At 69.3% G+C, this 174,376-nt stretch carries 155 protein-coding genes and 5 pseudogenes; 85 read left to right on the forward strand and 75 right to left on the reverse strand.

Features of this window, described 5'->3' with window-relative positions:
- The first annotated feature begins 546 nt into the window (after positions 1 to 546).
- The 7 genes from add (at position 547) to ACGFR9_RS17850 (ending at position 8,113) form a co-directional block, all read left to right on the forward strand.
- On the forward strand, positions 547 to 1,617 hold the full coding sequence (gene add, locus ACGFR9_RS17820; protein ID WP_393209079.1) for an adenosine deaminase: 1,071 nt from the start codon (positions 547 to 549) through the stop codon (positions 1,615 to 1,617).
- A 10-nt stretch (positions 1,618 to 1,627) separates the two neighbouring features.
- Entirely contained in the window at positions 1,628 to 2,695 is a 1,068-nt protein-coding gene (locus ACGFR9_RS17825; RefSeq protein ID WP_393209082.1) for an ABC transporter substrate-binding protein, read from the forward strand.
- A complete protein-coding gene (locus tag ACGFR9_RS17830; RefSeq protein WP_393209085.1) occupies positions 2,692 to 3,309 on the forward strand; it encodes a helix-turn-helix domain-containing protein in 618 nt (205 codons plus the stop codon). The genes ACGFR9_RS17825 and ACGFR9_RS17830 overlap by 4 nt, the downstream gene beginning before the upstream one ends.
- 91 nt (positions 3,310 to 3,400) lie before the next feature.
- Complete coding sequence (locus ACGFR9_RS17835) at positions 3,401 to 4,168, forward strand: ABC transporter ATP-binding protein (protein ID WP_393209088.1); 768 nt, start codon at positions 3,401 to 3,403, stop codon at positions 4,166 to 4,168.
- A 1-nt stretch (position 4,169) separates the two neighbouring features.
- Positions 4,170 to 5,804, forward strand: coding sequence for an ABC transporter permease (locus tag ACGFR9_RS17840; RefSeq protein ID WP_393209091.1), 1,635 nt, complete (start codon positions 4,170 to 4,172; stop codon positions 5,802 to 5,804).
- Positions 5,805 to 5,885: 81 nt separating this feature from the next.
- Positions 5,886 to 7,136 (forward strand): extracellular solute-binding protein, encoded by a 1,251-nt coding sequence (locus tag ACGFR9_RS17845; protein ID WP_393209094.1) that lies wholly within the window; start codon positions 5,886 to 5,888, stop codon positions 7,134 to 7,136.
- Positions 7,133 to 8,113, forward strand: a complete 981-nt coding sequence (locus ACGFR9_RS17850; RefSeq protein ID WP_393209097.1) for a Gfo/Idh/MocA family oxidoreductase — start codon at positions 7,133 to 7,135, stop codon at positions 8,111 to 8,113. The genes ACGFR9_RS17845 and ACGFR9_RS17850 overlap by 4 nt, the downstream gene beginning before the upstream one ends.
- Before the next feature lie 294 nt (positions 8,114 to 8,407).
- On the opposite strand, the gene ACGFR9_RS17855 is transcribed toward ACGFR9_RS17850, so the two are convergent.
- The 4 genes from ACGFR9_RS17855 to ACGFR9_RS17870 all read right to left on the reverse strand — a co-directional run bounded on the left by ACGFR9_RS17855 (position 8,408) and on the right by ACGFR9_RS17870 (position 11,904).
- Positions 8,408 to 9,622 carry an amidohydrolase family protein gene (locus tag ACGFR9_RS17855; protein ID WP_393209100.1) on the reverse strand — a complete coding sequence of 405 codons (1,215 nt, stop codon included), beginning with the start codon at positions 9,620 to 9,622 and terminating at the stop codon, positions 8,408 to 8,410.
- 61 nt (positions 9,623 to 9,683) lie between these two features.
- A complete protein-coding gene (locus ACGFR9_RS17860) occupies positions 9,684 to 10,820 on the reverse strand; it encodes a thiolase family protein (protein ID WP_393209103.1) in 1,137 nt (378 codons plus the stop codon).
- On the reverse strand, positions 10,817 to 11,227 hold the full coding sequence (locus ACGFR9_RS17865) for a Zn-ribbon domain-containing OB-fold protein (protein WP_393209586.1): 411 nt from the start codon (positions 11,225 to 11,227) through the stop codon (positions 10,817 to 10,819). Before ACGFR9_RS17865 ends, ACGFR9_RS17860 begins: the two co-directional genes overlap by 4 nt.
- A gap of 8 nt (positions 11,228 to 11,235) precedes the next feature.
- Entirely contained in the window at positions 11,236 to 11,904 is a 669-nt protein-coding gene (locus ACGFR9_RS17870; protein ID WP_393209106.1) for a GntR family transcriptional regulator, read from the reverse strand.
- 112 nt (positions 11,905 to 12,016) lie between these two features.
- On the opposite strand from ACGFR9_RS17870, the gene ACGFR9_RS17875 reads away from it, so the two are divergent.
- A complete protein-coding gene (locus tag ACGFR9_RS17875; protein ID WP_393209109.1) occupies positions 12,017 to 14,659 on the forward strand; it encodes a CaiB/BaiF CoA transferase family protein in 2,643 nt (880 codons plus the stop codon).
- Positions 14,660 to 14,703: 44 nt separating this feature from the next.
- Here ACGFR9_RS17875 and ACGFR9_RS17880 read toward each other — a convergent pair whose 3' ends face one another.
- Positions 14,704 to 15,321, reverse strand: coding sequence for a LysE family translocator (locus ACGFR9_RS17880; RefSeq protein ID WP_393209112.1), 618 nt, complete (start codon positions 15,319 to 15,321; stop codon positions 14,704 to 14,706).
- A gap of 225 nt (positions 15,322 to 15,546) precedes the next feature.
- Between ACGFR9_RS17880 and ACGFR9_RS17885 the strand changes: the two genes are divergently transcribed.
- Positions 15,547 to 16,974, forward strand: coding sequence for a glutamine synthetase family protein (locus tag ACGFR9_RS17885; RefSeq protein ID WP_393209115.1), 1,428 nt, complete (start codon positions 15,547 to 15,549; stop codon positions 16,972 to 16,974).
- Positions 16,975 to 17,004: 30 nt separating this feature from the next.
- Here the strand turns inward: ACGFR9_RS17885 and ACGFR9_RS17890 are convergent, their stop codons facing one another.
- Positions 17,005 to 17,853: an SMP-30/gluconolactonase/LRE family protein gene (locus ACGFR9_RS17890; RefSeq protein WP_393209118.1), complete on the reverse strand. Its 849-nt coding sequence runs from the start codon at positions 17,851 to 17,853 to the stop codon at positions 17,005 to 17,007.
- Positions 17,850 to 18,776: a TIGR03619 family F420-dependent LLM class oxidoreductase gene (locus ACGFR9_RS17895; RefSeq protein ID WP_393209121.1), complete on the reverse strand. Its 927-nt coding sequence runs from the start codon at positions 18,774 to 18,776 to the stop codon at positions 17,850 to 17,852. The genes ACGFR9_RS17890 and ACGFR9_RS17895 overlap by 4 nt, the downstream gene beginning before the upstream one ends.
- A gap of 255 nt (positions 18,777 to 19,031) precedes the next feature.
- On the opposite strand from ACGFR9_RS17895, the gene ACGFR9_RS17900 reads away from it, so the two are divergent.
- Positions 19,032 to 20,225 (forward strand): LLM class flavin-dependent oxidoreductase, encoded by a 1,194-nt coding sequence (locus tag ACGFR9_RS17900; protein ID WP_393209124.1) that lies wholly within the window; start codon positions 19,032 to 19,034, stop codon positions 20,223 to 20,225.
- Between the two features lie 29 nt (positions 20,226 to 20,254).
- The gene (locus ACGFR9_RS17905; protein ID WP_393209126.1) at positions 20,255 to 21,172 is read left to right on the forward strand and encodes an SDR family NAD(P)-dependent oxidoreductase; all 918 of its coding nucleotides are present in this window, start codon (positions 20,255 to 20,257) and stop codon (positions 21,170 to 21,172) included.
- A 186-nt stretch (positions 21,173 to 21,358) separates the two neighbouring features.
- Here ACGFR9_RS17905 and ACGFR9_RS17910 read toward each other — a convergent pair whose 3' ends face one another.
- Positions 21,359 to 22,225: an alpha/beta hydrolase family esterase gene (locus ACGFR9_RS17910; RefSeq protein WP_393209129.1), complete on the reverse strand. Its 867-nt coding sequence runs from the start codon at positions 22,223 to 22,225 to the stop codon at positions 21,359 to 21,361.
- A 253-nt stretch (positions 22,226 to 22,478) separates the two neighbouring features.
- Here ACGFR9_RS17910 and ACGFR9_RS17915 point away from each other — a divergent pair, with 253 nt between their 5' ends.
- Complete coding sequence (locus ACGFR9_RS17915; protein ID WP_393209132.1) at positions 22,479 to 23,063, forward strand: TetR/AcrR family transcriptional regulator; 585 nt, start codon at positions 22,479 to 22,481, stop codon at positions 23,061 to 23,063.
- A 42-nt stretch (positions 23,064 to 23,105) separates the two neighbouring features.
- Here ACGFR9_RS17915 and ACGFR9_RS17920 read toward each other — a convergent pair whose 3' ends face one another.
- Positions 23,106 to 23,771 (reverse strand): TetR/AcrR family transcriptional regulator, encoded by a 666-nt coding sequence (locus ACGFR9_RS17920; protein WP_393209135.1) that lies wholly within the window; start codon positions 23,769 to 23,771, stop codon positions 23,106 to 23,108.
- A 101-nt stretch (positions 23,772 to 23,872) separates the two neighbouring features.
- On the opposite strand from ACGFR9_RS17920, the gene ACGFR9_RS17925 reads away from it, so the two are divergent.
- Positions 23,873 to 24,838, forward strand: a complete 966-nt coding sequence (locus ACGFR9_RS17925; protein WP_393209138.1) for an NAD(P)-dependent alcohol dehydrogenase — start codon at positions 23,873 to 23,875, stop codon at positions 24,836 to 24,838.
- Positions 24,839 to 24,991: 153 nt separating this feature from the next.
- Here ACGFR9_RS17925 and ACGFR9_RS17930 read toward each other — a convergent pair whose 3' ends face one another.
- From ACGFR9_RS17930 to ACGFR9_RS17940, 3 genes are all read right to left on the reverse strand, one after another.
- The gene (locus ACGFR9_RS17930; RefSeq protein WP_393209141.1) at positions 24,992 to 26,023 is read right to left on the reverse strand and encodes an alpha/beta hydrolase; all 1,032 of its coding nucleotides are present in this window, start codon (positions 26,021 to 26,023) and stop codon (positions 24,992 to 24,994) included.
- 92 nt (positions 26,024 to 26,115) lie between these two features.
- Positions 26,116 to 26,745, reverse strand: a complete 630-nt coding sequence (locus tag ACGFR9_RS17935) for a nitroreductase family protein (protein WP_393209144.1) — start codon at positions 26,743 to 26,745, stop codon at positions 26,116 to 26,118.
- On the reverse strand, positions 26,742 to 27,455 hold the full coding sequence (locus ACGFR9_RS17940) for a hypothetical protein (protein WP_393209147.1): 714 nt from the start codon (positions 27,453 to 27,455) through the stop codon (positions 26,742 to 26,744). Before ACGFR9_RS17940 ends, ACGFR9_RS17935 begins: the two co-directional genes overlap by 4 nt.
- Positions 27,456 to 27,822: 367 nt before the next feature.
- Here ACGFR9_RS17940 and ACGFR9_RS17945 point away from each other — a divergent pair, with 367 nt between their 5' ends.
- The 7 genes from ACGFR9_RS17945 to ACGFR9_RS17975 all read left to right on the forward strand — a co-directional run bounded on the left by ACGFR9_RS17945 (position 27,823) and on the right by ACGFR9_RS17975 (position 36,003).
- A complete protein-coding gene (locus ACGFR9_RS17945; protein WP_393209150.1) occupies positions 27,823 to 28,962 on the forward strand; it encodes an ABC transporter substrate-binding protein in 1,140 nt (379 codons plus the stop codon).
- Positions 28,963 to 29,002: 40 nt separating this feature from the next.
- The gene (locus ACGFR9_RS17950) at positions 29,003 to 31,831 is read left to right on the forward strand and encodes an ATP-binding cassette domain-containing protein (RefSeq protein WP_393209153.1); all 2,829 of its coding nucleotides are present in this window, start codon (positions 29,003 to 29,005) and stop codon (positions 31,829 to 31,831) included.
- Entirely contained in the window at positions 31,828 to 32,568 is a 741-nt protein-coding gene (locus ACGFR9_RS17955; protein WP_393209156.1) for an ABC transporter ATP-binding protein, read from the forward strand. Before ACGFR9_RS17950 ends, ACGFR9_RS17955 begins: the two co-directional genes overlap by 4 nt.
- A gap of 11 nt (positions 32,569 to 32,579) precedes the next feature.
- A complete protein-coding gene (locus ACGFR9_RS17960) occupies positions 32,580 to 33,113 on the forward strand; it encodes a flavin reductase family protein (protein ID WP_393209159.1) in 534 nt (177 codons plus the stop codon).
- A gap of 96 nt (positions 33,114 to 33,209) precedes the next feature.
- Positions 33,210 to 33,359 (forward strand): hypothetical protein, encoded by a 150-nt coding sequence (locus ACGFR9_RS17965; protein WP_393209162.1) that lies wholly within the window; start codon positions 33,210 to 33,212, stop codon positions 33,357 to 33,359.
- Entirely contained in the window at positions 33,356 to 35,086 is a 1,731-nt protein-coding gene (locus tag ACGFR9_RS17970; protein ID WP_393209165.1) for a class I adenylate-forming enzyme family protein, read from the forward strand. Before ACGFR9_RS17965 ends, ACGFR9_RS17970 begins: the two co-directional genes overlap by 4 nt.
- The gene (locus ACGFR9_RS17975; protein ID WP_393209168.1) at positions 35,083 to 36,003 is read left to right on the forward strand and encodes an enoyl-CoA hydratase-related protein; all 921 of its coding nucleotides are present in this window, start codon (positions 35,083 to 35,085) and stop codon (positions 36,001 to 36,003) included. Before ACGFR9_RS17970 ends, ACGFR9_RS17975 begins: the two co-directional genes overlap by 4 nt.
- Before the next feature lie 7 nt (positions 36,004 to 36,010).
- Here ACGFR9_RS17975 and ACGFR9_RS17980 read toward each other — a convergent pair whose 3' ends face one another.
- Both ACGFR9_RS17980 and ACGFR9_RS17985 read right to left on the reverse strand, forming a co-directional pair.
- A complete protein-coding gene (locus ACGFR9_RS17980; protein ID WP_393209171.1) occupies positions 36,011 to 36,700 on the reverse strand; it encodes a GntR family transcriptional regulator in 690 nt (229 codons plus the stop codon).
- Between the two features lie 105 nt (positions 36,701 to 36,805).
- Positions 36,806 to 39,136, reverse strand: a complete 2,331-nt coding sequence (locus ACGFR9_RS17985) for an ATP-binding protein (protein WP_393209173.1) — start codon at positions 39,134 to 39,136, stop codon at positions 36,806 to 36,808.
- A gap of 128 nt (positions 39,137 to 39,264) precedes the next feature.
- Between ACGFR9_RS17985 and ACGFR9_RS17990 the strand changes: the two genes are divergently transcribed.
- Positions 39,265 to 39,909 carry a hypothetical protein gene (locus tag ACGFR9_RS17990; protein WP_393209176.1) on the forward strand — a complete coding sequence of 215 codons (645 nt, stop codon included), beginning with the start codon at positions 39,265 to 39,267 and terminating at the stop codon, positions 39,907 to 39,909.
- Positions 39,910 to 39,935: 26 nt separating this feature from the next.
- Here the strand turns inward: ACGFR9_RS17990 and ACGFR9_RS17995 are convergent, their stop codons facing one another.
- From ACGFR9_RS17995 to ACGFR9_RS18010, 4 genes are read right to left on the reverse strand one after another with little or no spacing between them, the layout of a single operon-like run.
- Complete coding sequence (locus ACGFR9_RS17995) at positions 39,936 to 41,075, reverse strand: acyl-CoA dehydrogenase family protein (protein ID WP_393209179.1); 1,140 nt, start codon at positions 41,073 to 41,075, stop codon at positions 39,936 to 39,938.
- The gene (locus ACGFR9_RS18000) at positions 41,068 to 42,240 is read right to left on the reverse strand and encodes an acyl-CoA dehydrogenase family protein (RefSeq protein ID WP_393209182.1); all 1,173 of its coding nucleotides are present in this window, start codon (positions 42,238 to 42,240) and stop codon (positions 41,068 to 41,070) included. The genes ACGFR9_RS17995 and ACGFR9_RS18000 overlap by 8 nt, the downstream gene beginning before the upstream one ends.
- A complete protein-coding gene (locus tag ACGFR9_RS18005) occupies positions 42,237 to 43,199 on the reverse strand; it encodes an NmrA/HSCARG family protein (protein ID WP_393209185.1) in 963 nt (320 codons plus the stop codon). Before ACGFR9_RS18005 ends, ACGFR9_RS18000 begins: the two co-directional genes overlap by 4 nt.
- A gap of 26 nt (positions 43,200 to 43,225) precedes the next feature.
- A complete protein-coding gene (locus ACGFR9_RS18010; RefSeq protein WP_393209189.1) occupies positions 43,226 to 44,026 on the reverse strand; it encodes an SDR family NAD(P)-dependent oxidoreductase in 801 nt (266 codons plus the stop codon).
- A gap of 235 nt (positions 44,027 to 44,261) precedes the next feature.
- On the opposite strand from ACGFR9_RS18010, the gene ACGFR9_RS18015 reads away from it, so the two are divergent.
- Complete coding sequence (locus tag ACGFR9_RS18015; protein WP_393209192.1) at positions 44,262 to 45,431, forward strand: acyl-CoA dehydrogenase family protein; 1,170 nt, start codon at positions 44,262 to 44,264, stop codon at positions 45,429 to 45,431.
- Complete coding sequence (locus ACGFR9_RS18020) at positions 45,428 to 46,462, forward strand: phosphotransferase family protein (RefSeq protein WP_393209195.1); 1,035 nt, start codon at positions 45,428 to 45,430, stop codon at positions 46,460 to 46,462. Before ACGFR9_RS18015 ends, ACGFR9_RS18020 begins: the two co-directional genes overlap by 4 nt.
- Positions 46,463 to 46,632: 170 nt before the next feature.
- On the opposite strand, the gene ACGFR9_RS18025 is transcribed toward ACGFR9_RS18020, so the two are convergent.
- The gene (locus tag ACGFR9_RS18025; protein ID WP_393209198.1) at positions 46,633 to 47,961 is read right to left on the reverse strand and encodes an SGNH/GDSL hydrolase family protein; all 1,329 of its coding nucleotides are present in this window, start codon (positions 47,959 to 47,961) and stop codon (positions 46,633 to 46,635) included.
- Between the two features lie 270 nt (positions 47,962 to 48,231).
- Positions 48,232 to 48,687 (reverse strand): helix-turn-helix domain-containing protein, encoded by a 456-nt coding sequence (locus ACGFR9_RS18030; RefSeq protein WP_393209201.1) that lies wholly within the window; start codon positions 48,685 to 48,687, stop codon positions 48,232 to 48,234.
- A 121-nt stretch (positions 48,688 to 48,808) separates the two neighbouring features.
- Between ACGFR9_RS18030 and ACGFR9_RS18035 the strand changes: the two genes are divergently transcribed.
- From ACGFR9_RS18035 to ACGFR9_RS18050, 4 genes are all read left to right on the forward strand, one after another.
- Positions 48,809 to 49,990 carry a serine hydrolase domain-containing protein gene (locus tag ACGFR9_RS18035; protein ID WP_393209204.1) on the forward strand — a complete coding sequence of 394 codons (1,182 nt, stop codon included), beginning with the start codon at positions 48,809 to 48,811 and terminating at the stop codon, positions 49,988 to 49,990.
- A 239-nt stretch (positions 49,991 to 50,229) separates the two neighbouring features.
- On the forward strand, positions 50,230 to 51,234 hold the full coding sequence (locus ACGFR9_RS18040; protein WP_393209207.1) for a dipeptidase: 1,005 nt from the start codon (positions 50,230 to 50,232) through the stop codon (positions 51,232 to 51,234).
- A 187-nt stretch (positions 51,235 to 51,421) separates the two neighbouring features.
- Positions 51,422 to 52,852 (forward strand): amidohydrolase family protein, encoded by a 1,431-nt coding sequence (locus ACGFR9_RS18045; RefSeq protein ID WP_393209210.1) that lies wholly within the window; start codon positions 51,422 to 51,424, stop codon positions 52,850 to 52,852.
- 228 nt (positions 52,853 to 53,080) lie between these two features.
- Complete coding sequence (locus ACGFR9_RS18050; protein WP_393209213.1) at positions 53,081 to 54,475, forward strand: serine hydrolase domain-containing protein; 1,395 nt, start codon at positions 53,081 to 53,083, stop codon at positions 54,473 to 54,475.
- A gap of 137 nt (positions 54,476 to 54,612) precedes the next feature.
- On the opposite strand, the gene ACGFR9_RS18055 is transcribed toward ACGFR9_RS18050, so the two are convergent.
- Positions 54,613 to 55,818, reverse strand: a complete 1,206-nt coding sequence (locus ACGFR9_RS18055; RefSeq protein WP_393209215.1) for a PucR family transcriptional regulator — start codon at positions 55,816 to 55,818, stop codon at positions 54,613 to 54,615.
- 500 nt (positions 55,819 to 56,318) lie between these two features.
- A complete protein-coding gene (locus ACGFR9_RS18060) occupies positions 56,319 to 56,666 on the reverse strand; it encodes a RidA family protein (protein ID WP_393209218.1) in 348 nt (115 codons plus the stop codon).
- 534 nt (positions 56,667 to 57,200) lie between these two features.
- On the opposite strand from ACGFR9_RS18060, the gene ACGFR9_RS18065 reads away from it, so the two are divergent.
- Together ACGFR9_RS18065 and ACGFR9_RS18070 are read left to right on the forward strand one after the other, a co-directional pair.
- Positions 57,201 to 60,551: a serine hydrolase gene (locus ACGFR9_RS18065; protein WP_393209220.1), complete on the forward strand. Its 3,351-nt coding sequence runs from the start codon at positions 57,201 to 57,203 to the stop codon at positions 60,549 to 60,551.
- Between the two features lie 289 nt (positions 60,552 to 60,840).
- A complete protein-coding gene (locus ACGFR9_RS18070) occupies positions 60,841 to 63,171 on the forward strand; it encodes a SpoIIE family protein phosphatase (protein ID WP_393209223.1) in 2,331 nt (776 codons plus the stop codon).
- Positions 63,172 to 63,458: 287 nt separating this feature from the next.
- Here the strand turns inward: ACGFR9_RS18070 and ACGFR9_RS18075 are convergent, their stop codons facing one another.
- Positions 63,459 to 63,980, reverse strand: a complete 522-nt coding sequence (locus ACGFR9_RS18075) for a MerR family transcriptional regulator (RefSeq protein ID WP_393209226.1) — start codon at positions 63,978 to 63,980, stop codon at positions 63,459 to 63,461.
- Between the two features lie 122 nt (positions 63,981 to 64,102).
- Here ACGFR9_RS18075 and ACGFR9_RS18080 point away from each other — a divergent pair, with 122 nt between their 5' ends.
- Entirely contained in the window at positions 64,103 to 64,819 is a 717-nt protein-coding gene (locus tag ACGFR9_RS18080; RefSeq protein WP_393209229.1) for an SDR family oxidoreductase, read from the forward strand.
- A gap of 311 nt (positions 64,820 to 65,130) precedes the next feature.
- Here the strand turns inward: ACGFR9_RS18080 and ACGFR9_RS18085 are convergent, their stop codons facing one another.
- Entirely contained in the window at positions 65,131 to 65,481 is a 351-nt protein-coding gene (locus ACGFR9_RS18085) for an SsgA family sporulation/cell division regulator (RefSeq protein WP_393209231.1), read from the reverse strand.
- 1,131 nt (positions 65,482 to 66,612) lie between these two features.
- Positions 66,613 to 66,720 (reverse strand): annotated as a pseudogene (locus ACGFR9_RS18090) (metallophosphoesterase); the annotation flags it as partial.
- 156 nt (positions 66,721 to 66,876) lie between these two features.
- Between ACGFR9_RS18090 and ACGFR9_RS18095 the strand changes: the two are divergent.
- The 5 genes from ACGFR9_RS18095 (at position 66,877) to ACGFR9_RS18115 (ending at position 71,893) form a co-directional block, all read left to right on the forward strand.
- On the forward strand, positions 66,877 to 67,074 hold the full coding sequence (locus ACGFR9_RS18095) for a hypothetical protein (RefSeq protein ID WP_393209234.1): 198 nt from the start codon (positions 66,877 to 66,879) through the stop codon (positions 67,072 to 67,074).
- Positions 67,075 to 67,643: 569 nt separating this feature from the next.
- Positions 67,644 to 68,990: an MFS transporter gene (locus ACGFR9_RS18100; RefSeq protein ID WP_393209237.1), complete on the forward strand. Its 1,347-nt coding sequence runs from the start codon at positions 67,644 to 67,646 to the stop codon at positions 68,988 to 68,990.
- A 446-nt stretch (positions 68,991 to 69,436) separates the two neighbouring features.
- Positions 69,437 to 70,255 (forward strand): alpha/beta fold hydrolase, encoded by an 819-nt coding sequence (locus ACGFR9_RS18105; protein ID WP_393209240.1) that lies wholly within the window; start codon positions 69,437 to 69,439, stop codon positions 70,253 to 70,255.
- A gap of 7 nt (positions 70,256 to 70,262) precedes the next feature.
- Positions 70,263 to 71,132 carry a VOC family protein gene (locus ACGFR9_RS18110; protein ID WP_393209243.1) on the forward strand — a complete coding sequence of 290 codons (870 nt, stop codon included), beginning with the start codon at positions 70,263 to 70,265 and terminating at the stop codon, positions 71,130 to 71,132.
- Positions 71,129 to 71,893 carry a 3-hydroxybutyrate dehydrogenase gene (locus ACGFR9_RS18115; RefSeq protein WP_393209246.1) on the forward strand — a complete coding sequence of 255 codons (765 nt, stop codon included), beginning with the start codon at positions 71,129 to 71,131 and terminating at the stop codon, positions 71,891 to 71,893. The genes ACGFR9_RS18110 and ACGFR9_RS18115 overlap by 4 nt, the downstream gene beginning before the upstream one ends.
- A 179-nt stretch (positions 71,894 to 72,072) precedes the next feature.
- Here ACGFR9_RS18115 and ACGFR9_RS18120 read toward each other — a convergent pair whose 3' ends face one another.
- A complete protein-coding gene (locus ACGFR9_RS18120) occupies positions 72,073 to 72,825 on the reverse strand; it encodes an IclR family transcriptional regulator (protein ID WP_393209249.1) in 753 nt (250 codons plus the stop codon).
- 105 nt (positions 72,826 to 72,930) lie between these two features.
- Between ACGFR9_RS18120 and ACGFR9_RS18125 the strand changes: the two genes are divergently transcribed.
- The 4 genes from ACGFR9_RS18125 to ACGFR9_RS18140 all read left to right on the forward strand — a co-directional run bounded on the left by ACGFR9_RS18125 (position 72,931) and on the right by ACGFR9_RS18140 (position 77,044).
- Positions 72,931 to 73,773 (forward strand): 2-keto-4-pentenoate hydratase, encoded by an 843-nt coding sequence (locus tag ACGFR9_RS18125; RefSeq protein WP_393209252.1) that lies wholly within the window; start codon positions 72,931 to 72,933, stop codon positions 73,771 to 73,773.
- The gene (locus ACGFR9_RS18130; RefSeq protein WP_393209254.1) at positions 73,766 to 74,713 is read left to right on the forward strand and encodes an acetaldehyde dehydrogenase (acetylating); all 948 of its coding nucleotides are present in this window, start codon (positions 73,766 to 73,768) and stop codon (positions 74,711 to 74,713) included. The genes ACGFR9_RS18125 and ACGFR9_RS18130 overlap by 8 nt, the downstream gene beginning before the upstream one ends.
- Entirely contained in the window at positions 74,710 to 75,723 is a 1,014-nt protein-coding gene (gene dmpG, locus ACGFR9_RS18135) for a 4-hydroxy-2-oxovalerate aldolase (protein WP_393209257.1), read from the forward strand. Before ACGFR9_RS18130 ends, dmpG begins: the two co-directional genes overlap by 4 nt.
- A 460-nt stretch (positions 75,724 to 76,183) precedes the next feature.
- The gene (locus tag ACGFR9_RS18140; protein WP_393209260.1) at positions 76,184 to 77,044 is read left to right on the forward strand and encodes a VOC family protein; all 861 of its coding nucleotides are present in this window, start codon (positions 76,184 to 76,186) and stop codon (positions 77,042 to 77,044) included.
- 118 nt (positions 77,045 to 77,162) lie between these two features.
- Here the strand turns inward: ACGFR9_RS18140 and ACGFR9_RS18145 are convergent, their stop codons facing one another.
- The 6 genes from ACGFR9_RS18145 to ACGFR9_RS18170 all read right to left on the reverse strand — a co-directional run bounded on the left by ACGFR9_RS18145 (position 77,163) and on the right by ACGFR9_RS18170 (position 83,398).
- Positions 77,163 to 77,417 (reverse strand): NAD-dependent epimerase/dehydratase family protein, encoded by a 255-nt coding sequence (locus ACGFR9_RS18145; protein WP_393209263.1) that lies wholly within the window; start codon positions 77,415 to 77,417, stop codon positions 77,163 to 77,165.
- A gap of 146 nt (positions 77,418 to 77,563) precedes the next feature.
- A complete protein-coding gene (gene secY, locus ACGFR9_RS18150) occupies positions 77,564 to 78,877 on the reverse strand; it encodes a preprotein translocase subunit SecY (RefSeq protein WP_393209589.1) in 1,314 nt (437 codons plus the stop codon).
- 398 nt (positions 78,878 to 79,275) lie between these two features.
- Entirely contained in the window at positions 79,276 to 79,524 is a 249-nt protein-coding gene (locus ACGFR9_RS18155; RefSeq protein ID WP_393209266.1) for a hypothetical protein, read from the reverse strand.
- A gap of 247 nt (positions 79,525 to 79,771) precedes the next feature.
- Entirely contained in the window at positions 79,772 to 80,422 is a 651-nt protein-coding gene (locus ACGFR9_RS18160) for a chorismate mutase (RefSeq protein WP_393209269.1), read from the reverse strand.
- An 851-nt stretch (positions 80,423 to 81,273) separates the two neighbouring features.
- A complete protein-coding gene (locus ACGFR9_RS18165; RefSeq protein WP_393209592.1) occupies positions 81,274 to 82,812 on the reverse strand; it encodes an MDR family MFS transporter in 1,539 nt (512 codons plus the stop codon).
- A 103-nt stretch (positions 82,813 to 82,915) separates the two neighbouring features.
- Positions 82,916 to 83,398 (reverse strand): MarR family transcriptional regulator, encoded by a 483-nt coding sequence (locus ACGFR9_RS18170; protein ID WP_393209272.1) that lies wholly within the window; start codon positions 83,396 to 83,398, stop codon positions 82,916 to 82,918.
- Between the two features lie 1,100 nt (positions 83,399 to 84,498).
- On the opposite strand from ACGFR9_RS18170, the gene ACGFR9_RS18175 reads away from it, so the two are divergent.
- From ACGFR9_RS18175 to ACGFR9_RS18185, 3 genes are all read left to right on the forward strand, one after another.
- Positions 84,499 to 84,711, forward strand: coding sequence for a hypothetical protein (locus ACGFR9_RS18175; protein ID WP_393209275.1), 213 nt, complete (start codon positions 84,499 to 84,501; stop codon positions 84,709 to 84,711).
- A 90-nt stretch (positions 84,712 to 84,801) separates the two neighbouring features.
- Positions 84,802 to 85,986, forward strand: a complete 1,185-nt coding sequence (locus ACGFR9_RS18180; RefSeq protein ID WP_393209278.1) for a cytochrome P450 — start codon at positions 84,802 to 84,804, stop codon at positions 85,984 to 85,986.
- 820 nt (positions 85,987 to 86,806) lie between these two features.
- On the forward strand, positions 86,807 to 88,072 hold the full coding sequence (locus ACGFR9_RS18185) for a sialidase family protein (protein WP_393209281.1): 1,266 nt from the start codon (positions 86,807 to 86,809) through the stop codon (positions 88,070 to 88,072).
- A gap of 400 nt (positions 88,073 to 88,472) precedes the next feature.
- On the opposite strand, the gene ACGFR9_RS18190 is transcribed toward ACGFR9_RS18185, so the two are convergent.
- A complete protein-coding gene (locus ACGFR9_RS18190; protein ID WP_393209284.1) occupies positions 88,473 to 89,486 on the reverse strand; it encodes an ABC transporter substrate-binding protein in 1,014 nt (337 codons plus the stop codon).
- A gap of 252 nt (positions 89,487 to 89,738) precedes the next feature.
- On the opposite strand from ACGFR9_RS18190, the gene ACGFR9_RS18195 reads away from it, so the two are divergent.
- The gene (locus ACGFR9_RS18195) at positions 89,739 to 89,909 is read left to right on the forward strand and encodes a hypothetical protein (protein WP_393209287.1); all 171 of its coding nucleotides are present in this window, start codon (positions 89,739 to 89,741) and stop codon (positions 89,907 to 89,909) included.
- Between the two features lie 124 nt (positions 89,910 to 90,033).
- On the opposite strand, the gene ACGFR9_RS18200 is transcribed toward ACGFR9_RS18195, so the two are convergent.
- Entirely contained in the window at positions 90,034 to 90,549 is a 516-nt protein-coding gene (locus ACGFR9_RS18200) for a GNAT family N-acetyltransferase (protein ID WP_393209595.1), read from the reverse strand.
- 302 nt (positions 90,550 to 90,851) lie between these two features.
- Here ACGFR9_RS18200 and ACGFR9_RS18205 point away from each other — a divergent pair, with 302 nt between their 5' ends.
- On the forward strand, positions 90,852 to 91,433 hold the full coding sequence (locus ACGFR9_RS18205) for a hypothetical protein (protein ID WP_393209289.1): 582 nt from the start codon (positions 90,852 to 90,854) through the stop codon (positions 91,431 to 91,433).
- Positions 91,434 to 91,745: 312 nt separating this feature from the next.
- Here the strand turns inward: ACGFR9_RS18205 and ACGFR9_RS18210 are convergent, their stop codons facing one another.
- Entirely contained in the window at positions 91,746 to 92,312 is a 567-nt protein-coding gene (locus tag ACGFR9_RS18210; protein WP_393209291.1) for a TetR/AcrR family transcriptional regulator, read from the reverse strand.
- A 112-nt stretch (positions 92,313 to 92,424) separates the two neighbouring features.
- Between ACGFR9_RS18210 and ACGFR9_RS18215 the strand changes: the two genes are divergently transcribed.
- The gene (locus tag ACGFR9_RS18215) at positions 92,425 to 93,039 is read left to right on the forward strand and encodes an isochorismatase family cysteine hydrolase (RefSeq protein WP_393209294.1); all 615 of its coding nucleotides are present in this window, start codon (positions 92,425 to 92,427) and stop codon (positions 93,037 to 93,039) included.
- 614 nt (positions 93,040 to 93,653) lie between these two features.
- On the forward strand, positions 93,654 to 94,382 hold the full coding sequence (locus tag ACGFR9_RS18220; RefSeq protein WP_393209297.1) for a Sua5/YciO/YrdC/YwlC family protein: 729 nt from the start codon (positions 93,654 to 93,656) through the stop codon (positions 94,380 to 94,382).
- A 227-nt stretch (positions 94,383 to 94,609) separates the two neighbouring features.
- On the opposite strand, the pseudogene ACGFR9_RS18225 reads toward ACGFR9_RS18220, so the two are convergent.
- The 7 genes and pseudogenes from ACGFR9_RS18225 to hisD all read right to left on the reverse strand — a co-directional run.
- Positions 94,610 to 94,816 (reverse strand): annotated as a pseudogene (locus ACGFR9_RS18225) (XdhC family protein); the annotation flags it as partial.
- 116 nt (positions 94,817 to 94,932) lie between these two features.
- The gene (locus ACGFR9_RS18230; protein ID WP_393209300.1) at positions 94,933 to 96,660 is read right to left on the reverse strand and encodes a glycoside hydrolase family 13 protein; all 1,728 of its coding nucleotides are present in this window, start codon (positions 96,658 to 96,660) and stop codon (positions 94,933 to 94,935) included.
- The gene (locus ACGFR9_RS18235) at positions 96,657 to 97,514 is read right to left on the reverse strand and encodes a nitrilase-related carbon-nitrogen hydrolase (RefSeq protein ID WP_393209303.1); all 858 of its coding nucleotides are present in this window, start codon (positions 97,512 to 97,514) and stop codon (positions 96,657 to 96,659) included. The genes ACGFR9_RS18230 and ACGFR9_RS18235 overlap by 4 nt, the downstream gene beginning before the upstream one ends.
- Positions 97,511 to 98,320: a carbohydrate ABC transporter permease gene (locus ACGFR9_RS18240; protein ID WP_393209306.1), complete on the reverse strand. Its 810-nt coding sequence runs from the start codon at positions 98,318 to 98,320 to the stop codon at positions 97,511 to 97,513. The genes ACGFR9_RS18235 and ACGFR9_RS18240 overlap by 4 nt, the downstream gene beginning before the upstream one ends.
- A complete protein-coding gene (locus ACGFR9_RS18245) occupies positions 98,317 to 99,333 on the reverse strand; it encodes a carbohydrate ABC transporter permease (protein WP_393209309.1) in 1,017 nt (338 codons plus the stop codon). The genes ACGFR9_RS18240 and ACGFR9_RS18245 overlap by 4 nt, the downstream gene beginning before the upstream one ends.
- A complete protein-coding gene (locus ACGFR9_RS18250) occupies positions 99,330 to 100,691 on the reverse strand; it encodes an ABC transporter substrate-binding protein (protein WP_393209312.1) in 1,362 nt (453 codons plus the stop codon). The genes ACGFR9_RS18245 and ACGFR9_RS18250 overlap by 4 nt, the downstream gene beginning before the upstream one ends.
- Before the next feature lie 229 nt (positions 100,692 to 100,920).
- Complete coding sequence (gene hisD, locus ACGFR9_RS18255; protein ID WP_393209315.1) at positions 100,921 to 102,240, reverse strand: histidinol dehydrogenase; 1,320 nt, start codon at positions 102,238 to 102,240, stop codon at positions 100,921 to 100,923.
- An 89-nt stretch (positions 102,241 to 102,329) separates the two neighbouring features.
- Between hisD and ACGFR9_RS18260 the strand changes: the two genes are divergently transcribed.
- From ACGFR9_RS18260 to ACGFR9_RS18270, 3 genes are all read left to right on the forward strand, one after another.
- Positions 102,330 to 103,247: a LysR family transcriptional regulator gene (locus ACGFR9_RS18260; RefSeq protein ID WP_393209318.1), complete on the forward strand. Its 918-nt coding sequence runs from the start codon at positions 102,330 to 102,332 to the stop codon at positions 103,245 to 103,247.
- A gap of 527 nt (positions 103,248 to 103,774) precedes the next feature.
- Positions 103,775 to 104,500, forward strand: a complete 726-nt coding sequence (locus ACGFR9_RS18265) for an SDR family NAD(P)-dependent oxidoreductase (protein ID WP_393209321.1) — start codon at positions 103,775 to 103,777, stop codon at positions 104,498 to 104,500.
- A 93-nt stretch (positions 104,501 to 104,593) separates the two neighbouring features.
- A complete protein-coding gene (locus ACGFR9_RS18270; RefSeq protein ID WP_393209324.1) occupies positions 104,594 to 105,754 on the forward strand; it encodes an epoxide hydrolase family protein in 1,161 nt (386 codons plus the stop codon).
- A 49-nt stretch (positions 105,755 to 105,803) separates the two neighbouring features.
- Here ACGFR9_RS18270 and ACGFR9_RS18275 read toward each other — a convergent pair whose 3' ends face one another.
- Positions 105,804 to 106,337, reverse strand: coding sequence for an SDR family oxidoreductase (locus tag ACGFR9_RS18275; protein ID WP_393209327.1), 534 nt, complete (start codon positions 106,335 to 106,337; stop codon positions 105,804 to 105,806).
- Here ACGFR9_RS18275 and ACGFR9_RS18280 point away from each other — a divergent pair.
- The 7 genes from ACGFR9_RS18280 to ACGFR9_RS18310 all read left to right on the forward strand — a co-directional run bounded on the left by ACGFR9_RS18280 (position 106,326) and on the right by ACGFR9_RS18310 (position 112,931).
- Complete coding sequence (locus tag ACGFR9_RS18280) at positions 106,326 to 107,180, forward strand: SDR family NAD(P)-dependent oxidoreductase (RefSeq protein WP_393209329.1); 855 nt, start codon at positions 106,326 to 106,328, stop codon at positions 107,178 to 107,180. The genes ACGFR9_RS18275 and ACGFR9_RS18280 overlap by 12 nt on opposite strands.
- 86 nt (positions 107,181 to 107,266) lie before the next feature.
- Positions 107,267 to 108,145 (forward strand): helix-turn-helix domain-containing protein, encoded by an 879-nt coding sequence (locus ACGFR9_RS18285; RefSeq protein ID WP_393209332.1) that lies wholly within the window; start codon positions 107,267 to 107,269, stop codon positions 108,143 to 108,145.
- Positions 108,142 to 109,041, forward strand: coding sequence for an aldo/keto reductase (locus ACGFR9_RS18290; protein WP_393209335.1), 900 nt, complete (start codon positions 108,142 to 108,144; stop codon positions 109,039 to 109,041). Before ACGFR9_RS18285 ends, ACGFR9_RS18290 begins: the two co-directional genes overlap by 4 nt.
- Positions 109,042 to 109,453: 412 nt before the next feature.
- Complete coding sequence (locus ACGFR9_RS18295) at positions 109,454 to 110,227, forward strand: alpha/beta fold hydrolase (RefSeq protein ID WP_393209338.1); 774 nt, start codon at positions 109,454 to 109,456, stop codon at positions 110,225 to 110,227.
- Positions 110,228 to 110,288: 61 nt separating this feature from the next.
- Positions 110,289 to 110,594: an EthD family reductase gene (locus tag ACGFR9_RS18300; protein ID WP_393209341.1), complete on the forward strand. Its 306-nt coding sequence runs from the start codon at positions 110,289 to 110,291 to the stop codon at positions 110,592 to 110,594.
- A gap of 256 nt (positions 110,595 to 110,850) precedes the next feature.
- Entirely contained in the window at positions 110,851 to 111,426 is a 576-nt protein-coding gene (locus ACGFR9_RS18305) for a TetR/AcrR family transcriptional regulator (RefSeq protein ID WP_393209343.1), read from the forward strand.
- 38 nt (positions 111,427 to 111,464) lie between these two features.
- Positions 111,465 to 112,931, forward strand: a complete 1,467-nt coding sequence (locus ACGFR9_RS18310; RefSeq protein WP_393209346.1) for an MFS transporter — start codon at positions 111,465 to 111,467, stop codon at positions 112,929 to 112,931.
- Positions 112,932 to 113,828: 897 nt separating this feature from the next.
- Here ACGFR9_RS18310 and ACGFR9_RS18315 read toward each other — a convergent pair.
- Together ACGFR9_RS18315 and ACGFR9_RS18320 are read right to left on the reverse strand one after the other, a co-directional pair.
- A complete protein-coding gene (locus tag ACGFR9_RS18315; RefSeq protein WP_393209349.1) occupies positions 113,829 to 114,314 on the reverse strand; it encodes an ATP-binding protein in 486 nt (161 codons plus the stop codon).
- A 207-nt stretch (positions 114,315 to 114,521) separates the two neighbouring features.
- Entirely contained in the window at positions 114,522 to 115,445 is a 924-nt protein-coding gene (locus ACGFR9_RS18320; RefSeq protein ID WP_393209352.1) for a LysR family transcriptional regulator, read from the reverse strand.
- Between the two features lie 96 nt (positions 115,446 to 115,541).
- On the opposite strand from ACGFR9_RS18320, the gene ACGFR9_RS18325 reads away from it, so the two are divergent.
- Genes ACGFR9_RS18325 through fdhD form a run of 3 tightly spaced genes read left to right on the forward strand, consistent with a single transcriptional unit; the run spans position 115,542 to position 118,859 of the window.
- The gene (locus ACGFR9_RS18325; protein ID WP_393209355.1) at positions 115,542 to 115,736 is read left to right on the forward strand and encodes a hypothetical protein; all 195 of its coding nucleotides are present in this window, start codon (positions 115,542 to 115,544) and stop codon (positions 115,734 to 115,736) included.
- Entirely contained in the window at positions 115,729 to 118,032 is a 2,304-nt protein-coding gene (locus tag ACGFR9_RS18330; RefSeq protein ID WP_393209358.1) for an FdhF/YdeP family oxidoreductase, read from the forward strand. Before ACGFR9_RS18325 ends, ACGFR9_RS18330 begins: the two co-directional genes overlap by 8 nt.
- Positions 118,020 to 118,859, forward strand: a complete 840-nt coding sequence (gene fdhD, locus ACGFR9_RS18335; protein WP_393209361.1) for a formate dehydrogenase accessory sulfurtransferase FdhD — start codon at positions 118,020 to 118,022, stop codon at positions 118,857 to 118,859. The genes ACGFR9_RS18330 and fdhD overlap by 13 nt, the downstream gene beginning before the upstream one ends.
- A gap of 73 nt (positions 118,860 to 118,932) precedes the next feature.
- Here the strand turns inward: fdhD and ACGFR9_RS18340 are convergent, their stop codons facing one another.
- The 7 genes from ACGFR9_RS18340 to ACGFR9_RS18370 form a co-directional block, all read right to left on the reverse strand.
- Positions 118,933 to 120,102: an XdhC family protein gene (locus ACGFR9_RS18340; protein WP_393209364.1), complete on the reverse strand. Its 1,170-nt coding sequence runs from the start codon at positions 120,100 to 120,102 to the stop codon at positions 118,933 to 118,935.
- Positions 120,103 to 120,217: 115 nt separating this feature from the next.
- Positions 120,218 to 121,477, reverse strand: coding sequence for an MFS transporter (locus tag ACGFR9_RS18345; protein WP_393209367.1), 1,260 nt, complete (start codon positions 121,475 to 121,477; stop codon positions 120,218 to 120,220).
- A 197-nt stretch (positions 121,478 to 121,674) separates the two neighbouring features.
- Positions 121,675 to 122,166 (reverse strand): (2Fe-2S)-binding protein, encoded by a 492-nt coding sequence (locus ACGFR9_RS18350; protein ID WP_393209370.1) that lies wholly within the window; start codon positions 122,164 to 122,166, stop codon positions 121,675 to 121,677.
- Positions 122,163 to 123,032: an FAD binding domain-containing protein gene (locus tag ACGFR9_RS18355; protein ID WP_393209373.1), complete on the reverse strand. Its 870-nt coding sequence runs from the start codon at positions 123,030 to 123,032 to the stop codon at positions 122,163 to 122,165. The genes ACGFR9_RS18350 and ACGFR9_RS18355 overlap by 4 nt, the downstream gene beginning before the upstream one ends.
- Complete coding sequence (locus ACGFR9_RS18360) at positions 123,029 to 125,440, reverse strand: xanthine dehydrogenase family protein molybdopterin-binding subunit (protein WP_393209376.1); 2,412 nt, start codon at positions 125,438 to 125,440, stop codon at positions 123,029 to 123,031. Before ACGFR9_RS18360 ends, ACGFR9_RS18355 begins: the two co-directional genes overlap by 4 nt.
- A 5-nt stretch (positions 125,441 to 125,445) precedes the next feature.
- Positions 125,446 to 126,462, reverse strand: a complete 1,017-nt coding sequence (locus ACGFR9_RS18365; RefSeq protein ID WP_393209379.1) for an MBL fold metallo-hydrolase — start codon at positions 126,460 to 126,462, stop codon at positions 125,446 to 125,448.
- A 47-nt stretch (positions 126,463 to 126,509) separates the two neighbouring features.
- The gene (locus ACGFR9_RS18370; RefSeq protein WP_393209382.1) at positions 126,510 to 127,292 is read right to left on the reverse strand and encodes an enoyl-CoA hydratase/isomerase family protein; all 783 of its coding nucleotides are present in this window, start codon (positions 127,290 to 127,292) and stop codon (positions 126,510 to 126,512) included.
- A gap of 165 nt (positions 127,293 to 127,457) precedes the next feature.
- Between ACGFR9_RS18370 and ACGFR9_RS18375 the strand changes: the two genes are divergently transcribed.
- Positions 127,458 to 128,492, forward strand: coding sequence for a LacI family DNA-binding transcriptional regulator (locus ACGFR9_RS18375; RefSeq protein ID WP_393209385.1), 1,035 nt, complete (start codon positions 127,458 to 127,460; stop codon positions 128,490 to 128,492).
- A 12-nt stretch (positions 128,493 to 128,504) separates the two neighbouring features.
- Here ACGFR9_RS18375 and ACGFR9_RS18380 read toward each other — a convergent pair whose 3' ends face one another.
- From ACGFR9_RS18380 to ACGFR9_RS18390, 3 genes are read right to left on the reverse strand one after another with little or no spacing between them, the layout of a single operon-like run.
- Entirely contained in the window at positions 128,505 to 129,167 is a 663-nt protein-coding gene (locus tag ACGFR9_RS18380; protein WP_393209388.1) for a 3-oxoacid CoA-transferase subunit B, read from the reverse strand.
- Between the two features lie 8 nt (positions 129,168 to 129,175).
- Positions 129,176 to 129,847, reverse strand: coding sequence for a 3-oxoacid CoA-transferase subunit A (locus ACGFR9_RS18385; RefSeq protein WP_393209391.1), 672 nt, complete (start codon positions 129,845 to 129,847; stop codon positions 129,176 to 129,178).
- Positions 129,844 to 131,049, reverse strand: a complete 1,206-nt coding sequence (locus ACGFR9_RS18390) for a thiolase family protein (protein ID WP_393209394.1) — start codon at positions 131,047 to 131,049, stop codon at positions 129,844 to 129,846. The genes ACGFR9_RS18385 and ACGFR9_RS18390 overlap by 4 nt, the downstream gene beginning before the upstream one ends.
- A gap of 81 nt (positions 131,050 to 131,130) precedes the next feature.
- On the opposite strand from ACGFR9_RS18390, the gene ACGFR9_RS18395 reads away from it, so the two are divergent.
- Positions 131,131 to 132,015 (forward strand): LysR substrate-binding domain-containing protein, encoded by an 885-nt coding sequence (locus ACGFR9_RS18395; RefSeq protein WP_393209397.1) that lies wholly within the window; start codon positions 131,131 to 131,133, stop codon positions 132,013 to 132,015.
- 204 nt (positions 132,016 to 132,219) lie between these two features.
- On the opposite strand, the gene ACGFR9_RS18400 is transcribed toward ACGFR9_RS18395, so the two are convergent.
- Positions 132,220 to 132,711 (reverse strand): FBP domain-containing protein, encoded by a 492-nt coding sequence (locus ACGFR9_RS18400; protein WP_393209400.1) that lies wholly within the window; start codon positions 132,709 to 132,711, stop codon positions 132,220 to 132,222.
- 71 nt (positions 132,712 to 132,782) lie between these two features.
- Between ACGFR9_RS18400 and ACGFR9_RS18405 the strand changes: the two genes are divergently transcribed.
- Together ACGFR9_RS18405 and ACGFR9_RS18410 are read left to right on the forward strand one after the other, a co-directional pair.
- Positions 132,783 to 133,352, forward strand: a complete 570-nt coding sequence (locus ACGFR9_RS18405) for a TetR/AcrR family transcriptional regulator (protein ID WP_393209403.1) — start codon at positions 132,783 to 132,785, stop codon at positions 133,350 to 133,352.
- Between the two features lie 97 nt (positions 133,353 to 133,449).
- Positions 133,450 to 134,628, forward strand: coding sequence for a GDSL-type esterase/lipase family protein (locus ACGFR9_RS18410; protein WP_393209406.1), 1,179 nt, complete (start codon positions 133,450 to 133,452; stop codon positions 134,626 to 134,628).
- Between the two features lie 600 nt (positions 134,629 to 135,228).
- Here ACGFR9_RS18410 and ACGFR9_RS18415 read toward each other — a convergent pair.
- Entirely contained in the window at positions 135,229 to 136,164 is a 936-nt protein-coding gene (locus ACGFR9_RS18415) for a helix-turn-helix domain-containing protein (protein ID WP_393209409.1), read from the reverse strand.
- Positions 136,165 to 137,303: 1,139 nt separating this feature from the next.
- On the opposite strand from ACGFR9_RS18415, the gene ACGFR9_RS18420 reads away from it, so the two are divergent.
- The 3 genes from ACGFR9_RS18420 (at position 137,304) to ACGFR9_RS18430 (ending at position 141,517) form a co-directional block, all read left to right on the forward strand.
- Positions 137,304 to 138,689, forward strand: coding sequence for a cytochrome P450 (locus ACGFR9_RS18420; protein WP_393209412.1), 1,386 nt, complete (start codon positions 137,304 to 137,306; stop codon positions 138,687 to 138,689).
- 896 nt (positions 138,690 to 139,585) lie between these two features.
- Entirely contained in the window at positions 139,586 to 140,770 is a 1,185-nt protein-coding gene (locus ACGFR9_RS18425) for a hypothetical protein (RefSeq protein ID WP_393209415.1), read from the forward strand.
- A gap of 225 nt (positions 140,771 to 140,995) precedes the next feature.
- Positions 140,996 to 141,517 carry a DinB family protein gene (locus ACGFR9_RS18430; RefSeq protein WP_393209418.1) on the forward strand — a complete coding sequence of 174 codons (522 nt, stop codon included), beginning with the start codon at positions 140,996 to 140,998 and terminating at the stop codon, positions 141,515 to 141,517.
- A gap of 44 nt (positions 141,518 to 141,561) precedes the next feature.
- On the opposite strand, the gene ACGFR9_RS18435 is transcribed toward ACGFR9_RS18430, so the two are convergent.
- Entirely contained in the window at positions 141,562 to 142,299 is a 738-nt protein-coding gene (locus ACGFR9_RS18435) for an SDR family NAD(P)-dependent oxidoreductase (RefSeq protein WP_393209421.1), read from the reverse strand.
- A gap of 201 nt (positions 142,300 to 142,500) precedes the next feature.
- On the opposite strand from ACGFR9_RS18435, the gene ACGFR9_RS18440 reads away from it, so the two are divergent.
- Positions 142,501 to 143,085 (forward strand): XRE family transcriptional regulator, encoded by a 585-nt coding sequence (locus tag ACGFR9_RS18440; protein ID WP_311641154.1) that lies wholly within the window; start codon positions 142,501 to 142,503, stop codon positions 143,083 to 143,085.
- Positions 143,086 to 143,182: 97 nt separating this feature from the next.
- Here the strand turns inward: ACGFR9_RS18440 and ACGFR9_RS18445 are convergent, their stop codons facing one another.
- Genes ACGFR9_RS18445 through ACGFR9_RS18455 form a run of 3 tightly spaced genes read right to left on the reverse strand, consistent with a single transcriptional unit; the run spans position 143,183 to position 146,174 of the window.
- Entirely contained in the window at positions 143,183 to 144,043 is an 861-nt protein-coding gene (locus ACGFR9_RS18445) for an ABC transporter ATP-binding protein (protein ID WP_393209425.1), read from the reverse strand.
- The gene (locus tag ACGFR9_RS18450) at positions 144,040 to 145,116 is read right to left on the reverse strand and encodes a FecCD family ABC transporter permease (RefSeq protein ID WP_393209428.1); all 1,077 of its coding nucleotides are present in this window, start codon (positions 145,114 to 145,116) and stop codon (positions 144,040 to 144,042) included. The genes ACGFR9_RS18445 and ACGFR9_RS18450 overlap by 4 nt, the downstream gene beginning before the upstream one ends.
- A gap of 2 nt (positions 145,117 to 145,118) precedes the next feature.
- Positions 145,119 to 146,174 (reverse strand): ABC transporter substrate-binding protein, encoded by a 1,056-nt coding sequence (locus ACGFR9_RS18455; protein WP_393209431.1) that lies wholly within the window; start codon positions 146,172 to 146,174, stop codon positions 145,119 to 145,121.
- 505 nt (positions 146,175 to 146,679) lie between these two features.
- On the opposite strand from ACGFR9_RS18455, the gene ACGFR9_RS18460 reads away from it, so the two are divergent.
- The 3 genes from ACGFR9_RS18460 (at position 146,680) to ACGFR9_RS18470 (ending at position 148,722) form a co-directional block, all read left to right on the forward strand.
- Positions 146,680 to 147,405, forward strand: coding sequence for a molybdopterin-dependent oxidoreductase (locus ACGFR9_RS18460; protein WP_393209434.1), 726 nt, complete (start codon positions 146,680 to 146,682; stop codon positions 147,403 to 147,405).
- On the forward strand, positions 147,389 to 148,060 hold the full coding sequence (locus tag ACGFR9_RS18465) for a cytochrome b/b6 domain-containing protein (RefSeq protein ID WP_393209437.1): 672 nt from the start codon (positions 147,389 to 147,391) through the stop codon (positions 148,058 to 148,060). Before ACGFR9_RS18460 ends, ACGFR9_RS18465 begins: the two co-directional genes overlap by 17 nt.
- A 191-nt stretch (positions 148,061 to 148,251) precedes the next feature.
- Entirely contained in the window at positions 148,252 to 148,722 is a 471-nt protein-coding gene (locus ACGFR9_RS18470; protein ID WP_393209440.1) for an ATP-binding protein, read from the forward strand.
- Between the two features lie 716 nt (positions 148,723 to 149,438).
- On the opposite strand, the gene ACGFR9_RS18475 is transcribed toward ACGFR9_RS18470, so the two are convergent.
- On the reverse strand, positions 149,439 to 149,867 hold the full coding sequence (locus ACGFR9_RS18475) for an organic hydroperoxide resistance protein (RefSeq protein WP_393209443.1): 429 nt from the start codon (positions 149,865 to 149,867) through the stop codon (positions 149,439 to 149,441).
- Between the two features lie 340 nt (positions 149,868 to 150,207).
- Here ACGFR9_RS18475 and ACGFR9_RS18480 point away from each other — a divergent pair, with 340 nt between their 5' ends.
- From ACGFR9_RS18480 to ACGFR9_RS18490, 3 genes are all read left to right on the forward strand, one after another.
- A complete protein-coding gene (locus ACGFR9_RS18480; RefSeq protein WP_311641161.1) occupies positions 150,208 to 150,453 on the forward strand; it encodes a hypothetical protein in 246 nt (81 codons plus the stop codon).
- Entirely contained in the window at positions 150,453 to 150,830 is a 378-nt protein-coding gene (locus ACGFR9_RS18485; protein WP_393209447.1) for a fic family toxin-antitoxin system, toxin component, read from the forward strand. The genes ACGFR9_RS18480 and ACGFR9_RS18485 overlap by 1 nt, the downstream gene beginning before the upstream one ends.
- A gap of 150 nt (positions 150,831 to 150,980) precedes the next feature.
- Positions 150,981 to 151,655, forward strand: coding sequence for a DUF2238 domain-containing protein (locus tag ACGFR9_RS18490; protein ID WP_393209450.1), 675 nt, complete (start codon positions 150,981 to 150,983; stop codon positions 151,653 to 151,655).
- A gap of 43 nt (positions 151,656 to 151,698) precedes the next feature.
- Here ACGFR9_RS18490 and ACGFR9_RS18495 read toward each other — a convergent pair.
- Positions 151,699 to 151,809 (reverse strand): annotated as a pseudogene (locus ACGFR9_RS18495) (IS5/IS1182 family transposase); the annotation flags it as partial.
- A gap of 383 nt (positions 151,810 to 152,192) precedes the next feature.
- Between ACGFR9_RS18495 and ACGFR9_RS18500 the strand changes: the two are divergent.
- The 3 genes from ACGFR9_RS18500 to ACGFR9_RS18510 all read left to right on the forward strand — a co-directional run bounded on the left by ACGFR9_RS18500 (position 152,193) and on the right by ACGFR9_RS18510 (position 155,312).
- The gene (locus ACGFR9_RS18500; RefSeq protein WP_393209453.1) at positions 152,193 to 152,447 is read left to right on the forward strand and encodes a hypothetical protein; all 255 of its coding nucleotides are present in this window, start codon (positions 152,193 to 152,195) and stop codon (positions 152,445 to 152,447) included.
- Complete coding sequence (locus ACGFR9_RS18505; RefSeq protein WP_393209456.1) at positions 152,447 to 154,729, forward strand: heavy metal translocating P-type ATPase; 2,283 nt, start codon at positions 152,447 to 152,449, stop codon at positions 154,727 to 154,729. Before ACGFR9_RS18500 ends, ACGFR9_RS18505 begins: the two co-directional genes overlap by 1 nt.
- 70 nt (positions 154,730 to 154,799) lie before the next feature.
- A complete protein-coding gene (locus tag ACGFR9_RS18510; RefSeq protein ID WP_393209458.1) occupies positions 154,800 to 155,312 on the forward strand; it encodes a copper chaperone PCu(A)C in 513 nt (170 codons plus the stop codon).
- A gap of 406 nt (positions 155,313 to 155,718) precedes the next feature.
- On the opposite strand, the gene ACGFR9_RS18515 is transcribed toward ACGFR9_RS18510, so the two are convergent.
- Positions 155,719 to 156,516, reverse strand: a complete 798-nt coding sequence (locus ACGFR9_RS18515) for an SDR family oxidoreductase (protein ID WP_393209461.1) — start codon at positions 156,514 to 156,516, stop codon at positions 155,719 to 155,721.
- Positions 156,517 to 156,693: 177 nt separating this feature from the next.
- Here ACGFR9_RS18515 and ACGFR9_RS18520 point away from each other — a divergent pair, with 177 nt between their 5' ends.
- Complete coding sequence (locus ACGFR9_RS18520) at positions 156,694 to 157,269, forward strand: TetR/AcrR family transcriptional regulator (protein WP_393209464.1); 576 nt, start codon at positions 156,694 to 156,696, stop codon at positions 157,267 to 157,269.
- Positions 157,270 to 157,602: 333 nt separating this feature from the next.
- Here ACGFR9_RS18520 and ACGFR9_RS18525 read toward each other — a convergent pair whose 3' ends face one another.
- Positions 157,603 to 158,190, reverse strand: coding sequence for a TetR/AcrR family transcriptional regulator (locus ACGFR9_RS18525; protein WP_393209467.1), 588 nt, complete (start codon positions 158,188 to 158,190; stop codon positions 157,603 to 157,605).
- A gap of 124 nt (positions 158,191 to 158,314) precedes the next feature.
- On the opposite strand from ACGFR9_RS18525, the gene ACGFR9_RS18530 reads away from it, so the two are divergent.
- On the forward strand, positions 158,315 to 159,040 hold the full coding sequence (locus ACGFR9_RS18530) for an SDR family NAD(P)-dependent oxidoreductase (RefSeq protein ID WP_393209470.1): 726 nt from the start codon (positions 158,315 to 158,317) through the stop codon (positions 159,038 to 159,040).
- A 1,300-nt stretch (positions 159,041 to 160,340) separates the two neighbouring features.
- Entirely contained in the window at positions 160,341 to 161,420 is a 1,080-nt protein-coding gene (locus ACGFR9_RS18535; protein WP_393209473.1) for a hypothetical protein, read from the forward strand.
- Positions 161,421 to 161,778: 358 nt separating this feature from the next.
- Here the strand turns inward: ACGFR9_RS18535 and ACGFR9_RS18540 are convergent, their stop codons facing one another.
- Positions 161,779 to 162,153 carry a hypothetical protein gene (locus ACGFR9_RS18540; RefSeq protein WP_393209476.1) on the reverse strand — a complete coding sequence of 125 codons (375 nt, stop codon included), beginning with the start codon at positions 162,151 to 162,153 and terminating at the stop codon, positions 161,779 to 161,781.
- Positions 162,154 to 162,681: 528 nt separating this feature from the next.
- Here ACGFR9_RS18540 and ACGFR9_RS18545 point away from each other — a divergent pair.
- Complete coding sequence (locus ACGFR9_RS18545; protein ID WP_393209479.1) at positions 162,682 to 163,590, forward strand: LysR family transcriptional regulator; 909 nt, start codon at positions 162,682 to 162,684, stop codon at positions 163,588 to 163,590.
- A 298-nt stretch (positions 163,591 to 163,888) separates the two neighbouring features.
- Here ACGFR9_RS18545 and ACGFR9_RS18550 read toward each other — a convergent pair whose 3' ends face one another.
- Positions 163,889 to 164,014: a hypothetical protein gene (locus ACGFR9_RS18550; protein WP_393209482.1), complete on the reverse strand. Its 126-nt coding sequence runs from the start codon at positions 164,012 to 164,014 to the stop codon at positions 163,889 to 163,891.
- Positions 164,011 to 164,391: a VOC family protein gene (locus ACGFR9_RS18555; protein WP_393209485.1), complete on the reverse strand. Its 381-nt coding sequence runs from the start codon at positions 164,389 to 164,391 to the stop codon at positions 164,011 to 164,013. The genes ACGFR9_RS18550 and ACGFR9_RS18555 overlap by 4 nt, the downstream gene beginning before the upstream one ends.
- 75 nt (positions 164,392 to 164,466) lie before the next feature.
- Here ACGFR9_RS18555 and ACGFR9_RS18560 point away from each other — a divergent pair, with 75 nt between their 5' ends.
- The gene (locus ACGFR9_RS18560; RefSeq protein WP_393209598.1) at positions 164,467 to 164,616 is read left to right on the forward strand and encodes a hypothetical protein; all 150 of its coding nucleotides are present in this window, start codon (positions 164,467 to 164,469) and stop codon (positions 164,614 to 164,616) included.
- Between the two features lie 207 nt (positions 164,617 to 164,823).
- Here ACGFR9_RS18560 and ACGFR9_RS18565 read toward each other — a convergent pair.
- From ACGFR9_RS18565 to ACGFR9_RS18575, 3 genes and pseudogenes are all read right to left on the reverse strand, one after another.
- Positions 164,824 to 164,937 (reverse strand): annotated as a pseudogene (locus ACGFR9_RS18565) (transposase); the annotation flags it as partial.
- Positions 164,926 to 165,144 (reverse strand): annotated as a pseudogene (locus ACGFR9_RS18570) (IS5/IS1182 family transposase); the annotation flags it as partial. The pseudogenes ACGFR9_RS18570 and ACGFR9_RS18565, both read right to left, overlap by 12 nt.
- 146 nt (positions 165,145 to 165,290) lie before the next feature.
- Positions 165,291 to 166,229, reverse strand: coding sequence for an NAD-dependent epimerase/dehydratase family protein (locus ACGFR9_RS18575; RefSeq protein ID WP_393209488.1), 939 nt, complete (start codon positions 166,227 to 166,229; stop codon positions 165,291 to 165,293).
- Positions 166,230 to 166,540: 311 nt separating this feature from the next.
- Between ACGFR9_RS18575 and ACGFR9_RS18580 the strand changes: the two genes are divergently transcribed.
- Positions 166,541 to 167,482 carry an NADP-dependent oxidoreductase gene (locus ACGFR9_RS18580; protein ID WP_393209491.1) on the forward strand — a complete coding sequence of 314 codons (942 nt, stop codon included), beginning with the start codon at positions 166,541 to 166,543 and terminating at the stop codon, positions 167,480 to 167,482.
- 206 nt (positions 167,483 to 167,688) lie between these two features.
- The gene (locus ACGFR9_RS18585) at positions 167,689 to 168,123 is read left to right on the forward strand and encodes a hypothetical protein (protein WP_393209494.1); all 435 of its coding nucleotides are present in this window, start codon (positions 167,689 to 167,691) and stop codon (positions 168,121 to 168,123) included.
- A gap of 622 nt (positions 168,124 to 168,745) precedes the next feature.
- On the opposite strand, the gene ACGFR9_RS18590 is transcribed toward ACGFR9_RS18585, so the two are convergent.
- Entirely contained in the window at positions 168,746 to 169,735 is a 990-nt protein-coding gene (locus tag ACGFR9_RS18590; protein ID WP_393209497.1) for a helix-turn-helix transcriptional regulator, read from the reverse strand.
- Positions 169,736 to 169,828: 93 nt separating this feature from the next.
- Here ACGFR9_RS18590 and ACGFR9_RS18595 point away from each other — a divergent pair, with 93 nt between their 5' ends.
- Positions 169,829 to 170,227 (forward strand): VOC family protein, encoded by a 399-nt coding sequence (locus tag ACGFR9_RS18595; protein WP_393209500.1) that lies wholly within the window; start codon positions 169,829 to 169,831, stop codon positions 170,225 to 170,227.
- Positions 170,228 to 170,566: 339 nt separating this feature from the next.
- Here ACGFR9_RS18595 and ACGFR9_RS18600 read toward each other — a convergent pair whose 3' ends face one another.
- Positions 170,567 to 171,202 carry a LysE family translocator gene (locus tag ACGFR9_RS18600; protein ID WP_393209503.1) on the reverse strand — a complete coding sequence of 212 codons (636 nt, stop codon included), beginning with the start codon at positions 171,200 to 171,202 and terminating at the stop codon, positions 170,567 to 170,569.
- 97 nt (positions 171,203 to 171,299) lie between these two features.
- Positions 171,300 to 171,770 carry an aminoacyl-tRNA deacylase gene (locus ACGFR9_RS18605; protein ID WP_393209506.1) on the reverse strand — a complete coding sequence of 157 codons (471 nt, stop codon included), beginning with the start codon at positions 171,768 to 171,770 and terminating at the stop codon, positions 171,300 to 171,302.
- Between the two features lie 125 nt (positions 171,771 to 171,895).
- Between ACGFR9_RS18605 and ACGFR9_RS18610 the strand changes: the two genes are divergently transcribed.
- Positions 171,896 to 172,996: a DUF5937 family protein gene (locus ACGFR9_RS18610; RefSeq protein ID WP_393209509.1), complete on the forward strand. Its 1,101-nt coding sequence runs from the start codon at positions 171,896 to 171,898 to the stop codon at positions 172,994 to 172,996.
- Between the two features lie 258 nt (positions 172,997 to 173,254).
- On the opposite strand, the gene ACGFR9_RS18615 is transcribed toward ACGFR9_RS18610, so the two are convergent.
- A complete protein-coding gene (locus tag ACGFR9_RS18615) occupies positions 173,255 to 174,085 on the reverse strand; it encodes an alpha/beta fold hydrolase (RefSeq protein ID WP_393209512.1) in 831 nt (276 codons plus the stop codon).
- Positions 174,086 to 174,376 lie beyond the last annotated feature (291 nt).

Raw genomic sequence — 174,376 nt, forward strand, 5'->3', positions numbered from 1 at the left:
TGAACCAGGAGTGTCGATCACGTGGCACGTGATCCGCGTGCTGCCCGCGTCCGTGACTTCACGGCGCGCCACATGGACGTTCCCCGGCATGCCTGTGGGCCAGCGGTCCGGGAGCTGGCCGGGGTGCTCGGTGGCCCGGGACCGCTGACCGTCCGCACTGTCGGGCGCAGCTGCTGACGCCCCTACCTGGGGCGAGCGCTACATACATGTTAAATCGTTTCAGTGCCTCTTCGCAACGGGGTGGAGCTGCCCTTCCGCTCACCCGGCGGGGCAGGTCGCGCCGAGTCGTGGCCTCCCTCTGCGGAGTCGACGCGGGCCGAGGCCTGCCTCCGCTCCGGCGTCCGGGCGCATGTCGGCGGTGCACCGGACCCGCTGGCGGACTTCTGGCCGGCGGACCGGATGGCCCGCGGGCTCTCTCGCCGGAAACGGCGAGGTGTAGATCAAGTGGGACCTGACGGGCCCGAGGTGACCACGCTTTTTGAAACGTTCCATTGACAGGAGATTCAGTGCCCCTTAATTTCATCCCCACCCGATGAGGAGAACGACATGAGCGCAGAGCCCAGCCTCACAGAAGCACCCACTCGGCAGCGTCTGAGCGCGGAGTACCTACGCGCGCTGCCCAAGGCGGAGGTGCACTGTCACCTAGAAGGGTGCGTGCCTCCCGCGACCGCCCGCCGGCTGGCCGAGCGCCACGGCGTCACCCTCCCCGCCGGAGCACACGACGGCGACCGGTACCGCTTCCTCGACTTCCCCGAGGGGCTGGAGATCTACGTCGCGGTCTCGAACTCGATGCAGACGCCGGACGACTTCCGCGTGGTCACCCACGAGAGCCTCGTCTCCGCCGCCGCGGGCGGGTGCCGCTACCGGGAGATCGCCTTCAACCCGCAGAACCATCCCGAACTGACCTACACCGAGATGATGGACGGCATCCTGGCCGGCGCACGGGAGGCCCGCGCCGAGACGGGCATCGAGTCCCGGATCGTCGTCGCGATCAACCGCGAGCTGGGCGGCGAGGCGGCGCTCGACCTCGTCCGCCAGGTCCTCGCGCACCCCCTCGACGAGGTGGTGGCGATCGGCCTCGACTCCAACGAACTCGCGGGGCGCCCCTCGGAGTTCGTGGCCGCGTACGACCTCGCCCGCGAAGCGGGGCTCAAGCTGACGGCGCACGCGGGAGAGCACGGCGACTCCACGGAGATGGTGGAGTGCCTGGACCTTCTCCGCGTGGACCGCATCGACCACGGATACGCCGCGCTGCTCGACCCCGAGCTGCTGTCGCGCACCGTCGCCTCGAAGATCCCGTACTCGGCGTGCTGGTTCGTCGACTACCCGGAGGCCGAGGTGGAGGGCCGCCGCCGCGATGTCGCGGAGATGGCCGCCGCCGGGCTGAACATGTGCCTCAACTCCGACGACCCGGCGCTCATCGGCCCGGAGGTCGACGCGTGCTACATCGACGCGGGCGCGCATCTCGACTGGGACATCAAGGACGCCGAGAAGTACGCGCTGTCCGGCCTCGACGCCTGCTTCGCGGACGCCGCCACCGTCGACCGCCTGCGCGCCGAGTTCACCGCCGAGCTCGAACGTCTCCGTCCGCTCGCCTACGGCTCAGACGACAAGTAGGGACGACGACATGACCGGCAAGCTGAATCCTCCTGGCGGCACGCTCTCGCGCCGCGGGCTGCTCGGGCTCGGCCTCTCCACCGCGGCGGGCTTCGCGCTCGCCGGCTGCGGTGGATCGTCGGGCACCCGGTCGGGCGACGACCTCGGTGAACTCGAGTACGCCTTCTCCTGGTTGTACGACGTGACCCAGGCGGGTCCGTATCTGGCCGATACGAAGGGGTACTACAAGAACGTCGGCTTCTCGTCGGTCAAGTTCATCCCGGGCGGCCCCTCCGCGGTCTCCGTGCTGACGCAACTGGCGAGTGAGACCGCACAGTTCGGTGTCTCGTCGCCGACGGAGATCGTCGCGGCGAACGGGAACGGCGCGTCGTTCCGGGTCATCGGCGCTCTCTACCAGAAGACGCCGTCGTGCATCGTGTCGCTGAAGAAGGACCCCATCAGGACGCCGGAGGGCCTGAAGGGGAGGACGATCGCCGTCTCCGACGCGGACAGGCCCGCGGTGCACGCGTTCCTCGCGGTCAACGGGCTGAAGTCCTCGGACACGAAGATCGTGCCGTTCCAGTACGACCCCGCTCCCCTGATCGCCGGCCAGGTGGACGGGATCATGGACTACTCGACGAACTCCCCGATCAGCCTGAAGCAGGCCGGGTACGACACGGCCGTCATGATGTTCGGCGACTTCAAGTACCGGACCGTAACCCAGACCTACGTTGCCTCGACGGACCAGATCGCCAAGAACCGGAGGCTGCTCAAGGCGGCCCTGCGCGCCGACATCATGGGCTGGAGAGCGAACATCGCCGACCCGGAGACGGGCGCGGACCTGACCGTGAACAAGTACGGCAAGTCGTTGCAGTACGACTACGACAACCAACTGGCCTGCAACAAGGCGGAGATCGCCCTGGTGCGGACCGCGGACACCAGGAAGAACGGCATTTTCACCGTCACGGAGGCGCTGCAGAAGGAGACAGTCGAGACACTCGGGCTCACCGGCGTCCGTACGACCGTGGACGCGCTGTTCGACATGTCCCTGCTGGACGAGCTCTACCGGGAGCACCCCGAACTCAAGGCGCTGTCGTGACCGAGCCGAAGGAGACCACCGGCCGGGTCCACGGGGCGAGGGCCGCGGACGAGGCCGACGGCTTCGCGCGCGACGTCGGAGCAGCGGTACGTCACCGGCGTCAGGAGCTGGGGCTGACGAGCAAGGAGCTCGCCGCCCGCCTCGGAGTGTCGGCGTCGTTCATCACGCAGCTGGAGCAGGGCCAGTCGTCGATCAGCCTGCCCCGGCTGTACCGCCTCGCCGAGTTACTGAAGACCACACCGAACGGCCTGCTGCCCGTCAGTTCCACCTCGATCCTGGTCACCCGGGCCGGAAGCGGCCAGGAGATGCGGGCGGGCAACCGCGAGGACGCCCAGCGGCCGCGGCTGCTGACCCGGGGCGGCTCGGGACTGTCTCTCAAGGCACACCGCTATCTCATCGAGCAGACGGACCCGCCGCAGGACTGGTTCGAGCACGAGGGCGAGGACGTGGTGTACGTGATCCGCGGGTATCTGCGCGTCGAGTTCCTGCGAGGCCGCCCTGTCGACCTCGGTCCCGGCGACGCGCTCAACCATGACGGTGACATCCCCCATCGCTGGGGGCTCGGCGGCGACGAGCCCGCCGAAGTCCTCATCGTCAGCAACTTCCAACATTGAGAGAGAGGGAGCCCGAATGCCTGCGCAGGTAGACCGAGCAACAGCGACAACACCCGCTGGAATCGAGCTTCACGAAGTCACAAAGACCTTCATGACCAGGCGGAAGCGTGTCGACGCTCTCGGCGGTGTGAGCCTCACGGTGGACCGCAACCGGTTCGTCAGTCTGATCGGCCGCTCCGGGTGCGGGAAGTCGACGGTGCTGCGGCTCCTCGCCGACCTGGACCACCCGACCGCCGGCAGCGTGTCGGTGAACGGCCGGAGTCCGTCGGTCGCGCGCAAGAGCGGCCGCCTCGGAGTCGCGTTCCAGGACTCCGCGCTGCTGCCGTGGCGCACCGTGACGGACAACATCCGGCTGCCGCTCGAAGTGGCGGGCCGACGCCCCGACCGGTCGACCATCCAGGACGTCGTCGAACTGGTCGGGCTACGAGGCTTCGAGGAGGCGCGGCCCAGCCAGCTGTCCGGCGGCATGCGCCAGCGGGTGTCGATCGCGAGAGCCCTCGCCTTCGAGCCGGAGATCCTCCTGCTCGACGAGCCGTTCGGCGCCCTCGACGACATGACCCGGCAGCGGATGAACCTCGAACTGCAGCGGATCTGGACGCAGAGGCCGGCCACCACGCTGCTCGTCACGCACGGTATCTCCGAGGCGATCTTCCTCTCGGACCTGGTCGTCGTGATGACGCCGCGGCCCGGCCGCATCCTGCGCACGGTCGAGATCGACCTGCCGCGCCCCCGGGTGCCGGAGATGATGCGGAGCCCGGAGTTCCAGCGGTTCGTCGACGAGCTGAGCGAGCTGCTCTTCGAAGAAGAAACGGCAGCCCGGGTCGACGCGGCCGAGCCGCCCGCCGAGCGGAGTGCCTGAGATGACCTCGACACAAGCGATGGAAGGGGCCGTGACGGCCCCCACCGGTCCACCGTGGAAGCGGCGCTCCGCCACCGCGAACGGGCGCGTCGAACGACAGGTTCCCGGTGTGGTGTGGACCCTCGGCGGGTTCGCGATCGCCGTCGGCCTCTGGTGGCTGGTCGCCCTGTCCGACATCCTCCCCGAGAACTCGGTTCCTACACCACCGAGTGTGGCCGACGATCTGACCGGGAACTTCTCGTTCTACCTCTCCAACGCCGCCCCCACGCTCGTCACGGCGCTCGAGGGCTTCGCCATCGCCGCGCTCATCAGCCTCGTATTCGGTGCGATCGGTTCGCTGACCGGGCTTCTCGAGCGCTCCGTCTCACGCGTCGCGCTCGCGGTCTACTGTCTGCCACTGCCGGCGCTCCTCCCACTGATCGCGAGCCTCGGCGGACCAGGTGAGCCGACCCGGATCACGATGGCGGTCCTGTTCTCGTTCTTCCCGATGCTCATCGGGGTGATCGCGGGTCTTCGTGCCACGCCGCCGGACATCGCCGCGATCGTGCACTGCGCGGGCGGCGGCCGGCTGCAGGTACTGCGCAAGGTCGGACTCCGCTCGGCTCTCCCGAACATCGTGGCCGGTACGCGCATCGCCGGTCCGGGAGCCTTCCTCGGTGCTCTCGTGGGGGAGTTCAGCGGCGCCGACGACGGTCTCGGCGTGGTGCTCGTGGTCAGCCAGCAGAAGCTGCTGGTCGCGCAGACCTGGGGCATCGCCCTCGTCGCCACCGTGATCGGCGGCCTGCTCTACGCGGCGGTCACGGCGATCGGCCGCTGGCTGCACGTCGAGCCGGTCGAGTCCCAGACCGCGCTCACGGCGGGTCCCGGCGCCGGCTCCTTGGGGCGGATCGCCGAATTCCTCACGCCCGCCGTCGCGCTGATCGTGCTGTGGCTCGCGATCATCCAGTTCGGAGGCGTGACTCCCCTCGTCTTCAAGTCCCCGCTCGATGTGCTGGACTACCTGTTCAGCGATCCGGACGCCGCGGCGCACCGCAGCGGGCTGCTGACGGACTGGCTGATCACCATGCGCGACAGCGGCATGATCTTCGGCGTCGGCATGGCCACGGCGTTCGTCGCCGCCTGCGTCCTCGTGAGCTTCCCCGCCCTGCTGCGTCTGGGGCTTCCGCTGCTCCTGGTGTCGCAGTGCGTTCCGCAGATCGCCTTCATCCCGCTGCTGGTCGCCATCTGCGGCCGGGGCACCGCCTTCATCATCGTCACGGGACTGTTGGTGGTCTTCTTCCCTGCCATGATCGTCATCGTCACGGCGCTGGAGGAAAGGTCGCGGTCCACCCTGGACGTGGTCAGCGTCCACGGAGGCGGCCGCTGGGCGGCCCTCCGGTTCGTCCGGATCCCCGGCTCCGTCCCGGGCGTTCTGAACGCCGCGCGCATCAGCATCCCCCTGGCACTCTTCGGCGCGGTCGTCGCCGAGTGGCTCGTCACCGGCAACGGGATCTCGCAGGCCACGACAACCGCCGCGACGACCTTCGACTACACCGCGCTCTGGGCGGACGTGGTCGTGGTGAGCGTGACCGTGATCGTGCTCTACGAGATCGTCGCCGTCCTGCACGAACGTGCGCGCCGACGATTCTCCGTCTGACGCGGTCGCACCCGGGACTTCCTTTCCCCTCCCACCCTCGTCGGCCCACAGGCCGAGGTTTCACCAAGGAGACATCACCCCATGGTCCGTTTCATCGGTCCCGACAACGACGCGTACGTCGCGAGCGTCACGAAGCACATCGCCGAATACGAGGCGCTCACGGGCGAGTCCGTGGTCCTCGAGATCATCCCCGAGACGGAGTACGTGACGAACTCCCTGGACGCGCTGCGCAGCCGGCTCCGCGGTGAGTCCGCGCCGGACGTGTTCGTGTCGGGTCCCGTCTCGATGTGGAAGCTCGCCGGCGAGGGCATCGTCGAGCCCCTCGACACGTATCTCGACAAGTGCGGCGACGACTACCGTCCGGACGACTTCCTGCCGTCCCTGCTGGAGATCAACCGCTGGTCGGGACGCCGCGGCGACGCCCTCGGCACCGGCCCCCTGCTGGAGATCCCGGTCAACTGGGAGACGTACAACCTGGCGTACCTGCCGGACGTGCTGGAGAAGGCGGGCCTCAGCGAGCCGCCGTCGACGTGGGAGGAGTACTTCACCGCGGCCACACAGATCGCGGAGCGTGTGCCGGGCGTACGGGGCTTCGCACAGCGCGGCAGCGGCACCTGGCACACGATGTACACCGGGTACGCGACCCAGGTCTGGACGTACGGCGCGACCGACTTCGACAGCGCGGGCCGCAGCGCGCTCGCCAGCCCGGAGATGCTCGCGGCGACCCGGGATTTCCTGGCGGCGGCGCGCGAGGCGGGCCCGGACCGGTTCCCCGACGGCCACTGGCTCGATGTCGCCCGTGACTTCGCGGCGGGCCAGTACGGCATGATCGTCGACTCCGACCATTACGTCGCCTTCTTCGAGGGGCCCGGGTCGGCCGTGCGCGGGCGGGTCGCCTACACCCGGCCGCCGCTGGGTCCCGGTGGGGAGCGAGAGGCCAACATGTGGACCTGGTCGCTCGTGATGAACAGTGCCTCGCAGGACAAGGACGCGGCCTGGCGGTTCATCGAGTGGGCCAGTTCCCCCGCCTTTCTCGCCCGGGCGGCGCAGGAGGGGAACATGAACCCGACGCGGCAGAGCACGTGGGACGACGAGACGTACCGTGCCACGGCCGCCAAGTGGAACGGTTACGGCGACAACAGCCTCGAGATCCTGCGGACGACCGCCAGGGTGCTGCCGACCCCCATGCCGGAGTACCTCGACGTCGCGAGCATGTGGTCGGCGGCCATCGTGGAGGCGTACCGGCAACCGGACGCACTCGAGCGTGTCTTCGGCGAGACCGCGAGCCGCATCGATCAGTTCCTGAGCGGGGATCGGACGAGTACGTCATGAGGATCGGCGTGGTGGGCGCGGGTCGGCATGCGAACAGCGCCCTGTACCCCTCGATTCTGGAGGCCGGTCTCGACCTCGCCGCGGTCTGCGCCCGGACGCCGGAGCGTGCGGCGATCACCGCCGCACGCTGGGGCGCCGACGCCCACCACACATCGGTCGAGGACATGCTCGCGGCCGGTGGTCTCGACGGGGTGGTGGTCGTCGTCCCGCCGGCCGCCTACCGGCCGATCCTCGCCCGGTGCATCGAGGCCGGGATCCCGGTCTTCTGCGAGAAGCCGGGCGGGCAGTCCGCGTCCGAGCTCCGCCAGGTCGCCGCCCTCGCCGCCGAAGCACACACCGAAGTCGTCGTCGGATACATGAAGCGGTTCGCGCCGGCGTACCAGCGTGCTCGGGAGGTGATCGGCTCCGCGGACTTCGGCCCTCCCTCCCTGGCACATCTCACCTTCGCGATGGGCCACGTGGACGAGTACCTCGCCGATCTCCGTCACTACCTGATCGACAACCCGGTGCACATGATCGACCTGGCACGGTACCTCGTCGGCGAGATCGACGAGATCTCCGCGGTCCTGAACGTCGTGCCCACCGTCGGCTTGAGCGTGAGTGCCATCGCCCGGTCGGAGGGGGGTGCGACGTGCTCCTTCGACTTCTGTACGACGGCCTCCTTCGCCCATCGGGGTGAGTTCGTCGAGGTCTACGGCCGAGGAGACTCCGTGACGGTCGACAACGTCGATACCTGTACGTATCGACGCGCCGACGGTCCGGCGGAGGTCCGGCGTCCCAACTACACTCTGCCGACGCCGTCGAACTCCGGCTGGAACGTGATGGGTTTCGTGCCCGCCCTGCGCCACTTCGCGGACGTCGTGGCGGGCCTCGCCGAGAACCGGTCCGATCTGGAGAGCGCTGCGCGGACTCTGGAGACCACCGAACTCGTCTGGAGTCGGCTGGAGTCTTCGTGGGCTGCGCTGCGTGATGGGTGATCGTGTACTCACTCTCCGCGGAGAGCGATGGCGGACGCCATTCAGGCCGGCCGGCCGGGACGGCGGTGCTCTGTCGGTGATCCGGGTTCCCGGCTGAGGGATGTCGTCGGCAGAGGGTCTCCCGTCCCCGGGAGACCCCCGATGACCGAACGCGAGGCGGCAGGTGCCGGCCGGGGCGTCGGTGTCGTATGCGCCTCCGCACGTGGGTGCGAGCCTGCCGTCGAGAGCGACTCGGCACTGCGCCGGGCCACGTCGTCCGACGTCTCGTCAGCGGCCCGCGGTGATGGCCGCCCGTCAGGCGGGCCGGCGGTCCAGATCGAGCTGGAACAGCTTGATCGCGTTGCCGCGGACGATCTTGTACGTCGTCTCGGCGTCGATGCCGGCGAACTGCCCGGCGAGATGGTCCAGCGTGTGCGGGTAAGGGCCGTCGGCGTGCGGGAAGTCGACCTCGAACATCAGGTTGTCGACGCCGATACGGCGCGCCTGCTCGATGGCGTGCCGGTCGGCGAAGATGCAGCCGTACATGTTGCGCCGAATGTACGTGGAGGGCAGTTCCTGCATCTTGACATCGCCGTGCCCCCAGGTGTGGTGCGTGTAGGCGTGGTCCATCCGCTCCATCGCGTAGGGAAGCCAGCCGGCCTGCCCCTCGGAGTAGGCGAGCTTGAGGTCCGGGAAGCGGTCGAGCACGCCGGAGAAGATGAAGTCCGCCATCGAGGCGTAGGAGTTGGAGAACTGGAGTGTCGTGGCGACGACGTCCGGTGCACCGGGCGGCATCGGCATCATCTTCGACGACGAGCCGATATGCATGCAGATGACCGTGCCCGTCTCCTGGCAGGCCGCGAAGAAGGGATCCCAGTTGCCGTCGTGGATCGACGGGAAGCCGAGATGGCCGACGATCTCGCTGAACGTGACCGCCCGGGCGCCGCGGGCCGCGTTGCGGCGCACCTCGGCCGCGGCGAGTACCGGGTCCCACAGCGGCACGACCGGAAGCGGGATGTGACGGCCGCCCGAGTCACCGCACCACTCCTCGACGATGAAGTCGTTGTAGGCCTTGATGCAGGCGATCCCGAACTCCCGGTCCTTGGTGGTCTGTTCGCTGAAGGCCTGACCGCAGAAACGCGGAAAGGTGGGGAAGGCGAGGGACGCCTCGACATGCTGGGACGTCATTAGTTCGAGCCTGGCCCGGGGGTCGTAGCACGCGGGGTGCATTTCTTCGTACGTCGCCGGCTCGTTGCCCCGCATCTCGGCCGTGGTGTCGACGCCGTCGAGTATGAGGATGGGCCGTCGCAGCACATAGGCGGAGTCACCGAACAGCCAGACGTCGCCGGGAACCCCGTCCGGGTCCTCGACCAGGCCGTCGAACAGCTTCGCCTCTCTGCTGATCAGGCGACGCTGCACCCGGGGTGCCCGGTCCTGGTACTTGGCCGGCAGCCATCTCTGGAACAGCGTCGGGGGTTCGATGATGTGGTCGTCGACGCTGATGATCATCGGTAGCTCGGTGGTCGTCATCCTGCTTGGATCCCTCTCTTCTTGTGCACCCTTTCTCGCACGATATCTCAGATATCACATCTTAGCGAGAGTCTTCTCGGCCAAGGAGCACCACATCGCCGAGTGCGGCGACGAGCGCGATCCTCGGGTCCAGGAGCTGGTTGGCCGCGGACGTGCCGCGCAGCTGGCGCACGGCTTGGACGACTCGCTGGATGCGCTGCGACTCCCCGGTGTGCGAGTGCGACATCGTGCCGCCATCCGTCACCACGGGGTAGCGCCCGGTGACTTCGATGGCGCCGCCGGCGACGAAATCCGGTCCCTCACCGACGTCGCAGTAACGGAACGCCTCGAAGTATCTGATGATCTCCCAGCTGAAGTTGTCGTAGAGCTCGAAGACGTCGACGTCCTCACGGGCGAGCCCGGCGCGGGCGAAGGCGCGGTCGGCCGCGTCCCTGCCCAGCATGCCGACCCGTTCATAGGTCGGCGGATGCGTGTAGCTCGGCCCCCAGCTCTCGGAGCCGCCGCCGAGCACGGTGACGGCGCTCCCCGGGAGATCCCGGGCGCGCTCCGCCGTGGTGAGGACGAGGGCGCTGCCTCCTTCCGCGGTCGTGGCGCACTCGAGCAGGTGGTAAGGGTCCGCGACCATCCGCGATGCCAGGATGTCCGCTGCCGAGTACGGCCCGCGACCGTAGTAGACGGCCTCCGGATTGCGTGAGCCGTTGTTACGGATCACCGCCGCGACGTGTGCGACCTTCGCCGGGTCGACCGAGAACCGGTGCATGTACTCCTTGGCCGAGAGGGCGAATTCGGCGGGCGTCATCAGCCCCCAGCATTCGATGAACTCGTTCGAGGGGCGGGTCCAGGGCGCTGTGCTGGCGGAGTCCTGGTGGATTCCGGCCTCGCCTGCGGCCAGCAGGACGACATCGGTGACGCCGGCCTCGATCGCGGTGGCCGCCTCCAGTACGGATGCGGCGCCCGGCATGGCCCGGCCGGCCCAGAAGTACGGGATGCCCAGGGCGTAGCCGAACCTGCGCGAACCATTCTGATAGTCCAGCCCCGGCAGGATGTTGACGCCGGTGACCTCCGCGACGGTGAGGCCGGCGTCGCTCAGGGCGCCCCTGATCGCAGCCGCGGTCACGGTGTCGGACGTCTCGCCATCCAGCTTTCGAGCCTGGCGTGTGTTGAACGCGCCCACGATGACGGCCTGCCGGCTCCTCATGGACGCCGCCCGGTCGCCGCCGCCGGCTCGAAGAACGGCAGGACGATGTCCTCGGACTCCCGATGGAACCGGACCCGCACCGCGGTGCCGATCAGCTCCGCCTCCGGCCCGGCACCGACGATGTTCGTGAACATGTCGTATCCCTCTTCCATTCGGACCACGGCCACGGTGTACGGCGGGTCGAAGGCCGGAGTCGGCGGCCGCCAGACCACGGTGCAGGTGACGACGTGGCCCCGGCCCGAGGACTCGACCCACTTGTGGTCGGTGTCCAGACACCGGGGGCAGAAGGCGCTGGGAATGAAGAAGTGGTGTCCGCAGCTCGAACAGCGCTGCACGAGGAGCCTTCCGTCGAGACAGCCCTCCCAGAAGGGGCGGGACAGTGCAGTGGGTCGCGGCAAGGGCCGCACAGCGGGGCTCAACCGGCACTCACCGTGGCGTCGGGCCGCCGCATCGCGTCGAGCAGCTGGTCCATGATGCGCAGTGCGTGCTGGGCGAGGGACGTACTGGCGCCGACGGAGTCGCGGGCGCGCAGGGCCCCGGCGATCGCCAGGTGCTCGACCGCGTCCGGGACGAAGTCGCGGACCAGGCTGACGTCACGGCGGCGCAGTGCGACCGTGAGGACGAAGGCGTCCTCGATCGCCAGACGCATGTACTCGTTGCCCGAGGCCCGTGCCATCGCTTCGTGGAACTGCTGGTCGGCCCGTCGGAAGCCGGCCGGATCGCCGCCCCGGGCGTGGTGCAGGGACTCCGAGGCCCAGTACGCGACGGCGTCGAGCTGCTCGCCCGTGGCGTGATGAGCGGCATAGGTGGCAGCCTGCGATTCCAGAGCCGCGCGGTACTCGAACGCCTGCCGCACCGACCGTACCGAGGCGAGCGTCACGCGGAGCCCCCGCGACGTCGGCTCCACGAGTCCGATACGGCGCATCCGCAGCAGGGCTTCGCGGACCGGCGTCTTGCTCACGGCCAGTTCCTTGGCGAGCGCGGCCTCGCTGACCGGGCTGCCCGGGGGCAGCGATGCGTTGACGATCCGGTCGCGGATTTCCGCGAACACGAGGTCGGTGAGGTTGTCAGGCCTCTCGATCATGCGGGACCACCTTCCGCCTCGCCTTCGCGTGGGGCAGATCGAATCGATCACGAGATAGGACGCATTGACATGTGCTGTATGGGATATCGTATCTCGAAACAAGGAGGCTGTCATGAGCAACGCACTCCATGAGGGGATCGCCGGGCCCGGGGACGTGCCGGACGACGGATCCCAGGGGCCCTTCGCCTTCCTGGGGCGCCTGCGGGTACTGGAGATCGGCGGCGAGCTCGGGGAATACTGTGGCAAGGTGCTGGCCGGCCTGGGCGCGGATGTGGTGCGGGTCGAGCCGCCGGGCGGGGCGGAGACCAGGACGTACGGCCCGTTCCTCGATGACGAACCGCATCCCGATCGGAGCCTGTACTTCTGGCACCACAACCTGGGCAAGCGCTCGATCGTGCTCGACTTGGACTCCCAGGCCGATCAGGAGCGGTTCCGCCGCCTGGCCGCCCAGGCGGACGTGATCCTCGACAGTCTGCCGCGGGACCATCTCGCCGGACGTGGTCTGGGATACGAGGTGCTGCGGGAGTCCCGGCCGGGCCTGATCCATGCGCGGATCTCGCCCTTCGGGGATGTCGGCCCGTGGCGCGACTACGCCGGCAGCGACCTCGTTCATCTCGCCCTGGGCGGGGTGATGATGAACTGCGGATACGACCCCGACCCCACCAACGGATACGACACCCCGCCGATCGCGCCCCAGATGTGGCAGGCGTACTACATCGCCGGCGAGATGTCGGCGATGTCGATCCTGGCCGCATTGACCTACCGGCTCCACACCGGACGGGGGCAGGCGCTCTCGACGAGCGTGCACCAGGCCGTCAGCCAGAACACCGAGACCGACCTACCGGACTGGATCTACCTCAGGCAGGTCCATCGCCGCGTCACGTGCAGGCACTCGACCACCTCCGCCCGCAGCCCGTCGATCGCGCAGACCAAGGACGGCCGCTACGTCCTGCCGTACCGGACGTACGTCCGCTCCCAGGGCGACGAGTGGGACGCCACCGTGGAGCTCCTGCGCAAGTACGACTTCGAAGCCGACCTGGTCCACCCCAAGTACGCCACGGACCATCGGAACAGCGACGAGGCGCGGGACCGGTTGGCGCATCAGGTCAATCTCCTCATCGGGCAGACCCTGTTCGAGCGGGACGTGTGGCGAGACGCCCAGGCACTGAATCTTCCCTGGACACCGGTGCGGCGCCCCGAGGAGAACGCCACCGACGAGCACTGGCTGCAACGGGGCGCGTTCTTCGACGTGTATCACCCCGAACTCGACCGCACGTTCCTCTACACAGGCGGCAAGTGGGTCACGGAGGAGTTCGAATGGCCACGGGGACCACGTCCGCCACTGGTGGGTGAGCACACCGACGAGATCGAGACGGAGTGGAGCGGCAACCGGCCGGAACAGCGGCCGGCCTACACATCGCCCCGCAACGAACCGACCGTCCTCAGCCCGCACGGCAAGCCGTTCGCCCTGTCCGGCGTGCGCGTCATCGACATGAGCTGGATGCTCGCCAGCGCGGGCGCCGGCCGGTTCCTCGCCGCCGCGGGCGCCGACGTGGTGAAGATCGAGCACATCAGCCGGCCGGACCGTATGCGGTTCAGTCCGCTCGGAGCCTGCCCACCGGGAGGGCGCACCGAGCGGGAAGCCGCCGTGGCCGCGCTGCCCACACCCGCCTACTCCGGGGACGACGGCAGCCCGAACCGCAGTGGCTCGTTCATGGAGATCAACGCCGGCAAGAGGTCCCTCTCCCTCAACCTGAAGCATCCGGAGGCACGCAAGATCCTGGAGGACCTGATCCGGGACGCCGACATGGTCCTGGAGGGCTTCTCGCCCGGCACGATGTCCCGGATGGGCCTCGGCTACGACCGGCTCCGCGAGCTCAACCCCCGCGTCATCTACGTGCAGCAGAGCGGCCTGGGCGAACAGGGGACCTACGGCAAGGTCCGCACCTTCGGTCCGAGCGCCCAGGCGATCTCCGGGATCAGCGACATGTCGGGACTCCCGGCGCCGTTCCCGCCCGCGGGGATCGGCTACTCCTACCTGGACTGGTTCGGGGCGTACAACATGACGACCGCCATACTCGCGGCGCTCTACCGCCGAGACGCCACAGGACTGGGGTGCCACATCGACGCCTCCCAGGGCGAGACGGGGCTCTACCTCACCGGTACGGCGATCCTGGACAAGACCGCCAACGGCCGGGACTGGGCTCGCTACGGCAACGCCTCGCCCTACAAGAAGGCCGCTCCGCACGGGGCGTATCCCACGCGGGGCGACGACAGGTGGCTCGCCTTGGCGGCGTTCACCGATGCCGCGTGGCACGCCGTGACGCAGGTGCTCGGCCTCGAAGAGCTGCGTGACGACCCCCGGTTCACCGGGCTGGAGGACCGGATCGAGCACGCCGACGCGCTCGACCGGATCGTGGCCGAGGCGACCCGGACATGGGACGGCTTCGAGCTCATGCACGAGCTGCAAGCGAGAGACGTGCCCGCCGGCGTCTGCCAGACCGCGCAGGACCGCTATGAGTCGGACCCCCAACTCGGCGCACTCGGCTGGTTGGTGGAGCTCGAGCAGAGCGAACTGGGCCGCTGGCCGGTCAAGGCACATCCGACCTGGTTCTCCGAGACGCCCACCTACATCGGCGGGAGATACGACCGGTCCGGGCCGAGCTACGGTGAGGACACCGACCGGGTGCTCGAGGAGCTCGCCGGACTCGACGCCGACCGGATCGCCGGGCTTCGCGCCGACGGCGCGCTCTGAACCGGGACGCGGACGGACGTCGCGGGCGCGAGCCGGGTCAGGGCCTACGCCTCCGTGGCGAGGCCGACGCAGAAGAAGAGCAGCACGCCCCCCGCGCTCGCGTCGAACGCCCTGCGCACGGGACGGCGCTCGAGCCACGACCTCAACGATCCCACGAAGGCCACGACCAGAAGCAGCCAGGTAATCCCCAGACACGGCACTGTCCAGGCGTGTGCCAGCCAGGTGACCCATGACGCATCCCGGTCGACGAACTGGGGCAGCAGCGACAGGTAGAACACCAGGATCTTCGGATTGGTGGCGTCGCACAGAACGCCCCGTCGGTACGCGGTCCATGCGGACAGCCGTGACGCACCGCTCGTACCGACGGCCGGGTAGTGACCATGGAGCGCGCTGCGCAGGGAGGTGAACGCCAGCCAGGCCAGGTAGGCGACGCCGACGTACTTGATGGCGAGGAACAGCGGCTGGACGCGAACGATCACGCTCGCCACCCCGGCCGTGACGAGCAGGCCCTGCACGACCGCGGCCGAGGCCACACCGAACGCGGTGGCCGCGCCGTCCCTCCGTCCGCCGCTCAGCGTGGCCTGTACGACAAGGACAAAGTCGGCGCCTGGCGATAACACCAGCGCGACCGCGACAATCAGGAACGCCAATGAGTAATCCACGGAGTGAGCCTACAGAAGTGACCGGACGCTGAATCGACCACCCCTGTCACAGCATTTATCCGGTTTGGAGAGGCTATCTCACCGGGGCGTCGGCCCACCTTTACAGAATGCATATATGCAACGTTCCCTACAGACTTTCCATCGTGGGAAAGGGGGCGTAGGCTGGGCCAGGAGTCCTGGTCAGAGGATCAGTCGGTCCAATGGCCTGCCCTGGGAGGTTATGCGGTGCCATTCATCGAAGAGCACGGATTATGGACGGCGGAGCAGGAAGCCGCGGCGGATGAGGTGGAGCGCCGCGTGAAGGAGCTCGGGCTTCGTCAGGTGCGTATCGCCTGGGGTGACCAGCACGGCATTCTGCGTGGAAAGAACCTCGAGGTCGGGCACTTTCTGTCCGTATTGCGCAGAGGTAAGGACTTCCAGACCGCGACCTTGATTTTCGACACGACGAACAACCCGGTTGTGCCGCCCTTCGGGGCCGGCGCTCTCGGAGACCCGCGGATGACGGGGCTGCCCGACGGCGTGCTGGTGCCTGATCCGCGGACGTTCAAGGTGCTGCCGTGGCTCGATCGCACCGGTTGGGTCCTGTCCGACCTCTACTACCGGTCGGGGGAGCGTGTACCGTTCGACACGCGAGGCATACTGCAGGAGCAGGTAGGCAAACTGGCTCTGGACGGGTACGAGTTCGTCTCCGGCATCGAACTCGAGTTCTACCTGGCACGTCTCGACGACCCGAAGCTCACCTGGCAGGACGCGGGCCATCCGCCGCAGCCGCCGTCGGTCAGTCCGGTCGCCCACGGGTTCCAGTACCTGACCGAATCCAGAAGCGACGAGATTGACCCCATCCTGTCCGTCCTGCGGGACAACCTTGTCGGACTGGGGCTCCCCCTCGCCACCATCGAGGACGAATGGGGGCCCGGACAGGTGGAGTTCACCTTCGACCCGCAGACGGGCACGGCGACAGCCGACACCGTCCTCCTGGTCCGCTCCGTCATCAAGCAGCTCGCCCGGCGTCACGGCTACCACGCCACCTTCATGTCACGTCCTGCCTTCCCGAACGCCTTCTCGAGCGGATGGCATCTTCACCAGTCGCTACGGCGTGCCGATACGGACAACGTGTTCGCCGCGACCGATGGTGAACTCCTCTCCGGGACCGGCCGGGCCTACATGGGTGGCCTGCTCGCCCATGCCCTCGAATGCTCGGTCCTCACCACACCCACGATCAACGGTTACAAGCGCTACCGGCCCGACTCGTTCGCACCGGATCGCATCGCCTGGGCGGAGGAGAACCGCGGCGCGCTCATCCGTGTCGTGGGCGGCCGCGGAGACGCCAACACGCACCTGGAGAACCGTGTGGGCGAACCGGCTGCGAACCCGTACCTGTATCTCGCTTCCCAGATAGCAAGCGGCCGCGACGGCATGACCCGCTCTCTCGAACCGGGAGCCTCCGCGGACGAACCGTATGCCGCGGACGCGCCGGTTCTGCCCGTCTCGCTCGAGGCCGCGCTCGAACACTTCAAGAGCAGTGAACTCCTTCGGAAGGAGTTCGGCGAGCCCTTCGTCGACTACCTGATCACGCTGAAGCAACATGAGGTCCGTCGCTTCCACGCCGCGGTCACCGACTGGGAGCACCGGGAGTACTTCGAGATGTACTGAGGGAGTGAGACCTGTCCGACCTCGCCGTGGTCAGGGGGCGAGGCGGACCGTCTCGATCACTGAGGTGCAGGTCCGGGTGGCGATGGCTTCGGCGCCGCCGACACAGCTGAGGACGAAGAGGGTCCGGCCGTCGTCACCGCCGACGGCGCAGGCCAGGGGCATCCGGTCGTCGGTGTCCACGACATCGGTGACAGCACCGCCTTCGAAGACCCGCCGGACCTCGAACGTCCACGGCGAGGCGCACCAGATCCCTCCCGCCGGGTCGGCGGCGATGCCGTCAGCGCTGCCCGGGGCGAGGTCGGCCCACGTCCGCCGTGCGGAGAGCGAGCCGTCCGCCCCTCGGTCGTACGCGGTCAGCCGTTGGGCCGGGAACTCGGCGACGACATAGGTGCCCCCGCCGTCGAGGAGGGCCGGCCCGTTGGGGGCGTCGAGGTGCTCGGCGACCACACGGGCGCGGCCGTCCGCCTCGACGAGGATCACGACGCCGTCGGCGTCGACGGGGCGCGTCTCAGCGTTCGTGTGGGTGCCCATCGAGCCGACGTAGGCGCGCGCCTGGTCGTCGACGACCATGTCGTTGAGTCCGCCTACGGCCAGCTCGGAGAGGTCGGCGTGCACGACGACCTCGCCCGTGGGCTCCAGGCGCAGGATGGTCGGTGCGCTGAGATTGACGATCAGCAGTCGGCCGTCGGGCAGGAACCCCAGACCACTGGGACGCTCGCCCTGCGTGAACTCGACGACCACCTCCGCTCGGCCCGACTCGTCCACCGTCATCACCCGGTTGGCGAAGATGTCGGAGAACCAGAGTCGGCCGTCTCGCCAGCGCGGACTCTCGGCGAACCTCAGGCCGTCGAGCAGCGGCCGAGGGATGCCCGTGCTCACAGGCCCGCCATGGTGGTGAGCGCGTCGAGCGCGCGCAGGGTCTCGTCCGGGGTCGGCGGCGGGGCCGACAGGGTCGCCACTCCCACCGCTGCCCAGTCCTCCAGGGGGATGCGGGTGCCCGGATGGTTGTAGAGAAGGACCATCAGCCGTTCGGCGCCGGCCGCGGCGTACGCCTCACGGATGTCCTCGCCGGGATCGCGTACGCCGACCGTGATGGACACCTCCGCCGGGTTTCGTCCGATCCGCGCGCATTCGGTATCGAGTGCCGTCCGGAAGTCCGCCACCTGTGCCGGTGTCACGCCGGTGGCGAGCCATCCGTCGGCCCAGGCGGCGATGCGCCTCGCGGCGACCGGCGTGGGCTGCGCGCCTACGATCACCGGAGGATGCGGGCGTTGCCGGGGCCGTGGATCGCAGACCATGTCCGGGAACGCGACCAGGTCCCCGTCGTACTTCGCCGACTCGTTGGCCCACAACCCCTTCATCGCCGCGACGGCCTGGATGGTGTAACCCCAGGGCTTGGCCGCCGCCGCCGGGTTGTGGAGTTCGGTGACCTCGCGGAGCCATCCGGTACCGAGGCCGAACATGAAGCGGCCCCCGCTGAACGCGTCCAGGGTCGAGACCGCCTTGGCGAGGGTGAGCGGCGGGTGCTCCGGCACCAGGCAGACGCCGGTGGCCACGCGAAGACGGCTGGTGACGGCCGCCATCATGCTGAGGACGACGAACGGATCGGCCATCTGGTGGTAGACGTCGGGGATCTTCCCCCCGGTCATGGGGAAGGCGACGCCCGGATGCTTGGGCACCACGGTGTGCTCGGGGGCCCAGTACGACTCGAACCCTCGGGCCTCGAGCTCCTGTGCCAGGGTGACGGCGTCGATCGTACGGGTCGTGACAGCGAGCTGGGCGCCGATCTTCATCTGCAGCATCTGCCCTTCATGGGTGGGTGCGGGACGTGTAGCGCGACGCCCTCGGACCTGCCGCACGAGTCTCGGTCGCCACAGATCGCGTCGACCAGCGTGGCGTCTCGCAGAACAGAACACCGACCACGTCGCGACGGGTTCTGCGGGCCGGAACGAAGTCGTGGAGCCGGGTGCGGGCTGCTGTTTGACTCGGGGCGCCGAGCGTCCGCCGGGCTCACGACTCGTGGCACGGGGGCCCTAGACGATGCTGGAGGAGAGACCATGAAGGTCGGAGTTCACTTCAACTTTCAGAACTACCTCGACTGGGACCGTTTTCTTGCGAAGGCGCCCGGCCCGCCGAAGGTGACCGACCAGCAGATCTACGACGAGGAGCTGGCGCTGGCCGAGCTCGTGGAGCCGCTCGGCTTCGACTCGTACTGGGCGATCGACCACCACTTCACACCGTACGTCATGACCGGCGGGGCGCTGCAGCACCTGACCTTCATGGCCGGCCGGACCAGCAGCATCGACTTCGGCACGATGATCGTGGTGCTGCCCTGGTACGACCCGATCGTGGTCGCCGACCAGATCAGCGCGCTCGACAATCTGCTGCAGGGACGCCAGTTGACGCTCGGCATGGGGCGGGGTGCGGCGATCCGGGAGTTCGACGCGTTCCGCGTGCCCATGAGTGAGGCACGCAGCCGGTTCAACGAGACCCTGGAGATTCTCCGTAAGGCGATGTCCCAGGAGTGGTTCTCGCACGAGGGCGAGCACTTCACGATCCCCGAGACCACGATCCGTCCCTCGTTCCGCAACCCACAGCGGCTCATGGACCGTATGCGGATCGCCTGGACCAGCCCGGAGACGCTTCCCATCGCCGCCAACGCCGGACTGGGGATGCTGATGACGAACCAGAAGAGTTGGGCCGACTACTCGGACGACGTCGCGGCGTTCAACAGTATCCGGGCGGGCAACGGACTCGAGCCGACCCAGCCCACCGTCGTGGTGCGGATGACCTGTGCCGAGACGGAGGAGGAAGCCTGGCAGGCCATGAAGGTGCACTCGCTCGAGGCGGGCGAGAGCAGCAGGCTCCACTACCAGTTCGACGACCCGGAGCGGTTCCGCAACACCAAGGGATACGAGCAGTACGCCAAGCTCAGCAACGCGATCACCGATCAGGAGACGCTGGCGGAGAAGAGCGCGCGCCCGCAGGCCTGGGGCACACCGGACCAGGTGTTCGAGAAGCTCAAGGAGATCCAGGGCAGGACCAGCGCGGAGGAGTTCGTTCTCAACGTGCGGTTCGGGGCGATGCCGGCCGAGCAGGCCGAGCGTTCTCTCCGGCTCTTCGCGAAGGAGGTGCTCCCGCGGCTGCACGAACTGGAGGCGCCCCTGGCGGACGAGATGCGCGGCGCGGTCGATGGCGCCGGCCACGCGGCTTTCGACGCCTCCGAAGCGCCCACCCGACTGGGTCTGTAATCCGCTCCTGTCGAGAAGGGGACGAGACCATGAGCAGTGACTACTTCAAGACGCTCTACTCCCGCGCCGTCGAGGCGGGCGACAGCCTCGACGTCCTGTGGGATGAGCAGCGGATGCCCTTCGACTCGGTCGACAAGCGTCTGACAGAACTGTTCGACCTGCGTGGCCGGAAGGTGGTCATCACCGGAGGTGGCGGCGCGGGGCTCGGGCAGGCTTGTGCCAACCGGTTCGCCGGACTCGGTGCTGACGTCGCTCTGGTCGACATCAGGACCGAGGCCGCCGACGCCACCGGAAGTATGCCTCAGTACTCCGGCCCGGACCCGCACGGCGTGGCAGCCCGTGTGGCCGAGAAATGGGGGACTCAGGCCTTCGGGGTCTACGGGGACGCCACGGACTGGGATGACGTCCAACGGTGGATGGCGGAATGCCACGACCTGCTGGGCGGGATCGACGTTCTCGTGAACAGTGCCGTCGACGTCGCAGTGGTGGACTTCAGCTCGGCGACCAGAGAGGACCTCGACCGGTCCGTCCGGGGGACCATGGCGGGGCCGATGTACGCGAGCAGGGCCGCGCTGGACTACATGATCCCGCAAGGCCGCGGCCACATCATCAACATCGGCAGCGCGTCCGCGAACATGCCGAGTGCGCCGAAGAACCTTCTCTACGGCACGGGCAAGAGCTGGCTGGCATCGTTCACGAAGTTCCTCGCCGCCGAGGTGATTCATCACGGCATCCGTGTGGCCGGTGTGAATCCCGCGTCGATGGTGCGCACGAAGCAGAAGATTCCGGCCTTCAACGACATGTGGTTCTACTCCCTGCTCCGCAACCAGTTGGGCCGCTACCTCCTCCACGAGGAGACGGCCAACGTGGTCGCCTTCCTCGCCTCGGACGCGGCGAGCGCCATCGTCGGCGAGGTCATCGGCACCGATGGCGGCTCGTCGCTCTAGGCGTATCGATCACGAGCGTTGTCAACGCCGGGAGGTCTTCCCGGTGTGCGGCCGGCGCTCGTGAGCGGCGTGCCGGGCGACGTCTTCGGCTGACATGCTCCGACGCACCGCATCCCGCGCCCCCGGCCCCGACGAGGCGGTGACGAAGGTGGGCTGGACGCGGGTGCGGCCGGGCCGGGGGGATCGCTACCTCCGTATGCCGAAGAACTCATCGAGCAGTGCCGCGGTGTCGACGTCCTGGCTGGTCCTGCCGAGCAGGGCGGGTCCCTTGGCGGAACCGGGGATGGTGTGACCGCCCCCATGCACCGTATACAGCACGACGGGTGGCCGTCCTTGCTGCTGATAGCTGGTGCGCTCTACGGATGTCCCGTCGGTGGAGCCGGTCCGCTGCGGCAGCCGGCTGGTGACCGGTTCCTCGGTGATGCCGTTGTGTTCTGCGAAGTAGGCAGCGGTCTGCGGCGCGGAGAGGCTCCGCCCGCCGACCTTGAACAGCGTCCGCACCCACCAGCGCATCTCGCCGCCCGCGTAGGGGACGATGCGGTCCTTCGTCCCATGGATCAGGGCCACCGGCATGGGCGCGGGAGACGCATCCGCCGCCAGGAAGTTCTCCGGCGCCGGCAGGGTCGCCGCGATCACCGCGGCTCCGGCGATCAGATCAGGTGCCTCGTGCATCAGGCGCATCACCATCTGCCCGCCGTTGGAATAGCCGACGAGGAAGACGCGGCCCGTGTCGATCCGGTGACTTGCCGCCAGTTTCTCGGCCACCGTCCGGGTGAAGCCGATGTCGTCCATGTTGTCCGTGCGCGCAGGGAACGAACTGTTGCGGCGTGCGTCGTTCCAATTCCCCTTGTGACCGTCGAGGTAGACGACCACGGCTTCGCCCGTGCTCGCCAGGCTGTCGTAAGCGGTGCCGGTGAACCTCCGGTGCGTCTGCCCGGTCTGGGAGGAGCCGTGAAAGATCAGGACGAGCGCGCGCGAGGGCTTGCCGTCCGCCTCCCCGACCACGGTGTAGGTGCGCGGCCTGCCGCCCACCTCGATGCTCTCTGGGGTCATCGTCTTTTCCTCTCGTCGAAGTGAAGGGCCCCTGGGCGACAGGGGCGTGTTCTTCAGCGCTCCTCGCGGCACCCGGGTTCAACAGCGGCTCGGTCACCTCGGCATCGGGGAGGCCGTGCGGCAGGGTGCGGAACGACTGTCGCGACGAGGGTGTCGGACTCGCCGTGGCGATGAGGCATCGCGCCGAAGGAAACGGATGCTTCATCCGTTTCACGTTAACACAAGCGGATGAAGTATCCGATAGGCTTGTCCCGTGCCCCCTGCTTCTTTGCGCAAAGACGCCGCCCGCAACCGGCAGAAGATCATCGATGTGGCGCGCCGGCTGGTGGAGGAGGGAACGCCGATCCAGCTGAACGACGTGGCGCGGGCCGCCTCGGTGGGAGTGGCCACGGTCTACCGTCACTTCCCCACTCCCGAGGCGCTGCTCGAAACCGTGGCCACTCCCGGCATCGAGGCGCTGATCGCACACGCCGAACGGGCCCTGCGCGGCGACGACCCGTGGACAGCGCTGTCCGACTACCTGCACGCCGGCACCGCCGCCGTGGTGGCCGACGCATCACTCTCCCCGGTGTTCGCCGCGCCGGTCGACGCGCTGTCTCACATCACCGTGCTCAAGCAACGGCTGAACGAGGTTTTCGCCCAGCTCCTCCATGACGCGCACGCCGCAGGATCGGCCGACCCCAGCGTGACAGAGGCCGACCTGCTGCCGCTCATGTGCGGCGTGGTCCACGCAGCGACGGTCCACTCGCCCACCAGCGCGGAAGACCGCTCGGCCGCCGCCCGCCGCTACCTCGCCATCACCCTCGAAGGGCTCCGTACGGCACCTCGGAGTCCATGACGAGCCCTGCGGCGGGGGCCGTTCCGGATCGGCTTCGGAAGGTCACCGCCCCCGGGAACCGTCAAGGGCCAAGGGGAGACTGTGCAGTGTCAGCGAAGTCGGCGGAGGCAGCGGGTCGTCGGCCGTACCGGCGCGGAACGACTGGAGCAGATAGGCCACCAGGCGCCTGGACGCCGCAGCGTCCCCCGGTAGGGCGCTCACCAAACCGCAATGTGCCAACAGGAGTACGAGAAGATCGGAAGGACGGAAATCGGCCCGCAGCCCGCCCGAGGCCTGGGCCCTGCGTACCAGAGTCGCGAAGTCGCGCTCGGCCTGGTGCCGGGACTGCGCGTGGTCCGACCTGCTTTCGGGGAAGGCCGCGGCGAACGCGGCCGAGAACCCTCGTTCCTCCCGTTGCAGAGCACAGATCGTCTCGACCATCTGCTGGAAACCCTGCCACGGGTCAGTGGCGGCCAGAGCCTCGCTGAGCGCCTGCGCACAGGTCTCCATCTGCCGGGCGAACGCGTTCCGCACCAGAGCGTCCCGGGTGGGGAAATGCCGGTACAGCGTCGCCACACCGACCCCCGCCCGACGGGCCACGGTCGCCATCGGGGCGTCGATCCCGTGCTCCGCGAAGACCGCACGGGCGGCGGCGAGGACGCGCTCCCTGTTGCGCCGGGCGTCCGCCCGCACCGTGCCCCGGGCTGTGATCCGAGAGGATTCCGCCATCACTGTCTCTCGCTTCCGCTCCAAGCGGACGATTGCGTCCGCTTAAGAGTCTACGGTCGGTGCCGTACTCCCGTACGTCCCCCCGGCGGCAAAGGCAGACCATGAACGACCGCATGATGAAGGCAGTGCTGTACGACCGCTACGGCGGCCCGGAAGTGCTGTACCTCAGCCGCGTGCCACGCCCCGAGCCGGCCCCCGGCGAGGTGTTGGTGAAGGTGCACGCGTTCAGCGTCAACGGTGGAGAGCTGGCAGCCCGTGCCGGCCGTCTCCGCCTCCTGACCGGCCGGAAGTTCCCCAAGCGCGTCGGCTTGGACTTCGCCGGCGAGGTCGCCGCCTCGGGTGCCGGAGTCACACGGCCTGCGGAGGGCGACCTCGTATGGGGGGTGCTGGGGCGCACCTCCGGATTCGGCAGCGCCGCCGAGTACGTGACCGTGCCCGCCGAACGGGTCGGCCTGCTCCCCGACGGTCTTGAGCCGGTCGAGGCCGCAGCCCTTCCGGTGGCCGCGACGGCCATCACCGCGCTGCGGGACAGAGCCGGGCTGCGTCCCGGCGAACGCATCCTCGTCCGGGGCGCGGCGGGCGGTGTCGGCAGCGCCGCCGTCCAGCTCGGACGGGCGTACGGCGCCGAGGTCACGGCCCTCGCCCGCGCGGCCAACCTCGACTTCGTCCGCGGGCTCGGCGCGCACGAGGCCGTCGACCACCGGACCGTACGGACGGCCGAACTGGGCCGCTTCGACGTGGTCCTGGACACCGTGGGGAGCGACTTGCGTGCCTTCCGGCGTCTGCTGAACCCCGGTGGACGCATGGTCACCATCGCCGTCGACCTGGAACGGCCCGCCGCGTCGCTCGGCTACCTCGCGGCCAGCGTGGTCCACGGTCGTGGCCGGGTGCGCGCCTTCAGCGGTGACTTCAAGCAGGCGCAGTTCGACGATCTCGCCCGCCACGTGGCCGAGGGCAAGCTGAGCCCCGCGGTGGACACCGTCTTCCCCCTGGAGGAGACCGCCGCGGCGCACCGGGCGTTGGAGTCCGGCGGTGTCCGGGGCAAGTACGTGGTCAGGGTCGTATGAGCGACGACGCCGGCGAGGGCGCCGCGAAGACCTGGCGAGAGGGTGTCGCCACGTGTGCTCGGCCCTCGCCCTGTGGGCCCGCCGGCAGCATCCCGGCCTGCGCCCGCCAGCGGTCTCGGGGGTCGCCGGCGCCTCGTCCGCACCCGCCGGGTCTCAGTTCCGGAGCAGGTTCACGCGGAGGACTTCGTCGATGAGCCGCTCGGTCTCGGGCCCGTTCTCGGGCAGGGCGGCTCCATGAGCCTGGGGAAGGCGCCGCATCGTCACGGTGACGCCGTCGTCGACGAGTCGCCGGGCGTACGCGGCGCCCTCGTCGCGCAGGACGTCGTAGTCGCCGAGGACGACGAGAGCGGGGGGCAGCCCGCGGAGGTTGGAGGCGTGCATGGGCGAGGCGTAGGGGTCGTATGCGTCAGCCGGAGAGGCGAGGTACATGTCCCACATCTCCAGGGCGTTCTGGCGGGTCATGACGTAGCCCTCGGCGAAGAGGCGCATCGAGGCGGTGTTGCAACCGCTGTCGGTGGCCGGGATGTTGAGCACCTGGGCGGAGAGGGCGGGGCCACCGCGGTCGCGGCTCATCAGCGTCACCCCGGCGGTCAGGGCGCCGCCCGCGCTGCCGCCGCCCACCGCGAGTCCGGCCGGATCGACGCCCAACCGCCCCGCGTTGGAAGCGACCCAGGTCAGTGCCGTGTAGCAGTCCTCGACCGGGAGGGGGAACTTGTGGTCCGGTGCCATCCGGTAGTCGACGTCGACGACGACGATCCCGAGGTCACGGGCGCGCGCGGCGTGCACCGCGGCGCCGGCCCGCAGGACGCCGAGCCCACCGCCGAGCCAGAACCCTCCACCGTGGAAGTGCAGGTAAGCGGGAGACGTGCTGACGCCGACCGGCCGGTACACGATGGCGTTGATCGAACCGGCCGTGCACGCGGCGCAACCGGCCCATCCGCAGTTCCCGGTGACAGGAATGCGGACCTCGGTCACATCGACACCGTCGACAGCCGGCTCGGCGCCCATGCTGTCCGTCATCCGTGCCTGTTGCCTGGCCCGCTCGTGTACGACCTCGGCGAACCACGCGTCCCGTGCCACGGGATCGGTCGGCGGATGCCTCACCGAGGGAGCCTGGCTGTCGGCCAGGTGAGGCGTGATCTGCTCGATGATCTCGCGAAGTCGCGGTTCCGTTACCAGTTCCATGGATGGGCACCTTATGGCGCCCATCCATGGATGTCTATATCAGATACGGTATCTCAGGTCGGTGCGTCTCGGTGCGACGCACCCGGCGGGCGTCATGGTGTCCAGGCCGCTCCGAAGCGTCCTCGGTAGAGCGTGGGGACCACGGGGTTGCGGGTCAGCGGGCCGTAGCGGCCGATGGGGAGGCCCAGCGGGATGGTCGCGCCGATCTCGAACGTCGGCGGGATGGCGAAGTGCTCGCGGACCGCGGGCTCGTCCTCGAGGTGGTTCGTGGTCATGGCCGCTCCGATGCCGAGACCGCGGGCCGCGAGGAGCAGGTTCTGCGTCGCCGCGTAGATCGACGACCACGCGAAGCGGACGTCGGGGTTGTCGCGGCTGGGGAACGCGTTCTCGATGAGCGGCATGACCAGTACCGGGATCCGGTCGAAGGCGAAGATGAACTCCCGGTACCGGCGCTGCGCCGTGGCGGCCGCCGAGGTGTCGGCGGACGACGGTTCGGGATACCGGTGGCCGACTGCCTCGACGAGCATGTCCCGGAACCAGCGGCGGTCCTCCGGCGCGGTCACCACCAGGAACTTCCACAGCTGGCTGTTGCCCGCGCTCGGCGCACGCGTCGCGTAGTGGACCAGCTTCTCCAGGAGTTCGTCGGGCAGCGGGTCGGGGCGCAGCCGCCGGATCGATCGGCACGTTTCCAGGGCCTCGAAGAGGTCGATGCGGTCGGTCATGACGCGGCCCCCTCGGCATGGTCGCCGCCCCGGGCCCATAGGTGGTCATCCGGCAGGGCCAGGACCGCGAAGCGCGTCTCCCCGTCGGAGGAGCTCCTGTGCCCCTGGCCCTCGAAGTCCTCGACGAGGCAGACGTCGCCCGCCCTGAGCGTCCGCCGGCCGCCGAATCCGCCGACCTCGACCTCGAACCCGCCGGTGAGCACGATGAGCAGGCTCGTTCCGGGCTCGGTGTGCCAGTCGGAGCGCATGGACGGCGACAGGCACACGAAGCTCAGCGCCCCGACCGCCTGGGTCTGCCGAGGTGGTGCCGCGAAGAGGTCGTCGAAGGGCGACAGGTGGGCGACCTCGCCGTCGGAGAACATGCGGAGCAGGCGGGGCGGGGCGTACGCCGTCCGTCGGCCCTCATCCATGGACGGGGGCACCGTGCCCCTGGGGAGCCAGGCCGCTTCGACCTCGACTTCCAGGTAGGAGCAGGGAGTCGCCGCCCGGATGTGCACGGGGGCGTCGGGGCTCCCGGAGGCGTCCAGGAACAGGACATCACCTGGGCCGAGCCTGGCCCGCATGTCGGGTACGGTCACCTGGATCGTTCCCGAGACCACGAGGAACAGCCGGCGCGCACTGCCGCCGGCGACCGTCTCCAGCGGTCCGGCGGGGATGTGTGCCGAGCGCATGTGCCGCACGGCGGACATGCTGCCGGGATCGGGAGCCATCTTTTGATCTTGAGAAGTGGCTGTCGGTCCCGGTGTGACGAACGGCAGGGGCAAGGACTCGAGTCGGGGATTTCCCCGACCGTCGGGAGCTACACGAAGCGTCTTCATGATTCCTCCGCTCATGTCTATTGCGACGTACGATATCTCATGTATCGTGCCGCTCCACCCGGCGGGTGATGCCCCATCGCACGCAGAGCTGGAGCAGGCGGCGAGACCGCCGGCTCGATCGAGAGGTGACACAGTGAGAACATCCAAGATCGCGGGGGGAGTGGCTCTCGCAACCCTGCTCGCTGTGAGTACTGCTTGTGGGAGCAGCGGCTCCGACGACAATTCGAGTGCTTCCGCCTCGCAGTCCGGGACGGCGGCATTGCCACGAGGCACGGCGGCGGACGACGCCAAGGCCCCGGTGACGGTCGGCTTTCACAACCTTGAGGGCGGCGCCATTTCACTGGCCGACGTCCGGCACGGTTTCGACGCCGGCCTGGAGTACATCAACGAGCGTCTGGGCGGCATCAACGGCCACCCGCTCAAGTCCATCAACTGCAAGACCGACGGAACCCCCGAAGCCTCGGTGAACTGTGCCAACCAATTCGTCGAGCAGAAGGCGGTGCTGGCCGTGCAAGGCGCCGACTTCGGCGCGGACGCCATGCTTCCCGTACTGAAATCCGCCGGCCTCACGGAGTTCGGAAACTTCCCCCTGACCCCGGGCGTGAACGCTGCGACAGGTGACGCCTACTTCATGCAGGGATCGTCCGAGGAAGGCTACGCGGCCAACCTCATCCAGCTGCGGAATCTCAAGGCCTCGAAGGTCGCCGTCGTCATGGTGGACAACCCCGCGAGCCACGAGACCTACCGCAAGGTCATCGAGCCCGCCGCAGCCCGGGTCGAGCTCACGACGAAGGTCTTCTACGTCCCGGCTCAGTCCGACTGGACGGTTCAGTCGGCGACGGTCCTCGCCTGGGGACCGGACGCCATCAGCACCTATGTCGCGGCTGACAGTCTGGCGGCCGTGCCGGCGTTCCGGTCGGCGGGCTTCGCCGGCTACATCTCCGCCGGGGCGAACATCGAGATCGTCCCGCAGCTCGACGAGAGCGTGCGCGAGAAGGTCCTGTTCAGCGCCCCGTACTACCTTCCCGAGTTCACCGACCCCCCGGCTGAGGTGAAGAAGGACCTCGACGCCTTCAACGCGTACACCTCGAAGATGCCGGAGGACGGCAGCGTCACCCAGCGCCAGACCGGCTTCTACACCGCGCTCATGGCCGCCCAGCTGCTCCGGGACGTGGGCACCACGAACGATCCGCTGACGGCCGAGGCCGTGCACACCGGGGTGAGGACGTGGAAGGGCGAGCGCCAGCCCTTCCGCTCCACAGGGTGGGACTGCTCCGAGCCGACCTGGCCCGGTACGACCGCCTGTGGCTCCGGGAACGTCTACGCCACCCCGGGCGAGGGGGGCACGCTGGCGCCGCTGCCCGACCAGCCGGTCGACATCGCCGCGGTCCTGCCGTAGCAGGACGGGCCACTTCGAGCGAGAAGGCGAGAGCTGCGTAGTGAGCGAAATCCTCCTCTTCGTCGTGCTCGGCCTGGGTGTCGGAGCGGTGTATGCCGCTCTGACCCTCGGGGTCGTACTGACCTACCAGGGCACGGGCATGATCAACTTCGCGGCCGCAGCGACGGCCGCGGTACCCATGTACGTCTACGAGGAGCTGCGACAGGGAAAACTGACACTGCCGGTGCCGTGGCTTCCTTCGTTCGATGTCGGAGACGCACCGACCTGGCTTGCCGTGGCGATCGCGGTGGTGGTCGCCGGACTGCTCGGCGCCTTGACCGAGCTGGCGGTCTCGCGGCCCCTGCGCAAGGCACCACCCCTGGCGAAGGTGGTCGCCGCCGTCGGAATCCTGCTGACGCTCCAGGCCGCCGTAGGGCTCAAGTACGGCACCGTGCCGCTGCTGCGGTCGGTGACCCTGCCCCAGGGCGTGGTGGAGGTGTCCGGGGTCAACGTCGCCATGGACCGGCTCTGGCTGATCGGCATCTCCCTCGTGCTGTCGGTCGGGCTCGCGCTGTGGTTCAGGAAGTCCCGGATGGGCCTGGCCATCCAGGCTTCCGCCGAGAACGAGAGGGCGGCCGGGTTCGCCCGGCTGTCGCCCACCGTGACCGGTCTGGTCACCTGGACCGTCTCCTCCATGTTCACCGCCCTGATCCTGGTGCTGGCCGGACCGGCCACCGGCACCCTGTCGCCCTCGACCATGCCGCTCCTGGTGGTCCCCGCGCTGGCGGGTGCGCTCGTGGCCCGGCTGAGCTCGCTCACCGTCGGCCTCGTCGGCGCCCTGGTGCTCGGCGTGGTCCAGTCCACGCTCCAGTACCTTTCCCAGACCAAGGACTGGTGGCCGGAGTGGGCCAAGCAAGGTCTCACCAACGTGGTGCCCTTCGTGGTGATCGTCGTGGCGCTCTTCGTGCTGGGCCGTGCCATCCCCACCCGCGGCGACGACGTGCGGTCCTCGCTTCCGGCCGTGCTGATCCCGCGGAACCGTCCGCACATGGTGGTGGCTCTCTCGGCCCTCGGCCTCGTCGCGCTCGTCCTGACCTCCGGTACCTACCGGTTCGGCGTCATCACCAGCCTGGCGGTGTCGCTGATCGCCCTGTCCCTGGTGCTGCTGACCGGAATGCTCGGTCAGATCTCCCTGGCGCAGGCGGCGTTCGCGGGAGTCGCCGGCATCGTCCTGTCCAAGCTCGGTGACTCGGTGCCGTTCCCCCTCTCCCTGCTCCTCGCGGCGGTTCTCGCGGCTGTCGGGGGAGTCCTCGTCGGCATCCCGGCGTTGCGCATCCGCGGCGCTCAGCTCGCCGTGGTGACACTGGCGGCTGCGCTCACGCTCCAGGACTTCGTCCTGGCCAACCCGAAGCTCGTCTCGGCGACGGCGAACCTCATTCCCGACCCGGTCCTGTTCGGATGGAATCTCTCGGTGCGCGGTGGCCAGGACATCGCACGGCTGCCCTTCGGGATCATGGTCCTCGTCATCGTGGTGGTGGCGTCCGTCTGCGTGGGAAACCTGATGCGGGCCGGCACCGGCCGGACCATGCTGGCGATCCGGTCGAACGAACGCGCCGCAGCCGCCATCGGGATCAACGTTCCGCGGGTCAAGCTCGCGACGTTCGGGGTGTCCTCCTTCCTGGCGGGCCTCGGCGGCGGCCTCATCGGCTACAGCCGGGGCCAGCTGTCCGCGGAGTCCTTCGGGGTGTTCGTCGGGCTCGCCTTCCTCGCGGCGGCATACCTGTCCGGAATCACGAGCGTCAGTGGCGCCGCCCTCGCCGGTGTGTCGGCGACCCTCGGCTTCGTCTACGTCGTCGTGGACCGCAATCTCCACCTCGGCAGCTACTACATGCTGATCACGGGCATCTCGCTCATCCTCACGGTCCTCTTCAACCCGGCAGGGATCGCCGGCAAGACCCGGGCGGACTACGAGAAGGCACGTGCGCGCCTGGTACCTCGCAAGTCGCCGACACGCTCGGCGGCCCAGGCCGGTGCGACCGGCAGCGGCCCCGCACCCGCGGAGACATCCCGCAAGATCGGAGACGTGGCGCTGTCCGCTCGTGCCGTCACGGTCAGGTACGGCGGTGTGGAGGCCGTGTCGAACGTCGACGTCGAGGTGCGCGCCGGTGAGATCGTCGGTCTCATCGGCCCCAACGGCGCGGGCAAGACGAGCTTCGTGGACGCCCTGACGGGGTTCACCAGCAGCTCCGGACAGGTGGCCCTCGCGAGTGACCGTCTCGACCAGCTGCCGGCGCACGAACGCGCGCGACGTGGCCTGATCAGGACCTGGCAGGCCGGTGAGCTCTTCGAGGACCTCACGGTCGCCGACAACGTGCGGGTCGCCAACGAGGCGGGCAACGAAGTCCTCGGCATGCTGCGGGACACCGTGAAGCCCACCACCCCGGCGTCCGCCGCGGTGGAACGGGCACTGACGCTCATGTCGCTGACCGATGTCGCGGGCCGCAAGCCCGCGGAGCTTCCCCTCGGGAGGCAGAAGGCGGTCGGCATGGCCCGGGCACTGGCCATGGAGCCCCAGGTGCTGCTGCTGGACGAACCGGCCGCCGGACTGGACAGCGGGGAGAGCCTCGCCTTCGGGGACCAACTGCGCCGGATCGCGGGCACCGGTGTCGGCTGCCTGCTCATCGACCACGACATGCACTTGGTGATGAGCGTCTGCGACCGCGTCTATGTCATCGAGTTCGGCAAACAGATCGCGCAGGGAACCCCTGAAGCGGTACGCACCGATCCACGCGTCCTCAAGTCCTACCTGGGCAACCAGTCGTTCGAGACCACGGACGAGGTGGACGCGTCGGACGACGCACCCGTGGGGAAGGAAGAGGTGGGGTCATGACCGTGCTCATCGAAACGCGGGGTCTCACCTGTGGCTACGGGAAGCTGCCCGTCGTCCGTGATCTCGACCTGACCGTCGCCGCGGGAGAGGTCGTGTGCCTCCTCGGGGCCAACGGAGCCGGCAAGACGACCAGCCTGCTGACCATCGCCGGGGCGCTGCCGCGGCTGGGCGGCTCGGTTCACGTCGGCGGCAGACCAGCCCCCGCGGCCGCGCACATCGTGGCCCGCCGAGGACTCGCCCTCGTACCCGAGGGGCGCGGACTCTTCTACCGGCTCACGGTGGCGGAGAATCTCCGCCTGCGACGGCATCGCCGCTCGAGCGTGTCCATCGAGGACGTCCTGAGCCACTTCCCCGTGCTCGCGGACCTGATGGGAAGGCGCGCCGGCCTGCTCTCCGGTGGCGAGCAGCAGATGCTGGCTCTCGCCGGCGCCCTGGTAGCGGACCCGCGGGTGATTCTCCTGGACGAGATGAGTCTGGGTCTCGCCCCGATCATCGTCGAGCGCCTTCTCCCGATCATCCGGAACATCGCCGACGAGCGGGGGATGGGCGTACTCCTGGTCGAGCAGCACATCCTCGCCGCTCTGACGGTCGCCGACCGTGGATACGTGATGGCCCACGGGACGGTGGTCGCCGAAGGCGGAGCCAGCGAACTCCGGCGCGATGCCGAGTTGCTGGAAGCGAGCTACCTGGGCGAGAGGCCCGGCGTCGACGCGGCGATCGCCGAGGGACTGGTGTGAGGAACTCGAACATGACCCGAGACACGTCATACGTCAACGACACCCATCCGACCCCCGAGGTACTGCGCCGTACGTTCGGCACGTTTCCGAGCGGTGTCGTGGCGCTGTGCGGTACGACACCACAGGGGGAGACCGTCGGCATGGCCATCAGCGCCTTCGTCCCGGTCTCGCTCGACCCGCCGTTGATCGGTGTGGCAGTCCAGAACAGCTCGCGCACCTGGGCGGTGCTCCGTGAGCTGCCCGCGCTCGGTGTCAGCGTTTTCGCGGCCGACCAGCAGAACGAGGCCCGTCAGCTGGCGGCACGCGAGGGGAACCGGTTCACCGGCATCGATCTCGGCAATGCGACAGAGGGCGGTGCGGTGTTCCTCGCCAACTCGGTGTCACGCTTCGACTGCGTGCTCGAGAACGAGCAGCCGGCTGGGGACCACAGCATGGTGCTGCTCCGGATCCGGGCGCTCAGCCAGTCGTACGACGTCTCACCGCTGGTTTTCCACGAGAGTGCCTTCGTCGCCCTGAGTCCGCTCGGCGAGGCCGACATCACCTGAACGTGCGGCCGTTCAGCCCGTCGGAACCCAAGGGTGGCCCGATCGACGGGCCCGGGGGAGTCTGTGGCCACCGAGCCGAGAGTGAGGAGCACGCTCATGTCCGAGACCATCGCCACCCGGAGGAAGCCGACCGCTCCGCCGGCAGCCGTGGCGTCCGCGCCGCACGCCGGCGGCGTCCGCTCCACGGCCCGAGCCTTCGTCTCGCGCGAGGGCAACGCTCCCGCCACGACCGCGGTCGGCTCGTGACCGCCGCCTCCGCCGGAGAGGCGCTGACGCGCACCGCCGTCGAGACCGCGTTGGTGGCGAGCGGTGCCGACTTCGAGACCACGGTGGTGCCGGTACGCGGCGTGCCGACGACCGTCTACCGGAACGCGCCCTCGACGCTGGCGGAGGTGTTCGGACGAGCCGCGTCCTGGGGCGACACTCCGGCCCTCTGCTACGAAGACCGCACGGTGACGTGGTCGCAGTACGCCGACCTGGTGGGCCGCGTCGCGGGGAGTCTGGTCGCCCACCACGGAGTCCGCCCCGGCGACCGGGTCGCCATCGCCATGCGCAACTACCCCGAGTGGGCGCTCTCGTTCGCGGCGGTGACCAGCCTCGGCGCCGTCGCCGTGCCGCTCAACTCCTGGTGGAACGGTGAGGAGCTCGCCCGCTCGCTGGCGGACTGCGGTGCCGGAGTGCTGTTCGCCGACGGCGAGCGCGCGCGGCTCGTCGGCGAACAGCGCTCCGGTCTGCCGGCGCTTCGCACCGTGGTCGAGGCCGAAGCACAGGCGCACTCGGGGGACCTGACCTGGCACGACGTCGCGGCCGGCCCGTGCACCGACATCGGTGCGTTCGCAACCGAGATCTCGCCGGACGACGACGCCACGATCATGTACACCTCCGGTACGACCGGGCAGCCCAAGGGCGTCGTCGCCACCCATCGCGCGCACACCACCGCCCTGATGAACGTCCTCTATCAGGGGGCCCTCCACGCGGCGATGAATCAAGGCCGGTCAGAACCGGTCCGCCCGGTGCGCACGCCCTCACAGGCTCTCGTCGGCGGGCCGCTGTTCCACATCTCCAACCTTCCCAAGCTCTATGTCGCCGCCTGGCGCGGGCACCACCTGGTCTTCATGCGCCGTTGGGACGCCCGTCAGGCGGTAGCTCTCATCGACATGCTCGGCCTCGACGGTTTCGCGGGGGTTCCCACGATGGTGCGGCAGCTGCTGGACGAGGCGGAGGCGGCGGGCACGGCGCTGCCGTCCCTTCGCCAGATCGGGACCGGTGGCGCTCCCACGCCCGGCGACCAGATCCGCCGGATCAGGCGCCAGTTCGAGCGAGGCGTCCTGGCCAGCACCGGTTACGGCCTCACCGAGACGACCGGCCCCATGGTGGGCATCGCGTCGTCCGACTTCTTCGACCGGCCGGACGCGTCCGGCCGGGCCTTCCCTGTCAGCCGGGTGCGGGTGGTCGCCACGGACGGCTCCGACGCCGGGCCGGGCGAGGTCGGGGAGGCGTGGATGCGGGGCGCCACCCTGGCGAAGGAGTACTGGAACCGGCCGGACGCCCCCTTGACCGACGCCGAGGGGTGGTTCGCCACGGGGGATCTGGTGACCATGGATGACGAGGGATTCGTCCGGATCGTCGACCGGATCAAGGATGTGGTCCTGCGCGGGGGTGAGAACGTCTACTGCGCCGAGGTGGAGGGGCTGCTCGCCACCCACCCGGACGTGATCGACGTCGGGGTGTTCGGGATGCCGCACCACCTCCTCGGCGAGGAGGTGGCCGCGGCGGTCCAGGTGCGCGCCGGGTCGGCGAGCACTCCGGCAGAGCTTCAGCGCCATGTGGCGGAGCGGGCCGCAGCCTACAAGGTCCCTTCCGTGGTGACCGTCCTGCCCGGTCCCCTTCCGCGCAACCCGGCGGGGAAGGTACTCAAGTCCGAGCTGCGGGCCCGGCTCGAAGCGGATTCAGCACTCGAGGAGCAGCCATGACGGGACCGTCCGAAACCGGCGAACCCACGGAGCGGTATCAGGAGATCCTCTACTCCGTGGAGGACCGGATCGCCACCGTGACCTTGAACCAGCCGGCCCGGCGGAACGCGCTCACGTTCCGGATGCGTCGCGAACTCATCGACGCGCTCAGGGCGGCCGAGAGCGACGACGACGTCAGCGTCATCCTGATCCGCGCCAACGGGCCTTCCTTCTCCGGCGGTTACGCCCTGTCGACCGCGCCGCGCCCCGTCGCGGCCGACGAGCCGGATACGAAGTCCTACTGGGACGACGGAACGCGTCCGGAACGGTGGATCGACGGGGAGGAGTTCAACGGCTGGACCGATCAGTGGGCGCGCAGCTGCCTGCGCGACTGGATGAACGTCTGGGAGCTGCTCAAGCCCGTGGTCGCCATGGTGCACGGCCATTGCCTGGCCGGAGGGAGCGAGCTGATGTCGCTGTGCGACATCGCCTTCGTCGCCGACGACGCCCAGATCGGCTACCCACCGGTGCGTGGCATGACCTCGCCCGACATCCCCTACTTTCCCTGGAAGATGACCATGGCCCAGGCGAAGTATCTACAGCTCACCGGGAACAGCGTGACCGGCGCCGAAGCGGCGGCCATGGGATGGGTCGCGAAGTCGTTTCCCCCGGACGAGCTCGAGCAGCGGACGATGCGCGAGCTACGAGCGATGAGCCACATCGCGCCGTCGCTGCTCGCCGCCAACAAGGATTCCGTCAATCAGGCCTACGAGATCATGGGTATGCGGACCCACTTCCAGCAGGCGTGGGCCATGCACTCGCTCAGCGGAGCGCTGAGGCCCGGCGCCCGGGACTTCTCGCAGCGGCTTCGCACAGGTGGGCTCAAAGCCGCTCTGAAGTGGCGCGACGGTCCGGCGCGTGACGAGGGATTCCGCTGAGAGGCGGTCAGGCAGGCGAGCGCAGCCCTGTGGGGCGGGGCTGAGCAGCACCCTTCCTTCCCTGGCCGAACGCCTCGAGCAGCTGCTCCATGATCCGCAGGAGGTGCTCGGAGAGGCGGTCGGCCGCGGCTGCGCTGTCACCGGACCTGAGTGCCTGCGCGATCCTGACGTGCTCCCTGCCGTCGGGCCCGAAGTTCCGCTCGACGTGCACATCCCGCTGGCGCAGTACCTGAGTCAGGACCACCGCGTCCTCGACGGCCTTGTGCAGCATGGCATTGTCGGCGGCTGCGGCGATGGCCTGGTGAAAGGCGGTGTCCGCCTCGCGGAACGCTTCGAAGTTCTCCGCCGCATCGACGGAGGCCTGCGCGAGCTCCAGCAGCTCGTCCTTCTGCTCTCGGGTGGCGCGGTCCGCCGCGTACCGTGCGGCGGCCGCCTCGAGGCCCGCCCGCATCTCGAACGCGTCGCGGATGGTTCGTGCCGTCGGCATGACGACGCGAAGCCCTCGCCCCGAGGATTCGACCAACCCGATGTGGCGCATCTGCAACAGGGCTTCTCGCACCGGGGTCTTGCTGACGTTCAGGTCCTTGGACAGCATCTGCTCACTGACCGAGCTGCCCGGCGGAAGGCTCGCCTCGATCATCCGCCGCCGGATCGCGGCGAAAACGAGGTCGGTCAGGTTGTCCGGCCGCTCGATCATCGAACGCTTACCTCCCCAATCCATCCATTCATGTATCGTGTGCGATACAGCATATGTCAGTCGCGGGCGGGGTCGGCAACCGGCGTCGGCTACGCGGGCCCTGTGTCAGCCCCGGGGCTGGCGTCGGCGTTCCGCCACCCAGGCCGCCACCTGGGTCCTGCTGCCGAAGGCGAGCTTGTCGAGGATGTGAGCGACGTGCGCGTCGACGGTGCGCGGCGAGATCGCGAGGCGGCCCGCGATCTGCCGGTTCCCGAGTCCGTCGGCGATCTGTCGCGCGACCTGCCACTCACGGTCGGTCAGGGGACGGAACACCTCGGCGCGCTCGCCGTTCGGGCCGCCGCTGTCCTGGACGCCCATGGCATAGGCCAGCACCTGCGAGGGCGACAGCTCCGCGCCTGAACTCATCAACGTGGCAAGAACACGTTCGGAGAATCTGTCACGGAACTGTTCGAGCGAGGCGTCGCGGAACTTACGCAGGGCGCCGACGGTGTCGATGGACCCGCCGCTGCGCCGCCAGGCGGCCTCGGCGCATCCGGCCAGGGTTGCCGCACGCCGCGGATCATGGATGACACTGAACCAGGCCAGCGCGTCCAGGCACATCGCCTGACCGATCTCCTCCTCGTCGCGCACCTTCAGCCGGAGTGCTTCGAGCACCATCGCCTCGGCTGCCGCCGGCTCGCCGGCGTCCCGGACGACCATGCCCAAGTTCATGAGAGCGCTCGAGTGCAGCGTGCTCTCCACGCGCTGCCCTGTGAGGAGCAGGCACTCCTGGAGCAGTTCCTTCGCCGACTCGAGGTCTCCGCACAGCCACTGCGTGACACCGTAACCCAGGAGGACATGTGCTTTTCCGACGACATCGTCGGACGACGCGAACAGGTGGAGCGCTTCGTCGAGCGGGGCCTGGGCCCCGTGCGGGTCGCTCCCGGCGAGCTGGGCCATCCCCTCGACGAAGCGCAGGTACGCCAGATCGACGGAATCCGGCGCAGGCCCGAGTTCGCCCCGTGCGTCGGCGATCAGCTGAGGGACCTGGTCGGCGTCGCCCAGGTAGAAGGAGAAGTACGCGAGCCAGCGTAGGGCAGTGGCACGTCCAGGGGTCCCCGGCTCGGACTCCTCCACACCGCGGCGGAGCCAGTGGCGCCCTTCCGATATCAGGCCGGCCGTCACCCAGTAGAGGTTGAGGTCGGACGCGATGGCCATCGCCCGGGCAGGGTCCCGGGCGTCCAGTGCGAAGCCCATCGCGGACGCGACGTTCTGGTGCTCGGCGCGCAGCCGGGACGACCACTCGCGCTGGCCGGGGCCGAACCAGCCCTCGCGGTACCGGGTGGCCAGCCTCGCGCACCACTCGACGAGTCGCTCCTGGACGGAGAGGGCTTCACCCGACTCGACGAGCCGTTCGTGACCGAACTCGCGGATGGCGCCGAGCATCCTGTACCGCGCCTCGGGACCGGCGTCCTCCTCCCGGGTGAGGACCGACTTCTCCACGAGCTCGGCCAGCAGGTCGAGAACGTCGTCCCGGGCCAGGCCGTCGCCGGCGCAGACGGACTCGACGGTGGAGACGACGAAACTGCTCGGGAACACCGACAGACGCGCCCACAGGAGCTGCTCGGACGTCGAGCAGAGGTCATGGCTCCACATGATCGAGGCGAGCAATGTCTGGTGACGAGCCGAGGCACTGCGATCACCTGTCGTCAGCAGGCGCAGTCGGGAGCTGAGACGCGCGTTGATCTGCTCGACGGGGAGGGCGCGCACACGGTCCGCGGCCAATTCGATCGCCAAGGGGATCCCGTCGAGGTGGTGACAGATCTGGGCGACGTGCGGCGCGTTCCTCTCCGTCATGACGAAGCCCGGTGCACGGGCTTGAGCGCGGTCCAGGAACAGGCGGACGCCGTCGTACTGCGCCAGGTCGGCGGCTCGCGAATCGACGTCCCAGGCGGGTACGGGAAGCGGAGGAACGGCATAGGTGTACTCGCCGGCTATCTTCATCGCCTCGCGACTCGTGGTCAGGACATGCACGTCGGGGGCGCGCGTGAGGATCCGGCTGATCAGCAGAGCACAGGCCACGATGACATGCTCACAGTTGTCCAGGACCAGCAGCAGGTGTTTGTCGGCGAGTCGCTCGGCCACGTTCCCGGCGCTCCAGTCGGAGGGGTCGTCGCGAAAGCCGAGCGCGAGAGCGACTGCGTGCGGTACGAGCTCCGCGCTGCGGACCTCGGCAAGCTCGACGAGCACCACACCGTCCGGAAACGCACGACGTGCCTGATCGGCGATGCGCAGCGACAGGCGCGTCTTGCCCACTCCGCCGGGACCCGTCAGGGTCACCAGTCTCGACGTCGACAGCAGCTTCCTGGCCTCGCTCAACTCACGCCGGCGACCCACGAAGGTGGTGACCTCGGCCGGCAACAAGTCACCGCCGATGCGGTGGGCGGCTTTACCCATCGCCTGATCGTAGCCGGGGATCACCTAGGTAGGCATATAGGTGGATCGAGGGATTGCGGAAGCATCGCCAGCGGTGACGCTGACCGGGATCAGATGTGATGCCTGCCACGACGTCAGGGGTTTTCGACATGACCGGTATGAGCTATCAGCCGCCGCGACTGACCATCCGGGCGCCCAGGCGGAGGCTCGCGACGGGTGTGGACCGCTGCTATGTCCGGTTCGCTGTCATGGGGGACGGCGCGACTCTGCGCTCGAAGGGGCCCGCCTCGAGGGAGTGGCCAGGGCTGCTCGCGCGGGTCGTCGGCACAACCCATGATCTCTCCTGCTGCGACACGAGGAGCGCCGGTGCCACGACGTACGACGTGCGTCGGGCCCAGCTTCGCGTCGCCGTCGCTCATCGACCGCACGTGGTGTGCCTGGCCGCCGGGCTGGCCGACGTGCGGGACGCCGACTGGGATCCCGCGGCGGTGAGGGCCCACCTGGTGCACTGCGCCCAGGTGCTCTCCCACCGCGGCGCGGTGCTGCTGACGACCCGGCAGGGCGCCGGACGGCTGGGCCGCGCCGGAAGCTGGTGTTCCGAGAGCCGGCGCGGCCGGATACGGCAGCTCGACGACCTCTACGACGAGCTTCATGAGCGGTTCGGGACGATCCACCTCGATCCGCGCAGCACGGCGGGAGGTGTCCGGCCGAGTGCGACCGAGCTGACCAGGCGGTTCGCTCAAGAGCTCACCCGTCACGGCCTCGAACTCCCATCTGCCGCGCTCGCGCGGTAGTCGTCGGCGGCACGTCCTCACACGGCTCAGAGCCCCAGTGCTTCCGCCAGTCGCCGCGCGTGGTGGGCAGGGGTGCCGAGGAGGACGCGGTCAGCCGTCGCGCGTTTGAAGTAGAGGTGGGCGCTGTGTTCCCAGGTGAAACCGATCCCCCCGTGCAGTTGGATCGCGGCCGCCGCGACGTCGTAGTAGGTCTCGGAGCAGACGATCTTCGCGGCGCTCGCCGCGGTGGCCAGGTCGGGCGCCTTCGCGTCCACCGCGCGGACGGCGTCGTCGAGCGCGGCCCGGGCGAGTTCGGTGCCGATGAGCATGTCCGCGAGGGCGTGCTTCACGGCCTGGAAGGAGCCGATCGGACGCCCGAACTGGTACCGGGTCCGGGCGTACTCGGCGGTGACCTCGAGCATCCGTCGCGCGCCTCCCAGCTGGTCGGCGGCCAGACCGACGGATGCGACCGTCCCGGCGTCCGCGAGCAGTTCCCCGGCCGTCCCCGGCCGGCCGACCGCGAGGGCGGGGACCGAGGCGAGCCGGACGTGAGCGAACCGCCGCGTCTGGTCCATGGCGAGCACCGGCCGGACCTCGACCCCGGGACCGTCCCGCTCCACCCGGAACACCGAGATCACGCCGTCATGGCGGGCCGGCACCAGAATGACGTCGGCGACCTGGCCGTCGAGGACGTGGTCGATCGTCCCGTTCAATGTCCAGGCGTCCGCGTCCGCGACGGCGGTCACCGTGGTGGCGTCGGCGTCCCAGCCCGCGCCGTGCCGAGGCAGGGCGAGCGCGCAGACGAGGGACCCGTCGACCATCCGGGGGAGCAGAGCCCGCATCGCCGTGGTGTCCCGGGACCGGGTGACGAGTGTCGCGCTCAGCAGGACCGTGGAGAGGAACGGTCCGGGGAACAGGGAGTAGCCGAGTTCTTCTCCGGCGACCGCCAGCTCGCGCATCCCGCAGCCCGCGCCACCGTACTCCTCCGCCACGGCCAGACCTTGGACGCCGATCTGCGTCGCCAGGCGCGTCCACGCCGATCGGTCGTATCCGTCGGGGGAGTCGAGGTGCTCGCGTACCACGGACTCGGGCGCCGTAACGGCCAGCATTCGCCGCAAGGCCGAGCGCAGGTCGCGCAGTTCGTCCGGCTCGTTCACCGCTGCCGCGGCCGGCGTGGTGCTAACCACGCCGGAGCGAGGAGTAGGGAAGGTCCTTGTCGACCCTCGGCTCGGGGGGAAGGCCGAGCACCCGCTCGGCAAGGATGGTGCGCATGATCTCTGTCGTCCCGCCTTCGATGGAGTTGGCCCGGGAGCGCAGGAAGAGCCGGCGGGGGTCCCGGGGGGCAGCCGCACCGGCGTGCGTCGTCCCCTCGTCCGGTTCATAGGTGTCGTAGAGCAGCGCCTCGTCACCGAGCAGGTCGAGGCAGAGCTCGTAGCCGGCCTTGTTCAGCTCGGCGAACCCGACCTTGCTCACCGAGCTCTCCGCTCCAGGCGCCCCGCTCGTGCGCCTGGCGGCGCGGGCGGCGTAGAGACGCAGCACATGTCCGCGCAGCCACACCTGCACCATGCGCGCCCGAAGGGCGGGATCACCGTCGGCCCGTTCGCGGTAGAGGTCGAGCGCGAGTTCGACGGGACCGCTCTCTGTGGCCTTCGTGCCGAACATGTCACGCTCGTTCATCAGCGTCGACATCGCGACCTTCCAGCCCCCGTCCACCGGGCCGAGCCGGTCGGCGTCGGAGATCCGGACATCCGTCAGGTACACCTCGCTGAACTCCGCCTCGCCGGTGATCTGACGCAGCGGCCGGATCTCGACCCCAGGGGCCGCCAGGTCGAGCACGAAGTAGGTGAGCCCGCGGTGCTTGGGCCGAGCCGGGTCCGTGCGGGCCAGCAACATGCCCCGCCGGGAGGAGGCCGCCATGGACGTCCAGACCTTCTGCCCCGTCACCCGCCAGCCGCCGTCCTCGCGGACGGCGCGGGTGTCGATGGCCGCGAGGTCGGAGCCGGCCCCGGGTTCGGAGAACAGCTGACACCAGCGTTCCCCCGTGGCGATGGCGCGCAGGAGACGTTCCTTCTGTTCGGCGCTGCCCCACTCGAGCACGCTCGGCGCGCCCATCGAGTAGGCCAGCCGGCTCTCGACCTGGAGGTTCGGCGCACCGGACGCGTTGAGCAGCGCGAACACCGTACGCTGGGCGTCACGGTCGAGGCCGAGCCCTCCCAGCCCGACGGGGTGATGCACCCAGGTCAGCCCCGCCGCGTACTGGGCGGCGAGAAACCCCGTTCGGCCCGTCGTCCGCGGTGGGTGGTCCCGCAGGAGGCGATGTGTCAGGCGCTCGACCTGGTCCTCGGCGCTCATCGGCCCGCGGAGTGGCTCAGCGCCCACGCCTCAAGACTCAGCGGGTCGCAGCCGAAGGACCTGAGGTGTTCCGGGGTCGCGGGCTGGCCCACGTCGCGGTTCCACTCACCCGCCTGCACGATCGGCGCGACCATTCCCTTGCCCAGGGCCTGCTCGGCTGTCATCGGCAGCTCGGGCGGCAGGATCTGCTCCCCCCAGGCCCGCGAGAGGACTTCCGCGATCTCCCCGAAGGTGAGGACGTCCCCCGCCAACTGCAGTTCGACGCCGTGGAACCGGTCCGGGTCCTCGAGGACGGCAGCCGCCGCACGGCCGATGTCCTCGACCGCGATGAGCGCGTAGGTCGTCCCGGGATCGACCGGAGCCATCAGGCGATTGCTCGTGCGCTTTTCGAAGTACACCGACGGGCGCAGGAACATCTCCATGAACGTGGCGGGGTAGAGGATGGTCCAGGCAGGGAAACCCGCCTTGCGGACCAGGTCGTTGACCTCCTCCTTGCTCGTCCAGTACTCACTGATCGGCGGCACCAGGTCGCTGTACGAACGGTGCCAGCGGCCCTCCTCCCACCCGGGGGCCGCCAGATGGTCGCCCGCGCCGGTCACCGACGTCTGGACGAAGTGCGGCACGCCGGCGGAGACGGCCGCCGGGATCAGGTTGCGCGCGTGGGTCCGCTCGGCATCGGCCTCCGGGCGCGCCATGTCCGGACTGAGTACCGAGAAGACCGCCCTTACCCCGGTGCACGGCTCGACGAGTGATTCCGCGTCGTAGAGGTCGCCCACCGCCAGACTCGCCCCGAGCTCGACGAGCGCCTTCGCGCGTGCGGAGTCGGGGTCGCGTACCAGCGCACGGACCGGGACGCCGTCGGCGAGGAGCGCGCGTGCCGTGGCTCCTCCCTGCTTCCCGGTCGCCCCGACCACCAGGACGGGGCCGTCGGCCACCGGGTCGGTTCGCTGCTCGTTCATCTGTTCCTCCAAGAGTGGCGCCCTGGTCAGGACACCGTGTAGCCGCCGTCGACGATCAGCGTGTCGCCGGTGTGGTAGGCCGAGGCGTCGGATGTGAGATACACGGCGAGGCCGGCGAAGTCGTCGCTCGTGCCCCAGCGCCTCAGCGGAACGCGCTTGAGGATCGCTTCCTGCACATCCGGGCGATCGAAGCTGCGCTCGGTCATCTCGGTGTGGATCCAGCCGGGAATGATCGTGTTGGCGCGGATACCGTGGCGCCCGAACTCGACGGCGAGACCCCGGGTGACCGAGACGAGCGCGCCCTTCGCCGCGGCGTACGACTGCAGCGTGGGCGCACCGCGGATCGCGGAGACACTGGAGACGGTGACCAGGGAGCCTCCGGGATCGCCGGCCCCGGCCCGCGCGACCATGTGGCGCGCCACCTCACGCAAGGTCCACAGAGCGCCGTCGAGGTCGATTGCCATGACGCGGTGCAGCTCGGCCGCGTCTAGTTCCAGGAACCTGGTCCGTCCACCGACGCCGGCGTTCGCGAACACCGCGTCGATCCGGCCGAGGCACCCGACGGTCTCCTCGACGGCGGACGTCACGGCGTCAGGGTCGCTGACGTCGACCACCGCTGTGTGCACCCCGACACCGCACCGGGTCAGCCGTGCGGCTGCCTTCTCGAGTTTCGCCCTGTCGCGACCCCAGACGGCGACAGCGGCACCGGCGCGAGCCAGCCCTTCGGCCATACCGAGACCGATGCCGCCATTGCCCCCCGTGACCAGTGCCACCTTGCCGGTCAGGTCGAACGGGGCATACGCCGTTTCGCCTCCGCTCTCAGTCATAGGGCCGAGGTTCGCCGGTTCCGTGGATCTGGTCGAGCGAGGTGTTCAGCGGAGCGGACCGGAGATCGCGCGGGCGGGGAGGGCGTGTGGCTACCTTGCCTTCCACGCCGGTGCCCGCGCGCCGTCAGGCCGAGGGCGCGCCGCCGATTCCGGAGGTGCGGCGCGAGGCCACCCCGAACGAAAGTGGAGGAGCTCGGTGACGACCCCACCGCAGATACCTGAACGAGCCGCACCTGTGGCGCATGCGGCCCTGCTCACCGGTGTCGAGGAGTTCATCGCCGAGCACGTCCTGCCCCTGGACGACGAGCACGACGGCGACGTGGAGGCGGCCGGCGGAGAGTTGCTGCGCGTCCGGCTCCAGGCCGGTGCCCGTGAACGCGGCCTGCTGACCCCGCACGGCCCGCGAGACCTCGGCGGCCTCGGCCTCGGCATGGTCGAGCGTGCCCCCGTGTTCGAAGCCGCGGGCCGGTCGCTGTTCGGTCCGATGGCGTTGAACGTCAACGCGCCCGACGAGGGCAACATCCATCTCCTCGACGTCGTGGCGACGGCGGCGCAGCGCGAGCGCTACCTTCGCCCGCTCGTGCAGGGCGAGATGCGGAGCGCGTTCGCGATGACCGAGCCGGCGCCGGGAGCCGGCTCGGACCCGTCGTTGCTCACCACGACCGCCACGCGTGTCGCCGGGGGCTGGCTGGTCAGCGGACGCAAGTGGTTCATCACCGGCGCGGACGGAGCGGGGTTCTACATCGTCATGGCCCGCACCAGCGGCGAGCCCGGTGCCCCGGGCGGGGCGACGATGCTGCTGGTACCCGCGGACAGGACGGGCATCAAGGTCGACCGGCACATAGGAACCATCGACCGCTCCATGCTCGGCGGCCATTGCGAGGTCACGTTCACCGACGTCGTCGTCCCGGACGCCGACGTCCTGGGCGGCGTCGACGAGGGATTCCGGTACGCGCAAGTGCGTCTCGGACCCGCGCGGATGACCCATGTGATGAGGTGGACCGGCGCCGCGCAGCGAGCTCACGAGGTCGCGATCCGGCACGTGGCGTCCAGACGAGCGTTCGACGGGCGACTCGCGGACCTCGGGATGGTTCAGCAACTGATCGCGGACAGTGAGATCGACCTGGCCGCCACGCGCGCCCTCCTCCTCCACGCGTGCGGTGAACTGGACGAAGGCGGACGCGCGTCCCCGAGCACGTCGATCGCGAAGACATTCGCCGCCGAGGCCTTGAACCGGGTCGTCGACCGGGCCGTCCAGATGTGCGGAGCTCTGGGCGTCTCCGACGAACTCCCCGTTGCCAAGATCGCTCGCGAGCTACGGCCCTTCCGTATCTACGACGGCCCGTCCGAGGTGCACCGATGGGCGATCGCGCGCCGTGCCGTCCGACGGGTCTCCGGCTCATGAGCGTCCACTCGTCGGCGGCTCTCTCCGCACACCAGCTGGCAGGCGTCGCGGCAGTGCTCGCGTCGGCCGGTCACCGGCCGGCCGATCGCCTGGACGCGTCGGTCATCACCGGTGGCCGTTCCAACATGACCTACCGGATCACCGACGGCGTGCACACCTGGGTGCTGCGCACACCGCCGAGAGCCGGCCGGGTTCCCTCGGCCCACGACGTCGCGCGGGAACACCGGGTGACCGCCGCGCTCCGTGGCTCTCGCGTCCCGGTGGCCGAAGCGGTCCTCCTCCACACCGACGAGGAACTCCTCGGCGGCCCCTTCGCGGTGAGCGCGTTCGTCGAGGGCCGGTCGCTTCGGACCGGAGAGGAGCTGGCCGAACTCAGTGGCCCCGACGTCGATCAGGTGGTGGCGAGCATGCTCGGTGCCCTGATCGCCCTCCACCGGTTCGACCATGTCGCGGCCGGACTCGCGGACTTCGGGCGTCCTGACGGCTACGCGGCCCGTCAGCTGCGGCGCTGGAGCGGGCAATGGAGCCTGACGGGAAGCCCGGAGCTGAAGTCGCTCGCCGACGAGGTCGTTCTCGGTCTCGGCCGCAGGGTGCCCAGCCAGTCGGCCGGCACCCTCGTGCACGGCGACTACCGTGTCGACAACACGATCGTCCGCAACGCCGAGGTGGCGGCGGTGGTCGACTGGGAGCTTTCCACCATCGGGGATCCGGTGGCCGACGTGGCCATGATGTGCGCCTACCGGGACCCGGCCTTCGACCTCATCACGGGCGCCCCGAGCGCTTGGACCAGCGACCGGCTTCCCACCGCCGACCAACTGGCCGCCATGTACGTCGAAGCCGGGGGCCGGGAACTCGCGCACTGGGACTTCCACCTCGCCCTCGCCCACTTCAAGATCGCGGCGATCGCGGCGGGCATCGACCACCGCAGGCGGTCCGGTGCCGGCGGCGGTCCCGGCTTCGACACGGCCGGTGAGGCCGTACCGCGATTCCTCGAGCTCGCCCGCGACGCCCTGCCGCGAGCCACCGGCTGACCGCCCGGCCCGGCGCCTGCCCGAACGGCTTCGGGTGCCGCGTGAACGGCTTGCCGCACAGCACTCCGCCGTGGGCGGAGAGCACCGCCCAAGCACCGTGCCGGTGAGGAGGCCGCACCCCCGACGGTGCCGACGCCGGGCGACCCGCCGTCGGCACGCGCGGGCCGGTGTCACCGGGACGCGGACGCCGCCAGCATCGGGAGCGAGACGATGTCGGCGAGGGCTTCCTGGCCCGCGATGTTGGCGTGGATGCCGTCTCCGACGTCGTACGACGGATGGATGCTGTTCGGCTTCACCGGGTCCCGGAGCACCTGGTCGAAGGGAAGGACGCCGTCACAGGTGCCGGCGCAGTCGTTCCACTTCGAGACGAACAGACCGACGGTGTTCCGGTCCCGGTTGTTCTGGTCCGTGTAACCCGGCCGCGGGGTGATGGGTGTGACGTACACCTTGATCCCCGCGGCACGCAGCCGCCGGAAGACATCGCGATAGCTGTCCAGGATCCGGCCGGCGTCGCATCCGGCCCCGAGATCGTTGGTGCCGTAGTAATAGAGGACACCGGTGACACCGTGGAGGGCGAGAACGTCGCGCTCCAGCCGGGTGACCCCGTCCAGCCCGCGCAGGGCCGGGTCCGTACGCGGACAGGTCGCGGCGCTGGTGGTGCCGCCGATCCCGGCGTTGGCGACCGTGAACTGCCGGTTGACGGGCAGTTCACGGGTGATGCGCCGGGCCACGTCGTCCGTCCAGCGGAGGTCGGCGCCGGGGCGTTCGCAACCCGGTCCGCAGTTGGTCGAGCCGGCTCCGTCGACCACGGAACTCCCGTACGCCACGAGAGTGCCGCGCAGCCGCGGGTTACGCACGTCGACGGCGCTGACGAGGTACGTGGAACCCGTCGTTTCGGTGAACGCGGCACCGGAGGCGTCGGCGGTGTGGTCACCGGAGCCGGGCGGCGTCAGGTAGTTGGTGCGGAAGGCGCTGTTGTGGATGCCCGCGGAGACCTCGCCGAAGACGGAGAGGGACACCGCGACGTCGTCCTGGGCCGAGGTGCGGAGCCTCGCCGGATCACTCCACACCTCGCCGCCGGCCGGGACGACGACCGTGTTCCGGCCGGCGAAGGTGACGGGGACCGGCCTGCCTTCCGTCGTGGCTCCGCTGCCGTCGCTGTGCGCGACCGTCGCCGCGTTCACGGTGAGGGGCTTCTGGCCGAAAGTGTTCTGGACGCGTATCCGCAGCGCGTCGCCTCCTTGGCTGAGGTGGCTGATCATCCGCACGGATTGATCACTCAGCCGGGTGGAGGAGACACCCTGCTGGGAACTCGCCCACGAGGTGAACCAGGCCCTGGCCTCAGCCGGTCGGGCCGTCCCGGCTCTCGCGGGGGCGGCAGCGGTGGGTGCGGAGGTGGCCAGAACGGAGGCCGCCAGGGCGAGGGCCAGGCCCGCCGCGAAGCGGGCCGCCATGGATGTCCGGCCCTGGCCGTGTGCGCGGGGGAGGAACGGGCTCATCAATTCCTGTCCTTCTGTCGGACTGGTGCCACGAGAATGAACGATCTATCCATCCGGGCCAAGCACTACCCAGCCGACGACCGATCAATCCGCTGCCGACATTCACCGGCCGGGGCATGGGTGCGACTGCGGGCTGTGCCCAGCGGGGCCACCCGCACCGGTGCCCCCGGCGCCGTCGCCCGTGCCGTGTGCGCACCACCTGCCTGGGCCTGGCTCCGCGCGACATCTGCCCTGCGGGCGCATTTGAGCCCGAGGGGCAAACGGCGCTGATCAGGAGCGTGACAGATGAAGCGATGCCGACGTCCGATCGACCTCCACGTCGTCGGTGAAGGCGCCGGCCCCTGATGCCCCCGCGAGGAGCGCGCCGGCGATCGCCACGGCGGCGGCAAGCGCCCGGCGAGAGGGGCGGAACCTCCTGCCCGGTGTCGTGGGTGCCGTCGGGGCGGGCCCGCCGCACGCGATGGTCACGCGTGCGTCCAGCCACGCCTGCGCCTGCTCCGGTCCGATCCCGCAGGCCGCCACGAACGCGGCGACCAACTCCTCGCGGGGCAGCCGGTCCCTGCCGAGCATGGTCGCGGCCGTGGAGTAGGGGAGGGTGTGGCCCGCTCGCGCCGCGCGGCGTTCCAGTTGGCGGTAGCTCAGTCCCGACCACGCCTTGAGGAGTCGGAGCGCCGCCACGAAGGCGACCGCGTCGGTGTCCGGTGGTGCGGGCGGTGCTGTGGTCATCGTGGTTCCCCCTGTTGACCTGGACGTACACGGGCTCGCACAAGCTCGAACACCATATCCGCTTGAGGAACGGCGCGAGCGGTGGTCAACCTCGTGACCCGTTCCCGATGTTGGAGGTCATGTGGATACGACTGCGTCACGCCGGCACCGCCACCACCACCGCCGTGCGGCGATCGCCGCTGCCCTCGGTGTCGTGCTGCTGCTGGGCGGGTGCGCCGAAGGGCCCGGTGCGGGGGCGTCGGCAGAGCGCGCCCCGAGATCCCGGATCAGCGGCGGGGAGTCGGTCGCGGACTTCCTCCGCCGGACCCTGCCCCCCGGTGCCGGTGGAACCGTGATCGCCGCCCGCGGCGACCAGCTCACGTACTGCGGCGGATTCGGGGCGGCGGACCGCGCCGCGGGCACCCCCGCGAGCTGTCGGACCGTGTACGACGTCATGTCGATCACGAAGCAGTTCACCGCGGCCGCGATCGTGAAGCTGGAGGTGATGGGCCGGCTCAGGGTGAGCGATCCGATCGGCCGGTTCCTCGGACACGGGCGGCCCATGCCCGAGGACAAGCGCGGCATCACGATCGAGCACCTGCTCACGCACACGTCGGGTCTGGTCGAGGCGCTCGGCGACGACTACGACCCGCTGTCCCGGGAGGAACTGGTGCGCGGGGTCCTGTCGTCAAAGCTGCGCTCCGCCCCGGGCACGGAGTTCCACTACTCCAACGCCGGTTACAGCCTGCTCGCAGCGATCGTGGAGGAGACGTCCGGGGAAAGCTACGAACGGTTCCTGGCCCGGCACCTGTTCGCCCCGGCCGGGATGGCGCAGACCGGATACGTACTGCCCGACTGGCAGCGGCACCTGGTCGCGGTGGAGTACGACGGCAAGGGGCGCAGTAAGGGCAGACCCTTCGACCATCCCTGGGCCGCCGACGGACCGTACTGGAACCTGCGGGGCAACGGCGGCATGCTCTCCACCGCCCAGGACATGTTCCGTTGGCACCGTGCGCTCCTGGGTGACGAGATCCTGCCGGCGTGGGCCAGGAAGAAGCTCTTCGAACCTCGCGTACAAGAGGCCGAATCGGAGACCTCGTACGGATACGGCTGGAGCGTCCGCGACACGGCGGACGGCCCTCTCGCCTGGCACGACGGTGGCAACGACTGGTCCCTGGGACTCCTGAGCCGCTTCCTGCGCGACGGCGTCCTCGTCTTCTGGGTCAGCAACCAGGCCTACCGCGACGGCGAATGGAACCTCGAGGACCATGCGGAGGAGCTGACCCTGGGCATCGCCCAACGCGTCCGAGCGGAAGGGAAATAGCCGGTCGGCGCGGGTGCGGCGGTTGAACCAGGCGGGCGCCGGGTCATCATGGTGCTGAGCGCCCACCGCGGTGGGCTGCGGAGTGCCGCGGAAGCGTCCCCGCCGTCCTCCGACAGCCCGGGGCGGGACGCGACACATGTCGAGCGACGGCCCGGCGCGGCACGACATCTGACGCTCGCCCTCCGCTCGGCGTGGGCCTAGCATTCGGCCGAGACCCGCCCATTTCTCTTGGGAGATCCATGAAGCAGGAGCACGTGATGACGCCGCCTGACTTTGCGGCCGAGTACGCCCGCGCGATGGTGTGGGAGCAGCATTGCTGCCTTCCGCTCGACCCGGACACCAGCGTCGACGAACTGTGGCGTTACGCCGAGGCGGGCGCCTCATTCGTGTCGGTGAATGTCGGCTACGCGCCACACGACATCGCCGGCACGATCACGGTGCTGTCCGCGTTCCGCCGTCACGTGCTCATGAACCCCGACCGCTACGTCATGGTCGGCTCGGTCGACGACGTACGTCGCGCCAAGGCGACCGGACGTCTCGCCGTGGCGTTCGATCTTGAGGACACAGGGCCGCTGGGGGGTCGTGTCGACACCGTGCAGACCTATTACGACCTCGGTGTCCGGACCATGCTGCTCACCTACAACCAGCGGAACGCCGCGGGTTCGGGCTGTCACGACGACTCTGACGGCGGTCTGACCGACTTCGGCAGGGAAGTGGTGGCAGAGATGAACCGGGTGGGCATGGTGGTCGACGCGACCCATTGTTCCTACCGGACGTCGATGGACATCTTCGCTGCGTCGAAGGCGCCTGTCGTGCTCTCCCATTCGGCGACCCGCGCGATCCACGATCACGAGCGCAACGTATGGGACGACCAGATCGAGGCGTGCGCCGAGACGGGGGGCGTCATCGGCATCAACGGCGTCGGAATCTTCCTGGGTGAGAACGACACGAGCACCGAGGCGCTCATGCGGCACATCGACCATGCCGTCAGCCTGGTCGGCTGGGAGCACGTAGGGCTCGGTCTCGACTTCTGCTTCTCCGGTGAGGACACCGGCGATGAGCTGACTCAGAACCCCGATCTGTTCCCGCCGAGCTACCGGCAATGGGACCGGATCGATTTCATCGAGCCGGAGCGACTGCCCGCGATCGCGGCGGCGCTGGCGAATCGTTCCTATTCATCCGAAGCCGTCCGGGGGATCCTCGGCGAGAATTTCCTCCGTGTAGCCGAGAACGTGTGGCGCTGATCGCGCCATGCCGATCGGGGGGCTGAGGCGCGTGCCGGACGGCGGCAGAAGTGCCGACGGAGCGTGGTGGGTGCCATCGGCCGAGGAGGACCTCCCTGTTCGGTTCCCCGGAAACTGATCGGCGAAGAGAAGATCCCGACATGCCGCGTCCTGCCGGAAGGGCGTGGGCGACCACGAAAGGAACACGATGTCACTCCTTCTGAACGGCGCGACTGTCATCGACGGTGTCTCGGACAAGGGCGTCGACGGCAGGTCGATCCTGATAGAGAACGGCCGCATCCTGGCGATCGGCCGGCCGGACGAGATTCCGGTCCCGGCGGACACCGAAACGGTCGATTACAGTGGGAAGTTCATCATCCCCGGGTTGATGAACGCCAACGTGCATCTTTTCGTCAATGTCCTCTTCGAGACGCTCGTTCGGTATGAGGGCGGCTACGAGGATTTGATCGTCGAGGCCTCCCAGGTCGCGCTCAGAGCCGGAATGACGACCGTGTTCGACACATGGGGGCCGCGACGTGCGCTCATGGCGGTCCGCGACAAGATCGACCGGGGTGAGATCGCGGGCAGCCGTATTCGCTGCGCCGGAAACATCGTCGGATTCGACGGCCCGTTCTCCGGAGATTTCGATTCGAGGATTCCCGGGATCGGCAGCTCCCACTTCGTCGACCGGGTGAACGCGACCTGGGTGGAAAACACAGGTCGGCATTTGATGTGGTTGACACCCGAAGCGGTGGGGAAGGAAGTACGCAAGTACATCGAGCACGGAATAGATTTCGTGAAGTACGCGTCGAACGAGCATGGTGGCACGTCCGCCGGTGCGTTCATTCAGTTCTCGGAGCGAACGCAGCGCGTCATCGTAGAGGAAGCGCATCGCGCCGGATTGACCGCGCAATCGCACAGTTCGTCGGTCGAGGGCCTCAGGATGTCGCTCGAGGCGGGCTGTGACCTCGTGCAGCACTGCAATATGACGGGACCTGTCGCGATCCCGCGCGAAACCCTCGAACTATTCACTCAAAAGGACTGCGGCGCTGTCGTCTTTCCATTGACCGATAACGGTATGGCAGTCCTCAGGGATACCGTCTCGGACCACGAATGGACGATGTGGAAGGCGTCGGATACCAACAGTCGCCATCTCATCGAATCCGGTGCGACGATCCTTTTGGCGAATGACGGAGGAATTTTCGCTCCGGAGGTCATGCGGGAACCGCTGATCAAGGGCACCTGGAACGGACTGCCCGAAGAAGAGGCGCTGGGCCGGCTGGCGACCGGTCACTTCGTCTGGCTGAGGGCCATGGAGGAAAAGGGGATGTCGCCGATCGATCTGCTGCGTGCGGCGACCCGCAACATCGCCAGGGCCTACAGGGTCGACGACGATCTCGGAACGCTGGAAGTGGGCAAGATCGCCGATATGGTCGTCCTCGACGAGGATCCGTTGCAGGGTGCCGAGAACTACCGAAGCATCCACGCCGTCATCAAGGACGGTGCCCCGGTGGACCGCGACGCCCTCCCGGAACGGCCGTTGCTGACCGCAGAGCTTCGCGCGCCGCTCGAGGAAGAGGCCCGGTACAAGAAGTCCCTCCATCACGGGGAGCGTCTGCCGGGCTGCCCGGCCTGCTGAAGGGAACGCGCGGACCGCCGGAAGCAGAACCGCGTAGAAGGCTGCGGGCGTCTCTGTCAGAAATCGTTGCGCTTGGAGCACGGAAATTCCACGCTTTCGGTACCGGTATCTGCAGGGCGCCGTGGCACGTATTCGTTCTCGTCTTCGCGACATCTGTCGAAAGGCCACCGGGCGGAAGGCGACTGCTTTCGCGTGTGGCCGATAGGCCGGCTCACTTACCTTTGGGGCATGATGACATCGAAGGAGCTCGCTCGTCGGCTTTCGGAACTGGCCGAAGAGTTCGGCGTGGTGGGCGCGTCAGCAGCCCTGTGGCACGACGGCACGCTTGTCACGGCGGAGACCGGCACGGTCAACGTGACGACGGGTGCGCCCGTGCTTCCGGACACGCTCTTCGCCGCAGGATCCATCACCAAAGTGTTCACCGCGTCCTTGGCGATGACCCTCGTGGACCAGGGGCTGCTCCAACTCGACGCACCTGTGCGGACCTACCTGCCCGACTTCGGCCTCGCGCATCGCGAGCGCTCAGCGGCGATAACCGTGCGCATGCTGCTGAACCATTCATCCGGACTCCCCGGCGACTACATGCCGGACCTGGATCCGGGCGATGACGTGCTCGAACGGCTGATGCGAGAGCTCACCACCCTCCCGGTGACGGGCATCCCCGGCGAGCGATGGTCCTACAGCAACATGGGCATGAGCACCCTGGGACGGATCATCGAAGTGCTGACCGGCGAGAGCTACCACGCCGCGCTCGGCACGCGCATCCTCCAGCCCCTCGGTCTCAACGCGACCGCCGACGCCGAGGAGCTCCTTCTGCGATCCAGCGCCGTGGGACACACCGTCGACGCCACCACAGGAAAGGCGTCACGGGTCCCCCGCCTGCGCGCCTGGCCCGAGAACGGCCCGGCCGGCTCCCGGCTGTGGCTGGACGTCCGGGCCCTGATCGATTTCGGGCGGATGCACATCGACGGTACGGCGCCCGACGGACGCCGGATCCTGTCCACCGCGGCACTTCACCAGATGCGCGAGCCCCAGTTCGACGACTACTGGGGCTGCTTCCCCATGTACGTGAACTACGGACTGGGCTGGGCCATCGTCCGGGAGGGCGACGACCCGGTCCTCTCGCACGGCGGCGCCAACTTCGGGATGCACTCGAACTTGTACGTCATCCCGGAGCAGAAGGCCGTCCTGGCGGTGCTCACGAACAGCACGACCGGGTTCCAGTTGTATACCGCGCTGTGCGAGAGCCTGCTCAAGGAGTGTTTCGACGTACGCGGTCCGGCTCCCTCGTACTCGCCGGGGCCCGGTGCCGACATCGACAACGACCAGTTCGCCGGGGTCTACCGGTCACCCAACGGTGAGGTCTCCGTCGAGGTGCACGACGGGCGCCTCCACCTCCGGACGACACCCTCACCCGAGTTGGTCGCCTGGGAACGGCTCATGGGCGGCACGTCCGGTGGCGGGGAGCCCCTGCCGCTCGTCTGCATCGACAGCGAGCGGCACCGGTTCTCCCTGGAGCTCGGCAGCCCGGGGGCGTACCGGGCCGTGCAGTTCTACGACCCGGACGCGGACGGACGCCCCACCCTGATCCGCGCAGGGACGCTCTACGAGAGGACGCCCTGAGGCGGCCGAGCAAGTGGCAGGTGCCGGTCGGCTCCCCGGTCCGCGTCGCCCTCACGTTCAGCACCGGGCCGCCCGCCGCAGCGACGTGAAGACGACCGTGACGGAGCGCCGCGGTGGTCGACCACGCCCGGGACGGCTCAGGCGAGGCCCAGGAGCCGGGAGACCTTGATACCGAGGTGGAGAAGGAGGCGATGCTGCCCGTCCGAGAGGTCGAGCCGGGTGATGTCCTCGATACGGCGCACGCGGTGATAGACGCTCGCGCGGTGCAGTCCAAGCTCTGCCGCGGTCGCCCGGGCGTCACCCGCCCTGTCCAGATACAGCTCCGCCGTGGTGAAGAGCTCGCGGTCGGCGTCGAGCAACCGCCGCACCGCCGGGTGGACTCCATGGGTGCCGAGCTGGTCGAAGGGCCGGCCGGCGAGCAGCGCGTAGATGCCCAGGGCCTCGTGTGCGACGAGAGGGGCGAACGAGGGGACGACCTCCGCCACACGCAGAGCCTCGAGTGCCTGCGTGTAGGAGGTCACGGCGTCGTCGAGTCGCCCGGCCGGGCTGCCCGTGGCCACATGTACGTCACGCCACTTCGCGCTCTTGCCCAGCCGTTGCAAGGCGGTCGTCCTGAGGGTCTCCGGCAATTCCGGTGAGCGTCGAAGCGTCGCGGTCGGGATGACCAGGACCGCGTGATCCGGCCGGACCAGGCGCAGGCTCCCGCGATCGCCGAGTCGACTGAAGAGCATGGTCAGAGCGGCCTGGAGAGCTATCCGGTCGTCCTCGTCGACACCGTCCGCATCGGCAGGAAGCGGACGGGCGACGACGACGGTGACGTCGCCCCGTGGCGCGAACAGGCCGCCCTCGACCAGCCTGGCCGAGGCCACGCCTCTCACCTGTTCGTCCTCCGAGAGCAGATCGCGTACCAGCTCGCCCTCGCGGGCTGTGCGCAGCTGCGAGACGATGCGCTCGCGAAAGCAGATGGCGCCGGCGTCGGCAGCCGCGGTCGACGCGAGCCCGAGCTGCTCGTCGGTCAGTGAACCCTCTGCGTCGAGCAGCCACAGATAGCCGAAGCGCACGTCCTGGTACAGGATGGGCACGACCACCCGCGGCACAATCCCGAGATCGTCGTCGGCCGGGAGCCGCACAGGTCCCCTCGCGCGCCCGAGACGCCGACGGCGCAACCACGCCACGGCCTCGGGCGGGGCCTCACGGTTCAGGATGACCCGTGCGCGCATCTCGTCGCCCTCGCCCAGGTGAGCGCTGTAGGCCAGCAGCCTGAAGTCGAGGTCGTCCACGGCGACCGCTCGCCCGAGTCGACGCGCGAGTGCGTCGACCACGCGCTGAAGCTCTTCGAGCACGCGACTCACCATCCGTCCTGTCGCAGAACCACGCCTGACCGCCCACGAACTCGGTCGGCGCTCCCCAGTCGTACCACGCGCATGCGACATCCGTCATGTCATGGGTATCCCTGATGTGACAACTGACGCACGCGACGCTGTCGGGTCAGCGCCTGACGGCTACCGACGAACTCCTGATGCAGTGGTGATCGGCCTCGGCGGCCACCACAGCCGGCGCCGCAGGACGTACGACAGGTGTAGAAGCACCGGTGCACAGAACACGACGCGCGCCACATGTCCGGCCGTACTGCTTGCGCGAGTCTTGGTGGGGCCGGAGTCCGGTATCCGGTCACTCGGCGCGATCCTCGGTGTGGTCGCCGGGCGCACCACGGGCTGACGAGGAGGCTCCCATGCGCGAAGCGCGAACGGCATCGGTCCGGCCGCGCCGTGACGCACCGTCCGAGAGCGAACCGGGAGCCCGCGAGGGGGGCGTGAAGCAGTGAAGCCACCGCGCTGGGCGGTCAGCCTCGGCGGGCCCAGGCCTCGAGCTCGACCAGCGCGCCGAACGGAAGCTCGTGCACCGCCACGCAGGTGCGGGCCGGGGGCGCCTCGGAGCCGAAGAACGCGTTGTACCGCTCGTTGAAGGCGGCGTAGTCCTCCATCGTGGTCAGGTAGATGTTGACCTTGACCACGTCGGAGGCCGCCAGTCCCGCCGTCTCCAGCACGGTCAGCAAGTTGGCCAGGGTCTGTTCCGTCTGCTCGGCTGCGCCACCGTCCACCAGGCGGCCGTCGGCGAGGCCTATCTGTCCGGAGATCGCCACGAGGTCGCCGGCGTTCACAGTCGGGCGGAAATGCGGAAATGAGTTCATCAGTGTGCCTCGCTCGGGGGGATGACAGTCAGTCGGATTCCGTTCCGGCCCACTATCGGCCTTGCGCCGCCTGAAATCGCCCGACAGCTGTCCAGTGGTGCCGTCCTCGAATTCGACGACTGTCACACCGGCACCTGTCCTCCCCGCAGCGCCTATCTCTCTTCTAGGGGCAAGCATGCATCTCGCAGAAGTTTCGGTACCGCCTCGCTCTCCGCGGGCAGTCGTGCCGCTGGGGCGGCACGGGCGGGCGCGACGGCACCCCGCAATCGCCGGGCCGCGCAACGGCCCCCTGCTCAGCCTCACCCCGCCCCGGTGCCGGCCCGCTGCAGCCGGTCACGAGCCGGTACGGCATGACGCGGACACCGGCCCACCCGGCATGCCACGGCGACGCCGGTACGCACCCGCACCTCCGCCCCCACACGGCCCACCGGGCCTGTGACCGACCCGAACCTCCTGTCCCGGGCAGTGGGGGAGGAGGTCGTCACCCCGCACACGTCCACCGCATCCGTACCCGTCACAAGGAGACAGCCCGCCTTGACTCGACCCATGGGCATCGACGATCTGCATTCCATCGCGCTGCCGGAGCAGCCGTCCCTGTCACCGGACGGCTCTCGCGTGGTGTACGTGCTGCGCACCGCGGACCGCGAGCACGACCGGGACGAACGGGCGTTGTGGACCGTTCCGACCGGATCCGGGGCGGCGCGCCGACTCAGCCGCGGCCACGCCGACACCGCGCCCGCATGGTCCCCCGACGGCGACCGGATCGCCTTCCTGCGCGGCGGCGACGGCCCCGCGCAGGTATGGCTGCTGCCGGCCGACGGCGGTGAACCGGAGCCGGTCACCGAGTTGCCGCTGGGGGCCGGGACGCCGGTGTGGAGTCCCGACGGCGCCGCGATCGCCTTCACCGCCCCGGTGGACCGACGGCTTTCACCCCATGCCGGGTCGACGACGCCACCACCGGTCGTGGTGGACCGCCTTGATCACGATGTCGTCCGTGGTGGCCTCGTGGGCACGGTCCGCAGCCATCTGCATGTCCTCGACCTCGCCCACCGCCGGGTTCGGCAGATCACCGACGGGGACTGGCACGCCGGCGTTCCGGCCTGGTCGCCCGACGGCCGCAGTCTGGCCTACTGCGTCGCCCGCGGCCCCGCCGCCGAGGGCACGCTGGGCTCCGAGACCTACGTCGTGGACGTGTCCGAACACGAGGCGGGTACGCGGCCCCGGCTCGTGGGCGGCGGTACGGGCATCAGCCAAGCCGTCACCTGGACCGCGGAAGGTGACGCCCTGCTGGTCGTCGGGCGCACCAGCACCCGGCCGGGACACGTCGGCTTGCTGAGGGTGCCCCTGGACCGCGGCCCCACGGTCGACCTGACGCGTGACCTCGACCGCGATGTGATGCCGGGCTGCCCGGCCTGCCCCGGTGCCCCGCCCCGGGCCACCGATGACGCCCGCACGGCCTTCTTCTGCGTGCGCGACCGTGGCGGCAGCCATCTGTACGCGGTCGACACGGCAGGCGGTGCGCCGCATCCGCTCATCGGCGGCCCGGACCGCGTGGTCTCCGGCCTGTCCGCGGCCGGGACCACCGTCGTAGTGGTCCTGGCGACCCCCGGGAGCTACGGCGAGATCGTGGCCGTCGATCGGGCCACCGGCCGGGAACGCGTGCTCACCCGGCACGGCGCGGCGCTCGGCGACGTGCGACTCCTCCCCGCGCGGGAACGGGAGTTCAAGATCTCCGACGGCGGTACGGTGCACGGCAGGCTGCTGCGCGATCCGGAGCGCACCCACCCCGCGCCGCTGCTGCTCGACATCCACGGTGGCCCGCACCACGCCTGGAACGGCGCGGCGGATCCCGTACACCTCTACCATCACGAGCTGGTCGCCCGCGGCTGGGCGGTGCTCCTGCTCAACCCGCGCGGCAGCGACGGCCACGGCGAAGCCTTCTTCACCGCCACCCTCGGTGCCCGGGGCACCGCCGGCGCACAGGACTTCCTCGAACCGATCGACACCCTGGTCGCCGAGGGCATCGCCGATCCCGAACGGCTCGCTGTGGCCGGGTACGGTCACGGCGGCTACATGACCGGCTACCTCACCGGCCGCGACCACCGCTTCACCGCAGCCGTGGCCGGAGCGACGAGCAGTGATCTCACCAGCATGTGCGGCACCAGCGATGCGGCGCACCGGACGGCCGCCACCGAGGTGGGCGTCCCGCCCTGGCGGGACCGCGACCCGTACACCGGGATCTCCCTGTACTCCCGGGTCGAGAACGTGCGCACCCCGACGCTCATCCTGCACGGTGCGGCCGACGAGCGGTGTCCCGTCGGCCGGGCCGAGCAGTGGTTCGACGCCCTGAAGGCGAAGGGTGTGCCCACCCGACTGGTGCTGTACCCCGGTGGCTCGCACCTGTTCCTCCTCGACGGCCCGCCCTCGCACCGCACCGACTACGCGCGCCGCCTCGTGGACTGGATCGAGCGGCACGCCGGCGGGTCCACGCCCGCCTCCTCGGCGAAGCCCGCCGTGCGCTCCGTCGATGTGCCGTACTGGCGTCGACGGCTCACCGAACTGGCCGAACGGCACCGGGTACCCGGCGCGGTCCTGGGCATCGCCCGTGGTCCGCACACCGATGTGGCCGCCTGCGGAGTGCTCAACAAGGCCACCGGGGTGACAGTCACGCGTGACTCCCTCTTCCAGATCGGGTCCATCACCAAGGTGTGGACCGCGACCCTGGCCATGCAACTCGTCGACGAGGGCGTCCTCGACCTGGACGCCCCGGTCACCGATGTCCTGCCGGAGCTGCGTCTCGCCGACCCGCAGGTGGCACAGCGGGTGACCATGCGCCACCTGCTGGCCCACACCAGTGGCATCGACGGGGACGTGTTCACCGACACCGGACGCGGCGACGACTGCCTGGAACGTTTCGTCGGCCAGTTGGACGAGGCCGCGCAGAACCATCCGTTGGGCGTGACCTTCTCGTACTGCAACTCCGGGTTCGTGCTCGCCGGGCGGGTCATCGAGAAGCTGACCGGCATGAGTTGGGACCGTGCGCTGCGCGAGCGGCTGTGCGTCCCGCTCGGCCTGGAGCACACCGTCACCCTGCCGGAGGACGCGCTGCGCTTCCGCACCGCCATGGGCCACGACGCCGAGGGGGACGAGCCACCCCGTCCGGTCCCCGCCTGGAGCCTGCCGCGCTCGGCAGGGCCGGCCGGTCTGATCACCGCCACGGCCGAGGATGTCCTCGCCTTCACCCGTCTGCACCTGGCAGGCGGCACCACCCCGGACGGGGCACGGCTGCTCTCGGAGCATGCGGCGCGGGCGATGACCGAGCAGCAGGTCGAGCTGCCGGACACGCTCACGCTCGGGGACTCCTGGGGTCTCGGCTGGATCCGCTTCGGCTGGGACGGCCACCGGCTGATCGGGCATGACGGGGCCACGCTCGGGCAGTCGGCGTTCCTGCGGGTGCTGCCCGAGCAGGACCTGGCCGTCACGCTCCTGACCAACGGTGGCGCGGCGAAGGACCTGTACCGGGAGCTGTTCGGGGAGATCTTCGCCGAACTGGCCGGGGTGGCCCTGCCCGAGCCGCCGCGGCCACCTGCCGGACCGGTACCGGTGGACGCCCGTCGGTACCTCGGGCGGTACGAGCGGGCCGGGACGCGCATCGACATCATCGAGGGCACGGACGGACTGCGGTTGCGGTACGCGACGACCGGGCCGCTCGCGCACCTGGTGCCGGAACCCGTCCAGGAGACCACGCTGGTGCCCGTCTCGGACAGCCAGTTCCTCGTGCGGTACGCCGACAGTCCGTCCTGGGTCCCGGTGACGTTCTACTCGTTGCCCACCGGCGAGAGCTATGTGCACCACGGTATGCGCGCGACCCCGAAAGTGCCCTGAGTCGGGTACCCCGCCGCCCTGGCGGCGGGGTACCCGGCCGGGACCCGTTCGCCAGGATGGGCCGCTCACGCACCGCCGTCGAGCGCGAACCGGCCCCGGCTCGGCACCGTCGGACTCGGCGCATCAACGAGGTCACTCTCCGGCCTGAGCGACCGTGCCGTCCGAGTGTGCCGCCACCGGCCGGTTGATTGTTCACGGCCCCGGGGTCACCCTGGAATGCATGGATGACGGTGTCATCGCGTCCCCCGGAGCGCACACGCGTTCCGGAGACCCAGGTACGCCACTGGCTGTGACGGACGCTCGCGGCCGTGTCGTGGCTTGGAGCACCAGTGCGGCTCAGCTGGTGGGCCTCGACTCCACCGAGGCCGTCGGCCGCCCGGTGGTCGACCTGCTGGGGACACAGCCCCGATGGCTCACCGGCCCGGACGAATGGCGCGGCACGCTCGAGATCCGGGGCCTGGAGGGTGACAGCCGGCAGGTGCCCGTACGGGCGTCCCGCCTGGGCGACGGCACCGGCGAGGAACCGCTGTGGCTGCTGGCCCACGAGACGGTGGAGCCGTTTCCGACGGGGCACACGCTGACGCACTGGCTTCGGACCGACTGCCCCGTCGCGGTGGCGATCTACGACGCCCGCTTGCACTGCGTACTGCAGAACGGCGAGATGCGGAGATTGCTGGGCGCATCCGACGAGGAGCACGTCGGTCAGGGCCTGTCCGCAGCCCTGATCGGGATCGGTGTCGAGGAGTGGGAAGCCCGGATGCGCCGGGTGCTGGAGTCGGGGCAGGCGGATGAGGGTTTCCCCGTCCGGGTCAGGACCTTGTCCGACCCCGTTCACGAACGGGGTTTCACCGCCTCGGTAGCGCCCCTGCGCGGTCCGGCGGAGCAGGCGGTCGGCGTGTGCGTCACGGTGACCGACACGGCCGAGCGGCGAAGTGCTCAGGAGCGACTGGCGCTGCTGAACGAAGCCAGCATCAGCATCGGCCGCACCTTGGATGTGATGCGCACCGGGCAGGAACTGGCCGACCTGGCGATTCCGCGGCTCGCCGACTACGTATGCGTCGACCTGGTGGACGCGCTCCTCAGCGGCGAGGAGCCCCCGCACGGTCGGGCCACGGGGGCCGTGCTGCGCCGGGTGGCGAACCGGTCCATTCACGAGGGCACGCCGGAAGCCGTGGTCTCCGTGGGCGACGTCGACTTCTACCCGGCGAACTCGGCGCAGGCCCACTGCCTGGCCACCGGGCGTTCCGCGCTGTACCGGACCCCGAGCGAGGCGGCGTGGGTGCTGGAGGACCCCCTGCGCATGGCCAAGGTGCAGGAGTACGGGTTCCATTCCTGGATGATCGTGCCCGTGGATGCCCGCGGCACGACGCTGGGCGTGGCGATGTTCCTCCGTTCGCGGCACTCCCCACCCTTCGATGACGAGGACCTGACCCTGGCGGAGGAAGTGGTGGCCCGAGCCGCGGTCTGCCTCGACAACGCCCGGCGTTTCACGCGGGAGCGCACGGCGGCCCTGACCTTGCAGCGGAGCCTGCTGCCTCAACGACTGCCGGAGCAGTCCGCCGTACAGGCGGCCTTTCGCTACCTGCCGGGCGCTCCCGAGCTCGGTGTGGGCGGCGACTGGATCGACGTCATCCCCCTGTCCGGGGCACGGGTGGCGCTCGTGGTCGGCGATGTGGTCGGGCACGGCCTCCAAGCCTCGGCGACCATGGGCCGGTTGCGCACCGCGGTGCGCACCCTCGCGGACGTCGACCTGGCTCCGGACGAACTGCTGACCCACGTGGACGACCTCGTGATCCGACTGGCTTCCGAGTCCGAGACAGGTGCGGAAGGAGTTGCCGCGAGCGAGATCGGAGCCACCTGTCTGTACGCCGTCTACGACCCGGTGTCCGGTCGCTGCTGCCTGGCCCGCGCCGGCCACCCCCTACCGGCAGTGGTGCGGCCGGACGGGACGTCCGCTTTCCTGGACCTGCCTGCCGGTCCCCCACTCGGTCTGGGCGGACTGCCGTTCGAATCCGTCGAGGTGGAGCTGCCGGAAGGCAGCCTCCTCGCGCTCTACACCGACGGCCTGATCGCGGCCCGGCAGCAGGACGTGGGCACGGGACTCGATCGGCTGCTGCTCGAGTTGTCGGGCGTTCACACCTCGACGGACGCCCTGTGCGACCAGGTCGTTGAGGCGCTCCTGCCGGACCACCGAACCGACGATGCTGCGCTGCTGCTGGCACGAGTGCGGCAGCTCGACGCCGACCAGGTCGCCACCTGGGATGTACCCGCCGACCCCGAAGCGGTGGCGGGAACCCGCGCGCACGTCGTCCGCCAGTTGCGTGACTGGGGCTGTGAGGCGGCCGGGTTCGTCACCGAGCTGGTGGTCAGCGAGCTGGTCACGAACGCCATCCGATACGGCAGCTCTCCCATCCAGCTGCGGCTCATCCGCGACCGATCACTGATCTGCGAGGTGATCGACGGCAGCAGCACGGCGCCGCATCTGCGCAGAGCCCGCGCGTTCGACGAGGGCGGCCGTGGCCTGATGCTCGTTGCGCAGCTCACCCAGCGCTGGGGCACACAGCAGACACCGGACGGCAAGGTCATCTGGTGCGAGCAGGCGCTCCCGGCTGAAATCTGACCGTATCCGCCGGCTCGTGCCGGTGATCCCGATCCCCCCCGGGCGCCGGCCGGGCCGTGTACGGACACGTCGGGGGGCGACTGGCCGGAGTACCCGGTCCGGAGCGTGAGTCGCTCTCCGCAGCGCCTGTCGGTACCGGTCCGCGATCTTCGGTGACGGTATGCGGGACGCCGCCGTGCCGGCCGGCCCGCCGTCCGCCCACCGACACTCCGCTGACGCTGCTGCGGACCGACTTGGGTGAGGCGGGGCGGTGGTGCGGGGCCGGTTGCCCGCGCCGGCGGCCTCGGTCAGCCCTTCTCCGGCGGGCGAGGGCTGCCCTCAGGCCGCAGGCCGCCCGATGAAGCGCCGTATGCCGGGTCACCGCCGAACCGGGACGGTTCCACGTCGTCGCCGGCACCCCTGCGAGGTGCGCTGGCCCGTCGCGCGCCGCTCGGGTCCGGATCGAGTGAGGCCGGGCACGGTTCGGTGTCAGGGTGCGTGGCGAGTTCGATCAGTACATTGAGTCTTCTGCTCGCGGCCTGCAGCTCAGCGGTCTTCGCTTCGATACGGGCACGCTCGTGGAGCAGACGGTCCAGCAGCTCGGGGCCCACCACGCGGGCGTCGATGGCGGGCAGGAGCGCGACGATCAGGCGGCTGCCGAGGCCGGCGGTATAGAGCTGCTGAATAAGCCTGACCCGGTCGACGGCTGCCTCGGGGTAGAAGCGCTGGCCGCCCGCCGTGCGCTGAGGACTGAGGAGAAGCTGCTCCTCGTAGTAGCGCAGGGCCCGCGTGCTGACTCCGGCCCGATCGGCCAGTTCGCCGATGCGCATCGCGACTCCTTGCTCCTCGTGTGGTCGCCACCGTCGACTTGCACTTCACGTTGACGTCAAGTTCTAGCGTAGGCAACACGGAGCGGGTCAGACCGTACGCCCGCCCTAGCAGAGGAATGATCATGGACATCGCCGGTTCCACCGCACTCGTGACCGGGGCCAATCGAGGGATCGGCCGGCGCTTCGTCGAGCAATTGCTGGAGCGCGGGGCCGAGAGGGTCTACGCGACCGCTCGACGCCCGGAATCGATTGGCATCCGGGACCCGCGGATCAGGCCGCTGCACCTGGACCTGCTGGACGAGGAGTCGATCTCAGCGGCGGCCAAAGCGGCGCAGGACGTGACGCTGCTGGTCAACAACGCCGGCATCAGCACAGGTGCGCACCTCCTGACCGACGACCTGGACATGGTCCGGCAGGATCTGGAGACACACCTCTTCGGCACCCTGAGAGTCATCCGCGCCTTCGCCCCGGTTCTGGCCTCCAACGGCGGGGGCGCGATCGTCAATCTCCTTTCCGTGCTGTCGTGGGTGGCCACGGCGGAGGGTTCGGGCTCGTACTCGGTGGCGAAGGCCGCCGAGTGGAACATGACCAACGGCGTGCGCGTCGAACTCGCCGGCCAGAAGACCCTCGTCCAAGGCGTGCATCTGGCGGCCGCGGACACCGACATGATGGCGGGACGTGACGCACCCAAGATCGACCCGGCGGATGTCGCCCGCGCCGCCCTCGACGGCGTGCAGGCAGGGGCCATCGAGGTGGTGGTCGACGACCCCAGTCGCTTCGTCAAGTCGGCCCTCGCCGGCGACCCGGCGCAGCTCTACGGCCCATCGTCGGGCAACTGACCGGACCTGCCGCCGGGCGACCGTTTGACGGGCGCCCGACGCCCTGGACGAGGCCTCGTCGGCCTCGGTGCGGACCCGGGTACGTCCAGCCGCCTCCGCCCCGTCCGGCGCGCCCGACCTTCCGCGGGGCATCGAGTCCTCGCGCTTCTCGTGCCGCGAAGCGTCGCTCGATCCCGGTCGGGGTTCGTGCTGCGCGGCCCTCCCGGCTGTCCCAGACGGGTGGCTTGCGTCGGCTCGAGCGCTGCTGACCCGAGGACGTGTGGCATGGCCGGCGAATCGATCGGACCGAACGGGACGGCTGCTGGGCGATGTCAGCTGACTTCGCCCAGCAGTCGGGACAGTTCGCCGTCGAGATCCAGCGCTGCCTCCTCGAAGCCGGCGGGCACCACGCGGTAGGTCTGCCCCAGCCACGCCGTCATCACGTCCAAGGGCATGTTCAGCCGCGCATGCCCGTAGGGCGAGGCCAACTCAAGGCCCAGGGAGTCTGCTTCCCCTCCCTCCTCGGGCCATATCCGCACGTCACCGAGCCCGCTGGGCCGGACGGTGCCCTCCGCCAGGAGGTCGCGTGCGAAGACCCAGTTGACCGGGGGGTGCTCTCCGAGGTGGAAGGCGACATGAATGCCGTAGGGATCTCTTGACCGGTAGGAGAAGCGGGCTGACACGGGGATGGTTCGCCCTGGGGCGACGACAAGGTGCAGTGTGCAATCAAGCTCTGTGCTGGGCATGCTGTCACTCCAGGGGACGGACGGTCGCGATGGGCCTCCAGTGATGCCGGCTGCCTCACGCGTCGCAGTGACCCTCGACAGCGGAGAACGCAGCGATCCGCTGCTCCCTCCACGCCTGCCGCGCGTGCGGTCCCGGGCTGCGGGCATGACAGCTCCGCTACCGGCCTTGCCGCTCACTAACGGCTAGAACCTACGCCCTGTGTAAAGGAAAATGAACAGCGTGTGTTCGTGAGATAGGCCATTGAGTGACTGTCTGCCATGCGAGACGCGGGGGAATACAGGCGGCGTGTGTTTGGCCTCTGACCGACCTGCCCGCTGTGCGGTCCGGTCGGACAGAAGATTACTGCCGAGTTCTACTTCCAAGTACGTGTGCCGGAGTGCTCGCTCGGCCCGAACCGGCATTATGTTCCCTGAACCCGCCCACTTGCGGTAATCTCCGCCATCAGTATAGTGAACGTTACATACTGGTCATTGATGACCATACGGGCCCCAGTCCGCAGTCTGCACTCCGGTGGCTTGGAGAGGAGGTCCGTCATGTCGCCGGCCGGACTGCCGGCGCGGCACCGTTTCGAGACGGCCGTGCTCCCGGACTCACCCGAGTGCCGGAAGCCCTGCGTGCTGCCGCAGCGGTCCTGTGGCTCCGGGGCGTGAGTAAGTCACCGGCCGACGACGTTCGATGGGTCATATCCGAGTTCTCCGCGAATGCGACAGAACACGGGCCCGGGTAGGGCGCACTGAAGGGTGCGGAGAAAACGCCACGCATCGCGGTCGAGGCGTCCGACGCGAATCACGCTCCAGCCCGAACGCACAGCTCGGAGCCTGGCGAATGAGAGGGTGAGGGCTCTTGATCGTACGGCACTCGCGCGGAAGCGAGGAATAAGCGAAAAACTGCCGCACCGTGTGGGCGCATCTCCTTCTCGAGAGAACAGCAAGTGCCAGGTGCTGGGTTGGACGAACGGCGTGCCCCTTCGCGGGAGCCCGTGCGGCCGACCCCCGCTGCTGACGTGTCTACCGTGCTCCTGCCGGCGCTCGGGCGGGCCCGGGGCACCGGCGCCCGGCGGCGCCGTGATAACGCCGGGTGGGGCGGCGGATCGCGTCCAGCGGGGTGCGGCTGCCGCGTTCGAAGCGGCGCGCGACGGCGTCGTGGAGCAGCTCGGACGGCTCCGGAGGGCAGTGTCCGCGCCTCAGGGGATGGCGCCGGCGCCTCTCGTGCTCCGACTCGTCCCGCCGTGCCACCACGTGGCAGAACGTTCGGTCTTGACAGGGGGCCAGAGTGTCTCGTTTAATCAATGCAGATGTACCGAACGTTCTCCCTCTCTTGGTGGTATCTCCATGGCTCTCCGTCGCTACATCCTTTTCCTGGGCTTCGCCCTGGCGGTGGTGACCGGCTCGGCGAGCGCTCTGCCAGCCATCGCGTCCCATGCGCCGGTCTCTGTCGGCGCCGACCCCGGAAGGGCGGCCGGAGAGGTGCGGATCGTGGAGCCGGGAGCGGAGCTTGACTGGATCGTGACGCGTTCCCCGCAGGGCTGACCCACCGCGGGGGCGATGCCGACCCGGTCTCCGCATGGCCGTCACCGGGTGCTCTCGCTCGGCATGCCGGAGCGGCGGGCGAGGTGTCCTTCCGTGCGGGCCGGCCTTCAGGACGGTTCGCTGCCCGACTCCGGCCTCTCGTCGGACCGCTTCGCTCGACCGGCGGTGTGCTGCCGACGAGTGCGCTCGGAAGGGCCGTCGTATCGGACCGACGCGTGACCTGCCGGAATGCGGACATCATCGCCGCGCCGCGGGAGGGGGCTCGCCGCCGGCGGGCATCGTGGCCGGTATCGGAAGCTCCGTAGGGCCCGGATTCCGTGGGCATTACACGAGTTTATATGCATGGTCGACCCAATTAAATGTCGTCGGATATGCGGTGCCTGGACGTGGAAAGCGTCCGGGTTGGAGGCCGCCGAAATCTAGCCATGCCCATCTCGTGTAGGTAGAGTGAGCGTTACATACAGGTGTCGGGGTGCGTGATGTGTTCCTCGCGGTGACGCCCCATCACCATTCCCTCGCGGAGCTCTCCGACGAAGTCGGACCAGGCATCGCAATGAAGCGAGGTCTTCATGAGCATTCTTGAGCAGATCAAAGACGGGCCGATGAGTCGCGCCCAAATCAGTGCGGTGGCGCTGTGTCTCACCATGAATCTGGTCGACGGGTTCGACCTCCTGGCGACTTCCTTCGTAGGCCCGACGATCGCTCGTGAATGGGGTCTTTCCCCCTCGCAAGTGGGAGTACTGCTGAGCAGTGGCCTCGCAGGTATGGCATTCGGCGCGCTATTCATCGCCCCGCTCGCCGATCGTGTGGGCCGACGCCGCTTGACGCTCAGCGGTCTGGCCATGGCATCGCTGGGTATGCTGTTCGCGGCGATGTCGCAGAATTTCGGGCAACTGGTCGCCAGCCGGCTGACAACCGGAGCGGCAGTGGGAGTAATGGCGGCGAGCCTGCCGGTGCTCGCCTCCGAGTACGCCAACAACAGGCGCAGAGGGCTTGCCATCGCTCTGATCACCACGGGATACGGCCTGGGCTCAGTCATCGCCGGCATCAGTACGAGCCTTCTTCTGAGTCCATACGGATGGCGATCCGTTTTCATCATCGGAAGCATCGCCACAGCGGTCCTGTTCGGGCTGGGACTCCGTTTCCTTCCCGAGTCCATGGACTACCTCGTCGCATGCCGTCCCCGTGACGCTCTGAACAGGCTGAACCGGATCCTCGTCTCGATGGGGCACGGTGAGGTACGTGAGCTGCCCGAGAGGCGGACGTCCTCTCGCAAGGCGGCGATCGAGTCACTGTTCCGTGGTCGCAACGCCCTTCGCACCGTGCTGATCTGGTTCGCCTTCACCTCGGCGATGACGACCTTCTACTTCGCGAGTTCGTGGACCCCCACTCTGCTGCTCGAAGCGGGTATGTCCAATCAGCAGGGCATCAGCGGTGGCGTGCTCTTCAGCCTGGGCGGTGTCATGGGAGCTGTGCTGCTGGGGCTGCTGGCATCTCGCGTCGAGCCCCGGCGGCTGACTGCGGTCTACTTCGGTGTCGCCGCACTCGCGCTCATCCTCTTCTCTGTCTCGCTCGGATCGCTGGCCGGCGCCCTGCTGGTCGCGGTGCTCGTCGGACTTCTTCTCAACGGTTCGGTTTCGGGCATCAACGTCATCATTCCGACTGTCTATCCCGCGGAAGCCCGCGCCACCGCGCTCGGCATGGCGGTGGCGGTCAGTCGGCTCGGTGCCGTGCTGGCCCCCCTGTTCGCGGGTTTCCTGCTCGAGGCGGGATGGGTCCCGGAATCCATGTTCCGCGTCTTCGCGATACCGGCCGTCATCGGTGCCATCTCCACGATTCTTCTCCGTCACGAAGGCTCTCGCCGGAACACGGATGAGTCGCCGGCTGTGCCCGAAGTCGCCAAGGGCGCCGTATAGCGTCGCATGATCGGACCCGCAGTGCGGCCCTGAAGCGACCCGGAGCCGCACGGCAGGCCCCGGAACTCCGTGTCACGCGCGAGACCTCGGTCGTCGAGGGAACGCGGTCAGGACGGCGCCGAGTTCAGCGGACGGGGGAGGGGCGCGGCAACGGGCCGGTCACCGGACATGTGCCACTGCCGCTGCACGGGCGGGCGCCCGTGCAGCGCGGTCCGAAGGAAGCGTGACCGGCTCCGATCGTCGGTCCCGGTCGGCGCCCGCTACGGGCCGAGGCCCCGCAGCGGTCCGACGGCTTCGGGGCCGTCGCCGCGACGGTGGCCGCCGCGCCTTGAGGTCGCGCCCGCCCGTACCTGCGACGGTGGCAGAACTGAGCGGCGCAAGCGCTTGATACCACCCTTGGTTTCAGTATAGTGAGCGCTACATACAATCAGTCTGGGGGTGTGAGAGTGACCAGCACAGTGGATGTCGGGGACGCGGAACTCGCCTACGTCGAGTCCGGCACCGGCAGTCCGGTCATCTGGTTGCACGGCTCGGGGCCGGGTGCCACGGGCATGAGCAACTTCGGCGGCAATCTGCCGGCGTTCGAGGACCATCGGAACATCGTCGTGGACCTCCCGGGCTGGGGTCGTTCTCCGAGGCCGGCGACGGATGAGCCGCTGATCTTCCACGCGGCTGAGCGAGTGCGCCGGGCGATGACCGCTCTCGGGATCGAGCGGGCCCATCTCGTCGGCAACTCGTACGGCGGTGCCGTCGCCATGCGGATCGCCATGGCCCACCCGGACCGCGTGGACCGCGTCGTTCTCATGGCACCGGGCGGGGTGCTCCCGACGGACGCGCCTCCGTGGCCGGTCGGTCTGGAGCACCTCTTCGCCTACATGGCGTCCGAGAAGCCCTCGCGCGATGAAATGGCGCAGTTCGTCCGCCTCATGGTGTACAACGAGGCCCTCGCGACGGATGCCCTGATCGATGAACGATACGAGTCGAGCCTGCGTGCCCACCCAGAATTGCCGATTCCCCCCAACTTCGGTGACCTCACCCCCGACCTGGGTCTCATCTCCGCGCCCACCCTGCTCGTCTGGGGACGGGAGGATCAGACCGTTCCACTGACCTGGGCGACCAGGATCCTCCACGGCATCCCCAACGCCGAACTCCGCGTTCTGCCTCACTGCCGTCACTGGGTGCAGTACGAGCGGGCGCCCGAGTTCAACGCCATCGTCCGTGAATTCCTGCTCGGCGGGGCCGCGGCCGCAGCCCGGGAGGGGTGAATCCGGCATGGGTATCGCCAAGCTGGGCTACGTCGGTCTCGATGTCACTGATCTCGATGCGTGGACCGACCTTCTCGGCCGCACACTGGGAGTCGGCGTCGTGTTCGACAAAATCGGCACGGAGGACGTCGCCCTGGCCGCCCTCGACGTGTACAAATACCGCCTGGCGCTCTACCCGTCAGCGGAGGACCGCCCCCGCGAGGTGGGCTGGATCGTGGATTCGCCCAGTGAACTCGACAGAATCACAGGACGGCTGACCACGGCCGGCTTCAGCGTCCATGAGGGCGTCGAGGAAGAGAGGGAGCTCCGGGGCGCGACCCACCTCCGCTGGTTCACCGACCCGGTCGGCTACCGCGTGGAGTTGGCGGTCGGTGCGGCCAAGGCCCGCACCGGCCCCGCCCGCCCCGTCGACGCGAGCCCGGGCGTCATCGGTCTCGGCCACCTGGTACTGGCCAGCCCCAAGCTCGACGAACTCCGCGAACTGTACGAGTCGGTTCTCGAGTTCAGGCTGACCGATTATCGAGCCCCCGGCCTGTACTTCCTGCGCTGCAACAGGACGCATCACAGCATCGCGCTCGCGCGAGCGGAAACGACATCCATACATCATCTCGAGATCGAGCACGACTCGATCGATGACGTGGGACGAGCCCATGATCGGGCGGAACGCGATGGGGTGCCCGTCTCGATCGGCCTCGGTCGGCATATGAACGACAAGGCGATCTCCTTCTACATCAAGAACCCCAGTGGATTCCACCTGGAGATCGGATGCGGCGGAATCGAGGTGGATGATGACTGGGTGCCACACGATTTCGGGACCCCGGACGTCTGGGGCCACCGACACGCGAGCGGCAATCCCTTCGCTCCGTCGGCGTCATGATGATCACCCCGACGGGCTCCGACCTCTCCGGGCGGCGTGCGGTGGTCACAGGCGCGGCGAGTGGTATCGGTGCGGCCGTGGCGGCGCGACTGGCCGCGCTGCACGCTGATGTCGTGGTGTGCGACGTCGACGCGGAAGGCGCGGCGCGGGTGGCCGAGCGCATCGGTGGCGAGGCGCTGGTGCTGGACCTGAGCCGCACGGCCGACCTCGGCGATCTGCACCTCGAGGCGGACATCCTGGTGAACAACGCCGGGGTCCAGAACGTGGCGCCGGTCGAACGGTTCAGCCCCGAGAAGTTCGCCTTCATGCTGCGGTTGATGCTGGAAGCCCCGTTCCTGCTCAGCCGAGCGGTCCTTCCGTACATGTACGAGCGGCGCTGGGGACGGATCGTGCACATCTCCAGCATCCACGGCCTTCGCGCAAGCCAGTACAAGGCCGCGTACGTCAGCGCCAAGCACGGTCTGCAAGGGCTGTCCAAGGTGATCGCCATGGAAGGGGCGGCCAAGGGGGTCACCAGCAACTGCGTGTGCCCCGGCTATGTGCGCACTCCGCTGGTGGAGGACCAGTTGGCTGACCAGGCGGAGATCCATGGGCTGAGCGTCGACGAGGTGGTGGCCGACGTACTGCTGGCACGATCGGCGGTGAAGCGCCTCGTCGACCCGGACGAGGTCGCCGGGGCCGTCGCGTTCCTTTGCTCCCCCGAAGCCACCTCCATCACGGGCACCCAACTGACCATCGATGGCGGTTGGAGCGCCTCCTGATCCGCCTCGGCCCGTGGCCCCGCTCGGTGAACAGGACCTCCCCGCATCACGGCACAGCCGGTTCCGGCGTGCACGCCCATGTGCCGCAACACTCAAGCCGTTGCCACGGCGGACCGTTCCGCACCCCCGTACCGGCTCAGTGCACCGCGGTCCCCGGGACCACCGTCGGTCCGGTCAGGTCACTCCGGCGAGGGCGGTGAATCCCTGCCGGGCGCCACGCCGTTGCGGAGCGCGCGGGACAGCCCGAGCGCGGCCGTCCGAACGGCGGGCGCGAGGTGGGCCGGCCGGAACTGCTGCTGGGGGACCGCGACCGAGAGGGCCGCGACGGCCGTGGCGCCGGCGAAGACCGGCGCGGCGATACAGCTCACGCCGACGGCCGCTTCCTGTTCCTCATAGGCCATACCGGAGACCTGGATCTGCTCGAGCGCGGTGCGCAACGCCGCGGGATCGGTGATCGAGTGCGGGGTGAGACGCGGCAGCTCTCGTGTGTCGAGGTCGCAGGCGGCCTCTTTGGAGAAGGCGAGGAGGGCCTTGCCGATAGCGGTGCAGCTCAGTGGCAGTCTCCCGCCGATACGTGACGGGAGCGCCAGTGAGTCGTGGCCGTGAATGCGCTCGAGGTAGACGACGTCGAAGCCGTCCCGCACGCCGAAATGCACGGTCTGACGTGTGCTCTCGAAGAGGTCCTGGAGGAAAGGGAGCGCGGTCTCGCGCAGGTCCAGTCGTCGGGAGACCAGGGAACCCAGTTCGAACAGGTGGTTGCCGAGGCGGTAGTGCTCCCCGGTGTGTTCCAGAAATCCGAGCTGGACCAGGTTCCCGGCGAGCCGATACGCCGTGGTCTTGGACAGTCCGGTGCGCGCCACCAATTCCGTGAGGCGGAACTCCCCTCCCGATGGATAGAAGACATTCAGGATCAGAGCCGCCTTGTCAAGCATATTCCCTGTCGCACTGTTCCGTGACATGGAACAAATCTTGGCACATGAAGTGACGTGCCTCTATACCTGAGGAACCCCGCAAACCCTTCTTACGGAGGTCTGCTCATGTCAGGCGCCAACCCCCCTGTCTCCGAATGGTCCACCGCTGTCGAGGAGGTCGCGGACCTACTGGCGGGCGCGGCCGCGGGTGGGAAGCCGTGCCCACCGGTCCGAAGCCTGATCTCCGCGGGGGACGTCGGCACCGCCTACGCCGTCCAGCGTCTGAACAACGAGCGAAGGCTCGCCGAGGGACACCGTCTCGTCGGACGCAAGATCGGCCTCACCTCGGAGGCCGTGCAACGCCAACTCGGTGTGGATCAGCCCGACTTCGGCGCACTGCTCTCCGACATGGTGGTCCCCCGGGACGGCCGGATTCCCTTCGGCCGGCTGCTGCAGCCCAAGGTGGAGGCGGAGGTCGCCCTCGTCCTCGATGCCGACCTCCCCGACGCCGACTGCACGATCGACGACGTGATCGCCGCCACCGAGTACGCGGTGCCGGCGCTGGAGATCGTGGACAGCCGCATCGCCGACTGGGACATCACGTTCGTCGACACCGTCGCGGACAACGCCTCCTCCGGCCTCTACGTGCTCGGAGAGCAGCGCGTGGGCCTCGACGAGGTGGATCTGGCCACCGTCTCCATGAGCATGTCGAAGAACGGCGATGTCGTCTCCGAAGGCACCGGCGCCGCCTGTCTCGGCAGTCCGTTGAACGCCGCGCTCTGGCTGGCCCGCACGCTGGCCGAACTGGGCGATCCGCTGAAGGCGGGGGACGTCGTCCTGACGGGTGCGCTGGGACCGATGGTCGTCGCCGCTCCGGGTGACGTCTTCGCCGCCTCGATTTCGCACCTGGGCAATGTGTCCGTCCGGTTCGCCCCGGAACCCGCAGGCGAGGGTGAGAACAATGAGTGACCGCACCAAGGTAGCCGTCATCGGGTCGGGCAACATCGGCACCGACCTCATGATCAAGATTCTGCGACTGTCGGAACGCCTGGAGATGGCGGCCATGGTCGGCATCGACCCGGACTCCGACGGCCTGGCCCGTGCCGGGCGGCTGAAGGTCGCCACCACGCACGAGGGCATCGACGGCCTCGTGAGGATGGACGAGTTCGCCGACGTGGAGTTCGTCTTCGACGCTACGTCCGCCGGAGCCCACCGGCATCACGACGAGGTCCTGCGCGGGCTGGGCCGGACCGTGATCGACCTGACGCCCGCTGCGGTCGGCCCGTACGTGGTGCCACCCGTCAATCTCGGCGAGCACCTCGACGCACAGAACGTCAACATGGTCACCTGCGGAGGCCAGGCCACCATCCCGGTCGTCGCCGCGGTGGGTTCCGTCACGCCTGTGCACTACGGGGAGATCATCGCCTCCATCTCGTCACGTTCCGCCGGCCCCGGCACCCGGGCCAATATCGACGAGTTCACCGAGACCACGTCCTCCGCCATCGAGAAGGTCGGCGGAGCGGCGCGCGGCAAGGCGATCATCGTGCTCAACCCCGCCGAGCCGCCGTTGATCATGCGTGACACCGTGCACTGCCTTGTCTCCGACGCCGACACCGAGGCGATCGCGGCGTCGGTGGAAGCGATGGTGGGCCGGGTCCAGGCCTACGTACCCGGCTACCGGCTCAAGCAGAAGGTGCAGTTCGAGGCGGTCACCAGTGACGACCCACTGCGCTCGCTGATGCCCTCTGACGTGACCGGTACCCCGACCAAGGTGTCCGTGTTCCTGGAGGTGGAGGGAGCGGCGCACTACCTGCCCGCCTACGCCGGGAACCTCGACATCATGACGTCCGCCGCGCTCCGCACGGCCGAGCGCATCGCCGACCATCGCACCGAAGGGCCCACCCGATGACCGGTCTGTATGTGCAGGACGTGACCCTGCGGGACGGGATGCACGCCATCCGCCACCGCTACACCGTGGAACAGGCCCGGGCCATCGCCGGTGCTCTGGACGCCGCCGGTGTCGCCGCCATCGAGATCGCCCACGGCGACGGTCTGTCCGGCTCGTCCATCAACTACGGCGTGGGAGCACACACCGACTGGGAGTGGATCGAGGCCGTCGCCGACGTCACGAAGAGGGCCGTTCCGACGACTTTGCTGCTGCCGGGCATCGGCACGGTGCACGATCTGCGCCAGGCCCACGCCCTGGGTATCCGGTCCGTCCGTGTCGCCACCCACTGTACCGAGGCGGACATCTCAGCCCAGCACATCAGCGCCGCACGGGAACTCGGCATGGACGTGGCGGGCTTCCTCATGATGTCCCACATGGCCGAGCCCGCTGAACTCGCCCGTCAGGCAAAGCTGATGGAGTCCTACGGCGCCCAGTGCGTCTACGTCACCGACTCCGGCGGCCGGCTGACGATGGACGGTGTGCGGGAGCGCTTCCAGGCCTATCGAGATGTCCTCGACCCTTCCACGGAGATGGGCATCCACGCTCACCACAACCTCGCCCTGGGGGTCGCCAACACGGTCGTGGCCGTCGAGAACGGCGCGGTTCGCGTCGACGCTTCCCTCGCGGGACAGGGCGCCGGGGCGGGCAACTGCCCGCTGGAGGCCTTCATCGCGGTCGCGGACCTCATGGGCTGGGAGCACGGCTGCGAGTTGTTCCCGCTGATGGACGCGGCGGACGACATCGTCAGGCCGCTGCAGGACCGGGAGGTCCGTGTGGATCGCGAAACCCTCAGCCTGGGCTATGCGGGCGTGTACTCCAGCTTTCTGCGGCATGCCGAGGCAGCCGCGGCCCGCTTCGACCTCGACACCCGGGCCATCCTGGTCGAGGTGGGGCGACGCGGCATGGTCGGTGGACAGGAGGACATGATCACCGACGTCGCACTCGACCTCGCGGCCGCGGCTCGTGCCTGAGCGCCGGGCGCAGGTTTCCGCGTAGAGACCACGCGGCGATCGTCGCGGCTCGCGTGGTCCGGCGCGTGTATGCGACCTGGAGGCGGCCTTCGCACACCGACGCGCAGGCCGCCTCCCTGAGCGAAGCGATGCGTCGTGTCGTTCTTCGCCCCGGGTGGGTGAGCCCGCCCCGATGCCGCCCACCCGTGCGGTGCCGGCCCTGACGGGGCGAGTCGGTTCAGAGGCGTGGCCGCGCGCTCGGCAGTGACTGGGAAGGGGACCATCGACGCATGCCCCCTGCGGTAGAGTGAACGTTACATACAAGAGGGGTTTGCCGTTCCGGCGGGGAGTCGGGGAACGTACCTGAGGGACCGTCATGCGACCGGGTGTCCCCGCGTCCTCGGCCGGCTCCCATGCCCCTCTTCACATCACTCGCGAATGTCTGCGCCGTGCAGTACCGCCGCAGTGGAGGGAACAGAACGTGGGTATCCGCAAACTTGGTTATGTAGGACTCAACGTCACCGACGTCGACGCTTGGACCCAGCTGCTCGGTCCCACGCTGGGAATCGGTGTCACCACGGCGAAGTTCGGCGCGGACGAGGTCACGCTGGCCGAACTCGACGTCTTCCGGTATCGCCTCGCTCTGTACCCCGCCACGGAGGACAGCCCACGAGAACTCGGCTGGATCGTCGACACACCGAGCGAGCTGGAGAGACTCACCCGCAAGCTCACCGACGCAGGGTTCACCGTCGAGGACGGCACCGCGGAAGAGAGGGAGCTGCGCGGCGCGACCCGCCTTCGCTGGTTCACCGACCCGGTCGGATACCGGGTCGAGTTGGCGGTCGGTGAAGCCAAGGCCCGCACCGGCGTCGCGCGACCCGATGGGACACCCGGTGCCACCGGCCTCGGTCATTTTGTGCTGGCAAGCCCGAAACTCGCCGAACTCCGCGAGCTCTACGAGTCGATACTCGAGTTCGACCTGACCGACTACCGCAACCCCGGCCTGTTCTTCCTCCGCTGCAACCCGACACACCACAGCATCGCGCTCGGCCGCGCCGAAACGGCGGGGCTGCACCACCTCGAGTTCGAGTATGCCTCGATCGACGACGTCGGGAGAGCCTATGACCGGGCGCAGGAGAACGGCGCGCCGATCTCGATCAGCCTCGGACGGCACATGAACGACAAGGCGATCTCCTTCTACGTGGAGAATCCGAGCGGGTTCCACATCGAGATCGCCTGCGGCGGGATCGAGGTCGGCGAGGACTGGGTGCCGCACGACTTCGGCACCCCGAACGTATGGGGCCACCAGCACACGAAGACCAATCCGTTCGCCCAGACGTAGCGACGGGACCCTCGCCGATTCCGGGCGGGACGCGGAGCGGTGGGCGCGACGAGCGGTGTCGGGACAGGCACGGGCCCCGTCGTCCCGCGGACGCGGCTCCCTGTGACGGGCAATGGGCTCACCTTCTACGTCTGGGACAGACTTCATCGACCCGCCGCGTGGCATGGTGCCGACCGACGGCGTGACCACCGCACTGACGACCAGTCTGATCGGCGTGACGGTGGGCACGGCCGTCGCGGGCCTCCTGGTGGACCGCTTCCGGCGGCATCGCGGCGAAGCGGGCCAGGGCGACGATGTCGTGTCCCTCGGAGCGCGACCGGCGGATCAGGTGCTGACCGACGAAGCCGCTGCCTCCGGTGAGAAGGACGCGCATGGACCTCTCCTCGCCATGGGTTGATGGGGGCCGGCGAAGTCGCAGCGACCGAGTGCGCGGGCTCGGCAGGCTTCGGCAGGCGGAAGCCGTTGTGGGACGACGTGCGCGAGGCCATCCCGGAGCGGACCCGCGCTCGGGCGGGCCACTCAGCGCAGAAAGCCTTCGTAGTGGTGTTGCTGGAGCTGACTCTCGATCTGCCTCACCGTCTCCAGGCCCACACCCACGATGATCAGGATGCTGGTCCCACCGAACGGGAAGTTCTGGCTCGCGCCCGTCGTGGCCAGCGCGATGGTGGGGATCAGGGCGATGAATCCCAGGTACAGCGCGCCTGGCCACGTGATCCGGTTGAGCACGTAGCGCAGGTAGTCGGCGGTCGGCCGTCCGGCCCTGATCCCCGGAACGAAGCCTCCGTACTTCTTCATGTTGTCCGCTACCTCGTCCGGATCGAAGGTGATCGCGACGTAGAAGAACGCGAAGAACACGATGAGTACGGAGTAGGTGGCGATGTAGATCGGGTGGTCGCTCTGGGCGAAGGTCCGGGTGACCCAGGCCTTCCACTCCGACTCGCCGCTGGAGAACTGAGCCACCAGGGCCGGGATGTAGAGCAGTGAGGAGGCGAAAATGACGGGGATGACGCCCGCCTGGTTCAGCTTGAGCGGAATGTAGGTGGAGGTGCCGCCGTAGGAGCGGCGGCCGATCATGCGCTTGGCGTACTGCACCGGGATGCGGCGCTGGGCCTGTTCGACGAACACCACGAGGCCGACCAGCGCCAGGGCGACGAGGATGACGCCGCCGAACTCGATCCACCCGTCGGCCAGGGAGCCCTGCTCCTTGATCGCCCACAGGGCGGACGGAGTGGTGCTGGCGATCGAGATGAACATCAGGATGGACATACCGTTGCCGATGCCGCGGTCGGTGATGAGCTCACCGAGCCACATGACGACGGCGGTGCCGGCGGTCATGGTGACAACCATGGTGACGGTCGTGAAGACCGAGCGGTCCGGCACGATCTGGCCGGCCACGGAGCAGTTCTGGAACAGCGCGCCACTGCGGGCGGTGGCCACCAGACCGGTGCCTTGCAGGACGGCGAGCGCCACGGTCAGGTACCGCGTGTACTGAGTGATCTTCGCCGTACCGGTCTGGCCCTCCTTCTTCAAGGCTTCCAGACGAGGAATGACCACGGTCAGCAGTTGCAGGATGATGCTGGCGGTGATGTAGGGAAGAACGCCGAGTGCGAAGACGGTGATCTGCAACAGCGCGCCGCCACTGAACAGGTTGACCAGCCCGAACAGCCCCTGGCTGGTGGAGGTCTGGTCGATGCACTGCTGGACCGCCCGGTAGTCGACACCGGGGATCGGGACGTGGGTACCGACGCGGTACACCACGATGACGCCGAGTGTGAACAGCAGCTTCTTACGCAGGTCAGGCGTCTTGAACGCGTGGGCCAACGCCACGAACACGGTGCCTCCCACGACCCACCGTGCAGCGCCGTCGTGGGGGTCAGAGATTTCAGTGGACAACGGCACATCAGGTGCCGACTGCCGCGTCAGTGATGAAACCCAGTCATGAGGAGGTGGTGACGGCTGTCCTCGTTGCATGCCGGGATGTGGCCGAGGGGAGCGGCACGAGCCGGAGGCCCCCTGTGCGACCAAACGTTCTGTCTCGCACCATCGTGGGCGTTCTCCCCTCCGCTGTCAAGACCGAACGGTCTCCCTCAGTATCTTCGATACCAAGGAGTCCCAGTCGGTGCTGAGGGAGACGGTCGGCTCCAACTGGCTGGTGGACGGTGGCGCGCTCAAGACCGTCTGACGGCCCGGGGTCACGACTGATCGGCGGCCCGAAGCCAGCCGCGAGAGGTTCAGGCCGCCTCCGGACGGAGCGCTGGGCGGCGGTCCCGCGAGCCGTGGTGATCGGGCCGGCCGAACGATCGCAGGCAGTGCACGGCCTCGTCGCTTTCGGCGACCGCGCCTTCGAACGACTCGATGGTGCCTCTGCCCTGTACCGCACTCTCGACGGTCAACAGCACAGGGAAACCACGCACGATGGCGGCGGCGAGACCGGCTTCCGTGTGGCGGCCGGTGATCACCAACTGCTCGGCCACCGCCATGGACGACGGGGCCCTCACCTGGGATGGCGCGCGCAGGCTGTCACCGCAGGGGCCGGCACCGAACGGTTCCGGCCCCACCACCGTGACGAGGCCCTGCGCCGCGCTCGGGGATGCCGCGTCGTCCCGCCTCGCGCGAGCTGCCACCGGGCGGTTGACCTCCGGTGGCAGCCACGCGACCTGTCACGGGCCAGCCGTGGGACCCGGCCGGATACCTCGTCCCGGGCCATGGGGCATCGCGCGATCGGGCTCAGCCGTTGCCGCCGGCCGGCCCAGCGGGACGGCACACGGAATCGGTCGCCGTCCTGAGAGCCTGCCGGTGGAGCGCGTCCAGGTGTTCCTCCGCCGCTCCGGACACACCAGCGAGCGCGAGCTGAACACGACAGGCGACGGGCTTGCCGCGCACCTGCTCCGTGTCCTTGAGTTCTGCGAGCAGGGCCGTGGCAAGCCGGTCGAGCTTGCTGCGGATCGAGCCGAGGTCAGGACGGGTTGTGGGAGCCTCTTCGGGGTGAGCGGTCCAGCGGTCGAACAGGCCGCGCTGCACGATCTTGCTCGCGGTGATCTGGTCCCGGAAGAACGCCTCCGCCGCGTCCGCGTCCACCCCGGCCGCCTCGGCCTGCTTGCGGACCGATTCCAGCACCTGTGCCTCGCGCACCGGGTCCTCGATGGGCGAGTCGGTGCCGAACTTGGACGCCGCAACGTCATCGCTCACCTGGATACGCTCGATGACGAGGCCCGTGAGAGGGCCGAGCTTGCCGAGCGGCTCGGCCACCGTGGCGCTGGCGGGCCCGGTGGCCGTACGCGTGTCGGCGGCCATGGCCTGAGGGGCAGTCAGCGCCGTGGTGGCCAGCAGCAGTCCGACGGTCGCGGCACGGCGGGTCGTCCGGGTTCGGGAGTTCAAGGATCTGCCTCGTTTCGCTAGGGGGAGGGATGGCTGCCCGACCTCTTGCGAGGGGCCGGGCAGGGGATGGCCTGGAAGACGTGGTCGGGATCGAAGCGGCGTCTCACGTCGAGCGGCGCGCGGTGTTCGAGCCGTAGGCCTAAGCGACCTGGGCGGTGCGTCCGGCCTCAGCAGGTTGTAGCAGCCGCCCGGGAGGGCATCGGAACGGAGGGTGCCGGTGGCCTTGTCGGCCAACGCGTGATGGTTCGCCGCAATGGGGATCGCCCAGATCCCAGGCCTGCCGGCCCAGTCGTGGCCGCCACCGCGCACCGCGGCACCTCATGCGTGCGGGCGGCCCGGACGATGACGCCGGGACGAGCGGACGCGGCGCCGTTCCGGATGCTCCGACCGTCGTCGTGGTCCGGCCCGCTGGTGGCCACCCGCTCCGCCCGCACGGTTCGGCGCAGGGCGTCGACGAGACGGGCGACGCGCTGGTGGTCGGTAGGGGGCACGGGACCTCTTTCCGTGATCTTGGCAAGGGGCAGGGGGGTTGGAATCCCGCCGGCGGTGGGACGGTCCGATCGGCACGGCCCCCGGCGGGGATCACATGGGGGAGGCGTTGCACCGGGATGTCGCGTCCTGTGGGGCATCCCCGATCTGTGACCCCGTGCACCTGATGGGTGGTCAGGCTTCGGGCGGGGCGGGAACGCGTCACTCGCCAGGGGCAGTCGGGCGCCGCCGCCTTCGGAGGAACGAACGTCCTGCCCTGCGCATCATGGCAAGACCCAACCTCACTGTCAAGACAGAACGTTCTCCTTCCAGTGTCGGTCGTTGCGGGGGCGTGCGATGGGTTGGGGTGCGAGGCGGAGCGATCAGGAGGTCCGGTCCGCCTCTGCGGCCTGGGCCAGGCCGCTGGTCGCGCGCAAAGGGACCTCCTTGATGAACACGGTGACCAGGAAGGCGACCAGGGCGACCGGGGCGGCGTACAGGAAGATGTCACCGATGCCGTGGCCGTAGGCGCCCTCGAGCCAGGTACGTACGCCGCCGGGCAGCACCGCGAGGTCGGGCAGTTGACCGCTGCCGGACGCCTTGGCGGCGGTGACCTGGTCCTCGGCGCTGAGTTGGCTGATCGTGGCGAGGGCGTGGTGGCCGATGCGGGTACTGAGGACCGAGCCGAGCACCGAGACGCCCACCGCTCCGCCGAGTGACCGGAAGAAGGTCACGGTGGAGGACGCGGCCCCGAGGTCGCCGGGAGACACCTGGTTCTGCGTGCACAGTACGAGGTTCTGCAGTGTCATGCCGACGCCGAGTCCCACCAGTGCCATGTAAGCGGCTATGTACAGGTACGGGGTGTCGTAGCGGAGCATGCCGAGCAGGGCCAGACCCGCCGTCATCAGGAGGCCGCCTGCCAGCAGCCAGGCCTTCCACTTGCCGGTGCGGGTGATGATCCGGCCGGAGACGGTCGAGGACACGAACAGGCCCGCGATGAGCGGAATCGTCATGACCCCCGACATGGTGGGGGACTCACCGCGAGCGACCTGGAAGTACTGGCTGAAGAAGACGGTGCCGGCGAACAGGGCGATGCCGACGAAGAGGGAGGCGATGGAAGCGAGGGAGACCGTGGGATTGCGGAACAGCCGCAGCGGCATGATCGGTTCGCTGGCCTTCGTCTCGACGAACAGGAAGATCAGCGTGAGCACGAGCGACGCGCCGACCAGCGTGTACGTCTGCCAGGACAGCCAGTCGAACTTGTCGTCGGCGAAGGTGACCCAGATCAGCAGCGTGCAGACGGCGGCGGTGACGAAGAAGGCACCGGCCCAGTCGACCTTGACGCGACGCTTGGCCACCGGCAGGTTCAACGTGCGCTGGAGTACGACCAGTGCCACGACGGCGAAGGGGATGCCGACGAACAGGCACCAGCGCCAGCCGAGCCAGCTGGTGTCGGTGATGACGCCGCCGAGCAGCGGGCCGCCGACGGTGGCGACGGCGAAGGTGGCACCCAGGTAACCGGAGTAGCGACCGCGTTCGCGCGGGGAGACCATCGCGGCCAGCACGACCTGCCCCAGGGCGGACAGCCCGCCACCTCCGAGGCCCTGGATGACCCGTGCGGTGATCAGGGTGGTGGGGTTCTGCGCCAGCCCGGCCACCAGGGAGCCGACGACGAAGATCACCAGCGCCGACTGAACCAGGATCTTCTTGCTGAACTGGTCGGAGAGCTTGCCCCACAGGGGCGTCGAGGCGGTCACGGCGAGGAGCGACGAGGCGACGACCCAGGTGTAGGCGCTCTGGCCGCCGCCGAGTTCGCCGATGATCCGCGGTAGCGCGTTGGTGACGACGGTCGAGGACAGGATGGCGCAGAAGAAGCCGAGCAGCAGCCCCGACAGGGCGCGCATGATCTGCGCGTGGGTCATCGTTCCATCGGCCGCCCCTTCCATGGGAAAGGTGGGCGACTGCGCACCTGTGCTGGGTGTGGTTGTCATGAAGTGCGATTCCTTTACCTGATGCGAAGCGGGGTCATGCGGCGGGGGAGTCGGCGGCGGACGATCCCGCGCGCGTGTCCCGTCCCGTCCACGAGTCGTCGAAGCCGGTGCGGAGCCGGGACAGCAGGAGGGACAGTCGGCGGATGTCCTCGTCGGTCCAGTCGCACAGCCGTGCGGCGAGTTCTCGCGAGCGGCGCTCGGAGAGTTCGGCGTACAGGGTGCGGCCCTTGTCGGTCAGACACACGAGACGCGAGCGCCGGTCGGCCGGATCTGGGCGGCGGTCGACCCAGCCCAGCATGGCGAGCTGGGCGACATACCGGCTGGTGACGGAGATGTCGATGCCGAGCAGTTCGGTGAGTTTGCGGATGCTGACGGTGTCCTGGCGGCTCAACAGCGTGAGCACCGTGGCGGATCCCTCGGAACATCCGGCCGGGACGATCCGGCCCAGTTCGCGTCGTACGGCTCCGACAGCGCTGAGCTGGTGCATCAGCTCCTCGTGGAAGGCGTTCGCGGCCACATGCGGCTCCAAATTATTGCTTGAGGCAACTATTGATCCGGCAGTCGCCTCGATCGATCTGACGGGTGGGCGGGGCGGGCGAGGCGGCTGTGGGGTGACGCGCCCTCATGTCGTGCCATGGTGGGGCGGTTGGTGCGGGGCCGGACCCCGGCGGGCGCTCAACCCCCGGAATCGGTCGTGGTTCGCGGGGGCCGGCAACGGCGTCCGGGGTGCACCTGCCGTGGCGTCGTCCCTGGTTGTGACAGGACGTGGAGCGGCCGAAGCATCATGTGCCGCTGATCCGGGCTGTCGGGTCGGTGCCGGTGGTCAGTGATGCCCGTCGGCGAACCGGCTCCCTTTCGCGGGCGCGATCCAGGCTGCCGTGGTGAGCCGTCGGGCTCTTGCTGCGGGGTACGACCGCATGCGCAGTGGAGCTCATTGGCTCAGGTTAGCAGACTAGATAGAACGTTCGGTATGTCATTCTCCGCGGGATGCTCCGGCGTCGACTGTGCTCGTGGCGTCGGCCGCCGCGGAGCGGCGCCCGCAAGCCCTTGTGCGGGGCGGGAATCGACGATTCCGTACGGCGGGGCGGCCGATGGTCTCCACACCCCGGCAATGCCGGGCCGCCGTCATGGACGGGGCCGCCGTGAGGTGTCCGGGTTCGGCCGCGCCCCACCGGTCGGCCCGACCGGTGGGGCGCAATCCACCTCCGCCTCGCCGTACACCCCACCCGGACGGCGCGCGAAGGCTGTTCGCCGCCCGCGCCCGGCGATGGATCCCCGTATCCCGTTCCGCCGCCGCCGGCAGGCCGGTCCGGCCCTCGTTTTTATGAAACAGAACGTTCGGTATTGACCGGGTGGGAGGACAGTCGTTAGCGTGACCCACGGGAGAACGAGCGGTCTTGCCCGACCGGTTGGTCTGGCTGCGCCGTCGTCCTCCCTTTGTCCGGTGGCTGCTTCGAGACCCGCCTCCCGAATCAGCGGCCGGGCCGTGGCGGACGCGACAGGCGGATCCGGACCCGCCGGCGTCCGGGTCCGCCGACCCGTCACTGTTCGCCGGCGCCGACCGCCGGAATCCAGGACCGGACGCACTCCCACGTCCGACGCCCGAGGGGACCGACCATGGTCAGCGGATCCGCACCCGTTCTGGTCACCGGTGCCACCGTAAGGATGACCGAGATCGCGGAGGTTCTCACCCGCGGGCCGGGGGTTCCGCTGTCCGCCCCCGACATGACCATGGAGGAGGCCATCGAGCCGGAATGCCGCCGATGGGTGCTCGGGCACGAGTTGCACGAGGTCGTCGGCCGGCCCTGGAACCGGCTACGGAGCCGATGACGAGGCGGACCGGTGCCGCCGCGGGAGCACATGCCCCCGGTGAGCGCGAACGACAGGAAGAGGTGGGCGGGCAAGTGAAAGGGGAGTTATATGACGAGCATCGTTGATCTGGGACAGTTGGGCGACGGGTTCAGAAGAGACCCGCATCCTGTGTATGCGCGACTGCGAGCACACCGCCCGGTGCACCGAGTGAGGCTGCCGGAGGAGGACGGGGGCCAGGAGAGCTGGTTGATCGTGGGGTACGAAGAGGCACGCGCCGCGCTCGCCGATCCGCGACTCGCCAAGGACGGCACCAGGATCGGGTTCATATCCCTCGACGAGGAACTGATCGGCAAGCATCTGCTGTCCGCGGACCCACCCCAGCACACCCGGCTGCGCAGCCTGATCACGCGCGCGTTCACGACGCGTCGCGTCGCGGAATTGCAGCCGAGGATCCAGCAGATCACCGACGAACTCCTCGACACGATGCTGCCCCAGGGCCGTGCCGACCTGATCGAGTCCTTCGCCTACCCGCTGCCGATCACCGTGATCTGCGAACTGCTGGGCGTCCCCGAGATCGACCGCACCGAGTTCCGTGAGATCTCCAATGACGTAGTGGTGCCGACCAGCGCCGAGAGCCTGCGGGACGCCTTCGTGCGTCTCGCCGACTACCTGGACGACCTCATCGAGAGCAAGCGCGGTGCCGGGCCCGGCACGGATCTGCTGAGTGAGCTGATCCGCACCACGGCCGAGGACGGCGACCGGCTCTCCCCCGACGAACTGCGCGGCATGGCCTTCGTCCTGCTGGTCGCCGGACACGAGACGACGGTCAACCTCATCACCAACGCCGTCCACGCCTTGCTCACCCACCCCGATCAACTGGCGGCCCTGCGAGCCGACATGAACCTCCTCGACGGCACCGTCGAGGAAGCGCTCAGGTACGAAGGCCCGGTGGAGAGCGCAACGGACCGGTTCGCTGCCGAACCCCTGGAGATCGCCGGTGTGCAGATCGAGAAGGGCGAGTGGGTACGGATCGGACTGGCGGCCGCCGACCGCGACCCTGGCCGTTTCCCCACCCCGGACGGCTTCGACATCCGGCGCGACACCCGCGGCCACGTCGCCTTCGGCCACGGCATCCACCACTGCCTGGGCGCGCCCCTGGCACGCCTGGAGACCCGTGTGGCGCTCCGCTCCCTGCTGGAGCGCGCCCCGGGTCTCGCCCTGGACGGGCAGCCGGGTGCATGGCTTCCCGGCGTGCTGATGCGCGGTGTGCGGAGCCTGCCCGTGCGCTGGTGACCGGTGCGGAGCCGGGCCCACGCTCCGGTTCCGTACGGCGTCGCGGTCTGTGCCGCCGGGGAGTTCGCCGCCCGCGGTCGGTCGACCAGGGCGCGCCGTGGTCGTACCGCTGACCGGATCGCGCCGGCGCCGCTCGGGCACCCCGCCGGGGGCCGGTGTCCCCGGCGGGTGCCGCGGCCGCCTCACGGATCGGGCCGCTCACCTCTACGACCTCGACGGAGGTGGTCCTCTCCGCCGCGCACCCGGATCCGGACGGGGCCGGGGTCGTGAGGGGCCGCAACCAGGAGCCGGCCGCCCGCCGGGTGGCGACCGGAGCCGCCGGGAGGCCCTCCGGTGCCGGGATGTCCTCCGGCGGGTACGAACCGCGCGGCGCCGAACGCTCCCAGGGCCGAGTGGCTCGTTCGGCGATCCCTTCCGGCGGGTGGCCCGGACGGGTTCCCGATCGTCCACTCCGCACCTCCGTCGCTGACATGTTCCGGGCGTGCGCAGCCTTCCCGCTCGGCCGTCCCAACGGGACGGATCGGCCGATGCCACGTCTTGAGGCCCGCGGGGCCCCGCACCACGGTGCGACGCGAGTTCACCGGCCCGGGCGGTGGCGACGAGCGCCCTGGGCGCCTGCTCGACTCAGGTAACGAGTGCGCTGCCGAAGGGGCCGGCAGACCCGACGTACGGGGGTCGGGCCCTTCCTGCTGCGGGGACACCCTCGACACCACGCCGGGAACCGGGCCGGGCCTTTGGCGAGCAGGTTGCGTCCCAGCCGTTTACATCGATGTACATTCCGCTCTAGCCTGACGCGCGTCCCCCCTCCGAAAGGAACATCATGGCGATCCGAAGACTTCGGCATGCCCTGGGACGGCATCGACTTCTCGTGCTCGCGCTGACCGGCGTACTGAGCCTGCTGGTGGCCACCCCCGCCGCCACCTTCCCCGCGGCCACCGACGCGGCGGCGTCCGCACCCTCCTCCGCGGCCCTCGGGGCGGCGGCCTCCCGCCCCGTCGCACCCACCGCCACCGGCACACCGCTGCGGGAGGGAACGGGCCTGTATCCGAGGGTGATTCGACTCGCGCACAACGGGGCGGCCAACGGGCGCATCCTCGCGAGCGCCGTCACCTTCGACGGCGACAACGGCATCGGGGCGATCCACGAGAGCACCGACTCCGGAGCGACCTTCCGTGAAATCGGCAGGGTCGCCGATCCCGACTCCGCGGGCGGCCGAGGCCTGTGCTGCTCCACCTTGTTCGAGCTGCCCCGCCAGGTGGGCGCGCTGCGGGCCGGAACCCTGCTGTGGGCCTCCTCCGCCGGTCAGGACGAACCGGACCGCCGTATGGCGCTGCGGATCTGGCGGAGCGCCGACGTTGGCCGCACCTGGTCCTACCTGTCGTCGTGTGCCGTCGCGAGCGGTACGGGCGGGCTGTGGGAACCGGAGTTCTCCGTGGCCGCCGACGGGGCCCTGGTCTGCCACTACGCCGACGAGACCGACCCGGCGCACAGCCAGAAACTCGTCGCGGCGCGCACGTACGACGGGGTGCACTGGCAAGGACACCACAACACCGTGGCCAGCGGCTGGACGCCCGACAGGCCCGGCATGCCGGTGGTGCGACGGCTGCCGAACGGCACGTACTTCATGAGCTACGAGATCTGCAACCCGGGCGGCCAGTACCAGTGCGTCGTGCACTACCGGGCCTCCGCCGACGGCTGGACCTGGGGCAACCCCACCGACCTCGGCATCCGCCCCGAGACAGCGGACGGCAGGTACTTCCGTGCCACGCCCACCATCGCCTGGGCGCCCACGCCGGGCGGCGGGAGCAACGGGCGGATACTGCTGATCGGGCAGCGCCTGCTCAACCGGGACGGAACGCCCGCCGCGGGCAGCGGACGCACCATCCTCACCAACTCGCGCAACGGCAGCGGAGCGTGGGTCGCGATCGACGCACCGGTGACCGTGCCGAACCCCGAGGTGAACTACTGCCAGAACTACAGCTCACCGCTGCTGCCTTCGGCCGACGGCAAGCGGGTCCTCCAGATCGTCACCGACTTCGAGGGCTCGGTGTGCCGTGCGTACTACGCGACGGGCAAGCTGCCCTGATCCCGGAGCGCCCCACGGGGCCCGTGTCCGGCGTTCCCTCGCCTGCCGGGCGCGTCTCCGTGGGGATGTTCGAGGCAACCGGGACGGGCGGTGATGGCTCACCCGCGCTCCCTCACAGATGACGGCATCCTGGGGGCCCGCCCGAGCGGCGGGCGCCCAGGATGTGTGCCGGGAGGCGAGGAACGCCATGGTCCCGGCGACTTCCTCAGGGCGGCCGGCACGATCCTGTGCGATCTGCACGGAGACCTGCCTCGTCACAGCACGCGTGGCGCCACGCAAGAACCGTCTCACGGAGGGCCCTTGCAGGGACTGGGTCCGGCCCCGTGCCATGGCCCCGGTGCACGGCCCGACCCGCTGCCGGGCCGAACCGTCGACGGCCGGGACCTGGTGGCGCCGTGTGTCACGCGCCGCACTTGGTCGGCAGTTCCTTCGAGGCTCCGTCGGGCAGGTACGAACCGTCCATGAGCTCGCAGTACTCGACGTCCCCCTCGAAGCCGCTGACGACCGCGGCCTCGGTGCCGCGCTTCAGTGCGGCGGGGTTGAAGCCCACGTTCCAGACCTTGGACTCGATCGCGCCCTTGACCACCGAGGTCGCCGACTTGACGGGGAGGTCGACATGCTCGGCGTAGATCTTGGCGGCGGCCTCAGGGTTCTGGGCGATCCACTGGGTCGCCTCCTGCCAGCCGGCGAGGACCCCCCTCACCACGTCCGGGTGCTCCTTGGCGTACTCCGGGCTGGTGGTGATGACGCTCTGCTGGAAGTCGGTGATGTACTCGCCCGTCGAGACGACCCTCTTGAACTTGCCCGTGTTGCGGCTCGCCAGTGACGGCGGCAGCCATGCGACGTCGACGGTGCCCGCCTCGAGGAGGGCCGCCCCCTCGCCGACCCCGCCGGCGGCGATTCGCTCCGCCTTGGTGGGGAGCCCCGCCGCTTTCGGGAGCAGGAACGACAGCGCGTAGACCGAGGAGCCGGGGTTGGTGTAGGCCCACTTCTCGATGTCGCGGAGTTCGTTGACGCGGTCGTTGTCGGCGAGCGCGTAGAAGTCGCCGCCGTAGGGGCCCTGGGCGCCGCCCCCGACCGTGAGCACCGGGATGTCCTCCGACCACGCGTCGAGGACCGACTTGTAGCCGATCTCGCCGATGGGCATGCCGCCGGAGAGCTGGGTCCGCAGTGTTGCGCTGCCGCCGCTCCCGGCGACGATGTTCTTCACGACCACTCCCCGGTCGGCGAAGAAGCCCCGCTGCTGACCGACCAGCCAGGGGACGACGTAGAACTCCGTGGCTGCCAGCACGGCGACGTCGATCGTCACCGGATTCTTCGGGTCGGCTTTCTGGCTTTCGTTCCCACTGCATCCCGCGAGGACGAGCAGTGACGAGATGACGACGGCGGCTCGGGCCCTGAGGCTTCGTCGCATGGCGCGCTCCGATGACCACATCGTGGCAACCCTTGCCACGAGGAAGCGCAAAAGTAGATGCTGGTTTTCATCGGAGTCAAGACAAACGGCATGTTCTTCCTCAACTGTCGAGGTGGAACACGCCTTCCGATCCGGATTACGGTCGGGTGACCCACGGACGAGTGAGGAGAGCGGGAGATCGTCGATGCGATCACGGTCGATGCGGGGCTGCCGCTCGCCGTGGTCGCGCCCTTCCGTGCGGATCATCCGGTCGTGGCCGCGGTCGAGTCGGGGACGCTGGCCGCGAGCACGGTCGGTGACACGCTCGCGATGCTGGTGAAGCTCATCAGCGACATCATGGCCTGCCGGTTCGGTGTCCGGCTGCCCGCCGACCCGGGACGCGACGTCCTGCCGTCCGGCCACCTCCGCGGACCGGTCCAATGACCTGGGCCCTTGTCCTGGAACACCTGCGCGCATCCGCGCGGCGGATGAGGACGCGGCCATCCCGAGCGCCAGGAGGGCGCGGCGTCGCCGTGGATGTGGACCCAACCGGCACGTCGGGTGGCGGTCAGCCGCCCCGACGGAAGTCGAGCATGCAGAAGACCTTGTCGTAGCGGTGCTCGCCCACCGCGACGAAGTCCGGCAGACGGCCGTACTCCGTGAAACCCAGCGACCGGTAGAGGCGCAGGGCGGGGGTGTTGTCGCCGCGGGCGTCCAGGGTGAGGACCTCGATCCCGGCGTCCCGGGCGTCGGTGAGCAAAGCGGTCGTCAGCGCCCGGCCGACACCGCGGCCATGAGCGGCGGAGTCCACCGCGAGCTTCTCCAGGTCGGCGTGCGGACGGTGGGTCGGCCGACCGTAGCGGAGCCAGTAACCGAATCCGACGAGCCGCCCGCCGAGGTAGGCCACGCGCAGGGCCGCGTCTCCGCACCGCACCGCTGATACGACGTCGCCGAGGAGTGCGGTCACCTCGTCGCGCGAGGGCGGCTCCACCCACCCCAACGCGGCACCGCCGCGGACCAGGCACGCCAGCATCCGGTGAACCGACTCCGTGAGCTGGACCTCCGGTTCGGACGCCAGGTCCATGACGCCGAGGATCGCGACTTCCGGGACCGGCTCCACGATCCGCAGTCTACGTCGTCGGCATCGGAGCGCCGTCCGGCGCCCCGGAGCGGCTCGTGTCCTGCCGCGCGGTCTGTGGCGCGTCGCGTGCCGGGCAGGCAGTCCGTTTCGACGCTCCACCTGGGGTAGAACGTTCGGTATTGACAAGCGGGGGCGCCCCTGTCAGCCTATGTATCGAACGTTCAGTCTTCTGTTGGCGGTGTTGGGCCGGCCCAGTCGACGATGCCGGGGAGGACCCGGCAGCTCCAGGACGTCTCCCCCTTCGTATGTCCCTTGAAAGGATCATCGTGAGCGCTGTTGCTGTTGAACCCGGGCTGGCCGGAACCGCTTCCGCGTTGCGGCGGCTGTACTTCGTCCGGTTCGGCTTCGCCATCGTCTGGGCTCTTGTGATGTTCACGATGGCCAAGGAGATCACTCCGGTCGGGGCTGTGCTGCTGGTGCTGTACCCGCTGTTCGATGTGGGCGCGGCGGTCTACGACGCGAAGGTGTCGCGCGGTACGGGTTCGCCGACGCTGCTGTACGTGAACGTGGCGGTCAGTTCGATCGCCGCCGTCGGTCTGGCGATCGCGTGCGCGTCGGGTGTTCCGGCGGTTCTGCGGGTGTGGGGTGCCTGGGCGGTCGTGGCCGGTCTGGTGCAGCTGATCGTGGCGATCCCGCGGCGGAAGATGGGTGGCCAGTGGCCGATGATCCTCAGTGGAGGTATCTCGGTGCTGGCGGGCGCGTCGTTCATCGCGTCGGCGGGTGCGGACGATCCCGCGCTGTCCGGCGCCATCGGCTACGCGATCCCGGGGGCCGTCTTCTTCTTGATCTCGGCCCTGCGCCTCGGCCGCACCGCGAAGGGTGAGTGACCGGCGTACCGCAGACGCCCTGCCGTCCCGGGGCGCCGCCGCACAGTAGACCCGATCTGTGCGAGTCGGCCGCCCCGGCCTGACGTACAGCACCGATGCCGCCCTCACCTGCTCTGTGAGGGCGGCACATGTTTGCGTGACCGGGAGCCACGCACGGCATCGGCGGCGCGGTGAGGCCGCCGCCCCGGTGGACGTCGGCCGGCATGCCGTGCCTCTCGCGCTGGGGGCCGTCGTTCGGATCAGGCCCTGGAAACGTGACGGTGCTGGTCAGTGCCGACCCTCGCGCCCACGGCGCGATCCAGACCGCGGGCTCTACAGGACAAGCAGCCGCAGTTCCTCGCGGACGGCGAGGAGGGCGTCGACGGTCCGCTCGGTGCGGCCGATGACGAGAGCGCCCTCGATGGCGCTGACGGCGAGAGTCGCGACGCGATCGGCCCGGGGGCCGTCGATGCCGTGCGCGGCGAGATGGCGGGCCACAGACCCGCGCCAGGCGCGGAAGAAGTCCTTGCCCGCGTCGCGGAGTTCGGAAGACCGGGCCGACCGCTCGATGGAGATCGGGACGACCGGGCACCCGGCCGTGAAACGGGAGTCGGCGAACTCCGCGGCCACCGCGTCCACGCATGCCGTCAGGAAGTCGGCGGCCGAGTCGCTGTCCGCGGCGGTCGCGTCGAGTCGTTCGAGTACCTGGGCGGTCCGCAGGGTGATCACCTCGCGGGCCATCTCGTCCTTGCCACCCCGGAAGTGGAAGGTGACGGATCCTCGAGGAGCACCGGACGCGTTCACGATGTCGCTGATCGAGGTGGCTCCGTAGCCCTGTTCCCGCATGGCCTGCAGTGAGGCGCGGATAATCCGGTCCCGGGTGTCTGTGCGCTGCCCCATCGTTTCCCTCCTCGACCTGACCAAGACGGTACCAGGACGTACGTACGAGCACGTCTACCACTAGTATGCTCGTACGAGCTAATGGTCGAGTCCCCTGGAGAAGACGAAAACCATGTTTCCGCTGAAGCGAACCGCCCTCGTCCTCATCGACGCCACCAACGACTTCATCTCCGAGAACGGCAAAGCGTGGCCGGGCCTACGCGCGGTCTGTGAGGAAGTCGACACCGTGCCGAACATGAAACGCGTCCTCGGCGCGGCACGAGAGGCCGGGATCGAAGTGCTGCACGCGCCGATGGAGACCCAGCCGTGGGACTACGGTCCGTGGCAGCACCGTATGCCCAGCCACGACGCCATGTTCCAGGCCCAGTTGTTCCAGGCCGGCACCTGGGGCGCCCGATTCCACCCCGACTTCACACCGATCGGCGACGAGGTGGTCGTCACCGTGCACAAGACGTTCGACGCCTTCCACGGTACGGACATGGACCTACAACTCCGCCAGCGCGACATCGACCATCTGATCCTGTGCGGCCTGACCACCAACACCTGTGTGGACTCGACCGGCCGTGACGCCGTGGAGAAGGGATACGACGTCACCTTCGTCTCCGACGCGGTGGCCACGTTCACCATGGAGATGCAGCGCGCCACCGTCGAACTCGGCTGGCCGCGCTATGCGCACCGGATCTTGGCCACCGAGGAGGTGGTCAGCGCCCTGAAGGACTCGAAGTGACTGTTCCCAGGGCCTCCTGAGGGCCGTTCACGGCCTTTCCGGGCCCGCCGGAGACCGTGACGTGGTCGTGGGAGGCCGGTCCCGGCGCCGACACCTCGTTCCTCGGCCCCGCCTCCGGGCTGACGCGGCCCGGAGGGACGGCCGGGAGCCTTCCGCCGAGAAGCGGGCAAGCGCGAGCGGCAACCGGCTTCGCCTGGCCGATCAGCCCATGTCGGCCGGCCGGTGGTTCCCTCGGAGAGTGGGGTCGCCGGCAGAAGGCCGATGACTGTGTGGCCCGCCACCTCGTACGGGGGCGGGCCACAGCACGCCCACGGTGATGTCAGGTCCGGCGCCCCTGAAGGTGAGGGCCTCGGCGAGTACGGCCGCAGGATCGGCGGCGACCACCGGATCCGTCGCGGTCGACGCCCGGATCACCATGCGCGACCGTGTGCAGTTGATGACTGCATCGCGGTAAGCCTTGCCACGAAGCGGCAAAAGGCGGATGCTCTTCCTCGTCCGATTCAGGGCGGTCGGTGGAGAACGGTCTCTTCACCGATAACCGCCATCGACACATGAGCTGGCGCACCGAACCGGGATGCGGTCAAGCATCTCGTGCAACGAGTAAGGAGGCTCGTATGGGCAGGTACGACATCCAGGCTGACGCGAAGCGCGTGTTCGAGACGATCACGGCTGGCGGGGCGGCGATTCTTCCGGGTGACATCGGTTATGGGGCCTGTGCGAGTTCGTCGGAGGCCCTGCAGCGGCTGTTCGTCGCGAAGCGCCGTGCGCCGCACAAGCGTCACGCGATGGTGGGCACCTACGAGCTGCACCGTGAGGTGCATGTGCTGGGTGGTCGTGAGCAGGAGATCGTCGATGCGATCACGGTCGATGCGGGGCTGCCGCTCGCCGTGGTCGCGCCCTTCCGTGCGGATCATCCGGTCGTGGCCGCGGTCGAGTCGGGGACGCTGGCCGCGAGCACGGTCGGTGACACGCTCGCGATGCTGGTGAACGGTGGTCGTTTCCAGGACGAGGTGGTCGGTCTGACTCATCGGGCGGGGGTTCCGCTTCTGGGTTCGTCGGCGAACCTCACCGGTACGGGTACGAAGTTCCGGGTGGAGGACATCCAGCAGCCGATCCTCGACGCGGTGGACCTCGTCATCGACTACGGACTGCGCAAGTATCACCACTACCGGCGCTCCTCGACCATGATCGACTTCAGTACGATGGAGGTCGTCCGTATCGGTACGTGCTACGAGCTCATCAGCGACATCATGGCCTGCCAGTTCGGTATCCGGCTGCCGGCCGACCCGGGACGCGACGTCCTGCCGTCCGGCCACCTCCGCGAGCAGACCGCCGTGAACTGAGCGGAGCCTCCGGCCCCTCACACGGCGCATCGTGGCGCCGACCACCGGACGCCCGCCGGCCCTCAGCGGCCGGACGGGCGCCCCGTCTGCGGTCGGCGCCTTCGAGTGCCCTCGACGTCACTCGGACTGTCGGGGCTGGTTACGGCGGGCGGTGCCGCGCAGTGCCCGTGCGGCCGTTCGTCAGGCTGCGGCTGCCCGCCGCACGGGTGCGGAGGCCTCGGCCCGGCCGTCTCGAGCACCTCACGGCACAGTTCTCGGACGGTGCCCTCCACACAGCCGCCGGAGACCGATCCGACGGCACGGCCCTCACCGCCGGCGGCGAGGGCCGTGCCCGGCTGCCGCGGCGCGCTGCCACTCACAGCCACCACCGTGGCCACGGCGAAGTCGAGTCGCCGCTCCGCCCACCGGCTCAACTCGCCGACGACGTCCAACACTGCGGGTCCTCGATGTCAGCCATCGCCCGACCGCGCCCCTCCCGGCCGATGCGGCCGGTTCGGGGTCGGCGGCACGGGGCGCCGGGGTGGGCCCGGGCGCCGCTCGGCGGAGCTTCCTACGGTCGGCCTCCGCGGCCGGGTACTACGGACGCGCTGGGAACCTGTGACGGCTCCTCCCTGACGAACCAGATCGTGCAGTCGGCCGGCAGTCGGTCGCTCACCGCCGTCGAGGCGGTCAGTACCCGGACCCCGGACGGAAGGGGTACCGACTCGGTGGTGAGGTTGGCCAGGATCTCGACGGAGCCGTTGGCGAAGCGCAACAGGCCGGGCGGGGACGGCAGCCAGCGGAGCTCTCCCACGCCCAGCCCGTACCGGCGGCGCAGTGACAGCAGGCGACGGTAGAGGTTGAGGGTCGAGTCGGGGTCGCCGTGTTGGGTGTCGGCCGCATAGGAGGCGTAGGAGGAGGGCTGAGGCAGCCAGGTGCCGGGGGTGCTGCTGAAACCCAGAGCGGGACCGTCGGCGTTCCAGGGCAGGGGGACCCGACAGCCGTCGCGGCCGCGGATCCGGTGGCCGGAGCGTTCCCAGACCGGGTCCTGACGGGCGGTGTCGGGCAGGTCGGTGGCTTCGGGGAGGCCGAGTTCCTCACCCTGGTAGAGGTAGGCGGAGCCGGGCAGGGCCAGCATCAGCGCGGTCGCGGCGCGGGCACGGCGCAGGCCGAGCGCGCGGTCGGGCTGGGGGTCGTCGGCGCCGACACCGTGCTCCAGCGCGACGGGGCCGTCGTAGCCGAAGCGGCTGGCGTGGCGCATGACGTCATGGTTGGACAGCACCCAGGTGGTGGGGGCGCCCACGGCGTCGTTGGCGGCCAGGGACTCGTCGATGACGCGGCGGAGGGCGGCCGGCTGCCACGGGGTCTCCAGGAACCGGAAGTTGAATGCCTGGTGCATCTCGTCGGCGCGGATGATGCGGGCGGCGCGCTCCGGGGGCAGCCAGGCCTCGGCGCACAGGATGCGGTGGCCGTCGTAGCCGTCCAGCAGCCGGCGCCAGGCGCGGAAGATGTCGTGGATGCCGTCCTGGTCCCACATGGGCGGCATCACGCCGTCGACCGGTTCGATGACCCCGTGGGTGGGGTGCGGCCAGTCGGGCAGGCCGGGGGCCTTGACGAGGGCGTCGCAGACGTCGACGCGGAAGCCGTCGACGCCGCGGTCGAGCCAGAACCTCAGCGTGGTCTCGAAGTCCTCGCGCACGGCGGGGTTGTCCCAGTTCCAGTCCGGCTGGCCGGGGTCGAACAGATGGAGGTACCACTGCCCGGCACTGCCGTCGGCCTCGGTGACGCGGGTCCAGGCCGGGCCCTCGAACATCGACGTCCAGTCGTTGGGCGGCAGACTGCCGTCGGGTCCGCGGCCGTCGCGGAAGTGGAAGAGGGCCCGCTCCGCGCTGCCGGCCGGCGCCGTCAACGCCGCCTGGAAGGAGGGGTGCTGTGCGGAGCAGTGGTTCGGGACGAGGTCGACGACGACCCGGATGCCCAACGCGTGGGCGCGGGCCAGCAGGGCGTCGAAGTCGTGGAGGGTGCCGTAGCGCGGGTCGACGTCGCGGTAGTCGGCGATGTCGTAACCGCCGTCCACCTGCGGAGAGGGGTAGAACGGCGAGAGCCACAGGGCGTCGACGCCGAGATCGGCCAGATGGTCCAGGCGGGCGGTGATGCCGGGCAGGTCGCCGGTGCCGTCGCCGTCGCTGTCGGCGAAGGAGCGCGGGTAGATCTGGTAGATGACGGCCGTGCGCCACCAGGTGTCGTCCGCCGCGGGGCCGGTGGTCGCCGGCGTGGGCGAGCTGTCGGGTGACGTCATAGCTGAGGGCTCTCCTGGGCGTAGAGGTCGGTTCGGCGGTCGCGGAGAAGGTCGTTGTGCGGGGAAAGGGACTTGTCCCGGGAGAGGTGGAGGAACACGTCGGTGACGGCCCGGTGCCGTGTCGCGGCGGTCGCGGTGGCGGTGAGCCAGCCGTACTGGTTGATGACGGCCGTCCCCTGAGTCCAGGCCTGCCCGCGTTCGGTGCCGCTGCGGTCCGCACAGGCGATGTAGACGCCGTTGGCGCGTGCGGCGGCCTGCGCCTGGACGATCTCGGCGGGGCGTTCGCCGGCCGGGCGCTCCTCCAGGGGCCAGTTGGTCGGTACGGCGATCAGGTCGGCCCCCGCCATGGCCAGTCGGCGGGGCATCTCCGGGAACTCCAGGTCGTAGCAGATCAGTACGCCGATGCGGCCGTGCGCCGTGGTGACGACGGGGGCCATCTGCTCGCCGGGGGAGAAGAACAGTGTCTCGCGGTCCCACAGGTGGGTCTTGCGGTACACGGCGCGTACGCCGTCGGCGTCGACGACGGCGGCGCTGTTGTACAGCGTGGGGCCGCCGTCCTCACAGAAGCCGACCACGACGACGGCACCGGTGCCCGCCAGCAGGCGGGTGAGGTCGGTGAAGAAGGCGTCGCCAGGGGTGATCGCTGTACGCCGTGCCTCGTCCGAGTCGGCGAACACGTAACCGGAGGTGGCGAGTTCTGGCAGGACGACGATGTCGGCCCGCTCGGAGCGGGCGCGCCGGACGGCGTCGAGGGCCAGTTCCCTGTTGTGGGCCAGATCGCCGACGCGCGGCGCGAGTTGTTCGCACACCACGCGAGCGACGCCGCTGTCCGGGTTCGCGGCGGGCGCGGTCATTTGACGGCTCCTTCGGTCAGGCCGCTGATCAGGCGCCGCTGGAGGAAGACATAGGCCAGCAGCACCGGCAGCGCGACCAGGACGGCGGCGGCGGCGGTCACGGCCGGGTCACTGGACCGGGCGGCCCCGGAGAAGAAGGACAGCGCCAGCGGCACGGTCTGCACCGAGGGATTGTCGGGGACGAGGATGAGCGCGAGGAGGAACTCGTTCCAGGTGAACAGGAACAGCACGGTGCTCAGGGTGGTGATCGCGGGCCCGGCGATGGGCAGGACGACCAGGCGCAGGCTCTGCAGGCGGCTCGTGCCGTCGATGCGCGCCGCTTCCAGCAGCTCCCCCGGGACGGAGGCGAAGAACGACCGCATCCACAGCACGCCCAGCGGCACCGACAGCGCGATCTGCGGCAGGATCAGCGCCCAGTAGGTGTCGATGAGCTGCCATCCGGTGAGCAGCTCGTACAACGGCAGCACGGTCACCTCGTAGGGCAGGACCAGCCCCAGCAGCAGCAGCGCCACGATGACCTTGCCGCCGGGCACTCGCATGGTGGCGAGCGCGTATCCGGCCAGGGCGGCCAGTACGACGGTGACCACCACGACGGTGACCGACACGAGCGCGCTCGACAGCAGGGCGGAGCCGAACCGGCCCTGGGTCCAGGCCGTGGAGTAGCCGTCGAACGACAGCCCGCCCGACGAGCCGGCCACCCCGTGCAGGGACGAGACGACGATCGACGCGAGGGGGAAGACGGCGACGACGGAGGCGAGGAGGAGCAGCGCGTGGGTGGCGATGCTCTCGCTCCGGGCGATTCTCATGACGACTGCACCTTCCTGTCCGGCGTGCGCGGCCTGGTGAACCGGCGGCGCGGGCCCTCGCGTTCGCGCAGCGCCAGCTGAACGACCACCACGACGAGGAGGATGATCAGGGTCAGCACGATGGCCAGGGCGGAGGCCCGGCCGAGCATGCGGTTCTGGAACGCGTCCTGGTAGACGTACAGGCTGGGGACGGTCGTGGTGGTGCCGGGGCCGCCCCGGGTGGTGTTCCAGATCAGGTCGAAGTTGCGCAGCGCGAAGGTGATGGTGAGGATCAGCGCGATCGAGATCTGCGGGCGCAGGGCGGGCAGGGTGATCGCGAAGAACTCCCGCACCGGCCCGGCGCCGTCGAGGCGGGCCGCCTCGTAGGTGGAGCGGTCGATGGCGACGATGCCGCTGAGGAAGAGCACCATGCACAGCCCGTACTCCACCCAGGTGCCGATCACGCCGATCGACGGCAGGGCGGTGTCGAAGTCGCCCAGCCAGCTGGTGGCGAACCGGCCCAGTCCCACCGCTCGGAGCACCGCGTTGGCGGGGCCGTCCTCGGCGAGCAGGTTCCGCCAGGCGACGGCGATGACGACGCTGGACAGGATCTGCGGCAGGAACAGCACCGCCCGGAACACCGTCAGTCCGTACACCCGGATCCGGGACATCGCCCCCGCCAGCAGCAGGCCGGCACACACCGGAAGAGCGGCGTAGAAGAACAGCAGGACCAGTGAGTGCAGCAGCGCGGCGCGCAGCCGGCCGTCGGTGAAGACGGCCGTGTAGTTGTCCCAGCCGACCGGCGTGCCCACGGTCAGGCCGTCGTAGGCGTAGAACGAGTACCAGACGGAGATGCCGATGGGATAGAGCACGAAGACGCCGAAGAAGGCCAGGGCGGGGGCGACGTACAGCAGCGAGGTCCAGGAAAGGGAGGACAGGCGGGTGACGGGGGAGGGGCGGCGGCGCCGGCCACCGGTGGCCGGCGGTGCGGAGGTGTCGGTGCCGTGCCCGGTGGTGGGGGCAGCGGTGCTCATCGCGCCTCCCTCGCCGTCCGCCAGGAGGCCTGGACCGCCTTCAGGAACTCCGAGCTGCTCGTGCGGCCGGACATGACCTCCTGGAGCTTGCCGCCCATGACGTTGAGCATGTCGGTGGCGGTCCAGTCGTAGTAGCCGACCTGGGTTCCGGCGGCGATGGTGCGCTTGAGCGCGTCGAGGGTCTGGCTCTGCAGGCTGTTGCCGCCCTTCACTCCGTCGGTGACGACGGGGAGCCGGCCGGTGTCGAGGATCTCCTGGCCGGTCTGCGGGGTGTGCAGGGCGGCGAGGAAGGCGACCGCGGCGGGAGTAACCTCGGAGGAGGCGGAGATGTGCCAGGGCGAGGCGGTCGCGCCGGCGCCACCGGTGGTCAGGGCGCCGAAGCCGAACTTCTCGGGGTCGAGCGTGGCGCCGTTCCACGAGCCGCCGACGAAGAAGACGCCCGAGCCCTTGGCGAACCGGGAGATGGCGTCCTCGTTGCTCAGGCCGTCGTAGCCGGAGCCGAAGTAGCCCTTCTTCGCCCAGGCGGCCATCGTGCCCGCCGCCTTCGCGTTGCCCGGGGTGACGAACGTGGTGCCCTCCTTGCCGCCGATCCAGTCCCGGACCGAGGCCGGCGACTGCTCGGTGACCGCGAGGTCGGAGAAGATGTGGGTGGCGGCGTACTGGTCGCTGTTGCCCAGCATGATCGGCTGCTTGCCGGCCTTCTTGACCAGCGGCAGGTCCTTCTCCAGATCGGCGAGGGACCGCGGCGGCCGTAGGCCGAGTTCCTTGAGCTGGGCCTTGTTGTAGTAGATGCCCTGGACCTCGCTGATCGGCGACATGCCGTAGAGGTTGCCGTTGCCGAACGCGGTGCCCGAGCCGTTCCAGCGGGCGGGGGCCAGGGTGCTGGCACCGGTGCCCGTGATCCAGCCGTAGGCGGCCGCCACGTCGTCCAGCGGCCGGACCAGCTTGGCCTTGACCAGCGCCCCGTCGACCGCGTAGCCGATGTTGCCCTGGAAGAGGTCGGGCGGATTGGTGCCGGAGGCGGCGTTGACGACGGTGGCGACGAGGTCGTCGAAGCTCTTGTAGGTGATGTCGACCTTGACGTTCGGATACCGCTTCTCGAAGGCCGGCACCACGGACTTCATCAAAGGCTTCTCCGCCTGGTCCGCCCACATCCGCAGCGTGACCTCGCCGAGCTCCGCGACCTGCGCTGGGGTCACGGGGTCGGTGACGGCGAGCTGGTTGGCCCCGGCGGGGCTCTTGCCCGCCCCGGGCGGGCTGCATCCGGCGCAGGCCAGCAGGGCGGCCAGCGCGGTGACCGCGGCGGCGAACGGGACGAACCGGGGCGGACCCGCCCCTTCACGACGTACGGATTTCATGGGTGCACCGGTTCTCTGTACGGGATGGCTGGCTCTGGAGATGGGGGGACGGGTTCCGGACCGTCCCGGCGCGGCGGGAGCCTGAAGGGCCGGGACGGTCGAACCGCTGGAGGTTGTTGCTGTGGATCGTGCGCCCGGTGGCCCGCCGGCGCCCGCCTACGGAGTGTCGTGGTCCGGTACGGCGGGCCCCGGGCAGGGCGGCACCTCGGCGCCGGGGGAGCGGGTGGGGTCAGCCCCCGTAGGTGCGCAGCCTCAGGGTGGCCGTGGCCTCGTGCGCGGACATGCCTTCGCTGGCGGAGATGACCTCCACCGCCTCGGCGAGGAGCGGGGTCGCCTCCCGGGCGACGCGCTGGTAGGTGAGCGGCTTGAGGTAACGGGAGACGGACAGCCCGGCGCTGTGCTTGGCACCGCCCGCGGTGGGCAGGGTGTGGTTCGTGCCGGCCATGCCCTTGTCCGAGTAGGCCACCGTGCTCCAGTGGCCGAGGAAGAGGGAGCCGTAGTTGCGCAGTGCGTCGTGGTACCAGTCGTCCTCGGCCGTGTGCACCTCCAGGTGCTCGGGGGCGAGCTCGTCCATGACCGCCACGGCGTCCTCCCGGCTGCCGACCAGGACGACCGAGCCGTGGTCGCGCCAGGCGGGGCCGCAGATGTCCCGCGTGGACAGGGTCGTCAGCTGTCGTTCGACCGCGGCGATGACGTCCCGGCCCAGCCGTTCGGATGTGGTGACGAGGGCGGCCGGGGACGTCGGACCGTGCTCGGCCTGACCGAGCAGGTCCGCGGCGACGGCCTCGGCGTCGGCTGTTCCGTCCGCGATGACGGCGACCTCGGAGGGGCCCGCGAGCAGGTCGATGGCGACCGTACCGAACAGCTGGCGCTTGGCCTCGGCCACGTAGGCGTTGCCCGCGCCGACGATCATGTCGACGGGCGGCCGGTCCAGCAGGCCGAACGCCATGGCGGCCAGCGCCTGCACACCTCCGAGGACGTAGAGGTGGTCGATCCCGGACACATGGGCGGCGTAGGTGACGGCGTCGTTGGCGCGGCCGTCCGGCTGCGGCGGAGTGCATCCCACCACCGTCGGGACACCCGCGACCTTGGCGACGCCCACCGTCATGAACGCGCTGGCCGTGAGCGGGAAGCGCCCGGCCGGCAGATACGCGCCGACCGCGCCGACCGGTACGTAGCGCTGCCCGACCAGCAGCCCGGGGGCGATCTCCTCCTCGAAGTCCGTCAGGTGCGCGCGCTGGAGCGCGGCGAACCGCTGGGTACGCTCGGCACCGAGCTCGATCGCGTCCCGCAGGTCCTTGGGCAGCCGGTCGCCGCTGCGGGCCACCTCCGCCGCACCGAGTTCGACCGGGCCGTCGGACTGGCTGTCGAGGGAACTCGCGTAGCGGCGGATCGCGTCCATGCCGTGGCGCTCGATGTCCGACAGCATACGGCTGACGGTCCCGATCACCTCGGGGTCGCGCTGGGCCGGGGGAGCGTCCACCTCGGGAGCCTTGAGCAGGGTGAAACGGCCGGCGAAGGCGGTGGTGAAGCGGTGGCTCAATTTCATACAGCTGAGCCTGAAGCAGCGCCTCCCCAAGGACAACCCCGAATTGTCCTCGACCCTGCATAGGGAAACCCTATGGCAGGATGCCCGGCATGCCTCCCTCGTCCGCTGTTGCGATCACCCTCAACCAGTTGCGCGCCTTCCTCACCTCCGCACGCCTGGGTACGTTCTCCGCCGCCGCGACCGAGCTGCGGACGACGCAGCCCTCGGTGTCGGAACTGATCAAACGCATGGAGGAGTACTACCGGGTGCCCCTGTTCACCCGCGGCCCGCGCCGACTGGTCCTGACGGCCGCGGGCGAGGAACTCCTGCCCTACGCCCAGCAGGCCATCGAAGCGGCCGACGGCGCCGACCGTGCCCTGCGCTCACTGACCTCCCTCGACGGCGGGGTCGCCACCTTCGGGCTGCTGCGCAACGCCAACTACTACTTCCTGTCCGAACTGCTGGAGACCTTCCACGCCCGTCACCCCAAGGTGCGGCTGCGGATCGTCGGCCTGAACTCCGTCGAGGTCGCGGAAGCCGTCAGCGCCGGAGACCTGGAAGCCGGGCTCGTCATCCTGCCCATCGATGCCGAGGGGCTCGACGTCAGCCCCCTCATGCGTGACGAGGTCGTCTACACCTCCGCCGACCCCGAGCGCACCGCACGGCCCGTCACCATGACCGACCTCGCGAAGGCGAACCTCATCCTCTACGACGCGCACTACGGCTGGCGGGACCCCACCCGGCGTCAACTCGCCGAACGCGCCCAGGTGGAGGGCGTCACCCTGTCCGCCGCCATCGAGGTCGAGCACGTCGAATCCGCGCTGCACATCGTGGCCCGGGGAGCCGGCGACACGATCGTCTCCCGCGCGGTCGCCCGCAGCCGCGCCTTCCCCGACACCCTCCACACCGTCGGCTTCGCGGAGCCCCTCTACGACACGATCGCGGTGGTCCGCAGACAGGGCTCGGTACTGTCACCGGCGACGCGGGAGATCACCCGCCTGGCTCGGCGCATGTTGCTGGCGCACTGAGCCCGTGTCCTGATCCGTGCGCCCGGGACACCGAGGCCTCCCTCACCCCGACGGCCGGTGCTCCTCGACGCCGGCGTGAAGTCATCGGCACTGACCCGGCCGAACTCGCTCGGGTTGGCCGCCCGGCCACGAGAAAGAACTGCGCCGCTGGGACGAGGACACCCGTGAACCCGTGCGGTACGTCGACGTACCGCGCGAGCACCACACCGTGATCGGCACCCGCGACGAAGGCGGCAGTGCGGAGGCCAGGCGATCACCGTTGTCACAGGCGGACCGTCCAGGGGCGGCCGGGGCGCCGCCGGCCGTCTGTGGACGGTCTCCGGGGAGCTGACGGGCGTCACCTTGCCGGAGCAGCGGTCCACACGGCCCGGTGGGCCCTGTGATCAGCACAGGGCCGGCGGTGGGGAGTACCGGTCAACGGGTGTCGCGAATCTTCCGACCAGGTTGTCGCGCTGATCCGAGTTCGCACGACCGTGCACTTCCTATGCTGGCGATGTGATCTTGAACTATCTGAATGAGGTGGCGAGTTGAGTACGATCGCGATCGTCGGCGCGGGTCCGCAGCTGGGGCAGGCGATCGGTCGTAGATTCGCCGCCGAGGGATTCGACGTGGCGCTGATCGCCCGCAACCGAACGACGCTCCAGGCGGTGGCCGACGATCTTGCCCATACCGGTGTCCGGGTCGAGGCCTTCCCCGCCGACGTGACCGACCGCCCCGCTCTGCACGCGGCGCTGGCCGCCGCCGAGGAACGGCTGGGACCGATCGACGTCCTCGAGTACTCACCCGCCCCAGGTCCTGCCGACCTGCGCAAGGCGCCGCTCGTCGAGGCCACGAAGGTCACCGTCGACTCGGTCCTGGCGCAGCTGGACCTCTACCTGCTCGGCGGCGTCGCGGCCGTGGAGCATGTCCTGCCCGGCATGCTGGAGCGCGGCACCGGGACGATCCTCGTCAGCAGCGGCGCGGGTTCGGGTCCGATCATCGCCCCTCATGTGGCGAACGTCCAGATCGCCACCGGTGGGATGCGCAACTGGATCCTCAACCTGCACGCCGCGCTCTCCGGTAGCGGCGTCTATGCCGCGCACGTGGCGATCGCCGCCTTCATCGGCCAGGGCGGCCCCGACTCCCAGCCGGAGACGATGGCGGACGCCTACTGGCGGCTGCACGCCGAGCGCACCGAGGCCGAGCTGGTCATTCACGACCTGCCGGACGACTATCTGGAAAAGGGTCTGGCGGACAAGTTCGTCGAGTCCTGAGCCCCTCGACACGACCCCGGCGGTCGGTGTGCCGGACGGCCGGCCGCCGCAACAGATTCTCGATCGATTCATCAGTACTTCGAGGCTCATCGGATGAACAAACGCACGACCCCCGTGACCGACTTCGTTCCGCATACCGACCCGGCCGTGGTGGAGGACCTCCGCGCCCGGGCCCGCGCGACCCGCTGGCCCGATGCCCACGACGGCGCCGGATGGTCCCTCGGCACCGACATCGACTACCTGCGCGGACTCGTCGAGTACTGGGCGGACGGCTTCGACTTCGAGGCCCACCGGGCCAGGCTCGCCGAACTGCCGAGCCACCGCGTCGAGATCGACGGCATCGGCATCCACTTCCTCCACGCCCGCGCCGAGGCCCGGCCGGACGGCCCCGCGCCGATGCCGCTGCTCCTCGCACACGGCTGGCCGGACTCGTCGTGGCGCTACCGCAAGGCCCTGCCACTGCTGACCCGCCCCGCGGCGCCGACGGGCGAGGACGCGCAGGTCTTCGATGTCGTCGTCCCCGACATGCCCGGCTTCGGCTTCTCCGACCGCCTCACCGGCGCGGCTCCCGATGTGCGTGCCGTGGCCGGTATGTGGGCCGAGCTGATGACGGCCCTCGGCTACGAGCGGTTCGCCGTCGCCGGTGGTGACTTCGGCGCCCATGTCGTGCGCTATCTCGCACTCGACTTCCCCGACCGGGTCATCGCCGTGCACCGGATGGACGGCGATCTGCCGGCCGGCGACCCCGCGACGCTGACCCAGGAGGAGCGGGACTGGATCCGGGACAGCCAGAACTGGCAGGCACGGGAAGGCGCGTACTCGGCGGTCCACGTCACGAAGCCGCAGACCGCCGCCGTGGGCCTCACCGACTCGCCGGCCGGCCTGGCCGCCTGGATCGTGGAGAAGCTGCGGTCCTGGAGTGACTGCGGAGGTGACCTGGAGTCCGTCTACACGCGGGACGAGATCCTCGACCTGCTCACCGAGTACTGGGTGACGGGCACCATCGGATCGTCGATCCGCTCCTACCGGGCGATGGTGGAGATCCCCGCGGACCAGCTTCCCCGGAGGGTCGAGGTCCCCTCCGGCTTCACGATGTTCCCGCGTGACTTCAAGAACGCGCCGAGGCGGTGGCTCGAACGGATGACCAACCTCGTCTACTACAGCGAGCCCACCTGCGGCGGGCACTTCGTCCCCTTCGAGGACGCCGAGCTCTACGTTCAGGAGCTGCGAAAGTTCCTCGGCACCGGAATCTGAGCAGACGACCGGGCACCGCAGAGCACCGTTCGTGCGAGGAAGTCCCGTGTCATGGTGCGGCCGGCCTGGAGCCGCGACTTGCCGTGCAAGAGGCGGAAGCGGGAGCCGCGCGTCGTCGGTCAGGATCGGTGCAACGGTGATCGGCACCGGTGAACAAGAGGTGTGCCCGCTCACCGGATCGGACGGCGGCTTCCCCCTCCTCGCCGGCCCGATCGCCCGCACCCGCCCCGGTCCGCGAAGCACGCTGAGCGCGGCCGGGTGACGGCGCCGGTTCCGATGACCGGACCGGCGCCGTCCCGCGCATGCCGCCGTCCGCGCGCAGGACGTCGCCCACGTACGAGGCACGGTCCCTCAGCGGCCATGCTGCGGCCTGCGCGGCCTCCTCCGGCTCGGCGGCGCGTTCCATCGGCACACGGGAGGTGAGCCGCTCGATGACACCGGGCGCCCCCTCTCGTTCGTGGATCATCTCGGTGGGTGTGATGCCGGGGGCGATGCACGGCGTTGCCGTAACGCCTCGGGTGGGGGTGACGCTCCCTCCCACGCCGGCCGGAGCGTCCCTACCGTCGGCCTCATGACCAGCCATACTCACAACCCCAATGTGGTCCACACACGTCCGCGGTCCTCGGCCAACGAGGTCGCGGCCCCGATGTGGGCCTCGGCCGGTGGCCGCCCCCTCTCCGGCACCGTCGCCCTGGTGACCGGAGCCAGCAGCGGGATCGGTGAGGGCACCGCGCTCGCGCTGGCCGCCCTCGGCGCACGTGTGACCGTCGTGGCCCGCCGCGCGGACCGCCTCGACGCACTCGTCGGGACGATCGAAAGCGCCGGTGGTCAGGCCCTGGCCGTGAGCGCCGACATCACCGACGAAGAGCAGGCCCGCGCCGCCGTCGCCCGAGCCGTCGACACGTACGGCCGCCTCGACACCGTGGTGGCCAACGCGGGCGCCATGATCCTCGGGGCGATCACGGGCGCCGACACCACCGACTGGCGCCGGATGATCGAACTCAACACCCTCGGACTCATGTACACCACCCACGCGGCTGCTCCCCACCTGCTGGAAGCGGCGGCCGGCGGCCCGCGCAGAGTCAGCGACATCGTCCTGGTCAGCAGCACCGCGGGCCGAATGGTCCGCGGTGGTGGCGGTGTCTACAACGCGAGCAAGTACGCGGTAACCGCCTTCGGTGAGGCCTTTCGTAAGGAGGTCACTCAGCGCCACCTGCGCGTTTCGCTCGTCGAGCCCGGTGCGGTGGAGACCGAGCTGCCCCTCCAGAACCGTCCCGACGTCCGGGACCGCATGTACGAGCGCTACACCACGATGGAGTGCCTGCGTCCCGCGGACGTGGCGGACACCATCGCCTTCATCGTCACCAGGCCGCGTCATGTCGCGGTGAACGAGATCCTGGTCCGGCCGACGGAGCAGCAGGAATGACGGGCGTGACGCCGCAGCCGGGGCCCGGCCAGCGTGGGTGCACCGCACCCACGCCCGGGGAGCCGGTCCGCATTACTGTCGTCAGGGTGGACAGTGAGAACAAGCTCGGTGAGTACCTCCGGGCCCGACGAGCAGTGGTCAGGCCGCAGGACGTCGGTCTGCCCGACTACGGTCCCCGGCGGGTGCCGGGGCTCCGGCGCGACGAGGTCGCCCTGCTCGCCGGGGTGAGCACGGACTACTACATCCGGCTGGAGCAGGGCCGGGAACGGCATCCCTCCGACCAGGTGCTGCGTTCGATCGCCGGCGCACTGCGACTGGACGACGACGCCGCCGCGCATCTGTTCCGGCTCGGCCTGCCGGTGTTCGAGGCGAGGGCGGCAGCGTCGCCGACCGTCGCTCCGGAGCTGGTCCGGCTGATGGACGGCATGCCGGACGTGCCCGCCTTCCTGGTCGGCGCGGCGCAGGACATCCTGGGCGCGAACGCGATGGCGAGGGAGCTGTACCGCGGGTTCGCCCGGTACGACAACCTGCTGCGCATGATCTTCCTGGACCCGTATGCGAAGTCCTTCTACGGTGACTGGGACGCCGCGTCGCGTCTCGCGGTGAGCAACCTGCGGGCGTCGTCCTCGCAATTCCCCGCGGACGAGCGCATCGAGCGGGTTGTTGGTGAACTGACCTTGCACAGCCCGGCGTTCGCGAACCTGTGGGCTCGCTACGAGGTGCGTCCGCGGACCCGTGAGAAGAAGTACTTCGTGCACCCGCGGGTAGGGGACCTGCGGTTGCACTTCGAGACCTTCGCGGTCGCCAGCGCCCCTGGACAGCATCTGTCCGTCTACAGCGCCGAACCCGGCAGCGCCAGTCACGACGGCCTGGTCCTCCTGCGCCGTCTGGCCGACCAGGCGGCCACCGACACGGAGGACGCCGGCGAGGACACGACTCTGGAGAAGGGTGACACCCGATCATGAACACCTCCCTCGCAGACGGCGTGGGCACCTTCGAGGTGGCCGGGAAGAGGATCGCTCGCCTGGGATTCGGTGCCATGCGGCTGACCGGACTCGGCATCTGGGGCGAACCCGAGGATCGCGCCGAGTGTGTGCGTGTCGTGCGGCGTGCCGTCGAACTCGGCGTGCAGCTCATCGACACCGCCGATTCCTACGGGCCCTACATCAGCGAGGAGATCATCCGGGAGGCCATCCATCCTTACCCGGACGACGTACTGATCGCGACCAAGGCGGGCCTGACGCGCAACGGCCCGGACGTCGTCAGACAGGGAGGCGAGCTGGTGCGCCTCGGGCCCAGGGCCTGGCCGCCGGTCGGTCGCCCGGAGTACCTCCGCCAGGAGGCGCTGATGAGTCTGCGCCGGCTCGGCCTCGACCAGATCGACCTGTTCCAGCTCCATCGCGTGGACCCCAGGGTCCCGCTGGAGGAGCAGGTCGGCGAGCTGAAGAACCTTCAGGACGAGGGCAAGATCGTCGCGATCGGACTGTCCCAGGTCACGGTCGAGCAGATCGAGCAGGCGCGACGGATCGCGGACATCGCCACGGTCCAGAACCGGTACAACGTCGCCGACCGGAGCTCCGCCGACGTGCTGGACCACTGCACCCGGCACGGCATCGGGTTCATTCCCTGGGCGCCCGTTGCCGCAGGCGAGTTGGCCCGTCCCGGGGGTCCGCTCGACCACATCGCCGCGGCACACCACTCCACCCCCGCCAATGTGGCGCTCTCCTGGCTGCTGCACCGCTCCGATGTCATCATGCCGATCCCGGGCACGTCCAAGGTCGCCCACCTGGAGGAGAACCTGGCCGCCTCCCGACTGCGCCTCAGTGAAGCGGAACTGGCGGAGCTCGACGCGGCCGCGTAGCCGGCGCTCTGCCACCAGGTTCCGGTCGGCGGCAGCGCCGGACCCGTCCGGTCGAAGCGGTGGGGGAGCGGCCCGTGGTGGCGTACCCGCATCGTCGGGCGACATGGGTCAGGAGGAGTGCCCCGGGACAGCGCGCCCGTACGTCGATGAACGGCGATATGCCACGCGGGCGGCGACCGGGTGGGTGCAGCGCACCCAGGCCCCGGCACTCCACAGCGTCCAGTGTGATGTGCCGGGGGCCACGAGTACTGCGTGAGTCCGAGGCGAGCCGGTGCGAAGTGCTGCCGCCCCACACCCGTCCCCAGGACCGTCCCGGAAGCACGATCGGGCGGATGCCGGCTCCATCCGAGCCCCCGCTCCGACCGATCGGCCGGCCGGTGCCATCCACTCTTTCCGAGAGAACCAGACAACCGTGATACTCCCGTTCGACGACGCCGGCCTGGGCCGGCCGATCGTCCTGCTGCACGCCCGGCCCGTCGACCGCACCATGTGGCGGGCCCACCTGCGCCTGCTCGCCGAGTCCGGCGTCCGGGCCATTGCCCTGGACCTCCCCGGGCACGGTGACGCCGCTACGGCTCGGCACGACGAGGCGACTCCGTGGACCGATGCGCTGGACACGCTCGACCACCTCGGTGTCGACCGTTTCGTCCTCGCCGGGAACTCGCTCGGTGCCCTGGTGGCACTTCAGATCGCCGTCACGGAGCCCCAGCGCGTCCAGGGCCTGGTGTCCATCGGCTACCGGCCGCACGACCTGCCGCCCTCCTCCCGTCTGCAGACCGCGTGGGACAGGGAGCGGGCAGCGCTGGAAGCCGGCGACATCGAAGCCGCCGTGTGGGCCGGCGTCGAGGCGTGGACGTCGCCGCTGGCATCGGACGACGTCCGCGCCCAGGCGGCCGCCATGATGCGCAGCCAACTGGTCGCGCGCGTCGCACACGGTGAACCGAAAGTGGCGGCGGACCCGCTGAGCAAGGACAAGGGCGCCTTGCGCGCCCTGACCGTCCCGGCGCTGGTCGGCGTCGGTGAACTCGACATGCCCGACTTCTTCGAAGGCGGAGCCGGACTGAGCGATGAGCTCGGGGCCGGTGAGGTCGCCGTCCTCCCGGACGCCGGACACCTTGCCCCGCTGGAACAGCCAGAGGCCTTCCGCGCTCTGCTGCTCGACTTCGTGGGCCGCCTCCCCGCCTAGTCATCTCGCGGCCGGTGGATGCGCCGGCCGTTCTGTTGAGAAGTGATGAGAAGGGAAACTCATGGAAACCGTCTACGTGACCTACAGGTCGACTGGTGAGAACTTCCGGTTCGACCATGACTACTTCGAGTCCGTGCACCTGCCGCTGGTGCGTAAGGCATGGGAAAAGTACGGCCTGGTGTCGAGCACCGCTGTCTACCCGAAGGGTGAAGGGAACATCGTGGTCGTGGCGGTGAACGAGTTCCGCGACCAGCAGGCCGCCATCGCGGCGTTCGGTGCCCCGGAGAGCGAGGAGGTGATGAGCGACATCGTTCGCTACACCGACCTCACCCCCACCCGGCTCCGCGGTGTCTCCTTCACCTACTGAGGTTGCGGCACGACGTTGATGTGCTCGGCAGGGTAGCGGGACGGGGCCGTGTCCCTGGTCCCATCTCGCCGTCCAGCGCGGACAGTTGGCGAAACAATGTGCGGTCATAGATCTCACACGCGTCCGAGAGGTGCCTGCCGTTGACTCCTCTTTTTGGATCGAATAGTCTTTAAATATGGATGCAGGCAATGAGACTGTGCGACGGGGAAGGGGACGGCCCCGCAAGTTCGAGCGGGAACCAGCGCTGGAGACCGCCGTGCGCGTCTTCTGGCAGCGCGGTTATGAAGCGACCGGCGTCGCAGAACTGCGTGAAGCGATGGGCGGCATGCCGTCCGCGAGCTTCTATCAGCTGTTCGGCAGCAAGGCGGAACTGTTCACCGAAGCGATCGCGCACTACCGCGCGACCTACGGGCGCGCGCTGGACCCGCTGACCGACGCGACGCTGGATCCAAAGGAAGCCGTCAGGCGGACCCTGAGCCGGTCGATCGCCATGCAGACCGACAAGGAACACCCGCTGGGCTGCATGATGGTGCTGGCCGCCCCGATCTCGGACTCCGACGACCCGGTCTACCAGATGGTGGCGGAGCGTCGCGACATCACCCGCTCCCGCGTCCTGGACAGGGTCCGGCAGGCGATCGCCGAAGGTGCGCTGCCGCCGGAGACGGACGCGGAGGCCATAGCCGGTCTCGTCTACGGGTTCCTCATGGGTATCTCCACTCAGGCACGCGACGGCGTGCCCGCCGAAACGATGCAACGTTCCGCCGACGCCCTTCTGGCCCTCTGGGGGAAGCAGGCCGACACGCTCGTTGCCGAGAACAGGGCCAAGGAATGACTTCAACATCACGTACGTCAGCCCGGACATGGGTCGGCGTGGCCACGCTGCTGGCCGGCACGCTGCTGCCGCCACTCGACTTCTTCATCGTCAATCTCGCCATCCCCTCGATTCAGGACGACCTCGGCGGCGGCGACATCCTGGGACAGCAGATCGTGGCCAGCTACGCTGCCACCTACGCCGTCATGCTCACCCTCGGTGGCCGCCTCGGCGATCTGTACGGGCGACGCCGGGTCTTCCTCGTCGGCCTCGTCGGGTTCGCGCTCGCTTCGCTCTTGTGCGGTTCGGCCGGCGAACCCTGGCTGCTTGTCGTCGGGCGCATCCTGCAAGGTGTCACCGCCGCGCTGATGGCGCCGCAATCGCTGGCCCTCATCCGCGCAAGCCTCGACGGCCGGGACCAGACGATCGCCCTCGGCTTCCACGGCGCGACCTTCGGCCTCGCCGCAGTCATCGGCCAGTCCCTGGGCGGACTCCTCGTCACCGCTGACATCTGGGGCCTGGGGTGGCGGACGATCTTCCTCATCAACCTGCCCGTCGCAGCCTTGGGCCTGGTGGGCAGCCTGTTCCTGCATGACCCGCACACTCGAGGCGTGGAAAAGCTCGACGTGGTCGGCGCCGTCCTCCTCTTCACCGGTCTCGCCGGGATCGTTGTCCCACTGATTGAGGGCCAAGCCCTGGGCTGGCCCTGGTGGTGCTTCGTCCTGTTCGTCGTCGCCGCCGGCGTGCTGCACAGGTTCTGGCGCTACGAGTCCACCCTCGACGGCAGCCGACCGCGCGAACGGCACATCATGCCGTTGGTGCCGCCCCGGGCCGTCACCGCGCCTGGCGTGCGGACGGCCCTGGTGGCGGTCGCCCTGTTCTACTCGATCGCCGCGTTCTTCCTCATCTTCTCCGAACACGAGCAGGCCGTCGGCCGAACCCCGCTCGAGGCGAGCCTGGACATCCTGCCGCTGGGCATCGGCTTCCTGATCGGACCGCTGACCGTGCCGCACCTCATGCGGATCATGCCGCGCCGGATCGCCGCTCTGGGCCTGTTCCTGGAGACCATCGGCTTCCTTGTCTTCGCCGGACTCGTTGCCACACTTGACCAGACGCCGTGGGCCGCCGCTCCCCTGGCGCTCATCGGCTTCGGCCAGGGGCTCGCCCTGCCTTCGCTGATCCGCATCACGGTCACTCACATACCGCGCGCGTTCGCCGGCCTGGCCAGCGGTCTGGTCAGCGCGACCCTTCAGATCAGCGCTGCCCTGTCGGTCGCGATCGTCGGCGGCATCTTCTACGCGGCCGCCGACGCCTACGGGTCGACCCATGCCATTGCCATGGTGTCGATCCTCATTGCCGTGCTGCTGTTCGTATCCTCGCTGCTGTCGCTACGGGCTGAACGCGCCCTTTCCCTGAAGAGCGCGTCGAAGATCGTCGGCGCACACGATCCCGAAACGCCTCAGACCACGCCGGGAGAGGTGCTCTCCCAGGAGCGAGATCAGCAGACACGCTCCCCACGTGACTGACGCGTATCAACCAGCGCCTGGACAAGCCTCTCAGACGCCAAGGACGGTACCGGCGCCCACGTGTCACGAGAGCAACCGCCCGACGGCGTAGGGCGATGACGATGGCCGGCTGAGGCAGCCCACAAGGCGGACACCGCGCTTCTGACGGTGTCCGCCTCGCGGGTCATCAGGTCTTCGTCGTGATGCTCTCGGCTTCAGCCGGGGAGAGGAACGAAGCTCCCGCGGGAGCGGGCGGGGCAGGGAGAGCCGATTCGCCGTCAGGGCGGATCGGCGTACATCGACAGCGCAAGGGGGGCAGCCCGCCCGGGGCAGGAGCCCTCAACTGTCGGTTTTCCTGGGGAGGTCGGGGTGCACGACGACAGAAGCGGTCACGGAAGTGGCCGCGGAGGCGGCCGGGCATTGCCGGTTCACCTACCGTCTGCGCCCGTCGTCCACGTCCCGTTCTGCTCTTGCGGGGGAGTGGGACCGGGTGCGCTGGGTGTGGAATGAGTGCGTCGCCGAGTCCAAAGCCGTCAACGCGCGAACGTGGTGCGGCCGCTGTGGTCGCGCCGGTTGCCGAAGCCCCCGTCCGGCGTGCGTGTGTATCGGGATGCGGTGGGGCACTGGTGGGCGTCGTTTGTCGTCCCGGCCGCGGTCGAGGCACTGCCCGCGAGCCAGAAATCCCCCTCCTTCAGGAGGGGGAGAAGTCAACGGTGGCCCGTTGCTCTACGCGGCAGGCCGCCTGCTGAGACGGCGATCGGCTGCCGGGATCAGAGCGTGCCGTACGGACCCGCGGGTCGGACAGGAGCAACCGTAGCGAGGTGGAGCCCTTCTTCGAGCGCCTCTACCGGGCCCCGGGGAACGTCCCGCTGCCGACGACCGCGCTGCGGGCCCATGCGGGCCCATGCGGTCGGCGTCTCACGCCGCGGAGTCGGACACCGGGGACTGGAGGGCCATGCGGGCCAGCGTGCGCCATCCCTCTGGGGTCTTGTCTATGGACAGGTCCTGCGCGATGGCGGCAACGATGGCCAGACCGCGGCCATGCTCGTCAGGATCACCGGGGCTGGTGGACCGCGCGGCTTCGCCATGGTCGGCGACCGTGATCTCGAGAGCTGATGCGGTGCGAGCGACGGCAAGAGTCATCTCGCCACGACCATGTTCCACCGCGTTGGTGAGGAGCTCGCTGATGAGCAGCTCGGCTGCCTGCGTCTCGTCCGTGCTGAGCATCCAGGCGGAGAAGATCATCGACGCGCGTTTCCTGAGATGCCCGACCGACTTGGGCTGAGCAGGCGCACACAAGGTGATGCGGGGTGCGCTTCGCGTCACGCACGTGGAGTGGAGGTCTTTTCGATCCGAACCGGGCGCCGCCACGGGCATGGCGCCGGAGCTTGTCAAGGTGGACATGGCGGCCACCTCCGTTCATCTTTCGTGTCGTCCTCAGTAACCGGTCGGTGCCGTATCCCAGGTCCGAGGCTTTCGGTAGGAAAGACGCTAGAAGCGGACAAGATGTCCGTCAAACGTTTGATATAGAAAGACGGCCTCACGCCGGGCGCTCCCCATCAGGGGGCCGCCGTCGACCGGAGCAGCTTGCCCGGTCGGTCGTCGCACCGCCTATGGGGTCTGATCAGGGAGGCGTTCGAGCGTGGCAGCCATATCGCTCCGTTCAGCGACCTCGATGAAGGCCCGGGCCATGACCGACGCCACGTCCCGCTTGGCGGCCACCAGCCCCATCCGTGCCGTTCGGACGGGTTGCACGAGCGGGACCGCCCGCATCCCCGTCGGTACGCCGAAGACATGCAGCCAGGTATGCGGCACGATGCTCGCCCATCGTCCTGTCTTGACGTGAGCGAACAGGGACGCGATCGAGTCCGTTTCGACGCGGGGCCGCACGGAGGCGCCGATCTCCCCGAACACGGAATCCAGTACCCGGCGTCCTTGCATGACCGGGACGAGCAAGCAGAGCGGTTGCCGCGCTGCCTCCTCCCAGGTGGCCTGCGACAGTCTCGCCGCGCCCAGTGTGTGCGGGGTGAGCAGGACGTACTTCTCGCGATAGAGCGGAACGAACTCGAATCGCCGGTCCATCTCCTCGCTGAAGTACGTGATGCCGGCGTCGATCTCGTAGCTCTGCAGCTTCTCAAGCACCTCGCTGGAGCGAAGGTCCGTCTGCACCTGGACGGTGGTAAGGGGGTGTTGCGCACAAAATGGTTGCGTCAGGAGAGACACGGCGGTGACAGCGGTAGGCACAGCTCCGACGCGCAACTGTCCGCTCAATCCGCTCCGGATCGCCACCGCCTCGTCCTGCAGCGCGTCCCGATCCGCGAGGATGCGCTGAGCCCACACGACGATCCGTTCGCCCTCGGGTGTGAGGCCCTCGAACCTCCGGTCCCTGCGCACCAGGGACACTCCCAGCTCCGTTTCGAGTTTGCGCAGCCCCTCGGACAGCGTCGGCTGGGAGACGTAGCACGAGTCGGCCGCGCGAGCGAAGTGACGCTCGCGTGCCAATGCGACCAGGTACTCGAGTTGGCGTAGCAGCACACCATGGGTCTACTCGACACAACGCAGGAGCGCCAATCGACGCCGTCCCGGGGGAGAGGAACCCTGCTCCTGCTCATGCACGTCCTCCCTCCCCGCGTGATCGACACCGCCTATCACGTGATCGGCAAGGCCGCTTTGACTGCGCTCGGCCCACGGGGCGAGGGTGCCCGGGTGGCCTGTGCTCCTTCTCGGAGTGTTGCCCTGACGGTGCCCGACCTCGCCTTGCCCGCGGGCCGGAGCACCAGCACGCCCGCTTCCGACGGCAGAAAGAGCGACCCGGACGATGAGTGAGATCGAAGACCCCGACGACCGGGAAATCTCCATCACCGCACCCAAGACCTGGGCGACCGGAGCGCCGGCGGTCGCCCACGCGCTCCAGTACTCCCTGGGCCAGACATCGGTCCGGCGCACCACGCTCACACTGCTCAACATCAACCAGGCCGACGGCTTCGACTGTCCCGGCTGTGCCTGGCCCGAACCCGGGCACCGGCATCGCAACGAGTACTGCGAAAACGGCGCCAAGCACATCAATGACGAGGCAACCTCGCGCCGCGTCACCAGCGACTTCTTCCGTCGCCATCCGATCTCCGAGCTGGATCAGAAGTCCGACTACTGGCTGAACCAGCAGGGGCGGCTCACCGAACCCATGGTCAAGCGGCCGGGCTCCGACCACTACGAACCCACCAGCTGGGATGAGGCCCTCCGCCTGCTGGCCGACGAGCTGAACCGTCTCGACTCACCCGACGAGGCCCTCTTCTACACCTCCGGCAGGGTCAGTAACGAGGCAGCCTTCCTCCTGCAACTGTTCGCCCGTGCCTTCGGCACGAACAACCTGCCCGACTGCTCCAACATGTGTCACGAGTCCAGCGGCGCCGCGTTGAACGAAACGTTGGGCATCGGCAAGGGCAGCGTCAGCCTGCAGGACATCTACGAGGCCGACCTGATCTTCGTCGTGGGTCAGAACCCCGGGACGAACCATCCGCGCATGCTGTCAGCTCTGGAGGAGACCAAGCGCAACGGCGGGCGGATCGTGGCCGTGAACCCACTGCCCGAGGCCGGGCTGCTGCGGTTCAAACACCCCCAGAAGGCACGCGGCGTGATCGGCCGTGGAACCGCCATTGCCGACCAGTTCCTGCAGATTCGCCCGGGCGGTGACCTCGCCCTGTTCCAGGCGCTCAACCTCTTGCTGCTCCAGTCGGAGGACGAGCGGCCCGGGACTGTCCTCGACCACGCTTTCATCAGAACGCACACCACCGGTTTCGCGGACTTCGCCGAGCACGCGCGAAAAGTGACCTGGCCCGACATCCTCGCCGCCACCGGACTGAGCAGGGAGCAGATCGAGGAGGTCCACCAACAGGTTCTGCGGAGCAAGAAGATCATCGTGTGCTGGGCGATGGGACTGACGCAACACAGACACGGCGTGCCGACCATCCGTGAGGTCGTCAACTTCCTTCTGCTGCGCGGCAACATCGGACGACCGGGAGCCGGTGTGTGCCCCGTGCGGGGGCACAGCAATGTGCAGGGCGACCGTACGATGGGCATCTGGGAGAAGATGCCTCAGTCATTCCTGGACGCCCTGGAGCAGGAATTCGGCTTCACACCGCCCGCCCGGCACGGGCTCGACTCGGTGGACGCCATCCGGGCCATGCGGGACGGCAGTGCCAAGGTCTTCCTGGGCATGGCCGGCAACTTCGTACGCGCCTCGCCGGACAGCGCGGTCACCGAGGAGGCGATGCGGCGCTGCCGGCTCACCGCACACGTCTCGACCAAGCTCAACCGCTCCCACACGGTCTGCGGCGAAACGGCACTGATCCTGCCGACCCTGGGCCGCAGCGACCGCGACGTACAGGCCGGCCGCGAGCAGTTCATCACCGTCGAGGACTCCATGAGCGAGGTCCATGCCTCCCGGGGCCGTCTCGCGCCGGCATCCGCGCACCTTCTCAGCGAGGTGGCCATCATCAGCCGCCTGGCTCGCCGGACACTGGGTGACCGGCTCTCCATTCCCTGGGAGGACTTCGAAGCCGACTACGGCACCATCCGGGACCGGATCGCCCGCGTAGTTCCGGGATTCGCGGACTTCAACGCACGCGTGACCCACCCCGGCGGCTTCCGGTTGCCCAACCCGGTGAACGAGAAACGATTCCCCACACCAAGCGGCAAGGCCGTCTTCACCTCCAACGCGTTCGAGATGCTGCAAGCCCCGACGGGGCATCTGATCCTGCAGACGCTGCGCTCGCACGACCAGTGGAACACCATCCCGTACGCCATGAACGACCGCTATCGAGGCATCCGCAACGCGCGCCGGGTCGTCCTCGTGAACCCGACCGACCTGGAAGCTCTCGGCATCGCCGACCGGTGCGAAGTCGACCTGGTCGGCGTCTGGCGCGACGGCGTGGAACGCCGCGCACCGGGTTTCCGGGTGGTCTCCTATCCCACGACACCCGGATCTGCCGCCGCCTACTACCCCGAGACCAATGTCCTGGTCCCCCTGGACAGCGTCGCCGACGTCAGCAACACCCCCACGTCCAAGAGCGTTGTCATCCGCCTGGAGCCGGTACGGGAAGGAGCGGACGCATGGGCCGGATGACCGCGCGGCGGCGGGTGGAGCGCATCCGGGAGCGGCAAGCCGCCTATCGCGCCGACACTCTGGTCGTTGAGGAGCCGATGGAGATACGGGTCGGCGGCCGTCCTCTCACCGTCACCATGCGTACTCCCGGCGACGACTTCGATCTTGCCGCGGGCTTTCTGGCGAGTGAAGGCGTCGTGCACCGCGCCGAGGAGATCGCCGCGATCCGCTACTGCGCCGGCACCGCCTCCGACGGCACCAACACCTACAACGTCGTCGATGTGACGCTGGCCCCGGGGGTGGCACCACCGGACGCCTCGCTCGAGCGGAATTTCTCCACCACGTCCTCCTGCGGCTTGTGCGGCAAGGCGAGCATCGACGCCGTCCACACGAGTGCCGGCTGGACCGTGGCCGAGGACGGGCTTCGCCTCTCTCGCGAAACGCTGACCGCTTTCCCGGAACGCCTGCGGGCGGCTCAGCGCGTGTTTGAGACGACTGGAGGGCTGCATGCCGCAGGTCTGTTCACCCCGGACGGCGAGCTGGTTTGCACGCGGGAGGACGTCGGTCGGCACAACGCGGTCGACAAGGTCGTCGGCCACGCACTCCGCTCGGGGCGGCTGCCGCTGCGCGGCACAGTTCTCATGGTCAGCGGCCGCGCCTCCTTCGAGCTGGTGCAGAAGGCCGTGATGGCCGGAATCCCCTTCCTCGCGGCAGTCTCCGCCCCGTCTTCGCTGGCCGTCGACCTCGCCTCCGAAAGGGGCCTTACCCTCGTCGGCTTTCTCCGTGGCACTTCCATGAATGTGTACACCGGTCACGAGCGGTTGCAGCCTCATCCCGCTGCCAGCTGAACGCCGTGTGGGTGGATTCGAGCCGAGGTGGGACCGTCTCCGGCTGAGCGGGAGACGTACTGAGACCTGCCACCTAGCAGTACGCGTGCCACTCGGCCGTACGAGATCTGCGCTGCGCGAGCGTCTCTGCGTCGTGGTGTATCGGGGTGTGGCTGCCGGCGAGTGAAACTCCGCTACCTCCGCGCCCATCCGCCACGATCTCCGCGGCGATGGACAGCGCGACCTCCTCCGGAGTGCGGGCGCCGAGGTCGAGGCCGATCGGGGAGCGCAGCCGAGCCAACTCCGTTTCGGTGGAGCCGGCCGTACGCAGGCGCTCATTACGGTCGAGGTGGGTTCGGCGGGAGCCCATGGCACCCACGTATGCGACCGGCAGGCGCAGCGCGAGGTGGAGCAGGGGCACGTCGAACCTGGGGTCGTGGGTGAGGACGCACAGGACGGTGCGAGCGTCCACGTTCGTGCGTTCGAGGTAGTGGTGCGGCCACTCGACGACGATCTCGTCCGCGTCGGGGAACCTGGCCGCGGTCGTGAACACGGGGCGTGCGTCGCAGACGGTGACGTGATAGCCGAGGAATTTGCCCATGCGGACGAGTGCCGACGCGAAGTCGATCGCGCCGAAGACGATCATCCGCGGTGCCGGTACCGAGGATTCGATGAGGAGCGTGAGGGGGGCGCCGCAGCGGGAACCCTCTTCTCCGATCTCCAGTGTGGCGGTGCGGCCGGCATCGAGGTGGGCGAGTGCCTCGCCGGCGACGGTGCGGTCAAGTTCTGGGTGGGCGCCGAAGCCGCCCTGTCGGCGGCCGTCGGGACGCACCAGCAGGGCCTGGCCCAAAAGTTCGGCTGGCCCGGACACGATACGCGCGAGCGCCGCCGCCTCCCCGGCCGCGGCCGCCGTCAGAGCGGCTGCCGGCACGTCGCGTTCCGCTCGGTCCCCGGACCGAAGCGGCGTGACGAGAATGTCGATTACGCCGCCGCAGGTCAGGCCGACGGCGAATGCCTCGGCGTCGCTGTAGCCGAAACGCTCCAGGCGGGTGCGTCCGTCCTCGAGCGCCTCACGGCACAATTCGTAGACGGCGCCTTCCACACAGCCGCCGGAGACCGATCCGATGGCGGTGCCCTCACTGTCGACGGCGAGGGCCGCGCCCGGCTGCCGCGGCGCGCTGCCGCTGACAGCCACTACTGTGGCCACGGCGAAGTCGAGTCCCCGGTCTACCCACCGGTTCAACTCGTCGGCGATGTCCAACACTGACGGTCTTCCTGTTCTCACGCGGGCCGCTGCCTGAGTGGTCTCGTCATCGTGGGTGCAGTCGGTGTTCGTTTGCGGCAGCTCCCCTCGGTGCCGCAACCGAACGACTGCGCTGTCAACTGGTGACGAAGTCAGCCTCGATATCAGCCATGGCCCGTCCGCGTCCCTCCTTGAACGCCCATCCCAGGACGGCGAGGATGGCGAAGAGGGCGGCTCCCGAGAAGACGAGGATCGCGTATCCGTACACCGGATAGACGGCCGCGGCGATGAGAGGCGGGAAGAACGAGAGCCCTCGCCCGAGCTGCAGGGAACTGCCGACGCCCAGCGAACGGACCCGGGTCGGGAACTGTTCGGAGAAGACCAGGCCGAAGGCCGCGGCAACACCGGTGCCGAAGTACATGATGAAGATCGGCGGCAGGCTCAGGAAACCCTGGGCGTCCGTTTTCAGGACGATGCCCAGCAGGACGCTCCCGATGGCGGCAATGGACGCCATCACGCACCAGGTGAGACGGCGTCCGATGCGGTCGGCGAGGAAGCCGCAGGTGACCGATCCCAGGAAGATCGACAGACCGACGGTCACCGTCCACCAGGCAGCCTTGCCGAAGCTGAAACCCTGCACCTCGATGAGGTATTTGGGCAGGAGAGCCGCGACGCCGTAGAAGGCGAAGAACTCGATCGCGCAAGCCGTGAGGCAGAGGAAGAAAGGCTTGAGGAAGAGCTTCGAGCGAACCAGCTTCCAGTCGGTCGCAACGCGTTCGCCTCGAGACTGCGCTTCCCACTCGTCGGACTCCGGGACAGCGAACCGTGCGAGGATCGCCAGGAGGATCGGCAGACACGACACGGCGAAGACCCAGCGCCAGCCGATGGCGGGAAGAAGATATCCGCCGACCAGGGCGGCCAGAGCCAGCCCGAGTCCCACCCCGCTGTAGAGGGCGGCTCCCCACCAGCCACGCTTGCTCGCCGGCATGGCTTCCGAGACGAGGGACTGCCCCACCCCGAATTCGCCGCCCAGTCCGATGGCGGCGAGTATGCCGAATGCGACGAGCATGTTGTAGTCGGTCACGAAGGCGCGGGCCAGCGTGAACACGCCAAAGATCACGATGGTGATCATCAGGACGCGACGGCGCCCGATCCGGTCTCCGAGGTACCCGAAAACGACGCCTCCGACCGCTATGCCCAGCAGTTGGAGCGAGAGCAGGAGTGCGGTCTGCTGCGACGAGAGTCCGAAATCCGCTGCGATCGGCACGATCAGGAAGGTCATGAGCGCGATCTCGTAGTAGTCGAACAGCCACCCCGCGAACGCGGTGAGCCACGCAAGGAACTGCGGGCGGGTGACTTTCTCTTTCTCACGCACTGTGGTCTCTAGGGTCTGCATGTTCCTGGCCCCATCTTTCGGGAGTTCGCCGGAATCGGAACTATTCGTCTTTCCGGCATGCGGGTGGTACTGCGCTTTTTCTGCTCCTGCACGGTGCTGATGCATCTGACACTCACCGTCCGCCCTCATATGGAAATGAAACGATGGCAGTGATCACCGCTACGGGTCCTGCCGGCCATATGAGGGGAAAGGCGGTTTCAGAAACTTTGTTGATCGCCTGCGGCGGCCATTTCGGCGGCGCGCTGGACGGCCTTGACGATGTTCGCGTAACCGGTGCACCGGCACAGGTTTCCGCTGAGTGCGTCCCGGATCTCCGTCTCGTCCGGGTGCGGGATCCGCGCAAGCAGACTGATCGTCGAGAAGACCATGCCCGGGAGGCAGAAACCGCACTGGAACGCGTACTGCTCCATGAAAGCGACCTGGACCGGGTGGGGACGGTCCAGGGTTCCAAGGCCTTCGAGGGTGACGATCTCGGACCCGCCCGCTCGGCCGGCGAGCATGAGGCAGGTCTTGACGCACTCGTCGTCGACCATGGCCGTGCAGCTGCCGCAGTCGCCGTTTCGGCACCCCACCCTCACACCGGCGACGCCACAGCTGCCGCGCAGCGAGTCGACCAACGTTTCGGCGCCGTCGATTTCGGCGCGAGCGGGCTTGCCGTTGAGGGTGAAGGCGACTTCCTCGCTGCTCATGGTTGCTCCATTCCTGAGGGGAGCCGCGCGAAGGCGTGCCGCGATGCGCGCGACGCGACGGTGGCAGCGACGCGGCGCCGGTACGCGCCGTCCGCTCGGATGTCCGCCCAGAAGTCGTCCTCGGCGAAGGCGGACATGCGGTCTTCCAAGGTGTCCCGCAGCTGTCGCGGATCGTTCGCCACGCTGCCGGACACATGGATCTTCCAGGGCACTCCCCGGACCCCGCCGAGGGTGAGTTCGGCCGTTCCGTCTGCCAGGACCGTGCAGGCACAGGTCACGACGGGCCAGGAGGACTCTGCGAACTTGAGCTTGTAGTAGCCGTGCGACACGGCCTCGGGGCGGAGCGGGAGGATGACCTCGGTGACCAGTTCGTCGGGACGCAGGTCCGGATGTTCGGGGCCGGTGAGGAACTGCTCGGCCGGCATCGTGCGTGTGCCGCGCGATGAGGAGAGCGTGACGTGGGCGGCATGGGCGACGAGGACCGCCGGAGCGTCCGAGTACGGGCGGGCGCAGACCAGCGACCCGATGACCGTGCCCTGGCTGCGGATCTGGATTCCCCCTGTGATCCCCTTCGCCATCAGGTGGAGGAGGGGCATGTACCGCTCGGCACCCGGTGTGTCGAGGAGTGACTGGTAGCTGGCGGCGGGGCCGAGACGGACCGTGTTCTCGTCGTGCCACATACGGGGGATCTCCAGGTCACCCAGGTCGACGATGTCAGTGGGATCCACTTCGAGTCGGATGAGTTGGGGGACAGCGATCGTGCCACCGCCGACGACGAGTGCACGGCCGCCCTTTGCCTCCACCTCCGCCAGCGCGGTCGTGGCTTCGGTGACGGTGCGAGGCCTGACGATCTGCCGGCTTCTCATGGCGCGACACCCCCGTGCGCGTGGGCGAGCAGGTCGAGGACCCGGGGCGGGGTCAGGGGCAGCGCCGTCGGGGGCGGGCAGCCGGGGCCGAGCGCGTTCGTCACGGCGTTGAGTACCGCGGCCATCGTGCCGCCCACCCCTGCTTCACCGGCGCCCTTGGCACCGAGCAGGGTGTGGGGCGACGGAGTCTCGATGTGCTCGACGACCATGCTCGGCAGGTCGTTGGCACGTGGCAGCAGGTAGTGCTTGAAGGTGCTGGTGAGAGGGCTGCCGTCATCGTCGGAGAGGCTCTCCTCGAAAAGGGCCAGGCCGGCCCCCGTGGCCATGGCGCCGTGCATCTGCCCCTCCACGAGGGTGGGGTTGATCACGCGTCCACAGTCGTGCACCGCGACCAGGGCGGTGATCGTGGTCTTCCCCGTGGCCAGATCGACGAGCACTCGCGCCACGTACACGCCGCTGGAGACGTACGGGTACGTGTAGCGGTACTCCTCGCTGTCGTTGAGGCCCTGCTGCGTGTGCGGGACGTACGAGCGGGTGGCGATCAGGGCGGCCGCACCGGAGGTGGAGTGCAGATCGGAGCAGAGGTCGGCGAGGGTCATGACGGGACGACGGGCCGCCTCGACCCGTCCGTCGACGAACACGATCTCGTCGGGGCGGGCGCCGGTCCGTTCGGCCGCCCGCACGCGCAGCCGGCTCGCGACGTCCCGCGCCGCCAGGACGACGGCGGCCCCGCCCACGGCCGTCGCCCTGCTGCTGGCATGGCCGGTCCCGGGCGGGACGCGGTCGGTGTCCCCTTGGACGACCGTGACCATCGCGCGGGTGGTGCCCAGTTCGTCAGCGGCGAGTTGGGCGAGCGAGGTGTCATTGCCTCCCCCCGGATTGGTGACGCTGCTGCGCACCTCGACACGGCCTTCGGCGTTCACCGAGACGGTGGCGGTCTCGGGAACCGGGGCCGTGGGACGTGCTGCCGTGCGCAGCGGGCCTGAGGGATGGCCTCCGCCTTCGGGGGTGATCTCGAAGGCGATGCCGACGCCTTCGACCACGTCGCCCTCCGGAGCCGTGACGCGGGGATCCTTCGCCGGCTGGTGGTCGGCCAGGGCGAGCGCGCGGTCGAGGAGCGCGCCGAAGTCACCGCTGTCGATGAGGTAGCCCGAGGGCAGACGGTGAGGCAGCCGGTCGCTCGGCAGCAGGTTGCGCCGGCGCACTTCGGCGGGATCGAGGCCGAGGTATGAGGCGACCATGTCCACGAGTCGCTCGATGACCACGATGGCGGTGTCCTTGCCGTAGCCGCGACAAGAGTGCCAGGGAGGCCGGTTCGTCAGAAGGACGCGAGAACGGATCTCCACGGCCGGAATGTCGTAGGCGCTGGGGAAGGTGGCCGCCGTCACGTAGGCCATGCGCCAGCCTGGCGACGTCGAGGCGGCGCCGACCGGGATGGTGATGTGGTCGCGCAGGGCGAGGAGGCGGCCCTGGTCGTCGAAGGCGACCGCGGCGCGGTGGATCTGTTCGCGGCCTCCCCCGAGGAAGCACTCAGCCCTGCTCTCGACGAACTTGACCGGTCGGCCGGTCAGCTTGCTGAGGAGACAGACGAGGGGCTCTTCTCCGAATCCGGTCATCTTCAGACCGAACGATCCACCCACCTGGGGTACAACGACGCGAATCGCGTCCTCGGGGATCTGGAGCATTGTTGCGAGCTCCCAGCGCAGCTGGAACGGCTGCTGGTGGGAGGCGTGCACGGTCAGCCGGCCGTCGGCGTCCCAGGAAGCGAGGTAGCCTCGCGGTTCCATCGGCGCCGTGCTGCTGCGTGCGATCCGCATGGTGCTCTGAAGGGAGTGCGGCGCCGACGCGAACGCGTCGCCGGTGTCGCCCCGGGTGAAGTCGTTGGCCGCCAGGACGAGATCGGCGAACTGCTGCTCGGCGACGGACGGATCCGTGGTCAGCTCGTCGAGGTCCAGGACCGGCCGGAGTTCCTCGTAGTGCACGTGCACCGCGGCGGCGGCGGCCTGGGCGAGGGGCGCTGACTCGGCGACGACCACGGCAACGGGTTCACCGAGCCACCGCAGTTCGTCCACCGCGAGCGCCGGCACACTGAACGTGCGGGCCTCGATGTCCTCGGGGTTCTGCAGATAGGGCATCGGAGCCAGGTGCCGGGCGGCCTCCCGGCCGTCGATGGCGGCCACCACGCCGTCCATGGCGAGAGCCGGACCGACGTCGACGCCCAGGAGTTCGCCGTGGGCCACAGGGCTTCGTACGACCGCCATGTGCAGTGTGCCGGCGGGTTCGATGTCATCCAGGTATGTGGCGCCCCCGCTGATGAAGGCGAAGGCGTCGTACTTCGGCCATCGCGCGCGTTCGATCTCCGCGCGTGTCGGTGCGTTCTCCGGGAGGACCCTGGCGATGGTGCTCACGGCTCTCACGCTTCCGGGGCACGGACGGGCGCGTCGCCCCGCTCGATCGAGGAGCACGGGTCGATGTAGGCCTCACGGTCCTTGATGATGCGGTGGCCGTAGGAGGAGGGGTTGAGCCGCAGCATGTCGTCGAATGCCGCTGCCTCGTCGACGAAGGCCGCTTCCGGTCCGTTCTTGAGTTCCTCGTAGGCCCGGTGCAGGTTCAGCACGAAGCGCTCCGGATGCTGCCACTCGGCATATTCGCCGAGGTCCTGCTGCCGGGCGGCGTCGAGCACGGACAGGCCGGCGTCCAGGGCCCCGGCCGCCGTGTCGGTGATGAAGGAGAAGTAACCGAGCCACTGGTCGAGCACCTCGGGACCGCAGACCGTGCCGTGGCCCGGGACGATGACGCGCGGATCGAGGGCCTTCATGGTGTTGAGTGCCCGCACCGATCCCGCGGTGGAGCCGCCGTGGGTGATGGGTGTCGCGTCGTGGAAGAGGACGTCCCCGGCGAACAGCACGCGTTCCTCGGGCAGCCAGACCACGATGTCGTTGTTGGTGTGGGCCGGGCCGACGAAGAGGAGCTCGGCCCGGTGATCGCCGACATACAGTTCCAGCTTCTCGTCGAAGAGGAGCTGCGGGGGGCGGACCTTCAGAGATCCCCACGGAACGATCGGGTCCTGGTCCGTGGGCTTGAGCCCTTGCTTGACCACGGCGTCCCGGCAGAGGCGGTGGGCGACAATACAGGCATCGTCGAAAACCGAATTCCCGAAGGTGTGATCACTGTGGTGGTGCGTATTGATCAGTACCTGAGGCTTTTCCACGCCGGACCTGCGCGTCATCGCCTCACGGAACAGGCGGGTGCGGTCTTCGGTGAGCGCGGTGTCGATCACCGCGAGTTCATGGCCCGAGTGGACGAAACCGGAGTTGTTGAGCCCCCAGCTGCCGTCATGGTGGAGATAGGCGTAAATGCCGTCGCCCACCTCCACCAGGCTGGGCTCCTCGACGTAGCCGCGATAAAACTTGTTCCAACTGGAGGCCATCATCCGCTCCTGATTTCAAGTCCGCTCGGTCGTTGATGTGGTGCGCGCTAGTTCTCGCGCATACGGGCCAGGCCTTCGAGCGCCAGACCGTAACCGAGGAGACCGTGCATCTGCCCCCGCAGGGTCTCGGTCACAACGGTGCGCGTGTAGCGGCGGACGAGCCGGGGCTGCTTCAGCAGCTCCGCGGCCAGTTCCCGGGCCCGGTCCAGGAGCTGGTCCTCGGGAAGGATCTCGTTGACCAGGCCGAGGTCCTTGGCCTCGGCAGCCTCGATCTTCTGCCCCGTGTACAGGAAGTACCGGCCGCGCGTGGGCCCCATCAGCAGCGGCATGACGATGTGCATGCCGTCTCCGGGGACCATCCCGCCGGCGAAATGGGCGGTGTCCTGGAAGTACGTGGAATCGGTCGCGAGCACGATGTCCGACAGCAGCGGGATCTCGGCGTGCCGCACCGCGGGGCCGTTGATCGCGGCGATGACCGGCGCCTCGATCGAGAGGAGATTGGGAAGCAGGTGCTTGCCCTCCCACAGGATCGGGTCGTAGTGCGACGGAGTCATGCTGTTGCGGTTCGGGTGGGAACCCGGCTCGATCGCGGGACCGCTGAAGGCGTCGCCCGTGCCCGTCAGAATGATGACGTCATTGTCGCGGTCCCGTCCTACCTGCGCGAAAGCGTCCTCGAATTCGTAGTGGGCCTGGAGGCTCCACTGGAGAGGGCCGCCGCCGGTGTGGAACCGCATCGTCAGAACGCCATCGGACGTGCGCTCCATGTCGATGGTCTCGTAGCGGTCCTTGTACTCCTTGAACTGCGACGAGGGGCGCTCGAAATGAGTCATGCTCGCGTTGGTCCCGGTCACTGTGGCCTCTCCTGTTCGCTGCCTCATGGCAGGGTTTCGCGCTTTTGGGTACGGCAGACGCTAGAAGCGTGTTACATCTCAGTCAATCGTTTGATATAAAAAATTCATCAGGTCGGACGCCATAGAGCCGCAACGGAGGCAACGATGACCGCAGACCGTAAGCCGACCGGACCCCGAAGGCCCACCCTGGCGGACGTCGCCGCGGCTGTGGGCGTCCACACCAGCCTGGTCTCGCGCGTCCTGCGCGATGATCCACGGGGCTTCGCCTCGGCCGAGACACGCAGCCGCATTCTGGAGACGGCGGAAGCACTGGGATACACCGCCAACGTGGCGGCCCGGGGGCTGCGCAACGCGCGCACGACCACACTCGGGCTGTTGCTGCCCGGCTTCACCAGCCCGATGTACACGGCCCTCGCGAAGAGCGTGGAAGAACATGCCGCCGCGAGGAGCTACGGCCTGGTACTGGGAACACACGCGGCGGGCGACCCGCACGAGACGATCACGAACATGCTGATGCAGGGACGCGTGGACGCGATGCTCGTGGCCTCCGGGCGCATCGAGGACAAGGCCCTGCGCCGGCTCGCCGAGTGGGCGCCGCACCGGGTGGTACTCCTGAACCGGCAGGTGCGGGCCGTGAAAGCCAGTGTGGTGCTGCGCGACGGCGACGCGGCGGCGCTCGCGGTGCAGCGTCTGGCGGATCTCGGCCACCGGCGGATCGGCGGCGTTTTCGGCCCGCCGTCCCTCGACACCATGGTCCGGCGCCGGCACGGGTACCGGGAGGCGATTCGCCGGGCAGGGGCCGAGGCGCTCGCCGTCTCGCTCGAAGGGCGCGACTACGCTGCCGGCTTCAGCGGTGCACAGCGGCTTCTGGCGGCTGAGGCCAACCGCCCGACGGCGATCTTCGCGGCGACGTTCCCCATGGGAGTGGGCGCACTCGCGGCTGCCCAGGCGATGGGCCTCGCGGTTCCCGAACAGCTCTCGATCATCGCGCTGCACGACGACGATCTGGCCGGCTTCCTCACACCGCCGCTCACGACCGTGGCTCTCCCCGTCAAGGAACTCGGAATCCAGGCGGTCGAACTCGCCCTGGACATGGCCGCCGGAGGGGAACCACGCAGAGTCGTGGTTCCCCAGAGTCCCCATCTGATCGAACGCGCGTCGACCGCAGCGGTCCGGTGAGGACTTCGTGTCTCACGGCTTGGTGTCGTCCAGCAGAGGTACGTCCAGTCGTGCGGCGAGTTCGTCGAAGGTGGTGCCGAAGGTGTGCGTGACGGCGACACCCCGGGGCGAGATGTCGAAGACCGCGAGGTCGGTGTAGACCCGGTCGACGCAGCCGAGGCCGGTGAGGGGACAGCTGCATTCGCGCACCAGCTTGGGCGTGCCGTCCTTGGTGAAGAGGGTCATCACCACGAACACCTGCTTGGCGCCGATCGCCAGATCCATGGCCCCGCCGACGGCGGGGATGGCATCGGGTGCCCCGGTGTGCCAGTTCGCCAGGTCACCCCCGGCGGAGACCTGATAGGCGCCCAGCACGCAGATGTCCAGGTGCCCGCCGCGCATCATGGCGAAGGAGTCCGCGTGATGGAAGTACGCCGCCCCGGGCAGCTCGGTGACGGGTACCTTCCCGGCGTTGGTCAGATCGGGGTCGACCTCGCTCCCCTGGGCGGCGGGTCCCATGTTGAGCATGCCGTTCTCGGTGTGCAGCACGACACCGGAGCCCGGTGGCAGGTGGTCGGCGACGAGTGTCGGCTGACCTATGCCGAGGTTCACGAACGCGCCGTCGGGGATCTGCCCGGCCACCACGGCCGCGATCTCGTGCTTGTCCAGCGGGGTGTTCCTGTGCGATGTGCGCATGGCCGGGTTCATGCCCGATCCACCTCCTGCACCACTCGGTCGACATAGATGCTGGGGGTGACCACGGTCTCCGGATCGAGCTCACCGGTCTCGACGATCTCGCGTACCTGCGCGATCACCGTGGTCGCCGCCGTCGCCATGACCGGTCCGAAGTTGCGGGCGGTCTTGCGGTAGACGAGATTGCCCATGCGGTCGGAGCGGTAGGCACCGATGAGCGCCACGTCGCCCCTGATCGGGTACTCCAGTACGTAGGTGCGCCCGTCGATCTCCCGGGTCTCCTTGCCCTCCGAGAGGAGGGTGCCCACCGCGGTGGGACAGAAGAAGGCCCCGATGCCCGCGCCCGCCGCCCTGATCCGTTCAGCCAGGTTGCCCTGAGGGACGACCTCCAACTCGATCCTCCCCGCCCGGTACAGCCCGTCGAACACATACGAGTCCGCCTGGCGCGGGAAGGAGCAGATCACCTTGCGGACGCGTCCCGCGGCGAGCAGGGCGGCGAGTCCGGTGTCCCCATTGCCGGCGTTGTTGGACACCACGGTCAAGTCGCCGGCGCCCTGTGCGAGGAGCGCGTCGATCAGAGTCACCGGCATGCCTGCCATGCCGAACCCTCCGATCAGTACGGTCGAGCCGTCCCGGATCCCGGCGACCGCCTCGTCCGCGTCGGCGCACAGTCGCGTGCTCATCCCCTGCCCCCTGTCACGTTCTCCAGTACGACGGCGAGGCCCTGACCGACACCGATGCACAGGGCCGCGACGCCCCACCGGTCACCGGACTCACGGAGCCGATGGGCGAGGGTGCCCAGGATCCGGCCTCCGGATGCGCCCAGGGGGTGGCCTATCGCGATGGCCCCGCCCTTGGTGTTGACGATGTCCGGGTCGACTCCCCATGCGTCCATGCAGGCCAACGACTGCACTGCGAACGCCTCGTTGAGCTCGACCGCGGCGACATCGGCCCAGGGGACGCCTGCGTTCCTGAGCGCTCGGTCGGCGGCTTCCACCGGGGCGAATCCGAACATCTGCGGGTCGAGCGCGGTCGCCGCGCGGCCGGCGATCCGCGCGAGAGGCGTGGTGCCGATGCGGGCGGCGGAGTCGGCGGACCCGAGCAGCACGGCCGACGCACCGTCGTTGAGAGGGGAGGCGTTGCCGGCCGTGATAACACCGTCGGGCCGGAAGGCGGGCTTGAGCCCGGCGAGTTTCTCGACGGTGGAGCCGAGACGGATCCCCTCGTCCCGGTGGACGGCGGTGCCGCCGGCTCCCGTGTCGACCGGCACGACCAGATCGTCGTAGAAACCCGCAGTCCATGCCCGGTCGGCCAGCGTGTGGGAGCGGACCGCGAAGGCGTCCTGGCGTTCGCGGGGAATGCCGAAACGGTCGGCGAGCTGTTCGTTCGCCTCCCCCAGGGAAACGGTCCACTCCTTCGGCATCCGCTGGTTGACCAGGCGCCATCCCAGTGTGGTCGACACCGCGGTGACGTCCCCCGCGGGGAACCCGCGCGCGGGCTTGGGCAGGACCCAGGGCGCCCGGCTCATCGACTCGGCTCCGCCGCAGAGCACGATGTCCACGTCGCCCGACTCGATGGCACGTGAGGCGATGATGGCCGCGTCGAGCGAGGATCCGCACAGGCGGTTCACCGTCGTGGCGGGAACCGAGGTGGGAAGGCCCGCCAGCAAGGCGGCCATCCGCCCCAGGTTGCGGTTGTCCTCACCGGCGCCGTTCGCATTGCCCCAGACGACGTCGCCGATGTCAGCGGGGTCGAGCGTGGGTGTCTTGGCGAGGACCCCGCTGATGGCCCGAGCGGCGAGGTCGTCGGGCCTCACCTCCGCCAGGGCACCGGCGTACCGTCCGAAGGGCGTTCTTGCCGCCGCGTATACATAGCTTTCGGTCACCCCCTCACCGTAGGAACGCTCGGTTCATCGCGTCCAACACTTAATTCTTATAGATTGATAAGGGCATGTTATAAAAGGGTCATGGAGATTCGTCAGCTCCGGTACTTCCTCGCCGTCGCCGAGGAGTGTCATTTCGGACGCGCCGCCACCCGCCTGCACGTGGCGCAACCGGCCCTGTCCCAGCAGATCAAGCAGCTGGAGGGCGAGCTGGGGATCGCCCTGTTCAACCGGACCACACGGCACGTCGCACTGACGGAAGCCGGTCGGCAACTCGCCGATCACGCCCGGACGCTCGTCGGAGGGGAGGAACGCGCGCGCGCCCACCTGCACGAGCTGGCAGCGGGGCGGGCGGGCCGCGTCTCCGTCGGGTTCATCGGCACGGCAACCTACGAGGTGCTGCCGCGCGTCGCCCGCACGGTGAGAGCGCAGCTCCCCGGAGTCGCCATGGACCTGCACGGGGAGGTCCTCGCCCCTCGTCTCGTCGAGGGGCTGCTCGACGACACGTACGACCTCGTGGTCGTCCGGGAAGCGTCGCCGGGTGAGGGCGTCCGCGTCACGTCCCTGCGCTCCGAGCCTCTCGTGGCGGTGCTGCCGTCCCACCATGCGCTTGCGAGTCGCCGTGTCGTGGCTCTGGGGGAGCTGGCCGACGAGCCGTTCGTGATCCATCCCTCGCAGGCGCGTTCCTCGATGTACGACCGGGTACTGGCGGCGTGCCGACGCGCCGGCTTCGAGCCCTCTCCCTTGGTAGAGGTCAGCGAGACGGCGACGTTGGTGGTGTTCGTCGCGGCGGGACACGGTGTGGCCCTCGTTCCCCATTCGGTGCAGAGTCTCAGCCTGGAAGGGGTGACGTACGTGCCGTTGGCGGACCCCGAGACAGTTGACCTTCTCCTGGTCCGCCGGGCCGGCCGCAATTCCCCTGCCACGACCCACGTTGCCGCGGTGATCGAGGAGTGTGTGCGCGGCTGACGGCTCGTACCCCGGCTCACGCCGGACGCCTCGGAGCACGGCGAGCCCTGACCGGATGCCCGGCGCCGTCGCTGCCTGGTTTGCCGCAGATGGTCGACGAGTGGTCGGGCGACCTGCGGCCGGTGCGGCACCGGTCGACGACCGGCTGTCCGCCCTGGGGTGGCGGCGCCGTGCCCGGGGCGCGCAGTCGCGTGCCCGGTCTCTTCAGGAGGTGACCCTGGCGATGAACGCGGTGAGGTTCGAGGCCGTCCGCTGGATCTTCTCCTCCAGGGTGAGCGTCTCGTGGAGCTGCGCGCCCATGCCCACGTCCTTCTTGCCCCGCAGGTACAGCGAGCAGGCGAGGTCGCTGCATATGTAGGCGCCCACGGTGTTGCCCTGCTGTCCTGCCTTGCCCTTCTTCGCGGCCACCATGAGGGAGACGCCCCCGGTGTGCGTGGTCATGCACATCGAGCACATGCTGCGCCGTGTCTGCCAGGAAGCGGCACCGCTGCTACGCAGGGTGAGCGCCGTCGGCCGGCCGTCGATCTCGGTGACGAGGTAGGCACGGTCGGGCGCCTGGGGGTCACGCCATCCGAGGAAGTCCAGGTCGTCCCAAGGACGCTCGGCCAGGTCCCGGGGGACGGACAGGCGCTTCGCCTCACCCTTGGTGCAGTTCACGAACGACGTGCGGATCTCTTGCTCGGTCAGTGCCTTCATATAGGGCAGGCTAATTTGCCTAAAGGCTATAGACAAGTTCAATATAGATGTAGGTCAACGGAAGGACGGCTATGGCACGAGTGGGGCTGACGCCGCAGCGCCTGACCCGGGCAGGGGCGGAACTGGCAGACGAGGCCGGCTTCGACCAGGTGACCGTCTCAGCGCTCGCCCGACGGTTCGAGGTCAAGGCCGCGAGCCTGTACTCGCATGTGAGGAGCTCACAGGACCTCAAGACCCGGATCGCCCTGTACGCCCTGGAAGAACTCGCCGACCGGGCCTCCGACGCCCTGGCCGGCCGGGCAGGCAAGGACGCCCTCGTCGCCTTCGCGGGCGCCTACCGCGACTACGCCCGGGAACACCCCGGGCGCTACGACGCCACTCGGCTCAGGCTCGACTCCGAGACGGCGGCCGCCAGCGCCGGAGTCCGTCACGCCCAGATGACACGCGCCCTCCTGCGGGCCTACCGGCTGGCGGAACCGGACCAGACACACGCGGTCCGGATGCTCGGCGGCGTCTTCCACGGCTACATCAGCCTGGAACTGGCGGGGGGCTTCAGCCACACCGACGTCGACGCACAGGAGTCCTGGCTCTGGACCCTGGACTCGCTGGACGCCCTGCTGCGCCTTCACAGCGCCTCCTGACCGGCACGGTCACCCCACCCGGGTGCCGACTGGACCGCCGTACCTCACGCTGACGAGCCCGAACACCCCGCACACCTCGACCGACAGGCCAAGAACCATGAACACCGAGCACGACTGGACCACCACCCCCATCACCGCGGACCTCCTGCGCGGCTTCCTCGACCTGGAGCCGACCGCGCACGGCCTGCTCCCGCACCGGCTGCCCGCACCGGCACGCCGGCAGATCCCCGACGAGCAGCTGACCCTGGCGGAGGCCCAGCCGTCCGGCGTGCGGCTCGCTTTCCGCACCACGGCCACCGTCGTCGAACTGGACACCCTGCCCACCAAACGCGCCTACCGAGGCTTCCCGGCCCCTGCGGACGGCGTTTACGACCTGCTGGTCGACGGCCGCCTCGCCGGCCAGGCCACCGTGCCCGGCGGCAACGTCCGCATGATCACTGACATGACCACCCAGACCTCCGAGCTGCAAGAGGGGTCCGTCGGCACCGCCCGCTTCACCGACCTGCCGGCATACGGCAAGGACATCGAGATCTGGCTCCCGCACACGGAGATCACCGAGCTGATCGCCCTGCGTACCAACGCCCCCGTCCAACCCGCGCACGACGGCGGACGCCGGGTGTGGCTGCACCACGGCAGCTCCATCAGCCACGGCTCCAACGCGACCCATCCGACCGGCATCTGGCCCGCCCTGGCCGCGGCCGAGGGGGGAGTGGAACTCATCAACCTCGGGTTCGGCGGCAGCGCGCTGCTCGATCCGTTCACCGCCCGCACGATGCGGGACACCCCGGCGGACCTGATCAGCCTGAAGATCGGCATCAACATCGTCAACACGGACGCGATGCGCCTGCGTGCCTTCGGCCCCGCCGTCCACGGCTTCCTCGACACCCTCCGCGAAGGCCACCCGACCGCACCGCTCCTGGTCGTCTCGCCCATCTGGTGCCCGGTCCAGGAGGACACGCCCGGCCCGCTCATGCCCGACTTCGCGGACGGCACCCTGAAGTTCAAGGCGACCGGCGATCCCGCCGAACGCGCCGCGGGACGCCTGACGCTCACCGTTATCCGTGAGGAACTCGCCCGGATCGTCGCCGATCGGGTGGCCGAGGACCCGAATCTCCACTATCTCGACGGCAGCGACCTCTATGGGGAGAAGGACTACGCGGAGTTCCCGCTGCCCGACGAGGTCCACCCGGACCCCGCGGGACACCGCCGCATCGGCGAGAACTTCGCGCGGCTCGCCTTCGGCCACGGCGGTCCTTTCGCCGCCGGGACCGCCTGACCAGGCACTCGTCGTGACGAGGCCGGCACGGACGCGCCTGCCGGACGCGGAGTCGGGCCGAGCGGATGCGGAACGGGTGCCCGGCCGGACCGGCGTCCACCCAGGAACCCGGAAGGCAGGCGCTGGTGACCCCGTGTGCCGGCGGCAACCGCCGAACCGCAGGCACGGCCTGTCGTCGGACCAGGGCTGAAGGACGGCGCCCTGGGCCGATCGGAAGCCTTCGGGCTCTTCCTCCGCCCGCAGGCGAGCGCCGATATCGGTTGCCCACTCCAGAGCCCAGGCCCGGAGTGGGCGTCGAGCAGGTCGCGCACCGCGCCTCGGTCGGCCAGAGTTCGCACCTTGGCCCCGATCACATCGTCCAGTGACAGCACCGGGCCGTACTCGCTCGATGTCGGTGGATGCCGGTGGACCTCCTTCAGGACGTCCACCAGGAGCCGGCCGGACAGCCCCCGATCGCGACCTGCTAGACCTGCTGGCGGCGGGACGACCATCTCGTCGACGCCGGTCAGGCGCTTCTGCCGCTTCTGCGTGCACCGGCCTCGATCGCGCCGGTGAGCATCGTGTGGAGGACGGCACCGTTCGGTCGGCGGCCGGCGGGCCCTACGTACGAGGAGCGGCGGATGCGACGTAGTCGCTCGGGGTCTGGTCGTAGCGGTTGCGGAAGGCGCGGGCGAAATGACCGCTGTCGGCGAACTGCCAGCGGGCGGCTATCTCCGTGATGGTCATACGCCGGTGCGGGGTGATGAGCGCCCGGCGCGCCTCATCGAGGCGGCGATCCCGGATGTAGCTGCTGAGTGACTGCCCTTCGTTGGCGAAGGCTCGTTGCAGGGTACGCACGGAGACGTTCAGTTCTCGCGCGAGAGCCGCGGGGGAGAGAGCGGGTTCGGTGAGCCGCCGGTCGGCCAGGTCCCGCGCGGCCTGCGCCAGCGCCGGCGACAGCCGGGGCTCCACGTCGTCGAGGCCGCCGCGGACCACGGCCCGGGCCAGCTCGGCGAGGGTGTCGCGAGCAGCGTCGACGCCGGCTGGCCCGAGGCCGTCCAGCATCCGGCGCACCGTGGTGGCGTGCGCGGTCAGCAGCCGTACCTCGGCGGAGTCGACCGAACCGGAGGCCGTCTTGCCTCGTTCACTCCGGATCTCGGCAGCGGGCAGCACGAGTACCTGGACGGTGCTGTGCGGTGCCGCGGCGAAGTGCGACAACTTCCCGGTCTGTACCAGGAGGCGGCCGGCCGGGGCTGTGTGCTCGGTTCCCCCGCCCGGTTCTCCGAGTCGCCAGATGCCGCGGTGAACGATCCACAGGCGTACGTGATCGTCGGCCCCGACCCGTGGGCCGGTCGTTCGGAGGGAGGCCGCGCTCTCGAAGCGGTTGAACATCACGTCCCGCAGCCGGAACCCCTGGGACCGTGCCCCGAAGCCGGCGACGGTCGCCGGGCTGAAGGGCGCCAGCGCGAAGGTCTCGCCCATTCGGGTCTGCCACTCGCGTGCGAAGTCGCCGAAGGCGTTCGCGCCGCTCAGGTGCACCGAGAGAGTGTCGTTCATCGTTGTCGTGCGTCTTCCGTCGAGGTTGTCGCACCGCTCCAGGGCCCCGCGGCCAAGCCCTTCCTCTGCTCTTGTCGTGAAACGGCAGGACGGTGAGGAGGGGCGACTCAAGCCTCCCACAGCCGACCTTGACGGCTGTGCGCCGTCCCTCTGATGGAGCCCACAACCACCGGTTACGTGTCCGGAGCCGGCTGCGAGCCGACTCTGCGCGCCTTCCACCGCGTCGCCGTCGAGGAACTGCGGGCTCGGCATGACTGGTCGGGCCGTCCCGGGATCCGTGCGGTACGAGCCGTACTCGGGGTCGTGCAGGACGCCCTTGCCGTCGGCGTGCCCGTTCCGGAGTGCTCGCGCGCGGAGACTCTCGGCCGCCTGGCTTCCGGCAGGAGGCCGGTGAGCAGGCCACCGCAGTCGCGACCGTACACCGGGCCCACCTGTACCCCGCGCCACCGGACACGCCAACACGCTTTGGGCACAGACGAGTTCGGAGGGTTGTAAAGGCGGCTGCGAAGCGGGTGTGTCCTGCGGGCGCGAGAGCCGAGCGCCTGAACGACCACTCATGGGCCGGTGGGAGGAGTCCGTCCACGCGCCGCGTAGAGGGAGGGGACCCGATCGCGAAAACGGAGATCGCTTCCTGGCCCCCAGGCCCTGCCAGGGGCCGTTGTGGCTCCGAGCAGAAGGAAGGCGCCGGTGGTGACGGCGGTGCGCCACAGGGCACGGAGTCTCATGATGCGTCCTGCCTCTCGGAGGTCGTGGCTGTGGTCGCTTCGCGCGACTGGTTCCGGGTGGGCACCGGCTCGCGCCTATCGCCGGGACAGTCGGGTAACGAACGTTCTACCTGTCACTCTGGCAGACGCTTCCGACATGGTCAATGGAGAACGTTCTGTCTCATGAGGGTGGTCGTGTCGCCGCCGCGGGAGGTGTCGGCGGGCCACATGGGTGCCGTCGGTTGCGAGAGTGAGAGATAGAACGTTCGGTATTGAATCTGGAGCGTCGGCATGCATAGGTTTGTGTAGGCAGCGTTCCCTACAGATCGCCTGCGCTGCTCGTGCCCTCGTGAACGGTCGCCTGGGCGAGCGCACCGCCCGTCGACCGGGCGGTCATCCACCTCTGCCGTCAGGCCGCAAGGCAAGGAGAGAGCCATGCCCACGATCCAGGACATTCCCCGGGCCCCCGGAGGCAATCCGCTGCTCGGGCACGCAGGGCCGCTGGTTCGAGATCCACTGGCCTTCGTCTCGTCACTGACCGGTCACGGCCCGCTGGTGCGCATGGACATGGGAACCAAGAACGTCGTAGTCGTCTGCGATCCCGCTCTGATCCGCCAAGTCCTGCTCGACGACCGGGTCTTCGACAAGGGGGGACCGCTCTTCGAACGTGGCCGAGAGGCTCTCGGCAACGGCCTCATCACCTGCCCTCACCACGACCATCGGCGACTGCGCCGCCTGTCCCAGCCCGCGTTCCATCCGAACCGGATGGCCGGCTACGCGGCCGTCATGACCGAACTGGCCGACGACATGGCGAGCGGCTGGCGCGACGGCCAAGTGCTCGACGTGGTGGGCGAAATGATGGCGCTCACCGTCGAAGTGACCGTACGAACGCTGTTCACCGACTCGCTGCCCCGCGCGACGGCGTCGCAGATCACGGATGACTTCCTCGTCCTGATGACGGGATTCTTCCGGCGGATGATCACGCCACCCTTGCTCAACCGGCTTCCCAGCAGAGGAAACCGCGACTACACGCGTGCGATCGAGCGCCTCCGGAGCACGGTCGGCAGCATCGTGGCCGCTCGGCGAGCCGATGAGTCCGACCACGGTGATCTGCTGTCCGCGCTGTGCGGTGCCACAGGTCCGGACGGCTCACCCGGCCGCACGGAGACGGAGCTCATCGACGAAGTCCTCACCTTCCTGCTTGCCGGGACCGAGACCACGGCCGCCACCTTGTCATGGGCGATGCACCTGCTGTCCCAGAACCAGGAGGTGGAACGGCAGGTGCACCGGGAGGTGGAGGCTGTACGGTCCGGGTCCCGACTGGATTTCTCGCATCTCGGGGAGCTTGAGACAACAGGCAACGTGATCAAGGAGACACTTCGCCTGTACCCCGCCGTGTGGATGCTGACCCGGGTGACGTCCGCGGACGCCGACCTGGACGGCTACGTTCTTCCCGAGGGGACGATCGTCGCCTTCAGCCCGTACGCCATTCACCGGCGTGCCGATCTCTACGAGCGGGCTCAGTCCTTCGTCCCGGACCGGTGGCGTGACGCCTCGGTGGTGCAGGACTCCTACCTCCCCTTCTCCGCAGGCGCGCGCAAGTGCATGGGAGACCGGTTCGCGCTCACCCAGGCGACGCTGGCCCTGGGCACCGTCGTCTCCCGCTGGAGGCTCGCGCCCGTCACCGACGAACCGCTGCGGCCGTCCGTCAAGGCATCCCTGACGCCCCGCGGGCTGCGCCTGCGCGTGACAGCTCGCGGCGAGCGGCCCGTAGGGCGGGATTCCGCCGAAGGAAGCGCGTGGGAAAGGGAAGGAGAATGACCGCGCGACGCAGGACGATGGCGAACCAGGAAGAGGGAGCCGAGTCGAAGGCGCCGAGCACCGCGGACACACCTATGCCGCGCAGTGTCGCCGAGTACCGGGCAATAGCGGCCAGTCGGGTGCGGGACGGACTTCCGGCCGGCCCGGCGGGTGGCGGCGGAGTATGGAGTGTGCAGGAGTTCAGAGGACCTCGGCGATCACTCGTCCGCGTGGGCTCCTCCGGCGTCGAGCGGGCCGGCCGCGTGTCGATCCGCTACCCCGGCGTCGTGCGGTCTCCGGAAGCATGGCGGTCCCTGCTGGGCGACACCGACTCGTTGAGGGGGAGCGATGCGGGGCCTCGATCCTGGACGGATCCGCAGGCCGTCGGCACCGAGGACGACTGGCGGCGGTGCCTGGGGGATCTGGCCGCGAGTCTGCGCGTGGACCACTCGGTCGACCCGCACGGTGACGGCCTGGCCAGGGCGGTCGAGCGGGCCGCTTACGCCCTGCTGGGGGCTGTGCTCCACGAACCGGAGCACACTGCCGCGCGGCCCACGGGCCGCTTCACCGCAGACGACGCAGGTGGGGCGCAACGATGTCGGGCCTGGTCGGGCTCCGCACGGTGGTTGCGCGCGCAGGAAGGTGTCCGAGCGCCCAGGACGGCTCCGGAACGGCCGTGCGGATGCGACGACGGATCCCCCTGTCTGTGGGCGTGGGCGGACACGCACTATCCCGAGACGATGCCGGCGCAGGACTGGGACACCTTTCGCGTCCTGATCGCCGACTCACCCTTGATGCGGTCGGTTCGGGCTCTCGGCGTCGACGCGCGGGCACGGAACGCCGGCAAGGGCCGACCGCCCAGGGCCGAGGGAGGGCTCTGGGCGCGCGCCGTCCAGGAGTGGGGGTTCCAAGGTGCCATGACATCCCGCGTCTACGCGGTCCCGTCGTTCACCGTCATGCCGGCGTCCAGATGGCTGGTGAACGAGAGCCGACGGGAGAGCGCGCTCACCGAGGTGTTCGGTTATCTGGACGACATACACATCGAGAACCTCGCACTCGCCGGGCCGGATGGCGGAGCCACCGCCACGTCCATCCGCGACAACCTCCGGGCCTGGGCGTCGGTCGAGCCACTTCGCGAGACGGCGGTCATGGTCGCACTGATCGGTGTGTGGAACAGCTTCCTGGAGGTCACGCAGAAGTACCCGGGTGCCCGCAGAGGAGGCCCCGTGGCGATGCCTCGGTACGGGCAACTGAGTTGTGGGGAGCGGAAGCTGATCCTGGCAGTCGACACGTGTCTGCCACACCTCGCCTCGACCTACGACGCCGATGAGCGGTCGCTCGACGATCTGGCGATATCGCAGACGCTCAACGGATACAGCGACCTCAGCAGCGACATGGCGATGGGGGTCGTCAACAACGGGCTCATGCTGGGAGCCGGGCCGGGAGCCGTCCCCGGCAGGGCCGACGCGGAGGACGCCTACCGAGCTCTGTCGAAATCCATGCTGGCCATCGCCAGGTCAGGAGCAAACCGGCCAGGTGCCGAGGCGGTGTCGAACACCGTCATCTGGAACATCATCAACGGTCGCCACAACATCGTCGAACGTGCGGCGGGGGTGCCGTACGAGTGGATGGCCCGCCGGTGGCCCGCACTCGATGAGAACCGCCGGAACTGGGACGCGGTGGAGGAGGAGCTGTGCACGCGGGTGCGCGCAGCTCTCGGGTACGAGTCCCTTCGCGGCTATGGGCGTGGGAAATCCTGCCCCGTGTGCGGCGAACTGCCGCGTTGGAGTGCTCTCATGCACGAGTTGCTGGACGACGTCGCGGGCGCGGCCTGTGCGATGACGAGGTACATACACTGCGAGAGCGTCCATGCCGACGAGTCCGAACGGGTGGACGTCCACGGTACTCCCGCCAGCGACTGCGCCGGAGCGGTCGGCATCCTGATCCGGCGGTTCGAGTCGAGTGGCATCCTCAACGAGCTGAGCTGGATCCTGGCCGGCGCGATCTGGTTCCGAGAGGCCCTGCATCTCCGCGGGAGCCTGGTCGACCTGGCCTATGGAGGGTCCGCCCGGGACACCGAACCGGCCGAGGACGACTGGTAGGCGAACGCACGCTCGTCGGCCCCGCCGGGGGAGACGGCATACCGTCCCTCGTCCACGACCGGGTCCGCCGGCCGGGCACGAGACCGACGGAGACCGGCGTGCTCATGACGGCGTCGTCACGAGCTCCCAAGGACCGACCGATCGAGGTCGTCTCAGGCGGCTCTGTGTCCCGGATATCGGGCAACTCTCCGCGCGCCCGCGCAGGTTCGGGGATCCTGGGTGGTCGTGACTGAAAGTCTGAGCGACACGACTCCCGACAGCGAGGTCAGGGCGCTTCACCGGGTCCTGGTCGGACAGCGGCGGCACGTTCTCGGCATCCTCGACGGGCTCGACCCGAAGGATCTGCGACGGTCCGTGCTGCCTTCCGGATGGCACTGCCTGGGCATGGTCCAGCATCTCGCGCTGGATGTGGAGCGGTTCTGGTTCCGCGCGGTCGTCGCCGGGGACGCGGAGGCCGTCCGCTGCCTGGCGAGCGGAGACGAAGCCTGGAAGGTGCCCCCGGAAGTGCCCGCCACTGACGTGCTCGGCCGATACCGGCGGGAGACGGAACTCGCCGATGCCGTCATCACCGCCACCCCTGCCGACGCAGCGTTGGCCTGGTGGCCCCACGACCTGTTCGGTGAACCGCACCTGCACACCCTGCGCGACGTCCTGCTGCATGTCATCACCGAGACCGCGTGCCACGCCGGCCACCTCGACGCGGCCCGAGAGCTGATCGACGGCCACCGCTGGCTGGTCCTGACCTGAGACCACGGTCCGCTCGCGCCCGCCCGACCTCGGACAGGACCGGGTCACCCGAGGGCGGGCTGGCCGCCCATGGCGCTGAGGGTGGCGCCGTTCACGTAGCTGGCGTCGGGGGAGGCCATGAAGGCGATGGCCCCTGCGATTTCCTCGGGCTCGGCGAGGCGCTGGAGGGCTACGGCTCGTCCTGCGGACCTGAAGGCGTCGCCGTAGGCCGCGGTGCCTTCGGTGCGGGTCGGGCCGGCGGCGACGGCGTTGACGCGGACTCCGGCGGGTCCGTATTCGGCGGCCCAAACGCGGGTGAGGGACTCCAGGGCCGCTTTGGTGGCTCCGTAGATGCCGCTGCCGAGGCCGGGGGCGTCGGCAGCGCCGCTGCTGACGTTGATGACGGCGCCGTGTCCGCGCTCGGCCATTGCGGGGGCGAGTGCCTGGACGAGGAGGTAGGGGGCACGAAGGTTGATGGCGATGTGCGCGTCGAAGGTGGCGGGGGTGGTGTCGGCGGTGCGGGCGAAGTGGAAGATGCCCGCGTTGTTGATCAGGATGTCGACCTGTCCGACGCGTTCGGTCAGCGCGGTGACCTGCGCGGGGTCGGACAGGTCGGCGGGCTCGAAGCGGGCGGTTGCGCCCAGTGCCTCAACGCGGTCGAGGGTGTCGGCGGCACGCTGTTCGTCGCGGCCGTGGACGATGAGGTCGGCGCCGCGGGCGGCCAGGGCCAGGGCGGTGGCTCGTCCGATGCCGGCGGTGGCACCCGTGACCAGGGCGGTCTGCTGGGCGAAATCGTGGTGCACGAAAGTGCTCGTCTCTGTCCGTTATCGGCTGTTGGTGAGTGGGGTTACCGGGTGCGCTGGGCGGTCAGCACGGTGTCGTGGCAGTGCGGGGGCGGGTGGTGCGGGTGACGGTCTCGCGGCCCCTGGCGGGCGCCTGCCACCACAGTCAGGCCGTCCATGACGACACGCAAGGTTCCTTGCTGCCGTGGCAAGGTTGGAGGTATGGACGAGGAAACACAGTCGACGATGGCCGCGGTCGGCCCCCGCCTGAAAGGGCTGCGCACTCAGCGCGGCCTCTCCCTGACAGCCCTGGCCGAGGCCACCGGGATCTCACTCAGCACGCTCTCGCGCCTGGAGTCGGGTCAGCGCCGCCCCACCCTCGAACTGCTCCTGCCCCTGGCCCGGGAGCTACGCGTGGACATCGGCCGGCTCATCGGCGCACCGCAGACGGGTGACCCCCGCCTGCACCTGCGGCCCGTCACCCGCCACGGCATGACCATGCTCCCGCTCACCCGCCGTGCGGGAAGTCTGCAGGCCTATAAATTGATCATCTCGCCGAAGACACGCTCTCCCGAACCGGAGCAGGCCAGCCACGAGGGCTATGAATGGATCTACGTCCTCGACGGCCGTTTGCGCCTGGTGCTGGGCGACAACGACCTGGTGATGGGCCCCGGGGAGGCCGCGGAATTCGACACCCGCACCCCCCACTGGTTCGGCAACGCCGACGCATACCCCGTCGAAATTCTCAGCCTCCTCGGCCACCAAGGAGAACGCGCACACCTCCGGGCCCGCACCACGCCCCGGTAGGTCCGCCGCGGCTGTCTCTGCCGTTCCGCCGTGTCGGCAAAGGCTTGCCCCACGACAACCGGGCCGGCCCGTCGTCGTTCGGGTGACCGCTCCACCATCACCCGCTCGGGCCATCCACGAGGTGCGGCCGGCCGGAGTGCGTCGTCGGTGTCCCGGCCATTCCTGCCGTTTTTTCCGTCTCGTCGTCCGCCGGAGCACGATGGTCGATGGCGATGAGCGGGTCACCGGTGAGGGGGTGGTCGACCACTGCGGCTCGTACGCCGAAGACATCGGCCAGCAACGGGGGTGTGAGGACCTCGCGCGGCGGACCGGAGGCGACCACCGCACCGGCATGCAGCACGTGCAGTCGGTCGCAGACGGAAGCGGCCGCGTTGAGGTCGTGCAGCGAGACCAGGGTCGTCCGGCGCCCGGCGCGCAGCAGGGCGAGGAGTTCGACTTGATGGCGGATGTCGAGGTGGTTGGTGGGTTCGTCCAACACGAGGACATCCGGGTCCTGGGTGAACGCCCGTGCGAGAAGTACGCGTTGACGTTCGCCACCGGACAGCGCCGTGAAGCGGCGTCCGGCGTGACCGTCCATGCCGACGTCGCGAAGGGCCCGCGCGACGATGTCCCGGTCGGTGGCGTCCTCGCCGGCGAAGGCCCGTTTGTAGGGTGTACGGCCCATGGCGACGACCTCACGCACGGTCAGCTCGAAGTCGCTGCCCCGTTCCTGTGGAAGCGCGGCGATGTGCCGAGCCGACCGGCTCGGCGCCATCGTCAGGATGTCGGTCCCGTCCAGCAGTACCCGCCCTTCCACCGGTCTCAGATGACGGTAGACGGTACGCAGCAGCGTGGACTTGCCGCTGCCGTTGGGCCCGATCAGACCCGTGATCTCGCCCGCGGCCGCTATCAGTCGGGCACCGGCCACGACCGTACGGCCCGCGTAGGCGACGTGCAGATCCTCGACCTCGATCCTCAACTGTCACTCCCCAGACGCCTGTCCAGCAGGTAAAGCAGGGTCGGAGCCCCGATCAGCGAGGTGACCACACTGATCGGCAACTCCTGGGTGTCCATGGCCGTACGACAGAGAATGTCGACCACGACCAGCAGCAGTGCCCCGAACAGTGCGGAGAGGGGCAGCAGCCGACGGTGGTCTCCGCCGAGCACCAGGCGGCAGATGTGCGGCACCATCAGCGCGACGAAGGCGATCGCACCGGATACCGCGACCAGGACCCCGGTCAGCATGCTGGTCACCGTGAACAGCTCGCGCCGCAGCCGCGTCACGTCGATCCCGACGCCTGCGGCTGTCTCGTCACCCAGCAGCAGGGCGTTGAGACCGCGGGCCCGAGCCTGCAGCCACAACCCGGCGGCGACCACGGCCACCGCGGGTACCGCCAGCAGCTCCCAGTTGGCTCCGCCGAGGCTGCCCATGAGCCAGAACAGCACACCCTGGGTCTGCTGCTCGTCCCCGGCCTGCAAGACCAGATAACTGGTGAACCCGGACAGGAACTGCCCGATGGCCACCCCCGCCAGCACGAGCCGCAGGGGTGCGAAGCCCCCGCCGCGCCGGGCGACCGCCCATACCAGGGCGAAAGTCGCCAGCGCGCCGACGAAGGCGGCACCGGACAGGCCCAGCCCCAGCGCGCTCCCCGCGCCGAGGCCGAGCACGATCGCCGCGACCGCACCGAGGGAGGCGCCGCTGGAGATGCCCAGCAGGTAGGGGTCGGCCAGCGGGTTGCGGACCAGCGCCTGCACCGCCGTACCGACCAGACCGAGGCCGGCGCCGACGAGGGCGGCCAGCAGGGCGCGGGGGGCACGCAGTTGCCACACGATGAGGTCGTTGGTGCCGGGGCGCGCCGGCTCGCCGGACAGCCGTCGCCACACCACGCCCCACACCTCGCCGGGTGGAATGGTGGTCGAGCCCCAGGCCACCGCGGCGGTCAGCGCGGCCAGCAGCGCTACGCCGAGGACGACTGCCGTCGGGGCGGCCGGCAGGGTGCCGCGGGGCTGCCCGGCCGTGGTGTTCTCGCGTCGTGTCGCGGTCGCGGCCACGGTCAGCGGACCCTTTCCGGGTGGAGGGTCTTGGCGATGATCTCGACCGCGTCGGCGTTCGTGACGCCCGCGATGGTGGTCCTCTCGGAACCGATGCGCAGGAGGTGACCTTCCTGGACGGCCTTCAGGCCCTTGGTGGCGGCGTTCGACCTCAGCCACTTCTCCGCCTCGTCGAACGCCCTGTCGTTCGCCGCCCGGCTGCCCTGGTTGCGGATTCCGAGCTGGATCCAGTCCGGGTTCCTGGAGATCACGTCCTCCCAGCCGACCCGTTGGGTGGTGCCGTCGCAGTCGAAGATGTTTCGGGCACCGGCCAGGGTGATCACGGCGTTGGCGACCTGGCGGTTGCAGACGACGACCGGCTGCTGGGTGCCGGCGTCGTAGTCGAAGAAGAAGTACGTCGGACGGTCGCTCGGCGCCGTACCGCCGACAGCCCTCTGCACCGTGGCCACCTTCTGCCTCATGCCCGCGACGAGTTCCTCGGCCCTCGTGCTCGTCCCGGTGACCGCTCCGAGGGAGATGATGTCGGCCTCGACCTCGGACAAGTCGGTGACCGGGCCCTCGCCGGTCGCGGCGCAGGCGGTGGACTTGAGATAGATGTGCCTGATCCCGGCGGCCTCGTACTCCTTCGCGGTCGGGGCGTCCCCGGCGCCGTTCATCCTCATCGCGCCGAAGGTGTCGAGGTACAGGTCGGCGCCGGAGGCGAGCAGCTTCTCCTTGGGGATCGCCCCCTTGCTGAGCACCTTCACCTTCTGGGCCTCCGCGTCGAGGCCGGCCGGCAAGGTGCCCTTGCCGGGCGGGAAACCCGTACCGATGACCCGGTCACCGACACCGAGGCGCAGGAGCAGCTCCAGGCTGGCGGCGTTGCTTGTGACGATCTTCCTTGGGACGCTGTCGAAGGTGGTCTTGGCCCCCGCGCAATCGGTGACGGACACCGGATAGCCGGAGGCCGCCCCGCCCGCGCCCTTCTCCGCGGCGTCCTTCTGCCCACCGGCGCAACCCACAGCCAGCAGACCGGCCACCGCCACGGCCGCCGCTCCGCCCCACGTACGAGTACGCATCAAGTCTTCTCCCGGATGTGCTCACTGCAGCGGTGAACCTCGTCACCCTGTCCACTGGTCGGAAACACCACGCGGCCGGTTCCCGGCCGCTCCAGATCCACTGGGAACGAACCGCGCTCCGCTCGGTGCGCCCGCTGCTCGCCCCTCCGGGAACTCGATGGCTGTCCGTGGCGACCACGGCCGTGCAGCCAGGGGCGGTCACCGCCGCTTCGCGACGGACGGAGCAGCGGTGCGTGCGCATCGTGGTGTTCGCCGGAGTCGGGGAGTGGGACTGCACAGCGCCTGGCACGGCACGGAACTACGAACCGAACGTTCTGTCTTGACACTTCATGGATGCCCTTGCCATCCTTACGGGAACGAATGTTCTGTCTGGTCGAGTGATGGCCGATGGCCGCTCTCAGCGAGGATCACGTCAGGCGACCCGGTCGGACGCAGACGCGCGTGCGGACGCACCGACATGGACCAGGACCGGCGGCTGTCCGCCGAACCCAGAGGAGATGAGTCCGTGAACTCTGAACTACCCGAGAGGCGGGGCGCTCCTGTGGGGCGGCGCGTCTTCCTGGGCACCCTAGGGCTCGGGGCGTTGGGCGTCGTGGCCGCGCCCAAACTGCAGAGCGGCCTGGAGAGTTTCCTGGGTGTTGCCTCCGATGTGGATCCCACCGGTCTGACCGGACTGCTTCCGAACGGCGGAGGCTTCCGGTACTACTCGGTCACTTCGTCCGTCCCGCGCAGGAACGCCGAGACCTACCGACTCTCTGTGGACGGTCTCGTCGACAGCCCGGCGACGTACACCCTGGGCGACCTCAGGGCCATGCCGCAGACGCGTATGGTGCGCGACATCCAGTGCGTCACCGGCTGGCGTGTTCCCGGCACTCCGCTCGAAGGGGTGCGCCTGTCCCATTTGCTGGACGCGGCAGGGGTGCAACCGTCGGGCAAGGCGGTGCGCTTCACCTGCTTCGACGGCGAGTACTCGGAGAGCCTGACCATGGAGCAGGCGCGCCGGGCGGATGTGCTGGTCGCTCTGCGCATGCAGGACAAGGACCTGGGGCACGCCCACGGCGGACCGGTCCGCCTGTATGTGGCGCCCATGTACTTCTACAAATCCGCGAAGTGGCTCTCCGGTATCACCGTCACGGAGGACGTCCAGCCCGGCTATTGGGAAGAGCGCGGGTACGACATCGACGCCTGGGTGGGCCGCTCGAACGGACGGGCCGATGAGCCTACGACATGATCCCGCGCGGGAGCGGGGAAGCCTGCGGCGATTCAGCAGGGCCGAGCGTTGGGCTCACCGTGCGACGGCTGTACTCATGGGCGTGTGCGTACTCACCGCGGCCGCGCTGTACCTTCCTGTGCTCGCTCAGCTCGTCGGCCGCCGCGCCCTGGTGGTCACCGTGCATGAGTGGTCCGGCATCGCGCTGCCGGTCCCGGTCCTGGTCGCCCTGGGCTCCCGAGCCTTCCGTGCCGACCTGAGCCTGCTGAACCGCTTCGGGCCGCACGACCGCCGTTGGCTGGCCGCCGCTCTGCGGCGGGACAGGCGGCCGGGGTCCCGTCCGGCGCACAAGTTCAACGCCGGTCAGAAGATCTATGCCGCCTGGGCCGCCGGCGCCACGCTCATCATGCTCGGTACCGGGCTGATGATGTGGTGGACGCAGATCGTCCCGCTGGAGTGGCGCACGGCTGCCACGTTCATCCACGACTGGCTGGCGCTGACCCTCGGCATCGTTCTCGCCGGTCATGTCGGCATGGCCATGGCGGACCCCGAGGCCCGTCGCGGTATGCGGACCGGATGGGTCAGCAGGAACTGGGCGAAACAGGAGCATCCGCTGTGGGAGCCGGAACCTGAGCGGCGAGTTCACCAGGGTGCCGAACGCCATGACATGCGGTGAGGTCGCTCCCTCCGCCGAGCCCGGACTGCCGTGCGGATGCGGCAGCACGGCACATGCGGACGACGGCTCGGTGGTGCGGCCCTTTACTCCTGTTGTATAGTGAGCGTTCCACACATTTCTGGAAGTGGCCGTATGTGGGTCTGGGTACTGGAGATGGCATGTCGGCGACCTCAGTAGCGGAAGGATCCGTAATGTCGCCCCCCACGGTCCTCAGTCAAGCACAGTGCCGTTTCGAGGCCGTTATCGACCCGGACCCCGTTCGGGTCTCACATGCTCGACACGCTTGTGCCGCCGTTCTGCGACTGTGGGGCATGAGCGGCTCGCTGGTCGACGACGTTCAGCTGGTCGTGTCCGAACTGGTGACCAACGCGATAGAACACGGCCACGGCCGGATTGCGCTGAGCATCGCTGAGGCAGCGGGCACGGTCAAGATAGAGGTGTCCGATTGCAACCCGGCGCCGGCTCGGGTCCGCAGCGCGCGGCACGACGACCCGGGAGGGCGAGGGCTCATGATCGTCGCCACACTCGCGGACGCCTGGGGAGTGAGTGAGAACGGCTGCACTACGTGGGCGGCGCTTCTGTCGAGCGAGTCCACACGCATGGAGCCGCCGAAGGTCTCGACAGCCCGGTCGGTGATAGCCGCCTCGGTCCCGGCCCTGTAGGCCATGGTGGCCGACCTGATGCGCGCTTTTCCCGGCAGAGCCAGAGGTCCCTGTCGGGCTGGGCGAGGCCGGGTGTCGTCCGGGGGCTTCGGGGGCTGTGTGGTCGGTGTGTGCGAGCGGGGTGGCGGGGCACGGTGCTCGCCCGTCGCGACCTCGGACGGCTGTGACGGCCAGAGGGCTCGGCCGTCGCAGCCGCCTGCCGTGAGGTGCGCCACGGCAGGCGGCTCGATCAGTTGGACCCGCTGGAGCATGTCAACATCGGCCGGTCCACCGGCGATGTGTATCCGACAGCGATAAAGGTTTGTCCAATCCGGGCGGCTCCGCACACTCATCGCCGGTCTCGCACGACTCGCGTCGGCGTTCTCTCCGGGTGTCTCGCGGCAGGCGTGGGAGCGCTGTTGGGTATTCGGCCCCGGCATATTTCCTGCGGCCCGGCTGAGGCGAGCACGTGAGTTCGCCCGCCGGGTGACGCGCGGGCGGCTGCTTGCTGATCCGTTTCGGTGGCCGGGACACCGTCGATCGCGGCCTGGCACTTGGTGACGGGCGCCGCAGTCCCTGGTGTCACCGCGGTGCGTGTTCGGGTGTTCCGACTGAACCCTGAGCGGTGTCCGGTGAGTTCCGGCCACGCGCTGCAGGGTCAGTCGGCGCACCGATCCCAGTGGGCGACGATCACCTCTCCACCAGGACGAGAGGAATCCTCGGACCGACTGCCGGCCTCAGACCGCCTTGACCTCGAAGACGACGGGGATGTTGCCGCGCGTGGCGTTGGAGTAGGGGCACATTGCGTGGGCTGCCTCGACGAGCTTGTCCGCCGCCGACTGCTCGATGTCCGACAGTTCGATGCGCAGCGTGGCGCTGAGGCCGAACCCGCCCTCCGGCGTCCGCTGCACCCCGATCTCGGCGACGACGGTGGAAGAGGCGAGAGTCGTCTTCTGCTGGGCCGCCACAGCCTTGAGGGCCGAGTGGAAGCAGGCGGCCCAGCCCGCGGCGAACAGCTGCTCGGGGTTGGTCGCCCCGCCGGGGCCACCCATCTCCTTCGGGATCGCCAGCGAGAGGTCGAGCAGGCCGTCATCGGTCTGGACGCGGCCTCCGGCCCTGCCGTCGCCGGTGGAGGTCGCGATCCCCGCGTAAATGGTGTCAGTCATCGTGTGTCCTTTATAGGGAAGTGAGTTGGTAAGTCCCCCACTCGCCCGGTTCCTGCGGCGAGTGGGCTCGCGGGGGGCGTCGAGGTGGAGCCCACAGATGCGAGAGAGAACGTTCTGTCTTCCACGAGTGTCGACGTTGCGCCGCGCACTGTCAATACCGAACGTTCTCCATCTCCTTTCGGTGACGAAGACCGCCCGCGGAAGCGGGGTCGGGGTTCCTTCACCCCCCTTTCCTCGCGGGGGAGTGCGAGGCGCATGGCGGGGATCGCGTCCCGTGGGGTGCGGTACCCGTGAAGCAGCGGGCTCGCCCGCGTCGGGTAACATCTGTTACCATGGGGTCATGGCAAAGACACAACTGGGTGCGCGCGTGGACGAAGACGTCGCGGAACTCGCGAAGAAGCGCGCCGCCGACCTGGGACTGAGCGTCGGGGACTACCTCGCCCGCCTGGTGCAGGACGACACCAGCGGCCTGCGCGCCCGAGCGGTGGACGCCGCCGCCCGCTTCCTCGCGGAGCACCAGGCGATCTTCGATTCGGCCGAAGACGCCCAGCGAACGGAAACGGCTCGGGGAGCGCACGCCGCCTGATGGACCTGCACATCGACGTCCCCTGGATCCTGCGGGTCGCCGAGGCCGCCGGCGTGAACGATCCGGCCCCCGACGACTACGGCGTCCCGGTCTCGGCGGTCGAACGCCACCGGGCCGAACTGTTCGAGCAGCCCGTCTACGACGGCCCTTACGCCAAGGCCGCCGCCCTGGTGCACACACTGGGCCGCTGCCGCTGGCTGGAGCGCTCCAACATGGCCGTTGCCGCCGCCACCGGCGTCATGTACCTCGAGGCCGCCGGGATCACCGTCAAACCCGCCCGCGAGGACGCCAACGCCCTCAAGGATTTGCTCCTCGACCCGACGTGCACCGCTGGGAGGATTTCCACCCTGCTGCGCAGCTGGCCCACCGCCACCTGATCCGCAGACAGCGACTACGTACTGCACAATTGCCCCAAGCACCGTCCGGGCAGCGGAGATCCTCAGCGTGGGCTGAGTAGCTGTACTCATGTCCACGCCCGCTGGCCGGCATCACGATGGGGCCGTCGACTCCCGCCTCAAGGAGACCCCATGACGGCCCTGCCCCCCGCCCCGCACACCGAGCCGCGTCGCGTGCCGCCCGCCCTGTTCGCCGGCGTGGCTGCCGTGGGCCTCGCCGTCTCGGCGTGGGACGTGCACGACCGCACGACCTGGCTCTTGGAGACGGTCTGGGTGCTGATCGGGCTGCCCCTGGTGGTGCTGGTCTGGCGGCGCTTCCCGCTGACTGGGCTGTTGTGCGGGTTGTTGGCCGCGCACGCGCTGGTCCTCGTGGTCGGCGGCCACTACACGTACGCGCAGGTGCCGGTCGGCGACTGGGCACGCGACGCCTTCGGTCTGTCCCGCAACCCGTACGACCGGTTCGGGCACCTGGTGCAGGGCTTCGTACCGGCCGTCCTCGTACGCGAACTGCTCAGCCGCACCTCGCCGCTGCGTGGCAGCGGCTGGCTGGCCCCCCTCAGTGTGTGCGCCTGCCTCGCCTTCAGCGCCTCCTTCGAACTGTTGGAGTGGGCCGCTGCCGAGATCGGCGGACACAGCGCGGACGCCTTCCTCGCCACTCAGGGCGATGTCTGGGACACCCAGTGGGACATGTTCTGCGCGCTGATCGGCGCGGTACTGTCGCTGCTGCTGCTCAGCAGGACGCACGACCGTCAGTTGGTGGCTCTCGAGGCACGTACGGCCGCCAGGTACTCCAGTACGGTTTCGTGATTCGCGGCTCTGTCGGTCGCCTGGGCCGCGGTGCAAGCATGTCCGGGCGGCGTCGGTGCCTGCCGGCCCCGGCGACTGTCGGGACCATGTCCAGCAAAGGCGCGAGCTGAGTGACGTCGTTGCGGTTGCCGCCGATCAGCGACACCGTGAGCGGACTCATGAACGCGCACCACGGCCGCCCGCCGAGCACCCGGAGTCCGTCGTCCCCGGCCTCCCGGCAGTCGAGCGACAGGTATCGGACTCCAGCCGCGTTCTTCCGATGGGGCACTGCGGGCGCCCACCGCCACCGGCCACCCCGCTGTGGCTCCACTGCCGGCTCTCTCGGGGGATCCGGTCGACCGCCCGGCACACTTGGTCGGCGCGAGGGCATCCGCTCGGCCCTCGCGACGGTCCCACAGAGACTCTCCCGGACTCCCCGGTGACAGGCGTCACATCCAACCGGAGGAACTCGAGCGCCCGCGGCCCCGACTCCTGTACGGGTACGGCTCGGTCCAGCGGAAGCCGTACGACGTGAGACGTGATCGGGAGAGTCGGCAGATGGCGCAGACATGGCAACCCACTTTCGGCGCGACGGCCGGCCTGCTGCGTCGACTCCTCCCCCCTCCCGCGCTGTTCGGGTTCCTCGTGCTGCTGGTGCTGGTGTTCTCCGTCTCCTACGCGGCAGGCCGGAGCGCCGGCCCCGTCGCGCCCGGGATGCACGGTCCCGGGATCACCCAGGAGGGACCCGGGGGCGGCGGCACGGACACGGTGGACGACGACATGGGCGGCATGAACCACGGGAGCGGACACTGATGCCCGGCGGACCGGCATCCGTGCAGGAGGTGACCGATCTGACGGTCGGCGGCATGACCTGTGCGGCCTGCGTGCAGCGGGTCGAGAGGAAGCTGGCCAGACTGGACGGCGTCACCGCGAGCGTGAACCTGGCCACCGGACGGGCCCGCGTGCACCATCCGCCCGAGGTGCTTCCGAAGCACCTCGTCGCCGTCGTCGAGCAGGCCGGATACACCGCCGCGCTGCCGGAACCGCCTGAGGCGCGACGCCGCCAGGACGGTGACGACGAGGGGACGGAGGCGGAGCAGGAACGCCATCGGCTGACGGTCACCGCCCTGCTCGCCGTCCCCGTGCTGGTTCTGTCGATGGTGCCCGCCTGGCAGTTCCGCAACTGGCAGTGGCTGTGCTTCGTACTCGCCGCGCCTGTCGTGGTCTGGAGCGCCCGGCCCTTCCACCAGCGGGCGGCGCGGGCCCTGCGGCACTCCACCTCGACCATGGACACCCTGGTGTCGCTGGGCGTCGTGGCCTCCTTCGCCTGGTCCTCCTACGCGCTGTTCCTCGGCGGCGCCGGCGACCCGGGCATGCGGATGCCCTTCAGCCTGCTGCCGACGGCGCCGGACGGCGTCGCCCACATCTACCTGGAGGCCGCCGTCGGCGTCCCTCTGTTCGTCCTGGCGGGCCGGTACCTGGAGGCGAGGGCCCGGCGCGGCACCGGAGCGGCCCTGGGCTCACTGGCGGAGTCGGCCGCCAAGGAGGTCGCCGTACGCGATGGCGTGGGCGAGCGGTTGATCGCCGTCGAGGACCTCCGGGTGGGCCAGATCTTCGTCGTACGGCCCGGGGAACGCGTGGCCACCGACGGCACGGTCGTCGAAGGCAGTTCGGCCGTCGACCTCTCCCTGGTCACGGGGGAGAGCGAGCCGGCGGAGGTCGGTCCCGACACGGCCGTGACCGGCGGTTCCGTGAACGTGGGCGGCCTGCTGGCGGTGCGGGCCACCGCGGTCGGCGCCGACACCCGACTGGCCCGCATCACCCACCTGGTCACCGAGGCACAGGCGGGCAAGGCGCGGGCACAGCGCCTCGCCGACAAGGTCGCCGGCGTCTTCGTACCGGTCGTGCTCACCCTGGCCGTCACCGTCCTCGGCTTCTGGCTCGGCGCCGGCGCCGAGCCACAGGCCGCGGTCACCGCCTCCGTGGCCGTCCTGGTCGTGGCCTGCCCCTGTGCCCTCGGCCTCGCCACCCCGACCGCCCTGATGGCCGCCACCGGCCGTGGCGCCCAACTGGGTGTCCTGGTCAGCGGCCCGCGGGCCCTGGAGGGACTGCGGCACATCGACGCCGTGGTCCTCGACAAGACCGGCACCCTGACCTCCGGACACATGAGCGTCGCCAGGGTCACGGCCACACCCGGCGGCATCGGTGAGGAACGGGCGATCAGGCTCGCGGGCGCGGTCGAACAGGGCTCCGAGCACCCACTGGGCCAGGCCGTCGCGGCCTACGCCCGACGCACCGCACCGGGCGGGACGCTGCCGGAGGTGACCGACTTCTCTGCCCTGCCGGGACGCGGCGTGCGCGGGCATGTCGACGGACGGCTTGTGGAGGTACTGGCACCGGACGGCGAACTGTCGGCACCCCTGGAGAAGGCACTGTCCGGCGCCGAAACGGACGCCCGCACGCCCGTCGTGATCCGCGTCGATGGTGTGCCCGAGGCGCTCATCGAGGTCGCGGACGTGCTGCGGCCTGGCAGCTACCGGGCCGTGGACCGGCTGCGGCGCCTGGGCGTACGGCCGGTGCTGGCCACCGGAGACCGTGCGGGACCCGCCCGCGCCGTCGCCACCGCCCTGCGCATCGACGACGTACACGCCCGCTGCACTCCCGAGGACAAGGCCCGGCTCGTCCGCGGACTACGGGAAGAGGGCTACCGGGTCGCCATGGTCGGCGACGGCGTCAATGATGCCGCGGCCCTGGCCGGGGCCGACCTGGGCATCGCCATGAGCACCGGCGCCGACGTGGCGATCGGAGCCGCCGACGTCACGCTGGTCCGCGGCGACATCGACGCCCTCGTGGACGCCGTCCGCCTCTCCCGCAGCACGCTGGCCACGATCCGCGTCAACCTGCTGTGGGCCTTCGGCTACAACGCCGTGACCGTGCCCCTGGCCATGGTCGGCCTGCTCGACCCGATGCCGGCCGCCGTCGCGATGTCCGTCAGCTCACTGCTCGTGGTCGCCAACAGCCTGCGGCTGCGTGCCTGGCGGCCGTCACCGGCCCGCAGCCGTCCGTCCGCGTCGTCGGCCAGGGCCGCGCGGTGACGCCCAACCGCCCGAGCTCCGGATCCGTGTCACCTGCCTGCCACCCGAAGCCGAGCGGAGAGACCTCTCGATGACATCCCCCGCCTGGGTCCCCACCCGTCGCCGACTCGCGGACACCGCCCTGGCCGCCCTGGCACCGGTCTGCGCCTGCGTACTGGCCCTGGGCGCCCTCGCGGTCTGGACCGCCACGGGCAACGCCGGCACACCCGCGCGCATCGGAGTCACCGAGGCACGGCTCTTCCTCCCGTCCCGGGGAGTGCCGGAGACTGCCGCGTTCTTCAAGATCACCAACGCCGGCGGTGCGCAGGACCGGCTGGTCGAGGTGACCTCGTCCGAGATCGCCGAGGACATCGCCTTCAGCAGCCACCGGATGACGGCGGGCGGAGCCGCCTCCCGTTGGCCCGTTGACTCACTGTCCGTCCCTGCCGGCGGCACCCTCGACATGTCCCCCCTCAGCAGCGACGTGACCGTCCCGGCCACGACACGGTGGAAGGTCGGAGACCTGGTGCCGTTCACGCTCCGATTCGAGCACAGCGGGCGGATGGAGGTCCTGGCGGTAGTGGTTCGGCCCGTATCCGAATGACGACGATGTGAGCAGGCACCGGCGGCGCGGCATGACAGGGACGGCCCGGCCGCACAGCCCCCGTGCGCGCGGTGTTCGCCGCGCGCACGGGGGCTGTGCGGCCCACGCCTACGGTGACCTCCTCGGCCACCTCGTAGTCCGCTTCGGTGACGGCCACGCGGAGGAAGTGGCCGGACTGCTGGACGTTCTCGGTTTCGACGCCGTGGACCTCGGCTCGCCGGCCGGGAGTTGGCGCAGCGAACCCAACCCACCGATGTACGCCTTGCCGTATGTCGGGCAGACGCCGTCAGGGCTCACTCTCGAGGACTTCGTGCCCTCGCGTCGCGCCGGCCAAGATGATGCCTCGGGACAGGGATCTCCACCTGTGAGCGAGTGCGCCGGCTCCGGCCGTGTCCTGAGCCAAGCCTTACGCGACCTTGACGGAGCCGGCGTCGATCCCCCAATTCCCCGCAGTCGTGCTGGGCATGGTGGGGGAGGCCAGCAACAGCACGGCGCGGGCGATCTCGTCCGGTTCGATCAGGCTGCCGGTGAGCATGCCGAGGTCCGTCGGAAGGTTCCGCATCACGTCGGCGTGGTCGATGCCGATCGCCCGCGCCACCTGGGACATGTAGCCGTCCTGACCCGCGATCGCGTAGGTCCTGGTCGCGGCCGGCGAAACGGTGTTGACCCGTATCCCTTGAGGGGCCACCCGCTCGGCCAGCTCTCGGGAGAACCTGGTCAACGCCGCCTTGGCCACCGCGTACGGCATCGGCGTGCTGCCGGGAGCCCCGACACGCCGGGCGCTGTCGGAGCTGATGTTGACGATCGCGCCCCGGGCCACGGCCAGCGCGGGCAGTGCGGCGCGGGTGACCCGCACGGGCGTGCTGAAATTGAGATTCAGGGCGTACTGCCAGATGCCGTCGCCGCCGTCGAGGGTGTCGCCGAGTGATCCTTCGGGCAGATCGCCCCCTCCGACGTTGTTGACCAGGATGTCCAGGCGCGGATCAGCCGCGAGGGCCGTTTCGACCACGCGGTCGGGTGCGTCGGCCTCGGACAGGTCGGCCGCCACGAAGGTCGCTCCTGTCTCCTCGAGTTCGGGTGTGCTGCGCCGGGACACGGCGACGACCGATGCCCCTTCGGCAAGGAAGGCCCGTACGATCGCCAGGCCGATGCCCTTGCTGGCACCGGTCACGAGCACGCGCTTGTCGGCGAGTTGCAGATCCATGGTGTTCTACTCCGTGCAGTGCGAGGAGGTACTCGGCAGCCCGATGGGAAGCCGGAGGGCGGGGGATGCGCAGCGTCACGCCCGCATTCGTGTGACGCTGTCATATGAGTGAGGGTAGGGCCTTCATGTGACAGCGTCAACCCAATGGCGTGACGATGTCATCTGTAATATGTGGGCATGGTCAGCCGTGCCGAGTCCGCCGCCTCCACTCGCCGCGCCCTCCTCGACGCGGCCGCCGAGCTGCTCGACGAGGGCGGCCCCGAGGCGGTGACCCTGCGGGATGTGGGAGCGCGGGCTGGTGTGAGCCGCGGCGCTCCCTATGGCCACTTCGCCGACAAGGAGAGCTTGCTCGCAGCCGTTGCCGCAGAGGGCTGGGAGCGTCTCGGTGACGAGATCGCGGCCCAGCGCGGCACTCCTCCCGACAGGCTCCGGGGCGCCCTCTCCAGTCTCGTCACGATCGGCCGCCGCCACCCTCACCGCTACCGGCAGATGTTCGGTCCTCCGGCCGGGGAAGAGCCCGGGAGGATGATCCAGGCCTCCTGCCGCACGCAGGAGGAGTTCCTCGCGATCGTTTCCGAACTCGTCGACGAACGCGACCTTCACCGGTACGGGGCTCTGCTCTTCACCGGTGTCAGCGGCATCATCGCCGCGGAACTGAGTGGCCACTTCGACACCGGCACGTGGCGCACCTCCGCCGACGAGCTCGTCGACACTCTCGTCGCCGTCATCGCCGACGGACGAGGGCGGGCCTGAACACCCCGTTCGTGGGGCGGGGGCGGGGTTTCATCTTCGCGCCGCGACTCGGGCACCAGGTCGTCAACGCGGGCGACTCCTTGCCTGCCTGTGTCGAAGTCGATCGGCGATCGTCGCGGCACGACTCCGGGCGTGCAGGCCCGTCGCCCGTGAAGGGAGCAATTCCCGCACTGTCGCCCACAGTTGGGTCCGCCGCCGCCGGGTCGAAGGCGATGCGGGGCAGGACGAACGCCCCAGCCGGCCTCGGAAGACGTCGCACCGCGGGACCACGACGGACGGCCAGACCGGCAACGGGCACGCACGGTGGTGCCCCGGTCCGTCGGTCTCGTCGGTTCAGTCGCCGGAGTGGTCCGGCAGGAGTTGAGCCGCGAGTGAGCGTGCCGTGGAGGTGAGTGTGGCCGTGTCCAGTCCGGTCCGGCTCATGAACACGATTCCTTGTTGCGCGGCCAGGAGGGCCCGCGCCAGCGTGATCGGATCCGCTCCGGCCGGCACGTCCCCCTCGCGTTGCGCGCGGGTGACGCAGTCGGCGATCAGCGTGGTGGACGTCTCGTAGGTGCGGTGGGCGTGGCGGAGGACCTCGGGATCGGCGTTGCCGAGTTCGCAGGTGCTGTTGGCCATCAGGCAGCCGCGCCGTGCGCCCTCGCCGATCGGTGCCTCGAGAAGCATGCGTAGTGCGTCCACGGCCCGTGGAGCCTCGGCGAGAGCCTTCCGGAGATGGCCGTGGGCGTCATCGGTGTAGCTGTGCAGTGCCCGGAGGAAGAGCTGTCGCTTGCTGCCGAACGCTGCGTAGAGGCTCCCTTTGCCCAGCCCGCTGACCCGCATCAGATCTTCCGTCGAGGTCGCGGCGTAACCGCCGTCCCAGAACTGTTCGCGGACGGCGTTCAGCACCTGCTTCTCGTCGAACGCTCGCGGACGTGCCATGCGGAACAGGATAGGGGTTCTTGACCGTTCGGTCCACCACTCCATATTGTGGACCGCACAGTCAAGAACTCCGTCGCATGGCGCGCTAGGGATGTGTAAGCACATGGGAAAGCTGGACAACAAGGTGGCGATCGTGACCGGAGGGTCGCGGGGAATCGGGGCGGCGTCGGCGCTGGCGCTGGCCGACGAAGGAGCCGACGTAGCGATCAGCTACTCGTCCTCGGCGGATCGGGCCGAGGCCGTGGTCGCCGACCTGAAGGCGAAGGGAGTGCGCGCGGCGGCCTTCCGGGCCGACCAGGCGGATGCGACGCAGGCGGCGGGTCTGATCCAGAGCGTGGTCCAGCATTTCGGGCAGTTGGACATTCTGGTCAACAACGCGGGCGTTACCGTAGCTGCCCCGATCGACAGCGAGCTCGCCGACGAGTCGGCCTTCGACCGTCAGCTCGCCATCAACTACACCAGTGTGGTGGCGGCTGTCCGGGCGGCGTTCCCGCTGCTGCCCGATGGCGGGCGAATCGTCAGCATCAGCTCGGGTGTGGGAACGCGGGTGGGTTTTCCCGGGATGACCGACTACGCGGGCACCAAGTCGGCCCTCGAGGGCTACAGCCGGGGCGCGGCCCGTGATCTGGCGCACCGGAACATCACGGTCAACGTCATCCAGTCCGGGTTCATCGACACCGAGATGAACCCCGCCGACGGCCCGGCCGCATCCACGTTCCTTCCGACAACGGCGATGGGGCGGTACGGCAGGCCGGAGGAGATCGCCGCGGGGGTCGTCTTCCTCGCAAGTCCGCAAGCCTCCTACGTCACCGGCGCAGTGCTGAGGATCGACGGCGGATACGGCGCATAGCCGGTCACCGCTCGGCATCACGGCGGACGAGGGTGCGAACGCGGCCGGCGTTCGTGGCGTCGGCGGCAGCCGACAAGCCAGGTCATGGTCCGTATCATCGGCCGGCGGTGTCGGCCCGGCCGCCGTGACGTTGATCGGGGGCGTTCGCTCTCGCCTCGCACCCACACCATCTCCGTCACCGGCGCCGACGCCGACGCCGACTCGTCGCCCGGCGGGCCTGTGGCCCATCGCGGTCCCGGGCACCGCGGACGACGGCTCCAGCACCCTGGGCACGAAGGCGGCCGACTTCACAGCCGCATGGCCCACGCCCCGCGCCGACCCCCGTACAGCGCGGGGCGTGGCCCGCAGCCCGTCGGGGGTCCGAAGCCGGAGAGAAGGCACCCGGGGGCGCAGTGGGCATCTGGTGCCCGGCGGGCGTGCTGACGCTCTGGTGCGCCCGCCTTCCGCGCGGGCCTGGGCGGTGGCCCCGGCGAGCTGGCGGCGGACGGCCTCGCAGCTGGGCGCGGTCGCTGCCGTAGGGGGAAGAGCCGGCCGGTGGCTCGTCAGGCGTTCCCGTTTCTGTGGGCGGTGCTCATCCCACGCGGGCCGTGGTGTGCGGGTGGGGCGGCCCCGCGCGTGCCCCCCTGGGTCACCCGAGTAGACGTGCGCGCCTCGTACTCCTGCCCCGCCGCCCGTGCCAGCATGGCCGGCATCGCGGCAGTTTTGCCCGCACGGCGATCCTCTAGGCAAGCGGCGGTTCGCATGATCGACCTGTACACGATCGGCTCCCAGCACCCGGGTACCGATCCCACCTGGACCACCATCGATATCCAGGGCACGGTGAAGGACCATCCCATCACCCCGGCGCGCCGGTTGGCGGGGCTGACGTACAAACCGAAGACACGGCTCTACTACACCGTGGCTCCGACCAATCCCGAGGGCCCGCTCCTGTGCAGCATCAGCACGGCAGGAGCGCTGGAGGTCCTGGGCCCGACCGGCCAGAACATGACCGGCGGGATCGCCTACCACGCCGGGGACGACTGCTTCTACGCGCTCTCCAACGAGTTCGACGGATCCGTCAAGATCTACCGCATCACCATGAGCGGCCAGGCCAGCGAACTGTTCACGATCGCCCTCGGCGTGGCCGTCGGCCTGACCTATGTGCCGGCGAGTGACACCTTCTACGCGCTGATCACGCAGGACAACTTCACCTGGTTCTACTCCATCAAGAAGAGCAGCACCGTGACCAAGCTCTTCGGCGCCGGGTTGCGCGTGTTCGGCGGGTTGTGCCACCTCGCCGTCGGAGAACCTCTTCTACTTCGTGGCGAACGAGGAGGACGGTTTCTCCTACCTGTGGACGCTCGCGCTCAGTGGCAGCGTCGTGAAGCGGATGGGCCTCGGGTACAACTTCAATCACGCCGGCATCAGCATGGCTCCGTGGTTCGGCGGGACCATGAACATCAAGAGCCTGCTCGAAGGAGAGCGCTTCGTCCAGGGCGAGACCACAGCACTCGACGCGAACATCCTGAGCGCGACCGGACCGTCCTGGAACAGCGACGGCATCGCCTGGCAGTCGAGCATCGACGGCGCGCTCGGCACGGGCTCTCCGACCGTCACCCTGTCACCCGGTACACATGTGATCACCGCCTCGAAGGAGCGCCTCAAGCAGAGCGTCACCGTACGCGTCTTCGCTGACCTGGGGGAGTTGTACAAGGCGGCACCCTCGCCGGCGGAGATCGGCCGCGTGCTCGGAGACTTCACGTTCCACTGGGTGGACGGCACTTCCGGCGACCCCTCCCAGCAGTGGGACACGTATCCCGGATTTCTCTTCGACCAGACCTCCCCCAACCCGTCGCGCACCGCCGTCATCGCCAAGCTCGATGTCCTACGCCACCAGCGGTTCTCCCAGCCGCTGCCCTACGGGACGGCCGCGACCGCCTACGAACAGGTGCGGCTGAACACGCACACGGTCCGGGTCTCGCTGGACACCGCCCTCAACATGGCCGGCGGCGGAGTGATCAACCTGAACCGCGCGTTCACCACGTGGTGGAACAACCCCGAGACGCCCACCGTGGCCGCCCCCTACGTCCACTCGCTCTACCTGTTCAACCACGAAAGCCGACACAACGAGCCGAGTGACCCCGGCCATGCCACCTGCGCCGCATGGACGGGCGCTCCCACCGTCGACAACGGCATGGACGCGACGTTCGAACCGGGCAGCGGCTTCGTTCGCGCGACGCTCTATACCATGTGGGTCTACAAGTACGCGCGTTACGACCCCCCGGCGATCCGCTCGGAGGCGAAGAACATCACGTTGCAGTTCAAGGACCGCCTCTGCGCGCATCCCACGAGCTCGAACCCCCTCGTGCAGGCGCTGCTCACCGAGCTGTGGAACGCGTGAGCCCTTCTCGCTCGGTCTCTGATCTGCGCGGTGTGGCCGCGGGATTCGTTGATTTCCCATCCGCGGGACGGAGAGCTACTTGACGGGGCCGGCTGCAATCGCGAGATCGACCACGTGACCACGGCCCCGCTGACCGCCGCTGTCACGGATGCCTAGGGGGCATGGCCAAAGCCGAACTACTGCGTGCTGGGATCGACGGAGGGGAACGAGGACACCGACACTCGAACAGCGGCCGTGTGACGACCACCGCGACAAGGCGCTCAGCAGCCAGACGGCTGCCCTGGACCGCCACTTCCTACGAAGCAGCGGCCAGTCTCGCGGCGTTCACACTCTGGGCACGATCTGTTCGGGGAGGAACCTAGTACCAGGCGGTCTCCGCCAGACGCTGGTTGTCGCAGAAGAGGACCGCCTTGCTCAGCCGGCCGTCGAGGTTGTTGATCACCTTGGTATAGGCATAGTTGATCCCCGGGTCGACTGTTTCGAGCACCCACGCGGTGCCGGTGTCCGAGGGGCGGTTGCTGTGTGCGGCGCAGCCCTCGGGCGCGTTCTCGATACGGGCGAACGAGCCGCAACTGGGATGGTAGAAGTATCTCAAAGTGATGGTGTGCCCGGCATAGACTGCCGTCTTCGTCGCCCCGCCGGGCACGTTGGGCTGGTAGTAGCTTCCCGAGCAGGAGGTCTGCTCGGGGTAGAGGCCCTCGTTGGGGAGGTTGCCGTAGGAGACACTCTCCATGGGGGCTGCCTGGGCCTGGAGCGGTGTGATCGCTGCAAGGCCGAGCGCAAAGGCGGCGCCGAGCAGCGCATGCCGCCCCCGGCGGCCGGTGCGGCTGGTTTCCCTCTTCCGCTTCGAGGTCATGTCCTTCGTCCTCCTGAGGTTGCATTCTGTGCGGTGTCGCCGGGCGGAGGAGGCACCTGTGAACAGACGCCTACCGGCACGCCCAGGGCAGCTTCCGAGCTGCCCTGGCCGGGCGGGCCCTGCCGCCGCTGATGTGCGCCCTGCGCTACGCCGGCACTGACGCCCGGCGACCCGCGCCGGCCGCCGGCTGAGGCAACCGGTGGCTTCGGGCAACCGCCTCTGACGTGATGCCAGGGCGGCTGATTCCTGTTGCCTCAGGCTGATCAAGTGCCGGCCGCGTTCACTGTCACATGGTCAGCGCAGGCATGTCAGCAAACGAGGCATGCATGATGTCTGACGATTGATAACGTGTCTGTTATGGCTGCAGGTTGAACGGTGGAGGGAGTCTTCTTCGTGGAGGCGTCCATGTCGAAGGAGCCGAGCATTCATCAGCTCCGGCTCTATGTCACGCTGAGCGAGGAACTCCACTTCGGACGGGCGGCCGCGCGTGCGTTCATCACGCAACCAGCGCTGAGTCAGCAGATCAGAGAGCTGGAGAAGCGCTTGGGGGTACGTGTGGTGGAGCGCTTGGGCCGGACGATCAGTCTGACCGAGGCAGGACATGCCTTGCTTCCTGAAGCCCAGGCGGCGGTCGCGGCTGTCGACCGGCTGCGTCGCGTGGCCGACGCACAGATGCGCCAAGATTCCGCACGACTTGTCGTGGGCACCATGGGAGCCGAGGCTTCCATGGCGCACACCCGTGCCGTACTCGGCCTGCTGCGAGAACGCCACCCGAGGATGACTGTGCAACTCGTCAACCTCGGCTTCGGCGATCACCTGGCCGCGTTGGCACAGCAAGAGGCCGACGTGGTCTTCCTCCGTCCTCCGGTGACGGACGACATCGAGCTGCATCACTTGGCCACCGAGCCGCGCGTGGCCTGTCTCCCCGCCAGTCACCCCCTGGCCACCCTGCCCCGGCTCACCCTGGCTCAGCTTGCCGGTACGCCGGTGGTCGACATGCCTGAGAAGGTTCCGCGGCTGTGGTGGGACTTCTGGGCGGTCGACCCCCGCCCCGATGGCAGCCGTGTTCAGTACGGTCGGGTCGTCACCGACATGGAATCGCTGCTGCACACGGTGGCCGCCGGAGAAGCGATGTGCTTCCTGCCGAGAGCCGCCCGTGAGTACTTTCCACGCCCGGGAATCCGATACGTCGACGTGGTCGATCTCATCCCCTCCACATCCGCCCTCGCCTGGATGCGGCACAGACGCTCTGAAGCCACCATCAAGGCCATCCGACAAGCCGCGCAAGAAGCCACGAGGCCAGGATCTCAGTGATGCATCCAGCGAGCCGTCCTTCGCTGGGGGAGCGGGCGCGAGGTAGGGGCTTTGCCGCCGCGGCCGTTGCGGAGAACGGCACTGCCTCCGTGTCGGCGATCGCTTTCCCCCGGCAGGACAGTGCCGTACCCCCCGACGGCGGCCACCGCGGGAAGACGCGCGGTGCACGGCGGCTTTGGCCTGGCCGCCGTCGGCCCGGAACCGGCGCGGTGAGCGCGATCCGGCGCCCGTGCCCGGCCACCGCCCAGGAAGTGACGCCCACTTCGCGGTGAGGCGGGTGAGGGCGTCGACGATCTGGTCAGCGAACGACGGCCAGAAGGGGCATCGCGACGTCGGTGCGGAGGTCGGCTGCTGCGCCGCGCTGTTCGGTGTCGTGGTGCACGCCGGGGTGGAGTCGACGGGTGAGGACGGGGGGATTCGTCACGGCCAGACGTTTGCCTGCGCCCGGAAGGCATCCGGGTCGCTCTCCACCGGCAGTACGCACGTCACATGTCCGCCGGGCACGCGCAGTACGCGGCATTCCTGCCACTGTGACACCTGCTCGGCGCCCAGAGCGATCAGGCGCGCGGTCTCCGCCTCGATGTCGTCGGTCTCGATGTCCAGGTGGATACGAGGTGGGTCGTCGACCGCTTGAACCGCCATGATCAGACCAGGTAGGGCTTGATGCAGCGTGGTGAACTGCGGTGCCGGCGGAAAGGGCCGGGCAGTGGCACCGAGAGCCGCCGACCAGAAGGTCGCTGCCTCGGCAGCTTCGGCTCCGGGTGTGTCGATCAGAACGGCGTAGACGCGGCTTCTGTGCACGGCGGTTCCTCACTGTTCGGCAGGCTGAGGCGGAAACGCGGTCTTCATGGAGGCGGGCGGAGTCCTTCCCGTGTGATGGTGAGGTACCGATGGGCGACGGCGCAGGTATGCACGTTTCTCGCGGGAGGCGTACGCCTTGTCCGCGCGGACCTTCTCCAGGGCGGGCTCGAACTGTGGCGAGTCGCCGCGCTGGCGGACATGACCACGATCGACATGGGCTGCTGACCTTGCTCGACAGCCAGATGCAGCTTGATCGTGAACCCGCCGCCCGGTGGTTCCCTCTGTTGGGCGCCCTGTTTGCGGGCCCCCGCCGCGTGCTGATGGGCGCGGCACACCGCGGAGTCGACGCTCAGGTCCTACGTGATGGCGCCCCTCGCGTCGGAAAGGGCCTGGAGCCGGGGTGAGGGATGCGGTGCCAGGGCCGTCCCGCTGCCACCGGCGGAACACGTCGTAGCCCCGGCCACACGGTCCGCACTCGACGGGCACGTCCCGCCATGGAATACCGGTACGGACGCGGAACCATATGCCGTCGAGGCGGCCGAACACGACGACCAGTCGGGTGTCCGCGTCAATGACGACCTGGTGGTTGGTGGTCTACCGGCAGTTCTTCGACTGTTCCGCGATGCTGTGGTCGCGAGTGGGGATCAGGGCGCCGTCGGCGATCATCACGGGTGTCCCGGCGGAAGCTCTTGCGTCGCTGGAGGGCGAGCGACGCAAGACGCGGTTGATGATGCCGTCCGCCGCGGACTTTGACGATCGGATTGCCGAACTGACGCGGGCTCAACCCGCTGAACGGTATCGACCGGACGGCTGCGACGCCGTGAACACCCCCGCCTGACGCTTCCTCACCCCTGCTACTTGCGGCAGACCGACAGAGGGGTAGCCGGCCAGGCTGGCGCTCACGGGTTCACAACCTGGTAGGAGCCGGACCGCACGTCGTCCAGCAGGGCGGGACCGCTCGTGCTCCACCCGAACGTCTCTCGCGCCTTCCGAGAAGGCGTGCGAGCCGAGGACTGCACCAGCGCGGCCAGCGGCCCCATGGCGCTCTCCGCCTGTTCGGTGGTGATCGAGGTCGCGGTGGTACCGGTCAGATCCGCGATCGCCTCGGCAAGTTCGCGGAAGGTGAACCGCTGCGGTCCGGCCGCGTTGTAGATGCCCGCCACCGGATGCTCCAGGGCCCTCAGGTACAGGCGGGCGAGATCGTCCGCGTGCACCGAAGACCACTCGTTGTCGCCCGAGCCGATGTAGGTGGCAGCGCCCGACCGGGTCGCGGCGCCGATCAGACTGGTCAGCAGCATGGTGCCGCCCCGACCGTAGACCAGAGTCGCGCGGATGATGATCCCGTTCAGACCCGCCGCCTCGCGCACCAAGCGCTCGCCGACAAGTTTGGACGGCAGCAGACCCGGCTCCGGCAGTTCTGCGTCTTCCTCACGGGAATGGGCGGGGTCGAGCCCGTAGACCAGGTTCGTGCTGGTGTAGATGAACGGTTTGCCAGTACCCGCCTTCGCCGCCCCCCGGGTCAGCGCCGCCACAGCAGCGGCTTCCGCCGTGACCGCATCATCGCCGTCGGCATAGTCGGCTGCGGTGTGCACCACGGCATCGGCTTGCGCGGCAGCCCTTTCCAGGAGCGCGGTGTCGGTCAGACTGCCGAGCAGAGGGCGCGCGCCCGCCCGGGTCGCTTTCGCTGCTGACTCGGGGGACCGGGTCAGCGCCACTACTTCGTGGCCCGCCGCGAGGAAGTGCTCGACGAGCACCGAGCCCAAGTAGCCGGTGCCCCCGGTGATGAGGATGTGCATGTTCTCTCCAGACCCGAACAGCCAGTGAAACGGATGGATCATCCGGTTGCTTCACCCTAGCACTAAACGGATGAGTCATCCGATTCGCTGGCCGGCCCCGACCGTTCGAAGGCCGAGCGGGTGGACGCACCGTGGACGTATGCCTTCATGGCCGCGCAGAGGGCCTGGTCGATGCGTTCGCAGTACCCGTCGCGCCAAGTGGTGCGGTGCCGGGTTCGTGGTGCGCTGGCCGCCCTGGGGGAGGGTTCTGCCGTGTGCTGGGCATGGTTCGGGCGGGTGGTTTGACCCTCACGCCTGCGTGAGGGCTTTACGGTCTCTTCCGAAGCACGGCACGTTCACTATGTGGGGAAGAGATGCAAGAGAAGCTGATGAACGCCGTACGGATCCACGAGTACGGTGACCGGTCGGTACTCCAGTCGGAGTCGGTGGCGCTGCCCACGCTGGAGGGCAACGATGTTCTCGTCCGTGTGCACGCTGCCGCGGTCAACCCGGTCGACTGGCTGGTGCGTTCGGGTGCGTTCGTTCTGGAGGAGCACTCCTTTCCGCTGACGCCGGGCTGGGACTTCGCGGGGACGGTCGTCGACCTGGGGACGGCGCGGACGTCTCTGGCGGTGGGTGACCTCGTCTACGGACGGCCGGCGCTGACGCGTGACGGCTCGTACGCGCAGTATCTCGCGGTGGACGCCGACGAGATCGCGAAGGCCCCGCGGAGCATTCCGCTGGAGCACGCGGCGGGCCTGCCCCTGGTCACACTGACCGCCTGGAAGGCCCTGTTCGACTTCGGTCACCTCGGTGCGGGACAGACCGTGCTGATCCAAGCGGGGGCGGGTGGCGTGGGCTCGGCAGCGGTCCAGTTGGCCAAGCACTTCGGTGCCCGTGTGGTCGCCACCGCCTCGGGCGACGGGATCGAGATCGCCAAGTCGCTGGGCGCTGACGAGGTCATCGACCACAAGCAGGAGGACTTCGCCACGCGGGGGCGTTTCGCGGACGTCGTGCTGGACACCGTGGGCGGCGACACTCTTGAGAGGTCGTACGGTGCCGTGGTGCCCGGCGGCTCCCTGATCACCATCGCGGGTGCGCCGGACGCGGCCAAGGCCGACGAACTGGGTATCACGGTGTCCACGTTCGTCCTGGACTCCAACGGCCCTCGCCTCGCCGAGATCGCTCGCCTGGTCGACGAGGGCACGGTGCGTCCCCTGGTGACCAGGACGCTGAACCTCGACGACGTCGCTGAGGCCCACCGGCTGAGCGAGACCGGACGGACCCGCGGAAAGATCATCCTCCGCGTCCAGTGAGCCCCATGCTGGGCTGCCGAAACCGCGCCGGGCGCGTGCTGCTCCGCCGCACGATCTGCTGAAGCTTGAGGCCGTCATGCTCAGTCGGTCTCCGCACCCTGACCGGTGGTGTCACCGCGTCTTCCTGCTGGTCGGAGCTGCCGTCACCTCCGACCGGGGGGGTGTCCGGCCGATCACGGTTGTGGGCGGTCCGGCATGATGCCCGGGTGAGCGTCATCGTCGAATTCTTCGCGGCCCCGGATGACGCGTCAGCGGCTCTGGTTCTTCAGACCGGGCCGCGACACGCATTCGAGTCGCTCTCCTTCGGCAACTTCGATCCCGAAGAGGCGGTGGTCGAGTGGGAGTGCCTTCTCGCCGGCGGCAGCTTCGAGGAACTCGTCGACGCCGGCGAACCTCGTATCGTCGCCGGCCGGGGCGATGACGGGTGCGTCGTGTTCACGATCTCGCCTCGGCTGTCCGCCGCACTCGCTGAGGCTGAGCGGTCCGAGTTGAAGGACGCCGCTGCCGCTTGGTCGTTGCAGCGCGCGGAGGACGGCGAGGTCATCGACACGGAGATCGCCGAAGTGATCTTGGGTGATCTGGCTGCTCTCGTCGGCAGCGCCCGACGTCAAAGTCAAGGTGTCTACTGCTGGGTCGCATAGGGGACATGCTCGAAGCCAGATCGCGTCGGACGCCGCTGTGCCGGATGCCCCGGCGCCGCAGGTACTCGCGACAGGACCGTCGCTGTATGCCTTGTCGGTCGCGAGGCTGTCCGGCTTCACGCGTGGCCTTCCCGCGCCGGAACTCGGGACGCGGATCTTCTCCAGCACCGTCCGGAACTGGGTGCAGCCCGTCCGCTGTCCTGCGGTGACGACCAGGGACAGCGGGCGGCCCGCCCCGCGAACGGCCCCAGGCCCTCACCTCCATCAGGCGGGCGACGAGGCTCTGCCACGACGTCTCGCCCTGGTGCCTCTCTTCGGCACCCCTTTGAGGCGGGTGCCGACGGTGGCTCGGTGCGGGCGCCAGCCGCATGCCGGCGCGCGCGGACGATGGTGGAGTCGGCCGACATGTCCCAGTCGTTCTCACCCGCCGCCTCGGCCGCGGCCCGGACCTGAACGGCCGCAGCCGTTCCCACTCGGCATCCGTCAGATTATCCCGCCACAACGACCCAGGCACGGGGCGGTCACGTGTTCGGCCGGACCGCTCCTAGCACAACACACGCCCCGGTGACCTCATGCGGTCGCGGCATTGGGTGTGCCGGCTCATGGCTCTGGCTCCTCACCGTCAGGATCGGTGGGCGTACGAGGTGAGGCGCTCGGCCAGCGCGGTGACGAGCTTGCGGAGTTCGTCGGGGCGTTCGATGACGAACGGCCGGTCGAATGAGGCGAGTACGGCGGGCAGCCAGTCGAGTTGTTCGGCCCGCAGTTCGACGCGCAGCCAGCGTTCGGCCGCCTGGTTCTCGTCCGCCGCGGGCTCGTCGTCTTCCAGGCTCGCGACGCTGGCCGGAAGGCGGGCGCGGATCTGCTCGACTGTTCCGTGGATCCGCAACGTCACCTGATGCCGGTACGCCGCCGTGGCGAACCCTGACAACATGCGCTGCGCCGGACCGGGCCCCGCGGGCGCTTCGAATGAGCCGGGCAGGGTCCGGGCATCGGTGATGCGGTCGAGCCGGAAGGTCCGGTCCTCGCCGATCCGGGCGTCCTTGCCCGTGACGTACCACCGGCCCTCATGGGCGACGATCCCGTACGCGTGCAGTGTGCGTTCGCTGCGCCGTCCGTCGCGGTCGGCGTAGCGGATCGAGACCGGTCGGTGGTGGCGCACCCCATCGGCGATGGTGAGCAGGAGCCCGGCGTCCGGGTAGTCCAACGCGCCGGGCCGATCCGTGAAGGCGAGAGCTTCCAGGAGTGTGTCGAGCCGGCGGGCGATGTGCTTGGGCAGTACCCGCCGGATCTTCGCTGACGCCGTCTCGTTCGCCGTGCGTTGCGTCGTCGTCAGCCCTGCCCGGCGGCCGGCGACCAGACCGAGCAGCACGGCCAGCGCCTCGTCGTCGCTGAGCATGAGCGGAGGCAAGCGGTACCCGGGGGTGAGCCGGTAGCCGCCGTAGCGGCCGCGGACCGATTCGACGGGTACGTCGAGGTCGATCAGCTGGGCCACATACCGGCGCACGGTGCGCCCTTCGACGCCGAGCCGGCCGGCGAGTTCGGCGACCGTCCGGGTGCCGCCCGACTGCAGCAGCTCCAGGAGCGTCAGTACGCGGCCGGTGGGTCGAGGCATGTACGCAGCCTAACGCCAATACAGGACCGATTCTGTCCCCTATTTCTCCTAGCCTGCGACGTGCACGCCCCCAGCACAGCCAAGGAGATTGCCATGGACTTCGTCTCGATCCGCATCATCACCAACGACGTAGCGCGTCTCGTCGAGTTCTACGAGCGAGCCACAGGGACGCGGGCTACGTGGGCCACCGAGGACTTCGCCGAACTCAGGACCGCGGGCGCCACCCTCGCGATCGCCGGCACCCGCACAGTCCCGCTGTTCGCCCCGGGCTCCGCCCGCCCGGCGGACAACCACAGCGTCATCACCGAGTTCCTCGTCGACGACGTGGACCGCGTTCACCAGAATCTGACCGGCTTCGTCACCGACTTCGTCTGCAAGCCCACCACGATGCCCTGGGGCAACCGGTCGCTGCTGCTGCGTGACCCCGACGGGAACCTCGTCAACTTCTTCACCCCCGTCACCCCGGCGGCCATCGCGAAGTTCGCACGCTGACGGCACGTACCGCCGTTCATGGGGGAGCCCCGGCGAACCCCGGGGCTCCCCGTGAACGATGCCACCGAGTCCAGGAGCGCCACCAGCGGATGACATCCGCACACCGATGACGTGATAACCCGGATGCGGGACTGCACCGCTTACGGGCGAGTACCGCAACTACCGCACCGCCGCTACAGCCCCCCTCGACCCCGGCAGCCGGCGCCCTTGGCCCGCTGCGCGACCCGGACGCGCCGGAGTTGGACGAAGACGACGGCACTGGAGACCGACAGCAGGCGGCTGCGGGCGGAGCCGGGGCGCTCGCACCGCCGGACGCGCGGGGCGGACGTTGCAGCGGGGTCAGTGGCGGGTGGTGGCGACGGCGAGCCCGAGGCCGATCAGTGCGATGCCGCCCGCGCCGCCGATCATCGACAGGCGCCGGTCGGAGCCGGCGAACCAGGTTCGGGCCGCCGAGGCACCCAGGCCCCAGGCGGTGTCGCAGACCAGGCCGATCCCGGCCGGGATCAGACCAAGGACCATCATCTGCAACGGGATGTTCCCCGCGTCGTGGTCCACGAACTGTGGCAGGACCGCGGCGAAGAAGACCAGGCCCTTGGGGTTCGTGGCGCCCACCAGCAGGCCGTCCAGGACGGTGCGCAGATCACCGCGCCGTTCGCCCTCCCCGGCCGTCAGATCGGCGCGCAGCCGGCCACGGTGGCGGTACGCCTGGACGCCGAGGTAGACGAGGTACACGGCGCCGGCCAGCTTCAGGGCGGTGAACACGGTGGTCGAGCTCTGGACCACGGCGCCGACGCCGAGTGCGACGGCGAGGATGAGGGCGTAGCAGCCCAGGAGGTTTCCCAGGACGGTGGCGAGCGCGGTGCGGCGGCCGTGCGCGAGGGCGCGGCCGACGACGAACAGGACGCTCGGGCCGGGGAGCGCGATCATGACGAGGGACATCGCGGCGAACGCGAGAAGGCTTTCCGTCTTCACCATGAGCTGGGACTTCCTGATCTGTGGTGCGCAACCGGCGAAGGGCGGTGCGGTGGTGTGAGCAGTGACGAGGGGTGGGCCCGGCGCGCAGGTCGGACGGCTACCGAGAGAGGGCGCCCACCTGGGCGCGGGGGAGGCGGGCCAGGTCGGCGGAGTTGATCTGGAGGGTGCGGTCGGCCGATCCGGCACCGCAGTAGACGGGCCGGCCCGGGTTGGCGACCGCGGCATCGATCAGACACGGCACCCCGGGCCGGTGGCTGACCGGAGGCACACCACCGGGCACCAGGCCCTCCGCGGCGAGCAGGCCGGCGTCCGCCGCACGCAGCCGGGAACGACTGGTGCCCGAAAGAGCCGCCAGACGGGCGAAGTCCACCCGATCCTCCGCCAGCAGCACCACGAGCAACAGCGGGACGTCCGACGTGGCGAAGGCGAGCGTTTTCACCGCCTGCGACCAGGGGAAAGGCAGGGCTTGGCGCTCGGCGACACTGTGCGCGGCGGCATGCTGGTGGACGGTGTACGGGCAGCCGTCAGAGTCCAGTACGGCCTGCCAGGGCGCTTCGGGCGTACTCATGGAGTCACCTGCGGCCTTTGCTCGAAAGGGAGGGGAGTCGACCTGCGGCCGGACGGCGCGCGATCCACTCCTGAGCCTGACCGGGACGACCGGTTCCGATCAACTGATTGTGAAATCCTGCAATCGTGATCACCCTGCGCTTCGCCGAGACGGCCGAGGAGGACATCGCCTTCTCCGTCTCCCCCCTGCTCGAAGCCGTCCACTCCTGGCACGTCCTCACCGACCCCGGCCACCACGCCCTGCACGTCCCCTGGGTCAGGCGGTGCCGCCGCCTGCCCGCCGCCCTGCGTCGGCGCATGCGCGAGTACGACTTCGTCGTGGCCGACTACATCCCCGCCCTCTTCGAAAGCCGCACCGGTGATCACGACGCCGACTTCGCGGACCAACTCGCGGCCGTACGGGGCCTGCCGCCCGCTCTGCTGGCCGCCGAACTCGCCCGAACGCTCGTCGACACCACCCGCCACACCGGCGACGACCTCGTCGACGACCGCGCCATCCGCGACGCGGTACTCACCGAGTACCGCAACAGCGACCCAAGCCGGGCGGCACGCCTGGAGGGCATCCTCACCGACCCCCTCCCCGCCCTCGACGACGCGCTCACGGTGCTGGAGGACTACTGGGACGCCGCCTTCGCCCAGGAGTGGGAGCGCATCGAGCCCTCCTTGTACGAGTCGATCACCCGCTCAGGCGCCCGGATCGCCCACCACGGCCTGTTCCCGATGCTCCGCACCCTCGCTCCCCAGATCCGGGTGCACCCCGGCCGCCGAACCCTGCGCCTCGACCGTCCGCACGACCACGACATCTCCGTCACACGCGACCACCCCGTGACGTTCACCGCCAGCCACTACGTCTGGCCCCACGTCCGTGTCACCTGCGACGCCCCCTGGCCCCTGCGGATCACCTATCCCGCGCTGCCCCTCGCGCCCGCCTCGATCGCCCGCCCCGCCAGTCAGGAAGACACCCTCACCGCGCTCCGGGCTCTGGCCGCCGCTCCACGCCTGCGGATCGTCACCCACCTCGCCGCCCAGAGCCGCACCACGCAAGAACTCGCCTCTCTCCTCGGCCTGTCCCCCTCCGTCACCTCCCGTCACCTCCATCAGCTCACCCAGGCAGGACTCACCACCACCCAGCGCGAGGGCTACTACGTTCTCTACGCCCTCGCCCCTGCCCGCCTCGACCAGATCGCCACCGCCCTCATCACCCTCGCCACCAGGCCCGAGGACTGAGCGAACGCTGTCGCAAGCCGCTGCGGCGGCAGAAGCGGGGAACAGCGTGGCGATCTCGTCTGCAAGAGGGTGTCGACCGACCAGCAGTCCACCGCCCGTCAGGACCTCGTCCTCGCCGAGGCGGGAATCGAGGACCCGATCGTCTCGTGCGGAGTTGGAGCGGTACTTCTTCCTGGATGACTCGGATCCGGAGAAAGTGCGGGCCGGCTTCGGCGAAGCCCGTATCCGTAGTGCGCGGGACCGGGGCCGCGGCTCACCTCATCCCGCGCTGATCGGCTGTTCGGCGAGGAAGTTTCGGACGGAGGAGAGGAAGTGCTGCGGTTCCTCCAAGGACGGCAAGTGACCTGAGTGCTCGAAGACTTCGAGCCGGGCGGAGGGCAGGAGGCGGGCGATCCGCTCTCCTTCTGCCGGCGGGTTCAGGATGTCGTGCCGTCCACTGATCAACAGCGTCGGGATGTCCAGGCCGGGCAGTTCGCCGCGGAAGTCGAACCCCACAACGGCTTTGTTGGCCGCCTCGATCTGCTCGGCGCTCATCCCGAGCCCCAGGCTGTAGCGGGAGATGTACCAGTCGCGCACCTGCTGACGGACGGATTCCGGTGTCTCCGGGGCGAACAGACGAGCATTGAGCCACTGCTGCTGCTCCTCAGGCGAGAGATCCCGCAACTCGGAGGCGTGTTCGGCACGTACGCGGGCCGAGGAGGACGTGAGGCCATGGGACGTGGCCACCACGAGGATCATTTTCTGGACGCGCTGCGGCACGGTGAGAGCAAGCGCCTGCGCCACGTAGCTGCCCATCGACCCGCCCAGCACTGCCGTCCGTGCGATCCCCAGCATGTCCAGCAGCGCGATCATGTCGTCAACGTGGTCACGCAGCGTGAAAGTAGTGGGCCGGGTGCTGCGCCCGTGGCCGCGCAGGTCGGGCGCGATGACACGGTAGGAGTCGGCCAGTGTCTCGATCTCGTGCGCTTGTGCGGTCGCGTCCACGGCGAGGCCGTGGAGCATCAGCAACGGCTCGCCCGAGCCGACCTCGGTGACGTGCAGATCGATTCCGTTGACGGACAGGAGCCGCTCGGACAGGTCTAGAGCCATGGGAAGGCGACCTCGCTTTCGCTTGCATGGATCCGGTGTATGAATCCGGACAGTGTTGACGGGGCAAGGGCGTGACGTGGCCCGCAGGGTGGAACTGCGGGTGGGTGGAGCGAACAACGGCTTGGTCCGCCGGAACGAGAGATGTCCATGCCGACATGCGTCGGCGAGACATCGCGGGGCGCCGCGACGCGGCGGCCCCCCATGTACCGGGGGGGGTTATAACATGGTGGCGCCGCGCATGCCCAGGGTGGGTGTGGGGGCCGGGGGCACACAAGGCCGGGGGGCCCGGTG

Source organism: Streptomyces sp. NPDC048584 (genome assembly GCF_043199595.1).
GTDB classification, from domain to species: Bacteria; Actinomycetota; Actinomycetes; order Streptomycetales; family Streptomycetaceae; genus Streptomyces; species Streptomyces edwardsiae.

Bases quoted from the DNA above. Each gene is read 5' to 3' on its own strand.
- ACGFR9_RS17925 (WP_393209138.1), top strand. From the start codon at position 23,873: ATGAACGACCGCATGATGAAGGCAGTGCTGTACGACCGCTACGGCGGC.
- ACGFR9_RS17870 (WP_393209106.1), bottom strand. From the start codon at position 11,904: ATGATCGAGAGGCCTGACAACCTCACCGACCTCGTGTTCGCGGAAATC.
- ACGFR9_RS18165 (WP_393209592.1), bottom strand. From the start codon at position 82,812: ATGACCCACGCGCAGATCATGCGCGCCCTGTCGGGGCTGCTGCTCGGC.
- ACGFR9_RS18385 (WP_393209391.1), bottom strand. From the start codon at position 129,847: ATGAGCACGCGACTGTGCGCCGACGCGGACGAGGCGGTCGCCGGGATC.
- ACGFR9_RS18205 (WP_393209289.1), top strand. From the start codon at position 90,852: ATGTCCCTTGAAAGGATCATCGTGAGCGCTGTTGCTGTTGAACCCGGG.
- ACGFR9_RS18280 (WP_393209329.1), top strand. From the start codon at position 106,326: ATGACCAGCCATACTCACAACCCCAATGTGGTCCACACACGTCCGCGG.
- ACGFR9_RS18455 (WP_393209431.1), bottom strand. From the start codon at position 146,174: ATGCGTACTCGTACGTGGGGCGGAGCGGCGGCCGTGGCGGTGGCCGGT.
- ACGFR9_RS18595 (WP_393209500.1), top strand. From the start codon at position 169,829: ATGGACTTCGTCTCGATCCGCATCATCACCAACGACGTAGCGCGTCTC.
- ACGFR9_RS18590 (WP_393209497.1), bottom strand. From the start codon at position 169,735: ATGCCTCGACCCACCGGCCGCGTACTGACGCTCCTGGAGCTGCTGCAG.
- ACGFR9_RS18200 (WP_393209595.1), bottom strand. From the start codon at position 90,549: ATGGACCTGGCGTCCGAACCGGAGGTCCAGCTCACGGAGTCGGTTCAC.
- ACGFR9_RS18345 (WP_393209367.1), bottom strand. From the start codon at position 121,477: ATGCAGACCCTAGAGACCACAGTGCGTGAGAAAGAGAAAGTCACCCGC.
- ACGFR9_RS18000 (WP_393209182.1), bottom strand. From the start codon at position 42,240: ATGAGCGCCGAGGACCAGGTCGAGCGCCTGACACATCGCCTCCTGCGG.
- ACGFR9_RS18130 (WP_393209254.1), top strand. From the start codon at position 73,766: ATGAGTGACCGCACCAAGGTAGCCGTCATCGGGTCGGGCAACATCGGC.
- ACGFR9_RS17990 (WP_393209176.1), top strand. From the start codon at position 39,265: ATGACCGGTATGAGCTATCAGCCGCCGCGACTGACCATCCGGGCGCCC.
- ACGFR9_RS18465 (WP_393209437.1), top strand. From the start codon at position 147,389: ATGAGCCTACGACATGATCCCGCGCGGGAGCGGGGAAGCCTGCGGCGA.
- ACGFR9_RS17985 (WP_393209173.1), bottom strand. From the start codon at position 39,136: ATGGGTAAAGCCGCCCACCGCATCGGCGGTGACTTGTTGCCGGCCGAG.
- ACGFR9_RS18365 (WP_393209379.1), bottom strand. From the start codon at position 126,462: ATGGCCTCCAGTTGGAACAAGTTTTATCGCGGCTACGTCGAGGAGCCC.
- ACGFR9_RS18540 (WP_393209476.1), bottom strand. From the start codon at position 162,153: ATGGAGAGTGTCTCCTACGGCAACCTCCCCAACGAGGGCCTCTACCCC.
- ACGFR9_RS17875 (WP_393209109.1), top strand. From the start codon at position 12,017: ATGAGCAACGCACTCCATGAGGGGATCGCCGGGCCCGGGGACGTGCCG.
- ACGFR9_RS18020 (WP_393209195.1), top strand. From the start codon at position 45,428: ATGAGCGTCCACTCGTCGGCGGCTCTCTCCGCACACCAGCTGGCAGGC.
- ACGFR9_RS18080 (WP_393209229.1), top strand. From the start codon at position 64,103: ATGGACATCGCCGGTTCCACCGCACTCGTGACCGGGGCCAATCGAGGG.
- ACGFR9_RS18045 (WP_393209210.1), top strand. From the start codon at position 51,422: ATGTCACTCCTTCTGAACGGCGCGACTGTCATCGACGGTGTCTCGGAC.
- ACGFR9_RS17930 (WP_393209141.1), bottom strand. From the start codon at position 26,023: ATGGAACTGGTAACGGAACCGCGACTTCGCGAGATCATCGAGCAGATC.
- ACGFR9_RS18095 (WP_393209234.1), top strand. From the start codon at position 66,877: ATGGCTCTCCGTCGCTACATCCTTTTCCTGGGCTTCGCCCTGGCGGTG.
- ACGFR9_RS18075 (WP_393209226.1), bottom strand. From the start codon at position 63,980: ATGCGCATCGGCGAACTGGCCGATCGGGCCGGAGTCAGCACGCGGGCC.
- ACGFR9_RS18100 (WP_393209237.1), top strand. From the start codon at position 67,644: ATGAGCATTCTTGAGCAGATCAAAGACGGGCCGATGAGTCGCGCCCAA.
- ACGFR9_RS17850 (WP_393209097.1), top strand. From the start codon at position 7,133: ATGAGGATCGGCGTGGTGGGCGCGGGTCGGCATGCGAACAGCGCCCTG.
- ACGFR9_RS18350 (WP_393209370.1), bottom strand. From the start codon at position 122,166: ATGAGCAGCGAGGAAGTCGCCTTCACCCTCAACGGCAAGCCCGCTCGC.
- ACGFR9_RS18560 (WP_393209598.1), top strand. From the start codon at position 164,467: ATGGTGAGGTACCGATGGGCGACGGCGCAGGTATGCACGTTTCTCGCG.
- ACGFR9_RS18515 (WP_393209461.1), bottom strand. From the start codon at position 156,516: ATGGATCTGCAACTCGCCGACAAGCGCGTGCTCGTGACCGGTGCCAGC.
- ACGFR9_RS18110 (WP_393209243.1), top strand. From the start codon at position 70,263: ATGGGTATCGCCAAGCTGGGCTACGTCGGTCTCGATGTCACTGATCTC.
- ACGFR9_RS18475 (WP_393209443.1), bottom strand. From the start codon at position 149,867: ATGACTGACACCATTTACGCGGGGATCGCGACCTCCACCGGCGACGGC.
- ACGFR9_RS18215 (WP_393209294.1), top strand. From the start codon at position 92,425: ATGTTTCCGCTGAAGCGAACCGCCCTCGTCCTCATCGACGCCACCAAC.
- ACGFR9_RS17910 (WP_393209129.1), bottom strand. From the start codon at position 22,225: ATGACCCCAGAGAGCATCGAGGTGGGCGGCAGGCCGCGCACCTACACC.
- ACGFR9_RS18220 (WP_393209297.1), top strand. From the start codon at position 93,654: ATGGGCAGGTACGACATCCAGGCTGACGCGAAGCGCGTGTTCGAGACG.
- ACGFR9_RS18615 (WP_393209512.1), bottom strand. From the start codon at position 174,085: ATGGCTCTAGACCTGTCCGAGCGGCTCCTGTCCGTCAACGGAATCGAT.
- ACGFR9_RS18405 (WP_393209403.1), top strand. From the start codon at position 132,783: ATGGCACGAGTGGGGCTGACGCCGCAGCGCCTGACCCGGGCAGGGGCG.
- ACGFR9_RS18005 (WP_393209185.1), bottom strand. From the start codon at position 43,199: ATGAACGAGCAGCGAACCGACCCGGTGGCCGACGGCCCCGTCCTGGTG.
- ACGFR9_RS18115 (WP_393209246.1), top strand. From the start codon at position 71,129: ATGATGATCACCCCGACGGGCTCCGACCTCTCCGGGCGGCGTGCGGTG.
- ACGFR9_RS18315 (WP_393209349.1), bottom strand. From the start codon at position 114,314: ATGTCCACCTTGACAAGCTCCGGCGCCATGCCCGTGGCGGCGCCCGGT.
- ACGFR9_RS18275 (WP_393209327.1), bottom strand. From the start codon at position 106,337: ATGGCTGGTCATGAGGCCGACGGTAGGGACGCTCCGGCCGGCGTGGGA.
- ACGFR9_RS17940 (WP_393209147.1), bottom strand. From the start codon at position 27,455: ATGGCTCCCGATCCCGGCAGCATGTCCGCCGTGCGGCACATGCGCTCG.
- ACGFR9_RS18510 (WP_393209458.1), top strand. From the start codon at position 154,800: ATGACATCCCCCGCCTGGGTCCCCACCCGTCGCCGACTCGCGGACACC.
- ACGFR9_RS18400 (WP_393209400.1), bottom strand. From the start codon at position 132,711: ATGAAGGCACTGACCGAGCAAGAGATCCGCACGTCGTTCGTGAACTGC.
- ACGFR9_RS18545 (WP_393209479.1), top strand. From the start codon at position 162,682: ATGTCGAAGGAGCCGAGCATTCATCAGCTCCGGCTCTATGTCACGCTG.
- ACGFR9_RS17825 (WP_393209082.1), top strand. From the start codon at position 1,628: ATGACCGGCAAGCTGAATCCTCCTGGCGGCACGCTCTCGCGCCGCGGG.
- ACGFR9_RS18605 (WP_393209506.1), bottom strand. From the start codon at position 171,770: ATGAGTACGCCCGAAGCGCCCTGGCAGGCCGTACTGGACTCTGACGGC.
- ACGFR9_RS18415 (WP_393209409.1), bottom strand. From the start codon at position 136,164: ATGAACGACACTCTCTCGGTGCACCTGAGCGGCGCGAACGCCTTCGGC.
- ACGFR9_RS18180 (WP_393209278.1), top strand. From the start codon at position 84,802: ATGACGAGCATCGTTGATCTGGGACAGTTGGGCGACGGGTTCAGAAGA.
- ACGFR9_RS18030 (WP_393209201.1), bottom strand. From the start codon at position 48,687: ATGACCACAGCACCGCCCGCACCACCGGACACCGACGCGGTCGCCTTC.
- ACGFR9_RS18380 (WP_393209388.1), bottom strand. From the start codon at position 129,167: ATGCGCACATCGCACAGGAACACCCCGCTGGACAAGCACGAGATCGCG.
- ACGFR9_RS18575 (WP_393209488.1), bottom strand. From the start codon at position 166,229: ATGATCCATCCGTTTCACTGGCTGTTCGGGTCTGGAGAGAACATGCAC.
- ACGFR9_RS17980 (WP_393209171.1), bottom strand. From the start codon at position 36,700: ATGATCGAGCGGCCGGACAACCTGACCGACCTCGTTTTCGCCGCGATC.
- ACGFR9_RS17855 (WP_393209100.1), bottom strand. From the start codon at position 9,622: ATGACGACCACCGAGCTACCGATGATCATCAGCGTCGACGACCACATC.
- ACGFR9_RS17960 (WP_393209159.1), top strand. From the start codon at position 32,580: ATGACCCGAGACACGTCATACGTCAACGACACCCATCCGACCCCCGAG.
- ACGFR9_RS18025 (WP_393209198.1), bottom strand. From the start codon at position 47,961: ATGAGCCCGTTCCTCCCCCGCGCACACGGCCAGGGCCGGACATCCATG.
- ACGFR9_RS18185 (WP_393209281.1), top strand. From the start codon at position 86,807: ATGGCGATCCGAAGACTTCGGCATGCCCTGGGACGGCATCGACTTCTC.
- ACGFR9_RS18420 (WP_393209412.1), top strand. From the start codon at position 137,304: ATGCCCACGATCCAGGACATTCCCCGGGCCCCCGGAGGCAATCCGCTG.
- ACGFR9_RS18395 (WP_393209397.1), top strand. From the start codon at position 131,131: ATGGAGATTCGTCAGCTCCGGTACTTCCTCGCCGTCGCCGAGGAGTGT.
- ACGFR9_RS17955 (WP_393209156.1), top strand. From the start codon at position 31,828: ATGACCGTGCTCATCGAAACGCGGGGTCTCACCTGTGGCTACGGGAAG.
- ACGFR9_RS18410 (WP_393209406.1), top strand. From the start codon at position 133,450: ATGAACACCGAGCACGACTGGACCACCACCCCCATCACCGCGGACCTC.
- ACGFR9_RS17835 (WP_393209088.1), top strand. From the start codon at position 3,401: ATGACCAGGCGGAAGCGTGTCGACGCTCTCGGCGGTGTGAGCCTCACG.
- ACGFR9_RS18050 (WP_393209213.1), top strand. From the start codon at position 53,081: ATGATGACATCGAAGGAGCTCGCTCGTCGGCTTTCGGAACTGGCCGAA.
- ACGFR9_RS18060 (WP_393209218.1), bottom strand. From the start codon at position 56,666: ATGAACTCATTTCCGCATTTCCGCCCGACTGTGAACGCCGGCGACCTC.
- ACGFR9_RS18505 (WP_393209456.1), top strand. From the start codon at position 152,447: ATGCCCGGCGGACCGGCATCCGTGCAGGAGGTGACCGATCTGACGGTC.
- ACGFR9_RS17840 (WP_393209091.1), top strand. From the start codon at position 4,170: ATGACCTCGACACAAGCGATGGAAGGGGCCGTGACGGCCCCCACCGGT.
- ACGFR9_RS18330 (WP_393209358.1), top strand. From the start codon at position 115,729: ATGAGTGAGATCGAAGACCCCGACGACCGGGAAATCTCCATCACCGCA.
- ACGFR9_RS18485 (WP_393209447.1), top strand. From the start codon at position 150,453: ATGGACCTGCACATCGACGTCCCCTGGATCCTGCGGGTCGCCGAGGCC.
- ACGFR9_RS18425 (WP_393209415.1), top strand. From the start codon at position 139,586: ATGACATCCCGCGTCTACGCGGTCCCGTCGTTCACCGTCATGCCGGCG.
- ACGFR9_RS18240 (WP_393209306.1), bottom strand. From the start codon at position 98,320: ATGAGAATCGCCCGGAGCGAGAGCATCGCCACCCACGCGCTGCTCCTC.
- ACGFR9_RS18155 (WP_393209266.1), bottom strand. From the start codon at position 79,524: ATGGCGGTGGCCGAGCAGTTGGTGATCACCGGCCGCCACACGGAAGCC.
- ACGFR9_RS17965 (WP_393209162.1), top strand. From the start codon at position 33,210: ATGTCCGAGACCATCGCCACCCGGAGGAAGCCGACCGCTCCGCCGGCA.
- ACGFR9_RS17975 (WP_393209168.1), top strand. From the start codon at position 35,083: ATGACGGGACCGTCCGAAACCGGCGAACCCACGGAGCGGTATCAGGAG.
- fdhD (WP_393209361.1), top strand. From the start codon at position 118,020: ATGGGCCGGATGACCGCGCGGCGGCGGGTGGAGCGCATCCGGGAGCGG.
- ACGFR9_RS18370 (WP_393209382.1), bottom strand. From the start codon at position 127,292: ATGACTCATTTCGAGCGCCCCTCGTCGCAGTTCAAGGAGTACAAGGAC.
- ACGFR9_RS18260 (WP_393209318.1), top strand. From the start codon at position 102,330: ATGCCTCCCTCGTCCGCTGTTGCGATCACCCTCAACCAGTTGCGCGCC.
- ACGFR9_RS18580 (WP_393209491.1), top strand. From the start codon at position 166,541: ATGCAAGAGAAGCTGATGAACGCCGTACGGATCCACGAGTACGGTGAC.
- ACGFR9_RS18500 (WP_393209453.1), top strand. From the start codon at position 152,193: ATGGCGCAGACATGGCAACCCACTTTCGGCGCGACGGCCGGCCTGCTG.
- ACGFR9_RS18290 (WP_393209335.1), top strand. From the start codon at position 108,142: ATGAACACCTCCCTCGCAGACGGCGTGGGCACCTTCGAGGTGGCCGGG.
- ACGFR9_RS18210 (WP_393209291.1), bottom strand. From the start codon at position 92,312: ATGGGGCAGCGCACAGACACCCGGGACCGGATTATCCGCGCCTCACTG.
- ACGFR9_RS17845 (WP_393209094.1), top strand. From the start codon at position 5,886: ATGGTCCGTTTCATCGGTCCCGACAACGACGCGTACGTCGCGAGCGTC.
- ACGFR9_RS18470 (WP_393209440.1), top strand. From the start codon at position 148,252: ATGTCGCCCCCCACGGTCCTCAGTCAAGCACAGTGCCGTTTCGAGGCC.
- add (WP_393209079.1), top strand. From the start codon at position 547: ATGAGCGCAGAGCCCAGCCTCACAGAAGCACCCACTCGGCAGCGTCTG.
- ACGFR9_RS18300 (WP_393209341.1), top strand. From the start codon at position 110,289: ATGGAAACCGTCTACGTGACCTACAGGTCGACTGGTGAGAACTTCCGG.
- ACGFR9_RS17900 (WP_393209124.1), top strand. From the start codon at position 19,032: ATGAAGGTCGGAGTTCACTTCAACTTTCAGAACTACCTCGACTGGGAC.
- ACGFR9_RS18040 (WP_393209207.1), top strand. From the start codon at position 50,230: ATGAAGCAGGAGCACGTGATGACGCCGCCTGACTTTGCGGCCGAGTAC.
- ACGFR9_RS18600 (WP_393209503.1), bottom strand. From the start codon at position 171,202: ATGGTGAAGACGGAAAGCCTTCTCGCGTTCGCCGCGATGTCCCTCGTC.
- ACGFR9_RS17905 (WP_393209126.1), top strand. From the start codon at position 20,255: ATGAGCAGTGACTACTTCAAGACGCTCTACTCCCGCGCCGTCGAGGCG.
- ACGFR9_RS18355 (WP_393209373.1), bottom strand. From the start codon at position 123,032: ATGAGAAGCCGGCAGATCGTCAGGCCTCGCACCGTCACCGAAGCCACG.
- ACGFR9_RS18490 (WP_393209450.1), top strand. From the start codon at position 150,981: ATGACGGCCCTGCCCCCCGCCCCGCACACCGAGCCGCGTCGCGTGCCG.
- ACGFR9_RS18010 (WP_393209189.1), bottom strand. From the start codon at position 44,026: ATGACTGAGAGCGGAGGCGAAACGGCGTATGCCCCGTTCGACCTGACC.
- hisD (WP_393209315.1), bottom strand. From the start codon at position 102,240: ATGAAATTGAGCCACCGCTTCACCACCGCCTTCGCCGGCCGTTTCACC.
- ACGFR9_RS18375 (WP_393209385.1), top strand. From the start codon at position 127,458: ATGACCGCAGACCGTAAGCCGACCGGACCCCGAAGGCCCACCCTGGCG.
- ACGFR9_RS18270 (WP_393209324.1), top strand. From the start codon at position 104,594: ATGAACAAACGCACGACCCCCGTGACCGACTTCGTTCCGCATACCGAC.
- ACGFR9_RS18250 (WP_393209312.1), bottom strand. From the start codon at position 100,691: ATGAAATCCGTACGTCGTGAAGGGGCGGGTCCGCCCCGGTTCGTCCCG.
- ACGFR9_RS18175 (WP_393209275.1), top strand. From the start codon at position 84,499: ATGGTCAGCGGATCCGCACCCGTTCTGGTCACCGGTGCCACCGTAAGG.
- ACGFR9_RS18125 (WP_393209252.1), top strand. From the start codon at position 72,931: ATGTCAGGCGCCAACCCCCCTGTCTCCGAATGGTCCACCGCTGTCGAG.
- ACGFR9_RS18245 (WP_393209309.1), bottom strand. From the start codon at position 99,333: ATGAGCACCGCTGCCCCCACCACCGGGCACGGCACCGACACCTCCGCA.
- ACGFR9_RS18235 (WP_393209303.1), bottom strand. From the start codon at position 97,514: ATGACCGCGCCCGCCGCGAACCCGGACAGCGGCGTCGCTCGCGTGGTG.
- ACGFR9_RS17935 (WP_393209144.1), bottom strand. From the start codon at position 26,745: ATGACCGACCGCATCGACCTCTTCGAGGCCCTGGAAACGTGCCGATCG.
- ACGFR9_RS17895 (WP_393209121.1), bottom strand. From the start codon at position 18,776: ATGCTGCAGATGAAGATCGGCGCCCAGCTCGCTGTCACGACCCGTACG.
- ACGFR9_RS17920 (WP_393209135.1), bottom strand. From the start codon at position 23,771: ATGGCGGAATCCTCTCGGATCACAGCCCGGGGCACGGTGCGGGCGGAC.
- dmpG (WP_393209257.1), top strand. From the start codon at position 74,710: ATGACCGGTCTGTATGTGCAGGACGTGACCCTGCGGGACGGGATGCAC.
- ACGFR9_RS18525 (WP_393209467.1), bottom strand. From the start codon at position 158,190: ATGGCACGTCCGCGAGCGTTCGACGAGAAGCAGGTGCTGAACGCCGTC.
- ACGFR9_RS18440 (WP_311641154.1), top strand. From the start codon at position 142,501: ATGGACGAGGAAACACAGTCGACGATGGCCGCGGTCGGCCCCCGCCTG.
- ACGFR9_RS18230 (WP_393209300.1), bottom strand. From the start codon at position 96,660: ATGACGTCACCCGACAGCTCGCCCACGCCGGCGACCACCGGCCCCGCG.
- ACGFR9_RS18190 (WP_393209284.1), bottom strand. From the start codon at position 89,486: ATGCGACGAAGCCTCAGGGCCCGAGCCGCCGTCGTCATCTCGTCACTG.
- ACGFR9_RS17860 (WP_393209103.1), bottom strand. From the start codon at position 10,820: ATGAGGAGCCGGCAGGCCGTCATCGTGGGCGCGTTCAACACACGCCAG.
- ACGFR9_RS18480 (WP_311641161.1), top strand. From the start codon at position 150,208: ATGGCAAAGACACAACTGGGTGCGCGCGTGGACGAAGACGTCGCGGAA.
- ACGFR9_RS18520 (WP_393209464.1), top strand. From the start codon at position 156,694: ATGGTCAGCCGTGCCGAGTCCGCCGCCTCCACTCGCCGCGCCCTCCTC.
- ACGFR9_RS18120 (WP_393209249.1), bottom strand. From the start codon at position 72,825: ATGCTTGACAAGGCGGCTCTGATCCTGAATGTCTTCTATCCATCGGGA.
- ACGFR9_RS18145 (WP_393209263.1), bottom strand. From the start codon at position 77,417: ATGCGCGTCCTTCTCACCGGAGGCAGCGGCTTCGTCGGTCAGCACCTG.